The sequence below is a fragment of the Marispirochaeta aestuarii genome (assembly GCF_002087085.1).
Taxonomy (GTDB): domain Bacteria; phylum Spirochaetota; class Spirochaetia; order JC444; family Marispirochaetaceae; genus Marispirochaeta; species Marispirochaeta aestuarii.
In genome coordinates this window covers 1-185,921 of the sequence record NZ_MWQY01000010.1, presented here as the reverse complement: position 1 = coordinate 185,921, position 185,921 = coordinate 1, and the positions used below count along the sequence as shown (strand labels likewise).

The following is a 185,921-nucleotide window of genomic DNA, read 5'->3' as shown; positions in this document are numbered from 1 at the left end:
TCGCGGACGGGCAGAAAGAGAAGGGGGCGGAAAAGATCGTGATCAAACTTGGACACGATAACAACGTACAGACTCCCGGACACAAAGCATTTCTCGAATTCAAGAAAATTGTGGAAGAAGAATCGCAGGGTCAGATTGAAGTACAGGTTTTCCCTGGGGGGCAGCTTGGCAGCGTACAGGATATGTTCGAGCAGGCCCGGCGCGGTGATATTCAGATGAGCGTCACGGCGACAACACTTTTTACCCAGACGATCCCCGAGTTTGCCATCTGGGATTCTTTTTATATGTTTGATGATGCCACCCATGCGCACCGGGTACTGGACGGCAAGGCCGGGATCGAACTGATGAAGCCTCTGGAATCCATGAATCTTGTTGGACTGGGATACATGGAGATTGGTTTCAGGAATTTTTCGAATCGAAAGAATCCCATAATGAAGCCGGAGGACGTGAAAGGATTGAAGATACGGGGTTGGGGTCCTATTCAGATTGCCGCCTGGGAATCGGTAGGATGTGTTCTGACCAGCCTTTCCTGGTCGGAAGTATTCACTTCTCTGCAGCAGAATCTGATTGACGGCCAGGAGTGTGCTACATCCAGTTTTTACTATGCGAAGTTTTACGAGGCGCAAAAGTACTGGTCGCTGACAAAGCATGTTTATACGAACTGGCTCTGGTATGCCAACAAGGATTTCATGGACGGTCTTTCGGCGGAACATCGGTCTTTGATTGAAGAAGCGGCGAAGAAGACGATTCGCCTGGATCGTGAGCTTATCGCCGCGTCGGAAAAAGAGATATTGGATAAACTTCCCGGTCTGGGAATCGAGGTGAATGAAGTTCCTCTGGAGGCGCGAAGAGCGATGGGAGAAATCATGAACGGTGCGGTGAAGAACCAGATAGTTGAAAAATGCGGAATCGATATTTACAACTTTGTAATGGCCGAAATAGAGGCTGAGCGGAAATAGGTCATCCTAGTTTCCCGACTCGAAAAATAGTAGGTCGGGAAACAGGTTAAAATTAGGTAAGGAGGGGAGAGAAATGAGGAAAATCCTGCAATGGATTGATATAAACTTTGAACCTGTCATGATGGCTGTGCTATTCTACGCAATAACCATTTTGATTGCTGTCCAGGTAGTGCTGAGATTTGTCTTTGCTGCCGGTTTCTCCTGGGGTGAAGAAGTTGCCAGGTTCATGTTTGTGTGGCTTATGTATTTCAGTATTTCTTACGCCACCCGAAATCAAAGACATATTCGTGTTACTATACTGATTAAACGATTCAGTGAAAAAGTACAGAAATATTTCATGTTAGCCACTGACTTCATATTCCTGTTGTTTTCAATCCAGATTTTTATTGCGGCCATGAAGGTCTGTGAATCCGTTTTTCGCTTTAAGGATATGGCGGTAACTATAAATGTATCCCTTAATATTGTATACGGTGCCGGAGTCGTTGGTTTTGCTTTGGTGGTCATACGCCTGATTCAGAGTATTGTATGGAAGTTGAATAAATTCCACGATTCGTTGGAAATCTTCGAAAACTATGCAGGAATTTATTCCGGCGCGGGGCATATCTGCTTTCTCCCGAAGTCCGTACGAAAAGAAACTGTAAGAGCGTGTGAAGGAGTAGAATGATGGTGACGATGACCTTGTTTGGAAGTTTCATATTATTCTTGATGATTTCCGTACCGATCGGTATTTCTTTGGGAATGGCCTCTGTGGTCACTATCTTGACCGCGAAACCAATCAGCATCGAGTCCTTTACGCAGACAATGATCCAGGGATTAAATTCATTCCCTCTGATGGCTGTGCCGCTATTTACGTTTGCCGGTGACATAATGGGACGAGGAGGTATCTCCAAGCGATTGCTTCAGGTAACAGGATTACTTTTCGGGCGATTTAAAGGAGGTCTGGGGCTGGTATCTATTGCGGCTTGTCTTTTCTTTGCAGCGATTTCAGGAACGGGGTCGGCGACGGTAGCGGCCATCGGATTGCTTATGATTCCTGAAATGGTGAGAAAAGGGTATGGAAAAACTTTTTCCGGTGCGCTTATAGCCTCTGCGGGTACTGTAGGGGTAATCATACCGCCAAGTGTATGCATGGTCATCTATGCGGTCGCTGCCGGTGTATCCGTAACGGGTATGTTTATGGCTGGCGTCGGACCCGGATTGCTGATAGGTATTGGGTTGTCGCTATATACTCTAATTTATTCTATAAAGAAAGGGTATGAAGGTTCCCGCGAAAAGCATTCGTTTAAAGATATTATACTGATTCTTGTCGAAGCCGTGCCTGCTTTACTTGTGCCTGTTTTTGTTCTGGGGGGAATCTATGGCGGGGTTTTTACACCCACGGAAGCTGCTGCTGTAGCTTGTATCTACGGAATTATAGTAAGCGTATTTGTATATAAAGAGGTGAAAATTTCCGATCTATTATCCATCGGATATAATGCGGCCCTTCTTTGTGCCGCAGTATTGGTGATCATCGGAATCTCTGCCGGCTTCGGAAGAATCCTTACAATTACCAATATCCCCGTAATGATTGCAAACTCCATTTTGGAGATCACTTCGAATAAGATTGTTATTCTAATATTTATAAACATCTTGCTGCTTATTGTCGGTACGTTTATGGAGACCAATGCATCAATAATAATACTCGTTCCGATCTTGCTTCCGGTTGTGACTGCCCTTGGAGTGAATCCCATCCATTTCGGCGTGATTATGGTTCTCAACTTGGCAATTGGTTTTGTAACTCCTCCACTTGGATGTAACCTCTTTATGGCTTGCCAGATAAGTGATATTAAATTCGATGACATTGCAAAGGCCATTTTACCCTGGATAGCGGTCATGATTGTTGTACTGCTCGTAGTCACCTACGTGCCCAATATCAGTTTATGGTTACCGAAGCTGTTGAATATGCGTATTTAAGAGAAGATGCAGCATGGTTTCGGCTTCTGAGGAGGCAGACATACTAGCGGAGCCAATAGCATATTCAATTTTATAGCTCAAACAAAAAAATGAGTGTATACGTATACACTCGGAAAATATTTGTAAGGAGAAGGATTGTGAAGAAGGTATTGATGATCATCATGGTGCTGTCTATTCTTTGTGGCATTACTTTGATCGCGGACGGGCAGAAAGAGAAGGGGGCGGAAAAGATCGTGATCAAACTTGGACACGATAACAACGTACAGACTCCCGGACACAAAGCATTTCTCGAATTCAAGAAAATTGTGGAAGAAGAATCGCAGGGTCAGATTGAAGTACAGGTTTTCCCTGGGGGGCAGCTTGGCAGCGTACAGGATATGTTCGAGCAGGCCCGGCGCGGTGATATTCAGATGAGCGTCACGGCGACAACACTTTTTACCCAGACGATCCCCGAGTTTGCCATCTGGGATTCTTTTTATATGTTTGATGATGCCACCCATGCGCACCGGGTACTGGACGGCAAGGCCGGGATCGAACTGATGAAGCCTCTGGAATCCATGAATCTTGTTGGACTGGGATACATGGAGATTGGTTTCAGGAATTTTTCGAATCGAAAGAATCCCATAATGAAGCCGGAGGACGTGAAAGGATTGAAGATACGGGGTTGGGGTCCTATTCAGATTGCCGCCTGGGAATCGGTAGGATGTGTTCTGACCAGCCTTTCCTGGTCAGAAGTATTCACTTCTCTGCAGCAGAATCTGATTGACGGCCAGGAGTGTGCTACATCCAGTTTTTACTATGCGAAGTTTTACGAGGCGCAAAAGTACTGGTCGCTGACAAAGCATGTTTATACGAACTGGCTCTGGTATGCCAACAAGGATTTCATGGACGGTCTTTCGGCGGAACATCGGTCTTTGATTGAAGAAGCGGCGAAGAAGACGATTCGCCTGGATCGTGAGCTTATCGCCGCGTCGGAAAAAGAGATATTGGATAAACTTCCCGGTCTGGGAATCGAGGTGAATGAAGTTCCTCTGGAGGCGCGAAGAGCGATGGGAGAAATCATGAACGGTGCGGTGAAGAACCAGATAGTTGAAAAATGCGGAATCGATATTTACAACTTTGTAATGGCCGAAATAGAGGCTGAGCGGAAATAGCAGGGGTTCTTTGTAATACGTTGAGATCATAAATGGTGAATATGATCTTGCTGCACTCATATAGGTAAAGTATGTAAATACATTATAAGAGATGGGTTGTTCGAATATTCTCGTACAACCCATCTCCGTTGAAGGAGATGTTGTTTATAGGCAACATCTTCGGTACTTTCCACCCACTAAATCTTCCCGTTTAACTAGGGTAAAAAAGCACTTTTTAGCGATGCATCTATTTTATTTCTGAGAAATTTCTCCGCCGTTCAGCCTAGCTTTCTTCAAAAGACGAGAATCTTTCGCCTGTTAGGATCCGCTATGGCGTGAAACACATTGTTCCAATACAATTAGAATGATAACTTAATATAAAAATATATTCTCCTGAAATAACGTACTCATCTTTCTCACCCTGTCCATCTTTGTTAAAACCTTCCTACCCCAGTCTGAACATACCATTTTCCGCGCTCAGAAAGCCCTCTTTCTCCAATTCCTCAGCGGCACGCATAATCCGCCGGTAATCGATTCCGGTGTTTTCCGAGAGTTCCCCGGCGGATTGAAGGGGAGCCTTCTGCAGGGCTTTCAAAATGGCCCCCCGGGCTTCCCGGTTGGAGCCTTCAAAGCGGGCCTGCCGCGTATAGTGGCGGCTCCTTCTGTTGGGATTGGGTATCCGGCTCTTGAGCAGCGTTCCCAGGTCCATCAGGGCATTGTACCAGTCCCGGGGAGATTCCCTGTGCAGGCTTGCTTCAACCAGGGGAAGGATATCTCTGTCGCTGACCGGCGCTTCCCGTTCGGGAAAGAAGAAATGGATGAATACCCGCCGGATGTTGGTCTCGATAAAGACAACGGGACAGTTAAAGGCGAAGGCGCAGATCGAGGCCGCCGTGGCCGGGCCGATTCCCGGAAACCCCCTCAGCCGCTCCGGATCATCGGGCAGTATTCCATCATGTTCCTTTATGACTTTTAACGCAGACTCCCGAAGCGCAAGGGCCCGGCGGTTGTAACCAAGGCCCTGCCAGAGCCCCAGGAGGCCTTCGGTGGAAAGCCCTGCCAGGGAAGGAAAGTCCGGAACCTCCCGCATCCAGCGGAGGTATTTAGGCTCCACTCGGCAGACTTGTGTCTGCTGCAGCATGACCTCCGATACGAATACGCTGTAGGGAGATGTGTTCCGTCGCCAGGGAAAGCTGCGCCCTTCGGCGGCGTAAAACTTCCGGACCTCCTGTCTGAATTCATCAATATCCGCGGACCGGGGAAGGGGGCTGTATCGGCGTTCAAAATCCATGGACCAGATATTACCCGGAATCTTACCGGGGTTTAAAGGCCAGTCCCAGTATCCGGTCCCGCTGGTTCTCCTGGATTCCCTCGAATTTGACATGAAGCAGCTTTCTGCCCCGGGAGGTTCTGATTACACTGCCTTTGAGGTTGAGCATTTCACTGGTGCCGGGCAGGGAAAAAACCAGTTCAAGGAAATCCCCCTGATCAAAACTTTCTTCCGGATTGATGAGGCTCGCGCCGCCTCCACCGATATCGACAAAACGGGTCGGAAAACGCTCGTCCTTGTCAAAATACCCGACTTGCAGTTTTCCCGTGTATACAGCCCGGAAATAGGCCCTCTTCTGTCGCAGCTTCAGCTTTTCCTGATGCCGTATCAGCATTCTGCCGCCCCTCCGCTTGACGCAGTAGCTTTTGAACAGGAAGCTGCCCTGACGGTTCTGATACTGAAATACCGCCGAGTCGCCCGAGGTCAGCAGGTTGCTACCGTCCATGGCGATCTCGAAACCGTCGGTCCTGACTGCGGTAATAAGCGCTTTGAACACTCCCTGCTTTTTCTGCGGCCGGACAAGCAGAGGATCTCCCGGGGATAACTGGGCGGTGGAGTGAAGCCTGTGAAGGGGTTCTCTGCTGAATCCCAGTTTGACCCTGAGGGCGGCTATGGAACTAGGGCCGATCTCTGTTTCGTGTTTCTGAAGTTCCTCGGCGGTTTTGTTAAACCGGGGCTCGTCAAAAAGAACCAGATAAGCCGATTCCGATCCTCCCGCATAATCGGAAAGCTTTTTCACCAGGTCTCTTTCCGCGGGACTGAGCCCGATTCTATCGCAGCGCTTTCTGATGATTTCTCCGCTCCGCCGTGTACGGGCCTGCCTTTCCCGGTGTTTCTGCAGCAGGTACAGAAGGGAGAGAAAAAGCGGCAGCGACGCAAGGGCCAGGAGAAACATCAGCAGCCCCAGGGGAGTCGTGCCGAACTGCCCGCTGATTCCTTCCATCAGGGCGTTAAAGCGGCTTTCAAAAAGGAAGTCCATCAGCTTGTCCTCGCCAGTACATAGAGGGCCGGGAAGAGTCCGGAGGCGTCAATTACCCGGATGTGGATGGCCCTGAAGTTGCCGTCCTCTTTTACCGCCCGGTTGAATATACCCCGCTGTCGTCCGACGAGAAGGGCGATCCTGCCTTTTTCATTGAGAAGCCGGTTTGCCCCGTTGAGAAGCCCCCGGTAGAACCAGTAGAAGTTGATGCGGGTCCCCGTTCTGATTCCGAAGGGGGGATTGGTGACCAGGTAGTCCAGGCCGCTTGCGGGGAAAAGTTCTTCCAGTTTTCTTGCATCCCCCTGGTAGATACGGCTCCCCCCATGGCCTGGAAAGAGCTTAAGCAGGTTTTTCTGGGCCCCTTTGGCGCAGAGGGGATCGACGTCAACGCCGTAGAGCCGTGATTCAGGACGGGTCGATGCAGCCTCCAGCAGGATTGTCCCGGAGCCGCAGCAGGGATCCAGGAGGGTTCCCGGCCGCGATGAGAAACCGACGAGACGAAGCATTGCAGCGGCAATATGAGGTTTTGCCGATGAGCGGACCTGGAAGCTTTTTCTGTACCGCGGAGCCTCCTCTTCGTCCTTGAAAACGGTTCCGAAGAAAATCCTGTTGTCCAGGAATTCGAGACCGTAATTCAGATCATAACGGGTAAGATCCACCGGGGCCCCGCTGGCCCTGACAGCTTCCGTACCGATAAGCTGTTCTACCATACGGCGGGTTCCCGAGGGTTCGGCGGAGGCATAACAGGTTATGCGGAAAGGTGAGTTGTGATGCAGATCGTGGAAACCTCCTTTTTGAACCAGCTTCAGGGCTTCGGACCCGGGTTTCCCCTCCCCTCGGGGAGCGGAACTCTTGAGAATCATGCTGCGGAAGACCGTACGAAGATTATTGAAAATCTCCTCCGGAACGATCGAGGGCGGCGCTGCTATCTCTATCCAGCCCCTGCCGCTGCGGGCTTTTATACGGGTTTCCCGAGTATCGTTTTTAAGTGTTTCCAGGACCTCCTGCTTGCTGAGATCTTCAAGTCCCGGGGCGGTTCTGAGAAAGACTGTTTCCACCCTTCCATAGTAGCAGACCCGGGCAGGGAGACCAACATATCTTTTAAAAAAACGCTTTTCATCTTGCAGAAGTAAACAAAATACTTATAATAAGACTTGATGAAAGTGGCGGCAAATACTGTAAAGATCCGGCAGATAAATACAGAGCTTATCCGTTCGGCCCTGAGGCAGTCGGGTCATGGGACAAAAAAGAGCATCTCCGGGACAACGGGACTGAGTGTAGCTACCTGCGGCAACATCCTGAAGGAGCTCCTCGAATCCGGGGAGGTTCTGGAGATGGACCTGGCCGGCTCAACCGGCGGACGTCCTTCCCGCCGTTTTGTCTACAATCAGGATTACGCCCGTCTGCTGATGATGTATCTGAGGCAGGAAGGGGCGGAGAAGATCATCTACACCTCAGTAATCAATATGGGCGGGCTGGTGCTGCGTGAAGAACGTTCCTGTTTTAGCGAGATCGGTCTTGCCGAGTTAGAGTCCCTTGTCGACAGCTTCTGCAGTTCCTTCGCCGGTCTTAAAGTCATTGGAATCGGGGTTCCAGGGGTAGTCAACACGGGCATCATCGAACTCTGCGATTTTGATTTTTTGATCGGGTTTCCACTCGCCGAATACCTGCAAGAGAGGACCGGTCTGGAAACAGTAATAGAGAACGATGTCAACTGTACCGCCATCGGCTATTTCAGAGCGGAGACAGATCAAAGTTCCGAGAGCCTCGCTTACATATATTATCCGAAAGAGGGGAATCCCGGAGCGGGAATCGTGGTCAACGGCAGGATTCTGCAGGGGAACTCCAATTTTGCCGGAGAAGTATCCTATCTTCCCCTGGGAGTTTCCACCGATTTGCAGAGAAAGATACAGGGCGACAAGGGGCGCTTCAGCAATTATGTCGCAAAAACGGTCCTGTCGGTCAACGCTATTATAAATCCCGGAACGATTGTCCTCTCCGGATACAGCTTTACTCCGGAAATCAGGGAGCTTGTCCTGCAGAAGGTCGCAGATGAAGCTCCCGCCGGTCACGTCCCCGGTCTCATATTCCAGGAGGATATTCACGACAGCTACGTGGAGGGCCTCAAGTATCTCGCCTTGACGAAAATGTCCTGCGAGTTCGAACTCGTACGGAAATAAACCTGAACGATGCAGAGCGGAGCCGGAGGACGGGAAGCGTCCGATGGCGACCGTAAAAAAGCGAAGGGACGGCTTTGCCGTCCCTGAACGATGCAGAGCGGAGCCGGAGGACAGGAAGCGTCCGATGGCGACCGTAAAAAAGCGAAGGGACGGCTTTGCCGTCCCTGAACGATGCAGAGCGGAGCCGGAGGACGGGAAGCGTCCGATGGCGACCGTAAAAAAGCGAAGGGACGGCTTTGCCGTCCCTGAACGATGCAGAGCGGAGCCGGAGGACGGGAAGCGTCCGACGGCGACCGTAAAAAAGCGAAGGGACGGCTTTGCCGTCCCTGAACGATGCAGAGCGGAGCCGGAGGACGGGAAGCGTCCGATGGCGACCGTAAAAGAGGAGCATACCATCATTACCATACTGCTTTTGCTGGTTATCTATCTGGCATTCATCAGTCTCGGACTTCCAGATTCCATTCTGGGGGTGGCGATCCCGGTAATTCAGCGGGAGTGGGGAATCGAGCTGTCCACCGCGGGCCTTATCTCAATGGTCTCCATCAGCGGCGGGATTATCTACAGTTTCTTGAGCGGTTACATCACCGAAAAGATAGGCACATCCAGGATTACCTTTATCAGTATCCTCATGACATCCCTGGCGCTCTTCGGTTTTTTCGCGGCTCCCTCATTTGTCTGGCTTCTATTTCTTGCCGTTCCTCTCGGGGTAGGCGGAGGAGCAGTGGATGCCTCCCTGAACCATTACGTTGCCCTCCATTTCAGGGCTCATCACATGAACTGGCTCCACTCCTTCTGGGGGATCGGCGCCACCCTGGGGCCGCTTATAATGTCATATGCTCTTGAACAGACTGGTTCCTGGCAACCCGGCGCCCGCACCCTGGCCTTTCTACAGCTCTTCATGGCAGCTGTTATTCTGGTAAGTTTTCCGCTTTGGAAAAAGCACCAGGTTCTAATTAATCCGCAGGGGGCGCCGCAGCCGGGAACGACACAAAAGAAGGGCTGCCCAGGGGTCTTCGAACTGCCGGGAGTTGTCTGCGCTCTTATGACCATGCTTCTATACTGCGGAGTGGAGGTCGGCCTGGGTTTATGGGGCAGCAGTTATCTCGTGCATACACGTAACTTCAGTATCGAGGGGGCTGCCTCCTGGATTGCCATGTACTACGGCGGGATCACCGCCGGCCGTTTTCTGTCCGGGATAATCTCCTTCAGGCTTAGCAATGTACGGATGATCAGAATGGGAATAATTACAGCCCTCGCGGGTATCCTGATCCTGCTTCTGCCCCTGCCGGATGCCCTTATTGGAGTCGCTCTGGTAATGGTGGGGCTGGGGCTTTCTCCGGTGTTCCCCGCTATGATTCACGAGGTCCCGGCACGCTTCGGACGGGAGGCTTCCCGCAAGGTCATAGGATTCCAGATGGGGTTTGCCTATGTGGGATCCGCCTACCTGCCGCCCCTGTTGGGATTCATTCTGCAGTATACGGGGCTTGTCCTGCTGCCCTTTATTCTCCTCGGTTTTTTGGTCGTCATGTTTGCGGCCTCCGAGAGGCTGAACAGTCTTGTCGGGAGGAGAACCTCCGATATTGACCAAGGCTTATCCCTTCAGTAGGGTTAGATTGACCGGAGGTAGCATGAAAAGATTATCCGCAGGCATTAGTGTTCTTATACTTATCATTCTCAATTTCAATCTCACAGCCGAAGGGGTGGGGGAAGCAGCCCCGGAAGCTTCCCGGGAGCCCGTATCAATTCAGGTAGCCGGACTCAAGGGCCCAACCTCAATCGGAATGCTTCCTCTTTTCAAGAATCGTCCCGTCTTCGCCGAGGGATTTGAGGCTGAGTATCGGATCGTCCAGGAACCTCAAATAATGCTCGCCCGGATAATGTCCGGTGAGGTGGATATTGCCGCCGTTCCGATCAATCTGGCTGCGGTTCTGCACAACAAAGGCGTCCCCTATCGCTTCGGAGCAGTTAGCGGGGACGGACTGCTGTATGTAGTCAGCTCCCGGAAGGATATCAGCTCCATGGAGGACCTCAGGGGCAGGACGATCTACTGCATTGCCCAGGGATCGACTCCGGAGTTTATCCTGCGTTATGTCCTCGACCGGAGCGGCGTCGATCCAGATGAGGATGTCAGCATCGATTTCAGTTTCGATCAGGTATCGATTACCCCTCAGCTGGCGGCCGGGAAGATCGATCTGGCGGTGCTGCCGGAACCCTTCGTAAGCATTGTTTCTGAAAAAAACCCCGAGGTTCAGCCGGTCATCGATCTGCAGAAGATCTGGGCCCGGACCTCAGGAACCGGGGAGACCTATCCGATAACCGCGGTGCTGGTTAAAGCTGAGCTCATGGAATCCAGTCCGGAGACGGTGGACGCCTTCTTCTCGGAATATTCCTCAGCCATAGACTGGGTAATTGCCCATCCTAAGGAGACCGGCCTTCTTGCCGAGGAGTTCATGGAGATGCCGGCGGGGATAATCGCCTCGGCGGTACCCCGGCTCAATCTGCATTTGCAGCGTCCCGCGGAAGCGCGCCCCAGGGTGGATGAGCTGTACCGGGTACTCCACAGCTTTGCTGCCGCTTCCGTTGGGGGGAGCGTCCCGTCGGATGAGTTCTACGAATAGGAATCCCCTCAGTATCCCTATGACGGGGGGTGTACTGATAATCGCTTTTTGGAAGCTGGGGGCTCTGTACGTGGGGACTGAGGTCCTTCTTCCCGGACCCTTCCGGGTGGCCGTCTCTCTGCTGGAAGTGGTACGATCCCCGGGCTTCGTGTCCGCCCTGGGGGCCAGTTCCCTGCGGGGTGCGGCGGCCTTTTTTCTATCCGCCGTTCTGGGACTGATTTGCGGTGTAGCCGCCGGTCTGTCGCCGGTATTCCGTAATCTTGTCAAACCCCTGGTCATTATCATCAAGAGCACACCGGTCATGTCCTTTATACTGCTGGCGCTGATCTGGTTTCCCTCCGGCCTCGTCCCGGTGTTTGTCTCCGTACTGATGGCTTTTCCGATCATCTATGAGAACGTTGTGGCGGGAATACGTAATGCGGACCCCAGACTGATAGAGATGGCCCGGGTTTACCGGGTCCCCCGGAGAAGAATCCTCGGGAGCATACTGCTTCCGGGAATTTACACCTACTTCAGTGCCGGAGCCAGGACCGCCCTGGGGATTATCTGGAAGGCGGTTATTGCCGCGGAGATACTGAGCCGTCCGGAAGCCGCCGTGGGAAGCGCCATGTATGAGGCAAAGATCTACATCGAGACCGCTGAAGTTATCGCCTGGACGGTAATCGCGGTTCTTTTGTCCGCCTTGAGCGAATTCCTTCTGGGCCGCAGTAGCCGGCTTTTCACGGGGATCCGCCGCGGAGGGGGAGTGCTGTGATCCGCCTGGTTAATGTGCAGAAGCGCTTCGGGGAACTGCTGCTCTTCGACGGCCTGAACCTGAGGGCTCCGGGGGGAAAGGTTTCGGTAATCCTCGGACCCTCGGGCTGCGGCAAGACAAGTCTTTTGAACATGCTGGCAGGGATTCTGCAGCCCGAGGGCGGAAGGATCGAAGGGGTAGGGACGCGAAGGATCAGCTATCTGTTTCAGGAGCCGAGACTCATCCCCTGGCGGACCATCCGAGGCAACCTGGAGTTTGTTCTTCAGGGAAATGAGGGGCTTACCGAGCGACTTGAGGTTCGCAGACGGGCGGAGGAAGCCCTTGCCCGGGTCGGTATGCGGGACTTTGCGGATGCTTATCCCGCGGAACTTTCGGGAGGAATGCGGCAGCGGGCTGTCATTGCCAGGGCCTTCGCCTACCCTGGGGAGATTCTGCTGATGGATGAACCCCTACAGGCCCTGGATCTGGCACGAAAGCTGGACCTTGTGGAGTGGTTTTTGTCCTTATGGGCGGAGACGACCCCCACGACCGTCTTTGTTACCCATGATATCCAGGAGGCGATGATCCTGGGGGATTATATCACTGTTTTTTCTGCCCCCCCGGCGCGGATCATAAAGGAGATAGAAAACCCGGTGCCTCCGGCAGAACGTCGTCTGGAGGATCCCCGGCTGATGTCAGTGGAGGCTGAACTCTACAGAAGCATACTTGACAAGAGGAGTTAATGAGGGGGAAGGGAGCATGAAACTTTTGATTATCTCGGACATCCACGCTTCAATCGATAAACTTCAGAAGTTATCTGAAAAGGAGAGGGCGGCTGATCTGCTGCTTCTCGCCGGGGATCTTACCCACTTCGGGGGCAGAAAGGACGCCCTTTCGGTGGTCGAGATTCTTCGCAGCTTCAAGATCCCGGTTCTGGCGATTCACGGCAACTGCGACCGGCCGGGTGTAATGGATCTGCTCGCAGAAGAGGGAATCTTCGCCCATGGAAAGCTGGTAACTGTGGCTGGGGTCCCGGTTATCGGCCTGGGCGGTTCCCTGCCTGCACCCATACCGACTCCCTCCACCTACAGCGAAGAGGAGGCGGCTTCCGAACTTGAAGGCCTCCCGGACGGTATAGAGGGAAGGGAGTGGATACTCCTGGTGCATCAGCCTCCGGCAGATAGCGAGGCCGACCGGGTAGCCGCCGGAAAGCATGTGGGAAGCACATCCGTGGCTGAGTTTATCAGGAACTACCGTCCTTCCCTGGTCTGCACAGGTCATATCCACGAGTCGTGTTCCGTTTCCAGCTTCGGCGAATCCCTGCTGGTAAATCCTGGGAGTTTGAAGGACGGGCGCTATGCCGTGGCGGATTTCGGGGATGGGAAGGTCTCAGCCGAACTCAGGCACCTGTAATGGGTTTCTGGCCAGAAACTACTGTCTCGAATCGTGGGGATGGGTGACGGCTAACTGTTGTTTGTCACATGAATTATCCGTGGGGCTGTTCCGTATCCGATGATTTTTCCATTATAGCGGTGTAAGCCGGCTGAAAGGTTCTTTTATCCCCACGGTTCGAGACAGTACACAAGTCTAAAGTCCTGGGACATAAAAAAACCGTATCCGCCGTTACCGGCAAATACGGTGTTTAGGTGCCGCCGAACAGAATCGAACTGTTGACACGAGGATTTTCAGTCCTCTGCTCTACCGACTGAGCTACAGCGGCACTCGTGGGGATATTTATACCGAAGGGCTGCAAAAGTGTCAAGCAGCACGGCCTCATTTTTCCATGCCTTTTCTGCAGGCCCCTGGTGCATTACTGCAGTGCCTGATCCCGAAAGTCTTGACACAACGGCATGCTCTGATTATTCTGAACGCCGATCTTAAGTGATCATGGACGCGTAGCTCAGCTGGATAGAGCGCTGCCCTCCGGAGGCAGAGGTCGTGAGTTCGAATCTCGCCGCGTTCAGTCGTTCATAACCCGGATGGTCTTCTGGACCTTCCGGGTTTTTTTTATAAGGCCCCTCATAAACCTGCTTACTGTTCCGAACCGTGGGGATGAAAATAACCTGATCGTCGGATTATTTCACCAAAAAGGAAAATTCCCCGGAGAAAGCACGACAGAACGAATAATCTGTTCACAAAACAGGACTTATTCGCGTTCCATCCCCACGATTCTGAACAGTAAATAAAGCTTGCCAAACTGGTTAACCAGTGCTACCATGGAGAGGTATCTGGTTAACCAGTTGCGTTATTCTATATCGAAGAGTCGCTTATGGGTAAAGATGATCCGGTAGATGTAATTATTCATGAACTGCAACGAATGCTCCGGGCTGAAACTATCAAACCCGGTGGGAAGATTCCATCCGAGCGAATGCTTGCGGAAAGACTGAAAACGAGCAGGGGATACGTCCGCAAAGCGCTTCAGAAACTTGAGTTCTACGGTGTTCTGGAAATCCGGCCTCAGAAGGGGATCTATCTGTCCGGTATGCGTCCGATTGCCCTGGATGCTCTGATCACAAATATTCGCAATTTTGACGCCTTTGCCCTGGAGGATCTGATAGAGACCCGATCCTACCTTGAAATCTTCTCCGCCCGTCTTGCAGCGGAAAGGGGAGATTCAGAGGATCACACCAGGATTGCACAGGCAAACGAGGATTTCCAGCAGGCGTTCAAGTTGAAGCGGTCGACGCTGGAAGAAGATCATCTGTTTCATCTGGCCATAGTCAAGGCATCAAAGAATAAGGTTCTGGAATCTCTTATTACCCAGATTACTCCGGAGATCATAGCGATGAACAAGAATTTCAAGGAGGACCAGAACCTGGTCTTTAAAAGCAGCCTCCATGAACATGAGGATGTGCTGAAGAATATTTTAAACAGGAACCCCGCTGGAGCCGCAGCGGCCATGGAAAATCACATGATGCAATCAAGAATACGGCGACTCGATCCGGGGAGTCCGACATAGTACCAAAGGAGCAGCAGGAAAAGTCAATGGAAGAAAAGAAAAAAACTGTTTTGAAGGATTACGAAGCCCTGGGGGATTTCGCTCTCCAGTTGAGGCGGGACACAGTCAGGATGATCAGGAATGCCGGCCATGGCCATATAGGCGGAGCCCTTGGGCTGGCGGATTTCATGGCTGTACTCTATGGCGGGGGGATGACTTCAGACCCCTCCAGGATTGATGATCCGGATCGGGACCGTCTGGTTCTGAGTAACGGGCACACCTGTGCCGTCTGGTATGCCGCTCTTGCCCGAAAAGGTTTTTTGTCCCTGGAGAGTCTGTCGTCTTTTCGTCGAATGGGCTCTCCGTTGCAGGGGCATCCCGCGCGCAAGATGCTGCCGGGAATCGTCGAAACCTCCACCGGACCGCTGGGACAGGGGCTTTCCGTGGCCAATGGAATCGCCATGTCCATGAAGCTCCGCGGATCCAGAGGCAGAGTATATTGTGTCCTGGGGGACGGTGAACTTCAGGAAGGACAGGTGTGGGAAGCGGCCATGACATCCTCCCATTATCATCTGGATAATCTGCTGGTCTTCATCAACTACAATAATCTGCAGATAGACGGACCCGTGGACGCTGTCATGAAGATTGATCCTCTGATCGAACGCTTCCAGGCCTTCGGATGGCACGCCGTGGAAATCGATGGAAACGATATTCCGTCCATCGTTGAAACCTTGGAAATCTGCGGGAATAAGTCGGGATTACCCTCTGTGATTATAGGCAGAACAAAAATGGGAAAGGGCGTTCCTTTTATGGAAGACAAAGCCGAGTGGCACGGAAGCTGTCCTTCAGACATCCAGACAGCCGAAGCCTTGACGGCGCTTGGTCTTTCGGAAAAATTTCAGGATTTCCCATTGCCGGAGGCGTGGAAAGCCGGGGAGACAGCCTGATGTACGCTGGTAACAAGGCAATGCGAGAAGCTTTTGGTGATGCCCTTGTAGATCTTGGGGCGGAAAATAAAAAGATCGTTGTTCTGACCGCCGATCTGACGGATGCGGTAAAGGTGACCGCATTTAAGAACGCTTTTCCCGAAAGGTTCTTTCAGATGGGGATCAAGGAATCGGACATGATCGGCACCGCCGCCGGAATGGCGATAGACGGTTTTGTTCCTTTTACAACTACTTTTGCGGTCTTCGCGACCAGTCTTGCGAATCAGGCGGTTCGGGTCTCGGTCGGATATAATCAGGCCAATGTAAAAATTGCGACAAGCCACGGGGGAATGTGCGTGGGTGCCGACGGAGCAACCCATCAGAGCTTCGAAGACATCGCCCTCATGCGGCTGATTCCGGGGATGACTGTCCTGGTGCCCTGTGATGCCAATGAAGCCTACAAGGCTACCAGGGCAGCGGCAGAGATGAACGGCCCGGTCTACCTGCGCCTGGGAAGAATCCCCACGCCGGTAATTACCGGTACAGAAACGCCCTTTGTTCCTGGACGGGCTGTTACCCTGAGGGACGGCGGGGATGTGGCAATAATCGCGGCGGGCATGATGGTCAGTGCAGCTCTGGAAGCATCCGACCGTCTTGCCGGGGAAGGGATCAGGGCCAGGGTCATCAACATGCATACCATTAAACCTCTGGACAAAGATGCTGTTCTTAAGGCTGCAGGGGAGTGCGGTTCCCTGGTAACTGCCGAGGAGCATTCCGTTATAGGCGGCCTGGGAAGCGCCTGTGCGGATCTGCTTGTCCGGGAATCGCCTGTTCCCCTGGCAATGGTGGGAGTCCAGGACACCTTCGGTGAATCGGGAGAGCCGCAGGAGATTCTGGAAAAATACGGACTCACGTCCTCGGATATCTGTGAAAACGTCAGGCATGTCCTGAATAAAAAAACTAGGAGGGATTTATGAAGAAATCCAGTATTCTTGTATTGGTTCTGTTGCTGATCTGCCCGGCACTTTTTGCGGGAGGAGGAAGCGAGGCCTCGGAAGCTGAAGAGCAGGTGGTGAAATTCTGGTATCACTTTGATAATCCGGAAACTGCTTTGAATCCTCTCATCGAGAAGTTCGAAAGGGAGAAGCCGGGCATCAGAATCGAAGCGGAACGGGTTGCCTGGGATGTCTACAACCAGAAACTGCTTACCGCTGTTGCCGGAGGATATCCGCCGGATGTAGCTCAGGTAAAACTCTGGTGGCAGCCTCAGCTGGTGGAAATGGGCGCTCTTCTTCCTCTGGACGACTACATCGCCTCCTGGGACGGAAAAGATGACATCTACGAAAACGTCTGGGAGCTTACCAGGTACACCGACGGCAAACAGTATTACATGCCCCTGCAGATGGTAATCCTCTACCTCTACTACCGGCAGGACATGTTCGATGAACTGGGGCTTGAGGTCCCGAAAACCCGGGAAGAATTCCTGGACGCAGCGAAAAAGCTTACCCGGGACACCGATGGCGACGGTGTTGTCGATGTTTACGGTTTTGGTATCCGCGGAGCCCGGGGCGGTCACGACTGGTGGGGAACCTTTGTTCTCTCAAGCGGCGCACAGTTCTTTGACAAAAACGGCAATTCAGGACTGACTACACCGGAGGCCATAGCGGCCAATCAGTGGTTCATCGATCTTTACCGGGTGCACAAAGTGAGTCCTCCCACAACACCCAGCGACGGTTTTAAGGAGATAATCGCCAACATGATTTCCGGGCGGACCGCCATGACCATACATCATCTGGGAAGTGCTGCGCAGATGGAAGAAGCCCTGGGCGACAGGATTTCCGCTGCTCCGGTACCCCGGGGAACAGAGGGCTACTGGACCTCCTTCGGCGATGAGGAAAACGCGGTTTTTGCAGCCACCGAGGTTCCGGATGCCGCTTTCAAGTGGGCAGCCTTCCTCGCTGAAGCTGAAAACAATGCCATCTGGCAGAAGTCCAGCGGGCAGGTTTCCATTAACAAGAGCAATGCCAGGGCAGATGCCGATCGATTTCTCAAGGCTACAACTGATTCAGCTGATTTTGCCGGCGTCCTTCCTGCCCATCCCGGAACTGCGGAGTTCGTCGAATCCCTGTGGCCGGCCCTGATGCAGCAGGCTTTTGCAGGTGAAATTACCAGCGCCGAGATGATGCAGGCGATTGAAGATCACTTCGCCAAATAAGCTGTCCGGCTGGAAATCCTGAAAGAACGGGGCTGCCGATTCATCCTTCGAGTGTCGGCAGTCCCTCCGTATCTTTGAAAGAGGAGTTGCCTGTGACGGAAACACGCCGCAGACCGGATATTTTCCCTTATGCCCTTGTCTCTCCCGCCATAATAATAACTCTGGCCGTTGTCTTTTTTCCGATGTTCCGAACCATGATGTACAGCCTGATGCAGTACATTCTGTACAAACCTCAGGAAAAGGCCTTTAGCGGTCTGGAAAATTATATTCAGGCTTTTTCGGACCCCCTTTTTTATACTTCGTTACTGAATACAGGTTTTTGGATTGCGGGGATCATCACCTTCCAGTTCCTCCTCGGTTTTGTAACGGCCTTGATTTTGAAAAACAACTTTCGCGGCCAGGGTCTTGCCCGTTCTCTCGTACTTATACCCTGGGTTACTCCCAGTGTAATTACGGCCTTGATGTGGCGATGGATGTACGATGGCAACTATGGATTGATTAATCAGATTCTCAGACGTCTGGGGCTTATAAATGAGTTCATTCCCTTCCTTGCCGATAAATCAACCGCCCTGGGAGCAATCATTTTTGCCTTGATCTGGCAGGGTTTTCCATTTTTTGCAGTCATGCTTCTGGCGGGCCTGCAGGCAATACCGCAGGAGCTGTATGAAGCCGCTTCCATTGACGGGGCGGGGAAATGGGCCGGTTTTCGCCGGATTACCCTTCCCATGCTCAAGCCCATAATCCTGACAACCGTACTGCTGCGAACGATCTGGGTGGCAAATTCTCTTGATATAATCATTATCATGACCGGCGGTGGTCCCGGCTACAGCACATACACCCTGCCGGTGTACTCCTATATCAAAGCATATAAGGGTATGGATTTCGGCTATGCTTCAACGCTGGCGGTTTTTTTGACCATCTTCCTCATGATCATTGTTTTTGGGTATATCCGAAGCATTCTGAAGAGTGAGAACTGATATGACGGCAAAAAAGCATCCGGTTAAACGAATATTCACAATATATCTTCCGATTATTCTGATCCTCCTGTTTGCCCTGGGACCGTACCTCTGGACCTTCATTTCATCCATAACCCAGGAGAAGGAACTCTACCGCCCCGATTTTCGTTTTTTTCCTGAGCATCCAACAAGGGAAAACTATGTGCGTCTTTTCAGCAAGTTGAATTTCGCAGCGAATATGGCGGACAGCTTTATTGTCGCCCTGACTACCGCCTTTGTGGGGCTTTTCCTTACAGTACCCGCCAGCTACAGTTTTTCCCGATATAAATTCCGGGGCAGAAAATATCTTCTTATGCAGTTCCTTGTAATCAACATGTTCCCCATCATGCTCCTGATTATCCCGCTCTTTATTATGATGAAAGTACTGAACATCATGGACACCTACTTTGCCCTGATTATTGCGTATTCCACATTTACAATCCCCTTTTCAACCTGGATGATGACCAGTTTTTTCAACGCCGTTCCCACCGATCTTGACAAGGCCGCACAGATTGACGGCTGTTCCCGCTTCGGCGCCATGGTGCGGGTCATTATTCCGGTAGTCATGCCGGGTATCTTCTCAACCGGCATATACATATTTATTACCTCCTGGAATGAATACCTGTACGCAGCTATCCTGACAAACAGCCGGGTCCGTACCATTCCGATCGCTCTGCAGAACATGATCGGGGAGTACCAGATCGAGTGGGGCTTGTTGACGGCTGGAGGAGTCCTGAGCGCCCTCCCGGTAATCGTACTGTTCTTCTTTATACAGAAACAGCTCATTTCCGGTATGACTGCCGGCGCGGTCAAGGGATAAACCTTTCCTGAATGAATCTGCCGCGTTTTTCATTGAGAAATAAACTGTTTCATTGACAGCTCATCTTACTGATGTTAGGATTCATTATTAAATAATAAGGGGGTAGCCAGGGCGTGTTTCTCCGTTCATGAGCAAATGCACGGGCATCAGTTGATGTCTTATCCAGGGCAAACTCCCGTTCCTTGTCAGGCAGATTAATGTAAAAGTCTATTGTCTGTTCTGCCGTCCCGGAGGATGCCGCATACTATTGGGAGGTATCTTCCTTGAAAGAAAAGCTGACACATTTTTTCTCGTCCCGTACTGGTATTATTCTGACAGGCTGCTTTATCGGAGTTTTTGCTGCTCTTCTCTCGGTATGGGGAAACCCTGCCAATATGGGTATCTGTGTTGCCTGTTTCGAGCGGGACATCGCAGGGGCCCTGGGACTTCATCGAGCTGAGGTTGTGCAGTATCTGCGTCCCGAGATCCCCGGTTTCGTTCTCGGCTCGATGATCGCTGCCATGATTTTTGGTGAGTTCAAAGCCAGATCGGGGTCTGCTCCGGCGGTCCGCTTCATACTCGGTATCTTTGCCATGATCGGCGCCCTTGCTTTTCTCGGTTGCCCGTGGAGGGCCTTGCTGCGTCTTGCCGGGGGAGACCTCAACGCCGTGGTCGGTATCGCAGGTCTCACGGCGGGAATCGCTGTTGGAGTCGCATTTCTCAGGTCGGGCTACACTCTGGGGCGGTCACGACCGGATAATCAGGCCGCCGGATTGGTCCTGCCCGCTGTTATGCTGCTCTTTCTTGTATTGCTCGTTGCAGATTTCCCAGCCCTCCTTCGCAGCAGCGCCGGTCCCGGGTCCATGAGTGCCCCGCTTGTTATCTCCCTGGCGGTTTCCCTGGGTGTCGGGTTTCTTGCCCAGCGTACCCGCTTCTGTACCATGGGATCTGTTCGGGACGTTCTCCTGATGCGGGACACCCATCTCCTGAGCGGCATTGTCGCCCTTCTTTTGTCGGCCGCCGCTGTCAACCTGATTTTCGGCAGGATTGATTTCGGATTTACCCTGCAGCCTGTGGCTCATTCGAATCATCTCTGGAATTTCCTCGGCATGTTCCTGGCGGGGCTCGCTTTCTGCCTTGCTGGCGGCTGTCCCGGGCGGCAGCTGATTCTATCCGGTGAAGGTGACGGGGATTCCACCGTGTTCGTTCTTGGCATGATTGCAGGGGCGGCGATTTCTCACAATTTTGGTTTTGCAGGAAAACCCGACAGTCTTGCCGGGGGCAGTCTTCAGGTCGGGGGAGTGAGTCCCTACGGTATGGCGGCGGTTCTTATAGGGATTTGTTTATGCATATTTATTGGTTTTGCTATGAAGGAGCGTAAAATATGAAGGAAGTGGATGCCCGGGGACTCTCCTGTCCTCAACCGGTTATTTTGACCACCGATGCAATCAGGGAAGGGTTTTTCCCCTTCTCCGTTCTTGTGGATACGGTAACCTCCCGGGAGAACGTTACCAGGATCGCTGAAAAAAAAGGCTGCACAGTAGAAAGCTCTGAAGAGGGCGAAGGTTTCCGGATGGTGATAAGCAAAGCATGATATATCTGGACAATGCGGCGACCTCCTTCCCGAAACCCGCCGGAACTGCACAAGCGGTTTATGATTTTCTGACCCGCACCGGCGCAAATCCCGGACGCTCGGCTCACGGTCTATCACTGGAGGCGGCACGGATCGTGTATGAGGCTCGAGAAGCCCTGAACCATTTTTTTGGCGGACCGGATCCCCTGCGGGTAATCTTTACCCATAATGCTACCTATGGTTTGAACATGGCTTTGAAGGGAATCCTGAAACCCGGCAGCCGGGTCATTACAACGGGAATGGAACATAACGCGGTCATGCGCCCCCTCAGGTCCCTGGAAAAGGAGGGGATAGAGCTTGCAGTTGTTCCCTGCGGCCGGGACGGTACCCTCGACCCGGCGGACCTGAAAAAGGCCTTGAGACAGAAAGCCGATGTGGTGGTCATGTCTGCGGCGTCGAATGTTACCGGCACAATCATGCCCGTCGGGGAGGTCGGCGCTATCGTCCGTGAAAAGGGTTCTGTTTTTCTTGTCGATTCAGCCCAGGCGGGGGGAGTGCTGCCCCTGGATATGGAGAAGGATAAAATTGACCTGCTCGTATTTACAGGTCACAAGTCGCTCTACGGGCCACCTGGTACGGGGGGGCTGATTTTTGGATCCCGCATACGGGAGACGGAGGTCAGTCCCCTGATAGAGGGGGGAACAGGCTCCCGGTCGGAGACTGAGGAACAACCGCAGTTCCTGCCGGACCGTTTTGAAAGCGGTACCTGCAATGCAGCGGGAATCGCCGGGCTGAGAGCCGGTCTTCAGTGGCTCCTGGAGAGGGGCAGGGAGGTGATTCTCAAGGAGGAACAGAGACAATCTGCCCGCCTGGCGGAAGGCCTGTCCGGTATCCCCGGACTTGTTCTGTACGGACCGGCGGATGCGAGCATGCGGACGGGGGTTCTCTCCTTTACTCTGGAAGGTCATGAAGTTTCCGAATTGGGGGAGGTCCTGGATACCGATTACGGCATACTTACCCGGGTCGGTCTGCACTGTGCTCCCTCGGCCCATAGAACCATCGGCACCTTTCCTTCCGGCACCGTCCGCATGTCTGTCGGGGCTTTTACTGGCGATGAAGATATCGACGCTGCTGTACGCGCAGTGGAAAGCCTGGCCGCAGGAACTTCGAAATGAAAGTTCCAATGAGCGTTCTGCTTGTCTATTCAACGAGCCACGCCCTGAGGATCGAGAAGATGCTCAAGGAGCGGGAAATCCCCTGCAGACTTGTCCCTGTCCCGCGACATCTTTCCTCTGACTGCGGAACCTGCGTACGCTTTGCCGCTTCGGATTCCGAAGCGGCAAAAGAAGCGGTGGATCAATCAGGAATAGAGATACAGGGAATCTTTGAGGTCTGAGCCGTAACTGCTTTTCCTTGCAGATCCGGGTATTCCGTCCTATGCTTGAGGTATATGAAATACCTGCAGTACAAGGAAAAACTGGATGCCTGTTATTCCGCGGTCCTCATGGACGTAATGGACGCCATGGGCTACAGAATTCAGTGCATGGATCCCTCCATCCGGCCCCTGAATCACAGCATGAAAGCCTGGGGAGAGGCAGTTACCATCTATCAGGAAGCCGTCACGGAGGTCCCGGCAAAGCCCTTTCAGCTTGAGATGGAACTCATCGACGATCTTGAGCGGGGGCAGATTGTCGTGGCCCAGTGCAATGCAGAGAACCTCTCCGCCTTCTGGGGCGGGCTGCTTTCCAACGCGGCGGTCGGAAGGGGGGCCTCGGGGGTCGTGACCGACGGGGGTGCCCGGGATTATCACGAAATTACCGAACTGGGCTTTCCGGTCTTCTGCAGGGGGCTCATCCCCTACGACAGCCAGGGACGTATGGACGGCAAGGAGCGGAACATCCCGGTGGTCTGCGGGGGCATCCGGGTCTGCCCCGGAGACCTCGTCTATGCCGATGTAGACGGCGTGGTAGTCGTTCCCGGCAAGATCGCTCCGGAGGTGATTGAGAAGGCCTGGCAGAAGGTACAGGGAGAGAATACTGTGCGGGAGGAGCTCCGTGCAGGTGCGGGTATTGTAAAAACCTTCGAGAAATACGGAATACTCTAGAGACCTGTCACTAAGTTTCGAAACACTCTATCTTGATTCATAGCAGCGCTCCCTGTAGAATGCAATGAGAATAAATATCAACAAGGAGTCCCCATGGCCAAATTGCCGACAGAAGTGCTTACTGCTATCGAAAAGACAAATCCCACCTGTATTGCCACATCCAGCGCCGACGGCGTTCCGAATATTGTGTACGTGACCTATGTCAAAGCCCTTGACGATCAGACCATGGTGGTGGCGGACAACAAGTTTCAGAAGACCCGGAAGAACCTGGAAGAGAATCCGCGATTAAGCGTGGTTGTGCTGGATCCGGATACGCGAAAGTCTTATCAGATCAAAGGTACGGTGGATTGCGCTCTTGATGGTGCCAGGTACCAGGAGGTCGTGGACTGGGTCCATGTAAAGCACCCTCAGATGACTCCCAAAGCGGCCTTCTATCTGACTGTTGAAGAGGTCTATTCCGGAGCCGACCGGCTGGCCTGAGCTATTGAGCTCTGCCGCTTCATGGATTACACTTATCTCCATGATTCGGAAAAAAGAATCGATTCAGGACATAGTCAACGCCGGACTCGCAGGGAGGGAAAACCTGAACTGCGCTGAAACCATACTCTTCGCCGCGAACCAGGCCTATCAGCTCAAGCTGCCGCCGGAAGCTCTCAAGCTCTCGGCGGCTTTCGGCGGCGGCATGGGAGTGGAGAAGAGCTGTGGAGCAATAACCGGCGGCATCATGGCCATCAGTACCATTTTTGTTAAAGACCGGGCCAAGGTTGACGAGCGCTTTAAAGAGATCAACCGGAAACTCTTTAACCGGGTCCAGGATGAGCTTGGCTCAACTGACTGCGACCGTTTAAAAGAGATGTACCGCGACGAGGTAATCGGATGCCACAACGTAATCGCGCGGATCGGCGGCATCCTCGAAAAGCTTATTGATGAAGAGCTGAAAAAGACCTGAAATACGGCTATACGCTTTCTTTTTCTTCCTCGATGCTCTCCACGGTTTTGCGGTACTTCTCGTGGATCATCTGCATGTCAAAGTCATAAAACTCCCGCAGCATGGCGTCGAGTTCCTCTTTGTCGTAGTGCCGTTCCGTATCGGGAAAGAAACGCTCATCCTCTTTGCGTATATGCTCGGGGTAGAACTCGACAAGTTTGTTCACCGCATCCAGTAAGCTCTCGAGCTGAGCCTTATCCCCTTCCAGAACAGCCTCTTTTGACCTTACCAGCTGCTCTGTCAGTTTGCGGCCGTATTTGTGCTCGTCGATAAGTTCACGCATGAGGTCTTTTTCTTCCTGGGACAGATCCTTGCTTTCAAGACTCTCAAAGAGAATATCCTCCTCTTTACCATGGTGTGTGCGGTCCGCGTAGGTGCGGATAAAATCCACCATCTTGTCAATGAACACCGGATCCAGGGTTCCACCGGCCTTCAAGCGGTCCCTCTCAACCGCCAGGATCTCTATTGCTCGTTCAATCAGGCGATGCTCTATCATCAGACATCCCCGGGGTTTGAGGCACATATGTTTTCTCATAAATATGACCTCCTGTCTCATAAAATAAGAAGGATACGAAGGGAAATCAAATAATCAAACACAGATAAAGAAGTTCCTGTCTTGACATTATGCACATATGTGCAATATGCTTGTCAGGTAATGACCCCTGGAGGATATCGTGCCCCGGCCGCAGAAGAACAGAATCGTCAGCAAGCCCCCTCTCTACTCTTCATTCAAACCCACGGGAATACGCAAACGGGGGCTTGAGCAGATAGCTCTCTCTCTGGATGAGTATGAAGCGGTGCGGCTCGCCGATTATCTGCAGCTGGAACATGAAGAGGCGGCTCTGCAGATGGAAATTTCCCGCTCCACCTTTACCCGGCTTCTGGAAAGGGCCCGGAAAAAAGTCGCCGCCTTTCTGGTGGAGGGCAGGGAGCTTTGTATAGAGGGCGGCTGTGTTCATTTCCGGAGGAACCTGATGCGCTGTCTCAGCTGTGGCGAATTATTCAGTTCAGGCTTTGACGGCGAGCTTCCAGTCTGCCCGATCTGCGGTTCTGCTGATATAGAGGATATGGCCGATGGTTTCGGACATGGAAATTGCTGCCGGCAGTACGGCCGGGAAATGGGAGAGGAAGATAATGCCGAGAGGTGATGGTACGGGACCCGACGGAACGGGTGCCGGAACAGGACGGGGTCTGGGTTTCAACAGACGGGGCCGAAACAGCGGTGGCGCCTATGGTCCCGGCGGCAGCTGTATCTGCGTAAAGTGCGGAACCACGGTTGCCCATCAGCAGGGAGTCTCCTGCACACAAATCAAATGCCCCAAGTGCGGCCACACCATGGTCCGGGAAGAACTGTACAACCACAGGCGGAAAGGCTGAGGATGAAAATCGCGATAGCCAGCGGGAAGGGCGGTACCGGAAAGACCACACTCTCCGTAAATCTGGCCTCCTATCTGGCCCGGAAGCGTCCGGTGGTACTGACGGACCTGGATGTGGAAGAACCGAATTCAGGACTTTTTCTTCATGGAAGGCTGGAAGAGTCCAAAGAGATGCACCGCATGGTACCTTCCTGGGATTCTAACTGCTGCACCCTCTGCGGTCTCTGTCAGCAGGTCTGCAATTTCAATGCAGTAATCAAGATGGGAGACCGGGTCATGGTCTTTCCGGAATTGTGTCACGGCTGCTACGCCTGTTCCGAGCTCTGTCCCGCCGGGTCTCTTCCCATGGTCCCGGTAAAAATGGGGGAGGTCAGGCGCTACCGGGTAGACGGCGTCGACTTTATAGACAGTCGCCTTGATATCGGGCAGGAGCAGGCGGTACCCCTGATTGCTCAGACCCTCGACTACGTGGATGAGTGTTTTCCCGACGATGTATGCAAGATATACGATTCCCCCCCCGGAACCTCCTGTCCGGTAATCGAGGCGGTAAAGGACATCGATTTTGTTCTGCTGGTTACCGAGCCGACACCCTTCGGCCTCAACGATCTGAAGCTGGCGGTGGAGACTGTCCGGGGGCTTAATAAGCCCTTTGCCGTGGTAATAAACAGGGAAGGCCTTGGCAATGCCGATGTACGATCCTACTGCGAGGCGGAAAAAATCGACATTATCGCCGCGATACCGAACCGGCGGGAGATAGCGGAAATGTATTCCCGGGGAGAGCTTCTCTACCAGGCACTGCCTGAGGTTGCCCGGGAACTCGAAAATATTGACGCCTTTCTGCAGAGGCTGGCAGAAGAGGAGCGGGCCTGATGAAAGAGATAGTAGTAATATCAGGCAAGGGAGGTACGGGAAAAACCTCGCTGACCGCATCCTTCGCCGTCCTGGGAGGAAAATCCCTGGTCACCGCTGACTGCGACGTGGACGCCGCGGACATGCATATCCTGCTGGAGCCGGAGGTCAAAAAGGCGGAGGACTTCTACAGCGGCGTACTCGCCTCCATAGATCCGGCTCTCTGCACAGGATGCGGGGCCTGCGACGAGGTATGTCGTTTCGATGCTCTGGAAGAAAAAGACGGCGTCTATTCGGTTATCCCCCTGAACTGCGAGGGCTGCGGTTACTGCGCCAGGATCTGTCCCCGGGAAGCAATACGCATGGAAGACCAGAACGTGGGCGAGTGGTATGAATCGCGGATCAAAACCGGAACACTTATGGTCCATGCCCGGCTTGGCATCGGGGCGGAGAACTCCGGCAAGCTGGTAGCCAAGGTCAAGAACGAAGCAAAACGGATTGCCCGGGAACTGGAATGCAAGATCGTTCTTGTGGACGGTTCCCCGGGAATCGGATGTCCTGTGGTGTCGTCCCTTTCCGGGGCGGACTTTGTAGTCTTTGTTACCGAGCCGACGGTCTCAGGGCTTCACGATTTAAAGCGGGTCCATGAACTGGTCCGCAGGTTTTCCATTCCGTCGGGCTGCATAATCAATAAATCCGATCTGAACCCGGAAACCACGGAGCAGGTTAAGGCATTCCTTGCCGAAGCGGGAATCAGGCATCTGGCGGATTTACCCTATGACGAGTCATTTACCCGGGCCATGGTGCAGGGAAAAACAATAGTAGAACTGGACAGCGGCGAACTGAAAAACCAGATATCCGCCTGCTGGAACAGAATACTCGATACTGCCAATGCATAAGGAGCATACGCATATGAAAATCGCATTTACTGCAAAGGGAACAGATTCTGAATCGATGATGGACCCAAGGTTCGGACGAACCGAGTTTATTCTTGTTCTTGATGAAGAAAAGAATGAATACACGAGCTTCGACAACCGTGAAATTGACGGAGTCGCTCACGGGGCCGGCCCTCAGACCGCCCGGAAACTATTTGAAATCAAACCGGATGTTCTGATTACCGGGAACGGTCCCGGAGGCAATGCCGCTACGGCCCTCTCCCAGTCGAACATAAAGATTTATACCGGGGCCGGCAGCATGACGGTCGCGGAAGCCTACGAGGCCTTCAGACAGGGAAAGCTGACGGAGTTCTGATCATGTCTTTGCTGTACGATAGAAGCTGCGTCTGATGAAGCACCTGTTCGGACCGGTTCCGTCCCGGAGGCTTGGAATGTCATTAGGGATAGATCTTGTTCCCCACAAGGTCTGTACCTTCAACTGCGTCTACTGCGAGTGCGGCATAACGACAAAGCTGACCCTTGAGCGCCGGGAATACATCCCGGCTGACGAGGTCCTCTCAGAGCTGTACAGCTTTCTGCAGGACAACCCGGAACCCGATTACCTTACCTTCTCCGGCGCCGGGGAGCCGACCCTCAACTCGGGGATCGGCCGGGTACTGGCAGTCATAAAGCGCCGCTATCCGGATATCCCGGTGGCGGTGCTGACCAACGGCAGTCTCTTCAGCGATCCTGAAGTACGGGAAGAGCTGCTTCCCGCCGACCTGGTCCTCCCGTCCCTGGACGCCGCCTCGGAAGGGACCTTCCGCCGTATTGACCGGCCTCACAGGGGTGTGGACCTTGAGACCTATATTCAGGGACTCGTCGATTTCAGGCGGGAGTATTCAGGAAAAATCTGGCTCGAGGTCATGATCCTGCCCGGCTATAATGACAACAGGAAAGATCTCACCCTGCTGAAGAAGTCCATCCTTCGCATCGGTCCAGAAAGGGTTCAGCTGAACAGTCTCGATCGGCCGGGAGCTGTTAAAAAACTCCAGGCCGCTGACGACCAGACCCTGTGGACAATCATCGAATACTGGGGCCTGGACAACGTGGAAATTATCGCAACCCCGCAGGTACGGAAGAAAACCCGGGCCTACAGAACCGACATGGAATCTGCCATACTGGAAACCCTCAAACGGCGTCCCTGCACCCTATCTGACCTGGTGAGAATACTCAGCGTCCACGAAAACGAATTGAACAAGTACCTGGGGGTTCTGGAAGCTGCAGGTCGGATTGAAGCTGTTTCCGAAAGACGGGGAATCTTTTATCGTTACCGCGGTCCCTCCTGAAGGGACTCCGGATATTGACTTTACCTTAGTGCCGGCATAAGATTGCATAACCCTGTCTACGAGGATAAATAGAGACGATGAGACTGTAAACGGAGAGAAATAACACCTTATTACGCGGCGCTTTCTCTCTGCTGTTTACTTTTTAGCCGCTCATATCAACCGCCCTTAAGGAGGTTCTATGAGCCAGTCTCATCTTATTATATCCAATGTAAGCTTTCAGTATGATAGTTCTCCCTTTCCTCTTTTCAGCAAACTCAGTCTGACCCTCCCGCCTGGTTTTACCGCCCTGGCAGGCAAAAACGGTTCTGGAAAAACAACCCTGCTGCGCCTCATCATGGGCGAACTCCCGCCCCGGACAGGAAGTATTTCCACCCCGGTCTCCAGGATTTACTGTTCCCAGACTACCGAAAAAATACCTGAGGGGCTGGACGATTTTTACTATTCCATGTATGGCGGCGACAAGGATGCCGGACGCCTGTTCTCTCTTCTCGGAATGGACTACGACTGGCCCCTGCGCTGGAAAACCTTGAGCAGAGGTGAACGAAAGCGGGCTCAGCTGGCCGTCGCACTGCATGCCAATCCGGAATTCCTTGCCCTGGACGAACCGACGAACCATCTGGATGAGGAGGCCCGGGACATGCTGCTGAACGGTCTCAGGCAGTACCGAGGCATAGCTCTGCTGGTAAGTCACGACCGGGAATTTGTCGACAGTCTCTGTGATGCCTGCCTGTTTATTCGGCAGGGAAAAATTCTGCGGCGTCCCGGACCCCTCTCCAGCGCCCTGGAGCAGGAAGAGAGGGAGTGCCTGGAAGCTCACCGACGCTACGAACAGGAGCGAAAAGAGTATAAGCGCCTGAAGAAACAGGCTCAGCTCCAGAAGGAAAAAGCGGACAGGCATCGCAGGGACTTCTCCAAGCGCGGACTGAGTACCCGGGATCACGATGCCAAGGCAAAAGTCGATGGTCTGCGTCTTAGCGGGAAGGATGCTGTCGGTGCCAGGTTATATAAGACCATGCAGGAGCGGGCCCGAAAGGCGGAACTCAAGTTTGAGAATATTGCCATTTCCGGGAAGCAGAAGACCGGGGTTACCTTTAAGGCAGCCGCAGCCGGAGGCCGCAGGCTGCTGCGTCTTGAGGAAGGTGCTGTATTTCTCGGGGGAGGCCGGTTTCTCCGTCATCCTGAACTGAGTATTCAGACTGGTGACCGGATAGCCCTGAACGGCCCCAACGGGTCGGGAAAGAGCAGCCTGGTCAGAAGGATTCTTCACACCAAGCGGGAGTTATCAGATAACTGGCTGGTTCTACCCCAGGAGATTTCCGGGGAGACCCTTCTCCTGCTCCAGCAGCAGTACGGTGAGCTTTCCGACCCGCTGAAAGGAGAACTCCTGGCTTTTTTTTCCCGCCTGAACGGGGATCCTGAGGGTTTCGCCGATGTGAAGAGCATGAGCTCAGGAGAGCTGCGTAAACTTCTGCTTTCTTTCGGACTGCTGCAGGATGCGGAGCTGATAATCCTCGATGAGCCGACCAACCATCTTGATCTTGAATCCCGTATGGCAGTTGAACAGGCCCTTGCCGATTGGCCCGGAGCACTTCTTCTGATCAGCCATGACCGGTTTTTTCGGGATAAACTGACTGCTGTGCGCTGGGAGATCCGGGGCTCGGATCTTTGCATTGAAGAGAGTGTGGACGAAGGGCGATAATTCTTTGTATATATAGACAGTAGTGGCTACAATCAACATTCTTATTGCAGACGATCACCCCATCGTGCGGCGCGGCCTCGAATACATCGCTCAGAATGCCAGGGATATCAATGTCTGCGGCGAGGCGGAGAACGGTTTCTCCGCCTTGGAAAAGGTGCGTGAGGCCGATCCTGACGTGCTGGTTCTGGATATGGCGATGCCCGATATTAGCGGAATGGATGTCCTAAAGCAGCTACGCAGCGAGGGCAATACAGTTCCGGTTCTTATCCTGAGCGGAGGACAGGAAGAACAGTACGCAGTCCGCGCTTTGAAAGCCGGGGCTTCCGGCTATCTTTCGAAAGAGAGTGTGGAGACAGAACTGATAAAGGCGATCCGGAGCGTTGGATCGGGGCGCAAATATATCGGCCTTAAGACCGCGGAGAGGATTGCGGAATCCTTTTCCTCCACAGAAGGCGAGAACCCTCACAGTTACCTCTCTGACCGGGAGCTTGATGTAATGCTGCAACTGGCCCGGGGATTCAAGATCAGGGAAATCGCAGCGAAGCTGAATCTGAGTTCTACGACGGTCAGCACGTACCGTAGCCGGCTTCTGAAAAAGATGGACGCTTCAAGCAATGCTGAATTGACTCTCTATGCCATCCGTCACAGACTCCTGTAAGCCGTGTGTAGTATTACTACTACAGAATTAGTCAAATAATAACTACATACGAATAACTCGGCAATATCTATAATCTCCAACAAATATATTTTGTGGGGAGTAATGGGTATGAAATGGTTTTATAATCTGCGGATTGCGAACAAACTAATACTCGCTTTCATGTTGCTGATGGCCATAACAGGGCTCGTCGGTTTTATCGGTATCTCCAACATGGGGAAAATTAATAATCTGGCTGATTACATGTATGAAACTGAATTGATGGGTCTTTATTACGTAAAAGAGGCCAACATTCAGCTTATTTATGCCACCCGGGCGGAGAAGAATATCCTGATATCCCCAAGCGCTGAAGAACAGCAGGGCTACTATGATGATTATCGTGCCTTCATTAAAGAGATGGACAGTCTGCTGAAACAGGCCGAGCCGCTTTTCTACTCAACTGAAGCCGAGGAGATGTTCCAGAACCTCTACAATGCTGTTGATGAGTGGCGTATCACCAGTGCCCGGGTTGTGCAGATCGCCCTGGGGGAGGGGACGGCTGAGGCGAGGGAGTCCCGGGATCTATCCATGGGGGACGGCCGGCAAAAACTCGATGCAGTCGATAAGCTCATGACGCAGCTTGGAGATATTAAAGAGGAAAACGCGGCTGATTCCGCCGTGGTCACAACGGATACCTACAGAGATAGTCTCAAGTTCATGATTATTCTTGTGGCCGCTGGCATGCTTATTGGAATTCTTCTTGGACTGTTCATCTCCAGGGTAATCAGTCTTCCTTTGAGAAAAGGGCTCTCCCTGGCGAACGCCATTTCCAGGGGAGATCTTTCCTTCAGGATTGATATTGACCGCCGGGATGAAACCGGCGAGTTGGTATCTGCGCTGAATCAGGCTTCCCGAAAACTGAAGGAGATCGTCAGATCCGTAAAAATCTCCGCGGAAAATGTAGCCAGCGGAAGTCAGCAGCTGAGTACCGCTTCGGAACAGCTCTCTCAGGGAGCGACGGAACAGGCCGCCTCCGCCGAGGAGGTAAGTTCCTCCATGGAAGAGATGTCGGCGACAATCCGGCAGACCACGGATAACTCCAATCAGACTGAAAGCATCGCCAACCGATCTGCCGCTGATACCGCCGAGGGGGAACAGGCAGTTGTTCAGACTGTAGGTGCCATGCAGGAGATAACCGGCAAGATTTCGATAATCGAAGAGATCGCCCGGCAGACGAATCTGCTGGCCCTGAATGCCGCCATCGAGGCCGCCCGGGCTGGAGAGTATGGACGGGGCTTTGCCGTCGTTGCCGCGGAGGTCAGAAAACTCGCCGAACGCAGTCAGCAAGCTGCCCGGGAGATCAACGAGCTTTCGGAATCCAGTGTAACCGTGGCCGAAAATGCCGGGCGACTGTTGAACAGTATCGTTCCGAATATCCGCAGGACTGCAGAGCTGGTGCAGGAGATAAGTGCGGCCAGCAACGAACAGTCAAGCGGTGCAGAGCAGATTACCGAGGCTATTATCCAGCTGGACAGTGTTATACAGCAGAATGCTTCAGCTTCAGAAGAGATTTCCACCACCGCTACTGAGCTGGCAAGTCAGGCGGAGCAGCTGGAAGAGGCGCTTCTTTTCTTTAAAATCGACAACGAATCCTCCTCCAGAACGGAAAAGGAGATACGACAGCTTACCAGTAATGCCGGAACACTGGAACACGGAACAAACAGCAATGGCAACCGGAAAACTGCAGGGAAAACCAGGGAGAAGGGGATCTTCATGGATGAATTTACCCAGACTCCTGTTTCTTCCCAGGTGGATGAAATCGACACGGAATTTGAAACATTCTAAAACAGACTGATCTTGTACAATGGGGATTATTATATGAACGAGACTGCAAAAGAGACAAGTAATCAGTATCTTGTATTCAGTTTGAAGGGCGAACGCTACGCCCTTCCGGTAGAGGAGGTTCGGGAGGTCCTGGACCTGAGGAGAATCACCCGGATTCCCGGGGCTCCAGCCTATATGCGGGGTATTATAAATGTTCGGGGGGCGGTAGTCCCGGTAGTGGATCTTCGGATGAAATTCGAATCCGAGCTCATGGAAACGGAAGACGGTACTCAATCGATTATCGTTCTCGATTTGAGCAAAAGAGGATTGGCTGCCTCCCTGGGGGTCCTCACCGATACGGTGGATGCGGTTCTGCATATCGGGGAGGATATGATCGATCAGCCGCCTCAAGTGGGCGGGTCCGTCAGAAGCGGAGATACCTCGTACCTTAAAGGAATCGGTAAGCATGAGGAGAGCTTTGTCATGATTCTCGATACGGGGAAAATGTTCTCTGCGGAGGACCTGGTTTACGGCAGTGATCCAGCTTCCGTGTGATGCAGAAAATGGTGAGACGTCGTCCGCTTCTGCAGATAGGAGCTGACGATGCGTTCACAGGTGCGGCGCAGATGCAGTCTCATGTAACCTTCTGCGTCTTCACGATTTCCTGCGATGAGGCTGTTTATGATGAGGATGTGCTCGTCCCGGGAGATGGATTCTATTTTTGAGGTGTACTTGCCCAGGTTTCTGGTAAGTGCGGCGACGGTGCAGAGTTCCTGGTAGAATTTGTAGAGCATGGTATTATGGGCAGTTTCTGCTATCAGATTATGCAGTCGGCTGCCCGTTTCTATTACCTTCTCAGGACTGATTTCCGGATCGATCTCCTCCATCTCATTTTTCAGGTTTTCCAGGCGATGCTGCATTTTTTCATTCAAGTGCGAAGCCGACAGATTTGCAAGGGTTCCCTCTATACTTTCTCTGGCAACAAAAACTTCTATAATATCTTCAACGCTCAGCTGACGTACCGAGTAACCGCGACCGCGTATGAGCACAACAAGCCCGTCAGATACCAGTTGCCGAAGAGCTTCTCTGGCGGGAGTCCTGCTGACATTATAATTGAGGCTCACATCACGTTCCACGAGGACATCCCCGGGCCGAAGGTCTTCTTCGATAATCCGGCGCTTAAGATCCTTGTAGACATCATCACTGTGGTATACCAAGCTCATGATTTATCCCATCGTTACAGGTTCAAGTATCAATAGAGTTATAGAATATTACATTTTTTCGTATCTGTAAAGAGAAATGGTCTGATCAGGTTAAAATGCTGTATATAAAGAAATTAAGGGCTAATTCACGGCCGGGACCTGCTTGAGCTTGTGTGTTCTGAAGGCCTGGTGAGAAAAATAAATCATTGACAGGACGATAATGCTGGAATACCATTACTATACCAAGTATCAATCAGACGTCACCGGCTGCTTTTGAGTCGAGATGAGGAGGTAACGGTATCTATCGATAAGGTGCTGGTTTCGTTTGATTAAAATTCTTTAGGAGGAAACGGATGAAGAAAGCAATCATTGTGATCGGACTTATTGCGGTGCTGTGTTTCAGCGTAAGCGCCGGCGGGAAGGGTGAACCAAAGGAAGGTGAACCCAGCTACATGCTGCGTTTCGGCCACGTGCAGACAGAGAAGGAAGAGTATCATAAAGCTTATATTCGATGGGCCGAGGCTGTGAAAGAACGGACCAACGGTGATTTCGTCATAGAGGTCTATCCCAATGCCCAGCTGGGCGTGGAAGAAGATATCCTTGAGCAGATGAGAAAAGGCAGCAATGTGGGCTGGCAAACCGATCCTGCACGGCTTGGAGACTATGTGGAAGAGTTTTCCGTTCTGTACGGAGCGTATCTGCTTTCCGGATATGACGACTTTGAAGGCCTGCTCGGGTCTCCCACAATAAACAGCTGGTCCAAAAAACTCGAGGATGAGTTCGGCATTAAGGTTCTCTCCTACGCCTATGCCCAGGGTTTTCGGAATGTTATGGCAAATGTTCAGGCCAGAAGCCCCCGGGAACTGAGAGGAGTTCGCATCCGGACTGCTCCCGCTCCCGCATGGCTTGCAACGGTTAATTCCCTTGGGGCAACCGCCACTGGTCTTCCCTACGGCGAACTTTATAATGGTATCCAGACTGGTGTTGTCGACGGTGCGGAGCTTCCTGTTTCTGCGGCCAGAGCGCTCAGTGTTGAAGAAGTCGCGGACTACCTGATTGAAACCCGACATATCTATCAGATGAATGTTCTTGTGGCCAGTGCCGAGTGGTTTAACTCTCTTCCGAAGGAGTATCAGGATATTCTTCTTGAAGAGGCAGATAAAGCCGGACTCGAAGCAACTCAGGCTCTTGAAGCCAAGGCCGGTACGGACATGCAGTATCTTCTTGACAACGGTATGACCCTGATTCCCTGGGAGGAACTGGATTCAGAGGCGTTTATCAAGTCAGGTCAGCAGAGCTATGAAGAGCTGGGTGTCGTCGAAGCCAAGGAAGCTATCTACAAAGAACTGGGCAAATAATTTTCAAGCCCGAAAAACGCATCAAGCTGATCCGGCAGCCTTCCTGACAGTGAACCTGTCCGGGCTGCCGGACGGCTCTTTTAAAAGAGGATCATCACATGGACACCCTTAGAAACATAGTAAAAAGAACATACGCGGGTATGTGTGCAGTTGAGGCTGCATTATCGGCCGTATGTCTGATCACGACAGTTGTCGTGATTTTCTCCCTTGCTGTTTTCAGATCCTTTGATATTCCCATACATTGGGCTCTGGACACAGCTCTGCTTGTATTTACCTGGGGTGTTTTCCTGGGGGCGGATGTCGCATTTCGGGAAGACAAGCTTGTGAACGTTGACTTTGTGTATACAAGACTGCCGGGAAAACTGCAGACCGTTGTTTCTCTGTTTCTTTATCTTCTGATGGCGGTTTTTCTGATCGCCCTGCTCTACCATGGAATAGATCTCTCGATTTCTACCAAGCATCGTTCTTTCCAGGGAATCCCTCATTTGAGTTTTACCTGGGTGACCATAAGCATGCCCATATGCTCGTTTTTAATGCTTATAAGCTTGTCCATCAAAGTCTACCGGACACTTGTTACCAGGAGTTGATAGATGGAACTTGTTACGATCGTTTTTCTTGTACTGCTTTTTCTTGGAATGCCGGTGGGCTTCGCTGTGGGGATAGCCGGGGCGACTTTCTTTCTGCAGCATCCGGAATTGCCTCTTATTACCATGGTTCAGCTGCCGATTTCCCAGACCCAGAACGTGACCTTGCTGGCCGTTCCTCTGTTTATTTTCGCCGGTACTCTTATGAATGCCTCCGGAATTACCAGGCGTATGGTCAAGCTGGCTATGCTCCTGGCGGGACACATGAGGGGAGGGATGGCCCAGGTCAGCGTCGTATTGAGTACGCTGATGGGGGGCTGTTCCGGGTCCACCAATGCGGATGCAGCCATGGAGGCACGAATCCTTGGCCCGGAAATGGAACGCCAGGGCTATCCGAAAGCCTTTACCGCCGTTGTAATCGGTTTTACTGCTTTGATCACATCGACGATTCCTCCGGGGATCGGAATGATTCTATATGGTACTGTCGGGCAGGTTTCCATCGGTCGCCTGTTTGCAGCGGGACTTACCTCCGGGCTGATACTCATGGGAACCCTGATGATCGGTGTTGCCATCATGTCCCGGATACGGCATTTCCCACGGGGACGGGAACAGCGCGCTACCATCAGGGACATCCTTGGTTCCCTGAAGGAGACAATCTGGGCGCTGATATTCCCCTTTGTTCTCCTTGGGAGTCTGCGGATAGGTATCTTCACTCCAGCCGAGGTCGGCGGACTGGCCTGTGTCTACGCAATTGTCATCGGCTTTTTCGTATACAAGGACCTGACAGTTAAATCGCTCATCACGACACTGCTCGAATCGGTACGGGATATAGGCGGTATCATGTACATGATTGCCATGTCGGCGATCTTCGGCTACGGAATTCCCATAGACAAGGTTCCTGCGCGAATAAGCGCACTGATTACCGGTTTTACCGGAAGCACCTTCCTGACCATGGCTATAGTAATCGGTATTCTCATTCTGTTCGGTATGTTCATGGATGGCGCTATTGTCATTATTCTTGTAACTCCGATTTTATTGCCTCTTGTGGAGGCTGTGGGTGTGAATCCGGTTTTATTCGGTATCATTACTACTGTTGTTGTTACCATGGGAGTATTAACTCCCCCCTTCGGTATTGCCATGTATGTTGTAAATGGAATTCTGGGAAGCAAGCTGGAAGACTATCTTCGAGAGAGTATCCCGTTTATTTTTGTCATTCTCGTAACTGTTTTCATATACCTGGTTTTTCCAAAAATAATCCTGGCAGCACCCAATCTGCTGTACGGTTAGCCTGAAATCAAAGAAAGAGAGGATTATTGACGGACGATGAAATATAGACGACTGGGTAGAACCGAGGCTGAAGTTTCAGTACTGTCCCTTGGGGGGCACGAATATCTTCCGAATAAAAAATCACGGGGATTTAATGAGGATTTTACAAAAGCCATTACTCCGGGATATATTTTTGAGGGTTTCGGCGGTGAAGACCGGAAGAAGATTCTGAAAACTGCCTTTGAAAATGGGATTAATTTTCTTGATGTAACTCATGATTCCGAGAAGGAGGCCCTTGGCCGTAATCTTAAGGAGATCGTTCCTCCTTTTCCGGTGTATGTGCAGACGCGGCCGGAAGGTTTTGTCTATACCTATGATAAAAACAATGAGCGAATGGCAAAATATGAGGAGCTGAAGAAGGAGGTCCTGCGGATATTAAAACTTCTTGGACGGGAACGGATCGAGTTTTTCAATTTTGCTTTTATGAAGGAAGCGCTGGATAATGATCCTGATTACATTCAAAAAATCAACTGCAACATTGAAGCCCTGAAAAGGGAAGGTCTGATTCAATATGCCTGTGCCGACACCTTTTCGGGGGAATACACCTACCTTCAGCAGATAGAGAATGGCAGCTTCGATACCATTTATATGAACTTTAACTTCGGTGATTATGGTGCCATTGAAAAGGTTCTCCCCAGGGTCCGGGAAAAAGGGCTGGGATTCATTTCCCGGGAGGCATTTATGAAAGGCGCATTGTTTGAAATGGCCCGGGAAGCCGGTATCACTGATAAGGAAGTCTTGGCGCAGGCTGCTTTAAAGTGGTGTCTCTCTTTCAATGAGGTAACGACCGTTGTGTATGGTACAGGCAATGTGGAACACCTGAAGAGTGCAGTCCGGATCGTCGATGAGCCCTATTTGAGCGAAAATGAAACCTCCTTAATCGAAGCGGTAAAAGCGACCGCGCTGTTCAAGGAGTTCGAGAAAAAGAAGACGGAAGAGTTTTTCCAATAAACTATCAATAAGGATGCATAGAATGAGTGATTTTCATGGAATTATTCCCCCCCTTGTTACCCCTTTTAAGGACAACGGAAAACTGGATGGTGATGCCTTGCGCAGGGTTATCCGCTATGTTATGGACGGCGGGGTGCATGGCGTTTTTATAGCCGGGAGTACCGGCGAAGCCTATGCCATGAGCGATGCGGAGCGGATCGAAGCTCTGGAAATCGCCGTTGATGAGGTAAAGGGCAGGGTTCCTGTTTTTGCCGGGACTGCCCGCATTACAACAGAAGAGACTGTCTCCCTTACAAAAGCGGCTGAAGCTGCCGGGGCGGACGCGGTTTCCATTGTAACTCCCTATTTTATTACTCCCACCCAGGATGAATTGTATGATCACTACAAGGCAATAGCCGGGGCGGTAAAGCTGCCCATTCTTCTGTACAACAATCCGGGACGTACGGGAGTCAATCTCAATCCTGATACAATTGCACGCCTGGCGAAGATAGAAAACATAGTGGGGATAAAGGATTCCAGCGGCAATATGGGAAATGCGGTGGAGATGATCCGACTCTGCGGAAAGGATTTTTCCTTCTTCTGCGGGTTTGACATGATTATTCATCCGACCCTTTCCGCCGGCGGTTCCGGTGCCGTTCCGGCATCGGGAAATATCGCCCCGGGACTGATTGTTGAACTGTACGAGAGTTTTCAGAAGGGGAATCCGGGCAGAAGCCTCGAGCTGCAGCAGAAACTTGCACCTTTACGGCAGGCTTTCGGTCTCGGTACCTTTCCTGCGGTCCTTAAGGAGGGGCTCAACCTGATGGGAGTGGATGTGGGAAAACCGAAACTCCCTGTACGTCCCCTGAGTGACGAAGCCCGGGATAAACTCAGAACTGTCCTGAAAGGACTGGATCTGAAGCCCGTCGGGTAGTTTTCCGCGGCCTGCCTCATATTTCCTCTTCTTACCGTTGATCATCGACGAAAGTTTAGCTAAATTTACTCCCGTCGGCCTCTCTGCAAAAGGGAGGCCGGCTACTATGTTTCAGTCAGGAGTATTGTGCAGTATGTCCGATCAGGGTGCCCGGAACTTCGATTCGGAAGTAGTTGAAAAATCGGACCAGCGTCTCAAGGAACCGGAGATGTACAAGGTGGTTCTCCACAATGATCATTACACGACAATGGAGTTTGTGGTTGAGATTCTGATGGTGGTTTTTCATAAAGAGGTGCCCGATGCCACCCGGATTATGCTTGACGTGCATAAGAAGGGACGGGGCGTTGTCGGTGTCTACACCTGGGATGTAGCCTCGACCCGGGCAACCCGGGTCCATCGCATAGCCAAGGAGCGGGAGTTCCCCCTTCGCTGTACCGTGGAACCGGCCTAGACGCCGGATATACTGCAAAGTGGAAAGGTAAGGTTGTATAGATGAAGGTAAGTGAAGACGTTCAGAGCATTCTGAATGCCGCGTATCTGGACGCGAAAAACAGAAAACACGAGTTTCTGCTTCCCGAACATATATTATATGCCGCTCTTTTCTTTGACTCCACCCGGGAGATCGTCAGCCTTTGCGGTGCGGATCCCGACGAGCTTAAGGATGAACTGGTCGCGTATTTCGACGACAAGGTCCCCAGGGTGGAAGATACCGAACCGGTCCAGTCCATCGGTTTTCAGGGGGTCATAGAACGGGCGGTGTTTCATACCGAAGCTTCCTCCTCCAAGATTCTGGAGGTGGGGGACCTTCTTGTATCGATTCTGGATGAGAAGGAGTCCTTCGGTGCCTATTATCTCAAGAAGGCGGGCATAAGCCGTTATACCCTTCTGAGTATAATCTCCCATACAACAGGAGATTTTTCCGGGGACGGGGCCGGGATTTCCGGGGGCATGGGCGAGGACGAAGAGGCGGAACTTGAACCTGATCAGGAAGCCGGGGAAGAACAGGAAAAGGGAAAAAAGAAGCGCAAAGCCCTGGACTCCTTTACCAGGGAGCTTACCCAGGCTGCCCGGGATGGTTCTCTGGAACCCCTTATCGGCCGGGAGGATGTACTGGAACGTACAATCCAGGTCCTGTGCAGACGGCTCAAAAATAACCCGATTCTTGTCGGCGATCCCGGGGTAGGGAAGACCGCTGTCGCCGAAGGACTTGCCGCAAGAATCGCCGAGGACAAGGTTCCGGCCATGCTAAAGGACTACCGGGTTTTTTCCCTGGATATGGGTTCTCTTCTTGCCGGCACGCGGTTCAGGGGCGACTTCGAGGAACGGATCAAGATGATTCTCAAGGAGCTGGAAAAAGAGGAGAAGGTGATCCTTTTTATAGATGAGATCCATACCATAGTGGGGGCCGGGGCGACCTCCGGAGGCTCCATGGATGCCTCGAACCTTTTAAAGCCGGCCCTGGCGACGGGCAAGATCCGCTGTATGGGAAGCACAACCTATGACGAGTACAAAAAATTCTTTGAGCGCGACAGGGCCCTCTCACGGCGTTTCCAGCGGATAGAGATCGACGAGACGACCCCGGAGGAGACCTACCAGATCCTGCTGGGACTGAGGCAGCGTTACGAAGAGCATCATAATGTGCACTACACCGACGAAGCCCTGCGCACCGCCGTGGACCTGTCCCATCAGTATATCAACGACCGCCATCTGCCGGACAAGGCCATCGATGTAATCGACGAGGCCGGAGCCTATACCCGTATCATGGCCTTCCGGGAGAATGCCGAAAACAACGACACAAAGGAGATCGGCGAGGACCTGGTGGAAAAGGTAATCTCGAAGATCGCAAAAATCCCCGAGCGAAGCGTCTCCGTTACTGAAACAGACCGGCTCAAGAGTCTCGAGTCCGACTTGAAGAACAGGATTTTCGGCCAGGATGCCGCAGTTGATGCGGTGGTGCAGGCCGTCAAACGAAGCCGCGCCGGGTTCAAGGGTCCTGACAAACCGGTGGCCTCCTTTCTCTTTGTCGGTCCCACCGGGGTAGGAAAAACCGAGCTTGCCCGGCAGCTGGCGGACCTTCTGGGGATTCATCTGCACCGCTTCGATATGAGTGAATACCAGGAAAAGCATACCGTTTCCCGCCTTGTGGGCTCTCCTCCGGGTTACGTCGGTTACGAGGAGGGAGGCCTTCTGACGGATGCCATCCGCAAAACCCCCCATGCTGTGCTGCTTCTGGACGAAATCGAGAAGGCCCACCAGGACATTTTCAACGTGCTGCTCCAGGTAATGGATTACGCAACCCTTACTGACAACGCCGGACGCAAGGCGGACTTCCGTAACGTGATTATCATTATGACCTCCAACGCCGGTGCCCGGGAGATGGGCAGACCCATGATCGGATTCGGGGAACGGAATGTTACCGAACAGGCCATCGGCGACGCGGTGGACCGGGCCTTTTCGCCTGAGTTCCGTAACCGGCTGGACAAGATAGTCACCTTCGGCCGTCTGGACAAACGGGTGGTTCTGAACATCGTGGACAAGGAGATCGATGCCTTCAGGCAGCAGCTCAAGGAAAAGAACGTCGAACTGGAACTCACCGAGGCCTGCAGGGAGTATCTGGCGGAGGAGGGCTACAGTCCCGATTTCGGCGCCAGAAACATAGCCAGGCTTGTAAGCGAGAAGATCAAGCATTACTTTGTGGATGCCGTACTCTTCGGTGATCTTTCTGCGGGCGGAAAGGCGGTTGCTGACTACCTGGACGGCGAGGTCGTAATAAGCCCGGCGGAGCAAAACCAGAGCTGATGTTTCCCTATCTGTCGGCTGACGACTCCTTTCAGTTCCCCGACCCACGGGAGGCTGAACCGCCTGGCATCGTTGCTTCCGGCGGTAACCTCTCTCCAGGTATGCTGGTCTCCGCCTACCGGCAGGGGATTTTCCCCTGGTTCAGCGACGAAGACCCCATCCTCTGGTGGAGTCCCGATCCCCGTTTTGTGCTGTACCCCGAAGGGCTGCATGTTTCAAAAAGCATGCGCCGGGTCCTGAAGCGCGGCGTATTCACCATCACCTTCGATACTGCGTTTGACCGGGTTATAGCCGAATGCGCCGCCAGGGAGCGCCCCGGGCAGGACGGCACCTGGATTACCAAGGACATGCGGGATGCCTACTCCGTGCTCCACCGTCTGGGTATTGCTCACAGTGCCGAAGCCTGGCAGGAGGGGCGGCTTGTGGGCGGTCTCTACGGCCTCTCCCTGGGAAAAATTTTCTTCGGGGAATCCATGTTCGCCCACTCTCCCAATGCATCCAAGGCTGCCTTCATCAGACTGGTCCGGACTCTTTCCCTGCAGGGAGTAAAACTGATCGACTGTCAGGTGTATACCCATCATCTCAGCAGCCTTGGCGCCGAGGATATTCCCCGGTCCCGTTATCTTGAGGAACTGTCTGTATTGCTGGATGAGCCGGGGCTTCCGTCATCCTGGTCTTCCTGGAGCTGTGCTGCAGGGAAGCACTGATAACAGCTTTTTCCGCATAAACAAAATTTCCCTTGATTAAGCAGCGTATGTGCGTTATACTGTTATAGTAAAGTAGTACACTAATTGACTAAGGAGAATCTGCCGATGCTTACAATAGAAAAGCTCTCCTTCGGGTACTCCGGGGAAGGCCTCTTCCGCAACCTGGATCTGGAGCTGGAACCGGGGATGATCTACGGCCTTCTGGGTAAAAACGGGGCGGGAAAAACTTCCCTGCTGCGCCTGATTTCCGGCCAGCTTTTCCCGTCAGGGGGGCGCCTGGATGTCCTTGGATTCGATCCCCGCCTGCGGCAGCCCGGAATGCTCCGGGACATCTACTTCCTCCCGGAGGAATTTCCGGTACCCCGGCTGACCGGAACACGGTACGTGGCGCTGAACTCACCGTTCTATCCGCGCTTTGACAGGGAACGCTTTTTCGATCTATGTGAGGGGTTTCAGGTCGATCCGGCGTGGGCCCTCTCGCAGGTTTCCCTGGGACAGAAAAAGAAGTTCCTGCTGGCCTTCGGTCTTGCCTCCGGGGTACGCCTTCTTATTCTGGATGAACCGACCAACGGTCTCGATATCCCCTCCAAACGGCAGTTCCGTCGCCTGGCGGCATCATCCCTGGGGGAGGACCAGACAATACTGATTTCCACCCACCAGGTCCGGGACATGGAGAACCTGATCGATCCGGTGATTATTCTCGATTCCGGACATATCCTTTTCTCAGGGGCCATCGATTCCATCGCAGGAAAATTCCACATGAGTCTGGAAACAACCGAACCTCTGCCGCAGGAGGCTTTCTATTTCGAAAGGGTCCCGGGAGGATACTCGGTGGTGCGCAGGAATCATGAAGGGTATGACTCCCATGTGGATCTGGAGGTCTTTTTCAATATGGTAATTGAACGCGGTGAAGATGTTGCAGCAATCATGCAGCCCGGAAGAGAGGAGGACAGGGTATGAATGAGTATTTCAATATCAGACGTTTTCTGCTTCTGACAAAGCGGGAAGAGTTCATGCGCCTGCACTCCCTTGTTTTCAGCGCCCTGGCAATTGCCGGTTCGGTGGCGGTCCTTCTTCTTCTGACGGGATTCCGGGGCGGCGGAACCGAGTATATGAACACTCTTTTTCTCATGTTTCTTTTCGCCGGTGGCGCTCTGACGGCCGCAGGAACCTTCAGGAACATGCATTCCCGGGATACCTGCCACGACTGGCTGATGCTTCCGGCATCCACGGAAGAGAAGTTCTTTTCCCGTCTTCTTGCCGCTTCTGCGGGCTGGTGGCTGTACATCAACCTTGTTTTCTTTGTGGGTGTTCTGGTCGGTGAAATCCTGCGCTTCCTTGTCATCGGGGAGTTCAGAGCCTTCTTCAATCCTCTGTCACCGGTTCTGCTGCGCGCGGTTCATCACTATATTATTCTGCAGTCCCTGTTTTTCGCAGGAGGCGCCTGGTTTCGCCGTCATCAGTTTCTCAAGTCCGTACTATTTCTGAGTCTCCTTGGAATAAGCCTGGGGCTTTTCTCTCTTATCGCCGCCAGAATTATCTTTGGCTCCTACTTTCACGAGGCTTTCTCCTTTGATATGAGCATTCATGTGGGAGACCGTTTTTTTGGAAACACCCTCGAGACGGGAGAGCTGATTCTGAGGATAGTGAAGACCCTCTATCTCTGGCTCACGGCGCCCTTCTGCTGGCTGATTACATACCTGAGGGTCCGGGAGGCGGAAGTAAAGAATGCGCTTTGATGAATCCCGAAGCATCTTTATGCAGATCAGGGACTATATGGGAGACATGATCCTGAACGGAAAGTACCCGGAGGGAGAGAGGATCCCCTCGGTGAGGGACATGGCCGCCGCAATGGAGGTCAATCCAAATACCGTGCTCAGAAGCTACGGACAGCTTCAGGATGAGCAGATAATCCATAACCAGCGGGGCCTGGGATATTTCGTCAGCATCGGGGCCCGGAACAGGGTGCTGGCCTCCCGGAAGGAGAACTTTCTTCGCCACACCCTTCCGGATGTCTTTCATTCCATGGAGGTGCTGGACATCGATTTCCGCGAGGTCCGGGAGTACTACGATAAGTACAAGGAAGAACATACCAGACCGAAGCAGAGCGGAGTCTGAGGACGAAAGTCCGACGGCGACCGTGAAAGAGTGAAGGAGCGGCTCTGCCGGTCCTGAACGAAGGCAGAGCGGAGTCGGAGGGCTTCTGCCCGACGGCGACCGTGAAAGAGGAGAAGTAAATGAAAAAAAGCAGCCTGCTGCTGGCCGCAGGAATAGCCCTTGCGGTGCTTGTAATTATTGTTTCCCTGTTCCTGCTGCGGGTTAATGTCGGCAGGGACCTTGAAATTGTAAGCGGACCAGGCCTCGATTACAGCGGTGAGCGGGTTACGGTTCCGCTGGATACAGCGGATATCCGTTCCCTCCATTTTACCGGAGGCTGGCAGATACGTCTCAAGCAGGGGTCGGAAAACCGGGGAGAATTGAACCTGCCCGTGGAAGCCCGGGATATGCTCAGGACGAGCAGGGAGGGGGATACACTGCAGCTGAGTCTTGGAAAGAATTTCAAACCCGGAGAAAACATGCCCTTCCGGGCTGAGCTGGAACTCGATACCTTGACTCGGCTTATGGTCGAGGGAGCAGCTGACGCTGAAATTCGCGATTTCAGCGGCGACGGGCTCGAGCTTGTATTCGACGGAGCCTCCAACGTAAGGGGTATCGGGCTGGAGGCGAACAACCTGAGTCTGAGGACCGCGGGAGCTTCCAACATCGATCTATCCGACAGCAGTTTCATGAATGTTGATCTGAACCTGGCGGGAGCATCCAACGTGGAACTCCATCTGATGGGGGGGCGTTTGAGCGGAAAGATTGCAGGATTCGGTTCCGTCAAATACAGCGGAAGTGTCTCGGAGCAGACGGTCCGTACCGATGGATTCGCCGCGGTCCATCGGCGTTAATTCTCTTCGGTATCCTCTTCGTGGAACAGAAAGGCCAGTTCCGAGCCGATTTTGTCATAATTTTCGGTGTTGTATTCCATGAGGCTGCGCAGGTGAATCATACTCTCCGCATCGATGCTGGAGAAGCGGATTCCGTACTTGCTGCCCTCCCGGTGTACGATCTTTCCCTCGGTGTTTATGCTCAGTTCTGAGTTGGAGAGGTGTATCAGAAGCTCAACAGCGCTGCCGACGGAGATATCGGCATCCGAGGAGAAGAGCGCACCTTTCAGGGAGAGGTCGATTACCGATACCTCAATGCGTCTGTCCCCCAGGAGGATTTCTCCGGATGTCTGGAAACCTGTGCGGGAAAACCTTCTTTTATCCATAATAAACCTCTTCTTAAACTATGCGCAGGGAGACAGGCGCTGTCAATATTACAACTGTAATTTCATTGCGTAAGAAGCCTCCCGGCGATAGTATATATATAGAACGCGGGAGGTTGTAATGCAAACTCTGATCTCTTTTTTAGTCGAATTCCGCGATTTAATGAGCAACCATGCCCTGTTTACCCTGGGAATGCTCCTGGTTATCGGATATTTTACAGGAAAGCTCGCCTCCCTGTTTCGCTTGCCGGAAATCACCGGCTTCATAGTCGCAGGCCTGATTATGGGAGAGACCGTTACCGGCATAGTTCCCCACCACATGGGAGAAAACCTCAAGATTGTTACAGAAGTGGCCCTGGGGCTTATTGCCCTGACCATCGGCGGCGAGTTTTACTGGGTAAAATTGAAGCGGGTAGGTAAAGAGGTGGTAATTATTACCATTGTTCAGCTTCTTGCCTCCTTCGGTGCCGTGGTTTTCGGCATGACTCTCCTGGGCTTTGACCTGCCCTACGCCCTCATGCTGGGGGCCATAGCCTCGGCTACCGCACCTGCTGCGACCGTCGCGATTGTGCAGTCCCTGAGGGCGACGGGACTTTTCGTCGATTACCTGTACGGGGTTGTAGCCCTCGATGATGCGGGGGCGGTCATACTCTTCGGTCTTAGTTTTGCCATGGCTTCGGGGCTTCTTGGTGTCTCCGGAGCCGATCATGGTGCAGTCCTGGTAATCATCCATGCTTTGGGGGAGGTTCTGCTTTCTCTGGCGGCAGGGGCCGTGGCGGGTTTTCTTATTCACCGTTTTACCCGGAAGAAGAGCAGCAACGAGATCATGATAATAAGCCTGGGTTTCGTGTTCCTTGCCACCGCCGTGTCGGTCATTTTTGAGCTCTCGCCTCTCATGACGAACATGGCCGCCGGGGCGGTTATTATCAACCTTTCCCCCTCGAATCACCGTATCTTTCGTATTCTGGAACCTCTGACTCCGCCCATATATGCCCTCTTTTTCGTGATAGCCGGAACGGAGCTGCAGCCCGCAATCCTGATACAGACGAAGATCCTACTGCTGGGAGGGGGGTATATCCTGTTCCGGGCACTGGGAAAGTACTCCGGCGTATATTTCGGGAGCCTTCTGGGGAAGGTCCGGGGAACAATCCGTACCTACCTGGGATTCTGTATGCTGCCCCAGGCGGGAGTCGCCATAGGGCTGGTTCTCATGATTCAGGCATCTCCCCTGGTTTCCTACCTGCCTCCTGAGCAGATTGTGATTATCGACACCATGGTTAATATTATCCTGCTGTCCGTGTTTATCAATGAGCTTATCGGCCCGCCGATCTCAAAATATGCCCTGATCCGGGGCAACGAAATGGAGGCCTGATGGAACTGTATCAACTCACCGAGAAAAAATGCTGTAAACTCGGCCTGAAGGGCAGAACGAAAGAGGAAGTCCTCAGGAAGCTTGCTGAGCTTGCACATAAGAGCGAGAAGCTGAAAACCCTCTCCCAGGACGATGTTTTCGAGGCCCTGCAAAAAAGAGAAGAGCAGGGATCCACCGCCTTCGGCGGGGAGATCGCCATTCCCCATGCCAGGCTGGATGAGATGGATGAGTTTCTGGTCTTTTTCGCCGTGGCCCCAAAAGGGGTTGAGTTTGATTCCCTGGACAAAAAGAAGGTAAAGCTCATTTTTGTAATCCTCGGACCTTCGTCTGCGGTTAACGAGCATCTGCAGATCCTGGCGGCGATTTCCCGTATTGCGGGGATTCCGGCGATACGAAACGAGATTCTCAGGGCCCCCACGGAGACTGCAATGTATGAGGCCTTTATCCGCCATAGCCGTGCGGCAGCGGCGGAGCAGAGCGGGAAGGCGCAAAAGATGAAGCTTCTGATCCTCAACCTCTACCTGGAGGATTTTTTCTACAATGTGCTGGAATTCTTTATCGAGGAGGGTATTGAAGGAGCAACCATCATCGAATCCTTCGGAATGGGGCAGTTTATCTCCAACATACCTCTCTTCGCTGATTTTATCGGCTTTATGAAAGCCGACAGAAACCGCAGCCGTACCATCATGGCCCTGGTTCCGGAGGATAAAATAAATGAAGTCCTTGAAGGAATCGAGGGAATTACCGGAGATATGGAAAAGAAGCAGGGCGCCATGGTCATGGTCCTGGATCTTGCTTTTCACAAGGGGAACATGAAGATGATGTAAACCCGGTGCGTCTTAAAACAACAGCATGATTGCGGATACCAGGGTGGCCGTCAGAATGAAGACCTTGTACCCCCGTTCAGGAATTCTCCTGACAATGAGTATTCCTGCTACCGCTCCAAGGAAAATCGCCGGAGCAAGAACCAGATTGAAACTGAGGGTTGTGGGGTTAATGGTTTCCCAGACAAAAAGATGAAGGGGAATTTTTATCAGGTTGATGATAAAAAAGAACCAGGCCCTGGTGGCGATGTATTCGTTTTTCGTGTGCCGTAAGGAGACAAAATAGAGGGTAAAAATAGGTCCGGCGGCGTTGCCGATCATGGAAGTGAACCCGCCGATAAGTCCGATGAAAATTGTAACATACCAGTGTTTTTTCGGATGAAAACGCTTCCCGCTCATTTCACTCAGAACCGTCATTGCAAGGAGGGTAAAAATAACAGCTGCAAGTATTATTCTGAAATACTCGTCCGCAATGATTTCTCCCACATACAGAGCCGCAGAGACCCCAAGCAGGGCCCAGAATAGAATGGTAAACAGGTGTTTCCAGCGGACCGATCTGCGGTAATGGCTGATGGCGAATATATCGGCCATGATGAGAAAGGGCATAAGAACCCCGGTTGATGCTTTTCCTCCGAAGATGGCCGCCAGGATGGCAACCGAGAGCAGATTGATGCCCACAATTCCTGTTTTGTTTGCGCCGATACCGGCAACCGCGATTATCGCCAGCAGCCACTGCCAGACGTCAAGATTGAAGGAGTGCAGGAATTCAAACATCGAGATCATCCGCCTTTCAGGGTGAAAAGTATCTATGCACCCTAGGCAATAGACGGTGACCTGTCAAGCCGCATTTCCCCGCCTTTTTTGCACCTTTCAAAAAAAAGTACAAGCAAATGTGTCTGACAAATGATAATCTCTTTCACTAATGAAGACTGTACAGCTTACCATGCTCCGGGAGGGGATCGAAGAGGTCCGGAAGGTCCCCCGGGGAACGAACCTGCTTGAAGCCTTGCAGGGCTTCGATGATTTTGATTTTGATGCCCCCTGCGGCGGAAAAGGCACCTGCGGAAAATGCAGGGTCCTTGTGGACGGCGAGGTTTCGGCCCCGGAACCGCAGGAAAAGCGCTTTTTATCTTCCCTGACTCTGGAAAAGGGGGAACGTCTTGCCTGCATGATTACACTGCAGGGAGACTGTGTCGTAAGCCCCCTCTTCAACTCCAGCGGAGCAGCCATCGTAAGCGATCATGCCGTCTATGAGGGCACAGTTGATCCTCCCTTTCAGGCTGTCAGGATTGAGTATGCTCCTCCCTCCCTCGATGACCAGCGCAGTAATACGGTGCGGGTATCTGAATCCCTGACCAGAGCCCTCGAACAGGACGAACAGTATCGTTCTGTGAAGCTTCCCCTTCATCTGCTTAACCGGCTTTCCGGATTGGTCAGCGATACAGGCAGCAGTCTCACCCTGTCTCTTCTTGACGGTTTTCCCTGGGCAGTACTGCCCCGGGATGCCGGCCCAGGTTATGGTGTCGCGGTGGATATAGGAACGACCACGGTGGTGGCCTACCTGGTTCATCTGGGGTCCGGAAAGGTCGGGGGGATCGTATCGGGACTGAATCTGCAGAAATCCTGGGGGGGAGATGTCATCTCCAGGGTACAGGCGGTAATCGATTCCGGACCCGGGCCACAGCAGAGGGCCATTGCCGGTCAGCTCTCCCGTATGCTTTACCGACTGGTGGAGGAGGCTGACATCCTCTGGGAGGATCTTCGGGGGGTCTCCATTGCGGGGAATACGGTTATGATGCACCTGTTTGCCGGGATCGATCCCCGAACTATAGCGGCAGCCCCTTTTATTCCGGCTTTCACCGAGATGAGAATCGAGTCCAGTGCTCTACTTCTGCCCCGACTGCCCCTTACGATACCCCTGATTCTGCTGCCCTCAATTTCCGGTTTTATCGGGGCGGATATTGTGGCCGGCATGCTGGCCACGGGAATCCGGGAGCAGAATAAGCCCGCAATGCTCATCGATATCGGTACCAACGGAGAAATCGTCCTGGGTGACCGGAGGCGTATTGTCGCCTGTTCCACCGCTGCCGGACCGGCTTTTGAAGGCGCCACCATCTCATGCGGACTGGGGGGAATCCCCGGAGCGATCAACAGAGTATTTCTCTCCCCGGCGGAAGAAATGAAATGGACCACCATCGCGGACGATCTGCCCCTTGGCATCTGCGGCTCCGGTATTATCGACCTTATGGCTCTTCTGGTACGGACAGGGCTTGTGGATGAGACAGGCAGACTGCTGCCGCCGGATGAGCTCCCCGGGGATGTTCCGGAGGATCTGCGTGCCCGCGTACGGGAGGAAGGCTTTTTTATCGCCCGCCGCAGGGACGGGCATGATCTTCTCTTTACCGCGAAGGATGTACGGGAGGTACAGCTGGCAAAGGCCGCCGTTGCGGCGGGGATTGAGGTTCTTCTGGAGGAATACGGTATCGGCCCTGAGGAAATCAGCAGGGTCCACCTGGCCGGCGGTTTCGGCAGCTTCATCGATATAGAGAGTGCCGTGGCCACAGGACTTCTGCCCGGGGCTTTGACCGAACGTATTGTTCCGGCGGGCAATACCGCCGGGGCCGGGGCCTTGCGGGTGCTTCTCTCGGCCCGGGATTTCAAACATGTTCAGGAACTCGCCGGGCAGGTTGATTACGTGGAGCTTTCGGGGAGTATGAGTTTCCAGGAAAAGTACGTGGAACAGATGTTCTTTTCCCAACACTGAAAACTTGCTATAGTTTTCCGTAACCATGGATTCTGCTGTACACGAACTTAACAGGGAACAGGCCCGCCGGCTCGCCGGGGTTTACGCCAAGGCCACGGGCTGCGGGTGTTCGGTAATCGACAATACCGGGGATACCCTGTATCCCGGAGATATCTGCAGGTTCTGTTCGGCCCTGCAGCCTCTTCTCAAGGAGAGGCTCAACTGCCGGCAGGTGCATCTCTGGGGCGGGTACCAGGCTGAACGCTTCGGTGGCAAGTACATCTATTTTTGCCCGGTCTCCCTGGTCCATTGGGCCTCTCCCATCGTAATCGACGGAATCATGCAGGGCGTCCTTGTGGGGGGGCCGGTTTTAATGATTGAACCGGAGGAAGTCCTGGATGAGCTGACACGCAAGTACGGAATCAGCGAGGGTCTTGAACAGATCCTTGGGGAGCTCAGAACTGTCAGACAGGTTTCTCCCGACAGGGTAACCGCCTTGAGCGAGCTTCTAGCCGTGTCCGCGGAACATCTCTCTTTTCAGGGGGACTCCCGTTTTCTGGTGTCCACCGAGGCCCTGGAGCAGCAGTCGAAGATCAGTGAGTACATTCAGTATATCAAGGATCTGGAGGATGCGGAGACTCACAGCTACCCCTTCGAGAAGGAACGAGAGCTTCTCCGGCTGATTTCCCAGGGCGACAAGAAGGGCTCCCAGCGTCTCTTGAACGAGATTCTGGGGAGTGTATTCTTTTCCGCAGGAAGGAATTTCGAAGTTGTCAAATCCCGTGTGCTGGAACTGGTGGTACTGCTCTCCCGGGCTGCCGTCGAAGGGGGGGCCGAGGTTGAGCAGGTTTTCGGGCTCAACCTCAAATACCTGAGACAGATTCACACCTTCAGTTCCGTTGACGATCTGGCGGCCTGGCTCTCCCGAATCATGCTGCGTTTTACCGATTTCGTCTTCGATCTGCGGGAGGTGAAGCATGCCGATGCCATCTACCGGGCGGTCCAGTTCGTTCACCAGAACTTTGCAGAAAAGATTACCCTGGATGCCGTTGCCAGGGAGGTCTACCTGTCTCCTGCTTACTTCTCCAAGGTATTCAAGGAAGAACTCAAGGTGAGTTTCAACAACTATCTGAACAGGTACAGGATAGATAAAGCAAGGAATATTCTTCGCAATACCAGCATTCCCCTCGTCGATGTGGCGGCAATGGTCGGGTACGAGGATCAGTCCTATTTCTCCAAGGTGTTTAAAAAGATAGCCGGTGTGACCCCCGGCAGGTATCGGGAGTCCCGGGGCAGATCTGCAGGAGAGAACCAGGAGATACATTAGAATAACTGTAAGGTATAATTCCGGGATTTGTGGTAAAATAGTAGAAAGGGTCAAAAGAAAATTCAAAAAGAATCCATTTTTTTCAATACGCGGGCTAACAGGCATTGGATAATGTCAGACACACACAAAAGGAGAACGGAATGGCTGACTGGAATGAAATCTCTGAAATGCTGCAGAAGGGAAAGGCCAAAGAGGTTGCAGATCTCTGCAGGAAAGCGCTGGATGAAGGTTCCAGTGCCAAGGAGATCCTTAACGAAGGTCTCATGCTCGGAATGGGCATCGTCGGTGAGCGCTTTAAGAAGAATGAAGTATATGTACCGGAGGTTCTTATCGCTGCCAGAGCTATGAACGCCGGAATCGAAGTCCTGAAACCCCATATGGTTGGCGGCCCGGGAGACAGAAAGGGCAAGGTTGTACTGGGAACCGTAAAAGGCGACCTCCATGATATCGGAAAGAACCTGGTTAAAATAATGATGGAAGGCAAGGGTCTTGAAGTCATCGACCTGGGAGCTGATGTGGCTACCGAAAAGTTCGTAACCGTCGCAAAGGAAGAGGGGGCGCAGATAATTGCATGCTCGGCTCTTCTTACCACCACCATGACGGAAATGGAGAACGTGGTAAAGGCGGTAAAAGAGGCCGGAATGCGGGACTCCATTACCATAATGGTCGGTGGCGCACCGGTTACCCAGAACTTCTGTGAGTCCATCGGTGCTGATATCTACTCCGCTGATGCCACATCCGCCGCTGAAGCGGCTGTTGCCGCCTGCGCAAGCTGAATCGGAACTGAAAACAGATTTTTGCCCGGTCCCAGGATCGGGCTTTTTTATTGCCTGCGTGTTCAACCGAAGCTGAAAATTCCAAGGATCGGAAAAAACTACAAGAGAAACAGGGTCCCCTCCATTAGGATGGGATTACGGCAGTAAAGAATGGAGGAGCAATGACAGGAAAAGAGCGCATCTACGCGGTCATGAAAAATAACTACCCCGATACCGTCCCCTGGGTTCCTTTCGCCGGTGTCCACGCCGGAAAGCTGAAGGGTTATACGGCGCGGGAGGTTTCCACGGAGGGGGCAAAACTTCTTGAATCCCTGCTGGAGGTCAACAGAATCTACAAACCCGACGGACAGCCGGTAATGTTCGACCTGCAGATTGAGGCTGAGATTCTGGGTTGTGAGCTCGTATGGGCGGAAGACTCTCCTCCCACCGTTAAAACCCACCCCCTGGCGGATACCGACGAGATCCCCGATACCATTCCCGCCGCCGCGGACGGTCGCCTGGCCCTCGAGATCGAAACCATGAAGCAGATGAAGCAGCGGGTGGGGGATACTACCGCCCTCTATGGCCTTCTCTGCGGCCCCTTTACCCTGGCATCTCATCTGCGGGGGACCAATATCTTCATGGATATGATCATGAACCCCGGGTATGTCCATCGGCTGCTGGAGTATACCAACAGGGTGGCGAAGGTCCTGGCGGGATACTTCATCGATGCCGGGATGGACGTTATAGCCGCGGTGGATCCCCTCATCTCGCAGATCTCGCCTGATCATTTTGCCGAGTTCATGGAAAAACCCTTTACCGAACTCTTCGACTGCATCCGCGACCGGGGGGCCTTTTCGTCGTTTTTTGTCTGCGGAAACGCCACGAACAACATCGAACCCATGTGCCGCACAAAACCGGACAATATCTCCGTGGACGAGAATGTAGACCTGGCGACGGCCAAGGAGATTACCGACAGGTATGATGTGGTGCTGGCAGGAAACATCCCCCTTACCTCAGTTATGCTCTTCGGCAACCAGCAGGATAACATGAAGACCGTCATAGACCTCATGGACTCCGTCTCCCACGATAACCTGATCATCTCCCCGGGCTGCGATATGCCCTATGCCACCCCCATCGAAAACACCATCGCCGCCGAACAGGCCGTCCATAACACGGAAGCCACCCGAACCATGGTTGCCAACTACACCAAGGAGGACCTGGTCTTCGAGGGAGAACTGCCGGATTATCCTAACCTGGAGAGGCCCCTTATCGAGGTCTTTACCCTGGATTCCGCCACCTGTGCCGCCTGTACCTACATGATGGCCTCCGCCCTGGATGCCAAGGAGCACTACGGGGACAGAATCGATGTGGTGGAGTACAAATATACTGTTCCCGAGAATATAGCCCGCTGCGGTGCCATGGGGGTCAAGCAGCTTCCCAGCATCTATATCAACGGCGAATTGAAATACTCCTCCATAATTCCCAGCCGGGATGAACTCTTTAGGGAAATAGAGGGCCTGCTGGAAAAATGAAACCGGTTCCCCTCTACTTTATCGCCGGTTTCCTCGGCGCCGGTAAAACGACGGTCCTGAACAGCCTGCTGGACAGCCTCGACGGACGCCGGGCGGGGCTTATAATCAACGAGTTCGGTGCCGTGGGTATAGATGCCTCCAGGGTGCAGGACGCCTCGGGGGAGATCTTCGAGTTGAACAACGGACAGATCTTCTGTGCCTGCCTTGCAGCTCCTCTGGCCTCCAGCCTTATCCGGCTTGCCGAAAGGGGTCCGGACCTCATTCTCGCCGAGTGCTCTGGCCTTTCCAAACCCTCGACCCTGAAAGACATGGTGGAAGGAATCAGTAAAACCAGCGCCGGCAGAATCGAACTCGCCGGACTCATATGCATTGTCGACGGGCCCCGCTACCCCGTTCTCAGCCGGACCGTTCAGGCGATCCGGGAGCAGGTGGCGTATGCCGCCGCGGTGGTCCTGAACAAGACCGACCTGATGTCATCTGAGCAGATCGCATCCACGGAATCCCTGCTGCGGGAGCTTCGTCCTGATGTTCCGCTGCTTTTCGCTTCCCAGGGGCAAATCGGACTGAGGGATATTGAGCAGGCCCTGAGAGGAAAACCTGAGATCCGTGAACCCGAACAGGAATATATGGGCTGGGGCAGTTCCGGCCGGCCCAAAAGCTATTATCTTCATTCCTCCGAACCTGTTCTGCAGGAGGCCCTGGAAGGCTTTCTGCGGCGGGCGGCGCAGAAAGCCTTCCGGATTAAAGGCGCACTCCCCGCACGGAAGGGTGGTTACTTTCTCGTCGACTGTGTGGACGAAAACCTGGTCTGCGATCACCGGGAGGGGGAGTCCCCGGTTCTGGGGCTTGTAATTATCGTTCCGGGAGACGGGGAGGTCGCTGAAGGTTTTGCTTCTCTCTGGAAGGACGAAACCGGGACGGAAGTACACCTGCGCTGATATTAATTCCGATGGGCCTTTCTGTATTTTTTAAGATCCTCCGAGGCAAAATCCACGGCCTGGGCCCTGTGTGGCCCGATAAAGAAGGAGTGCTTTTGCCCTGTCTGTGAAACAGGTTTACTGTGGCGGAATACACTGATCCTGTAAAGGAAGCCCTCAATTCTGCGGAGCCGCCGTTCCTGTCGATCTCTTTCGTTCATTGGTATTTACAATTATATGCAGATACCCGGGGGAATGCAAAAAATCCGCATGGATCTATATAAAAAAAAGCCGGCCTGAAGCCGGCTTGTAAATATCGTTCCTGTAATCTGCAAGGAACCGGTATTTCGTTTTGTTACTCCAAAAGGAGTTCGAAATTACCTCTTCGGTAAGCCACTCTATAGTGTATTTCTATAGGCGCCTCCCGTTTGATAAAATTAGAATCTACCAACACGATCCGAATGCCGGGGCTGATCCCGGCCTGTCCTTACAGGCGGTTGTTCCATCGGTGCCTCCTTATAACAAGAAACATCCAACACCATCAATGTAGTCCATCGTATTCCGGAAGTCAAATTTTTCGATGAATTTCTTAAGGAAAATTTGAACCGGTACAGCGCCAAAAAAAACCGCCGGGGGGTCCCGGCGGCTGCTATCACTGTATACGGATTCTGCTACACGTTATAGGTACTGGCGGAAACGTCTCCGCCGGTTCCGGTCCAGTTTGTGTGGAAAAACTGGCCCCGGGGCTTGTCCACGCGTTCGTAGGTGTGGGCCCCGAAGTAGTCCCGCTGGGCCTGGAGCAGGTTGGCGGGAAGCCGGTCGTTCCGGTATCCGTCGTAAAAAGCCAGAGCGGTGGAGAAGGCCGGGGTGGGAATCCCCAGTTCAACGGCCTTGGCGACGACCCTACGCCAGGAGGCCTGGCACTCGTCGATCTTGTTCTTGAACCAGTCATCCATGAGCAGGTTGTTCAGGTCCGCCTTCTTGTCGAAGGCCTCCTTGATGCGTCCCAGGAAGACGGAACGGATAATGCATCCGCCCCTCCACATGAGGGCGATTCCGCCGTAGTTCAGGTTCCATCCGTATTCCCTGGCAGCTTCCCGCATCAGCATATAGCCCTGGGTGTAGGAGATGATCTTGCTCGCCAGGAGGGCCTTCTTTATGTCTTCAATAAAGGTGGCCCTGTCGCCGGAGAATCTGGTATCCGGTCCGGAAAGCACCTTGCCGGCTTCCACCCGTTCCTCCTTCATGGCGGAAAGACAGCGGGCAAAAACCGCTTCGCCGATCAGGGTTACCGGTACCCCCAGATCCAGGGAGCTGACTCCCGTCCACTTGCCGGTACCTTTCTGCCCGGCGGTATCCAGAATCTTTTCCACCAGGGCCGATCCGTCCTCATCCTTGAAGGCCAGGATATCCCGGGTTATCTGCACCAGGTAGGAGTCCAGGTCTCCGGTGTTCCACTCCTTGAATACCTCGTGCATCTCGTCGGCATCCATCCCTAAGGCATTCTTCATAAGCATGTAGGCTTCGCAGATCAGCTGCATATCTCCGTACTCAATACCGTTGTGGACCATCTTCACGTAGTGACCGGCACCGTCTTCGCCGACCCAGTCGCAGCAGGGTTCTCCGTCGTCGGTTTTGGCGGCGATGGACTGGAAAATGTTCTTGACCAGGGGCCAGGCTTTCTTGTTGCCCCCGGGCATCATTGATGGTCCCAGGCGTGCTCCCTCTTCACCACCGGATACGCCGGTGCCGATATAGAGAATCCCCTTATCCGCCAGGGCTTTGGTGCGGCGAATGGTGTCGGGAAAATGGGAGTTCCCGCCGTCAATAATCAGGTCTCCCTCTTCAAGGTGGGGCAGGACCATTTCGATGAAGCTGTCCACAACATCTCCCGCCTTTACCATCAGCATGACCTTCCGGGGACGTTCCAGATGAGCTACAAACTCCTCCACGGAGTGGGCACCGTAGATGGTGTCCCGGCCTTTGGCCGGACCTTTCAGGAAATCGTCTACCTTGCTTACGGTCCGATTGAAAACCGCCACCTTGAATCCCTTGTCGTTCATGTTGAGGACAAGGTTCTGTCCCATAACCGCCAGGCCGATGAGGCCGATATCCGCTTTTTTTTCCGCCATAATGACTCCTTATACTCTTACTCTGTAATAATACTGTCAGTTGTCAGTAAACCTCTCCGGTACGGCCCAGAGGCCCACCGCAGGATTGGATACATAATAGATCTCTTCACCGTCCGGCAGGGTGTTCCAGCCGTCGCTGAGGCTTTCCGGGTTGTAGCGCCGGGTTATCTCATTGATATCGGCGTAGTTGTAACCCGCCCCGGTAATTTCTTCCCGGCTCAAGTGTCCCGGGCAGTAGGTTACGGAGAAACGCCCCTCGGGAGAACCGTGAATCAGGTGGGCTGCGACCCCCAGGTTCTGCTGAAGGTCCTCGTTCTCATCCACCAGTCGGAGCACCTCGCTGGTACGAACGTAGCCGTACTTGCGGATGATCCGGTCGTTTTCAGAGTCCTCCCCGAACTCCTTTACACCCGGGGCCAGAACGATGAGCTCTCCTCCGTCGGCTATGGCCATGCGGGTACGATAGATGCTCTTGTTCCCGATCCAGGTGCTCTTGAACTCCTCGGGATCCAGATAGACCACCGCCTTTTTTATGGGCCTGTCGAGCATGGTAAAGTTGACCTTCAGGGAGAGTTCCGCGGCTTTATAGAAGCACTCGTGATCATCCCCGATAAAAAGGCCCCGGATGGGGAGGCTTCCGTCCTCCGCCCTGCCGATAACCGTGAGGATATAGACCAGTTTGGGAAGCTTATCGCCGAAGTGTTCAGAGGCATAGTTCAGAATGGCCCGGACGGGATTGTCCGCCCTTCCCATGATTCTCTCCATTCCGTAGACGGCGCCCACAAAATGGCTTTTGTTAATGCCCTCCTGACCGCCGGTCCCGACAAAGATGTTCTTGTTGTAGTTCGCCAGGCCGATGACCTCGTGGGGGACCACCTGTCCAACCGACAGGATAAGATCATGACCGCCGTCCGCAAGAAGGCTGTTTACCTGGGCGGGCCAGTCGAAATCGAGCTTGCCTCCGGTCTGTTCCCGTACAAAGTCAGCGGGAACCGTCCCCAGGGTGAAGAGGTCCTTTCGCCAGCGGTGTTCCCGGAAGAGTTCCCGGGGAACACCCGGAAACATCCTGTCCGTCTCCTCCCTGCTCATGGGAGCGTGGGTTCCGATGGCCGGCATGATGTCCGTAAGGGCCTTGCCGTAGTAGTCGTATAAGAAGGTGGTAATCTTTCCGGCCTGGGAATGAAAGCGGCTCATGTCCGGGGGAAGGGCGAGGACTTTCTTCGGGTTCCCCAGTTTCTTTAAGGTGCTTTCGACGATGCTTTTGAGTTCATCATCGGAAATAACCCTGTCTTCTGAGCCTGCGGCGTAATAGAGCATTTCTCCTCTCTCCTTTCGGCCCTAATTCCAGCCGGGCTTCTCGGGGAGGTACTGATCAAACTCCCTCAGAAGTTCCTCCTGGTAGCTCCCGGCAAAGGTCCCGGCAAAAAAGCGGTCCAGTCCCTCATTGTAGAGCTTTTCCCAGCTCGCCTCTTCGTGTCCGGGGTTGATGGGGAAGAAGAGAGCGTCGTTTGCCTTGGCTGCCTTGTAGTCCCCCGGTGCATCCCCGATCATCAGGATTTTTTCCGCAGGATACTTTCCGCCGGCGGCGAACCTGATGTGTTCCGTTTTGGTTCCCCGTTCCTGACCGGCGATCATTCGGACATACTTGTCTATACCGTGTTCACCCCATTCCCTTTCCAGGGCTTCGGTGGGGGTCTGGCTGACGACGAGGGCGTCGGCTTTTTCGGTCATTTTCTGAAGGCTCTCTTCAACCAGAGGGTAGGGAGGAACGTTTTTGACGAACCAGGCGATGGTTTCGTTGACCCCCAGGGACCAGGCTTTGATCATCTTCATCTCGTCGGAGGGGTTCCGTTCCACCTCCGCCAGGAAGGCGGGATTCCCGAGTTTCGTCTCCCGTTTGCACCAGTCCGCCAGGTCCTTGAGCACCGGAACCTCGGCGTGGCGGTCTTTTACCTCTTTACGAGCGGCAAGAAGCTCTGTGGCGTACTGGATAGCCATGAAGCGGTTACAGCCCCTGTTTTTGGAGTAGAGATTTACAAACTCCCATACCTCCCGGGCGTATTTGGAGACCGACTGCAGACCAAAGTGGTAGATGAACTGGGGGCAGAAACACTCCTTGTGTTTGATCTCCATGGAGTCGAAGGCGCAGCCATCGGAATCGATACCGACGAAGAACTCCTTCCGGGGTTTGAAATCCTTTAATTCCTGTACTGGGTCGCTCATTATTCCTCCTTGACGGTACAAGACCGGCGGGATACGATAGTTTTGTACGCTTACGTTTATCAGTCTGTAATGAAACTTGTACTATGTCAACGGGGCTGTGTCAAGTTTTGTAAACCCTTACATTTTCTCATTGACACCCACCGTATTGCGTACTACTGTAGAAACCGAAAGGAAACGAAATGCCAGCCAACAGACGGCACGATGAAATACTTACCATCCTCTCCCGATTACGCTCCGTCAGCGTGGGAGATCTTACCGCGAGGCTGAAGGTTTCCGAGGTTACCATCCGCAAGGATCTGACAACCCTGGAGGAGATGGGCTTTCTGATCCGCACCCACGGGGGAGCAGAGCTGGCGGAGGACCGCAGATTTCGGCGGACCCTGAACATGCGGCGCAACGAGAACCGGGAAAAGAAACTCGCCATAGCCGCCAGGGCGGCGGAACTGGTCAGGGAAGGGGACACCATCTACATAGATTCCGGGTCCACCTGCATGCTCTTTGCCGAGGCGGTGGCGGATATTGCCCTGCGGGTAGTCACCAACTCCATCGACGTGATGAACCGCCTGGCGGACAGACCGGGAATAAGCCTGATCGCCGTGGGGGGAGCCTATCACAAGGAGGCCGGCAGTTTTCTCGGGCCGACAGCCATAGAGAACCTGCGGGACTTTCAGATCGGGACCTGTTTTATGGGGGCCACCGGCTTTTCCGCCGCGGGGGTATTTTCGTCCCAGAATATCCTGGAGGCCCAGCTCAAGCAGCGTGCCCTGGAGGTTTCCGAACGGCGGGTAATCCTGGCGGATTCGTCGAAGTTCGAGTACACCGCGTTTTCGGTCTTTGCCCGGGCCGACGGGGTGGATGTACTGATTACCGACAGGGATTTCTCCGGAGAGGAAAATATGCGGGCGGCGGAAATCGATGTTCTGATTGCCGACTACCCGGCTGAAAACAGCGCTTAAGCCCGGATACCGACCCCGGACGTGAAGTCCGGGGGATAAAATTAACTTTAAGGAACGGATTATGAATTATTTGGAAGAGATGTTCAGTTTAAAAGGAAAAACCGCCGTAATTACCGGCGGCGGCGGAAACATCGCCTACGCCATGGGTGAAGCCCTGCTTCAGGCGGGGGCCAATGTTTCACTCTGGGGTCACCGGTATCCCTCCATCGACGAGAACCTGGATAAGCTTGCCAGGGCTACGGGTTTGAAGGACCAGCTGCAGCGGGTCAAGGCCGATGCGGGCGACGAGGCAGCTGTAGCTGAAGCCTATGAAGAGACGGAGAAACAGTTCGGTTCCGTGGATGTACTGATTAACGCCGCGGGAGGCAACCGGGGAAAATCCGACTGGGTGGACGTCGACATGAAGACCTTCGAAGAGGTCCTTCACCTCAATCTGGTAGCCGGTCTTATGGTTCCCACCAAGGTTTTTGTAAAGAAGTGGAAAGAGAAGAAGATCAAGGGGAGCATAATCAACCTGACTTCCATGACCAGCTACATTCCCCTTTCCGGAACCCACGCCTATGGCGCCGCCAAGATGGCGGTCCTGAACCTTACCATGGCCGGTGCCCGGGAGTTCGCCCCCGACGGTATCCGGGTCAACGCCATTGCACCGGGTTTCTTTGTGGGCAAGCAGAACAAGGCCCTCCTGATGGACGAAGCCACGGGAAATCTGACCGCCAGAGGGCAGGCCATCATCGACCATACTCCCTTCGGCCGTTTCGGCGAGGTCCAGGAGCTTGCCGGGGCTCTGCTCTTTCTGTGCAGCGAAAAAGCATCCGGCTTTGTAACGGGCGTTTCCATTCCGGTGGACGGCGGTTACCTGGTTCACAATATCTGAGGCAGTAAAAAAAGGAGTATACTATGGCAAAACAGTTTCTCGATGACGATTTCATGCTGCAGAACGATGCGGCCCGTACTTTATACCACCAGTACGCGGCGGATATGCCCATATTCGATTATCACTGCCATCTGCCCCCTGTGCAGGTGGCGGAGAACAAGCAGTTCAGGAACCTGACTGAAATCTGGCTATACGGCGACCATTACAAGTGGCGGGCCATGCGGGCCAACGGTGTGGCTGAACGCAACTGTACCGGGGACGCCTCGGACTGGGACAAGTTCGCCGCCTGGGCGGAGACGGTTCCCAAAACCATCGGAAACCCCCTGTACCACTGGACCCATATGGAAATGAAGGATCCCTTCGGAATCAGCGGCAAGCTGCTGAATCCTCAGACTGCCAAAAGCATCTACGAGGATATCAATGCAAAGCTTGTCTCCGGCGATGAGTTCCGGGCCCGGGGAATCATGGAACATTTCAACGTCAAGGCGGTCTGTACTACGGATGATCCAGCGGACAGCCTTGAGCACCACGCCTCTGTGGCGGCGGACGCAAGCTTCAAATCAAAGATGTACCCCGCCTTCCGGCCGGACAAGTCCATGGCGGTTGATACCGGCGAGGCCTGGATCGAATATCTTGCCAGGCTGGGGGCGGCCGCTTCCATGAGCATCGACTCCTTCGGGGATCTGCTCTCAGCCCTGGACAAACGGCACGAGTTTTTCCATTCCATGGGGGGGCGTCTCTCCGACCATGCCCTGACCCTGCCGGTGTATGCTCCCGCCTCCGACGCGGAGCTGGAGGCTATCTTTAAAAAGGCGAAGAGCGGGGGAGAGGTCAGCCCCGGAGAGGCGGACAAATTCCGTACCGCCCTGATGCTCCACTTCGGACGGATGAACGCGAAGCGGGGCTGGGTAATGCAGCTTCACCTGAATTGTCTGCGGAACAACAACACACGGCTTTTCAGGAAACTGGGACCCGATACGGGACTGGACGGTATGGCGGACGGGCAGATCGCAGTACCCCTCCGCAATTTCCTCGATGCCCTGGATATGGAAGAGATGCTGCCGAAGACCATCCTCTACACCCTGAATCCCCGGGATAACGAGCTTCTGGCCTCCATCGGCGGAAGTTTCCAGGACGGAAGTACCCCCGGCAAGATCCAGCTGGGTACCGCCTGGTGGTACAACGATCAGAAGGAGGGCATGTTGAGCCAGATGAGCGCCCTGGCGAACATCGGCCTGTTGAGCCGCTTTGTCGGAATGATAACCGACTCCCGGAGTTTTCTCTCCTATCCCCGGCACGACTATTTCAGGCGCATCCTGTGCAACATGGTCGGAACCTGGGTAGAAGAAGGTGAAGCCCCTCGGGACATGGACCTTCTGGGAGGCATGATCGCGGATATCAGCTACAACAACGCCCGGAACTACTTCGGGATGGAAATTGATTAAGCACAGATTAGTGTAAGGAGATTAAACATGAAACTGGAGAAATATTCATTCGGCTGCGGCGACCGCTTTTTCCATCAGGGAAGACCTCAGCTGGAGGCGATTATTGCCGCCAAGGATATGGGGATCGATATTGTCCCTGTCTGGAACAAGAGTTACCGGGAGCACAGCATCGTCGGAACCGATCCCATGTCTGCCCGCAAAGAGGCCGATGAGGCGGTCAAGGCCCTGAACTGGAAGAACTCCTACTACGTGGATGCCGACCACATCGGTCTTGGAAACGTGGATCTTTTTATCGAAGCATCGGACTTCTACACCCTGGACGTTGCCGATTTTACCGGCAAGGCTGCAGACAAGGACTCCATCGAAGCCTTCGTAAAGAAGTACTCCTCCTACATCGGCAGTATCGATGTTCCCGGAATTGATGAAAAGCTGGAGATAACTGAGGCAAAGCTCCGGAGTATCGCAGAAAAATACCTGCTGGCTGTACAGGAAGCAGGAAAGATCTATCGTCATGTCCTCGAGAAGAAGGGAGAGGGTAACTTTGTCCCCGAGGTCTCCATGGACGAGACCGATCTTCCCCAGACTCCCGATGAGCTGCTCTTCATCCTGGCTGCCATTGCCGACGAAGGCATCCCCGCCCAGACCATCGCCCCCAAGTTTACCGGCCGTTTCAACAAGGGTGTCGACTACGTGGGCAACGTTGAGCAGTTCAACAAGGAGTTTGACGAGGATGTCTGCGTAATCGCCTTCGCCGTCAGGGAATTCGGCCTTCCGGAGAACCTGAAGCTTTCCATTCATTCCGGTAGCGACAAGTTTTCCATCTATCCGGGGATGCAGGCCGCCATGCGCAAACATGGTGCGGGACTTCACCTGAAGACTGCAGGAACAACCTGGCTGGAGGAGATTATCGGCCTGGCGGAGGCCGGCGGAGAAGGACTCGAGATCGCCAGAGAGGTCTACCGTACGGGACTGAAAAAGTTCGACGAGCTCTGCGCACCCTACGCCGCGGTCATCGACATCGACAAGAACAGGCTGCCCAGTCCCGATGAGGTGGACGGCTGGTCAGGTCCCTTCTTTGCGAAGGTCCTGCGCCACGATCAGTCGGAAAAGCTCTACAACATGCACGTGCGGCAGCTTCTGCACGTTGGATACAAGGTCGCCTCCCAGATGGGAAGCCGCTGGACCGACGCCCTGGAACGCTATGAGGATGTCGTCGCCGACCAGGTCAGGGAAAACCTGCTGGAACGCCATATAAAGCGGGTATTTTTCTAAAAATATTCAGACCGATAAAAATGGCTGTCCATTATTGAGGGTTAACCTCGGATACGGACAGCCATTTTTTATTGAGCGTGAGGTATCTTCAGCCCAGCAGGGCGTCCACCTTTTCCAGCTCTTCAATGATGGGGATTTTCTGAGGACATTTCGGTTCGCACTCTCCGCAGGCTATGCACTGGTCGGCACCCATCCCGGCGAGAAACTTGCCGTACTGAAGGCGCTGCTCCTCCGGATTATTGAACATGTGGGCGTCGTTGTAGAACTTGAAAGACCTGGGAATATCGACTCCGTTGGGACAAGGCATGCAGTACTGGCAGGATGTACAGGGCACCTTGATGCGGCTTGTGTAAAAGTCCCGCACCTGTATAACCGTCTCCAGCTCATCAGGTCCAAGGGAATCAGGCTCCCCTGCTGCTGCACTCATCAGGTTCTGCTCGACCTGTTCCGGCAGGCTCATACCGCTGAGAATGATCGTTACCCTCGGATCGTTCCAGACCCAGCGCAGGGCCCAGTCTGCCGCATCCCGGCTAAATCCGTTCCTCTTCCAGAGAGCGGAGACCTGGGGGGGAATGTTCCGGGTAAAGTAACCGCCCCGCAGGGGTTCCATTACAATGATACCCACACCCTTCTCATGGGCGTAGGAAAGTCCCTCGGTACCGGCCTGGAAATCCGTATCCAGCAGGTTGTACTGGATCTGGCAGAACTCCCAGGGGTAGGCGTCGATGATCGTCTTGAACAGGGGCAGTTCATCATGAAAGGAGAAGCCGATGTGCTGTATTCTGCCGTCTGCAAGTGCCCTCTCAATAAAATCGAAGAGGCCCAGGCTGGTCAGGTTTTCCCAGCGCTGGGTATTCAGGGCGTGGATCAGGTAATAGTCGATATGTCCGGTGTTGAGTTTCTCAAGCTGTTTGTTCAGGAGCCGGTCCATATCCTCATGACTGCTGACCTCCCAGCTGGGAAGTTTTGTGGCAAGGTAGACTTTCTCCCGGTATCCGTCGGCCAGGGCTCCGGCCAGAAAATTCTCACTCTCTCCCCCGTGATAGGGCCAGGCGGTATCGACATAGTTGACTCCCCGGTCAATGGCAGATCGGAGCATCTGTGTTGCCAGAGGGGTATCTATGTCCCGGGGATCGTCGCTGGTCTGGGGGAGTCGCATGCAGCCGAAGCCGAGAATCGACAACATCTCGTTTCTACCTGGAAAGGAACGGTAGAGCATCTTTTTGTTCATACTAACCTCATGTAAAGAATTATCTTATGGTATATTCAGAATAACAGATATGCCCGGGTCCTGCAAATGCGGCTTTCGGTGCTTTTCCGTAATCCCGTTTTTTGATATAGACTGAGTAAAAGACTGAAAGTGAGGAAGGAATGAAGCAAATTGGTCTGATTGGCGGAATGAGCTGGGAGTCCACAAAGGAATATTACCGGATACTCAACCAGATGGCTGCCCGGGAGTTCGGAGGGCTGCACTCGGCGGAGTGCATTATTGCCTCCGTGGACTTCGCTCCCCTGGCGCAGTGGATGCACCGGAACGAATGGGAGCCCATACGGGAGCTTCTGACAGATAAAGCCCGGGCCCTGGAGCGGGCAGGGGCAGAGCTGGTGCTGATAGCCACCAATACCATGCACCTGCTGGCGGATGATATTGCCGCAAGCATCAGCGTCCCCCTTGTCCATATAGCCGATGCTGCAGGAGAAGCCTGTGTCGCCGGGAAGCTGAAGCGTGTAGCCCTGATGGGGACGCAGTTCACCATGGAGATGGGCTTCTATACGGAAAAGCTGGAGAAGAACTACGGGCTCGAGGTCCTGATCCCGGAAAAGGAAGGGAGGACGAGGATAGACACCATTATCTTTGATGAGCTCTGTGCCGGAATTTTCGAGGATTCCTCCCGGGATTTTCTTATTACGGAGGCAGGGAAACTGATCGATCGGGGTGCCGAAGGGGTTATTCTGGGATGCACTGAACTGCCCCTGGTAGTGCAGGATTCCGATCTGCCGGTACCCGTGCTGGATACCATGGAACTCCATGCCGGGATGGCTTTTACACTGGCTGTGACCCCCTAGGGCCTGATCCGGGACGAGGGCATGAAAAAACCCGGCTTTCCGCCGGGTTTTGATACCGATTCCCCCTCATTCACGAAAGGGCAATTACCTTATCCCGCTACAATAGCGTCTACCGGACAGACTTCGACACAGGCGCCGCAGTCAGTGCAGAGATCGGGATCGATCCAGCGGGCATCGTTTTTTTCGCTTATGGCCTCAACCGGACACTCGGATTCGCAAGCGCCGCAGTTGGTGCACTCGTCAGTAATCTTGTGAGCCATGAGTCACCTCCAGAGATTTGGTATGACCAATACTATAACCGGAAAGATCGTATTTTTCAAGCCTTTTCGGATGTATCTCCCGGGGTTTTATCCTGGTCAAGGAAATCAAGTTCCTCAGTATTTACTGCTCGCCGGTAAAAACAGCTGCGCCTGCCGGTATGACAGGCAACTCCCGTCTGTTCCACCAGCATGAGTACGCAGTCCTGATCGCAATCCACGCGAATTTCCCGGATTTTCTGCAGGTGACCGGAGCTTTCCCCCTTTTTCCAGAGACTGTCCCGACTTCGGCTGTAATAATGGGCGTAGCCGGTTGCCAGGGTGGTTTCGAAGGCTTCCCTGTTCATAAAGGCGCACATCAGAACTTCCTTTGAGTTCGCATCCTGGGCTATGGCGCTTACCAGCCCGTTTCCCTTGCTGAAATCCAGATCGATGTGCGTGGTCATTTCCCTGTCCGCCATTATTCCATTACCCCCAGATTCCTTCCCAGGAGGCGGGCTTCTTCCTGAAGCTCCTCAAAACTCTTGGGAATCCACTGCTTTCCCTCCTGACGGAGCCCGTACTCCTCAAGAAATAGTTTCTCGAGTCCACGGTTCAGTTTTCTGCCCACCGTCTGCAGATCCTTTGCAGGATCCGGATCGCCGGGGAACTGCGGGTGTTCAAGGTGGAGACCGTTGGCAAGAAAGCTCTCCAGAAGCAGCTTGGCGGCGATAAAGCGCTCGTATTTGTCCACTCCGAAGATGAAGAAATCCTCCAGCATTCCGATAACCTCCCAGGTCACCTGCTCGGCCTGGGAGTAGCGGCCGGCATCCTTGTCCTGGTCCGAGAAACGGGTCGGCAGGTTGCGGATAATCCCGGAAAGTTCCCTTGTCAGGTAGTCCAGGTTGAAGAGGCCGGTGGCGCAGTTAAAGAGGATCGGTTTCCCGGCATTCTCTGCACGGGCCACCTGCTCCTTGCTGATCGCCGGCCCTATGTCGCCGCAGTTCAGGCGTCCCCGGGTATCCCGGATCAGGATGCCTCCCTTGATATCCACCGGGGTCTTGAAAGAGAATTCGAAGCCCGCTTCTCTGCCGCTCAGTGCCATGAGTCCTACCCCCGCGGGATACGGCAGATTCGCAAGGTTATCCACGTTACCCAGGTAGGCGAAAAGCCGTCCTTCCGCGTGCAGTTCCCGGTAGATGTCCTGAAGAACAGCGAAGTTCTGGCCGTGGCCCCCGGGCAGGGGGAGGGGGCTTTTACCGTCCCTGCCGAGGAATACCTGTCTGGGCCGTCCCAGATCGGAGTGGGTATAGGCTCCTATCATGGGCTGGGCGCCGGAGCGACAGCGGGTCATGTCGGTGCCGAGCTTTTCGATGAGATCCTTGAGAAAGGGGCTGTTCCGGTACTCCCGGTAGGCTGCGGCCACCTCCTCATCGTTATTGACGCTGGTCATCTGGAACATGATGGGCCCCTGGGAGCTGTTGTCTCCGGAGATCTCCCGGTAGATCAGTTCCCTGATCAGGAGTCCCCGCATCTTGAGTTCCATATAACTCGGTCCGGGGCTTCCATCGGGGTGAATGCATGCCGGGGTAATCCCCTTTGCCCGGCCCCTGGCCATACCGGCGATCTCCTCAAAGGGTTCGCGGTAGAGCTCCATAAGCTTCTCATTGAATGAGCTGTTTTTCTTTTCATCCACATAACTTGTAGCAGAGCCGCCGTTCAGTACCCCATAGGCCGTTTTGGGGTAGAGCAGATAGCCCAGGGCCGTCAATCCCCTGCGGGTAAATACCGCTCTGTTTCCCTCTGTTTGAGCAAGGAGTTTCAGGGGTTTGGTAACACCCAGGGCCTTCAGTCTGGATACAGCTGCGTTTTTGTCCATCTCCCAGCGGGCATCCTGCATGTCTATGACGCTGGTACCATCGATCCCGGGAATTTCATCCATTTCCACGGCGGGTTGATTGTCAAATTCCCCGGCATTATAGCGATCCAGGATCTCAAAGGTCAGTTCCGCATCAATTCCGGCATTCTTCAAGAGAGCTGTAACGGCGGGTTTGTCCATTTCCTTCTCCTCCTCTTTCTCGGTTATCATCGGACTTATGTCCCGGGGCGTCGCTCTGCCTTGTTCAGCGTCGGCAAAGCCCCCCCGGCTTGTTGTTTCTGTTCTCATTGTAAACCAGGGGACGAAGAACCGCCATCCCGGATCAGCAGAGGCCGGCGAAGATTTTCTCGATAATGGCCAGGGCAATACTCCCTTTCAGGGGAAGCTGAGGGTGATCGTCGCGGTTGAACCAGCCGGCATCTGTTATCTCGATTCCGTCCGGGCTGAGTTCCCCGGAGCTCCATTCCGCGGTGAAGCCCAGCATCAGGGAGTCGGGAAAGGGCCAGGGCTGAGACGAGACGTAGGAGATATTCGTAACCTGGATTCCCACTTCTTCGGATATCTCCCGTGCCACCGCCTCTTCCAGACTTTCTCCGGGCTCTACAAAGCCGGCTATCAGGCTGTAGACCGGGGCTGCAAAATTCTTGTTATGGGCAAGAAGGATCCTGTCCTCCTTTTGGACCGCGGTTATCACCGCCGGGGAGATCCGTGGAAAGGTTACCAGGCCGCAGTCCGGACAAACCCGGGCCTTTTCCCGGTGATGAAAGGTGTTTTCCTTTCCGCAGCGTCCGCAGAAGCGTGAGTTCGCAATCCATTGTACAAGATGGTATCCCAGCATGGCGGCCCGCAGAAGATCAGGATTCAGATGCCCCAGAACCGGTCGAAAGGGTATTGAGAGCAGGCTGTCCGGAGGAGTCTCCCGATCCATGATGAACAGGGGCCGTTCGCGGTAGATTCCCAGGCGTATCATTCCTGCAGCGAGGTAGCTTGAAGGCAGATCGTCCAGGGGCACCAGGGGCGTCCCTCCGGCCAGGGAGGCTGCGGAATCGTCCTTGGCGTTGTAACAGAAGTTTCGCTTGCTGACAATCATTGTCCAGCCCTCCGCCGGAATATCCTCGGCGTCGGTCCAGTTCCAGTCGGGAATAAACATGGAAAACTCCTTGATCAGTCTACAAGCAGCGTCGCGGCATGGGCGGCACCCAGGAGGGAGACACTGTATTCCTTAATTAGGAAAACCGGAACCCGCTGCTGCAGGGCCCGCATCTTGAGGTTATAGTTGCTCTCGAAATAACGCATGAAACGCTGCTCATGAAGCAGGTACTCGATGTTTTTCTGGGCTATGCCGCCGGCAAGAAAGAGCCCCGCTTCGGGCAGGAAGTTCAGGGCGGCATTCCCGGCGAATTTTCCGTAGATACGGGTAAAGAGCTCCATTACACGGCTGCAGACCGGGTTGGTCCGTCCGTGCCGGGATATCAGGGCGGGCCGCTGGGATTCCGGCAGGGAATCGATCTCCTGGATAATATCGTCTCCGGGACCGGCCATGCTGTCCCGCACATAAGCGTAGATATTGGCAATGCCCTGGCCGGAGAGGACGCACTCGGTTCCGGGCCAGCTGTCGTAGCGGGTCTTGAGGAAATTCCCCAGTTTCTGGGTTTCCCTGTCGAAGGCGGGGAAATCGGTATGCCCCCCTTCCGAAGGGAAGGCGACGTAGCGACTCCCGATTCTGCTGAGGACGCCGACGCCAAGGCCTGTTCCCGCGCCGATTATTGCGTAACTGCCGCCCCTGGGCTCGGGGAAGGAACCGTCGGGATGGGGAAGAGGGAGTACCTCCTCGGGATTCTTCAGATCAAGAAGGGGCAGGGAGTAACTCAGAGCCATAAAATCGTTGATAATTACCGTTGGTATTCCCAGTTCCTGCTGAAGTCTGTCTCCGTCGATTACCCAGGAGAGGTTAGTAGGTTGGCAGCGGTTGTTCTCCACGATACCCGCTGCGCTTATGCAGCAGTACCGGGGTTTAGCCGGGAGCTCGAATTCGGCGACAACCTCTCGTACCAGCTCTACAAAGTCGATTACCTTCTTTGATTCCCGGGTCAGCTTTCTGACGATGCTGAAGCTGTCCCCGCGTCTGAGGACAGCCGCCAGGTTGGAGTTGGTTCCGCCGATATCGCCTGCAAGAATGATTTCGTCCCTGGAGTGCAGTTCCACGCTCATTTTATACGAGCTCCTTGATTCTGTGATTAAAATTGCTGCGTGCGGGTGCTGGTAAGCCCGGGCTTCTCTTCTTATAATACGGCCATGAAGAATTTGCAAGCTGAAGGCCGTACCCTGGCTTTTATCGATTTTGACGGTGTTTTCTGTGACTCCCTTACCGAGTGTTTCGTAAGCTCCTGGATTGCGTATCATAAATTCCATACAAAGGATAATCCTGACTTCGTAAGCGTCGCCGACCGCAGACTCTATGATGTCTACCGGCCCTTTATCCGCCGGGGAGGGGACTATGTGATCCTGCAGCACTGCGTCAGCGAGGGGATTGAGCTTGCGAAGCAGGAGGATTTCGATCGCTTGGAGGCCGAACTGGGAGACACCGCCGATGAGTTTCACGAGCTCTTCTACCGGGCCCGGCGGGAGCTCCTCGCGGAGGACAAGGAGTTCTGGATCTCCCTCAACCATGTCTTTGATGGACTGGCTGAAGCCGCGAAACAGTGGGCGAAATCGGAAAACTGTTACGTCCTTTCCACCAAGGAGGCGCCCTTTATCCGGGAAATCCTGGTACACAAGGACATCGACTGGCCCCTGGAGCGGATCATCTGCTCCGGGAAACGGCGCAAGATCGATATAATCAGGGAGGTCCTGGCGGAGACCGGAGCCGACGGGGGGCTTCTCTTCGAGGACCAGGTGGACCATCTCTACCGGATAAACGACCCCCGGGTAAAGGGTTTTCTTGCATCCTGGGGATACGTAAAACCCGAGTGGCTCAGGCAGAAGGATTTTCCGGTGATCGATCAGCAGGAGATGGTACGGCTGGTGGATGGGGTAATGTGATTCCCGGGTAGTGTTCAGAAACGTGGGGATACAAAGCCCATAAAATCAGTAACAGCAACAGCATATACATCCCCGGGTAATGCACCCGGGGTTTTTTTATCTTTTCCCGATATTCGCCGCATCCGGATTATCCTTATCCCCACGTTTCTGAACAGTACTTTTGTGTAATCCCCTCTTGCATTAGAAAGCATTTGGTAATATAATCAAAAGCAATACGAAAACAATAAATAAGTAATAATGCAGTAAAAAGGAAATGAAACGAAGATGGATTCGGGTTTAAGCGAGCGGGAACGACAGATTCTTACTCTTCTGGCGGATGATGCCTCTATCTCCGTCTCCGCCATCAGCGATGCCCTGGCTGTCTCCAGGGTCACCGTCAGGAGCGATCTCTCCTCATTGGAAGAGAAGGGTTTTCTCGTACGGACTCACGGCGGCGCCATGCCGGCTTTTCATTCCAGCATTCTTGAACGCAACCGCACCTGTCCCGATGAGAAGGCCCGCATCGCAAAAGCGGCGGCACGGTATGTTCAGGATGGGGATACCATCATGATCGAGGCGGGAACCACCACTGCTCTCATTGTCAAATATCTGCTGGGCAAGCGGGACCTTCATGTTGTCACGAATTCAATGCTCCTGGTTCCCTATGCCAGGATGAATCCCCAGCTGCACCTGACCGTGGTCGGCGGAGAGTTCCGCCCCGCCACCGAGTCCCTGGTGGGACCCATCGCCCTGAGGGAACTGGAGGAGTTTCATGTCCGCAAGGCCTTCCTGGGAACCGACGGTTTCAGTCTGGAAAACGGGTCCAGTACCCATCTTGTGGAGGGGGCGGAGGTCAACAAGCAGATCGCCCGGCAGGCGGATGAGCGTTTCCTGGTCGCGGATTCCTCAAAATACGGTCGTGCCGGCTTCGTGCGTATGCTGCCCCTGGAAAGATATACAAAGATAATTACCGACGACCGAATGAGCGACGAGGTTGTTGAACAGCTTATTTCCGCCGGGCTCGATATAGAGCGGGTTTAGACCGATTCATCCTCACGGTTGAGGATATTATATATGTTTATTTGAAGGAGAGGCTAATGGCAACGGAAATTTTAATGCCCCGCCAGGGAAACAGCGTGGAATCCTGCGTAATTCTCGAATGGCGCAAAAACGAGGGCGATCAGGTAAAAACCGGTGAAATCGTATGTGAAGTAGAGACCGATAAAGCGACCTTCGAGATCGAGTCCCCCGCCGACGGGGTGCTGCTGAAGCGCTTCTTTGAGGAAGGGGACGATGTGCCAGTCCTCACCGTCATAGCGGCGGTTGGAGAGGCCGGCGAGGACGTCTCCGCCATGGCTCCCGGCGGAGGAGCCTCCGCGGAAAAGAAGGAAGCTCCTGCTGCAGCGAAGACGGAGAAGCAGGAGAAGAAAGACGAGACTCCCGCATCATCCGCCCCCGCGGCCGGGACCGTTTCGGCGGAAGGCCGGGCAGGGGTTTCCCCCCGGGCGAGGAAGACCGCCGCGGAAAAGGGAGTGAATCTCGACGGACTCACTGGCTCCGGCCCCGGCGGTCGGGTAATTGAACGGGACGTTCTGGCCGCGGAGCCCTCGGTATCCGTGAGCCCAGCCGCACGGGCAGCAATGGTTGCGGGAATGGTCGCGCCGGCAAGGGGCAGCGGTATCGGAGGCCGGATACTCTCCGCCGATCTGGCAGCTTCCGCGGCACCCCGGACTGTAGCGGCAGAGGAGACCCGGGAGATTCCGGTCAAGGGAGTGCGCAAGCTCATAGCGGAGCGGATGCACGCCTCCCTGCAGAATACCGCTCAGCTGACCATGAACTCCTCCGCGGATGCCAGGGAACTTCAGGCCTACCGGGCCCAGTGCAAGGCCGCCCCCGAAGAGATGGGAATGGCCGGCATCACGCTGAACGACATGGTCCTTTTTGTCGTAAGCCGGGTCCTGCTTCGCTATCCCTATATGAATGCGGAAATGCACCCCGATAAGATTGTCGAGTACGGCAGCGTCAACCTGGGATTTGCCGTGGACACCGAGCGGGGCCTGATGGTTCCGGTGATCCGCAACGCCGACCGGCTCTCCCTCAAGGCCATCTCTGCGGAAGCAAAACGGCTTGGAAAGGCCTGCATCGACGGAAACATCAATCCCGATGAACTTGCCGGCGGAACCTTTACCATAACCAATCTTGGCGCTCTGGGAGTCGAGTCCTTTACGCCGGTACTGAATGCCCCCCAGGTGGGAATCCTGGGAGTCAACGGAATCGAACTCAAACCCGTACAGGGCAAGGAAGGGGTGGAATTCGTGCCCCACATGGGGCTCTCCCTGACCATCGATCACCGGGCTGTGGACGGAGCGCCGGGGGCACGCTTTCTGCAGGCTGTTGCCAAAGAACTGGCGAATTTCCGGCTTGCCCTGGCGGACTAGAAGGAGTTAGACAATGAGCAGCGAGTTTGATCTGATCGTTATTGGTGCCGGTCCCGGAGGCTACATTGCCGCCGAACGGGCCGGCGGGGCAGGGAAAAAGGTCCTGCTGATAGAAAAAGAGGAGATGGGGGGAGAATGCACCAACTGGGGCTGTATCCCCACCAAGAGTCTCCTGGCGGGAGCCAAGCACTACGTCCACGCCAGGGAATCCGAACGCTTCGGAGTCACTGTTTCCGGTGCCAAATATGACCTTAAGACGGCCATGGCCTGGAAACAGGAGACCATCGAAACCCTGCGGGCGGGAATAGCCTTTCTGATGAAGAAAAACAAGGTCGAGGTGGTAAAGGGTACCGCGGTGCTGAACCCGGACCGCAGTGTCAGGGTGAATGACGTTCTCTACAGTGCAAAGAATATCATCATCGCTTCCGGATCCTCCGCGGCGGTTCCGCCTATTCCCGGTGCCGACGGCAAGAACGTGGTCACCAACCGGGGAATTCTCTCCATCGAGGCGCTTCCCAGGAAGCTGGCGGTCATCGGCGGTGGAGTAATCGGTGTCGAGTTCGCCTCCTACTTTTCCGCCGTCGGTGTCGAGGTGACGGTGATCGAGATGATGGATGAGATTCTCCCCCTGATGGACGGGGACTTTGCCCGGGCCATGCGTAAAGCCCTCAAGGGCATTAACTTTGCCACCTCCGCGAAGGTGACAAAGATCACCCCCAAAGGCGTGGACTACGAAAAGGCCGGAAAAACCGAATCCGTCGAGGCGGACCTGGTGCTCATGAGCGTCGGGCGCAGACCCAATCTTGAAGGCTTTACCGAGGCCGGCCTGGATATAAGCCGGACGGGAATCAGGGTGGATGAAAAGATGCGGACCAACCTGCCCGGGGTCTTCGCCGTCGGCGATGTTACCGGAACTTCCCTGCTGGCCCACTCGGCAAGTCGTATGGGCGAGGTGGCCGTGAATACCATTCTGGGCAAAGAAGACCGCATGCGCTATCACGCCATTCCCTGGGCGGTTTATACGCTGCCTGAAGCCGCCGGATGCGGGCTTACCGAAAAGGAAGCCGCTGATAAGGGAATCCCCGTAAAGACCGCCACCGTGCAGATGCGGGCCAACGGCCGCTTCCTGGCGGAACACGGTAAACGGGAACCCGGAATGTGCAAGGTCCTGGTGCATGCCAAGAAGAACACCCTGTTAGGTGTCCATATTATGGGCGCAACGGCTTCGGAGATTATTCCCGCCGCTGCCGCTATGATCGAGGCGGAACTCAGGACCGATGAAATCAGGGAGATCATTTTCCCCCACCCGGCGGTGGCGGAAGTCCTCCGGGATGCGGTCTGGGAAATAGAATAGAGAGATAGAGAGAAAGAACAAATACAGGTAAGGAGACGCACAGATGCCAAAATCAATACTGGTCGATCCTGCCAGGGTGCGGAAACCCGGCAAGATCAAGATCAAGGATATTCCCGTAAACGCCTACGAAGGGAATTTTGAAAAAGAGAAGAAAAAATACGGGGTGGACGGCCTCAAGACAATCTACCGCGACATGGCCTACATTCGCGAGTTCGAGACCATGCTGGACCAGATCAAGAAGATGGGCAGCTACCAGGGTATCGAATACAACCATAAGGGTCCGGCCCACCTTTCCATCGGACAGGAGTCCGCGGCGGTGGGACAGTGCTACAATCTCGATGTTGCGGATCAGCTCTTCGGTTCCCACCGCAGCCACGGCGAGATTCTCGCCAAGTGCTTTTCCGCTGTTCATAAGCTGCCGGAAAAGGAGCTCATGAACATCATGGAGAGCTTTATGGGCGGCGCCACCCTGAAGGTGGTTGAAGCCGGCCATACCGGATCGGTCCGTGAACTGGCTGAAAAATTCGTTCTCTACGGTACCCTGGCGGAGATATTTGCCAAGGAGACGGGCTTCAACAAGGGCCTCGGCGGTTCCATGCACACCTTTTTTACCCCCTTCGGTTCCATGCCCAACAACGCCATTGTAGGCGGCTCCGGGGACATCAGTGTGGGGGCGGCCCTCTTCAAGAGGATCAACCGCAAATCCGGCATCGTAATCGCCAACATCGGCGATGCTTCCATGGGCTGCGGTCCCGTGTGGGAGGGCATGATGATGGCCGCCATGGACCAGTACCGGACCCTCTGGGATAAAGAGATCGGCGGAGCCCCTCCCGTACTCATTAATTTCTTCAACAACTTCTACGGTATGGGCGGCCAGACCTCCGGTGAAACCATGGGCTACGAGATCCTGGCCCGGGTAGGTGCCGGGGTTAATCCCGAAAACATGCACTCAGAGCGGGTGGACGGCTACAATCCCCTGGCCGTAGCTGATGCCATTGAACGGAAAAAGAAGATCCTTACGGAAGGCAAGGGTCCGGTACTGCTGGATACCATTACCTACCGGATTTCCGGCCACAGCCCCTCGGATGCCTCCAGCTATCGCACTAAAGAAGAGGTGGAACTCTGGGAAGCCAACGACTGTATCGCCGGCTACGGATCCTATCTCATAGAAAACGGGGCTGCGGACCAGGGCTACCTGGACGCGATTTCCGGGGAGACCCAACAGAAGATAAGGCAGATCGTGGAGCTCGCGGTGGATATGGAAAAGAGTCCCCGGGTGGGCGGACAGTTCATCGAATCGGTAATGTTCTCCGATGAAAAGATCGAGAAGTTCGACGACCGTGAACCGGAAATGCTGCTCTCCTATGACGAAAACCCCCGTATCCAGTCTTTTGCCAGAAAGAGCCGCTACGGTTTCGACGAGAACGGCAAGCGTTTGTCCGCGGCAAAGATCTTTGCCTACCGGGACGCCCTTTTTGAGGCGATGCTGCACCGTTTCAGTATCGACCCCACCATGGCGGCCTGGGGCGAGGAGAACCGGGACTGGGGCGGAGCCTTTGCCGTATACCGCGGACTTACCGAGGCCCTCCCGTACCATCGTCTGTTCAACTCCCCCATTTCCGAAGGCGCCATTGTCGGTTCCGGTGTAGGATACGCCCTTGCCGGCGGACGAGCCGTTGTGGAACTGATGTACTGCGACTTTATGGGACGCGCCGGGGACGAAATATTCAACCAGGCTGCCAAATGGCAGTCCATGAGTGCCGGAATCCTGAAGATGCCTCTTACGGTGCGGGTTTCCGTTGGAGCCAAATATGGAGCCCAGCACTCCCAGGACTGGACCAGTCTGGTGGCCCATATTCCCGGCCTCAAGGCCATGTTCCCCGCCACTCCCTATGATGCCAAGGGCATGCTGAACCTGGCCCTGAGGGGCAGCGATCCGGTGATCTTTTTCGAAAGCCAGAAGCTCTACGGCATCGGCGAAGAGTTTGTCGCCGAAGGAGTTCCCGAGGGCTACTACGAGGTCACGGAAGGAGAGCCGGCCCTGCGGAAAAGCGGAACGGACCTGACCATCTGCACCATCGGCGCCACCCTCTACCCGGCCATGGAAGCGGCGGCGGAGCTGGAAGAGAAGTACGGACTCTCTGTGGAGGTCTGGGACCTGCGCTTCATCAATCCCCTGAACTACGAACCCCTGGTGGAGTCTGTCAAAAAGACGGGTAAGCTGCTCCTTGCCAGCGATGCCTGCGAGCGGGGAAGCTTCCTGCATACCGTTGCGAGCAACCTGACGGCCCTCTCCTTCGACTACCTGGATGCTCCGCCGGCGATCGTGGGGAGCCGCAACTGGATAAGTCCCGCCGCGGAGATGGAAGAACTCTTCTTCCCCCAGAAAGAGTGGCTCATCGACGCCATCCATGAGAGAATCCTGCCTCTGGCGGGACACCAACCCCGTACCGTCGCAACCGCCGGCGAGATCCTCCGGAGGAACAGGCTGGGCGTATAGTATGAACAACGGTTTTGACGAACTGTGCCATGCTCTGGGTGATCCCGATCTTTCCCGTCGTCTGAAAGCGGCGGGGGAGATGGGACAACTCATCCGGGCGGGTAAAATACAGGCGGATAAGGCGCCCCGGGGTGAGGTGAACAACCATGTGCATACCTTTTACTCCTTCTCTCCTTATTCACCCAGTCTCGCCGCCTTCAGGGCCTGGCAGGCAGGTCTGTCAGCCGTGGGAATAATGGACCATGACTCCGTTGCCGGTGCAGCGGAGATGTCCAAAGCAGGCAGAGCCCTGGGGATAGCGACGACCGCGGGCTTTGAGCTCAGGGTCAGCATGAGCGGAACCGCCGTCGAAGGGCGGAAGATCAACAATCCTGACTCACCAAATATCGCCTACATAGCCGTTCACGGGGTTCCCTCTCCCGGTCTGCCTGAAGCACAGGCCTTTCTTGCACCCATTAACCGGCGGCGTAATCAGCGGAACAGGGCTCAGACAGAGGCCCTGAACTCCCTTCTCCGGGATTCTGGTATACCTCCCCTGGATTTCGATACCGATGTGCTGGCCATAAGCAGGGCCGCGGAAGGCGGAAGCGTGACGGAGAGGCATATCCTGTATGCCCTGGCCGGACGAATAAGCGGGATTTCAGGAAAGGGCGAGGGGGTCTGCAGCTTTCTGGACAAGCAGCTCGGTATCTCCCTGCCCGGGCAGATCTACTCACGTCTGAATGATTCGAATAATCCCCACTATCTCTATGATCTTTTAGGTATCCTGAAAAGCGTATTTCTTCCCCGTTTTTTTATACAGCCCGACGAAAAGGAGTGCCTTCCGGTAGAGCAGGTTGTCGAGTTCGCCCGCTCCATCGGAGCCATACCGGCCTATGCTTATCTGGGGGATGTGGGTGAGTCTCCCACGGGAGACAAGAAGGAGGAGAAGTTCGAAGACGATTATCTTGATGATCTGATTCCCGAACTCAGGCGTCTCGGTTTTTGCGCCGTAACCTACATGCCGCCCCGGAATACCAGGGTCCAGCTCGAACGTCTCAGCAGCCTGTGCCGTCGGGCGGGCCTTATGGAGATAAGCGGGGTGGATATCAACTCATCCCGGCAGAGTTTCAACTGTCCGGAGGTAATGGACCCGGCTTTCGAGCATCTTATCGAGGCCACCTGGGCACTGGTGGCCCATGAACGGCTGGCTTCCGCCGACAGGTGTTATTCCCTCTTCAATGAAAGAAATCCCTGGGCGGCGGACCCTCTCACAGCAAGAATTGAGCGCTATGCCGGGTACGGAAGAGGGATGGACCCCCGCAATCCGGAGTCGATTATCGATATGCTCGAAACATATCCTGCAGGAGACAAGTAAAATGGATTTTATGAATGTAAGCCCGGCCATCAGGGGCCTGACCTTCGACGGGGAGAAGGGACTGACGGTTCAGTTCCGTGAAGACTTTGACGGAGACTGTCCTGTGGTTGATATTCCCCGTACAGACAATGCACTGGAGACACTGAAGACAGCACTCTTTGATGATGAGGGGAAGGTTCATCCTGTAATAAAAATACCCGGAACTGGTTTCTTTTTCATGGGAAAAGACCCCGACAATCTGGGAACGGCTCCAGTAAAACAGGAATCCGCACAAGCGAGGCGGGAAAATGTCGTGGCGGGCAAAATCGCTGTCGTAACCGGCGGTGCCCAGGGCTTCGGGGAAACCCTCGTGCGGGGGCTCTTTGCAGCCGGGGCGCTGGTGGTGATTGCGGATATGAACCTGTCGGGGGCCAGGGAGCTTGCGGCGGAATTGAACCGGACAGCCGGACAAACCCGTGCCTTTGCCGTTTCCGTCAACGTGGCGGAGGAGGAGTCCGTGGAACAGATGATCTCTGAGGTAGTTAAAACTCTCGGAGGCATCGACCTGTTCCTGAGCAATGCGGGGGTTCTAAAGGCCGGCGGGGTGCGGGAGTTCAGCCTCAGGGATTTCCGCTTCGTGACGGATGTGAACTACATCGGATACTTCCTCTGCGTCAAACACGCCGCCCCTGTTATGGCGCTGCAGAATGAGGCCTCCGAAGGAAGGTACTTCTCGGATATCATCCAGATCAATTCCAAGTCCGGCCTGGAAGGATCTAACCGCAACGGAGCCTATGCGGGAGGAAAATTCGGCGGCATAGGACTTACCCAGAGTTTTGCCCTGGAACTGGTGGCGGATAAAATCAAGGTCAACTCCATCTGTCCGGGCAACTTTTTCGACGGACCCCTCTGGTCCGATCCGGATAGAGGATTGTTTGTGCAGTACCTGAATACCGGGAAAGTCCCGGGGGCAAAGACCCTGGAAGATGTACGTAAATTTTACGAGGCCAAAATCCCCATGGGACGGGGATGCGAAGGCGACGATGTCCTGAAGGCCGTATTTTACCTGGTGGAACAGAAATACGAAACCGGCCAGGCCCTGCCCGTCACCGGCGGACAGGTAATGCTGAAATAGAAGGATAACAGGCAGAGCGGAGCCGGAGGCAGTCTGCCGACGGCGACCGAAAAAAGAGAAAAGGAGCGGCTTTGCTGGTCCTGAACGAGGCAGAGCGGAGTCGGAGGCAGAATGCCGATGGCGACCGTAAAAGAGCGGAAGGACGGGTTCCCCGGGCTTTTGCGAGAGGCAAAAGGGAGTCGGAGGCAGGATGCCGATGGCGACCGTAAAAGAGTAAAGGAGCGGCTTTGCCGGTCCTGAACGAGGCAGAGCGGAGTCGGAGGCGGAATGCCGACGGCGACCGAAAAAGAGTAAAGGAGCGGCTTTGCCGGTCCTGAACGAGGCAGAGCGGAGCCGGAGGCGGAATGCCGATGGCGACCGAAAAAGAGGAGAAGTTATGAAAACAAAAGCTGTACGAATGTACGGTGTAAAGGACCTTCGGCTCGAGGAGTTTGAACTTCCTGAGATCACGGAGGATCAGATTCTTGCCAGGGTCGTGTCGGATTCCATCTGCATGTCCAGCTACAAGGCTGCAAGCCAGGGGAGCGGCCATAAGCGGGTGCCCGACAATATCGCCACCGATCCGGTTATGATCGGGCATGAGTTCTGCGGGGAACTGGTCCGGATCGGTTCAAGGTGGAAGGGGCAGTTCACGGAGGGGCAGAAATTCTCCATCCAGCCTGCATTGAATTACGAAGACGGGCCGGTGGGAATCCTTTCCGCCCCCGGCTACAGCTATACCACCATCGGCGGGGACGCAACCTACATAATCATTCCCAGGGAGGTCATGGAGCAGGGCTGTCTGCTCCCCTATGAAGGGGATTCCTTCTTTTACGGGTCCCTGGCGGAACCAGTTTCATGCATTGTGGGGACTTTCTACGCCATGTACCATACCCGGCAGGGCTCCTATGTCCATCAGATGGATATTAAAGAGGGCGGTTCCATGGCCCTTCTTGCAGGGGTGGGACCCATGGGACTGGGGGCTATCGATTATGCGATTCACCGGGACCGCAAACCCCGGCTGCTGGTGGTGACTGACATCGACGACTTCCGCCTTGAACGTGCCGCTGCAATTTACACCGTGGAAGAGGCGAAGAAGAACGGTGTCGAGCTTCACTATGTCAACACAAAAGACATGAAGGACCCTGTTGCCGGCATAAAGCAGCTGAACGGCGGAAAGGGCTATGACGACGTGATAGTCTTTGCCCCGGTCAAGCCGGTGGTGGAGCAGGGGGATGCGCTCCTGGGGATAGACGGCTGTCTCAATTTCTTTGCCGGTCCCTCGGACCCCTCCTTCTCGGCGAATATGAACTTCTACAATGTCCATTACGGGGCGACCCACGTTGTGGGAACCTCCGGCGGCAATACCGAGGATTTGAAGGAATCCCTGAAAATGATGGCCGCCGGAAGAATCAATCCGGCCACCATGGTTACCCACGTGGGCGGCCTGGATGCGGTGGTGGATACTACCCTGCATCTTCCGGAGATTCCCGGGGGCAAGAAGCTTATCTACACCGGTATTTCCATGCCCCTCACCGCAATCAGCGATCTGGCAGAGAAGGGCAGGACCGATCCGGTGTGCGCGAAGCTGGCGGAGATAACTGCCCGGGCCGGAGGACTCTGGTGCCGGGAGGCTGAGGACTACCTGCTGGCCAACGCAGCATCCATCTGAAAAAGGCTGCGGTCTTTCTCCCCTTATCCCAACTGGTAATCCGAGGGAGAAAGACCGTATTTTTCCCGGAAAAGACGGGCGAAATGCCGGCTGCTGGTGTATCCCAGACTTACAGCCACCTCCTTTACGCAGATTCCGGGTTCCATGAGACGCCTGCGGGCCTCTTCCAGGCGCAGACCGGTAAGATAGCTGGTCAGGGACTCCCCGGTGTACTTCTTGAACATGGAGCTCAGATAATTCGGGGTCACCTTCAGTTCCTCCGCGATCTGGGCAACACCCAGGGCTTCGCAGAAACGCCTGCCTGCCACAATCTGTGCATGCCGCACCAGGAGTTCGGGCATGTCCCGCGGCTGGTCTCTATGCCTGTCCAGCTCCAGAGCCCCGGGTTCTCCTCTGGTTTCCGATGCAATTATGTCCAGGGCGCGCCCCAGGGTTTTCTTCAGTTCCTCCGGATCCACCGGCTTCAGCAAATAGTCAATGACTCCCAGCCTCAGAGCGCTTCTGCTGTATTCGAATTCCGAATAACCGGAAAGGATTATCCATTTCGTGTTCGATGCAATCCTCGATAGCTGTTCTATTGCCTGCAGTCCGCTCATGCCGGGCATGCGGATATCCACCAGGGCTATGTCGGGAACGCATTTTTTGACCTGTTCCACCAGCCCGGTACCGCTTCCCACTTCGGCTATATCAAAGACGATGGGTATTTCGCCCAGGATATCGCGAATGGAAAAGCGAACCAGCTGTTCATCGTCGGCGATCAGTAATTTCATACTTCAATAAGCACCCTGGTACCTTTTCCAGGTTCACTGCTGATTTCAAAATGGCATTGTGGCCAGGTCATGTGCAATCTTCCCATTACATTCCGAATCCCGATATTCGACTCCTTCTCCAGCAGGGAGGTATCAAAGCCGGCACCGTCGTCGATGATTTCGATTATTGCTCCCTCTTCTCCTCCATGGCGGCGGGCCCGGGCGCGAATGCTCAGGGTTCCGGGGCGTTCAAGAGGTTCTATGCCGTGGAGCACGGCATTCTCCACAAGAGGCTGCAGCAGGAGCCGGGGGACCTGTAGGTATCTGGCCTCCGGATCAAGCTCCAGGGAGAAGTTGAGCCTGCTGCCGAAACGTATCTGCTGCAGGGAGCAGTATTTCTCAATGCAGTCGAACTCCGCTTCCAGAGAGGCCCAGCGGGATGAGGATTGAATGTAGCGCAGCATCTCCTTCAGGGCCAGCACCGTCTTTTCGAGACTTTCCGAATCCCCCTGCCGGTTGAGCCCGATGATACCGCTCAGGATGTTGTACAGAAAGTGGGGTTTCACCTGGGACTGGAGGGCCTGAAACCTGGCTTCCTGGTTCTCGATGAGGGCGCGGTATTTAACGTGGTTGTCCAGGGTGAGGGAGGCGAACTCTGCAAAGGTCATGAAGCGGGTCGCGCCAAGATCGGAGAAGCTCTCTTCCGGCTCCATTTTCAGCGATACTATGACCCCGAAATGGGAATCATCCAGGGCCAGAGGAGCTGCCAGCAGCGAAGTGATGGAAGATGGAAGCTGCTCTTCTGTGCGAGTATTCTGTATCAGCAGATGGCTGCCCGGACGCATGATCCTCCGTTCCAGGAATTTGAGGAGCTTGTCCATATCCTCCTTTTCCAGGTTACTGCCGGCGACGGCGGAAATTTCTCCCCCGTTATTCTCGGTATTCCTGATAACCAGGGCTGCGTCCGCGGCGGTATCCTGGACGATGGCCTGGGTAAAGATGGAGAGCAGATCCTCCAGCTGGGAGGCATGGGTAAGGGAAGACCCCACATCCCGGGTAAGGTTCAGAATGCTGTTGACGTTGGTTTTCAGGTCATCCACCAGGATGTCAAAACGCCGGGACATATCCCCGAACTCGTCCCTGGAGAATATGTCCATCCTGGCGCTGAAATCACCGTGGGTAACGGCGCGGAAGGCCTGTTCCACCTTCAGGAGTTTTGTGTTTACATCCCGGGCCAGAAAAAGGCTGAGAAGCAGGTAGCCCGCAATTATACCGATGTCGATTACCATGAAAAGAAGATACATCCTGGTCCTGAACCTGACCGCCGCCTCTTCGAGGGTCCGTATAAAGTAGTTCATGAAACCTTCGAAGCTGTTGCTGAAGTAATAGGATGTCTCCTGGAACTCCCTGAAAAAGGGGGTCAGGGCGTCGTTCTTCTGCATTTCGTTGTAGGGATTTTCCGCGGAACGGTACTCCTCCCGCATTATTACCAGGATTTCCTCCATACGGGTCAGCATGTTCATGGCCTGGTCGTTCATGGTCAGGGCGGTCAGGTACTGGTCCTGGATGAACTCGTCTTCGCTGTTCAGGAAAAAGTTCATTTCCATGAACTCCCGGAAGATCTTTTTATATTCGAATACGGCGTTCTGCCACTGGCGCAGGGTGACCGCGGATCGGGGCGAGTAGGTCAGAGACCTCAGTTGCCCGTAAATCTTGGGGGCGAACAGATCGAATACGATATCCTTCATCAGGCTCTGTACTTCCCGGGACTTGACCTGCAGAGCTGTACCCAGGGCGACGGAGTTCTGAATCTCCGAAGTTTTCGTCCAGCCGTAGACCGTCAGCCCGGTAACGAAGACGATTCCCGTTATATAGATCATCATGAGAGAAAGCAGCTTGTGCCGGAATTTCATAGGAATATGGTAAAGCCATTTCCCTTTTCCCTCAATCAAAAAGTCCGCCTCCGCTGCCTGAAAATACACCGGTGATTTTCTCATTTTTTCTTTTCAGGTAAACCGGAAGTATAGAAAATGGTACATCTTTGTAGAATCGCGTCCTAACTGGTCTGCCGGGAAGGGTGTTAAAATTCATCAGAATCAAACAAAACAGGAGGAAGAAATGAAAAAAGGATTGATTCTTACCTTAGCACTGCTGTTCCTCGCTTCCGTTACGGTTTTTGCCGGCGGACAGGGCGAAACAGAGGATTCCGGAAACCTCAAGCTTGTTCTGCTGGTCAAGAGCCTTGGAAACGGCTTCTTTGAAGCCTGCGCCGACGGCGGAAAGGAAGCTGCCAATGAGCTTGGCAACGTTGAATCCATTTACATGGGACCTTCGAACCCCACAGCGGAAGGACAGATTGAAATCATTGAGACCCTGATTGCCCAGAAGGTCGACGGTATCGCGATTTCCGCCAACGACAGGGATGCCCTTGTCCCTGTCTGCAAAAAGGCAATGAAAGCCGGCATCAAGGTTATATCCTTCGATTCCGGTATCGCCGCAGGGGGACGGATGGTCGATCTCGCACCCTCGGAAGCTGAACTCATCGGACGCCAGCAGGTCAAGCTGATTGCCCAGCTCTGTGATTATGAAGGTCAGGTCGCCGTTCTGTCCGCCACCAGCCAGGCTACCAACCAGAACACCTGGATCGAGTGGATGAAGGAAGAGATCAAGCTGCCCGAATACAAGAACATGGATCTTGTGGAGGTGGTTTATGGCGACGACCAGGCAGACAAGAGCTACCGTGAGGCCGTGGGCCTTATGCAGAAATACCCGAACCTGGCCGGTATCATTTCTCCCACCACCGTGGGCGTTCTTTCCGCTGCCAAGGCCATTGAGGATGAAGGCAAGAAGGGAACGGTTCAGCTGACCGGTCTCGGTCTCCCCTCGGAGATGCAGCACTATGTGGAAAACGGCACCTGCGGACAGATGGCTCTCTGGAATCCTGTAGACCTTGGCTACACCTCAACCTACATTCTTGAAGCCCTGGTAAGCGGCAAGATAGAGGGAAAAGCAGGCGATGAGCTCGTTGCCGGCAGAATGGGCAATATCACCATCGGTAAAGACGGAAACACCATCATGGGTGAACCCTTCGTCTTCAACAAGGACAATATTGCCGCCTACGCTGCAATGTTCTGATCAATACCACTGCTGATAATCTTTCAGAAATACAAGGTGATACGGGATCGGTATTCTCCGGTACAGGGAATACCGGTCTCCGTATCTTCAAAAAAGGACCAGAGATGAAGGCAAAAGACTTTCCGCCGCTGAGCTGTCAGAGGAGAATGAGCTTATGACGGAAACAATTCTGGAACTCCGGGGAATCACAAAGTACTTTCCCGGAATAAAGGCCCTTGACGGCGTGGATTTGAACATTCGTCCCGGAGAGGTACACGCACTGATCGGAGAGAACGGCGCGGGTAAATCCACCCTGGTAAAGATTCTTACCGGTGTGCATGAACCCACGGCCGGACAGATACTCTACCAGGGCCGGGAGATGCAGTTAAGAAACGCCCTCGAGGCCCAGGCGGCGGGAATAACCGCCATTCATCAGGAAGCCTCGATGTTTCCCGAACTGAGCATCGCGGAAAACATCTTCATGGGCCACCATCTAAAAGCCGGCGGCGGGTTGAGAAACCTCGACTGGCGGGGTATGCGGAAAAAGACATCGGTCCTGCTGGAACAGATAGACCTGGACCTTCATCCGGACACGCTGATCAGGAATCTGGGTGTTGCCCAGCGCCACATGGTGGAGATTGCAAAGGCCCTCTCCATCGATGCCCGGGTTGTAATCATGGACGAACCGACCTCAGCTTTGACCCTGCGGGAGGTTGAGGACCTGTATAAAATAATCCGCAGGCTGCGGGAAGAGGGAAAGGCGATCATCTTTATCAGCCACAAATTCGATGAGATTACCGAGATCGCCGATTACTTTACAGTTCTCCGGGATGGCAGGTATATCGGCGAAGGAAAAGTCAGCGAAACCTCCGTGGACAGGATCGTTACCATGATGGTGGGCCGCAGTCTGGATCAGATGTTTCCGAAAAGCCAGGCGGAAATCGGTGAAAAGATACTGGAAGTGCGGAATATCTCTCAACCCGGTTTTTTCAAGGATATCTCCTTCGATCTGCATAAAGGTGAGATCCTGGGGTTCTTCGGACTGATCGGATCGGGACGGACGGAGGTTATGCGCAGCATATTCGGAATTGAACACCTGCATAAGGGATCGGTAAGCGTGAACGGCAGGCCTGTTCACATACGGAACCCGAAGGACGCGATCAATCTGGGCATCGCCTATGTTCCCGAGGACCGCCAGACCCAGGGAGTCATCCTGGATATGGATCTGAGTAAGAACATCACCCTGCCGCAGCTCGACAGCATAAGCCCCTGGGGACGGATCGACCGAAGGAGAGAGCGTTCCATTGCCCAGGAGTACGGCAGTATGATGGAAATCCGTTCCTCCGGCTGGAATGTAAACGCAAACACCCTCTCCGGTGGAAACCAGCAGAAAGTCGTGCTTGCCAAGTGGCTTGCCACCCGGCCGGCCATTCTCATCCTGGATGAACCGACCAAGGGAATCGACGTGGGAACCAAGGCTGCGGTACACAAATTCGTTTCCGATCTGGCCGCGGAGGGGCTGGGGGTTATCCTCGTCTCCTCAGAACTGCCGGAGGTGCTTGGTATGGCCGATCGGATTATCGTCATGCATGAAGGACGCATTACGCAGGAATTTACTAGGGACGAGGCAGACTCGGAAAAGATTATCCGGGCCGCAACCGCCGTTGTTACCGGTGCCGGAGGTGCTGCATCATGAAACGTTTCCTGCGTACCCGGGAGTTTAATCTTATTGTTTTTATCGCCCTGCTTATGTTTGTCGTAACCCTGCGCTCGCCGGGTTTTATCGGAGGCGATAATATTCAGCGCATCATAAATGACACCTCCATTCTGATTATCGTCGCCATCGGACAGTTCTTCGTAATCCTCTCCGGAGGCATCGATCTGTCCGTGGGGTCCATAATCGCCTTCTCCGGCATGGCCACAGGAATGCTCAACCAGTACTATCCCGGTCTCCCCGTGGGTCTTGTCCTGCTCATTGGAGTCCTCATCGGACTCATCCTGGGTATGATCAACGGTGCCATCGTGGCCTTTGGAAAGGTGCCGCCCATCATTACTACCCTCGGAACCATGAGCGTATTTCGGGGTTTTACCTTTGTTCTGAGTAAGGGCCAGTGGGTAACCGCCCATGAAATGACGCAAAGTTATATGGATCTTCCCCACGGCGACTTCCTCGGGATAACCAACCTGATCTGGTGGGCCCTGCTTGTCTCCATGGCAACTTACTATTTCAGCCGCTATACCCGGACCGGACGGGAGGTTTATGCCATCGGGGGCAATAAAACGGCAGCCCGGTTTGTCGGGGTCAAGGAAGAAAAAATAAACTTCAGCATTTTTTCCATCAGCGGACTCCTCTGCGGTCTTGCGGGTGTCATGTGGACAGCCAGGTATGCCGCCGCCGTTAACGAGACCGCTACCGGATTCGAACTACAGACCGTGGCCGCCTGTGTCCTGGGGGGAGTCAGCATCGCCGGAGGTTCCGGCGCAATACCAGGGGTTATTCTGGGGGCGCTTTTCCTGGGGATAATCAACAACGCCCTGCCGGTCATAAACCTCTCTCCCTTCTTTCAGATGTTTATCCAGGGCTTTGTCGTACTGACGGCCATGTTTATCAACACGCTGATGGATAAACGAAATCAAAAACTGCTTCTCAACAGGAGACGCCAATAATGAATCCCAGGAACTCAGGTCAAGCCGCTTCCCGGCTGAACGACACCCGGCCCCTCAAGGAGAAACTGATTATTTTCTTTACAAAGTGGGAAGTACTCCTGTGTGTGATTTTCCTGTTCCAGGGAGTCCTCTTTTCCAGTTTGACTCCCTATTTCCTTGACTCCTTTAACCTGATGAACGCCAACTTTACCTTCATGGAGAAGGCCGTTGTAGCTCTTCCCATGATTCTGGTGATCATGAGCGGCGATATCGATATTTCCGTGGCTTCCATTATTGCCCTGTCCTCTTTTGCCCTGGGAGCAGCCAGTGAAGCGGGTGCTTCCGTACCTCAGCTGATACTTACCGGTATCCTGGTCGGAGTCCTGGCCGGGGCCTTTAACGGCTTCTTCGTCTCCTATGTGGGAATGCCGGCCATTGCGGTTACCCTGGCCACCCAGTCCCTTTTTCGAGGCATCCCCCAGGCATTTCTGGGAGATCAGGCCTACACCAGTTATCCTGAATCCTTCGGGTATTTCGGACAGGGCTTTGTGGGGGACACAATCATACCCTTCGAACTGGTGCTCTTCCTTTTTCTGGCCCTGATTATGTGGTTCGTACTCCACCAAAGCTCCTATGGGCGGAAGGTATACGCCCTGGGGAACTCCAAAAGCGCGGCCAGATTCAGCGGAGTCAACGTGCAGCGGATACGCTTTATCAACTTTGTTTTGAACGGCCTGTTTTGCGGCATCGCGGCGGTAATGCTGACCTCCAGAATCGGCTCAACCCGCCCCAACATAGCCTTCGGATGGGACATGGAGGTGATAACCCTGGTTGTTCTCGGTGGTGTCTCCATAAGCGGCGGCAAGGGGAATATCTTCGGCGTTATCGTTTCCATCTTTCTGCTGGGCTACCTCAAGTTCGGAATGGGGCTTCTGAATATTTCCGGCAAGATCATGATCATTACCACGGGACTTCTGCTGGTTGTTGCGGTACTGCTACCCATGCTGCTGGAACAGTTCCGGGCGCGGCGAAAACTGAATTATTAATGGCGCCCTGGGAGTTTGAATGGACAAAACAATAGCTTTCAAGATGAAACTGAAACCCGGCAAAAAAGAGGAGTACCGAAGGCGGCATAAAGAACTATGGCCCGAACTTACGGCGCTCCTGAAGGAGAACGGGGTCTACGACTATTACATCTTCCTGGATGAAGAGACGAATATCCTCTTTGCGGTACAGAAGGTGCGGGAAGGAGGGGGCTCCCAGTCCCTTGGCGATATGCCTGTGGTCCGTAAGTGGTGGCACTACATGGCGGAGCTTATGGAGGTCAACCCCGACGAATCCCCGGTCTCCGTTCCTCTGGAGGAGATGTTTCATCTTCCTTAGATACACAAAGTCTGCGGTTCTTCCGCGGCATACCATAAAGAATACCGCAGCAGAGCGGGATCTGATGAGTTAGGAGTCAATATGGCGGACAGATACACTGATGCAAAAACCAGGTACGCCGAGATCGGCGTTGACACTGAAGCAGCCCTTAAGCGGCTCGCTGATTTTTCCTTGAGTCTTCACTGCTGGCAGGCCGATGATGTGGGCGGTTTCGAGTCGGCGGGGGGAGAACTCTCCGGCGGGGGTATCCAGGCCACGGGAAATTACCCCGGAAAAGCCCGTAACCTTTCGGAACTCAGGGCCGATATCGAGACCGCAATGAAGCTGATCCCGGGAAAAAAGCGTCTCAACCTGCACGCCAGCTACGGTGATTTCGGCGGAAGGGCCGTGGACCGGGACAGCATCGAACCTGAGTATTTCAGCTCCTGGGTCTCCTGGGCCAAAGAGCAGGGCCTCCAGCTCGATTTCAACTGCACCATGTTCTCCCACAGGCTGGCGGATGACGGGTTTACCCTCTCCAGCAAGGACAAGGGAATCCGGGATTTCTGGATCGCCCATGTCCAGCGGTGCCGGGAAATCTCCGCCTACATGGGACGGGAACAGGGCAGCCCCGCGGTGCACAACATATGGATTCCCGACGGAATGAAGGACTACCCGGCGGACCGCTTCGGCTACCGAGGCATTCTTACCCGCTCTTTGGACAGGATCTTCGAGACAGGTTATCCGGAATCCGAGGTCCTGGATGCCCTGGAATCGAAGCTTTTCGGAATCGGCAGCGAGGCCTTTGTCGTCGGATCCCATGATTTCTATCTGGCCTATGCCATGAGCAGGGACAAGATGATCTGTCTCGACATGGGCCATTTCCATCCCACGGAGCTTGTGGCCGACAAGGTTTCCGCAATCCTGCAGTTCAAGGATACCCTGCTGCTTCATGTCTCCCGGCCCATGCGCTGGGATTCCGATCACATCGTGGTATTGAACGATGATCTCTATTTCATGGCCCACGAAGTCGCCCGGGCCGCGGCGGGAAAGAGTATTTACGTGGGCCTGGACTTTTTCGATGCCTCGGTTAACCGTATCGGGGCATACGCCGTGGGTGCCAGGAGCGCTCTGAAAGCCTGGCTCGCGGCCTACCTGGAGCCTGCTGAGGAGCTTGTCCGTCTGGAGGAGGCGGGAAATTTCATCGGGCGCATGGCCCTGTCGGAACGGCTGAAAACCATGCCCCTGGGGGATGTCTGGGACCGTTTCTGCGAAATGAACGATGTTCCCCTTGAGGCGGACTACATGAAGCAGGTTGCAGATTACGAACGCGATGTCCTGAGCAGACGGGGGTAAGCCAGGTGGGTATAAAGGATCTGACAGAAATTACGAACCGTTACGGGGGCGACAAGGATTTTGTCCTGGCCGGGGGAGGGAACACCTCTTTCAAGGACGGAGAAGTGATGTTCGTTAAGCCCTCCGGAACAAGTATGGCGGACATCGGCCCCGGGGACTTCGTCAAAATGGACCTTCCAGGGCTCAAAGAAATAATGAAGCGTCAGTACCCCGAACAGAGCGCGGCCAGGGAGGCCATGGCCCTGGAAGACCTCATGAACGCCCGGGTGCCCGGGGAGTCCCGGCGTCCCAGCGTTGAGACGCTGCTTCATGCCCTCCTTCCCTATAAATACGTCGTGCATACCCATCCCGCCCTGGTGAACGGTCTTACCTGTTCGGTTCTGGGCCCGGAGATCGCAGAAGAACTCTTCGGAACCGAAGCCCTCTGGGTTCCGGTGGTAAATCCCGGCTACATTCTTGCCCGAACCATCAACGATATGCTGGAAAAGCACCGGGCCGGGGGCGGCGGAGACAGTATTATTTTCCTGCAGAATCACGGGGTCTTTATCCAGGCTGATACCCTGGCAGCGATCGACGCTGTTTACGATAAGGTAGTTTCCGCTCTGACGAGTCGCTTGAAGCGTTTTCCCGTCAGGGACTTTACCGTACCCTCCGCCTTGAGCGAAGATGCTGTCGCGGACATGGTATCCGGGGATGCTGAATTGAAGGCCGCCGGGGCGCTGAATGCGGACCTGGAGGCCTATCTTCAGGATTCCGAATCCTTTGAACCCCTCTCCCTCTCCTTTACCCCTGACCACATAGTCTACTGCGGTTTCAAGCCGCTCTACTGTGAAGGGGCCGAGGAAATAGCGGATGCCTACAGGGAACATGCTGCAACTTTCGGCGCCCCGGCAAAGATTCTCGCGGTCAGAGGGGCAGGAATCTTCGGCCTGGGATCCACGGCCAGAGCCGCGGAACTTGCGAGGGAGGTTTTTCTGGACGGAGTAAAGATCGCCGTCTATACGGAGAGCTTCGGCGGACACAGGTTCATGCCCCGGGACAAGATAGATTTTATCCGCAACTGGGAGGTCGAACAGTACCGCAGCAGCGTGAGCGGCGGCTAAAGGGGGCAGGTATGATGCGACGATATGTGGCTGTTGATCTGGGGGCGGAAAGCGGCAGGGTCATTGTAGGTCAACTTGATAATGGGCTGGATTTTGAGGTGATCAGCCGTTTTCCAAGCCGGAACACACGGATTCAGGGGACCCTCTACTGGGATATTCTCTACATCTTCGAGCAGATCAAGCAGGGCCTTGCAAAGGCGTTGTCCAGCTATGGCAGGGAGATTGTCAGCATCGGGGTGGATACCTGGGGGGTGGATTACGGGCTCATCGATTCCCGGGGCAGGCTGATGGCCAATCCCGTTCATTACCGGGACGACCGGACAGACGGCATGATGGATGAGGTCTTTTCCCGTATAAGCAGAGAGAAGATCTACTCCGAAACGGGCATCCAGTTCATGCAGATCAATACCCTTTTCCAGCTTGCCGCGGAGGTGGAACAGAACCGGGAAGGTCTTGAGAGGGCAGAACGGGTACTTATGATACCGGACCTCCTCAACTACTGGCTCTCCGGCATCATGGCCAACGAATACTCCATCGCCACCACCAGTCAACTTTACAACCCGGTTAAGCGCTGCTGGTCCCGTCCAATTTTTGAGGCTCTGAAGCTTCAACCTTCCCTCTTTACAGATGTTGTAATGCCCGGCACCGTACTGGGTCCCCTGCGGCCGGACCTTGCAAGGGAGATCGGCGCGGAGCACCAGATCCTCGTCACCGCCGTGGCCTGCCATGATACAGCCTCCGCGGTGGCGGCGGTTCCCTCCCGACCCGGGGAGGAGAGCGCCTATTTGAGTTCCGGAACCTGGTCGCTCCTCGGAATAGAAAGCCCGGAGGCGATAATCAGTCCCCGTAGCCTTGGAGCGAATATAACCAACGAAGGTGCCGCCGATGGGGGAATCAGGTTCCTGAAGAATATCATGGGGCTCTGGATTCTGCAGGAGTGCCGGCGAAGCTGGGAAGCTGAGGGCGCTGGTATTGATTACAGCGTCCTGGCCCGGGAGGCCGCGGAAGCAAAGAACCGTGAATACGAGCTGAACGTGAATGATCCTCGCTTTCTGAAGCCCGGTCGAGCGGATGATACCATGCCGGGAAGAATCCTCGAGTACTGCGCCGAGACCGGACAGCCCGCTCCTCAAACCCCCGCCGAATTCGCCCGGGGAATCTTCCGGGGCCTCGCGGCCGCCTATGGCCGGAGCCTGGAAGAGATCTCCGGAGTCTCGGGCAGAGACATTCATACCCTGCACATCATCGGCGGGGGCTGCCAGAATCGCTTTTTGAATCAGCTGACGGCGGACGTCGCCGGAATCCCGGTAAGCGCCGGGCCGGTGGAGGCGACAGCTCTGGGAAACATCATGCTTCAGGCTATTGCATCGGGGGATCTGAAGAATCTGCAGGAAGGGCGCGATCTCATCGGGGCGGGGGGAGATATCGAGACCTTTACCCCCGCCTGAAGACGGCAGCTTTGTTCCGATTCGGTATGCGCTATTCCAGTGAAACCCTTTTGAGCCGCAGGGAGTTTCCCACCACGTTTATGGAGCTGAAGGCCATGGCGGTCTCAGCTATAACCGGGTGGAGCAGCCCCAGAACTGCCAGGGGAATGGCGATGACATTGTAGAAGAAGGCCCAGAAAAGGTTCTGCATGATCTTCCGGAAGGTGGCCCTGGAAAGCCGGATGGCCTTGACCACTCCCATCAGGCTGCCTGAGACCAGGGTTATGTCCGCCGATTCGATGGCGATGTCAGTCCCTGTTCCTATGGCGATTCCCACGTCAGCCTGCTTCAGGGCCGGGGCGTCGTTGATGCCGTCTCCCACCATGGCGACGGTTTTTCCCTCAGCCTGGAGTTTTCTGACGATCTCTATCTTGTCCTCCGGCAGAAGCTCCGCCTCCACCCGGTCTATGCCCACCTCTCCGGCGATGGCCCTGGCGGCCCTGCGGTTGTCCCCGGTAAGCATGACGGTTGTAATGTCCATGTTGTGCAGCTCCGCCAGGGCCTGGCGGGAGTCGTGCTTTATGGCATCGGCTATGCCGACTATACCGATCAGGGTTCCCTCCCTGGCGGCCAGGATCACCGTTGAACCCTCGGCCTGAAGGGCGTGAATGTTTCCTTCATAGGCGGATGTTTCGATACCTGACTCCTGAAAGAACTTCAGGCTTCCCACTTCAACACGCTGCGTATCCAATTCAGCCCGGATTCCCCTGCCGGTAAGGGACTCGAAGCTGTCGCAGTCTGCGAGGCTTATCTTTCGTTCCTCTGCGGCTTGAACTACCGCCCGGGCCAGGGGATGCTCCGAAAGGTTCTCCACTGAGGCCACCAGGCGCAGGAACTCATCTTCGGGCAGATCGCTTTTGATTACCCTTACGCCGGGTTTTCCCACGGTGATGGTACCGGTCTTGTCAAATACCACCGTATCGATCTTCTGGGCTGTCTGTATTGCTTCTCCGTTCCGTATCAGGACCCCGTTTACGGCTCCCTTTCCCATACCTACCATCAGGGCGGTGGGGGTTGCCAGACCAAGGGCGCAGGGACAGGCGATTACCAGGGTGGCGATGGCCGCAAATAGGGCCGCGGATAGCATACCCCGGCCGGGATTGATCCAGGGAATAAGATCCTGAAAGGTCCTGAGAATCTGGTTCCCTGTTTCCGGCAGAAAAAACCAGAAGAGGAAGGTCCCCAGGGAGAGGGCCAGAACGATGGGAACAAAGATGGCGGTCACCCTGTCGGCGAAAGCCTGAATGGGGACCTTGGTGCCCTGGGCATCCTCCACCATCTTGATGATCCGGGCCAGGAAGGTCTCTTTACCCACCTTTTCTATGCGGACCTTGATCGCCCCCTGCTGGTTTACCGTGGCGCCGATAACCTTGTCTCCGGTTTTCTTGTCCACCGGAATTGATTCTCCCGTGGCGATGGATTCATCCAGGGAGCTTTCTCCGTCGATGATCTCTCCATCCACCGGGACCTTCTCCCCGGGGCGCACAAGGACAATATCCCCGATCTCCAGCTCCTCCACCGGTACATCTTCGATGGTCCCCGATTCGTTCAGCCGGTGAGCGCTTTTTGCCCCCAGTTCCAGGAGCTGTTTGATTGCCTGGGAGGCCCTTCCCGTGGCCATCTCCTTGAGGTAGTTGCCGATAAAGTTGATGCTCATGATCATTGCGCCGACAACGGCGAAGTTTTCAATCTGGATGCCGAAGAGCTTCAGAATGCCTGTGGAATAGGCCGCCACGGTTCCGATGCCGATCAGGGAGTCCATGTTGAAGTTGAAGGTTTTCAGGGAGAGCAGGGTGGTGCGGATAACCGGCCAGCCGATTATGAATACCACCGGAAAGGCGGCGGCCAGGTCGATTACGAAAGATACGGTATGATCACCGATGGTAATTCCAAAGAGCATGTGGGCCAGCATCTTGATGCTCAAAGGCAGGGTAATGGCCCAGGCGATCACAAGACGACGTTTTTCCCTCTTGAGGTGCTCCAGCTCCTTCTCTTCCGCCTCTTCCATGGTGTTGAGTTTATAGCCCGCGTTTGCAACCGCTTTCTTGAAGGATGCCTCATCACCTTCTTTGTAGGTGATTACCGCCTTCTTGTCCGAGAGGTTGACACTGACCGTCTCAACCCCCGGAACCTTCTTAAGCGCCTTCTCCACGTTCAATACGCAGCTTGCACAAGTCATTCCTTCAACGGCGTATTCAGCTCGCTCCGACATAATTCCTCTCTTTATCTTTCCTGTCCCCGACCTCAGGCCAGGGATGCCTCGTATCCCGTTTCCTTGACCAGATTAACCAGCACTTCGGGATCAAGGGTATCTTCCCCGGTAACCGTGGCCCTCTTCTTTTTCAGATTCACCTTGGCCTTTTTGACCCCCTCCCCCTGTTCAAGGGCGGTGGTAACAGCCATTACACAGTGTCCGCAGCTCATTCCTTCGATGTTCAGTTCGATCTTTTTGGCCATAATTTCCTCCTCCTGAGTTTAGCCGATGCGCCGGAATCTGGAGAGCATATCCATAATTTCGGCGATTTTTTCATTCTGGTCCGCCTCGTCCCCGTGGCGCATGCTGTCGGCCACGCAGGTGTGCAGATGCTGATCCATGATAAGATCTTCCACTTTTCGTATTGCCGAAACTACAGCCCGCACCTGGGACAGGATATCCATGCAGTAGCGATCGGTTTCGACCATTTTGGATATTCCGCGGATCTGACCCTCGATTTTGCCGAGCCGCCGCTGAACATCCTCTTTTTGTTTCTGATTCATCATGTCATGAATATACTATACCCGGGTAGGGTAGTCAAGGGACTGAAATTTGACAGCATGAGACAGCTCTACTACAGTTAAGATTGTCCCCAAAGACACGCTGTTTAAACGTCTGGGGATATTCGCGAGGAGAGGAAAATATGAAGATACGGACCCGCCTCACACTGCTGACCGCCGTTACGGCGGTGCTTATCATCGGCATTCTTGTGGGGGTGGTAACCTTCCGGGCGCGTGCAATGCTTCTGGACGGGGCCTTGCAGGAAATACGCATGGCTGTATCCGCCACGGTACGGGACACCCGGCGCTGGGAGGAGATGATCATACGCTCTGCCCGGGCCACGGCGGGTAATATGGCTGTACGCCGAATGGAGGAGAAGGGGCATGCCGAAGCCTTCGCCGGAACCTTCACCGCTCTGAAAGACTATATATACACTCTATACTCAATCGATGCGAAGGGTGATGTCTTTATCACGGAGACCGGAGAGCGGGGCAGCGGCAGCCGCGCGGACAGGCTCTACTTCAAGGAAGCCATGGCCGGCAAGGAGGTCAGCCGGCAGGTCCTCATGGGGAGGTCCCTGGTACCTCCGGTTCCTGCGGTGGCATACGGATTTCCCATATTTCATCCCGACGGAGGAAACTCCGTTTCCGGCGTTCTGCTCCTTGCCTCAACCCTGGCCGAACTCTCCCGGATTGTGCTGGAGAATGCTCCGGAGAACAGTAATGCCTTTATAATCGATCAGGAAGGGAACCTGATTGCCCACATAGACCCCGGGAAGGTGCAGGGTACTGAGCTTGTCGACTATTCCGGCTATCCACCGGTACGGGATTTTTTTGAAAACGGCGACAGTGAGGCGTTCAGCTACGAGAACAAGGGGCGCCGCATAATCAGTCTTCACGGGAGCGCCGAGAACGGCTGGACAGTATTTATCGAGATCGATGAAGGGATCATCACTGCGAAAGCCGGGGACTTAAGCAGAATCGGGCTTATTCTGGGGCTCGTGGGAACAGTTATCCTCGCCGTACTCCTGAGTGTTGTAACCGGTACCACCCTCAAGCCCCTGGGCACCCTGACCGGGCACGCCCGTGTCCTCGCCCGGGGAGACCTGACCGGAAGGCTTCCAAAGCGCGATCTTTCCAGAAAGGATGAAATCGGTACCCTCTCCCGGGCCTTCAACACTCTGGCCGGGCAGTTTACGGAGATTGCAGGAAGGATTTACCGGGCGGCGGATTCGGTCTCCTCGGGAAGCCAGGAGGTGAACGATGCGGCCCAGTCTCTCTCCCAGGGGTCTACGGAGCAGGCTGCCTCGACGGAAGAAGTATCGGCATCCATGGAAGAGATGAGCGCCAGTATCCGTCACAACAGCGATAACGCATCCCAGACCGAGAGCATAGCAAAATCCTCCGCCCTGGATGCGGAAGAGGGGGGGAGAGCGATGCAGGAGACGGTTAGTGCCATGAAGTCCATCGCCGAGAAGATATCGATAATTCAGGAGATCGCCAGGAATACCAACCTGCTGGCCCTCAATGCCGCTATCGAAGCTGCCAGGGCCGGGGCGCAGGGCAAGGGTTTCGCGGTTGTCGCGACGGAGGTCCGCAAACTGGCGGAGCGGAGTCAGAAGGCGGCGGGTGAAATCGAGGACCTCTCCCGGCACAGTGTCGCGGTGGCGGAAAAGGCCGGGAATATGTTCGAAAAGATGGTGCCGAAAATCAGGAAGACCGCAGACCTTGTGCAGGAGATCAGCGCTTCCAGCGCGGAGCAGAGTTCAGGGGCTGAGCAGATCAACAATGCCCTGATGCAGCTGGAAAACGTGGTTCAGCAGAATGCCTCAGCGTCGGAAGAGCTGGCTGCGACCTCAGAGGTTCTCTCAGGTCATGCGGAAGAGCTGCAGCAGGTCCTCAGCTTTTTCAGGCTCCGGGGGAAAAAAGAGATTCGGGACCAGAAAAGGATCGCCCCGCCACCGGCGGTTTCGCCCTCAGGCAAGGAAGAGCCGAAGCCTTCCAGAGCGAAGGAGTCAAATACGGCAAAAAAGAGTTCCCGGACGGTTCCGGACTTCGAGCCTGTTTCGGGAGAATCAGGAATCACCCTTTTTCATGGGGACCCCCAATCAAAGGAGATGCCGGATATTTCCGACGACGAATTCGAAGAGTTCTGAGCGCCTGAAAAGACCCGGTTTAACCTGCGGGACAGGTACCCGATACATGCGGGGTCAGGATATCCCGAATTCCGACTTGATGGGTTCGATATTGACTTTCCTGCATCCTATTACCAGATCGGATCCGGAATCGAGAGCTTGTCGCAGAAGAGGCGCGAAGCCGCTTCCCTTCAGCTCCAGTTTGCCGATTTCGTCCAGGAGCAGCACCTTCGCCCCCTCCCGGATGGCCCCTTCGATTATGTCTCCGGCGAAGGCGAAACCCTCCCTGGAAAAACTGAATTTTCCGTGACGAAGTTCCTCGTTCCAGTTGGGGGGGAGCTTATCAGAGAGCCATGCGAAGGGAACCGTTGTGCGGCTCTGCAGGTCCACAAGCTCGTATCCCACGGTACTGCCGCCGTCCTGCACCCCGCGGCTGCAGAAACCGGACCCTCCGGGGGTTTCGTTGAAGACGTCAACAACAGCCTCTTCGCGGCTTTTTTCCCGGGTCTTCGTAATAAAACGTACCACCTCAGGCTCCCTAAAGATGCTGACCGCCGTCGATGGGCAGTACAAGGCCGTTCATGTACCCGGAGAGTTCCGAGGCCAGGTAGGCGATAAGGCTTCCCATCTCTTCCGGGCGTCCGATCCGCCGTACAGGCAGGGCATCGCCCTTTTTCCTGAGGTACTCTTCAAGCTCCATTCCCGCCTCTCTGGCCATGGGCTCGAAAAGCTCCCGCAGCCTGTCGGTGGCAAAGAGTCCCGGGGCAACGCAGTTGATGGTGACTCCGTCCTTTCCCCATTCAAGGGCCTGGCTTTTGGCGAGGCCTGCTATCCCGGCCCGAATCGCGTTGCTGAAAGCCATGTTCAGCTTGGGATTGAGAATAGTCGCCGAGGTGATATAGACCATTCTTCCCCAGCCGCGACGACGCATCCCGGGGGCAAAGGCCGATGAAAGGCGCAGAACACTCTCGAAGAGTCCCTCGTACTGCTTTTTCCACTCCCCGGGCCCAAAGGAATCCAGGGATCCTCCGGGAGGACCTCCGGTACTGACCACCAGGATGTCCGTTTCTCCCACAGTTTCTTTAAGTTTTTCAATGTCTCCGGCGTTTCGAAGGTCCGCCGTCAAAGCGGCGACCTTTGCACCTGAATCTGCCACAATTGATCGGGCGGCCTTTTGAATCCGTTCTTCGCTGCGGGAGACAATGCTGAGTTCCGCACCTTCTTTCGCAAGAACCGAAGCAGCGGCGAACCCGAGCCCGGAACTTGCACCTGTTACCAGGGCTTTTTTGTTTTTCAAACCTAAATCCATGCTACTCTCCCAGAATTGACTTACTCATAATATACGGCCTCGGGCTGTGTAAGTGAAGGTCAGTGTTCAGGATCGTGGGGATGCGCCAGACCGAGAGTCGATGAATGCCGGGAAACCCGAAAAATACCTGTAAAAATTACTATGTTATGAATAAATGTTTGCCTGTTCGGTGTTTACTGGATATTCATCCCCACGGTTCTGAACACCAGGTGATTATTTGACCGGTACCCGGATTACCGCTATTTTGGATATATACCCGGGTTGCGTAATCACCCGGAGGAGGCTGTTTATGGAACTCTCGATACTTGTTGCGAGGATACTTGCGGTGATCTTTGCTGCGGGGGGCTCTGCTGTGCTCATCGGGCGGCTGGATTTTTCCGAAATTGCAGAGGATTTTCGTGAATCCCCGGCTTTGACTTTCATTGCCGGATCCCTGGGGGTCATTACCGGGCTGGTACTCGTGGGGTACCATAATCTCTGGGTAGGGGATTGGACTGTCCTGGTTACGATTTTCGGATGGCTCATGCTTCTCGGCGGTCTGTCGGTGGTCATATTCCCCAAGTCCCTGGTTTTGATGGGTAAATACTATCGTCATTCCCCCCTCTGGGGCGTGCTTCTGATCTGCCTCGGCCTCCTTTTCGGGTATTTCGGGTTTCTGTTGTAACAGAAGCAAACGAAGTCTTTCGCAGGCGGAAAATTAAAGACCCAGGGCAATTAAGTATTAATTCTCCTTATCGCGTTGACAGTTTCAGGAAACACGCAGTAATTATCAATAGTATTTTGTTTAATTGAATATACATTTTGGGGATGTATAAGAAGCCGTACAAATACGGCCAACAACGGAATGATACTCTGTGGGTCCTTGCCGACAGGAGTCAAGACTTCTGTACTTTCTGCAAAAAAATCTTTCCGCATAACGCTTAAAAAAAGCAATTTCATCAGGTGTTTTCTACTGTTCCGTTTTTCTGCGGAGCCTAATAAAAGAGCCATTATACTATGTGTTTTCACCCCCGAACGACCTGTCAGTATTGTTTGCGGCAGCTCTCCTCCTGAAGAAATCTTTATCAGGAGTTCAGGGAAATTTATGCCTGCCTGCGTTGCATTTGCCGGCTCAATCATTCGCGGATTACATTCAATAAAATAGGGTACGCCGTTTTTTTCAATAAAATCGAGGGTTATGCTTCCATGCCATGCAAGGTGAGTACCGAGAACTTCCATATATTTTTGTGCTTCAGGATACTGCACACTGATCCGTGCCGCGGCGGAACCGCCTGCCCCGGAACCACGCTGCATGGATGTGTGCACCGCAAGCATTTTTCCCTTATTAAATACAGCCTGTACCTGTCCGTATCTACCCTCAATGTGCTCCTGAGCCATTAATCGGTTTTTACCGGCCAGGAGCATGTCTGCTATTTTTTTCTTGTCCCTTGCATTTGATACTTTATATACAGAACACCCGGCAGTTCCATACTCATCCTTTATCCAATAGGGACATGATACCTCAACCGCCATATTTGCATGTACTATATTCCAGCGGGGATGCGGTATACATAAGGAATCTGCAAGTTCAGCAAATGAAATTTTGCTCTGTACCATGTGAAATGAAGCTGGTGCTGCGACGGGCAATACATTTTCTGATGAAAAATAACGGCGTCCCTCTGAAAAAAGCCATGCCGTTTCATGAGTGGGAATGAGAGCTTCATATGCCCCGGAATTTATGAGTTTTGATACATGAGTAAGATATTCATGAGGGTTCTCATTGACATTATATGTAAAAATAAGTTTGTTCTTCCATTTGCTGAACAAAGTCATGGGTCTTTTTGCCGATGTCAAGATATCAATGATATACCCGCTGTTGCACAAGGATGTAAGCGTTTCACGTGATGTCAAGCTCGAGCCTTCCGAAAGCAGAACCTTCTTTTGAGTTCTCGCGTCTCCATATTGTTTATTCTTTTGTCCGCTGAGGATTTTATCCTTCATTTTTATACCAATAAACGCGATCACTACCATTAATACGGAAATCGCAGTAGCCAGCTTCCATTTTCCTTCCTGGAGCGAGGCACCTGCCATTGTGCACATCAGGTTGGCAGGAATTCGTGCCAATGTCGCAATTACAACAAATCGGGACATTTTCATACCGCTTACACCACAGACATAGGAGATGATATCCTTTGGAGCAGCAGGTACAGCATAATAATAACCGTTGCTATTTCCAGTTTATCCGGCTGGTGAAGAACGTGTATGCGTTCAATCTTTTCTTTTCCAAACAGCTTGTATAAGAAATGTTTTCCATACCTTTTCCCTATCCAGAACACCAGCATTGAAGCCGGGATTGAGCCCAGAATATTAAGGACTATACCCCCCCCATGCTCCGTACAGTGTACCGGAGAGTATCTGGACAGGCTCTGCCGGTACAGGAGCAATTACTATGTGCATAAACTGCATAAGCGCAACGACGACCCAGCCTATCGGCCCTATCTTCTCTATCCATTTTCTGAAAACAAGCTGATTAGCAGGTTCTGATATCCATGAAACACCAAAAAACGAAACAGCAACAACAGACAGAACGGCAAACACGGTAATACCTATTTTTAGTACCCTGCTTTTCTGAAGACTCCCAATCATATTTCCTCTCTTTTGTAAATGAACTATTCATTCATTTGCCGATGAAAAATTGTTTATTTTCCCGCGTGTGTACGTGCATACGCAGGAACCAGGTTGTCTAAAACAACCTCCCTGGCCTGTTCTTTCGATATATCAAGCTGGTTGAACGCAGAGTACCGGATATCCATTCCCCACCACGTTATAGTTTCGATAATATGGGTTACTGCATATTGAGGGAAATGCGGTTTTCTAATAACTCCTCTTTCAATATACCGGTTAAAATAAAATGTCATGGTCTCAAAAAAACGATTTCGAAAATCTCTGTAGTATCCGGCCAGTTTTTCAAATTCATACTGGTTCTTCTCGATGAACAGAAGACCTGCTGCATACCGGGCAACCAGGTCAAATGCGTCAGAAATGAATGCTGAAAAAGATGTCTCCGGCCGTGCAGATCGTTCCGAAAAATCCCGCAGTACAGTAGTAAAGGTCTCTTCTATTTCCCTTTCCAAACCTTCAAACGCTTCTTCGTTTATGGGCCGTTTCAGATTTTTCTCCATGAAATCCGGCTCTATTGTACATTTCAGCACAAATTGCATAATCTCTTTTTTACCGGAAAAGTCATGATATATCGTTCCCACTGATACGCCGACTGCTTGTGCTATGTGGCTGATTTGTGTGCGTGAGTATCCCTGCCTGATGAACAATGTGCTTGCTGATTCATATATAGCTTTTAATCGTGCATTCATAGGCTCTATCTTATAGAGATTGTAAATGAATCATTCATTATATGTCAATGCTTTTTTATGCGTGGTGTTTCCGGGAGCAGCCCTGAGTCTCATTGAACACAATTCCCTCATGGGGTAGAATATACCCATGGCAGAAGAGAACAAGATAATCTATTCGATGGTCCGGGTCAGTAAAAGCTTTAATAAAAAGCCGATCCTCAAGGATATATCCCTCTCCTATTTCTACGGCGCCAAGATCGGTGTTCTGGGGCTGAACGGTTCGGGAAAAAGTACCCTGCTGAAGATCATGGCCGGAGTGGACAAGGATTTTAACGGTGAGGCTATGCTTTCCCCCGGCTATACCATCGGGTATCTGGAACAGGAACCCCGGCTCGATCCGGAAAGGACTGTCCGCCAGGTGGTTGAAGAGGGAGTACAGGAGACCGTTGATCTTCTGAAGGAATATGACGAGATAAATACCCGCTTTGCCGAAGAGATGAGCGACGAAGAGATGAACCAGCTCCTTGAACGGCAGGGGGAGGTCCAGGAGCTTCTGGATACCCGTAACGCCTGGGACCTGGATTCCCGGCTGGAGATGGCCATGGACGCCCTGCGCTGTCCTCCGGCGGATCAGAAGGTGGGACCCCTGGCGGGGGGAGAGAAGCGCCGGGTCGCTCTGTGCCGCCTGCTTTTGCGGCAGCCCGATATCCTTCTGCTTGACGAGCCGACAAACCATCTGGATGCTGAAACCGTCGCCTGGCTTGAGCACCATCTGCATGAATACCAGGGAACCGTAATCGCTGTAACCCACGACCGCTACTTTCTGGACAATGTCGCGGGCTGGATCCTCGAGCTGGACCGGGGGGAAGGTATCCCCTGGAAGGGGAACTACTCCTCCTGGCTGGAACAGAAGCAGAACCGGCTGGCCAACGAGAGTAAACAGGAGACCGCCCGGCAGAAAACCCTGCAGCGGGAACTTGAATGGATCAGGATGAGCCCCAAGGGCCGGGCCGCCAAGAGCAAGGCCAGGGTGAACCATTACGAGCAGCTGCTGAATCAGGAGACCCGGGAACGGCAGAAGGAGCTTCAGCTCTTTATTCCCCCGGGACCTCGGCTGGGGGATATCGTAATAGAATGCCAGGGGGTACGCAAATCCTACGATTCACGAATCATCGTGGACGACATGAACTTTTCCGTTCCCCCCGGCGGGGTGGTGGGGATTATCGGTCCCAACGGAGCAGGAAAAACCACTCTTTTCCGCATGGTTATCGGCCAGGAGAACCCGGATTCCGGAGATATCCGCCTCGGGGAGACCGTGAAGCTTGCCTACGTGGACCAGACCCGGGAAAAGCTGGACCCGGACAAAACGATATTCGAAATGGTAACCGGCGGGCGGGAGAACATGAAACTGGGGAACCGGGAAATCAACAGCCGTTCCTACGTGGCCCAGTTCAATTTTTCCGGTGCCGACCAGCAGAAAAAGGTGGGGATCCTCTCGGGAGGAGAGAGAAATCGCGTACAGCTCGCCCTGATGCTTCAGGAGGAGGCAAACGTACTGCTCCTGGATGAGCCCACCAACGACCTGGACGTCAACACCATGCGGGCCCTGGAGGACGCCATCGAGCTCTTTCCCGGCTGCGTGATGGTCATCAGCCACGACCGCTGGTTTCTGGACCGTATCGCGACCCACATTCTGGCCTTCGAGGGCGACAGCAGGGTCACCTTCTTTAACGGCAACTACAGCGAATACGAAAACGACCGTATAGAACGCCTTGGAGAGACTGCCCTTATTCCCCACAGAATCAAATACCGCAGTCTGACCAGGGACTGAGATCGGATAATCAGTCCCTGGGATCCAGCAGCCGGTCCAGGGTTGACCGGTCTATACCCAGCATCCGGGCGGCATGGCTTTTATTGTATCCTGCCGCCTGCAGTGCTGATTCGGCGGCCTGGTGTTTTATCGTGTTCAGGGTTCCGCAGAAGGACAGTTCATTTATCCGGGAGCTTCGGGAACTCAGACTGTTGTTCAGCTCCCGGGTGATGATTTCCAGATCGGAAAGCTCCAGGCAGCGGGTGGCTATGGTAAGAGCCGTCCGTTCCATTATGTTTTTCAGTTCCCGTATGTTCCCCGGCCAGGGGTAGCAGCGCAGTCTGTTGAGGATATCCTCGGTAAGCCGCACCTCCTTGCCGCCATAGTGTCTGCAGAACTGTGTAAAAAAGTGTTCCGCCAGCAGGGGGATGTCTGCTTTCCGTTCCCTCAGGGCTGGAATATGAAGGTTCAGCAGATTCAGACGGTAAAAAAGGTCGGGGCGGAAATGGTTCTCGTCGATCAGTTTACGCAGGTCCCTGTTGGAAGCCGCTATTACGCGAACGTCGACATCCCGCAATCTGTCTGATCCGATGCGGCGAATCCGGCGTTCTTCCAGGACCCGCAGAAGATTCATCTGCATTTTCTGATCAATCTCGCTTATTTCGTCCAGGAAAAGAGTTCCTCCGTCGGCCAGCTCGAAGAGTCCTTTCTGTCCCGCCCTGGAGGCTCCGGTAAATGCTCCCTGCTCGTAGCCGAAGAGTTCACTCTCCAAAAGCGGTTCAGGTATGGAGGCACAGTTTACCGCCACGAAAGGACCCTCTTTTCTTGGCCCCGAGGCGTGAATACTCTGGGCGAACATCTCCTTTCCCACACCGCTTTCCCCTTCAATCAGGATTGTGGCATCCGTCATGGTATAGGCCCGGGCGACGGCCAGCACACGTACAAAGGCTTCATCCCTGCCCAGGATATCCTTGAAACTGTAATGAGTGTTGAATGTTCCGGCAGATGGGTGCTTATTCCCGGCGCTCTTACCGCTATGAGCGTGACTGCTTCGTATGATAGTTGTCACTGTCCCGTGAATTCCCTTTTGTGATACCAGGGGGGCGGAATTGATCTCGTAGACCTCGGGGCCCTTCGGGCGGGAGAGTTGTATGCTCTCCGGGTTTCCATTGCGAAGGGTAAGGGAGATTGTGGATTTCAGTTCTTCGAAATCCCTGAAATACCCGGCCAGTTCATCCAGAGAGGCGCCTATCACCATACCCGGTTCCATTCCGAAAATCTCCGCCGCCTTTATATTGAAGCTGGTTACTCTTCCATGGGTGTCGGTAGAGATAATACCCTCCTGCACAGCATTCAACACGACCTGGATCTGATCCTGCTGTTCCCGCTGACCATCCGTGTTCAGGAGCTGTGAATTCCTGAGGGCTGTGAGAAAATCATCCTTGCTGGATGTTATCAGGTACTGACTCTCGCAGTAGGATCTGAGATTTATAAAGGCGGTCTGATCCCCGATAATTGTATCGATTCCGTGATGGCGGATAAGGTGTTCCGCGCTGCGTCTGATATGGTCAAAATTATAGTCGGCAGCCTCATAGGGGATCGGGAGTTCCTGGATTTGAAGACCTAAAACCCGTGCGGCGGACCTGGCCCGGAATACAGCGTTTCTGAAGCCCACAACCAGGATCTTTCTGTCCAGGCCTTTCAAAGGATAGAGAATTCGCAGGAGGTCCAGTTCACTTACCGGGACCCGTACAATGGGAACATTGACATACCGTTCAATTATGGAGGCTGTTCCCCCCCGGCTGATGATGCAGTCCGCCCCCCGTTTCTGGGCATCCATGGCGAAGGGTATTGCCTCTTCGGTTTCACCCTCGAAAATCTTCAGGTCGAGTTTCAGTTCTCTCCCGGTTTCCGAAGCAATTTCCACCAGGCCTTTGTACGGCAGGATCGCATAAGCATCCATTATACCTATTATTGCACGGGCCCGGAAAATCGACAAGAAAATACGCAGCACAGTGCCGGAGAATACCGCACCGGCTGCAGTTTTTTACAGCATGTACTTTCTTGTATATCCCGGTATACGGGCGCATATGCACCGATAACCCTGGCAAGCCTGTTTATCAGGTAATTAAATACTTACCCGTCAATAAGATAGAAGATGCTGAACATTTAAGATGTTTTTCCCCGAATCTCTTTCTGTGGAGCTGCAGCTGGTACGCTTCTTGAATATCCACCTTCAGGCGCAGATTTTCTTTGCGCTTTATATTGACCAGGAGGTACGGAATGAACAGAGGACAGAGGGGTATAGTTTTCCTGATACTCATCGTATTGACCTTCGGTATGCTGATCGCCTGCGGCGGTTCCTCAGGGGAGGATGCAACGGCTGAAGCGGCGGCTCCTAAAAAGGAGGTTATACGCTGGAGGCTGCAGTCCTGGGCTCCCGCCGGAGACAGGACCTACGAAGCGGCTCAGCGTTTCGCGGAGGTGGTTGAAATTGCTTCCGACGGGCAGCTCCTTATTACACCGTATACCGCCGGATCGGTTATTCCCGGTGGAAAAGAGTTTGATTCGGTCATGTCGGGATCTGTGGAAGCGGTTCACGGACCTCCGGGCTGGACAATCGGCTACCTTCCCGGCGCCGTGTTCTTTACCCAGTATCCGGGAGGACTGACCTCGAATCAGCTCGAGATGTGGATGAAGCTGGAGGGTCGTAAAATAGCCCAGGACCTTTACGATGATCTGGGGGTTCACTATGTCGGTATCCTGACTCTCAGCCCTGCTGAGGTCTGGGCCCACTCCACCAAACCCCTCCGGTCTGTTGCGGATATCAAGGGATGGAAGGTACGGCTCGGGACTACAGCGCTGAACGCAATTTTCCAGAAAATGGGAGCGACCCCGGTCTTTCTCCCCGGGGGAGAGATTTATGAATCTGCGAAAAGAGGCGTTATTGACGGGTTCGAATACATCAACCCCTCGCTGAACTGGGATATGGGATTCCACGAGGTTGCGAAGTATATGTACCTGTCTCCTTCCCGGGCACCTACGGATACCCAGTGTATCTATGTCAACGGGGATACCTGGGACAAACTGCCGGAGAATCTCAAGACAATTGTTACCATGGCGACAGACCAGATCGCCAGGGAGTACTACACCGAGTCGGTAAACCGTGATGTGGAAGCAGTGCAGAAATATATCGACGCCGGAACCATCGTGGAACCGGTTCCCCAGGACATTATCGATCTCTTGAACGAGAAATCCCTGGAGTATTTCCAGGAAGAGTCTGCCAAGGATCCCAATTACAAGCGAATCTATGACAGTGCCATGGCCTGGAAAGAGGTTTGCGAACGTTTCGACATAAAGTAGCACTTAACCAAATAACCCCTGCCGGATCAGTCAGAGCCGGCAGGGAGTCTTACAGGAGTTATCCGATGGGAAAAGAAGCCCTGGAAAATGACTGGGCCATTGTCCGCGGTTTTGCCCGTTCAGTCTTTGCATTGAGCGAGGCAACCGGACAGTTCATAAAGTATCTGGTAATGGCCCTGGTTCTTGTTCTGTTTACCGAGGTAACCATGCGCTATGTTTTCAATTCCCCGACTGTCTGGGCGCTGGAAACCTCAAAAATGCTGCTTGGAACAATCGGCGCCTGCGGCTGGGGGTATACCCACAAGCTGGGCGGGCACGTGCGGGTGGATGTTATCTATGCCCTGGTTCCCCGCAGGGGGCAGGCCTTGATCGACGTTATCATGTCGCTGCTGATGCTGTTTCCCCTGGTATTCGTGCTGATAGGGGTAGGGACAAAATGGACGATTCGCGCCTGGCAGACCGGCGAAAAGATGATCGAGAGCAGCTGGCTGCCCCCGGCGGCCCCGTTCCGCACGGCCCTTCTGCTGGGGTTCATCCTTTTCGGGCTGCAGTGTCTGGCCCAGTTTTCCTGTGATCTGTACTACCTGATCAAAAAGAGGGAACTGATATGATTGGCGCGTTTGCACAATTAAGCCCTGAGACAATAACGATTATCATGTTCGGAGCCCTTTTTGTAGGGGTATTGACCGGCTTTCCCCTGGCCATTCCCATCGGCGGGGTGGGGGTCATAACCGGCTTCCTGCTCTTCGGGCCGAACTCCTTCGATCTTATCTACAGCCGGGTATACGCTATCGTCACAGATTATGGCCTGATGGCTGTGCCTCTCTTCGTATTCATGGGAAATATGCTGGAAAAGTCGGGTATCGCGGAGAGGATGTATAAAGCCCTCTACCTCTGGTTCGGAGGGTTCCGCGGGGGGCTGGCCATTGTCAGTATAATAATTGGAACGGTAATGGCGGCCAGTGTAGGTATTATTGCTGCATCGATAACCATGCTGACTCTGGTGGCTCTTCCGGCCATGATCGAGCGCGGTTACGACAAAGGCCTGGCCACCGGGGCAATATGCGCGGGGGGCTCCCTGGGTATCCTTATCCCTCCAAGTATCATGCTGATAGTCTATGGGCCGGTAGCCCGGATTTCCGTGGGCAAGCTCTTTATGGCGGCCTTTGTACCGGGACTGGTGCTTTCCGGCCTGTATATGGTCTATATAACCATACGCTGCCTGATGAAGCCCTCCCTTGCCCCGGTTGTACCCGTCGAGGAACGGAGAGATTCCTTCTACCACAAAAGCATGCTCGTTCTGCAGACCGTCGCTCCCACGGCGATTCTTATTCTCTCGGTGCTGGGGGCCATCTATTTCGGTGTCGCAGCACCCACTGAAGCAGCTGCCGTAGGAGCCGTAGTCGCCACCCTTCTGACTCTAGCCTATCGCAGGCTGACGATTCCGGTCCTGATGGATGTGGCTCTTTCCACGATCAAGCTGACGGGTATGGTTTTGCTTATCGCCAGTGCGTCCACAACCTTCGTAAGCGTTTTTCTGAGTGCAGGCGGCGGGGCTGTTGTAGAAGATTTTATCCTCGGCTTCCCCGGGGGACGCTGGGTTGTATTCACGATGATCATGGTCATCTGTTTTATTCTGGGGGCATTCATCGACTGGATTGGTATTATCTTTGTAATGGTACCGATTCTTGCGCCGATTATTCCCAAGCTTGGATTTGATCCTCTCTGGTTTGCAATGATGGTAATCGTCAACCTGCAGATGTCCTTCCTTACTCCTCCCTTTGCCTATGCCATGTTTTTCCTGAAAGGAGCGGCAAAGCCGGAACTGGGTATAAGCACCAACGACATCATACGAGGCATGATACCCTACGTCTTTATTGTCATGGTCGTACTCCTGTTAATGATTGCCTATCCGCAGATTGCTCTCTGGTTGCCCAGTACGATGTAGAGTCTTTATGAATCTCCGGCGGGATTTCCCCCGTCGGAGCATCTTTCTTCCCGGGAGGGCGGGCCATGGTAGCTAAGAGCGAATTGTCCCTCTCTGAGCTGCAGAAAATTGCGGGCGAAGTTCGCAGCTGTGTTTTACAGAACAGACCTGACCGCTCTCTCAGCCATCTTGAAATTGCCGCGCTTCTGTTCAGAGTGAATCCGGCACGGGTAATCTGGTCCAGCTCCTTCAGCAGGTCGGCACTTCATGCCCTGTATCGGGAAATCGGGGAGCGCGATCCGGGGAAGACCCCCGGCAGTCCAATCATGCGCCGCCCTCACAGCGCTCTGGGATTTGCAGCGGGAGTCGCCTTTGAAGCTTCTCTTCAAGGCGGGAAGAGCTGTACCTGTTGCTGTATGTCCGATACCGATCAGTTCCTGGGAGGAGTCTGGGAAGCCGCAATCAGGAGCGTCAAACTTCGCCTGGGAAAACTCATCGCCTTTGTTGTAGAGTCCGGTCCCGGTGCGGGATTCATCGCCGACAAGTATGCTGCCTGCGGATGGAATGTGCGCTTCATGAATGCCGCTGCCATTGCTGAGGGGTTCAGCCAGCTGAAACCTCCTGAATCAGGGGATATTCCGTCTGTGATTATCACCCAGGCGCTTGAAGATGACCCGGAATTCTCAGCACTGCGATCAGGTATAGACAGCAGCTCTGCAGAGACCGCTTTTCATGAACAAATATCCGCAATCCTGCGGGGAATAGAGGAGGTGCCGGGAGAGGCTCGGAAGGTTATTTTTTCCGTTACCGAAGGAGGCCGGCTGTGCAGCTTTCCCGGGGCATACGGAAATACCGAAAAAGTCCAGGTGGTGGATTGCGGGCCCGCCGCCGCGACGGCCTTTTCTCTGGCAAGGGGCGTCGGAGAGGCCGGCGGCACCTCTTTTGTCGCACGTTGCAGCAGGAGCGGTTTTTCTCTTTCCGGAAACCTGCGGAAGGCACGGCACATGCGCCGGATTGAGTGTCCCTCCAGCGCCCGGGAGGCGGAGCAGACTGTCCGGAGTTTGTGGGATCTCGATGTTCCCTGGGAGATACACATAAGCGCCTGTCTGTAAAAAATTACCAGAAATCAACACTATTTTATATACGGAATAAACAATACGCACCTAAGCTGTATACATATTGAATACAAAAAATATTTGGATGTGTTTATGACAAGCAGAGAAAGGGTAGTTGCGGCATTACATTTCGGCAATCCGGATCATATTCCTTTGAACCTCTGGTTTCACCAGGCAACCAGGCAAAGATATGGTGAACAGCTTGCCGGGCTCATCCGGAAATATCCGAACGATATTGATCTTATCGCCGGTCCCGGGGACAGAAACTTCTACAGCCGTTCCACCACGGCAGGACGCTATACCGACACCTGGGGAAGCTCATGGCTGGTGCTGGCGGATGGCATGGTCGGGGAGGTCAAAGAACCCGTCCTGAAAGACCTGACGGATGTAAAAAAATTCTCTCCCCCCTATGAATGGCTGAAATCCGAATGGAGACGCAACGATGCCGTTGTGGAGGAGAAAATCAGAATCTCCCGGAATAACAGGCGTTTTGTTGTCGGCGGCAAGGTCGAGCCTTTTCAGCGCATGCAGTTTGTCCGGGGCACGGAAAACCTGTTCATGGATATAGGAATGAAGGAACAGGAATTGTTTGTTTTCCGGGATAAAATTTCCGAATATTTTGATTTCTATCTCGATTACTGGCTTGAGAAGGATGTGGACGGGATCTTTTTTACCGAGGACTGGGGGTCCCAGATCAGCCTGCTTATCTCTCCCCGGGATTTTGTCTCGATTTTCAAACCGGTTTACAAGGACCTCATCGAAAAAATCAAAGCCAGGGGAAAATACGTGTTCTTCCACAGCGATGGCTATGTATATGATTTATACAAGGAATGGATCGACCTTGGCGTTGATGCTGTCAACAGCCAGCTCTGGATTATGGACCTTGAAGAGATCGGCAGAAACTTTAAAGGAAAGATCTGCTTCTGGGGCGAAATCGATCGTCAGAATGTCCTGGCCTTTCAGGGCCCCTCAGAAATCCGAAAGTGTGCCGCCAGGATGAAGGATCTTCTCACGGTAAACGGCGGAGGGCTGATTGGACAGAGTGTTGCGGGGGTGGATGTCTCGCTGGAGAACATAGAGGCTCTGTGCACCTGCTGGTAACGGCTCAGGTTTGAATATTGTTCAGATAACTGAATAATTTTAATTGACAGCTGAAAAACGTCGGTATACAATTTGAATACAAATGGACTATAGAGGGGATTTGTGTTTAAAAAAACCGTCCAGAGAATAATCGGACAGTTTTTTTAAACGGACCATTTCGGCCCGTTATTTAGGAACGAAGGAGATTTTGGTATGAACAAGAATGTCGTGAAGCTTCTGGTTATCGGACTGGCAATGCTTCTGGTTGTCGCTCTTTTTGCCGAGGGCGGACAGGAGAAGGCCTATCCCAGCAAGGATATCCAGTTTATTTGTAACGGCGGTGCCGGTGGCGGTACGGATACGATTAACCGTAAACTGGCGTCCATTATAGAGAAATCCGTGGATGTAACCATTCCCGTAATTAACAAGCCCGGAAAAGGCGAGGCGGAAGGTCCTTTCGACGTTATGCGCGCCCGTAATGATGGATATACCATCGGGAACCTCACCTATGGTGCGGTAGTCGGTGCGGTATACTACAAGCTTATTCCCCAGTACGACATAGACAATCTTGAGATTATCTGCGTCGTAACCCAGGAAGCCGACGCATTGATGGTAAAAGCCGATGCTCCGTGGAAAAGCTATAAGGAGTTCATTGATGCTGCCAGGGCAAATCCCGGCAAGCTGCGAATCGGGATTACCGCAATCGGCGGACGGCCTTCGATGATAACGACCCAGATGGAAGAGGTTTACGGTGTCAAGTTCCAGCAGATCGAATACGTTGAGGGCGCGGGACCCCAGCGGGAAGCCCTGCTGAGCGGCGAATGTGATGCTGTCATTACCAGCCTGGGGGATTTCGCGGCGGTACTCAAATCCGGTGCCGTCAAGGGCCTTGTTGAATACTCCCTGGAACAGAACGAAACCTATCCTGATGTTCCGACCATCGCTTCTCAGGGCAATCCTGAAATGGAGATCGGCAGCTTTATCGCTATCGTCGCTCCCAAAGGAACTCCCCAGGACGTGCTTGACACCCTGGAAAAATACTACTACGACGCCCAGCATTCCAAGGATTTCCGGGACTGGACCCTTTCTGTAGGTGTTACCCCCACCTGGTACGGTCAGGACAAGGCGGGCGACTTTGTACGCAACCTGATGGAATCAAACTTCAAGACTCTGGACGGTATGCGGGCCAAGGGTATAATCGAATAAGCCTGCCGCATCGTATGTAAAAGATAAGAGAAAACGGCGCCCCCTTATGGGGCGCTGTCTGCATAATTATCCTGAAACAGAGGAAGGTCATATATGGAAATCCGCAGTCCGTATCTGCGCGCGAAAGTTGTAGTGCCGGCGGTAATGCTGCTGGCCATGATGGGCTATCTGACTTTGGCTATTGAAATGGGGACGTTCTTCGTGGGGAACAAGACGGGAGAAGCCTTCTTTCCCCTCATCCTGGGGCTGTTAGGCATTCCCCTGGGGGCGAAGATCCTTTTCGACGCGGTTCAGGAAGTCAGGGAGGAACACGGAGGAGCTGAACAGAAACCTTTCAAGGTTGTTTCGACGCCGTTCATTCTTTCGATTGTCTCGTTTGCCTATATTGTTGCTTTCTATTATATCGGTCTCATTCCCGCCATGCTGGGATATGTTTTCCTGTTCATGGTTTTTTTTGACGATGAGGTCCGTCAGCTTCTCAGAAAATTCATCTACTCGGTAATTGTTACCGCGGTCATTTATCTGCTGTACGCGGTAATCTTCAAAGTCCAGTTTGATAAGATCTTCTTTGGTCTTATTCTGTAGCACAAGGGAGAAGAAACAATGTCAACTTTTACGCAAATTCTGCAGTCCTTCACCCTTCTGGCCGATCCCATACTCCTGTTCACCCTTGTGATAGGATTCGGCGTGGGGGTAATCTTCGGATCGATTCCCGGCTTGACCGCCACTCTGGCCATCGTACTGCTGCTGCCGATGACCTACAGTATGTCCATGAACGCGGCGCTCTTTATGTGCATGGGTATTTACATGGCAGGAATGTACTCCGGCAGTATAACCGCGATAACCATAAATATTCCCGGCGCGCCCTCTGCGGCCATGACCGGACTTGACGGCCACGAAATGATGAAGAAGGGCCTCGGGGCCCGGGCCCTGGGCCACGCGACCCTGGCCTCGGCCATCGGCGGTACCATCGGCGTGCTGCTGCTGATTGCCGTGTCGCCTCTGGCAATGAAACTTGCCCTGATGATCCGTACTCCCGGAAAGGCTTCGCTTATCCTGTTCGCCTTTATTGTAATAGCTTCCCTGGATGGAAAGCGCTGGCCCAAGTCCGCCTTCATGATCATCCTGGGACTGGCCCTGGCAACCTTTGGCATGGGTGTCGTCCGCCCCACCCAGCGCTTTACCTTCGGTACTGTGGCCCTTTTGGACGGTTTTGATTTTGTCCCGGTAATAATCGGGTCCTTCGCCATCGCAGAACTTCTGACCCAGTCGACCATCAGCAACGCCGATTTTAAACGTATGTCCGATGAGGCCTCGGGACTGAAGATCAAGCGGCGTGATTTCCTGCCTCCCTGGGAGCAGGTTAAGTCCGTGGGAATCTGGCGTTACTTGAAAAGCGCAGTAATCGGCTATTTTATCGGCGTCCTTCCCGGGGCCGGCGGCAGCATGGGGGCCTTTGTTTCCTATGCGGAGGGCAAACGTTCTTCCAAACATCCGGAGCTCTATGGTACAGGTCATTACGAGGGAATCGCTTGCGCCGAAGCAGCCAATAACGCGGTCTGCGGTGGAGCTCTGGTGCCGATGCTTACCTTCGGTATTCCCGGTGACGGCGTGACCGCCATTGTTCTCGGTGTACTGATGGTCTACGGTGTTATTCCCGGTCCGGAGATCCTCTCCAAGCAGCTCTACCTGGTGGCTCCCATGTACGCGGCGCTGCTGTTCGCGGCGGTCGTTCTGATACCTCTGTCTCTCTTTCTGCTCGGGCCCTACTATATCAAGATTGTAAAGATTAACCGCCTGGTTCTCTATTCGAGCATCGCTGCCATTTCCCTGACCGGTGCATTTGCATCGACCTATACGGTGTTTCAGATGTTCGTGGCCCTTGGAGTGGGGGTGCTGGTCTTTTTTCTGCGAGCCCAGAAATACCCTGTTGTACCGTTTATCCTGGCTGTGCTGCTGGGTCCCTTGTTCGAGGAATACTTTCGCCGGGTCCTTTCCATTTCAGAGAACAACCCGCTGATCTTTTTCACGGAAATTGACAGCCTCGTTTTCCTGGTGCTGGCAGTGGTCTTTGTTATTTTCCTTAACAAGTTCAATAAACAGATCAAGAATTAGCTGTATGGACACAAGGAAGAGCGTTTTATGATATCGGGAGAGAGGGTCCGTACCATTCGGGATCTGATGGACAGATATCTGGAGATTGTGAACAGTCCCCGTAACCTGCAGAACGCTTCCTTGTGGAAAGAACACGGCGGATGGAACCGCGACAAACCAAGAGGTTTTGTGCCCTCAAGAAGTGGTGAGACTGTTCCTTTTGTCGTGGAGCTGGATATTTCCCTGTGGCGCAAGCTCACAGGAAATACTAATCTGATTGACTATTATAGTGATCCGTATACTCACATGGAGTTCCAGTTGCTGCGAAATCTGAAGCACCATGAGATGTATCGGGACAACTATGTCTACACCGATGAACTCTATATCTGGTTCGGAGTCATTACCGAGCTGAGCCTCTTCGGCAGCGAGGTTGAATGGCAGGAGCATAAAGAGGGATGGATAAAAGGTCCGGTCCTGCAGTCCCTTGATGATATCCAGAGACTAAGGCCGCCGGATTTTTATACCAGCGGCCTGATGCCCAGGGTTCACGAGTTTTATGAAGTCATGAACGAAGTAGCCGACGGGCGCATGAAGGTCATGTTTCCCGAGCTGGCCCGGGGGCCTTTCTGCATGGCGGTGCATCTCAGGGGAATCTCGGATCTGTTCTGCGAAGTGCTGACGGACCCCGAATCGGTACACCGCCTGATGCGTTTTATCGTGGACGCGGAGAAGGCCTGGACCGCGGAACGCAGCAGGTTTACCGGGGAAGAGCCTTCCAGGATCAAACTCTTCAACGACGAGATCGACTGTCCTTCCATCGGTCCGAAAATTTATGACGATCTGATTTTTCCCTACGAGAAGGAGCTGGCCGATAAGTACGGAGGGGTGCGCTACTGGCATAGCTGCGGGAATATTACGGCTTTCCTGCCCGCCATAAATAATCTGCCGAACCTGGATGTAGTTCATATCGGTCCCTGGACCTCCTACGAAGAAGCAGACCTGATCTTTGGGGATTCAACGGCCCTGGAGATATGCCTGCACCCTGTCAATGATGTTGTGATGGCAACTGAAACCCGGATGAGAGCGAAACTGGAAGATATTGTACAAAAATGCCCCCATGGGAATTTCTCGGTACGGGCGGACGCCCTGATGCCTCAGGGGGATGACCTTGAGGACCAGCTGGAGAAGATAAAAATGTGGGAATCCCTGGCGCTGGAGTATTTCGGCGGAGATAGTAACTAAACTGAAACATGGAGAAGTAATGGCATACAAGATATTGGTCCCGCAGACGCTGGATAAATCAGGACTCGATTATCTGCGTGAGCTGGGCTGTGAAATAAAGATGGGATCGGGAATAGACAGGGATACCCTGAAAGCGGAGATTGCGGATTGCGAAGCCCTCTACCTCCGGACGGCTGTCATCGATCGGGAGGTTCTCGAAGCTGCGGGAAAGCTGAAGGTAATCGCCCGTTACGGAGTCGGGGTGGATAATGTTGACCTCGATGCAGCAAAGGAACTCGGGATCTGGGTAGTCAACTCACCGGTGGCGAATATTACCACGGTGGCCGAACACACCATCGGGTTTATCATCGCCTGCGCCCGGAACTTCTACCGCGGGGACCTGGCCACCAGGACCGGAGATTTCGAGTTCCGCAACCGGGAGATCGGTTTTGATCTGGCTGGAAAAACCCTGGGCCTTCTGGGGCTCGGAAAGATAGGTTCGGAAGTTGCCCGGAAGGCAATACATGGACTGGATATGAAGGTAACGGCCTATGATCCCTATGCCGACAAGGGGCGCATTCCTGAAGGTATCGAGCTGCTTGGGAGCCGGGAGGATCTGTTCAGAACGGCCGACTTTGTCAGTCTGCACGTGCCTGTTACCGATGAGACCCTGGAGGGCGTAGGCGCCGCTGAGTTCAAACTCATGAAACAGAGCGCTTATCTAATTAACTGCGGCCGGGGAAAACTTGTCCGGGAAGCCGAGCTCGTCGAAGCGCTTCGGTCCGGTGAGATTTCCGGGGCCGCCCTGGATGTATTCAATCCCGAACCTCCTGCTGACGGCAATCCACTCTTTTCTCTCGGTAATGTCATCCTGTCTCCCCATAACGCTGGGCTCACTCAAGAGGCGGCGGTGAGGCTTTCCATGGATGCTGTCAGAGGAATTGAAGATGTTATGAAAGGGGTACAGCCCAAATTCCCCGTGGTTGTGCCGGATCGCAGATAGCAGGTTCCTGTTTAGGAAAGGAGGTTTCCGGTGAAGGACAATTGTATCGGTTTCCTGCATCCCGGCAACATGGGGGTTTCCCTGGCCGCGGCGGTAATTGAAAACGGCTATGACGCCTGCTGGATTCCCGAAGGTCGAAGCCGCGAAACCCTGGAGCGTGCGGAGAAACACGGCCTGACTCCGTTGAGCTCTCTTGAAGATATGTGCGGAACCTGTTCGTGTATAATCAGCGTATGTCCTCCCCATACCGCCCTGGAGACAGCCGCCGAAGTGGCGGCCCTGTCGTACAAGGGGCTGTATGCCGATGTTAACGCCATCTCGCCGGTCCATGCTCGGGAGATAGCTTCGCTGATTAATGGTGCCGGTGCGGATTTCGTCGACGGCGGCATTATCGGCGGCCCCGCCTGGACGCGGGGCGGTACATGGCTCTACCTGTCGGGAAGAAGCGCTGCACAGATCGCTGGATATTTCAGGGATACTTCTCTTCTGACAGAGGTAATCGGAACCGATGCCGGGAAGGCCTCTGCGCTGAAGATGTGCTACGCCGCCAATACCAAGGGAACCCTTGCCCTGCTGTGCGCCGTTAATGCCGCCGCCGACAGGCTTGGTGTGCTGAAGGAACTCCGGACCCAGTGGGAGCGGGAGGCTCCGGATAAAGCGCAGAAAATCAGTGACAGGATCCGGGCGGTTACCGCGAAGGCCTGGCGCTTTGAAGGGGAAATGCTGGAGATTGCAGAGACCCTGGAGCAAGCGGATATTCCCGGAGGTTTTCACCGGTCGGCGGCGATAATTTACCAGAGGATTTCCACGTTCAAGGATGCCGGAGACAGTCCTTCCATGGAGGATGTCCTGAAGGCACTGCAGCAGAAGGAGTAGGCGGCCTGATTCTGTCCGGAGAGCCACAGTTAAGGAGTATACATGAAAGGTCAGTTTCGTGGAGTTTTTACCATTCCCCCCGCGGTCTATCACCAGGATCTGAGTGTCGATTACGAGGGCATTCGCCGTTGTGTCCGTTTCTGCCTGGACTGCGGCGCCCACGGAATCGTAATTCCGGTCTACGCGACGGAATACTTTGTTTTGGACGACGAGGAGCGGAAGAAGATCGTCGAGGTAACTGTACGGGAAGTCAATGGAAAGGCGCCTGTCCTGGCGGGGGTGACTTCCGCCTATGTCGGTAGGGCTGTCGACCTTGCACAGCATGCCCAGGCAGTGGGCGCCGACGGCATAATCGCCGCGCCGCCGCACTTGATGAAGGTAACGGAACCTGAACTGTATGATTATTATCGTCGGATCAACGACGCAGTCAGCATCCCCATAATGATTCAGCACCTCTTTCCGCCCCTGGGAACGGTTATGAGTGCCCGGTTCATAATGAGGCTCATCCGTGAACTGGACAATATAGGCTACTTGAAGGAAGAGAGCCCCCGTACCAATGCCATGATATCGGCGATATTGGAAATCGACTCCGAAACCCCTTCCGGCTTGCAGGGTATAATGGGCGGAAACGGCGCACGAAATATCATCGAAGAGTATCAGCGCGGTATCTGCGGAACCATGCCGCCAAGCCAGTTTACCGATGTGATCGTCGATGTCTGGAACCTTCTGGAGAAGGGTGATGCCTCGGGGGCCTTTGAGCTGCACAGCAAGGTACTGCCGGCCCTGCTGTTTGGGGGAACCTATCCGATAATCTCCTACAAGCATATGCTCAAAAAGCGCGGAATACTGGATTTCGCCGGCTGCAGGCCCGCGGGATGGCCGGAGATGGATGAACTGAGCTTTGCCATGCTGGACAGGATCATGGAATCGGTGAAACCTTTTTTGCGGGTAATTTGAAGAAGGTACTTACCACACAGCAAAAAAACAGACTCATAAAAGCACCAGGATGCAGTAAAAGATGTTGACGTATAGGCAGCTTCGCCGGGCACAACGGAATTATTACCTCTTCATGGCCTTTAATGTTATCTCCATAAGCTTGCTTGCGGGGAATATTCTGTTCCTGTATGCAATCCGCCTGGGCGCCGGGACTCATCTTATCGGTTTTTTGTCTGCCCTGACTTCCGTTACTTTCGTATTCAGTATATTTGGCCGACGAATTGCCGGACGTTTGGGAGCGGTAAAGACAAAGGGTTTTTTCTGGCTCGCCCGTTATCTGGTTATGGCCCCGGTGCTGTTAACCCTTATTCCCGCTGTCAGAGAATCTCCTGTTCTGGCATTGGGTACCATAAGTCTTGGTGTTTTCGGGTTTAACCTTTTCAAGGGTATCGCCCTGGCGGCGGAAAAACCCATACAGGGCTTTATAACCAGAGACAGTGATCGAGCGGCATTTATCTCCATGAACAATATCATTCTTTTCTCCGGCCACATCGCCATGGGACTGCTCATGGCTGTATTGCTGGGAAAAGACAGCCCGCTGTTCATGTATGGGATATTCATATTTTTCGGGATTATCGCAGGGGTTTTTGCCTCGTACTACACCCTTCAAATACCCGAGCCATGGAACGGACCTAAAGCTTCTTCACAATCATTGTTCAGAAACATGGTTAAGGCGTTTCCCCGTCCCGAGTTCTCACGCTTGTTTCTTCTTGTCATGTTCAGCAACATAGGCATAGGAATGTCCCTTGGTTTCATCGTTGTTTATGCAAAGGATGTGTACACGCAGCCTGATAATATGGTCGTGTACTTTACGGTTTCTGGTGCCCTTGGGGCGCTGACCATGGCGGGATTACTGCGATTTCTTTCGGACCGTATAGGTCCGCGACCGGTATACTTTTTTTTCAATGCCCTGCGTTTGCTGTTCCTGTTACTGGTTATTGCGGCTCCGGTTTTTTCTTCGTGGTTTCTTACAATTTTCTTTCTCTGTACAGCTTTTTTTCTTGAACAAATGACCTACTGGGGATTTAACGCTGTTGCAGATATCTACTTTCTGTCCACAACGAAACCGGAAGATCATCTTGATCTGGGCATAATTATAAACATGGCCCGTGGTTTTTTCGGTATGATCGGGTCGCTGGGCGGGGGCTTCCTGCTTGGCTGGTTGCAGGGATATTTCAACCAGAGCCTTATCTCGTTTCGCGTATATTTTCTCGGTTCAAGTCTGTTTTTTATTGCCAATATTATCGTACTGGCATATCTGCCTGCCGCCAGAAGCATTGCGATTCCCGCTGCAATTCGCGCCGTATTCAGTGCTCGGGCACTTAAGGCCATGTACTATATGAACAAGCTTCAGCGGGTTAGGTCTGAAGACGAGGAACGCAGTATTGTTCTCGCCATGGGGGGAACAAAAGACAGGATTACCATTTCGGAACTGCATAAACGCCTCAAGTCTCCCAGTATTTTTGTGCGGACCGAGACCCTGCTGTCACTGGAACAGTTTGGGGCCGATAAAAATACCCTCGGACTCCTTATCGATCAGGTCAGAAACAACCCCTTTACGACGGCTCACATCGCCGCCAGAATTCTGGGGGATCTGGCTAAATCCGGTAAATGCACGGACATGCGAATCAGACAGGAAGCCGAGGACGCTCTTACGGAAGCCCTTGATTCACAGGACTACCTGCTGAAAAGCAAGGCCGCCCTTGCGCTTGCATATTTTTGCTCCGACGGACTGGAGGAAAAAGTCATCAATAGTCTGAGGGAAAATATGAATCCCAGGGAAATAATTTACCTTGTTAAAGCGCTGGAAATCATGGAACGGATTGAGGCCCTTCCGTTGATTTTCGAAAAAATATCCGGCTGTCCTCATCCCCACATTATCGACGACCTGATTCTCAGTGCCGCCGGACTGCTGCAAACAGGCTTATGGTTTTATTCCCATTTTTCCCTGTATCTGCAGGATTCGAAGGAAGGCCTGAATGCCTTGAGAGGGGAAATCCCGGAATCCGGTAATTCTGAATCTTTGTCCAGGCTGATCGCTTACCTGCACGGACCGGAGTACCCGCCCCTGCTTCTGGATTTCATCATTCAGAAGACCGCTGTAACCGGCGATGAAAAAAGAATAAGAGTTCTCAATTATATCAGGGATTATGCTGAGAGAGACGGGGAAAAACTGCCGGACAAGGCACGTTATCTCTGCGCGGCAGAGATGGTTGCCTGCGAAAGTCCCGTGTCGGCGCAGCATGCCATGGTGATGGGCGAAGACCTGTAGAACCAGCGTCAGATCGATAGTAATGTTGCACCGTGCAACATATGATGCAGCCGTGTTTCGCATCCTGGCGACACACGAGACGCGGTTCGGTGCATACAGAGTATTGTGGTTTTTAAGTGCATGTGGTATATGCATTTATTAAGTTGTTTCATTTGATTTTTTTGGCATGTATTTTGCATTATAAGCAGAAGACGTGCAGACAGTCTGATCATCAGTACCAGGAGGTTGTATTTTGTTGCCACGAGAACGGGTAATCGCTCAGCTCCAGCACCGGGAGCCGGATCTTGTCCCCATGGGGGAAAACCATATTCACCACAGTCTGGTGGAGAAATACCTCAAGCGGGAGGTCATGTACGGAAACGGCTTCGCCGAACTTAAGGCCTGCTGGGACGGCCGCAGGGACGACTATATACAGGATTCCATCAGCACCCTGACCGGGCTGCCGAAGCTCCTCGGTCATGACTACATACGTATTCCCGCCTCCCCAGCGGACAGGGAGTATAAAAAGCCCAAAATGCTGGGGGAGTACTCCTGGGAGGATGATTCCGGACAGCAGTTTCATTACAATCCGGGGGTCGGACAGCTTGTCAGCCAGGTCTACAACACCGAAATGACCATTGACGAGCTGCCGGATGCGGATGAAGACTTTAAGGTTGATGAGAGCGAACTGGAGGTAATCCGGGGGGTAATAGCTGAAATGAAGAAAACCCATTTCATTATTGCCCGCCTGCCCCTGGACGGGACCTTCGCCTACAAGCAGACCGTGGGAATCGAGGAGTACATGGTCCGGATGATCCTTGATCCGGATTTCGTTAAGAAGGCCTCGGAGGTTTATGTTAACCGCAGTATCGCCTATATAAACGCCTTTCTCGATGCCGGAGCCGACGCCGTTATGCCCACGGATGACTATGCGGATAACCGGGGCCTGATGATGGGTTATGAACGGTTCGCCGAGTTTATTCTGCCGGGCATCAGAAAACAGGTTGAGGCCACCCACGCCAAGGGGGGCTATTTTATCAAACACACCGACGGACGAACCTGGGATATTCTGGATGACCTGGTGGAGGCGGGGGTTGATGGCTGGCACGGTATCCAGTCGAGTATCGGGATGGACTTCAAGCTCCTGAAGGAGAAGTACCGCGGCAGGCTCTGCTTTTTTGGAGGGGTGAACTGCGAGACCCTCATCCAGGGAAGTCCGGAGGATGTGGAGCGGGAAGCACAATACGCCATCCAGAATGCAGCCCCTGGAGGAGGTCTGGTCCTGGCCAGCGGAAACGGCCTGGAGAACGGAACCACCCTGGAAAACTATGCAGCCATGATGGAGGCGCGGGAGAAATACGGCAGGTATCCAATTCAGGTTTAAAAGAGGGCAGAGCGGGGACCGGGACTCTGGTCCCTGGGATTAGTTCCGGGGTGGATTGAGTTTTTTTATCCGCCTCCACAGGGTGGAGCGGTGAATGCCCAGGCGTTCGGCCACCCGGTCCTTACGGTATCCCTCTTCCTCCAGCAGTGTCCGGAGCGTCTCGTCATCGATACTGCTGCCCGGCAGGACGGAGCTTACTCCCGGGGATTCTTCCGCCCCGAGAATACGCCGGGCTTCGTTTTCGTCGATGCGGTCTGTTTCACTCAGAACGTACAGCCGTTCGCAGGCGTTCATAAGTTCCCGGATGTTGCCCCGCCAGCTCCTTCCCTGAAGATACTCAAGGGCGGATTTTTCCAGGGTTTTCCGGGGACCGTTTTTTTCTCCCAGGGACTGGATAAAATAGCGGCTTAAGAAGGGGATGTCTTCCCTGCGGGATTCCAGGGACGGCAGGTCGAGGTTGAGCACATCCAGACGGTAGAAGAGGTCCTCCCGGAACTTTCCGGCATCCACCAGGGTCTTGAGGTCCCTGTTGACCGCGGAGATAATCCGGATGTCCACGGGAATGATCTTGTCGTCCCCCAGGCGCATAAGCTCCTTCTCCTGCAGGACTCTGAGAAGTCTCCCCTGAAGGCGCAGGGACATCTCGGATACCTCGTCCAGGAAGACGGTTCCCCTGTGGGCGAGTTCGAAGAGCCCGGGTTTTCCTCCCCTGCTGGCTCCGGTGAAGGCTCCCCGGACGTATCCGAAGAGTTCGCTTTCCAGAAGGCTCTCGGATATGGCGGCGCAGTTTATGGCGACAAAGGGTCCCTTACGACGGGAGCTGTTGTTATGAATACTCTGGGCAAAGAGTTCCTTGCCCGTACCGGTCCCACCGTAAATAAGCACGTTGGAATCAACGCTGCTGAAACTGCGGGCCTTTTCCATGGTCGCCTGTATGGTTTTTCCGACCCCGATAATATCCTTGAAGGTGTGTCTGGCTGTATGACCTTTCCTGTGCATTTTTTCGCGGATGTTGACCTCGGTTTCCTGAATCTCCCTGACACGCCTCAGGGTGATTACTGTTCCGATCTTTTCCGCCTTGTGGACAACCGTGTCCTTGTTTGCCGCGAAACTCTGTCCTTTAAACAGAAGAATTTCATCCCGCAGGCTGCCGGAACGCAGAATAAAGCCGTGCAGATCGCTTTCCCCAAAGAGCTCGCTTATCTCTTTTCCGATGCTCTTGTCAGCCTGTATTCCCAGCATCTCTTCGCAGGTGGCGTTCATTATGCTCAGACGTCCTTTACGGTCCACAACGAGAATCCCTTCCGTGGCACAGTCCAGAACCGATTTGTAGCGGGTGGCTTTTTCCTGTTCCACCCTGCTGATCCAGGCGACCCGCTTGGCTTCCGTAATTGTCTGCCAGACAGCCAGGCGCCCGGACCGGAGCATTACATGGGGAATCCCCTGCTGCTGGGCATGTTCGCAGACCATTCTGCCGCCGATCATGACGCTTGTTTCGGGGTCTGCCATCAGTTCGAACATGGCGGCTATTTCCCTGGGAGTCTGTTCGGTGAGGAGTACCGGTGTCAGTCCGCGGCCGAAAAGGTCGTAGAGGTTTTCCACCTGAAACACGATATTCCGGGTTCCCATGATGATCGGTCTGCGCTCGGGAAAGAGTTCGCCGCACTCCTTGAGACAACGGATAATATCGTTCCCTGTAACCGGAAGCTTAACCACCGGAACAGAGTTCTCGTTTTCCAGGAGAATCTGGGCGGTGTGTCCCCTGGCTACGACGACATCGCCCTCTATTTGCAGCTGGCGTATGCGGTCATGATTGTGCTCAATCAGTACCTCCAGCTCATATATCTCCTGTTTCGGGTCCGCAGGATGAATCTGTTCGTCGTGCTCTTCAAAGGCTTCCGAGAAAAGTCGTCCCAGTTCCCGGTCCGGGGCTACCACCGTTATCCTGATCATTCATACTCCCGTTATGCGGCGAGACTTATACTTTCTATATTCGTACCTGGACATAAAGTACAAAGCCCATCCGGTTTTTGCAAGATACCCCATGGGGTGCATGCTATGCTTGAATCGGTAAAAATCAATTATTCAAGGATGCAAGAATGAGTTCATACAAGGATCAGAAGATTCAGGGATCCCCTGTAGTTACCGGGATGAAGGTTATTCCAGTGGCCGGCTACGACAGTATGCTGCTCTCCTTAAGCGGAGCACACGGTCCCGTTTTTACCAGAAATATCGTAATCCTCACCGACAGTTCCGGGAAAACCGGCCTCGGGGAGGTCCACGGCGGCGAGCATATCCTTGCCGCTCTGAAAAGCTATATACCCCATGTGGTGGGAAAACCCATCGGGGATTACAAGGGTATTCTCAAGTCCCTCTCCGGGGCGGACCCGGGGCGCAGTGCCGACGGAGGAGAAGGTCTGCAGGAACTGGATCTGAGTCAGCTCCGCTTTGTTGTCCACGCCGAGATAGCCGTTGAATCGGCTCTTCTGGACCTTTTGGGACAGTACCTGCAGGTTCCTGCGGCAGCTCTTCTGGGGGACGGTCTGCAGCGGGACAGGGTCCTTATGCTGGGGTACCTCTTTTTTGTAGCGGATAAAAACGGCACAGATCTTCCCTACCTGGATGAGAAGTCCAGCCCGGTGCCATGGTTCAGGATCAGGCGTCAGGCCGCTTTGACCGTCGATGCAATCCTTGAGCAGGCCGGGGCCGCAAGGGAGCATTACGGCTTCAGGGATTTCAAGCTGAAGGGGGGAGTTCTGGAGGGAGAAAAAGAGGCGGAGGTAATCAGGGCCCTGGCGAAGGAGTTTCCCGATGCCCGTATCAATATAGATCCCAACGGCGCCTGGTCTCTGGAGGAGGCGGTACGGCTCTGCCTGGAAATGAAGGAGGATCTGAGCTACGCGGAAGACCCCTGCGGTCCCGAACAGGGATTCTCAGGCCGGGAGATCATGGCGGAGTTCAAAACTGCGACAAACATTCCCGTTGCCACGAACATGATTGCCACCAACTGGCGGCAGTTCCATCACTCCGTGGTCCTGAAATCCGTGGATATTCCCCTGGCGGACCCCCATTTCTGGACCATGAGCGGTTCAGTCCGGGCTGCCCAGGTCTGCAATGACTGGGGACTTACCTGGGGTTCCCACTCCAACAACCACTTCGATATCTCTCTGGCAATCTTCACCCAGGTGGCCGCCGCTGCACCCGGCGACATTACCGCCATGGATACCCACTGGATCTGGCAGGATGGGCAACGTCTTACAAAGGAGCCCTACAGCATCAGTGGAGGGTATATTGAGATTCCGGAAAAACCGGGCCTTGGCCTTGAAATCGATATGCAGCGGGTAGAGGAGGCCCACAGGCTCTACAAAACCCTGAAGCACGGGGATCGCGACGATGCGGAGGCCATGCAGTACCTTATTCCGGGCTGGAAGTTCGACAGCAAGCGTCCGGCCCTTGTCCGCTGAGCTTTATCTTACTGATCCTCGGGAGCCTTCCCGGCGGAGGGGCTTTCGTTTTCCGGACTTCCGCTGTTCAGCGAGGGAATATTCAGGGTCGAATCCGCCGGAAGGCCCTTCATGATCCGGGGTTCCTCCGCCTGCTGCTGTTTCGGCTCCGGTACCCGGGGCTGTTTGAGTTCAGGCAGGGTCTCGAAGAAGTCCCTGGCTATGCCGGAGGGCTCTTCGAGCTCAACCTGTTCGTCAGTTCCCTCGGGAGCTCCAAGGGTAAAGGAGAACAGCACTGCCATGCCGAAATTCAGCACCAGAAGAACCGGTAAAATTACCCGCAGCGATAGACGGCGATGGGCAAGAAACCAGGATTTTATCGTTTCCAGTGGCCGGGAAAAATGGGAGTGGACTGCAATGGCTATAACAGTCTCCACAATAAGTAGCGAAAGGGCAATTAACAACTGAACCAGGGTAAGAATCATACAAGCTCCAAATCAGGAATTTGTCCGGCGAAGTTCTGAAAGTAATTCCCGGTGCAGCAGATGAATCATGGAATCAATCAGGCCGGGTAATTCCTTCCAGCCGGCGTAGCCGCTGAACCTGCCGTCCAGGGACTGGTAATAGTAGAGCCCCAGAATTTCCCCCTCCTGATTTACAAGGGGAAGTCCGCTGATCAGAGAATCCCTGTGCTCGATGGATCTGGAAACAAGGTTCGCCCTGAATACAAGGGAATCTCCCAGTTGGAGGGTCTCCTCTGTTTTCTCAATCAGGATTTTCTCCTCTGTTCCCTTATACCCGATGAATGCCGGACTCCCCTGTTTCGCCTGGGCGAAGGCCGGGGCCATGAGATTCTTCCCCTTCAGGGCAAAGTGGACCAGGGCGAGATTGCTGGACCGGGCTGTCATGCGGTGATCAGCGCTATACCAGGAGGAATCCTCCCCGATTCGGGCGTACAACGGAAGATTCGCCAGGGAGGGATTGGAGAAGGGATGAGCCACGGTGAGTACCCAGCCGTTCCCGTCCAGAAGCACCCCGGCAATTCCGGGATCTTCCTGTTCAGGTTTTTCCGGAACGTCGAAGATAATGAAAACCCTGCGCACACCCTTGAGACGGGGGGCGGTGCCGGGCTGATGATGATTGGCCTCTATGCCGGTTTCAGCAGCCTCTGCATCAGATACGACACTGAACCCGATGAAAAAAAGCCCATTCAGCGTATGCAGCGCTTCAATGGGAACCTCGTAATGCTCAACAGGCAGGGGTGAAACCGGATTCAGATCCTTATCGGTAGAGGCTATGCTGTTCCACTGGAGCAGATTAGTTCTGTACTCTTCCAGGGCATCAGGAGAAATAGTTGTTTCCCTTATCGGAAAATGCCGGCAGGAGATAACCATCAGCATCAGAATGGAAACATACAGCGGTCTGTACCTATTTATACGGGATTTACTATTCAGATTATTCATTTTTCATGAATTTAACACCTCCCGGGCCGGCATTCAAGCCGGTTTCCCATTCCTTCCCGGGTATTCACGGGTGCAGGGATAGTCCCCTCGTTCTTGAACAGCAGGATCATGCTATAATCGACCCATGCGGATTTCATCCCTTTTTTCCGGCGGTTTGATAAGCAACTACAACTGTTCCGCCGCCTGCAGGCACTGTCTCTACAGATCATCCCCCCGCCGGGATGCCTCCTATATCGACCCTGAATTCGCGCGCAGTCTGTTGCATAGAGCACGGTCTCTCGGCTGCAGGGGCATGCATATCGGCGGGGGAGAACCCTTCCTTCGATTCAGGGATTTGCTGGATACCGTCGGGGTTTTCCGGGATGCGGGTATGCGGCTTGATTATCTGGAAACCAACGCTTCCTGGTTTACCGATAAAGCTTCGGCGATCGAGAAGCTTTCCCGCCTGGCTGCGGCGGGCTGCGATACCGTCATGGTATCGATTTGTCCCTTTCACATTGAGTTCATCCCTCTGTATAAGCCCGAAGGTGTGATTGAGGCCTGTAAGTCTGCGGGGATGAACTTCTTCATCTGGCAGGAACAGTATTACCGGGAGCTTTCCTCCCTGGACCATGGAAGGACGCATACCAGGGAGGAACTGGAAGCTGCATTCGGACCTGATTACCTGCTGAGAGCGGCGGGGCGTTTCGGATTGACCATGAACGGCAGGGCCCTGGAAAGTTTCAAGCCCTTTTTTCGGCACTCCTCGGCGGAAGAAATTTGCGCTGCAAATCCCGGTGCATGCACCGAAGCGGGTGAGACCTCCCACTTCCATATGGACCTCTACGGGAATTACATCCCTCCCGGATGCGTTGGATTCACCATTGATCATGAAGATCTGGGAAGCGAGCTCGATCCGGAGCGCTATCCGCTGTTTCTGATGATGCTCAGCGAAGGCATATCCGCGCTGTATGAACAGGCTCGTCGGGATTCGGGTTTTATCCCGGACCCGGAAGGGTATATCTCCAAATGCGACCTGTGTCAGGAAATACGTACCTGGATGTCAAAAATGACGTTTTCAGGGGAACTGGGTCCCGCAGAGTTCTACAGCCCGGCGCACTGAGCTTGACTTTTCCGGGCTTTAGTGTAATCTTCAGTTATAGTCAAAGGGAGCTGTGAGTTACGGCTGAGAGGGAATGGTTCGATTCCGACCTTCTGACCTGATCCGGATAATACCGGCGAAGGGATTGACGGTTCGTCACTGTTAACCGCTGTTTGTCACAGACTTCAATCGGCATATTAATGCTGACGGAAGTCTTTTTTATCGCCTCCCTTTGAATAAGAACATCCGGGAGGTGTCTATGCCCGCCATGCATCTGAGTCTTCAAATACTGCCACGAGTCCCCGACGAACGGCTTTATCCAACGGTGGATAAAGTAATAGAGATGATCCGTGCCTCGGGCCTTCCCCATATTATAGGTCCCATGGAGACGACCATCGAGGGGGAGATGGACCAGCTTTTCGATCTGGTCAAAGAGGCTCATCGTATCTGCCTCGCCGAAGGGGCCAGCCGGGTCGGCGCTGTCATCAAGACGGACATGAAACCCGGGGGGCTGAGTTTCAATGAGAAGATCGGCAAGTATCGTGACCAATAGAATCAGGGACCGGCTGCCCTCAATGGCAGCGGGCCTGCTTTTTATTCTGCTGTGGGAAGCCTTCTGCAGACTGCTGGGGCTGGCGGAATACATTCTGCCTGCGCCCTCGGCGATTACTGCAGCCCTGGTCCGGCAGTTTGATCTTATGCTGCCCCACATCGGGGTAACCCTTTTTACAGCCATGAGCGGATTTATCCTTTCTCTGCTGGTGGCGGCCTTCTTTTCCCTTATCATGGACCTCTTCCCGGTCCTGCGAAGGGCTCTGTATCCCTATATTGTGGTTTCCCAGACGGTACCGATCATTTTTATCTATCCTCTTTTTCTGATCTGGTTCGGCTTTGGCCTCACCGCCAAGGTTGTGGTGGTTGTTCTTGTCTGTTTTTTTCCGGTGGCCGTAAGTCTTATAGACGGACTGCAGAATACCGATCCCGACCTTATCGATCTGTTCCGGGGAATGAGGGCAAAACCCCTGCAGATATTTCTGCAGGTGAGGCTCCCGGGAGCTCTGCCGAACCTCTTTTCCGGGCTGCGGATTGCAGCTACCTACAGCGTGATGGGAGCTGTTATCGGAGAATGGCTTGGCGCCCAGACGGGCATGGGGGTCTATATGATGCGTTCATATAAAACCTTCAACACCCCCCGGGTCTTCGCCGCCATTCTCGTCGTCGTCATAGTCAGCCTCATGGTGTTTGCCGCCGTGTCGCTGGCAGAGCGTTTTTTTCTTTCCTGGAAGTATGCAAACCTGAGGAGTAAATCATGAAACGAACACTTGTTGTTTTATTTGTTGCTGTATCGACCCTGGCGGCCTTTGCCGGAGGAGGCGGAGAATCGTCGGAAAAACCCGAAGCGGTAACGGTGGTCCTGGACTGGACCATCAATACAAACCATACCGGCCTGTATGTCGCCCGGGATCTGGGCTTCTTTGAGGAGGAGGGCCTGGATGTCTCCATCGAGTTCCCCCCCGAGACCGGGGCCGCCGGACTCGTTCTGTCGGGGAAGGCCGAGTTCGCCGTGAGTTACCAGGAGGAGGTTACCTACGCCCGGGCCGCGGGTAACGCACTTAAGGCTGTGGCTGCGGTTATCCAGCACAACACCTCCGGATTCGCCTCCCGCAGCGCCGAGGATATCCGCCGTCCCAGGGATTTCGAGGGCAAGGCCTACGGCGGCTGGGGATCACCCATCGAGGAAGCCATGGTCAGGGCCCTGGTGGAAGGAGACGGCGGGGATTTTTCAAAGGTAAAGATCGTTCCCATAGGATCGATGGACTTTTTCGCCGCCACTGCGGGGGACATTGATTTTGTCTGGATTTTCCGTGGCTGGGACGGCATTGCCGCGGAGCTTAAAGGGATCGATATCAACTATATTCCCCTGGCCACCGAGGCGGTACTGGATTACTACACCCCCGTCCTCATTGCCCGGGACGGCCTGCTCCAGGAAAATCCCGAGCTGGTTCGCGCCTTTATATCAGGAGCAGCCCGGGGGTACCGCTATGCCGTCGAAAACCCGGAAGAGGCTGCGGATATCCTCCTCGAAGCAGCACCGGAACTGGATCGCGAACTGGTTGTGGCGAGCCAGCGTTACCTGGCCGGGGAGTACACGGCCGGGGCGCCCTGCTGGGGAGAGATGAAGCTGGAAGTCTGGGAGCGTTATGCCGAATGGCTTAAGGAGAATGGTCTTCTGGAAGGCGAATTTGTTCCGGAGGCGGCCTTTACCAATGAATTCCTCCCCCGTTAAGCACCAGTCCTCTCTGGGCACAGAATCCATAATCCGTCTCTCGGAGGTGGTGAAAGGCTTTGCCGGTCTTGATGTAATCGACGGGATTTCCCTCTCCCTGAAACGGGGAGAGGTCCTGGCCCTTCTCGGGCCCTCCGGCTGCGGGAAGAGCACCCTGATGCATCTGGTCGCCGGACTGGATCATCCCGATTCCGGAGAGATCGTCATCGGTGGGGAGCTGGTGAACGGCGAAACCGGACGGGTAGGCTACATGCACCAGAAGGATCTGCTCCTTCCATGGAAGCGTGTCATGGCGAATGTGACAATACCCTTGCGGCTGAAGGGTATGTCGAAGGCGGAGGCGGAAAGGATCGCCGCGCCCCTCTTCGGCCCCTTCGGACTGGAAGGTTTCGAGGAGTATTACCCTTCTCAGCTTTCAGGCGGGATGCGTCAGCGGGCGGCTCTTATGCGGACCTATCTGTACCGCCGGGACATCATGCTTCTGGATGAGCCCTTCGGCGCCCTGGATGCCATTACCAGGGAACGCCTGCAGGACTGGCTTTCCGGACTTATTTCCGCCCTGAATACCACGGTCCTTATGGTCACCCACGATATAGACGAGGCCATCCTGATCGCCGACCGGGTCATGGTAATGAGCGAAAAACCCTCCCGCATTCTCGAGGAGGAGGAAATCCCTCTTCCCCGTCCGCGGAGCCGGGAGATGGTTATGGAGGATGATTTTCTGCGGGTAAAGCGCCGGATTTACAGTATTCTGCGTTCCGGAGGTGCCTAGGCGCTCTTCTGTTTCGAGGGAAGAAGGGCCTCCCCCAGAAAATCGGCCCCTTCCTGAAACGAGATGGCCGCGCTGCGGTACTCGAATCCCACCACCACGGAAAGACCCGAGTAGAGGGTGTCGTGAATAAAGTTGCTCAGCAGCTTCGCGTAGAGATCGCTTCTTACCTTTCTGCTCTCCGGGTCCCGCAACAGGAGGCTGTGAAGCCCGAAGGCCCGGGTGACCGCTTCTATCTGCTTTCCCACAACCGGGAAGATCGTCTTGATAAGGCCGAAATAGCGGCGGTTGTACTCTTCGCTGCTGTGGATCAGGTTGGTAATCTGACTCCTGCGGTCCCGTATCGGTTCTCCCCTGGACCCTTCCCTGAAGGGGATAAAATCGTTGAGGAGGCGGACGATTGTGGGCGACTGCAGAAGCTTGTAGAGGGCGAAATAGAAGAGCAGTATCCCCGCGTTGAGACGAAGCTCTTTTACAGCGGCGGATTGCTGGATGCTGCGCAGAAGAAGTCCGGTTTCCCGGTCGATGTTTTTATCATGATCGATATGGACTCCCTTGGAGAAGAGTTTTGTCTCATCCTCCAGGGCCTCGATCTTGGCTTCCAGCAGAACCCGCACCCGCCGCATGTGGACCAGGGAGGGGTCCTTCCGCACCATCCGAAAGGTCTCGGCCAGGACGCTGCGCTCCTGTTCCGTGAAGGTTTCGGTTCCGCCGCTTTCCCTGTTGAAAGCGGAGTTGAGAAGCCCGGAGACATACTCTCCGAACCCTGCAAGAAAATCCTCTTCCTTTTCCTGACGGCTGCCTGAAAGGTAAAAGCTGAGCAGGCGGCGCATGCCTTTGCTGAAGGGCAGGGGGCGAACCAGCAGCTCCGTCCGTTCCTCGATAAGCTGCCCCACAACACTGAGCAGTGACCTGTGAATATTCATGATCGCCGAAGGGGTCCCCTGCAGCAGGTCAAGAGCCGGGTCTTCGGGAACAAAGGCTATCCCCTGAATCGACTCTTTCAGTTTTTCATCCAGCCGCTCTTCCGCGGGCATGTTCCGGTTGTAGGTTCCGATGACGTCCCGGGATACTATGCCTCCCCCCCTGGGTGGAGAAAAGCGGTTGTGCCACACATACAGGTTTATATCCGGCGCCTTGGCCAGGGCTGCCCTGATATAGGCCCCCGCCGCAACGTGGGCGGTGGGTTCCGGGTTTGTTACCACAATCAGGTTGTCGATGTGGGGCAGAAATGCGAGGTTTTCCTCTTCATCGAGGCCTGCGGGCAGGTCGAAGATCAGAAGGTCATAGGCTGAAGTCAGGGCTGCGGAGAAGGTTTCAAAAAGGAGTTCTCTGATAATACGGGAATCCCGGGGGCCGGTTTTTTTTCCGGGAAAGAGAAGGTCCAGGTTGTCGAATATGGGAAGAATGAAGGCGTCCAGGGAGGCCTCCGGATCAAGGCCCGCGTCATTGTATCCGTCCTCCACATCCAGCAGTGTAGCGGCATTGGAGAGGGGATCCAGGTCTATCAGAGCCGTGGCATAGCCCTGCTTCGCATAGTAAATGGCCAGATTGACAGCTGTAGTTGTTTTTCCGACTCCGCCTTTTCCCGAGCCGACAGCCACAGATCGTTTGCGCATAAGTCCCTCCCATTGCTTGAAATCCCTGTTATCTGGTATCATACCTGATATCATTATCGTAAAAAACATGGTCTTTCAGGAGCCGATTTTGTCCAGATACGGCCGGTACTTAATCATTCTTCTCATATTTTCTGCCCTGGCAGGATGTTCCCGGGACCGGACAGGCTCGGAAACTCCCCTGCAGATCTATTCCAGGCTCTGGACTCCCCTGAGGGAACAGACCTTCATTCGGGAAGAACTGAAGCGTTTCTATTCCGAGACCGGAATCGAAACTGAGCTTCTGCTGTATACGGATACGGATATGGACAGGATGGCGGAGAGCGGAGAATTATCCGAGGCCGACCTCATTATTTTCTACGGCAACAGACTCGCTTCCCTTGCAGATGCCATCGATTTTGTCGATTTACGGGAGCAGTCAAAGTTATTCGAGGATCGCACCTTTCTGTTCAAGCATCTGGGAACCGAAAGGAAGGATACCTGGGAGTACTTTCTTCCCCTGGGTGCGGATGTATATCTGCTGATTGCTTCCAGAGAGGCGGCTTCCGCCAGACCTGTCGGGGCGGATGGCGAAAACATTACCTGGCCCCAGGTGGCGGAGTGGATCCAGAGAGCATCCCGACAGCAGGGCAGGGGACTGCTGGCGGTAACCGGGGTACCGAACAAGAGCCTTGTTTATTTTATGGCAGGTCCGATTCTCTCCTATGGCGGAGGTTTCCCTGATCTGACCTCCGAAGCTGCCCTCGAGGCGCTGCGTCTGCTGCAGGGAATGCGCTGGGTGTTTCATCCGCTGATAGAGAACTTTGATACGGTAATCGATCCCCTTGTAGATGGGAGTGCCTGGTTTGCCTTTGCCCATTGCGCCCATGCGGGAAGTATTCTCCAGGAGTCCCCGGGCAATTTTGATGTTTACCCCGCTCCTTCCGGGCCGGCGGGGATGGGTTCCGTATCGGGATTCAGTGCGGTGGGAATTCCCGGGGGAACAAAAAATGCAAAAGCCGCCCTGGCCCTTGTCGAGTATCTGACCCGGCCCGAGGTCCAGGCCCGCATTTCCAAGGGGGTCGGGGGATTCATTCCCACGGTCCTGGAAGCTTCCGACTACCTTGGAGAAGAACCCCTGGCCCGGGTTATACGTTACGGCCTGCATGTACTGGATTCCGGAAGAACCCGGGAGATTCCCCTCGAGTACGGCGAGTGGGGGAACGTCAAGCATGTATATGAAAGTGTTTTTTTCTCCACGGTATTATCCGGCAGAAATATTTCAGTCGATTCGCTGAAATGGGCCCAGACGGAGCTCGATAAGCTGAAAACCTCCCAATGAAAAACAGCTCATCCTCCTATGAAGCATTCCATCACAGAATGTCCCTGGGGGCACTGGCGACTTCCCTGTTCCTCGGTTTCGCAAGCCTAGTTCTGATTCTGGTCGCCATCTTCTACATGAACAACTATATGAACTACCGCCACATGATGGAAGCGGAGGCGGAAGGCCGCAGCGAATTCTACACGAATATGCTGGGTGCCTTTTTTTCAGAAGTAATGGGAGACTGCCTTTTTCTGTCCGCCTCGGACATTATTTTCGGGTCGCCGGACAGCAAAGCTCCTGCCGTTGACGAGCATGCCCTCAGCCTGCTTCTGACCGGCAAATCCCGTTATCGCAGTATCAGCTATTTTGATAACCAGGGCGAGCTCGTCGGATCTGCGGTATCTCCCGGTTTTTCCAGGACAGATCAGCCGCTGACGACCGATCTGCTGGCGCGGATTCGTATGCTCGCCGACAAGGAACTCCTGATCAATGTTGAAGGATCCGGCTCGGCGGCCCTCTGGAAAGAACCTCTCCAGAACCCCCTGGTCTATTTCTGGATGCCGGTTTCTGACCGTTCCGAAGGAGCTTCGCGGTACTTCCTGCAGCTGGTTGTGGATTTCAATTCCCTTCGGAACCTTTTTTACTTGCAGAACGGAAGCGACTCCTTCAGCCGGTATATCTTCACCTCCCTGGGGACACTCCTGGATCTGGAAGGCAACGGGACCTCCCTGCCGAAACCCTACGCCCTGCGGAAACTGATCAATGCCGAACCCCGGGCCTACTGGATTGACGGCGATCTTCTGGTCGCCAGGCGTTTCATGTTTTCCGGATTCAGGAGCAGCGGAGGAATAAAGATCTACTCCGATATCTTTACCCTTGTTACCATGCTGCCGGTTTCTGACCAGAAAGCTCTTTTCGATTATCAGCTCTATGCGCATATTGCATGGTTCGGTGGTATCTCCCTGGTGCTGATTCCCTTCTCCATACTCATTGCGGCGTATAAAGTGCGCAAGGAGGAGGCTGAGGAACGGCTGCTGGAAAGTATACGTATTCAGTCTGCAATCCTGAAGGCTCTGCCCGATTCCATTCTGCAGGTCGACAGGGACGGTATTGTCACTTCAGTCCAGGTGTATCCCGATGCGGCCCGGATTTTTACCAGACAGGAGTTCCCCGGCCGGGCTGATGAGATTTTCCCCGGGGAGCTGGCCTACAAGATCGGATATTATGCCGATCTCGCCCTGGAACAGCATCGGGAAACCCTGTTCGAGTACCGTTTTGAGGGAGAACGGGGGTTCTACTTCGAGTTTCGCTTTGTGGCCGCCGGGGAAGCGGATGTGCTTCTGATTCTGCGGAACAAGACCGAGGAGCGGGAGCAGCAGCGAAAACTCTATACAACAGGTCAATTTCTCGAGGCCTACAGGCGGGCCATGGATGCCGGATCCCTGGTTGCCAAAACCGACAGCATGGGACGGATCATCTATATGAACCGTCACTTTCGAGACCGTTTCGGGCTGAACTATACCAAGGCTGCCGGCCGGGACCTGATGGAGTTGATGGATCCCGTTGTCAGAGAAAGAGGACTCCCCCTTTCAGAGGACCCCCTTGAACGTATGGCAGCCTTAAGCGGGATTATCACCTGCCACGGCTGCGGGGATGTCTGTTATATCGATAATATTCTGCTCCCGGTGAGGGATGAAAACGGAAAGGTCAGGGAGATTATCTCCTTCGGACACGATGTTACCGAACTCAAGAATGCGGAGAATGCCCGTTCGGCTTTTATCGCCCGCATGAGCCACGAAATGAGAACCCCCCTGAACTGTATTATCGGGTTCAGCGAGGTTGCATCGGAAACTGTGGATCCCGACCAGGGAAGAAGCTACGCCCGGATGATCCGGGAAGAGTCAGAGACACTGCTGACTCTGGTAAATCAGGTGCTGGATCTATCCAAGATAGAAGCGGGAAAGCTGGTTATTCAACCGAAACCCTTCGAACTGAACGGCCTGCTGGATTCCCTGGCCCACACCCACGCGGCCCTGGCCGCAAAAAAGGGTATTGCCTTCAGTCTCTACAGGACTGATATGCTCCCTCGCTTTCTTTTCGGCGATTCCCTGAGGATTCGGCAGGTATTGAATAATCTCCTGGGCAATGCCGTCAAGTTCACCGAGGTGGGGGAGGTCGTCCTGGCGGTCAACAGCAGCATAAACGAAGGCAGGTGCAACCTGCACTTTGAAGTCAGCGACACGGGAATCGGTATCCCTCCGAATGCCCAGCCCCATATATTCGACAGTTTTTACCAGGTCGACGGGGGCGAGACGCGAAAATACGGCGGTACCGGTCTTGGTACGACCATTGCGCGGCAGCTTGTGGAGCAGATGGGCGGCCGTCTGATGTTTACCAGTACCCCCGGTAAAGGAAGCCGTTTCTGGTTCGATCTAAGCCTCGAGGCGGCGGAGGACCCTGTGGTCGCAGTTAAGGAAAGGATAGAACCCCAGGGTTTCAGGATCGACTTGAAGGGACGACGGATTCTGATCGCCGAGGATTACCGGCCGAATGCAGAGGTCCTGATACAGTTTCTGAAGCATACCGGGGCGGAAATACTCCTTGCCCGGAACGGCAGAGAGGCGGTCGACCTTTTTCGAGAAGAGGCTGTTGATCTTGTTCTCATGGATATCCACATGCCTTCCATGGATGGGTACGAAGCGGCCATGAAAATACGGGAGATGGAAAAAGCTTATAGGCAGGGCAGAACGCCGATCATAGGGGTAACCGCCGATGCCTTTCGCCGGGACATTCAGCGATGCTTTGATTCAGGTATGGACCGGGTTCTGGTTAAACCCCTGCGCCGGGAAAAACTCTTCAGGACCCTCGCCTTCTTTTTTGACCTGCCCGCAGAGTATGAAGAAGAGGACCGGGAGCTCCGGCAGAATCGCGGGTTAAGCGCAGGGAAAATCATGGACCGGGAGGCTCTGCTGCGGGAGGTCCGGGATGAGGAAGTTGCGGATGAGCTTATTCAGGGCTTTATTGAGGCCCTGGGCCATCAGATAAAGACTGTCGGGGAAGCCAGAGAATCCGGAGACTGGAAAACCCTGCACAGGGAAGCACATTCGGTGAAAGGGGGCTCCGCTGCTCTCTACGCCGAAGCTCTGAGGCAGGCCGCCTTGCGTCTGGAGCAGGCCGCCAAACGGGAAGACCTGCCGGAAATTGATGCGGCGCTGCCTGAGTTTATCGCCGAAGCCGAACGTTTTCTGCAGCAGATCCAGTTCAGCTGATCTCCTCGATATGGAAGGGAGTGATCTGGTATACGTAGTAATTGAGCCAGTTTGAGAATAGCAGGTTGGCATGGCTCCTCCAGCGGACCACCGGGTGCTGTGTTTCATCCCCGGAGGGAAAATAGTTTTCCGGCGGTTCGATCTCCAGGCCTTTATTCTTGTCCCGCAGGTATTCCTTCTTCAGGGTAAGGGGATCGTACTCCACATGTCCGGTAACGTAGATATCCCTCCCGGACCTGGTGCTTACAATGAAGACCCCCGCCTCCTCTGACTCGGACACAAGCACCAGCTCAGGGTTTGCCTGTATATCCTCCTTTCTGATTTCCGTATGCCGGGAATGGGGAGCAAGAAAGGTGTCATCAAAACCTCTGACCAGCGGGACCTGGGGAGCTGTAACGGTGTGGGAAAAAATCCCGAACATCTTTTTGTCCAGAGGATACTTGGGTACCGAATAGTTATAGTAGAGTCCTGCCTGGGCTGCCCAGCAGATATAGAGGGTGCTGGTAACGTGCTTTTTTGCCCAGTCCATTATCTCTGTAAGTTCTTTCCAGTAGGCCACGTCCTCAAATTCCATCTGCTCCACCGGAGCTCCGGTTATAATGAAACCGTCGTATTTTTTATCCTTTATCTCTTCGAAGGTTGTGTAGAAGGTTTCCAGATGAGATTCCGGGGTATGGGTCGAACGGTAGGTGGCGGTATGAACCAGATCTATCTCCACCTGCAGGGGCGTATTGGAAAGGAGTCTGAGCAGATGAACCTCTGTCTCTATTTTCAGGGGCATCAGGTTCAGCAGGCCTATACGCAGGGGGCGGATATCCTGATGTACTGCCCGGGAATGGGTCATGACAAAGATGTTTTCCCCGGTGAGAACATCGTATGCAGGCAGTTTGTCGGGTATGTTAAGAGGCATGGGCCGTCTCCTTTTGAATATAGATTACACAAATAATAATCTTTAATGTAGCTGTTTTTTTCCCTTTTGACGAGAGGGCATTCCCACTGATCAGGAAAATCTTTTATACTCTCAGAGTGTTCCATTTAAGCAGGAGATCCCGGCATGCGTGCAGCCTTGCTTGATACAGCGGTTTACCCCTGTCCCTATCTCGAAGGAAAAACCGCCCGTATGGAGCAGTTCATTACCTACAGCATAGGTCCCGAAGAGCACGAAACCCTTCTGGCCCATGGCTACCGGCATTTCGGGAACTATTATTTTCGCCCCGACTGCGGTGTCTGTTCACGCTGCATACCCCTGCGTGTCGGGGTCACGGGCATCTCCCTCCACCGTTCATGGCGGAGGCTCCTGAACAAATCAGTGTTCCTTGAACTCCGTATCAATGATCCTCCTTCGATTCAGGAGGCTTTTGATCTCTATAATTTGCACAAGAGACGTTTCGGGGACGGGGAGCAGTCGGATATCCGAATCTTCCGGGAGAGCTTTTTCACCGAACACCCTGTTTCCCGTATCCTGACCCTTCGGGACGGTAAGCGTCTTGTCGCAGTCGCCCATTTTGACCAGGTGCCGAGCAGCCTTTCTGCAGTATATACCTACTACGACGACAGGGATTATGCCCGGGTAAGTCCGGGGAAGCTCTCCATCATCCATCTTATCCAGCTGGCCGCTGCAACGGGAAGAAAATACCTTTACCTCGGATACTATGTTCATGACAATCCCTTCATGTGCTACAAGGCCGGCTTTACTCCCTTCGAATACAGTCCCCGGGGAGGAGTGTGGTCCCGGCCACGGGATGCCCTGGGGGAGATTTCCTTTATTCCCGGAGAGCCCCTGCTGCGCTGAAGGGTATAATTTTTCAGTTTCAGCTTAACAGCCCGCCTCTGATTTGCTACCTTATAACGAGTATGAGTAATCGAAGCTTCAATGTCATGTTTGTCTGCATGGGCAATGTCTGCCGGTCTCCGGCGGCCCATGCGGTTCTGGTTCATAAACTCCGGGAGAGAGGCCTGGATCAGAGGGTCAGGGTTGCCTCTTCCGGAACCATTGCGTATCACGTCGGGGAACCTGCGGATTCGCGGATGCGGCAGGAACTGGCCAGTCACGGAATCAAATCCATCAGCAGGGCGGAGCAGTTCATCCCTGAGGATTTTTCCCGCTACGATATAATCCTCGCCATGGACCGAACGAACTATGAGTCCCTGAAGGAAATGGCTGTCAACGGCAACAGCCGGTATCTTTCCCGGATTCGGCTCTTCCGGGAATTTGATCCCGAGGGTCCCGGGGATGTTCCGGATCCCTATTATGGCGGAAGAAGCGGTTTTTCCGAGGTCTTCAGAATGGTTGATCGTACCACTGACAGTCTTCTTGACCATATTATCTCCGGAGCCCTGGTCCAGTGACAAAAGTCAGCTGTGACGAATATCTTTCAGCCCGGATACGGGAGCTCTTCGGAAACGATTCCCGGGTGAGTTCCCGCCGCGGTCTCGGAGGGGGCTGTATAAATAATGCAGAGGAGTATGCGCTTTCCGGAGGTGAAAAGCTCTTCGTAAAACGGAACAGGAGCAGTCATTCCGGACTCTTTGCCGCTGAAGCCGCGGGTCTGGAGGCTTTGGCGGTTTCCGGAGGCCCAAGAGTTCCCGGGGTACTGGGTTTTCATGATGACGGCACTGATCAGATACTGATCCTCGAGTTTATCTCCCCCGGGGTAAAGGGCAGGGATTTCTGGGAGCTCTTCGGGCGACAGATGGCGATCCTGCACCGGGCAGGTACCGATAAAGGCTTCGGTTTTGACGGGGATAACCATATCGGGGCCACGGAGCAGAGGAACGGCTGGATGCCCGACTGGCTCGAGTTTTTCGCCCGAAGAAGGATCGGTTTTCAGCTCGAACTTGCCATCAGCCGGGGACGCATGGACACCGGTACCGCCGGGGAGTGCGAAAAGTTTATGTCCAGGATCCCCGAGATTCTCATCGAACCCGAGATGCCCTCCCTGCTCCACGGTGACCTCTGGGGAGGAAACTACATGATTGGAGACAGGGGGGAACCGGTCCTGATAGATCCAGCAGTCTACTACGGCCACAGGGAGGCTGACCTTGCCATGACCGAACTCTTTGGCGGTTTCAAACCCTCCTTCTATTCCGCGTATAACGAGGCGTATCCTCTTAAGTCCGGTTACCGCCGGCGCCGGGATGCCTACAATCTGTATCATATGCTTAATCACCTGAACCTTTTCGGCGCTTCCTATCTGGGTTCGGTACAGGCGATTCTCCGACGCTATACCTGATTTTCCTGACGTCCATGCTTGTTAGCCCCAGCGGCGGGGTATATGATACAGGTATATGAAAGAACAGAAGCTGTCTTTGAGAACCAAGCTTGGTTTCGGTGTTTGCGATCTGGGGGGAAACCTCTACTTTACCGTTATTGCCTTCTGGCTTATGAACTACCTTACCGATACGGTACACCTTTCCGCCGCCCTGGCGGGAACGGTGGTCATGATCGGGAGAATATGGGACGCCGTCACCGATCCCGCGGTGGGGGTCCTGAGCGATCGAACCCGCAGCCGCTGGGGACGACGCAGACCCTATCTGCTATTCGGATCAGTTCCTCTCGCCCTGGCGATGATCTTCATGTTCAGCGTACCATCCTTTCTTGAGAGTCAGATGTCACTCTTCTGGTGGGCCCTGCTGGCCTATTGTCTTCTGGGTACCGCCTACACGGTTGTCATCGTTCCTTACGCGGCCCTCACACCGGAGCTGACCACGGATTACCGGGAGAGGAGCTCCCTGAACGGCTACCGTTTTGTCTTCGCCCTCTTCGGGACCCTGATCGGAGCAGTGGCGGTTCTTCCTTTGCGGGACGCTTTCGATACAGTGGAGAAGGGCTTCAGCGCGGTGGGAATCATCTTCGGAATCATAATGGCCTTGAGCGCCCTGGTGACCTTTCTTGCAGTCCGGGAGCCTGAGCACGGAACCAGGGAGATTCCCAAAGGGGAGGGGATTGTCGCCTCGTATCTGAAGGTTTTTGCCTGCAAACCATATCTGCTTATAACCTTTGCCTACGTACTCCATATCCTGGCGATCACCATCGTCTCAGGAATCATGGTCTATTACTTCAAGTATGTGTACAATAACGAAGGGGCTACCACCCTGGCCCTGGGACTGCTTCTGATTGTCTCAATTCCCTCGATTCCGGTAAGCGTACTGATATCCAGAAGGATCGGCAAAAAAGCGACCTACGCCATAGGGCTGGGAATTTTCGCCGTCGCCCTCTTTGTCTTCTATTTTGTCGGAGAAGGGGTGGGTACCGGAGGAGCTCTGCTCATCTTTGCCGTCGCGGGGATCGGCAACGGCTTTGTTTTTCCCACCCCCTATGCCATGGTGCCCGACGCCATCGACCAGGATTATCTTGATACGGGGATCCGCAAGGAGGGGGCTTTTTACGGTACCTGGACCCTGCTGACAAAGACGGGACAGGGCCTTGCGAACGGTATTATCGGCTGGATGCTGGGCATCGCGGGCTTTCAGGCGGACATTGTACAGAACGCCGCCTCCCTGGGGGCCATCAAGCTCCTTCTTGGTCCGCTGCCGGCGGTGGTTTTTCTGCTCTCCATCCTGGTGCTGATCTTTTACCCGATCAATGAGGAGCGGTATAACGCCATACGTTCCGCCATTGAGGCCCGGGAAGCCGGAAGAGGAGGGGCTTGAACTGTGGCTGGATCTACTGTAATGCGGCGTTCTTTTCTGGTCGTACTGATTCTCGTACTGCTGCCGGCTGTCCTGCCGGCTGAACAGATTGCCCTGGGACCCTTCGGGAGTTTCATCGATCCCCCCGAAGGCTGGGGGATCCTCGGACAGGAGTCTGAGAAACTGACTTTCGCCTTCAGCGGTGAGGGCGCCTACCTGCAGATCAAACGCTTTCCCGGATTTTCCGGACTGGATGCCCTGGTTTCGGAGACGGAAGGCAGACTGGGAGCGGAGGGTGAAGGAACTCGTTTCTCCTACGCCTCAGGGGAGGCCTATTTTGGAACCGTCGATTTCCGCACCGGGGGCTTTTCCTTTTCCGGCTATCTTTTCGCATTTACAGATCCATCCTCCGGACTGGACCCGGTCGTTCTTCTCGGCTTCAGCGACAGTGAGCAGCTTGGCGCGTATAACGATCTGATCCTCTCCGCCATGGATTCCTATTCTCCCCTTGCGCTGACTGACAGACTTCCGGGACCCGTCGCCTCCTTTGACCGGCTCTTTTCCGGCGGCCGCAGAAGCTCTGTGGAAATAGCTGTCGCAGGAACAAGAAAAACTGTCCGCCTCGATCAGGGAGAGGTAGAGACCGCTTCCTACGTGACCGAAAGGGAGGCCCGTATTCTGGGGGCCGCGGGAAGTGTAGCCGCCTGGGAACGTTTTTTTCGTGTCCTCTACCGGGATTCCGTCGCCGGCCTTGAGCCCCTGACCCTCGCGCTGCATGAGATTTTTCCCCGGAATCCCTCGGCCAGGGAAGCCCGGGAAATAGCGGAGGAACTCCTTGTCTGGCTGCAGAGCTTTACCTATCGACGCTCAGGTACCTTCAGCGATTTTGTCGATCCCGTCCAGGCCGTGGTGAGCTCTTCCGGAGACTGTGACTCCCTGGGACTCTTGTACGTAATCCTCTTGCATTCCTTCGATATAGACGCTATTCTCCTGGTCTCCGAGAAGTACGCCCACGCCCTGGGGGCGGTGGATGTAAGCGGAGGGGGTGCGCGCTACACCCATGCAGGCAAAGCTTATGTTGTTGCGGAGCTTACGGACCAGGTCGACCTGGGACTCATTGCCGCAGATATGGCAGACCCGGCGGGATGGACGCCCATCGTGTTTCCGAATAATCTGACAGACAGGAATGAATAATACAATGGCTGAGGAACTGAACAGTGGGGCGCGTAAATTCTTGAGCGCCAAGGCAAGTCTTATTAAACCGGTGGTGATGCTGGGAAAAGAGGGGGCAACCCCTCAGCTGATAAAGGCCCTGGAGGAGGCTTTACGGGCTCATGAGCTTGTAAAGCTGCGTTTTGTTGACTACAAGGAGGACCGTAAAACGATTGCCGCGGAACTGGCCCGGGGCGTCGATGCCCGGCTTGTCCGTATCATCGGAAACGTGGCAGTCTATTACAGGCCCCATGAGGAGCCTGAAAAGAGGCGCTACACCCTGCCGGAATAGAGAGGAAAGCTGGCGATCAGCTCTGCCTGTCGTAGCTCTCGGTATCCTCGCTGAAATAATCCAGCTGAATTCCGGCACGGCGAAAAAATTCTTCCGACTCTGCCCCCGCATGATATTTCCGCTTGCAGACCACCCGCCTGATCCCGCAGTTGATAATCAGCATGGCGCAGGTGCGGCAGGGGGTCATGGTGCAGTAGAGGGTAGCTCCGTCGAGGGCCACACCCCGTCGGGCAGCCTGACAGATGGCGTTCTGCTCCGCGTGGACGGTCCTCATGCAGTGCTGGCTTACGCTGCCGTCCTCGTGTACCAGTTTCTTTATCTGGTGTCCCACCTCGTCGCAGTGGGGAAACCCAACCGGTGATCCCACGTAGCCTGTTACCAGGAGCTGGCGGTCCCTGGCGATAACACAGCCGGAGCGTCCCCGGTCGCAGGTTGCCCGCTTGGCAATGGCATCACACACTTCCATGAAATACTCGTCCCAGCTTGGACGCCTATAGTTTTCCTGTTTTTCCATAACCGAAGGTATTGTAGCATGTCTTGGCCTAAAGAGGGGATACACGGCCAGGGTTTTTCCCTTCGCTTCCTCTTTTGACACTCTCCGCCGGCTTACCCTATACTGGTACCTATGAAAACGCTAAAAGTTGCGGCCCTGCCCCGGCTGCTGATAGAAGAGGGGGCTTTTGAAAAACTTCCCGATCTGGTAGCCGAATCATCCGTCAGACGGATCGGAATTGTGCATGGCCGGGCGGTCTGGTCCCGTTGGGGCGACAGGCTGTGCCGCGAGCTGAGTTCCCGGGACATCGAGTTCGTTGAAGTGCCTGTCTCCGGAGAGCCTTCTCCGCGTATTGTTGATGATATAGTCAACACCTGGTCTGAAAACAAACCCGGCCTGATTATCGCACTGGGAGGCGGCAGTGTTATCGATGCCGCAAAGGCTGTGGCCGCAATGCTGGCGGAACCCGGTGCCGCCGGAAAGCGGAGCGTCAAGGATTTTCTGGAAGGCGTAGGCAGTACGGTCCCCTCCGGAGCCAGTCTCCCTGTATATGCTGTCCCGACAACCGCCGGAACCGGCTCGGAAGCCACAAAGAACGCCGTCCTGAGCGAAATCGGCGGTTTCAAAAAGTCCCTGCGGCACGACAACTTTGTACCGAAGCTGGCGCTTATAGATCCTCTTCTGGCAGTCGATGCTCCCCTGGGAGTCAGCGCCGCGGCAGGACTGGATGCGATTACCCAGCTCATGGAAGCCCTTATGTCCACCGGGTCAAGCTCTTTTACCGATGCCCTGGCGGTCTCGGGGCTGGTGGCTGCCGGGCGGGCGTTTCCTGCCCTGCTGCAGAATCCGGGAAATGTCAGTGCCCGGGGAAAGATGGGCTATGCGGCCTATCTTTCCGGAGTGGTGCTGGCCAATGCCGGGCTTGGAATGATTCACGGCGCCGCGAGCCCGATTGGTGCGGCCCGGGAGATTCCCCACGGTCTGGTCTGCGGGCTGCTGCTTCCCGGCACCGTCAGGCGTATCCTGATGCGGGCAAGGGCGCAGGAGCAGCGCCTGCTGATACGGAAGCTTGAAAAAGCCGCCGAGGCTCTGAACAGCGAGGTTGATGATCTGGCAGAGCTCCTGGACGGCTGGCTGGAGGATTCCGGGCTGCCGGGCTTCGGAGAGTACGGGTTTACGGCGGATGAACTTGTCGAACTGGCAGGGGCGACCGGCATGAAGGAGAGCCCCGTCCTGTTCAGTGAAAAAGAGGTGGCGGAAATATTTCTGGAGCGTCTTTAGATGCCGCATAAACGCTTTCTTGCGGTAAGTCTGAATCCTGTAATGCAGCGGACCCTGCTCTTCGAGTCCTGGAAGGAAAACCGGGTCAACCGGACGCATACTCATTTTCTTCATGCCTCCGGAAAAGGCGTCAATGTCGCCCGGGTCCTGACCCAGCTGGAGGACGAGGTTGTCCATCTTACCCACGCCGGAGGAGAGGACCGGGAGAGGTTCCTGGCCATGTGCCGTGAGGACGGTCTTATTCTGGCGGCCGTGGAATCCGCTTCCCAGATTCGCACCTGCGTAACCCTTTTAAGCAGGGAAAAGGGCAGTACCACCGAGCTTATAGCAGATGCAGGGCCCGTGGGCCCGGATACGGACAGTATGGTGCGGGAGGAGTTTGCGAAGCGTATTATGGACTGCGATTTCCTGATTATCTCGGGAACCAAAGCACCCGGCTACAGCGGTGATCTCTATCCCTGGATGGTGAAAAAGGCTTCCGCCCTCGGAGTGTACAGTGTGCTGGATATAAAAGGCGCCGACCTTCGTGCCTGTCTGCCCTTCGGTCCTGGCCTGATAAAGCCGAACCTCAGCGAGTTCTGTGCGACCTTCCTCCCGGAGCTCGCGGTGGAGGAGCACGAAGAGGATGACAAGGTCCTTGAGTATGCCGTAGAAGAGATGAAACGGATCCACCGCGAATACGGATCCCTCACGGTGCTGACCCTTGGTGCCCGCGGAGCCCTGGGCTGGGACGGAAAGGAACTGATCCGACAGCCGGCCCGTCAGATTACGCCGGTGAACACCATAGGCTGCGGCGACGCTTTTACCGCCGGATTGTCCCACAGCCTGGCGAAGGATGAGGGCTTTGCCCGGGCCCTGGAGACGGCAAGGGACTGTGCAGCCGCCAACGCCGGATTCATAAAGCCAGGGGTAATTGCTTAAGGCAGTTCTAAAAGGGTTTTAGAGCCGCCCTTGAAAAGCTGAAAAAAAGCCGGCCCCTTCCACGGAGGCCGGCAGGTTTGTTCAGAAAAATATCTGCTATTTGTGTTCGATCTTCAAGGTCATGGTGGGCTGATTGCATACCTCGTCGGGACCGTAGTACTGGATTGCCCCGGGATATGCAAAGCTTGTCTCCACCGCCCAGGTTTCCCTCTCTGCAGCGAAGGCCTTGAAGGGTTTTCCGTCGAGCTCCACCAGGGCCTTGCGGATAACGGGTTTCTTTTTGCCGTGACGCTGCTCCAGGTTCATCATCATGGTCACCGGAATTCCCCCGGCGATCCACTCGCTGGCGGGCTTCGACAGGTTTTTCACCGACGACATATACCCGGTCAGTCCGTTGGCAATAAGAACAAAGGCGTTGAAGCCCAGGGAGTAGCAGTAGTCGGCGTCAAAGTTCGAGGGAAAGGCACAGCGTCCTTCGTAGCCGAAGAAGTGGTGCTGATGGGAGAACTTCCCGGAGTACCTGCCCTCGGTCTTCATCTCCCGGAGCCTGTCCTCGATTATTTCGATCAGCAGTTTCTCGGTTTCAATCCGGGAGACCTGGACGTTTCCGTGGGGATCCCGGTCCATCAGGAGCTGTCGCTGAATATTGTTCGGCAGGGAAGAGAACACGTAGGAGGACTCCCTGGAGAGGTTCTTGTTGATCCATTCCGACTGGTCTTCAAAGGTGTTCAGGGTAGCGTAATAGGCCTGGTGTTCCGCGAGAAGATCGTTCAGCTCTCCGATAAGGGTCTTCATTTCCGGGATAAACTCGATAAGCCCTTCAGGAACCAGGACGACCCCGAAGTTCTCTCCCTTTTCCGCCCTCGTTACAATGGTGTCGATAATGTTTCCCACCACCTGATCCAGGGTCTGTTTTTTCTCTTCCACCTCTTCGGAGATGATCGCCACATTGGGACGGGTCTGAAGGGCGCACTCCAGGGCGATGTGGGAGGCGCTTCTTCCCATCAGTTTGATGAAATGCCAGTATTTTTTTGCGGAGTTGGCGTCCCGCTCGATGTTTCCGATCAGTTCTGAGTAGGTCTTGGTTGCGGTGTCGAAGCCGAAGGAGGTCTCGATATGTTCGTTCTTCAGGTCGCCGTCGATGGTCTTGGGAACCCCGATTACCTGAATGGAGGCTTTCTTCTGCTGAAAATACTCCGCCAGGACCGCCGCGTTGGTGTTGGAATCGTCTCCGCCTATAATGACAAGGGCGCTGATATTCCGTTTTTTGCACACCTCTATACAGGTATCGAACTGTTCCTCGGTTTCGAGCTTGGTCCGACCGGAACCGATAATATCAAAACCTCCGGTATTCCGGTACCGGTCCATATATTCATCGCTGAACTCAAGGGCCTCGTCGCTGGTGAGCCCCGAAGGACCGCCGAGAAAACCGATAAGCTTGCTGTTTTTATTGCCCTTCTTGAGACCGTCATACAGGCCGGCGATGACATTGTGTCCCCCCGGAGCCTGTCCTCCGGATAGAATGACTCCCACATTGATCGCTTTTCCGGCTCCGGGATTCTCCCCCTTCGTGAAGCCTGCCACCGGCATGCCGTAGGTATTGGGGAAGAGCTGTTTGAGTTCCTCCTGATCTGCTACTGACTGAGTCGGGTCACCGAGGCTGACCTTGATCGCATCAACCGCGTTTTTCAGAATTTCCGGCAATTTGGGCTCGTACTTGTAACGGGCTTCCTGCAGGGGTGAAATGTTCATATAAGCTCCTTGTTTCGCATAAATATGGATTTAATGCACTGTCAGCAGGGATCCTCTGACAACGGTCCTTTTCTCGGCTCTGGAGGTCCCCGGTATTGTATTTTTATATACGCTGGCGCATGTCCTCGTCAACCGCGTGATGCCCGGAGGATACGTGGAAGATTGTCCTGTAAATTGATCCAATTACTTGACTATAGTTATTAGGTCAATTACATTGGATACGAATATAACGAAAAGAAATTATCTATTTGATATTTTCTTTGACTCGACAGAGGAGCCTCATATGCAAAACATGTTGTTCAAGCGAATTCTTCTATTTGTAATGGTTATTATCCCCTTTGCCCTGATGAGTTGTCAGAAGGGTACAGAAGCTGAGGTCTCCGGCGGCAGCGAGTACGATGTAATTGTGGTAGGCGCCGGCCTCGCGGGCTTAACAAGTTCCATCTCGGCTGCAGAAAACGGGGCAGAGGTGCTGCTGCTGGAAAAACTGGCATTTCCCGGGGGGAATACAGTACTTTCCACGGGTATATTTTACTTGGGAGCCACCTCTCTTCAGAAGGAGCTGGGCATCGAAGATACCCCGGATGCATTTTACGAAGAAGCCATGAGGGTCAGCGGAGATAAAAGGGACCCCATGCAGACCCGCATGATGGCGGATAAGGGTGGAGAGGTTTTTGACTGGCTGGTAAACCACGGCGTTGTATTTGACGACAAGGTAACCCCTGTTATGGGAAGTGCCTTTGCCCGGGCACACCAGGTTACACCCAGCAGCTCCGCCATGATTACGGCTCTGGTTGAATCCGCCAGGGAACTGGGGGTGGAGATAATGTTTGAAACTCCCGCTGCAGAACTGCTTTCAGACGAGAGCGGACAGGTAAAGGGTGTGAGGGCCCTTGATGCGGACGGCAGGGAACACAACTTTTCTGCAAAGAGCGTGGTATTGGCTGCCGGCGGATTCGGCGCTGATCCGGATCGTCTTGCTGAATACACCCCCGAAGCTGAAGGTGTAATCTACGCCGGGAGTCCCGGAACCACGGGAGAAATGCACGCCGAAGCCCTTAAACTGGGTGCTGCGACTATCGATCTGGATGTTCCCTGGTTAACCCCCACCGTCGAGGTGAACAAAAAGCTCCTTATTACGTCCCTGGTACTTTCCAAGGGCGCGATCATTGTCGATTCTCAGGGGGAACGCTTCACCAATGAAACAAAGCCCTACACCGAGGTATCGATGGTCCTGATTGAAAAGGGTGAGCCTTCCTACTACGAGGTTTTTGACAGTCAGGTCAAGGAGAGTGTGTACAAGGTCCCGGAGTATATCGATATGGGGATGGTAATAGAAGCGGCAAGTATCGAAGAGCTGGCGGATAAGATGGGAGTACCGGTGGAAAACCTGACCGGGACGATTGACCGTTTTAATCAGGTTATTCGAGGCGAAAAGGAGGACGAGTTTGGAAGGGATATCTATGTTAAGGAACTCGCCAAGGCACCGTTCTACTTTATCGAGGTAAAACCTGGCACCATTATGACGCCGGGAGGGCTTAAGATCGATGAGAAATGCCAGGTGGTCAAGGAGGATGGATCGGTTATTCCCGGACTCTACGCTACTGGTGAAACCACCGGCGGTTATCGCGCCTATGGATACCGCGGAGGTGACTCCCTGACCCATGCAGCGGTTACCGGCAAGGTAGCGGGAAGATACGCGGCTGAATAATCCTCTGGTTCAATCGTAAGAATATCGGCCCGCCGGAACTAATCTCCGGTGGGCCCAATTTTTTCCGCAATGTTCATATTGCCCTTCAGAAAGATTGATTTTGAGGAACTCCTACTGTAGAGTATAGCTTAGCTGTCTAAAGTCGAGGCGAAAATGAAAGCAGTAGTGTATGCCACAAAAGGTAATAAATCCGATCTGTTCAGTCCTGATAACATGATTATCGAAATCTGGGTGGAGAACCTCGGTATCTGCATCAATGAGCAGCACGGGATATTCCGGGAATCCACCCCGCGCAAAGCCTATAAGCATTTCGGCACCTTCAACCTTTCCGACGAGTTCTGCGAGATCGCCCGGGAGTACCTTGAGTCGCGGGATTTTTTTCAGGAGCAGAACGCCAGGGTTTTTATGGCCCTCAAGCAGAAACTGAAGCAGTAGTTATTCTTCAGGAGTCAGTTCAATACATCCCCGGGGGCGGATCTGCAGAGGGATCACCGCTCCTTTTCCGAAGACCTGCTCCATGCTCTCTGTAAAAGGCCCGAAGGCGTCGTTTTTTACCAGGCCCTGGATGGTGCCGGCAAAACCGCCTCCGTGGACCCTGAAGGCTGAATCATCTTCAACCGCCAGCTTCGCGAGTTCCAGGGCCAGGGGAATACCCTGCTGTGAAGGGTTTCCCGGGGAGTAGCAGTTCTGCAGCAGCCTCCAGGAGGAATCTCCCGAGGCTTTCATGCCGGAGATATAGTCGGCGATGTTCCCTTCCCCGACAGCTCTGGTCATGTCCAGGACGCGGCGGTTTTCATTGATAAAATGGAGGGTCCGTAAAATAGCCCGGTCGCCGCAGGAAGACCTGAGGTCCGGTATGGCCGAAAGCAGCTCCTCTTCCCTGATCTCCGACGCACTTCTTCGTGAGAGGGCCCTGGCCACTGCAAACATTTCTCCGGGGCATGCGGCGTAATCCTCCGTGAGGTCGGCGTGACTGCCCCCGGTGTTTACTACGCAGAGGATATAGCCGTGATCACTGAAGGAGAAATCCATTCTGTTCACCCTGGGGTCTTCGGGATCTGAAAAATCTATGGCGGTAATACCCCCCGAAGCGCAGGCCGTCTGGTCCATAAGTCCGCAGGGTTTGTAAAAGTACTTGTTTTCCGCGGCCTGGCCGATCTTCGCAAGCTCAATTCCGGGAACAGATCCCCCGTTGTAGAGTCCCGACAGGACAGTACCCAACAGGACCTCCAGGGCGGCGGAAGAGCTTAAACCGGACCCCGCAGGTATAAGGCTGTGGATTCTGCCTTCGAATCCCCCGTAGCCCAGTCCGCGGCGGGAGAATTCCGCGGCGACCCCCCGGACAAGGCCCTCCAGTTTTCCCGCTTCCCCCGGCCGGGGTTCGAGGTCCGAGAGGTTCACCCGAAAGCTTCCCCTGTAGCCGGCTGATTGCAGGATTACCCTGCTGTCGGATCTGGGAGCTACCGCGGCAAGGGCGTCCAGGTGGACCGCTCCCGCCAGAACCCAGCCACGGTTGTGGTCAGTGTGGTTTCCGGCTAGTTCCGTTCTTCCGGGGGCCGAAAAGATCCGCAGTTCTCCGGAGTCGTCGAAACCCTCCAGAAGATAGTCCATTCTCTCCTTCGTGACTGTAGCGTATTTCTGCGAAATTCCGGCGGCCCTCCATTGTCGCCTGTTCACGATCTTTCCTCCAGGTAGTGTGTTTCCGGAAGTTCCCTGAGAATGGCTGCCGCCTGTTCCGGGGTGATGTCCCGCTGGGGAGTCGCAAGGAGCTCGTACCCGACCATGAACTTACGGATTGTCGCCGAACGGAGGAGGGGCGGAAAGTAGTGAAGGTGCATCTGCCATCCGGGATAGCTCCCCGTATCGCAAGGGGCGCCGTGGATGCCCATGGAATAGGGGAAGCTGGTTTTGAAAAGGTTGTCGTACTTTACCGTCAGCCTGCCGACGGCATCGGCCAGATTGTCCCGCTCAGGGCCGCTGAGCTCATCGATGCTGGTGACCTGACGGCGGGGCAGGATCATGGTCTCATAGGGCCATGTCGCCCAGTAGGGAACAAGGACCGCAAAATCCCTGTTGGTGCAGACGATTCTCTCCTGCTCCTTAAGTTCCGTTTCCAGGTAGTCCAGCAGCATGGGACTCCGATGCATCCTGAAGTATTCCTCCTGGCGTTCCGTCTCTTTTGACGGAAGTTCGGGGATGTGCTCACTGCTCCATATCTGGCCATGGGGATGAGGATTTGAACAGCCCATTATCTCGCCGCGATTCTCAAAAATCTGTACATAGGAGATATAATCCACCCGGCTCAGGTCGCGGTACTCCCTGACCCAGAGGTCTACTATGTTGCGTATTTCCCCATGGTCCATACGGGCCACCGTCAGATCGTGACGGGGAGAAAAACAGATCACCCTGCAGATGCCTCTCTCCGGGACTGCCTGGAAGAGTTCCTGTTCGACGGCCTTTTCTTCACCCGTCTCCGGCAGGAGGGCCGAAAAATCGTTGATAAAACTATAGGTCTCGGTATACCTGGGGTTCCGGATGCCTCCGGCGCGGGTATTTCCCGGGCAGAGGTAGCAGTCAGGGTCATAGGAGGCCTGAATTCCGGACTTTTCTGCCTCCTTCTGGCCCTGCCAGGGGCGCTGGGTCCGCTGGGGAGAGACCAGCAGCCACTCCCCGGAAAGGGGGTTAAAACGTCGGTGGGGGCTCCTGTGTATGGAACTCATGAGAAACTCCTCCAGGTATATTGACTTCTGCGTGATACCTTCCGTATACTTATGTACACGTGTACATGCGATGGTACACCGAATATTTTTCTCGGTCAAGGATAATTGAATGGCCAACAGGGATGATGTCGCCCGCCGCGCCGGAGTCAGCGGCGCTACAGTTTCACGGGTGTTCAACCATCCGGACAGGGTGGAGACGGGGACTGCAGAGCTCGTACGCCGGGTGGCTTCGGAATTGGGATACAGGCCGGACAAGAATGCCGGCGCGCTGCGCCGCCGGGGGACGGGGGTTCTGATTTTCCTGGAATACCGGAAAGGGGGCACCTATTCCTGGCCGGATATGCGCTTTTTTAACTGGCTCTATGCAGACATTTTACGGGCTGTTGTGCAGGCTGTTTCGGAAAGCTCCTTTCGACTCGAAATGCGCAGCATCGGGTCCCTGAAGCATCTGCGGACTCTCGCCGGGGAGTGTGACGGTATCCTGGCCTTCAATACCGAAGAGCGGGAGTATGCCTCGGCTGTCGCCGGGACAGGTATTCCCTACGTCTGCGCTCATCATACGGAGACCCTCACAGGCTTCTCCCGCTGCTCCACGGACAACTTCGCCGGAGGACGGCTCCTGGGAGAGGCTTTTTATGCCGCCGGCTACCGCAATGCCGTCTATGTAAGCGGACATCTCAAAGAGGTGGAAGCCCACAGGCAGCGGCTCAAGGGCTTCAGAGAAGGATTCGGCGGGGAGGTTCCCCTTATCGAAACCCCGGTGGGTATCGACGGCGGCATGGCTGCAGCCGCTGTCATTGCCCCGGAAGTCAGGGCCGGCAGAATCGATGCCGTCTGCGGGGTAAACGATCTTACGGCTCTGGGTATCCTGCGGGGGCTGGGGGAGTGTAATATCCGGGTGCCGGAGGAGTGTCTTGTAGCCGGATACGACAATCTGCCGGTGGACCTGGGACTTTCCCGCAGGATTCCCAGTGTCGACCTCCGCCTCGGAGCCCTGTATCGACGGGCCGTTCAGGGACTTGTGGACTTTATACTTCGAGGTCAGTCCCTGGATTTTACCCTGGCGCCTCTGCTTGTTCCGGGACCTCTGCTTGACCCGCCGGAATCCTCTTCATAAAATGCATACATGGCTCTTTACCGTATGAAAAACAGTGTACAGCACTATTCCTGGGGATCCCCTTCTTTACTGCCCGAACTCCTGGGGATCAGGAACCCGGAGGCTGAACCCTGGGCTGAGCTCTGGATGGGTGCGCACCCCAGGAATCCCTCAATGGTGGAGACTGAGTCGGGCCCGGTCCCCTTGAACGATTTTATCGCCAGGGATCCTGTGGGGCGTCTTGGAAAAGGTCCGGCGGAACGCTTCGGTGCTCTGCCCTTTCTGTTCAAGATCCTGGCCGCCGGCAGACCCCTTTCAATCCAGGCCCACCCCGGTAAAGAGGCCGCCCGGACCGGTTTTGCCCGGGAAAACGCGGCAGGTATACCCCTGGGTGCCTTTGAGCGTAACTACAGGGATAAGATGCACAAGCCGGAGATTCTGCTTGCCCTGGGGGATTTTTCTGCCCTCCTGGGCTTCCGCTCCATGGATGAGATCCGGCACTATGCGGATGTTCTGGGAGTCTCCGTCTATGGGCGTATTGTTGCAGATGCCCGGGGTGACCTCAAGACCTTCTTTCGTGCCCTGATGAGTTTCCCTGAACCCGGAAAGCTGATCGCCGATATCTGCTCCGCCGCCAGGGGACAGGAGGAGGGGACTTTCGAATGGATCCTGCGTCTCGAGGAAGCATACCCCGGGGATATCGGTGTAGCCGCTCCCCTGTACATGAATATCCTGGAACTGAGGGAAGGGGAGGCCATCTACCTGGATGCCGGAAAGATCCACGCCTATCTGGGAGGACTCGGAATCGAACTGATGGCCAACAGCGATAACGTCCTGCGGGGCGGTCTTACCTCGAAGCACATTGATCTGGAGGAACTCTGCGCAGTTCTGGATTTTTCGGCCTCCAAGCCGGGGCTCTTTTCTCCCCTCCCGGGAGGGAATGGCGAAAGAATATACCGTCCTCCGGTTGACGAGTTCATGCTCTCCCGTTTTGACTTGCCAGGAGGCGCAAACCTTGACCTTGAACACCCGGATTCCTGTGAAATCCTGCTCTGCACCGGGGGCAGACTCAGGGCGGAAGGAGTCTTTGATCTTGCTCCCGGGGATTCCCTCTTTGTTACCGCGGACCATGGATCCTGTACTCTGGAAGGGGAGGGAACTCTTTTCCGGGCGGCGGTGCCCTGAAATGATCATCTGGCTTGACGCGGACTCCCTGCCGAGAAAGGTTCGGGACATAGTCTCCCGGGCGGCCTGCAGAGAGGGACTGGAAGCGGTTTTCGTGGCCAACCGCGTGGTGGAATTTGAACCCTGCCGGCTCTGCCGCATGTTTGTTGTGGATGAAGGGCAGAGCGCCGACGATTATATCCTCGAGTCCATTGCCCCCTGTGATATGGCCATAACCAGGGACATCCCCCTGGCCGCCCGCCTTATAGAAAAGGAGGCAGTGGTAATCAACGACCGGGGAGACCGCTTTGACCGGGATACAATCAAAGAAAGGCTCTCCCAGCGCAACTGGAACCTGGCGCTCAAGGAAGCGGGACTGTCCTCTTCCGGCACCAGGAGCTACAGTGCGGCGGAGGTCAAGCGTTTTGCCGACCGTTTTGACCGGGAACTCCGCCGCCTGGGTATCCGCTAGATTTTTTGAGCTGCCCTCAGACTATTTTTACCTGAAAACGCTTATCCAGTTTGTCCTGCAGGATCTTCTCGATAAAACCGAGGGTCCCGACACCGGAGGCCGGGCAGCTTATACAGGCGCCTTCGTAACTGATTTCTGCTACCGGGCACTCTTCGGAAATGTAGAGATCGACGATCTGCACGTTTCCGCCGTCCTGCTTGAGGGCGGGACGTATCTCCGCGTCAAAGAGGGTTTCCACCGCCTTTGCCTGCTTGAAGGGGCTCAGGGCGGCAAAGGGGAGATCCTCTCTTGCCAGGGTTTCTTCCTCCATCTTCGCCCGGGTCTCCTTGAGAATGTCCACAAGGTAGTATTTACGGCTTTCGTGTCCCCCGGGACGAATACAGGATTTGCAGAAGGCCCCGGCTTTGGTGTAGGCGGTGATCTCTTCCACGGTCTTGAGATCGTTCAGGCGGATAACCTCCTGGATGGTACCCAGGCTGACCCTGGCGCATTCGCAGACGATTTCTTCCTCTTCAAGGGAACTCAGGTCAACCCCCTTGAATTTGGCGGCCGCCGCTTTTATTACGTCGTAGGCCATTACCGAGCAGTGCATCTTCTGGGGCGGAACCGCCGGTATATCCGGGTTGTCCCGGAGGGCGTGTTCCACGTCTATGTTGGTTATCCTGACCGCCTCGTCCACGGTTTTGCCGAGGCACAGCTCCGCCATCATATCGCTGGAGGCTATGGCGGTTCCGCAGCCGAAGCTTTTGAAGCTGGCTTTGACTATTTTTCCCGAATCCCTGTTCACTGCCCAATACAGGCGAACCGCATCGCCGCAGCTTTCTGCCCCGTAGTCCGCAACAACGAGTTCCGCGTTCAAGGCTGCGGCCTCTTCTTCGCTTATTGCTCCCAGATGACGGGGATTATTCATACGGTCGGCTACCTTGCCGGAATACTGGTCCCAGAGGGTGCCGCCGATAAGATCTCCTTTTGCCATGGTATCTCCTCTTTCACGGTCGGTAAAGCCGCCGCGTTCGTTTAACTATAGGTGCTGGAAATGCTCCGCAGCCGCTGGACGACTTTCCGGATTGTTTCTATTGTATAATCAATTTCTTCGTCAGTGGTAAACCGGCTCAAAGAAAAACGGACCGCCGTGTGGGCCAGGTCGGCCCCCAGTTTCATTGCCCTGAGGGTTGCATCGGCCTCCAGGTCTTCCGAAGAGCAGGCGCTCCCGGTACTGGCGGCAATGCCGTTGGTGTTCAGGTCCCACAGAAAAGCCTCGCCCTCGATGCCCTTGAAACTCACCAGGATGGTATTGGGCGTCCGGTTTTCCCGACGGCCGAGGATAACGGTGTCAGGAATCCTTTTAAGGGCGTCTTCCAGTCGGTCCCTGAGTTCCCTGACCTTCGTATTTTCATAGTCCAGAGCATCCGTTGCAAGCTTCATGGCCAGTCCCATTCCGATCATGTAGGCAACATTAACGGTACCCGCCCGTTTGCCTCCCATCTGTTCGCCTCCGTACAGCAGGCTGACCGGCGGGGCCCCCCGCTTTACGAAGAGTCCTCCAACGCCTTTGGGACCGTGAAACTTGTGGGCACTGAAGGTCAGGTAATCACATCCCAGTTCTCCCACATTGACCGGGATCTTCCCCACCGCCTGTACTGCGTCGGTATGAAAAAGTGCCCCCATGTCGTGGGCGGTTCTGCAGAGGTCCTGAACCGGATTGATCAGTCCTGTTTCGTTATTGGCCCACATAATACTGACAAGGTCCGCGCTACCCCGGGAGACATGCTCCTTCAGAATTTCCGGCGTAACCAGTCCCTGTTCGTCCACCGGCAGACGGGTTACCCGGACGCCCATAGATTCCAGCCAGTCTGCGGTGTGGGCTATGCTGGGGTGTTCGATCTGACTTATCACCAGATGGAAGGGCCGGTTCTCCTTCAGTTTTCCGGACCAGATGCCTTGTAAAACCGTATTGTTTCCTTCGGTTGCGCAGGCGTTGATTATTATATCGTCCTCATCCGCTGCACCGATACCCTCATAGAGACGGTCGAGGGCGATGCTCATCTCCGGATGGACCTCCGTTCCGAAGCTGTGCAGTGAATTGGGGTTGCCGTACTGCTGCATATAATAGGGATCCATGGCCTGTTTGACCTTTGGGTCCACCATTGTGGTTGCGTTGTTGTCGAGATAAACCCGTTCCATCTGTTAACTTCCTTGAGCTGTAATGATTGACTGGTAGAAGATACTGAACAATCTCCGCTATGGAAAGCCCCGGGCCGTTCAGATCGATTCAATTATACATTATCGTAATAGTAATGTATAGGCCTCTCTTTATGGCGAAGCCGGTTCACCATTTTTCCATTCCCTCAGGGTAAAGCATACACGGGTCCCGTTCCCCGGTTCGCTCCGGGCCCATATTTTTCCCTGCTGCAGTGCAATGAAATCTGCCGCCAGCACTGTACCGATACCGGCCCCCTTTTCTCCTTCCGTTCCGACAGAGGAGATCTTCTGCCTCCGGTCGAAGAGTTTCGCAGCTGTTTCCGGCTCCATGCCTGTTCCCGTATCGGAAACAACGAAACGCACCATGGAGTCGACTTTGGATATTTCCCCATGGACCGATCCCCCGACGGGGGTATATTTGATCGCATTGGAGATCAGGTTGCGCAGTACGACCATGGTCATCCGCTCGTCTCCTGCAATGAAACAATCCTCCGGGCAGGAGATATTCAAAGTGATGTTCTTTGTTCGGGCATGATGTTCCATGTTCTCAAAGGCGTTCTGCAGGAGGAGGCATGCGGGGAGCCTGTCCTTTCTTGGAACGAGTTTACCCCGTTCAAGGGCGGACCACTCGAGCAGGTTTTCCAGGAGATCGTAGACCCGGGATCCTGCTTTTTCCAGTTCAATAAGCATGGTCCGCAGCTCTTTCGTATCCAGTCTCTCGAAGTCCTGTACCAGCAGGGATGTAAGATTTTTAAAACCCGAGACAGGTGAACGCAGATCATGAGAAATTATGGAAAGAAAGGTCTCCTTGTCTCTGGCCAGTTCTTCCATTCTTAGCGACAGGTCTGTTTTCTGTTCAAGTATGGAAGATTTTTCCTTCTGAAAAGAATTGAAGGCCTCCGTGAGCAGGCTTAATTCATCATTAAATATCGTTCTGCGTTCAAGACACAGGGGGCTCCACTGTTCTGCATCGGTGTTTTGCTGAATAAAGGATGTCATATAAACCAGGTGCCTTCCAAGCATGAATCTAAAAAGGACCGCCACGGCGGCGGCCAATACGATTACAAGGAGCAGATGCAGGGTGAATTCCAGTATCCTGGCGGAGAGGATCTCTTCCTGCATTTGTTTATAGTCAATGAACACTGTCAGAACGCCGAGCTCTTTATTCTGTTCATCATATTCATAGATAAGGGGATATTTCCTGAGGCGGTAATGCTCGCGTTGTATGTCTCCCACTGTTATTATCTGACTTCCGATGTAATGCACTTCCACACGCTCAACATAGGGAAATACCTGAATCAACCGCAGTTGGTGATACACCTGAGAGTAGTCGGTTATCCACAGGTCTCGGGTAATGTGTGGAATGCTTTCAGCCAGTATATCGTTCAGGTATCCCTCGATCCGTGTTATCTGTCTGTCCAGGGATGCTAACATACTGACCACGGAAAACAGGATTCCGATGAGCAGGAAAACAAGGAAAATGTACAGGGCAAATCGATACCCCAGGGAGGTGAATTTCGACTGGAGTGCTTTCATCAATCAAACCGCTCGTGACCCAGATAACGGTCCAGGGTCTCCCGCACGATCCGATCATAGCTCCCGTCGTTTTTCATGCTCTTCAGGGCAGCATCCAGTCCCGGAATAAGGTGACTGTTTTTTGAATGAAGGTACAGGAACATCTCCTGGCTTTCCAGGGGAGGCTCCAGGTGCCGGATATTCTGATACTTGTACTCCCTCAACGCGGCGTAACCTGTGAGTTTTGAGTAGAGAGCGATATCGAGGCGTCCAAGGTCAAGCATTCTGAACAGTTCCTTCTCCGTCGGCACGTACACCACCTTCGGAAAGCCATCGGTATGCCATTCCAGTATCTTCCAGCCCCGCACTACACCGACATTCAGGTTCCTGATGCTTTTCCATCCGTCAATGGGGAACTCATGTTTTGCGAAGGCGACGAAATGCATGGTCATATTGGGCTCGGTAAGGTGCAACAGATTCGGGAAGGAGGTCTCCATGCCGGCAATACGATTGATCTCCGCATCCAGGAGCCCGGCGTTGACATCGAACAGGGACTGATCCGTTTGTCGGTACACAATCATACATTCGAGACCGGCCCGTCTGAAGGTTTCCTGTATGATCCTATCCAGCATTCCATCGTGCTTTTCATTGGAGAGGAGATTGTTGTAGGAAGTACTTACGGTATATATCCTGTTCTCTCCATGAAGAACATAGGTAAATATCATGCTGATGACAATAAGTCCGAATATTTGCCTTTTCACCCTAGAAATTTTAGAAACAGAATCTTTCCCTGTCAAACGATTGCAGTCTCTTTTTGTTCTCCCACTTGCATTCCTGAACCTTCGATTGTATACTTGCTGCATACCACCGACAAGGAGCCTGGCAGCGTGGCGCAAAAAGGACTCACCCTTCGTCTTGCAGGGTTTGTAACCCTGTTCATTCTGTCCCACTTTTCCCATCATCTGCTGACGGCCCTGGTCATTCCCATGCTCCCTTTTATCCGGGATACCTTTAGCCTCTCCTACACCGCAGCGGGCCTGGTCGCTGCGGCGTTCAACTTTTCCAACGGGCTGGGGCAGCTTCCCGCCGGCTGGCTGGCCGACAAGGTCGGTGCCCGGATTGTCATGACCATCGGGCTTGCCGGCGTCGCTCTGGCCGGTGCTATGGTGGGGCTCTCCACCGGACTTCCGCTGCTGATTCTTTTTCTTGTCCTCATGGGACTTGCCGGGGGAGGATACCACCCCGCCGCGCCTCCCCTGATCATAGGCGCCGTGGGAGAGTCCCACAGGGGAAAGGCCCTGGGCTTCCATGTTATCGGCGGTTCCATGAGCCATTTTATTTCTCCGGTTATCGGCATCAGTCTGGCGATGCTCTGGGGCTGGCGCGGTGCCTTTCTGGGAACCGCTCTGCCGGTCTTTGTTTTCGGGGTGTTCTTTTTTCTTTTTCTTGGTCGAATCGGCATCGGAGCGGCTCCCAGACCTTCAGCCGCAGAAACAGCCGGGGCTGCATCGGAACTGCCGGATGCTCCGTCTCCGACCCATATTCACACCCGGATCGTTCCGCCCGGGGACTGGACGAAATCCCTTCGCCTGGTCGCTTTTATCGCTCTGACCAGCGCTGCCACCTCCTTCGGGCAGGCCTGTATTACCTTCACTCCCATGGTCATGCTCGATTTTTTTCATGTGGATGAAAAGGCTGCGGCCATGACCCTGTCGATTATCTATTCCGTCGGCTTCTGGGCAGCTCCTTTGAGCGGATATTTTTCCGACAGAATCGGCCGTGTCTCGGTACTGGTAGCCATGAGTCTGCTGCTGATTCCCGTCATCGGTCTTGTCACCCTTGTTCCATACGGCCCGCTGACCTACGTAATAATGATGGGTTTCGGGGTAGTCCTTTTTGCCCGGATGCCGGTTTCCGAAGCCTTTATCATCGAAAACGTATCACCCCGGAAGCGCTCCAGCGTGCTGGGAATCTATTATGCCGCCGGAATGGTCGGTGGTGCGACCCTGACTCCCCTGATAGGCATGGGAATCGACCGCTACGGCTTTCAAAGCGCCTTTTCCGTCACCGCCCTTGTTTACGCAGCACTGGTCCTGGTTTTCATCGCCCTCCTGGCAATCTCCGGAAAAAGGTATTCCCCGGAGTCTGTGACGGACTGAAGCCCTTCGGGATACGGCTTATTCGTATTCCTGTTCGGGAATATTGCTCAGGACGAACAGAAGGTTCTGAAGGTCCCCGGCGATTGTACGCAGACCCGGCAGATAGCTGCCCAGGGTCTCTTCCCGGGGTTTGGCCATTCCCAGCAGTACCAGGGAACTCTCCCTGGAGTTTTCTTCAATGACATCGCACAACTGACGTTTTTCCGGGTTCGGAACGATGAAAATCTCGCCCTGCATCCTCAGCTCCTGCAGGGTGGAAGCCAGTCTGGCCTCTGCTGCGGGCATGTCCTCCTCGCTGGAGACTATGGTTCCCAGTCGGATGCGCTTGTGCTGAGCTGAGTTCCGCTGAACAAGATGGGCCAGAAAGAGCATGAGCCGGACGTTCTGCTCCTGTCCTCCCCACCAGACAATCACCGGGTCGGAGCTGAAGTGCCAGGAAATCGTTCCGCGTTTGAACAGGAGGATGTTCTTATCCAGGGAGCTTAAACCCATAAGCAGCCCGGCATAATCCCGGTCCTGCTTTGTGCCGGAGGGAAAACCGAGCATGACCGTGTTGTAGGCTCCTCCCGCAAAGGCGGCAGACTGGGAGGAGATAAGGATTCCGTCGAAGAGGTTCCTCGTCTCCACCATGGTGGTAAAGATGTTTCTGTGATGCAGGGTTTCATTGAAGGAATCCAATTCATGCTGCATCTCGTCCCTTGACTGGGGAGAAGCCGGGTCCCGTACGGCATAGATCGCCAGGGCCCCGCTGTGGCGGGTAAAGAGGGCCGCCAGGCTTATTATCTCTGCATGACTGGCAATCTCCGCGGCAAAAATCTGAATCAGGGGCCGCCAGTTTTTTCCGGAACGGCTGCGGGTCTTCGCGAGCTTGCGGGAGACGGTAAAGAAGAGCCCTGTCCAGAACCCTTCCCATATACCCGGGCTTCCGGGATCCAGATTCCGTGCACGGATACTCAGCAGAAAAAAGACCAGCACCACCAGGGCAAGGGCGACCAGGGTGGCGGGGGTGTTTATCAGGAACATGACACCGAAACATCCCGCGGCCCCCATGAAACTGATCCACCAGGGAATGCTGATGGAGGGCCGGAAGGAGGGGTTCCCTACAAGTTTTTCCATTCCCGCCGCCAGGTTCAGGACACCGTAGGTGGTAAGAAAGAACATGGTCAGTACTTCCGCCACCGCATTCAGGTTACCCATGACGATTGCCCCCAGGGCAATCAATACCGAAACGGAAAGTCCGAGTATAGGTTCCCGGGTTTTTCCGACCCCCGAACCGAAGATCCGCGGCAGGGCGCCGTCCGAGCCCAGGGCCTGCATGGTCCTCGGGGCTGCGAGGAGGACTCCTATGGCGGAACTCAGGGTGGCGCCGAATACCCCCAGGGTAACAAGAAGAGGCCAGCGGGATGCGGCAACCAGAGAAGAGGATGCAAAAAGATCATCCCTGGCCACCGAGAAGGCAAGCATGACGGGAACCAGAAGGTAGACGATAAAGCCCACAGCTACCGCTGCAAGGGTCCCCCTGGGAATACTTTTTCCGGGGTTCTTGAGGTCTCCGGACATGGATACACCGGAAAGAATTCCGGTTACCGCCGGAAAGAATACGGCAAACACACCCCAGAAGCTCACACCCTCCAGATAGGAGGGTTCAAGATTGGAGAAGACCGGCCGGAACCCGGCGGCGATGGAGACGAAGCTCAGGATAATGAGGCTCAGGATAATGTATTGAATCCTTACCATAAAGGCGGCACCGATCAGAGCCAGCAGGCTGAGGAATCCCAGGGTTGCAAGAGCGATGATTCGGATATCCCAGGCAGGGACGACGTTTGCCAGGGATTCCGAGAAACCTATGATGTACAGGGCAATGGAGAGTGCCTGGCTCAGATAGAGGGGAATCCCCACAGCTCCACCGGGCAGAAATCCGAGGACCCTGTTGATCATGAAATAGGCCCCCCCGGTTTCCATGCGCTCGTTGGAGCCGATGCTGGATACGGACAGGGCGGTTATGAAGGTTATGGTATTTGCCAGAAATACGATTGCCAGGGTTCCATATAAACCTGCGTTTCCGACGATCCAGCCGAAACGCAGATACATGATTACACCGATTATAGTCAGAAAACTGGGGGTAAAGACTCCCCCGAAGGTACCAAGGGTCCGGAGCCGGGCCTCCTCCGACTGCCCGGTAGCATGCGGATCGAACTCGGCGGTGATTACAGTACTGCCGTCCAGGGGTCTCCTGTTTTTATCGAGCTTCCTAGACCAGCCCTTTATGTGCTGAAGAAGCTCAACCCCTCGTTCCCGTAAACCCATAGGCGCCTCCGTATTCGGCCCGGGCCGGTTTAGAATTCTGCGGACTTCACGGTCCGGGGAAAGGGAATCACGTCGCGGATATTCTGCATTCCGGTAATGTACTGGATAAGCCGTTCGAAGCCGAGACCAAAGCCGGAGTGGGGCACGGAACCGTATTTGCGCAGCTCCAGGTACCAGCTGTAGTCCTCCTTGTGCATCCCCAGCTCATCCATGCGCGCTTCGAGTTTCGACAGGTCCGCCTCGCGCTCGGAACCGCCGATTATCTCTCCCAGCCGGGGAACAAGGACATCCATTGCCCGGACGGTTTTACCGTCCCCGTTCTGCTTCATGTAAAAGGCCTTGATCTCTTTGGGATAGTCGGTAACGATAACAGGCCCCTTGTATACCGTCTCGGTCAGGAACTTTTCATGCTCCGACTGAAGGTCAGCACCCCACTGAACAGGAAAATCAAAAGAGGCGCTTCCGGAGTCCTGGGCCTTTTCAAGCTCTTTCATGGCTTCGGTATAGCTGACCCGGGCGAACTTTTTCGTGACCACCTCTTTAAGGACGTCGATTATTCCCTTCTGTATCCACTGGTTAAAAAAGGCCATATCCTCCCGGCATTCCTCGAGTACGGTGGAAATAATGAACTTGAGGAAATCCTCTGCCAGGTCCATGTTGCAGTTGATATCGCAGAAGGCGACTTCCGGTTCGATCATCCAGAACTCCGCCAGATGCCGGGTGGTGTTGGAGTTCTCGGCCCGGAAGGTGGGGCCGAAGGTATAGACCCTGCCCATGGAGAGGGCATAGGCTTCGGCTTCCAGCTGCCCGGTTACGGCCAGATAGGTCGGCCGCCCGAAGAAGTCACGGCTGAAGTCGGTGCTTCCTTCTTTCCGGGGCGGATTCTCCGGCGGCAGGGTGGTGACCCGGAACATCTGTCCCGCACCTTCCGCATCGACCCCGGTGATTATCGGGGTGTGAACGTAAAAAAAGCCCCGTTCCTGAAAGAAACGATGAATCGCGAAACTCATGGCATTGCGTACCCTGGCCACAGCCCCGAAGGTGTTGGTCCTTGGGCGAAGATGGGCTATCTCCCGCAAGAATTCGAAGGAGTGGCGCTTCTTCTGGAGCGGGTAACTTTCCTGGGGGGCTTCTCCGTAAAGACTGATCCCGGTGGCCTGGATTTCAACGGCCTGTCCGGATCCCGGAGATGCCGTCAGGCTTCCCTGAACCTGAATTCCGGCACCGGTGTTCACCTTTGCAAGGAGCTTCTCGTCCCAGCTTCCCTGCTCCTTGTCGATCACCGCCTGAATTGTGCTGAGGCAGGAGCCGTCGCTCAGGGCCAGAAAGACGAGGTTCTTTGAATCCCGCCTGGTTCTGACCCATGCGTTGAGGACTGTCGGCTGATTGCTTGCCGGGGTGGAAAGGAGATCTTTTACAGATGGTGTGGGAGTCTGGTTCGCTTCGGGCATCAGGTTCCTCCTTGGAAAGAATCGGTTTAAGAGATACCACAGGAGCAGAGGCGGGTCAAGAAGAGAAAAAAGAGAACGGACCGCAGCAACGCTGTGGCCCGTTCAATTAAAGGAGGTTCTGTATGTTAACCTCGGGCAGACTGCAGCCTCAGTCCACCCGGGACAATACACCGGTGCCGGTCAAGAGGCTTACTTGGCAGTTCTTGTAGTCGTTTTTGATTTTGAATACACATCAAAAGAAACAGCCGCAAGCAATACCAGCCCCTTGATAACGGATTGAATGAAGATATTGAATCCTAGGATTGACATACCGTTATTGAGAATACCCATGATCAGTCCGCCGATAATTCCGCCGATTATGGTTCCTTCGCCTCCCTTCATGGAGGCTCCGCCGATAAAGCAGGCCGCAATAACATCGAGTTCAAAATCTTTTCCCGCAAGGGGGGATGCGGCGTTCAATCTTCCGGCAAAGACGATTCCCGCAAGACCGGCAAGGAGTCCCATATTGGCATATACCCAGAACATGACCTGCTTGATGTTTACACCCGACAGGGCGGCGGCTTTTTCGTTACCCCCCACCGCATAGACATGTCGTCCTGCAACAGTCTTGGTCGCGATAAAGGAATATACTATTATCAGGGTAACCAGCAGAAACAGGACATAGGGGAATCCGTTGGCTGCGGCGAGCCAGAGACCGAACAGATTGATTATAAGGAAAAGACTGGCGATTTTCAGGATAAATGCGGTAAAAGACCCCAGAACAAAACCGTGTGCGGCTTTGCTCTTTCGGTCAAGGGACATGAAGAGTACGAGAACAAGGGATGCAATCAATACAATGACGATTGTGGTTACGTGCAGGACCCCGGAACCGGTAACAAAATTCGGAATCTGAAGTCCGGCTGCGCCAAGAAAATCGGGGATCGAACCGGAAGCGACGGTAATATATAAATCGGGCAGGGGAATGGTCAGACCGTTAAGAATCAGGTTGTTCAGACCTCTGAACAGGAGCATGCCTGCAAGGGTTGCTATGAAAGAGGGTATCTTCACATGGGCGATCCAGAACCCCTGCCAGACCCCGGCGAGCAGACCCATGAGCAGACCCAGAATGATCGACAGACCCGGTGTCAATCCCCAGGTTACGCTGAACAGGGCAGAGCAGGCACTTACAAAGGCGACAATCGAACCTACAGACAGGTCGATATTTCCTCCCGTCAGTATGCAGAGAGTCATTCCAATGGCCATAATGAGTATGTAGCTGTTCTGTCCGATCAGACGATATACATTGATCGGTTTTAAAAGAATACCGTTTGTTGCAATCTGAAAGATTATTATAATGGCAATCAGCGCCATCAGGATTGCATACTGGCGCAGATTACGTCTGAATACGATCTTAAGTTGTTCAAAGATGCTGCTGCTTCTGGTGATCTCAGCCGTCCCTTCATTCATCGTAGGATACCTCTCCTGGTTTTCTTCTGTTTTCTCCGCAGGCCTTACCGGCCGCTTGAGCTCTGGACAATGCTTGTCATGATCTTCTCTTGACTCGCTTCCTTTGCCGGCATTTCGTCCACGATTCTGCCTTCATTCATCACATATATACGATCCGAAATTCCGAGTATTTCCGGTAACTCGGAAGAAATGAACATGACGCACTTTCCTTCGTCGGCAAGCTGATTGATGATTTTGTATATTTCATACTTGGCTCCCACATCTATTCCCCTGGTGGGCTCATCGAGAATGAGCACATCCGGATCGGTGAAAAGACATTTGGACACACAGACTTTCTGCTGGTTCCCGCCGGAAAGGCTTTCGGCCTTCTGAAAAATACTTGAGGCTTTGATATTCAACGCCTCTTTGTATTCATTAGCTACTTTAATTTCTATATTCAGATCAATTACACCGTTCTTTTTTAATTTGTTCAGGTTTGAAAGAGTAATGTTCTCCTTGATGTCGCTGATGAGTATCAGACCGTCCTCTTTTCTGTTCTCTGAAAGATAGGCTACTCCGCTTTCTATTGCATCCCTGACCCGGTTGAGGACAATTTCCTTTCCGTTCTTTATGACCTTGCCTTCGATGTTTCTTCCGTACATTTTGCCGAAAATGCTCATTGCAAGTTCCGTCCGTCCGGCGCCCATCAGTCCGGAAAATCCGACTATCTCTCCTTTGCGGAGTTTGAAGCTGACATTATCGATGACGACTTTTGTGTCATCCAGGGGGTCATAGACCTTCCAGTCCTGAACCTCGAAGGCTACCTCGCCGATATTGGGCGTTCTTTCAGGGAAACGATTGGTCAGTTTTCGCCCCACCATGTGCCGGATGATATTGTCCTCGCTGATCTCCGCATCACCCTTTTCCATGGTTGTGATTGTCTGACCGTCCCGCAGAACCGTAAGGCGATTGCAGATTTGAGTCAGCTCGTGCAATTTATGAGAAATGATTATGCAGGACAGTCCCCGGGTCCTGTTCAACTCGACCAGCAGATTCAGAAGGTTCTGGGAATCCCTGTCATTCAGCGCCGCAGTCGGTTCATCCAGAATGAGCAGTTTGCAGTTCTTTCCCAGGGCTTTGGCAATTTCCACCAGCTGCTGCTGTCCGACCATAATATCTTTGATCAATGCATCATGGTGGATGTTCAATCCGACCATTTTCATCAATTTTTTTGCTTCTTCAGCCGTAGTTTCCCAGTCTATGATTCCGTTTTTCTGTCGTTCGTTTCCCAGGAAAATATTCTCCGCAACGGTCATAAAAGGATTCAGGGCGAGTTCCTGATGGATAAAGGCAATTCCAAGTTCTTCACTGTCCTTGATGTTTTTGAACCTGCATTCCCTGCCCTCAAAATAAATCTCGCCCTCATAGGTTCCGTGGGGGTGGATGCCGCTCAATACATTCATCAGGGTGGACTTCCCGGCACCATTTTCGCCAACCAGGGCATGAATGTTTCCATTGCCGACTTCGAAACTTACATTGTCCAGGGCTTTAACGCCGGGGAAAATTTTGGTTATGTTCCGCATCTCAAGTATGTTTTCTGACATGTGCTTGAATCCTTTATATAACCGGTACAGACGCTCCTGGCAGCTGTACCGGTTATTGAGAAAAATAGAGTCAGGTCTACATTATTTCATCAATGGTGTAATATCCGGAATCAATCAGAAGTTCCTTGTAATTGTTCTTGTCGGCAAAAACCGGATCACACAGGAATGATGGAACAACCTTTACATTGTTGTCGTAGGATTCAGTATCGTTGACGGTAACCTTTTTGCCTTCGCCTATTTCCGACACCATGGTAACCACCCGTTCTGCAAGGGTTCTGGTATCCTTGAACACGGACATTGACTGTTCGCCGTTGATCATCATTTTTACGTTGATTTTGTCGCAGTCCTGGCCGGTAAGGACCGGATACGGTTTTGATGCAGTGCCGTAGCCTGCTGATTTAAGGGATGCCACGATTCCCTGGGCAAGACTGTCGTTGGGGGAAAGAACAACGTCAACTTTCTTGTCGGCATAGTAAGCGGTAAGAAGGTTATCCATACGGGCCTGAGCGCCTTCGGCTTTCCAGGCAGATATTGCTATGACACTCATTTCAGTCTGGCCGGAATTTATCACGAGCTGGCCCTTGTCGATGTAGGGCTGCAGCTGGTCCATGGCACCCTGATTGAAAAGGTAGGCGTTGTTATCATCCGGGGAGCCGCCGAATACCTCAAGGTTGTACGGACCTTTTCCGCTCTTGAGTCCCAGCTCCTCAACAATAAAATTGCCCTGAAGCGTGCCTACTTTATAGTTGTCGAAGGTAGCGTAATAGTCTACGTTTTCTGTATCCATAATCAGACGGTCGTAGGCGATTACCAGGCAGCCCTCACTTTTCGCCTGTGCCAGAGCGCCTTTAAGGGCGGTACTGTCGATGGAAGCGATTACCAGGATTTTGTTCCCGGCGGTGACGAGGTTTTCCAGCTGAGAAACCTGAGTGGCAACCTGGTTGTTGGCATACTGAAGATCGACCTTGTAGCCTTTGGCTTCAAGTTTAGATTTCAGGTACTGACCATCCTGGTTCCATCTCTGCAGAGATTTGGTCGGCATGAGGATTCCGACCTTTTTGGCCGTCCCCTCTTCCTGTCCGCCGGCGGCGAAGATCGGAAAAGCAAGCAGAACCAGCAGTACACAGAGAACTCCGATTCGTAGAGCATTTTTCATACAACTCTCCTTATAGAATATGTTTTCTTAATTGTATGATCGCTTCCAATGCTTCGATACAGGATTCTTATTACAATGTCTGTCTATTTTTTTTATGGGGACTAATTTCGCTGAACCGGATAGCAGAATATTGATGTCAATTTTCTCTTGATCTGTTTCTATAAATATCTTCCGCTGAATGAAATCCGTCTTTGATTATGGTTTCTTCCATATTATCCTTGAAAACTGCCCGCGGCATCTCGACAAAGTAGGGGATTGTGGTATTGCTTCCATTCTCCACCAGTCTGTCAGGCTCGGGAGCTTCTCCCCGGGCAATGGCGACGGATATCTGGGCTGCACGGGTGGCAAGCCTGCTGATGGGCTTATATACCGTCATGAGCTGCAAGCCCTCAACAACCCGCTGACATGAAAGCAGATCGGCATCCTGTCCGACTACAGCGACCTTTCCTGCCAGACGCCGTTCTGCGAGGAGTTGAATCGCAGAGTTTGCAAGCTGGTCGTTCCCGGCGGATATGGCGTCTATATCGGTGGTCCTTTCCAGTATTTCACTTATCCGAGCGGTGGCTTCGTCTCCGCTCCACTGCTCGAGCCAGATCTCGTCCACAATGGAAACCGCGCCGGATTCTATGTAGGGATCCAGAATCTCGTGCAAACCCTGGTTTACCAGGTAACTGTTATTGTCCCTCACCGATCCGTTTACGATCAGATATTTTCCCCGGGGTACCTTCCGGGTGAGGGCCCTTCCGAAGAGCCTGCCGACTTCCACATTATCGAAGGATACGTAGGCGGATATCGGTACTCCCTGAATCAGTCGGTCGTAGGCGATAACCGGAATTTTCTGATCGTTGACCTCCTTGATGACACCGGCCAGCATGGATGTATCATGGGGCAGCACAACCAGAATATCGATGTCCTGTTTCAGAAGGTAGCGAATCTGGTCGATCTGCGCCCTGGTTCCCCCTGCGGAGAGCTGGAAAAGAACCTCCGCACCCAGCTCCTTTGCCGCTCCGGTAAAGATCTTGATGTCCTTGTTCCATCGTTCAAGAATGAATGTATCCGTGGCAATGGAGAAACCAATGATGATTCTCCGGTCAGCCATTCCGGCATCCTCTTTCTGTGCCCTGCTGCAGGAGAATAGAAGCATCAGGAGAATCAGAAGGGAAAATATTCCGGGTATCCTATTTTTCATCGCTATGCTCCTGAAGATAGGTGCTTGGAGAAAAGCCCTTTTGTTTCCGAAAAATCCTGCTGAAGTAATTGGGGTCCTGGTATCCGACACTGCAGGCTATTTCCTTTATGGGAAGGCGGTTTTCCAGCAGTAATTCCTCCGCCACCTTCAGCCGAACGGAGGTCAGGTAATCAATAAAAGAGATACTGAGCTGCTCTGTAAAGAGTCTGCTCATATAGCTTGAAGATACCCCGCAAAAGTCAGCCACATCCGTGAGCTGAAGGGGCCGGTCGTAATTCCCCTGGATGTAGTACAGAGCCCGGGTCAGTACCGCGGGAAGGTTTTTTTCCATGTGCTGATGTTCGGCCTCCATCAGGGTTCGCAGGGACCTCCAGATCCAGGCATCAAGATCCTTCCTGGCGTTGATGGGGGTAATCTCGGCGGCAGGATCAAAGAGAATATAGCGGGCAGCCTTTTTACCCAGGGAGCGGTAGAAATCGTCAAGGAGCAGGGTAAAGAAGGCGATTATTCTCGATTTTGCCACGGGAAAAGGAGAAGAGGAAAATACCTTTTCGTAGTACGATGTAAAAGGCTCCTGGATATCCTCAAAGGAGGCGGCTCTGGCGATGGCACTTCGAAGTTCTCCCAGTTCCTCCCAGTCCTCGTGCCTGCCGGTATCCCGCTCATCGTTCTCTCTGAGGGCCCGCAGGGCCTCCTCGCAGGAGCGAAAGAATTCTTCATAGGAATGCTGCCCGCCGAGTCCTTTTTGTACCTGTGCATTGGAGGGGAGAACCTGGGTAAAAACAAGATCGAGAAAGTCTTGCAGCCGCCGGGTTTCCTCGTCTCCGGGCAGGAAGATCAGCGTACTTCCCAGATATTCGGTGGAGAGTATCTGATACTTGTGGCTTATCTTGCGGTGAATCTCCCTGTGGATTCCCGACAGTGCTTCCGCCTCGGGTCCCTCGATACGGAACACAAAGACCCTCGCCTGATCGGATTCAAGAGAAAAGAGCAGTTTGTATTTTTCCCATTCCCTTTTTGTCAGGCTTTTCCAGCTGATCAGAAGCAGGAAATTCCGCTCCTCCCAGCTCATTGAATCGGCTGATATCCGCGCCTTGTCCAGTCTGGCGGCGGCAATCTCGGTCTGTTCATCCAGATGCTGTTTTGCCTTCATGAGGGTTTCAAGAAACCTGCTGCGGGAAATAGGTTTTACCAGATAGTCGAATACCTTGAGGGGAATTGCTCTTTTTGCAATATCAAAACGTTCGTAGGCTGTGGAGAGGATAAATAGGGTTGCCGGATGGTTGCGCTGCAGCTCCTTGATGGTGTCCAGGCCGTCGATTCCCGGCATTCCGATATCCATGAAAACGATATCCGGACTGCAGTTGTAGGCCATGGATATGGCCTCGAAACCCGTGCGTGCCTTGCCGCAGACGGAGAAAGAATCGGAGGATGTTTCCACCATGTAGGAAAAACTTTCCAGAACCGGCTCTTCATCATCAACGATCATAACTTTATACATGGTTCTTCCTCCAGGTTAATCCGGATGATAATCTCCGTGCCTGTATGGGTTTCGCTCTCAATGGAAATAACCTCTCTGTTTCGGGGATAAAAGAAGTAGAGCCGCTGGATAACATTCTCGAGACCCATTACCTTGGATGTATGTTCCTGGTCCCGGGTATAGCGCTTTAAAAGAGAGTCGCTGACTTCCCGGGGTATGCCTGACCCGTTATCCCTGACCGACAGCAGAAGCATATTCTCTTCTTTCCTTACCCTGACACCTATCTCTCCACCGGTGTGGGCTCCCTTGAAGGCATGGATGATGGAATTCTCCACCAGGGGCTGCAGAATCAGGGCGGGAATGGAACAGGTATCGAGGATGTCCTCCTGAACATCCAGGCTGAAGGAGTAGGTGTGGGGGAAACGGATTTCCAGAATATAAAAATAGGACCTCAGGCCTTCAATCTCGTGGCGAAGGGGAACGATAAGCTTGCGCTCCCGTATATTGTGACGAAAAAAGGTGGCCAGGTTTTCCATAAAGGCCGCGGTCTTGTCGGCATTCTCGATGATTGCAAGCTGTACACCCGTATTTATCGTATTGAACAGAAAGTGGGGATTCATCTGAGCCTGCATGGTATACAGCTCCATGCGTTTCAGGAGCTGCTCCATTTTCATGTTCCGCAGTTTCTCGTTCATGTATCCCTGTTCGATGCTTTTTTGCCGCTGTATCTCAGTTATGTAGCGGCGGATATCGTTTTTCATGTTGTTAAAGGCCTCGACAACGGCGCTGACCTCGGTGACGGAGGAAATATGGATATCCGGTATGTCGAAGTTGCCGGTGGAGAGTTCTTCTGCCATCTGGGCCAGGCGGTGCATGGGGTTCGTAACCTTGCTGATGGAAAAGAGCATCCAGGTTATGGAAAACAGAAAGGCGAAGATAATTGTCAGCAGATTATGGAACTGGAGAACCCGGGAAGCTTCTATTACAGATTCATAGGCGGTGAGCTGTTCCCGAATTCCCGAGAGGCTGATGCTGTCGATTCTTCGGGCGATGTGGGCGTTCATCTTTTCCATATCTTCATAAATCTGGGTGTATTCGTTTATGGCCCGGCCTCGTTTCATGTTGATGGCCTGTTCCACCATATCGAGGTAGTTTGTGAGCATGAAGAAGATTTCCCGCTCCGCCAGACGGTACGAACTTTTATATACCGGCGTCTGTTCGGGTACCATGTTCCTGAGGGTCTGTTCCTGGATCAGGAGGGCGGCCAGGGCTTTGGATGATCTGCTGGAAAGATAATCCAGAAGAGGTCCCCTGACTTCGGAGATCTCATACTGCAGTTTCTGATAAAACTGCTCTTTGCGGAACTGGCTGTTCACAATGGTCTGGATTTTCATGGAACTGTAAAAGGTGTAGGACATGGATATGACGATAATTCCCAGTCCCAGAAAGATATTCAGGAAAAGCTGCAGCCGCAGGGATTCTCTCACCGTCTGCTCCCGTTTTTCCTGAAACGGTCGACGTTCCGTTCCGTTACAATTTCGACTCCCGTATCCACATAGCCGGGCATGTGTCCCTCGCTCTGCTGCTTGACCAGGACCTTTACGGCGTTGTAGCCGATATCCCAGGGATTTGTAGCGATGGTAGCCTCGAGAATACCTTTTTCCACGTAATCCAGGATTGCATCCTCCGTTCCGAATCCGATCAGCCGTACGGTGCCCACCATATTCATGTCGATAAGCACCTGGGTCGCCGCCAGGGTATCGCTGGTGTCAGTAAATACAATGGTGGATATCCAGGGTTCGTTCAGCAGCATCTCGTAGGTCAGCTCTTCCGCGTCCAGGGGATTCAGATTTGTAATCCGGCTTTCCAGGGGTGTTTCCAGCAGGGGCCCCAGGGTCGAGGTTATTCCCAGTCCGACCAGGTCCTTTTCCGCGTAGATTCCCGGGGACTTCATCGAGTAGACCACAGCGATCTGAAGGGGGGAGCCTGAGCGGGACTTGATGAGGTTTCCGATTTTTTTTCCGATATCGAAATTATTGGTTCCCACAAAAGGCCATGGGGAGCTGTCCGACAGGGTATGCTCTATGAGCACTACGGATATGCCGGAATCATCAAACTCGTCAAGAATCCTTCGGGCCTCTTCCTCGTTGATGCTCGGGTAAAGGACTACTCCGTCGATTCCGGAGAAGCGGGCCATTTCAAGATCCAGGGAATCGTTTCCAATGGTATGAAAGGATAAGGCGCAGTCCATTTCCTCCGCTGCTTCCTGCGCCCCGCTGGCCACGGAACGGAAAAAGCTGTAAAACTCCCTGGGCAGAAAGAAAGCAAAATGGTAATCCGCTGTTTCCGTTTCCTCGCTGCCGGATGTCAGGCTCGAAAGATCGACTATAGCATTAATGGAAAGGATAAAAGAGATTATAAACAGGGAGCTGAAGATAAAGAGCAGGGATTTTTCCATGGGAGCTTTCATTTGCGGGTATTATAGCATGGCATAATACCCGCACATACTTATAATTCCTTTACTCCCTCAGGATTTCCACAGCGCTCTCCATGGACCAGTACTTTCCCGGATAACGTGTCTCGCCGTACAGTGATATCCTGGAACGATACGCAATATCCCTGCAGGATGTACCGAGCATGAGCTCAAAATCCCCGGGCTCCACGATCCGGCGATGGTCGAGGCCGGTAAAGGAGAGCATGTCGCAGGGCTAAGGGCAGAGATCGATGGCGATATACTTCGCTTCTTTTACTCTTATGGTTCAGCCGGGGACTGGCAGCAGATCGGTCCTGACCTGGATTCAAAGGTGCTTTCGGATGAATATATGCAGCGAAACAGTTTTACCGGGGCCTTTTCCGGGCTGTGTTGTCAGGACCTGTCAGGGGAACGTCTGTATGCCGACTTTGATTATTTTGAGTATAGAGATGTAAAACAGGATTGATTACTTCAAAAACAGTTTTTATACTTCTTATGGGAACCTGAAATGGAAAAACGGGGATTGTGTCTCGAATTTGAGGCATAAAATCCCCTTTTTTCATTGTTTGTTCTTCCGGATAAAAAAAACTTGTAAAATCTATGGTATATCTGATATATTATTTATCGTAGATTTACGGATACGGATTTACCAGATTTCCGATGGAGCAATGCGATGCTTATAGAAGTTGAGGACGATTTTCGGAGTTCTTCTGACAAGGCCTATGAAAAGATTTTTGACATGATTCTTACCGGACAGCTGAAACCCGGAGAAAAACTTATACGTCGCAAGCTCGCTGAAAAGACAGGGGTCAGCACGATTCCGGTAATGGAAGCCCTGCTGCGCCTCGAGGCCCTCGGCATCGTAGAGTCCATTCCCTACCGCGGTTCCAGGGTTGTTCCGATCACCAAGGAGAAAGTCAGGGACTGGTATGCCCTCAGGGAGGCCATCGAATGTCAGGTTATGCGTATCATTACACGCACCCTCACGGAAGATGAAATCGCCGACCTGGAAAAGCTGGCGAATAAGCTGGACGCCATGGAGCAGGCAGGGGATACCGAGGGAGAGGAGTTCTGGGAACTCCACTTCGAGATGCACATGATCATGGCCAGAAAAACCGGGCATCAGTCTCTTATCGATTCACTCCACCGAATAAACCTGTTCAGGCTGCTGCAGCGCGCCCAGTACAGTGCGACGGAACATAAGAATCAGATTCCCAAGGACAATCACCACTGCCTGATCGATGCACTGCGAACCAGAGATCCTCTTATTGCGGAAGAGGTTATGCGGGAACACATCTATCATAGCGATAGTATGATCTGATTGGTTTAAAGCCCGTCGGGATGTGGCCGAAGTGATTATCGATCTTCTGTGTTCTGCAGGATTTGTAACCGGCCAGACTCTGACAATCGACGGCGGTTTTACATTATAGAATTGCGTCAGCAGGATAATGATAGTAGCATTCTGAAGAAGGGCAGTTTTAGAATGCCTTACAACAGGGAGGATTTAGATGGGATTGTCGGATCTCCATATTGATTTTAAAAAGGTAAGCATCTTTGAGGTGGGTCCCAGGGACGGTCTGCAGAATGAACCGGATTTTATTGCCACCGGCGACAAGATCAGGCTTGTGGAGATGCTGCAGGACGCGGGGTGCCGCCGCATCGAGGTAACAAGTTTTGTACATCCCCGGTGGGTCCCCCAGATGGCGGATGCCGTGGATGTACTGAATGGAATAAGTCGGCGGGAGGGAATCACCTACAACGCCCTGATCCCCAATTTCAAGGGACTGGAACGCGCTGTTGACGCCGGTTTGAAGGAAGTCGTTACCATCATGAGTTCCAGCGAGAGTCACAATACCAAGAACCTGAACATGAGTGTCGCAGAATCCCTGGAAGAGATGAAGAGGATAAATGAATACGCCGCCTCCCACGGGGTACGTGTCAGATCATACATCGGGACCGCCTACGGATGCCCCATGGAGGGGGCAATACCGGTAGAAAAGGTTGTTGATATCGCGAAGAAGCTGGAGGAGTACGGCTCCTACGAGATATCCCTGGGGGACACCACCGGGATGGCCGGGCCGGTTTCTGCCTACGAGGTGGGCAGCAGGGTCCGGGAACAGCTTAAAAAAGCGAGCCTTGCGGCCCATTTTCATCGGGCTTCGGGGATCGAGTTTGCCAATGTGCTCGTCTCCCTCCAGGCAGGTATCGATGTAATCGACTCCGCCGCCGGGGGACTCGGGGGCTGCCCCTATGCGCCGGGGGCTACGGGAAACATAGCTACCGAAACCCTGGTGGACATGCTGCACCGTCTGGGGCTTGAAACCGGTATAGATCTTGAGAAAATTACGAAGGCCGGAGACTTTGCAAAAGGATTGAGTGCCTACGAACACACGGCTTAAAAGGAGGTAAAGGGTGGACAAGCTCAAAGAAATAAAGGACAGGTTTGCTGAAGGTGAAATAAAGCAGCAGCATCTGGAGACAATGATATTTAACGAGGTATATGATTCCGATGCATCCCGTCTTCAGGATGCCTGTCATGATGCAGCCCGGATTCGCTGCTCCGTCGCGGAAGAAAGCACCGGCGTCAGCCTCGATCTGATTAAAAACTCGAGGCTGGATAACTCCGGACTCTCGGAGGGGCACCTTCTTACGGGAATTGAAATGAAGGTCGGGGCCGCCCTGATACCCATGGGACTGGCCGGACCGGTTAAAATCAGCGGGGAGTATGCAAAAGGCGAATACTACCTTCCCCTGGCAACCAACGAAGCTGCTCTTGTCGCCGGAGTGCAGCGGGGTGTCAAGGCCATAAACATGTCGGGGGGAATCCGTACCCAGGTGACCTTTGACGGAATGAGCAGGGCGCCCCTCCTGGAGGCCCCCGATATCGACGCCGCCAAAAAATTCTGTATCCGTGTCCAGGAGGACAGGGATCTGATACAGGAGCTGAACAAGGAGATTAAAGACCCCTTCGTCCGCCTGGAATATATCGAACCCTATCAGCTGGGAACAAAAGTCTTCCTCAGGATGGTCTGCAAGACCGGCGATGCCATGGGAATGAACGGCGTTACCAAGGCCTCCGCCGATATCGCCCGGAGGATTCTGAAGGATCTGGAGGGCTGGAAGCTCATAACCATATCCAGCAACCTGTGTACCGATAAAAAGGCTTCCCATATCAACATACTGCAGGGCCGGGGAAAAAGCGTTCATGCCGAGGTCTTTGTTCCCGAAGAGGTCCTCCAGAAGGTTTTCAAGAAAGGGGTGACCAGCAGGAGTGTTGAGCGGGTGGTTTTTCATAAGTGTTATCTGGGCTCCACCTTGAGCGGAACCATAAGCGGTTTCAATGTAAACGCCGCCAATGCGCTGGCTGCGTTTTTCGCCGCCACCGGCCAGGACATGGCCCATGTCGTCTCGAGCTCCGCCGCCTTTGTCCAGGCCGACGCCGTGGAGGGGGGACTCCACTTCATGGTTTCCATGCCCTCCCTGGAGATCGCGACCATCGGCGGAGGGACAAACTTCGGTACTGCCCGGGAGGCCCTCAAGCTTCTCGGCTGTGGAGAAATCGGCACCAGTCCTGATGATAACGAAAATGTAAAGCGCCTGGCGGAGATCTGCTGCACCGCCGTTGCCGCCCTGGACCTGAACACTGCCTGTGCCCAGGCGGCGGGATATGAGATGGCGGACAGCCATGTAGCCCTGGCCAGGGGAGAAAAATAAGAGGGAGGAGACCATGAAGGCGCTGGTTTTACAAAAGAAGGGTGAAATTTCCCTTCAGGACGTGGACATACAGGAAGAACTGGGTCCACGGGATGTCCGAATCGCCGTCGGGGCGGTGGGTATCTGCGGAAGCGATATTCACTACTACCAGCACGGTAAAATCGGACCCTTTGTTGTCCGGGAGCCAATGATTCTAGGTCATGAAGCTGCCGGAACGGTCCTGGAAGAAGGACTAGTCTTCCTTTGGCGCCTTGTAATCCCCTTCACAGACTGATATTCTCTCCCTAATCCTTATATAGAGGATACAGCTGTATGACAATTCAGATATTCGGCACAAAGAAGTGCAAGAACACCCAGAAGGCGGTCAGGTTTTTCAAGGAACGGGGTATTACTCCCCATCAGGTAGACCTCAGGGAGAAGGGCATCTCCCCCGGGGAGCTATCGAATATTGCCCGGGCTGTTGGGCGGGATAATCTTGTCGATCCCGAGAGCAGGGCTTACAAGGACAAGGGAATGGCTTATATGGAATTTGATCCCGAAGAAGAAGTTCTTGAGAACCCACTGCTTTTAAAAACGCCGGTTGTCCGGAACGGAAAAGACGCAACCATCGGCCTTGCCCTGGAAACCTGGCAGGCCTGGATCGAGCAAGAACGTTGACGGAAAAAAACGCGGTCCGCTATGCCGTTCTCGGCAGCGGCTCTTCTGCTAATGCCTACGTTTTTTCCTGCCGGGGACGGTCCGTAATTGTGGACAACGGCTTCAGCGTCAGGGAGGCCCTGGCGCGGATGGACCGGGCCGGGATTTCTCCTGATTCCGTGGATGGACTCTTCCTGACCCACACCCATGGCGACCATATGAAAGGGGCGGGGGCCCTGTGCAGAAGACTCAAGATACCAATGTTTACCGCCTCCGGTCTGACCCTGCCTGATTCCGTTGGAAAACTGCCGGGCCTATACACAATGCAACCGGGAAAGGAGCACAGTTTTTCCTGGTGCAGCTGCCTTCCTTTCTCCACCTTTCATGACGTAGATCGTCCTGTGGCCTACAGTTTTTCCATTCAGGGAGAGCGCTTTACTGTTCTTACGGATACCGGGGAGCTCTCCGACGAAATGTTCCACCTGGTATCCACCAGCCGGGTCCTCTTTCTTGAAGCCAATTACGATCCCGAGATGCTGTCAAGCGGACCCTATCCGGCGAGCCTGAAACGGCGCATCGCGTCAAAATGGGGTCACCTGTCCAATCAGCAGGCAGTGGATTTTCTATCCGAGATCAGCGAGAATAGAAGGAAGCCGGACAGGGTCTTTATGTGTCACCTGTCCCACAACAACAATACTCCGGAAAAAGTCCGGGAGAGTATAGCCTCTTCGCGGGCTGCGGATATGGACTGCCGCGTTCTGGACCGGGGAGAGCTTTGTACCGGGGACTTTGTCCCCGGGCTGAAAATGACGATAAGCCTCTAGGAGAAGGTATGAACACACACGCGAATATGCTCAACCATGTGCTCTTCAACACGGCTGCGGCCTACCCGGATTATCCCGCCCTCGGCTTTGCCGGGGAAGAGCCCCTCAGCTATTCGGAATGTACGGATCTGGTGGACCGGCTTGCCGCCCGGCTGGTCTCGGACGGAATAGCTCCCGGAGACCGGATAGGACTTCTGAGCGAAAATATGCCGAACTGGGGAATTGCCTATATGGCCATAAACCGCGCTGGAGGGATCGTTGTCCCGGTTCTGCCGGATTTTCCGCCTCAGGATGTGTCTGCCATTTTTACACATGCAGAGATCAAAGCCTGTTTTATTTCAAAGCGTATGGTTCCCAAACTGGAAGCTGCGGACGTCTGTGGCCCGGACACGGGTCTCTATCTGATAGACTCTTTTGCGCCCCTTGGCTCCCTGGAAGGCGAATCCATCGCCGCGGCAGAGGCTCTTTCTCGAGAAGATTTTCTGCCGGAAGCGGGTTTCAGCTACACCGGAAATCCCGATGATCCGGCAGTCATTATCTATACCTCCGGAACGACGGGCCACTCCAAGGGGGTGGTGCTCACAAACCGCAACATCATTTTTGATGCTGAAAAGACAAGCGTAATACCCGGCATACAGGCAGGGGAGTCGATGCTCTCCATCCTTCCTCTTGCGCATACCTATGAGTGCACCATCGGTTTTATTATCCCTCTTTTTATGGGCTGTGCGGTTTACTATCTGCGGCGGCCGCCGTCGGCTACGGTTCTGATGCCGGCCCTTAAAAAAGTACGTCCCCACCTGATTCTCTCGGTTCCCCTGCTCATTGAGAAGCTTTACCGTCAAAGTGTACTGCCCTCCTTCAGGAAGAGTCCACTGCTGCGGCGTCTCCACGGGACAACTCCGGGACGTATAATCCTGAACCGGCTGGCGGGCAAGAAACTCAGGAAGGCCTTTGGAGGACGCCTCTATTTCTTCGGTATCGGCGGTGCAGCTCTTGCTCCGGAGGTAGAGGATTTTCTGATCGAAGCCAGATTCCCCTATGCCATCGGCTACGGCCTGACGGAAACTTCACCCCTTATTGCCGGGGCTGACAATCCGAACATGAAGGCCCGCTCAACGGGTAAACCCATCGAGGGTATCGAGGTTAAAATCTCAGAACCAAATGCGGAAAACGGGGAGGGGGAGATCCTTGTACGGGGCCCCATCGTAATGCAGGGCTATTACAAGGATCCGAAACGAACCGCTGAGGTAATCGACGGGGATGGCTGGTTTCACACCGGGGATTTAGGGGTCTTCGATGCAGAGGGTCGTCTGTACATAAAGGGACGCATGAAGAACATGATCCTGGGACCCAGCGGCGAGAACATCTATCCCGAGGCCATAGAGTCCATTATCAACAGCTTTGATTTCGTAGAGGACTCCCTGGTGTTTCAGGACCAGGGCGAGCTGAGCGCACGGATACATATTAATTACGACGCCTTCAAGGAGCATCTCCACAACATGGCCGAATCCGCCGCTGATGTTCCCCGGGAGATAGGGGAGTATCTGAACGAACTGCGAAAGTCGGTGAATGCGCGCCTGAGCAGCTTCTCCAGGATCGGGAAGTTTATCGAGCAGAAGGATCCTTTCGAGAAGACGCCGACTCAGAAAATAAAACGCTTTCTCTACGATGCCCTCCACCGGCATGGAAATGATGATTCCGACCAGGGAAAAGACCAGGGCGGTACTTAGGGGGATGGAGTAATATCGTCGGGAGACAGGAATTTTCTTTTGGCCAGGGCTATTCGATTGAGGGATTCCCTGAGCCTCTGCTGCGGGATTCTTCCTGTCTCCAGGGCTTCCAGGAGTCTTTGCCGGGATTCCAGCGCCGCTACAGGCATCAGCAGGATATCCGCTCCGGCTTCAAAAGCCAGGAGCGGCAGTTCGACAGCATTATAAAAAGCGGTAACTCCGCCCATCCTCAGACTGTCTGTAAAAACGAGTCCATTATAATCCATCTCATCCCTGAGAAGATTCCTGCTGATAATTCCGGAAAGACTGGCAGGCTTTCCGGAATTATCGAGGGAAGGCACGATAATGTGCCCGGTCATGATACCGCCGATTCCCTGCTTTATTAGTGCTGAAAAGGGAAGCATCTCCCGCCGGGTCAGAATCTCCCGGGAGGCGTCCAGCACGGTTTTCTCTGTATGGGAATCACCGTAGGCTGCACCGTGACCGGGAAAGTGTTTGGCCACCGAGAGTATTCCCTCGTCTTCCAGAGTTTTGGAAAAGGCGCACGCCATCCGTGAAACCAGCTGCGCTTCGGTCCCGTAACTCCTTTCACCCATGGTACCGCCGGTTCCGGGAATGTGAATATCCGCCACCGGCGCAAAGTTTACGGAGAAGCCCAGGTCCTTGAGTTGTTTCGCAATGGTTCTGGCAGCTTCCCGGGCTTTTGCTGTGTATCCTGAGGCACCGATGACCCGGGCAGATGGTACCGGGATCCCGCCCATGGCGGGAACTGCGGTGAGCCGACTGACCACACCTCCCTCCTCATCCAGGGCGATGAAGGGAGGAATAGTCGTCAGGCTTTGGAGATCTGCAATCAGCTCTCTGGTCTGCTGGGGATTTCTCAGATTATCGGCGAAAAGGATGTATCCCCCGGGCTGAAGATCCGCGGCCCATTCCCGGAAGGCTTCGTTCATCCTTGTGATGAGCTGTCCGGTTTCCGGGTGCCGTACTTCCACCAGAAAAAGCTGGCCGATCTGTCGCTTTATGTCCATCCGGTCAAGGTATGCAGCCAACGGGTCCGGCGCTGATTCGGGCTTCTTTTCATCTTCAGCGGTTGCCGGTAGTTCCGGCTTTACTGCAACCCCTTTCTGATCCGCCGCGCTGTCTGCTTCCCCTGAGGGTGCAGGCTTTTCCTGCTTCTCCCGTATCGGGTATGAAGCTGAGGCGGTGGATTCCTGCAGACCTGTGCAGGAGCTAAACAGGAGTAGGACGGCTGCAAGGGGCAGCAGAAATCGGCTCATGTACCTTTTGTAAACCATAGACCCGGCCTTGTGCAATCGGGATGCTTGTATTTACCATACTAAAACAGGTATACTCCATGCCACGTACCTGTCAATAAGAACACAAGGAAAGGAATAACCATGGCTGGAGCCAGTCCCCTGCATCCATTATCCGATATTCACATACGTAAAGCCCATCCCCTCTTTTCACCGGCAGCCCTTAAAGAGTTGTATCCGGTTACTCCCGCCAGCAACGAAACGGTTTTCACGGGCCGAAAACAGGTCGTCGATATCCTGAAGGGAAAAGACAGGCGGCTTCTCGGTATCATCGGTCCCTGCTCAATTCACAGCCGAAAGGTTGCCCTGGATTACGCGGAGCGACTGAAGGGCCTGCAGGAAAAGGTAAAGGACAGTATGCTTCTTTTAATGCGGGTCTATTTTGAAAAGCCCAGGACGGTGCTGGGGTGGCGGGGACTCATTACGGACCCCGACCTGGACGGAAGCTACAAGATCGAAAAGGGACTCAAGCAGGCCCGGCAGATCCTGCTGGAAATCACGGAGATGGGTATGCCAGTGGGGTCTGAGATCCTCGAACCGATCATCCCACAGTATATCGCCGACCTGATTTCCTGGGCGGCAATCGGGGCGCGAACTACCGAGAGCCAGACCCACCGCCAGATGGCTTCCGGTCTTTCAATGCCCGTGGGTTTCAAGAACGGTACCTCCGGTAATCTCAAGCTTGCAGTGGACGCCATGGAGGCTTCCCGGCATCCCCAGAGTTTTATCGGTATAGACCAGGCAGGCAATACCTGTGTTCTGCACACAACGGGCAATCCCAATAACCACATAATTCTCCGGGGCGGCAGGGACGCCCCCAATTACTACGAGGAGAATGTGGAGGAGGCCCGGGAGATGCTCGCCGGCAGCGGGATAGATCCGGCTGTTATGATCGATTGCAGCCACATGAATTCCGGAAAAGATCCCTTCAAGCAGGAGAGGGTTCTGCGGGCCCTGACCGACTACCGCCGGAGGGGTCTGAACGAAGTCGTCGGCTTTATGCTGGAAAGCAATCTCTTTGAGGGCAGCCAGTCCATCGGCAGCAATCCCGCAGAGCTTATTTACGGAGTTTCCATAACCGATGCCTGTATCGGCTGGGACGCCACTGAACGGATGCTCCTGGAAACCCACGAGGCCCTTTCCGGGATCATTTGATTTGAGCCTGACCGGTTTTATTTGTATTTTCCAGAGTAGACAACAACAAAAATGGAGGATACGACATGGAACATAAAAGAGTTGCCCTTCTTCTGGCGGACGGTTTTGAAGAGGTTGAGGCTGTTACCCCCATAGATTTTCTGCGTCGCGCGGGCCTGGATCTCGTCACCCTTGGCGTTACCGGTCTACAGGTTACCGGCGGCCATAATATTATTGTCCACGCCGATAAAAAGCTGGAAGATTTCAGTCAGGAAGTAGATGCCCTGATCATCCCGGGTGGAATGCCGGGAGCCGCCAACATAGCTGCTTCTGATAAGGCTGTAAAGCTGATAGAAGATGTTTACAGGAAAGACGGTCTCATTGCCGCTATCTGCGCTGCCCCCGCTGTGGTGCTCTATCCCCTGGGTATCCTGGATACGAGAAAGGCTACCTGCTTCCCAGGATTTGAGAAGGAGTGGACCAGGGCGAACTTCAGTCCCGAGAGGGTCGTGATCGACGGCAACGTAATTACCAGCCGAGGAGCGGGTACGGCGGCGGAGTTCTCTGAAGCGATTATTGCCCGCCTGGCAGGAGATGCAGCCGCTGCTGACATCCACTCCAGGACTCTGCAGAAAAATTAGCCAGTGTCCCGAACCCTGGGGATACCTCAGGCCCAGGCATAGGCCGGAAGGTAGTCCGCCGCCTGTTTTAACGGAGTACTGATCCCCTTAAGCCAGATCAGCCTGTCACTGACAGAGAGCCGGGCAGTCCGTGAGAAAAAG

173 protein-coding genes, 2 tRNA genes and 1 riboswitch are annotated in these 185,921 nt (G+C 53.9%); of the genes, 123 read left to right on the top strand and 52 right to left on the bottom strand.

Annotated features, from left to right (window positions below; all coding sequences use genetic code 11):
* The 4 genes from B4O97_RS10700 to B4O97_RS10685 form a co-directional block, all read left to right on the top strand.
* A partial coding sequence (locus B4O97_RS10700; RefSeq protein WP_143305646.1) for a TRAP transporter substrate-binding protein occupies positions 1-959 on the top strand: 959 nt, incomplete at its 5' end.
* 73 nt (positions 960-1,032) lie between these two features.
* Positions 1,033-1,623, top strand: coding sequence for a TRAP transporter small permease (locus B4O97_RS10695; protein ID WP_083050699.1), 591 nt, complete (start codon positions 1,033-1,035; stop codon positions 1,621-1,623).
* Positions 1,620-2,912, top strand: coding sequence for a TRAP transporter large permease (locus B4O97_RS10690; protein WP_198947063.1), 1,293 nt, complete (start codon positions 1,620-1,622; stop codon positions 2,910-2,912). The genes B4O97_RS10695 and B4O97_RS10690 overlap by 4 nt, the downstream gene beginning before the upstream one ends.
* A 137-nt stretch (positions 2,913-3,049) precedes the next feature.
* Positions 3,050-4,066: a TRAP transporter substrate-binding protein gene (locus tag B4O97_RS10685; RefSeq protein ID WP_198947062.1), complete on the top strand. Its 1,017-nt coding sequence runs from the start codon at positions 3,050-3,052 to the stop codon at positions 4,064-4,066.
* A 424-nt stretch (positions 4,067-4,490) separates the two neighbouring features.
* Here the strand turns inward: B4O97_RS10685 and B4O97_RS10680 are convergent, their stop codons facing one another.
* Genes B4O97_RS10680 through B4O97_RS10670 form a run of 3 tightly spaced genes read right to left on the bottom strand, consistent with a single transcriptional unit; the run spans position 4,491 to position 7,412 of the window.
* Positions 4,491-5,336, bottom strand: coding sequence for a winged helix-turn-helix transcriptional regulator (locus B4O97_RS10680; protein ID WP_096348878.1), 846 nt, complete (start codon positions 5,334-5,336; stop codon positions 4,491-4,493).
* 22 nt (positions 5,337-5,358) lie between these two features.
* Positions 5,359-6,354, bottom strand: a complete 996-nt coding sequence (locus B4O97_RS10675; RefSeq protein ID WP_083050693.1) for a PilZ domain-containing protein — start codon at positions 6,352-6,354, stop codon at positions 5,359-5,361.
* Entirely contained in the window at positions 6,354-7,412 is a 1,059-nt protein-coding gene (locus B4O97_RS10670; protein ID WP_083050692.1) for a methyltransferase, read from the bottom strand. The genes B4O97_RS10675 and B4O97_RS10670 overlap by 1 nt, the downstream gene beginning before the upstream one ends.
* Before the next feature lie 105 nt (positions 7,413-7,517).
* On the opposite strand from B4O97_RS10670, the gene B4O97_RS10665 reads away from it, so the two are divergent.
* From B4O97_RS10665 to B4O97_RS10640, 6 genes are read left to right on the top strand one after another with little or no spacing between them, the layout of a single operon-like run.
* A complete protein-coding gene (locus B4O97_RS10665) occupies positions 7,518-8,534 on the top strand; it encodes an ROK family protein (RefSeq protein ID WP_158084258.1) in 1,017 nt (338 codons plus the stop codon).
* Positions 8,535-8,577: 43 nt separating this feature from the next.
* Positions 8,578-10,140, top strand: coding sequence for an MFS transporter (locus B4O97_RS10660; RefSeq protein ID WP_198947061.1), 1,563 nt, complete (start codon positions 8,578-8,580; stop codon positions 10,138-10,140).
* 22 nt (positions 10,141-10,162) lie between these two features.
* The gene (locus B4O97_RS10655) at positions 10,163-11,152 is read left to right on the top strand and encodes an ABC transporter substrate-binding protein (protein ID WP_083050689.1); all 990 of its coding nucleotides are present in this window, start codon (positions 10,163-10,165) and stop codon (positions 11,150-11,152) included.
* On the top strand, positions 11,136-11,906 hold the full coding sequence (locus tag B4O97_RS10650) for an ABC transporter permease (protein WP_158084257.1): 771 nt from the start codon (positions 11,136-11,138) through the stop codon (positions 11,904-11,906). The genes B4O97_RS10655 and B4O97_RS10650 overlap by 17 nt, the downstream gene beginning before the upstream one ends.
* Positions 11,903-12,628 (top strand): ABC transporter ATP-binding protein, encoded by a 726-nt coding sequence (locus B4O97_RS10645; protein ID WP_083050686.1) that lies wholly within the window; start codon positions 11,903-11,905, stop codon positions 12,626-12,628. The genes B4O97_RS10650 and B4O97_RS10645 overlap by 4 nt, the downstream gene beginning before the upstream one ends.
* 16 nt (positions 12,629-12,644) lie before the next feature.
* On the top strand, positions 12,645-13,298 hold the full coding sequence (locus B4O97_RS10640) for a metallophosphoesterase family protein (protein ID WP_083050684.1): 654 nt from the start codon (positions 12,645-12,647) through the stop codon (positions 13,296-13,298).
* A 234-nt stretch (positions 13,299-13,532) separates the two neighbouring features.
* On the opposite strand, the gene B4O97_RS10635 is transcribed toward B4O97_RS10640, so the two are convergent.
* Positions 13,533-13,605: transfer RNA gene (locus tag B4O97_RS10635), tRNA-Phe, on the bottom strand.
* Between the two features lie 169 nt (positions 13,606-13,774).
* Between B4O97_RS10635 and B4O97_RS10630 the strand changes: the two genes are divergently transcribed.
* The 14 genes from B4O97_RS10630 (at position 13,775) to B4O97_RS10565 (ending at position 24,384) form a co-directional block, all read left to right on the top strand.
* Positions 13,775-13,848, top strand: a tRNA-Arg gene (locus B4O97_RS10630).
* Positions 13,849-14,154: 306 nt separating this feature from the next.
* Positions 14,155-14,844, top strand: a complete 690-nt coding sequence (locus tag B4O97_RS10625) for a FadR/GntR family transcriptional regulator (protein WP_083050683.1) — start codon at positions 14,155-14,157, stop codon at positions 14,842-14,844.
* Positions 14,845-14,870: 26 nt separating this feature from the next.
* A complete protein-coding gene (locus tag B4O97_RS10620; protein WP_083050681.1) occupies positions 14,871-15,770 on the top strand; it encodes a transketolase in 900 nt (299 codons plus the stop codon).
* Positions 15,770-16,726, top strand: a complete 957-nt coding sequence (locus B4O97_RS10615) for a transketolase family protein (RefSeq protein WP_083050720.1) — start codon at positions 15,770-15,772, stop codon at positions 16,724-16,726. The genes B4O97_RS10620 and B4O97_RS10615 overlap by 1 nt, the downstream gene beginning before the upstream one ends.
* A complete protein-coding gene (locus B4O97_RS10610; RefSeq protein WP_083050680.1) occupies positions 16,723-17,964 on the top strand; it encodes an ABC transporter substrate-binding protein in 1,242 nt (413 codons plus the stop codon). Before B4O97_RS10615 ends, B4O97_RS10610 begins: the two co-directional genes overlap by 4 nt.
* Before the next feature lie 92 nt (positions 17,965-18,056).
* Positions 18,057-18,941 carry a carbohydrate ABC transporter permease gene (locus B4O97_RS10605; RefSeq protein WP_198947060.1) on the top strand — a complete coding sequence of 295 codons (885 nt, stop codon included), beginning with the start codon at positions 18,057-18,059 and terminating at the stop codon, positions 18,939-18,941.
* Position 18,942: 1 nt separating this feature from the next.
* Positions 18,943-19,779: a carbohydrate ABC transporter permease gene (locus tag B4O97_RS10600; protein WP_083050678.1), complete on the top strand. Its 837-nt coding sequence runs from the start codon at positions 18,943-18,945 to the stop codon at positions 19,777-19,779.
* A gap of 263 nt (positions 19,780-20,042) precedes the next feature.
* Positions 20,043-21,146, top strand: a complete 1,104-nt coding sequence (gene yedE / locus B4O97_RS10595) for a YedE family putative selenium transporter (protein WP_198947059.1) — start codon at positions 20,043-20,045, stop codon at positions 21,144-21,146.
* Complete coding sequence (locus B4O97_RS10590) at positions 21,143-21,352, top strand: sulfurtransferase TusA family protein (RefSeq protein WP_083050677.1); 210 nt, start codon at positions 21,143-21,145, stop codon at positions 21,350-21,352. The genes yedE and B4O97_RS10590 overlap by 4 nt, the downstream gene beginning before the upstream one ends.
* Complete coding sequence (locus tag B4O97_RS10585; protein WP_083050675.1) at positions 21,349-22,506, top strand: aminotransferase class V-fold PLP-dependent enzyme; 1,158 nt, start codon at positions 21,349-21,351, stop codon at positions 22,504-22,506. The genes B4O97_RS10590 and B4O97_RS10585 overlap by 4 nt, the downstream gene beginning before the upstream one ends.
* The gene (locus tag B4O97_RS10580) at positions 22,503-22,727 is read left to right on the top strand and encodes a DUF3343 domain-containing protein (protein WP_083050674.1); all 225 of its coding nucleotides are present in this window, start codon (positions 22,503-22,505) and stop codon (positions 22,725-22,727) included. Before B4O97_RS10585 ends, B4O97_RS10580 begins: the two co-directional genes overlap by 4 nt.
* 54 nt (positions 22,728-22,781) lie before the next feature.
* Entirely contained in the window at positions 22,782-23,435 is a 654-nt protein-coding gene (locus B4O97_RS10575) for an RraA family protein (RefSeq protein ID WP_083050672.1), read from the top strand.
* 93 nt (positions 23,436-23,528) lie between these two features.
* A complete protein-coding gene (locus tag B4O97_RS10570) occupies positions 23,529-23,915 on the top strand; it encodes a pyridoxamine 5'-phosphate oxidase family protein (RefSeq protein WP_083050671.1) in 387 nt (128 codons plus the stop codon).
* A gap of 40 nt (positions 23,916-23,955) precedes the next feature.
* The gene (locus B4O97_RS10565) at positions 23,956-24,384 is read left to right on the top strand and encodes a C-GCAxxG-C-C family (seleno)protein (RefSeq protein WP_083050669.1); all 429 of its coding nucleotides are present in this window, start codon (positions 23,956-23,958) and stop codon (positions 24,382-24,384) included.
* 7 nt (positions 24,385-24,391) lie between these two features.
* On the opposite strand, the gene B4O97_RS10560 is transcribed toward B4O97_RS10565, so the two are convergent.
* Positions 24,392-24,958: a hemerythrin domain-containing protein gene (locus tag B4O97_RS10560; protein ID WP_198947058.1), complete on the bottom strand. Its 567-nt coding sequence runs from the start codon at positions 24,956-24,958 to the stop codon at positions 24,392-24,394.
* 139 nt (positions 24,959-25,097) lie between these two features.
* Here B4O97_RS10560 and B4O97_RS10555 point away from each other — a divergent pair, with 139 nt between their 5' ends.
* The 10 genes from B4O97_RS10555 to B4O97_RS10510 all read left to right on the top strand — a co-directional run bounded on the left by B4O97_RS10555 (position 25,098) and on the right by B4O97_RS10510 (position 33,584).
* The gene (locus B4O97_RS10555; protein WP_083050668.1) at positions 25,098-25,571 is read left to right on the top strand and encodes a DUF134 domain-containing protein; all 474 of its coding nucleotides are present in this window, start codon (positions 25,098-25,100) and stop codon (positions 25,569-25,571) included.
* The gene (locus B4O97_RS10550) at positions 25,558-25,800 is read left to right on the top strand and encodes a DUF5320 family protein (RefSeq protein ID WP_083050666.1); all 243 of its coding nucleotides are present in this window, start codon (positions 25,558-25,560) and stop codon (positions 25,798-25,800) included. Before B4O97_RS10555 ends, B4O97_RS10550 begins: the two co-directional genes overlap by 14 nt.
* 2 nt (positions 25,801-25,802) lie before the next feature.
* Positions 25,803-26,669: an ATP-binding protein gene (locus tag B4O97_RS10545; RefSeq protein ID WP_083050665.1), complete on the top strand. Its 867-nt coding sequence runs from the start codon at positions 25,803-25,805 to the stop codon at positions 26,667-26,669.
* Positions 26,669-27,547: an ATP-binding protein gene (locus B4O97_RS10540; RefSeq protein WP_083050663.1), complete on the top strand. Its 879-nt coding sequence runs from the start codon at positions 26,669-26,671 to the stop codon at positions 27,545-27,547. The genes B4O97_RS10545 and B4O97_RS10540 overlap by 1 nt, the downstream gene beginning before the upstream one ends.
* A gap of 13 nt (positions 27,548-27,560) precedes the next feature.
* Positions 27,561-27,899 (top strand): NifB/NifX family molybdenum-iron cluster-binding protein, encoded by a 339-nt coding sequence (locus B4O97_RS10535; protein WP_083050662.1) that lies wholly within the window; start codon positions 27,561-27,563, stop codon positions 27,897-27,899.
* Between the two features lie 76 nt (positions 27,900-27,975).
* Complete coding sequence (locus B4O97_RS10530; RefSeq protein WP_198947057.1) at positions 27,976-28,872, top strand: radical SAM protein; 897 nt, start codon at positions 27,976-27,978, stop codon at positions 28,870-28,872.
* A gap of 178 nt (positions 28,873-29,050) precedes the next feature.
* Positions 29,051-30,571 carry an ATP-binding cassette domain-containing protein gene (locus B4O97_RS10525; RefSeq protein ID WP_083050659.1) on the top strand — a complete coding sequence of 507 codons (1,521 nt, stop codon included), beginning with the start codon at positions 29,051-29,053 and terminating at the stop codon, positions 30,569-30,571.
* A 22-nt stretch (positions 30,572-30,593) separates the two neighbouring features.
* Positions 30,594-31,229, top strand: coding sequence for a response regulator (locus B4O97_RS10520; RefSeq protein WP_083050657.1), 636 nt, complete (start codon positions 30,594-30,596; stop codon positions 31,227-31,229).
* A gap of 108 nt (positions 31,230-31,337) precedes the next feature.
* A complete protein-coding gene (locus tag B4O97_RS10515; RefSeq protein WP_158084256.1) occupies positions 31,338-33,050 on the top strand; it encodes a methyl-accepting chemotaxis protein in 1,713 nt (570 codons plus the stop codon).
* Positions 33,051-33,083: 33 nt separating this feature from the next.
* A complete protein-coding gene (locus B4O97_RS10510; protein WP_083050654.1) occupies positions 33,084-33,584 on the top strand; it encodes a chemotaxis protein CheW in 501 nt (166 codons plus the stop codon).
* Here the strand turns inward: B4O97_RS10510 and B4O97_RS10505 are convergent.
* On the bottom strand, positions 33,557-34,252 hold the full coding sequence (locus B4O97_RS10505; RefSeq protein ID WP_083050652.1) for a GntR family transcriptional regulator: 696 nt from the start codon (positions 34,250-34,252) through the stop codon (positions 33,557-33,559). The two genes, B4O97_RS10510 and B4O97_RS10505, sit on opposite strands and share 28 nt — an antisense overlap.
* A gap of 332 nt (positions 34,253-34,584) precedes the next feature.
* Here B4O97_RS10505 and B4O97_RS10500 point away from each other — a divergent pair, with 332 nt between their 5' ends.
* The 12 genes from B4O97_RS10500 to B4O97_RS10445 all read left to right on the top strand — a co-directional run bounded on the left by B4O97_RS10500 (position 34,585) and on the right by B4O97_RS10445 (position 45,820).
* The gene (locus B4O97_RS10500; RefSeq protein WP_083050651.1) at positions 34,585-35,589 is read left to right on the top strand and encodes a C4-dicarboxylate TRAP transporter substrate-binding protein; all 1,005 of its coding nucleotides are present in this window, start codon (positions 34,585-34,587) and stop codon (positions 35,587-35,589) included.
* Between the two features lie 98 nt (positions 35,590-35,687).
* Entirely contained in the window at positions 35,688-36,176 is a 489-nt protein-coding gene (locus B4O97_RS10495; RefSeq protein ID WP_083050649.1) for a TRAP transporter small permease, read from the top strand.
* Between the two features lie 3 nt (positions 36,177-36,179).
* The gene (locus B4O97_RS10490; RefSeq protein ID WP_083050647.1) at positions 36,180-37,460 is read left to right on the top strand and encodes a TRAP transporter large permease; all 1,281 of its coding nucleotides are present in this window, start codon (positions 36,180-36,182) and stop codon (positions 37,458-37,460) included.
* A 36-nt stretch (positions 37,461-37,496) separates the two neighbouring features.
* Positions 37,497-38,450, top strand: a complete 954-nt coding sequence (locus B4O97_RS10485; RefSeq protein WP_083050646.1) for an aldo/keto reductase — start codon at positions 37,497-37,499, stop codon at positions 38,448-38,450.
* 22 nt (positions 38,451-38,472) lie between these two features.
* Positions 38,473-39,363, top strand: coding sequence for a 4-hydroxy-tetrahydrodipicolinate synthase (gene dapA / locus B4O97_RS10480; protein WP_083050644.1), 891 nt, complete (start codon positions 38,473-38,475; stop codon positions 39,361-39,363).
* A gap of 133 nt (positions 39,364-39,496) precedes the next feature.
* Positions 39,497-39,814 (top strand): ATP-dependent Clp protease adapter ClpS, encoded by a 318-nt coding sequence (clpS, locus tag B4O97_RS10475; RefSeq protein WP_083050643.1) that lies wholly within the window; start codon positions 39,497-39,499, stop codon positions 39,812-39,814.
* 41 nt (positions 39,815-39,855) lie between these two features.
* Positions 39,856-42,162 carry an ATP-dependent Clp protease ATP-binding subunit ClpA gene (gene clpA / locus B4O97_RS10470; RefSeq protein ID WP_083050641.1) on the top strand — a complete coding sequence of 769 codons (2,307 nt, stop codon included), beginning with the start codon at positions 39,856-39,858 and terminating at the stop codon, positions 42,160-42,162.
* Positions 42,162-42,869 carry a leucyl/phenylalanyl-tRNA--protein transferase gene (aat, locus tag B4O97_RS10465; protein ID WP_083050640.1) on the top strand — a complete coding sequence of 236 codons (708 nt, stop codon included), beginning with the start codon at positions 42,162-42,164 and terminating at the stop codon, positions 42,867-42,869. Before clpA ends, aat begins: the two co-directional genes overlap by 1 nt.
* Positions 42,870-42,974: 105 nt before the next feature.
* Positions 42,975-43,829, top strand: coding sequence for an ABC transporter ATP-binding protein (locus tag B4O97_RS10460; protein WP_083050638.1), 855 nt, complete (start codon positions 42,975-42,977; stop codon positions 43,827-43,829).
* The gene (locus tag B4O97_RS10455) at positions 43,826-44,608 is read left to right on the top strand and encodes a hypothetical protein (RefSeq protein ID WP_083050637.1); all 783 of its coding nucleotides are present in this window, start codon (positions 43,826-43,828) and stop codon (positions 44,606-44,608) included. The genes B4O97_RS10460 and B4O97_RS10455 overlap by 4 nt, the downstream gene beginning before the upstream one ends.
* Complete coding sequence (locus tag B4O97_RS10450; RefSeq protein WP_083050635.1) at positions 44,598-44,987, top strand: GntR family transcriptional regulator; 390 nt, start codon at positions 44,598-44,600, stop codon at positions 44,985-44,987. The genes B4O97_RS10455 and B4O97_RS10450 overlap by 11 nt, the downstream gene beginning before the upstream one ends.
* Before the next feature lie 119 nt (positions 44,988-45,106).
* Positions 45,107-45,820: a GIN domain-containing protein gene (locus B4O97_RS10445; protein ID WP_083050634.1), complete on the top strand. Its 714-nt coding sequence runs from the start codon at positions 45,107-45,109 to the stop codon at positions 45,818-45,820.
* Here the strand turns inward: B4O97_RS10445 and B4O97_RS10440 are convergent.
* Entirely contained in the window at positions 45,817-46,185 is a 369-nt protein-coding gene (locus tag B4O97_RS10440; protein WP_083050632.1) for a PilZ domain-containing protein, read from the bottom strand. The two genes, B4O97_RS10445 and B4O97_RS10440, sit on opposite strands and share 4 nt — an antisense overlap.
* 118 nt (positions 46,186-46,303) lie before the next feature.
* Between B4O97_RS10440 and B4O97_RS10435 the strand changes: the two genes are divergently transcribed.
* Together B4O97_RS10435 and B4O97_RS10430 are read left to right on the top strand one after the other, a co-directional pair.
* Entirely contained in the window at positions 46,304-47,554 is a 1,251-nt protein-coding gene (locus B4O97_RS10435) for a cation:proton antiporter (protein ID WP_083050630.1), read from the top strand.
* Positions 47,554-48,381: a PTS sugar transporter subunit IIA gene (locus tag B4O97_RS10430; RefSeq protein WP_083050628.1), complete on the top strand. Its 828-nt coding sequence runs from the start codon at positions 47,554-47,556 to the stop codon at positions 48,379-48,381. The genes B4O97_RS10435 and B4O97_RS10430 overlap by 1 nt, the downstream gene beginning before the upstream one ends.
* A 12-nt stretch (positions 48,382-48,393) precedes the next feature.
* Here the strand turns inward: B4O97_RS10430 and B4O97_RS10425 are convergent, their stop codons facing one another.
* Positions 48,394-49,152 (bottom strand): sulfite exporter TauE/SafE family protein, encoded by a 759-nt coding sequence (locus B4O97_RS10425; RefSeq protein WP_158084255.1) that lies wholly within the window; start codon positions 49,150-49,152, stop codon positions 48,394-48,396.
* 148 nt (positions 49,153-49,300) lie between these two features.
* Here B4O97_RS10425 and B4O97_RS10420 point away from each other — a divergent pair, with 148 nt between their 5' ends.
* The 5 genes from B4O97_RS10420 (at position 49,301) to B4O97_RS10400 (ending at position 55,676) form a co-directional block, all read left to right on the top strand.
* Positions 49,301-51,142 carry an ASKHA domain-containing protein gene (locus B4O97_RS10420; RefSeq protein ID WP_083050625.1) on the top strand — a complete coding sequence of 614 codons (1,842 nt, stop codon included), beginning with the start codon at positions 49,301-49,303 and terminating at the stop codon, positions 51,140-51,142.
* Positions 51,143-51,167: 25 nt separating this feature from the next.
* A complete protein-coding gene (locus tag B4O97_RS10415) occupies positions 51,168-52,448 on the top strand; it encodes a PocR ligand-binding domain-containing protein (protein WP_083050624.1) in 1,281 nt (426 codons plus the stop codon).
* A gap of 140 nt (positions 52,449-52,588) precedes the next feature.
* Positions 52,589-53,224, top strand: a complete 636-nt coding sequence (locus tag B4O97_RS10410; protein WP_083050622.1) for a corrinoid protein — start codon at positions 52,589-52,591, stop codon at positions 53,222-53,224.
* A 161-nt stretch (positions 53,225-53,385) separates the two neighbouring features.
* On the top strand, positions 53,386-54,738 hold the full coding sequence (locus B4O97_RS10405; RefSeq protein WP_083050621.1) for a uroporphyrinogen decarboxylase family protein: 1,353 nt from the start codon (positions 53,386-53,388) through the stop codon (positions 54,736-54,738).
* Positions 54,735-55,676, top strand: coding sequence for a CobW family GTP-binding protein (locus tag B4O97_RS10400; RefSeq protein ID WP_083050619.1), 942 nt, complete (start codon positions 54,735-54,737; stop codon positions 55,674-55,676). The genes B4O97_RS10405 and B4O97_RS10400 overlap by 4 nt, the downstream gene beginning before the upstream one ends.
* Positions 55,677-56,326: 650 nt before the next feature.
* Here the strand turns inward: B4O97_RS10400 and gnd are convergent.
* The 3 genes from gnd to B4O97_RS10380 are packed head-to-tail and all read right to left on the bottom strand — an operon-like array spanning position 56,327 to position 60,010.
* Positions 56,327-57,787 (bottom strand): decarboxylating NADP(+)-dependent phosphogluconate dehydrogenase, encoded by a 1,461-nt coding sequence (gene gnd, locus B4O97_RS10390; protein WP_083050616.1) that lies wholly within the window; start codon positions 57,785-57,787, stop codon positions 56,327-56,329.
* A gap of 36 nt (positions 57,788-57,823) precedes the next feature.
* Positions 57,824-59,104 (bottom strand): nickel-dependent lactate racemase family protein, encoded by a 1,281-nt coding sequence (locus B4O97_RS10385; protein WP_083050615.1) that lies wholly within the window; start codon positions 59,102-59,104, stop codon positions 57,824-57,826.
* A 21-nt stretch (positions 59,105-59,125) separates the two neighbouring features.
* The gene (locus tag B4O97_RS10380) at positions 59,126-60,010 is read right to left on the bottom strand and encodes an HAD family hydrolase (protein ID WP_083050613.1); all 885 of its coding nucleotides are present in this window, start codon (positions 60,008-60,010) and stop codon (positions 59,126-59,128) included.
* Positions 60,011-60,189: 179 nt separating this feature from the next.
* Between B4O97_RS10380 and B4O97_RS10375 the strand changes: the two genes are divergently transcribed.
* From B4O97_RS10375 to B4O97_RS10360, 4 genes are all read left to right on the top strand, one after another.
* A complete protein-coding gene (locus B4O97_RS10375; RefSeq protein WP_083050612.1) occupies positions 60,190-60,966 on the top strand; it encodes a DeoR/GlpR family DNA-binding transcription regulator in 777 nt (258 codons plus the stop codon).
* 61 nt (positions 60,967-61,027) lie between these two features.
* Positions 61,028-61,843, top strand: a complete 816-nt coding sequence (locus tag B4O97_RS10370; protein ID WP_083050610.1) for an SDR family oxidoreductase — start codon at positions 61,028-61,030, stop codon at positions 61,841-61,843.
* A 23-nt stretch (positions 61,844-61,866) separates the two neighbouring features.
* On the top strand, positions 61,867-63,288 hold the full coding sequence (uxaC, locus tag B4O97_RS10365; protein WP_083050609.1) for a glucuronate isomerase: 1,422 nt from the start codon (positions 61,867-61,869) through the stop codon (positions 63,286-63,288).
* A gap of 27 nt (positions 63,289-63,315) precedes the next feature.
* The gene (locus tag B4O97_RS10360; protein WP_083050607.1) at positions 63,316-64,560 is read left to right on the top strand and encodes a tagaturonate epimerase family protein; all 1,245 of its coding nucleotides are present in this window, start codon (positions 63,316-63,318) and stop codon (positions 64,558-64,560) included.
* 88 nt (positions 64,561-64,648) lie between these two features.
* On the opposite strand, the gene B4O97_RS10355 is transcribed toward B4O97_RS10360, so the two are convergent.
* A complete protein-coding gene (locus B4O97_RS10355; RefSeq protein ID WP_198947056.1) occupies positions 64,649-65,791 on the bottom strand; it encodes an aldo/keto reductase in 1,143 nt (380 codons plus the stop codon).
* 140 nt (positions 65,792-65,931) lie between these two features.
* Here B4O97_RS10355 and B4O97_RS10350 point away from each other — a divergent pair, with 140 nt between their 5' ends.
* Positions 65,932-66,627, top strand: coding sequence for an aspartate/glutamate racemase family protein (locus B4O97_RS10350; RefSeq protein WP_083050606.1), 696 nt, complete (start codon positions 65,932-65,934; stop codon positions 66,625-66,627).
* 89 nt (positions 66,628-66,716) lie between these two features.
* Here B4O97_RS10350 and B4O97_RS10345 read toward each other — a convergent pair whose 3' ends face one another.
* The 5 genes from B4O97_RS10345 to B4O97_RS19510 are packed head-to-tail and all read right to left on the bottom strand — an operon-like array spanning position 66,717 to position 70,953.
* Complete coding sequence (locus B4O97_RS10345) at positions 66,717-66,887, bottom strand: DUF362 domain-containing protein (RefSeq protein WP_083050604.1); 171 nt, start codon at positions 66,885-66,887, stop codon at positions 66,717-66,719.
* A gap of 56 nt (positions 66,888-66,943) precedes the next feature.
* Positions 66,944-67,345, bottom strand: a complete 402-nt coding sequence (gene hisI, locus B4O97_RS10340) for a phosphoribosyl-AMP cyclohydrolase (protein ID WP_233143013.1) — start codon at positions 67,343-67,345, stop codon at positions 66,944-66,946.
* Positions 67,345-69,030, bottom strand: coding sequence for a UTP--glucose-1-phosphate uridylyltransferase (locus tag B4O97_RS10335; protein ID WP_096348877.1), 1,686 nt, complete (start codon positions 69,028-69,030; stop codon positions 67,345-67,347). The genes hisI and B4O97_RS10335 overlap by 1 nt, the downstream gene beginning before the upstream one ends.
* Before the next feature lie 34 nt (positions 69,031-69,064).
* The gene (nudC, locus tag B4O97_RS10330) at positions 69,065-69,892 is read right to left on the bottom strand and encodes an NAD(+) diphosphatase (protein WP_083050603.1); all 828 of its coding nucleotides are present in this window, start codon (positions 69,890-69,892) and stop codon (positions 69,065-69,067) included.
* 14 nt (positions 69,893-69,906) lie between these two features.
* Positions 69,907-70,953 (bottom strand): glucokinase, encoded by a 1,047-nt coding sequence (locus B4O97_RS19510; RefSeq protein WP_158084254.1) that lies wholly within the window; start codon positions 70,951-70,953, stop codon positions 69,907-69,909.
* Between the two features lie 84 nt (positions 70,954-71,037).
* On the opposite strand from B4O97_RS19510, the gene B4O97_RS19505 reads away from it, so the two are divergent.
* From B4O97_RS19505 to B4O97_RS10290, 8 genes are all read left to right on the top strand, one after another.
* The gene (locus B4O97_RS19505; protein WP_158084253.1) at positions 71,038-71,784 is read left to right on the top strand and encodes an HAD family hydrolase; all 747 of its coding nucleotides are present in this window, start codon (positions 71,038-71,040) and stop codon (positions 71,782-71,784) included.
* Between the two features lie 264 nt (positions 71,785-72,048).
* Positions 72,049-72,804, top strand: a complete 756-nt coding sequence (locus B4O97_RS10320; protein ID WP_083050600.1) for a DeoR/GlpR family DNA-binding transcription regulator — start codon at positions 72,049-72,051, stop codon at positions 72,802-72,804.
* Positions 72,805-72,860: 56 nt separating this feature from the next.
* A complete protein-coding gene (locus B4O97_RS10315) occupies positions 72,861-74,201 on the top strand; it encodes a dihydrolipoamide acetyltransferase family protein (RefSeq protein WP_083050598.1) in 1,341 nt (446 codons plus the stop codon).
* Between the two features lie 13 nt (positions 74,202-74,214).
* Positions 74,215-75,555, top strand: coding sequence for a dihydrolipoyl dehydrogenase (gene lpdA / locus B4O97_RS10310; protein ID WP_083050596.1), 1,341 nt, complete (start codon positions 74,215-74,217; stop codon positions 75,553-75,555).
* A gap of 43 nt (positions 75,556-75,598) precedes the next feature.
* Positions 75,599-78,055, top strand: a complete 2,457-nt coding sequence (locus tag B4O97_RS10305; RefSeq protein WP_083050595.1) for an alpha-ketoacid dehydrogenase subunit alpha/beta — start codon at positions 75,599-75,601, stop codon at positions 78,053-78,055.
* Between the two features lies 1 nt (position 78,056).
* The gene (locus B4O97_RS10300; RefSeq protein WP_083050593.1) at positions 78,057-79,412 is read left to right on the top strand and encodes a PHP domain-containing protein; all 1,356 of its coding nucleotides are present in this window, start codon (positions 78,057-78,059) and stop codon (positions 79,410-79,412) included.
* Between the two features lies 1 nt (position 79,413).
* Entirely contained in the window at positions 79,414-80,526 is a 1,113-nt protein-coding gene (locus B4O97_RS10295; protein ID WP_198947055.1) for an SDR family NAD(P)-dependent oxidoreductase, read from the top strand.
* A 376-nt stretch (positions 80,527-80,902) separates the two neighbouring features.
* Positions 80,903-82,177: a zinc-binding dehydrogenase gene (locus tag B4O97_RS10290; RefSeq protein WP_083050708.1), complete on the top strand. Its 1,275-nt coding sequence runs from the start codon at positions 80,903-80,905 to the stop codon at positions 82,175-82,177.
* 23 nt (positions 82,178-82,200) lie between these two features.
* On the opposite strand, the gene B4O97_RS10285 is transcribed toward B4O97_RS10290, so the two are convergent.
* Both B4O97_RS10285 and B4O97_RS10280 read right to left on the bottom strand, forming a co-directional pair.
* Complete coding sequence (locus B4O97_RS10285; protein WP_083050592.1) at positions 82,201-82,947, bottom strand: response regulator transcription factor; 747 nt, start codon at positions 82,945-82,947, stop codon at positions 82,201-82,203.
* Positions 82,944-84,878 (bottom strand): histidine kinase, encoded by a 1,935-nt coding sequence (locus tag B4O97_RS10280; protein WP_158084252.1) that lies wholly within the window; start codon positions 84,876-84,878, stop codon positions 82,944-82,946. The genes B4O97_RS10285 and B4O97_RS10280 overlap by 4 nt, the downstream gene beginning before the upstream one ends.
* 166 nt (positions 84,879-85,044) lie before the next feature.
* On the opposite strand from B4O97_RS10280, the gene rhaS reads away from it, so the two are divergent.
* From rhaS to B4O97_RS10240, 8 genes are all read left to right on the top strand, one after another.
* The gene (gene rhaS, locus B4O97_RS10275; protein WP_083050588.1) at positions 85,045-86,061 is read left to right on the top strand and encodes a rhamnose ABC transporter substrate-binding protein; all 1,017 of its coding nucleotides are present in this window, start codon (positions 85,045-85,047) and stop codon (positions 86,059-86,061) included.
* Positions 86,062-86,215: 154 nt separating this feature from the next.
* Positions 86,216-87,736, top strand: a complete 1,521-nt coding sequence (locus B4O97_RS10270; protein ID WP_083050587.1) for a sugar ABC transporter ATP-binding protein — start codon at positions 86,216-86,218, stop codon at positions 87,734-87,736.
* Positions 87,733-88,707, top strand: coding sequence for an ABC transporter permease (locus tag B4O97_RS10265; RefSeq protein ID WP_083050585.1), 975 nt, complete (start codon positions 87,733-87,735; stop codon positions 88,705-88,707). Before B4O97_RS10270 ends, B4O97_RS10265 begins: the two co-directional genes overlap by 4 nt.
* Positions 88,707-89,732 (top strand): ABC transporter permease, encoded by a 1,026-nt coding sequence (locus B4O97_RS10260; RefSeq protein WP_083050584.1) that lies wholly within the window; start codon positions 88,707-88,709, stop codon positions 89,730-89,732. The genes B4O97_RS10265 and B4O97_RS10260 overlap by 1 nt, the downstream gene beginning before the upstream one ends.
* A 19-nt stretch (positions 89,733-89,751) precedes the next feature.
* Positions 89,752-90,069, top strand: coding sequence for an L-rhamnose mutarotase (gene rhaM / locus B4O97_RS10255; RefSeq protein WP_083050582.1), 318 nt, complete (start codon positions 89,752-89,754; stop codon positions 90,067-90,069).
* An 81-nt stretch (positions 90,070-90,150) separates the two neighbouring features.
* Positions 90,151-91,404, top strand: coding sequence for an L-rhamnose isomerase (locus B4O97_RS10250; RefSeq protein ID WP_083050581.1), 1,254 nt, complete (start codon positions 90,151-90,153; stop codon positions 91,402-91,404).
* 5 nt (positions 91,405-91,409) lie between these two features.
* A complete protein-coding gene (locus tag B4O97_RS10245; protein ID WP_083050579.1) occupies positions 91,410-92,507 on the top strand; it encodes a class II aldolase/adducin family protein in 1,098 nt (365 codons plus the stop codon).
* An 11-nt stretch (positions 92,508-92,518) separates the two neighbouring features.
* Positions 92,519-93,955, top strand: coding sequence for a rhamnulokinase (locus B4O97_RS10240; protein ID WP_083050578.1), 1,437 nt, complete (start codon positions 92,519-92,521; stop codon positions 93,953-93,955).
* Between the two features lie 31 nt (positions 93,956-93,986).
* Here the strand turns inward: B4O97_RS10240 and B4O97_RS10235 are convergent, their stop codons facing one another.
* The 3 genes from B4O97_RS10235 to B4O97_RS10225 are packed head-to-tail and all read right to left on the bottom strand — an operon-like array spanning position 93,987 to position 96,754.
* Positions 93,987-96,206 (bottom strand): heavy metal translocating P-type ATPase, encoded by a 2,220-nt coding sequence (locus B4O97_RS10235; RefSeq protein ID WP_083050576.1) that lies wholly within the window; start codon positions 96,204-96,206, stop codon positions 93,987-93,989.
* Positions 96,207-96,238: 32 nt separating this feature from the next.
* Positions 96,239-96,451 (bottom strand): heavy-metal-associated domain-containing protein, encoded by a 213-nt coding sequence (locus B4O97_RS10230; protein ID WP_083050575.1) that lies wholly within the window; start codon positions 96,449-96,451, stop codon positions 96,239-96,241.
* Positions 96,452-96,469: 18 nt separating this feature from the next.
* Positions 96,470-96,754 carry a metal-sensitive transcriptional regulator gene (locus B4O97_RS10225; protein WP_233143012.1) on the bottom strand — a complete coding sequence of 95 codons (285 nt, stop codon included), beginning with the start codon at positions 96,752-96,754 and terminating at the stop codon, positions 96,470-96,472.
* A 137-nt stretch (positions 96,755-96,891) separates the two neighbouring features.
* On the opposite strand from B4O97_RS10225, the gene B4O97_RS19695 reads away from it, so the two are divergent.
* A complete protein-coding gene (locus B4O97_RS19695; RefSeq protein ID WP_233143011.1) occupies positions 96,892-98,904 on the top strand; it encodes a methyl-accepting chemotaxis protein in 2,013 nt (670 codons plus the stop codon).
* 54 nt (positions 98,905-98,958) lie between these two features.
* Here B4O97_RS19695 and B4O97_RS10215 read toward each other — a convergent pair whose 3' ends face one another.
* Positions 98,959-99,411: a nucleoside-triphosphatase gene (locus tag B4O97_RS10215; protein WP_158084251.1), complete on the bottom strand. Its 453-nt coding sequence runs from the start codon at positions 99,409-99,411 to the stop codon at positions 98,959-98,961.
* Between the two features lie 10 nt (positions 99,412-99,421).
* On the bottom strand, positions 99,422-100,192 hold the full coding sequence (locus B4O97_RS10210; protein ID WP_083050572.1) for an SDR family oxidoreductase: 771 nt from the start codon (positions 100,190-100,192) through the stop codon (positions 99,422-99,424).
* Between the two features lie 289 nt (positions 100,193-100,481).
* Between B4O97_RS10210 and B4O97_RS10205 the strand changes: the two genes are divergently transcribed.
* Positions 100,482-100,856 (top strand): hypothetical protein, encoded by a 375-nt coding sequence (locus B4O97_RS10205; RefSeq protein WP_083050570.1) that lies wholly within the window; start codon positions 100,482-100,484, stop codon positions 100,854-100,856.
* 50 nt (positions 100,857-100,906) lie between these two features.
* Here B4O97_RS10205 and B4O97_RS10200 read toward each other — a convergent pair whose 3' ends face one another.
* From B4O97_RS10200 to B4O97_RS10185, 3 genes are all read right to left on the bottom strand, one after another.
* Positions 100,907-102,262: an ATP-grasp domain-containing protein gene (locus B4O97_RS10200; protein ID WP_158084250.1), complete on the bottom strand. Its 1,356-nt coding sequence runs from the start codon at positions 102,260-102,262 to the stop codon at positions 100,907-100,909.
* A gap of 276 nt (positions 102,263-102,538) precedes the next feature.
* Complete coding sequence (locus B4O97_RS10190; RefSeq protein ID WP_083050566.1) at positions 102,539-102,817, bottom strand: TVP38/TMEM64 family protein; 279 nt, start codon at positions 102,815-102,817, stop codon at positions 102,539-102,541.
* 53 nt (positions 102,818-102,870) lie between these two features.
* On the bottom strand, positions 102,871-103,542 hold the full coding sequence (locus B4O97_RS10185) for a TetR/AcrR family transcriptional regulator (RefSeq protein WP_083050564.1): 672 nt from the start codon (positions 103,540-103,542) through the stop codon (positions 102,871-102,873).
* A 127-nt stretch (positions 103,543-103,669) separates the two neighbouring features.
* Between B4O97_RS10185 and ettA the strand changes: the two genes are divergently transcribed.
* Positions 103,670-105,352 carry an energy-dependent translational throttle protein EttA gene (ettA, locus tag B4O97_RS10180; RefSeq protein ID WP_083050563.1) on the top strand — a complete coding sequence of 561 codons (1,683 nt, stop codon included), beginning with the start codon at positions 103,670-103,672 and terminating at the stop codon, positions 105,350-105,352.
* 10 nt (positions 105,353-105,362) lie between these two features.
* On the opposite strand, the gene B4O97_RS10175 is transcribed toward ettA, so the two are convergent.
* Positions 105,363-107,294 carry a sigma 54-interacting transcriptional regulator gene (locus B4O97_RS10175; RefSeq protein ID WP_143305643.1) on the bottom strand — a complete coding sequence of 644 codons (1,932 nt, stop codon included), beginning with the start codon at positions 107,292-107,294 and terminating at the stop codon, positions 105,363-105,365.
* A 320-nt stretch (positions 107,295-107,614) separates the two neighbouring features.
* Here B4O97_RS10175 and B4O97_RS10170 point away from each other — a divergent pair, with 320 nt between their 5' ends.
* From B4O97_RS10170 to B4O97_RS10105, 14 genes are all read left to right on the top strand, one after another.
* Positions 107,615-108,694, top strand: coding sequence for a TRAP transporter substrate-binding protein (locus B4O97_RS10170; protein WP_198947054.1), 1,080 nt, complete (start codon positions 107,615-107,617; stop codon positions 108,692-108,694).
* A 65-nt stretch (positions 108,695-108,759) separates the two neighbouring features.
* The gene (locus B4O97_RS10165) at positions 108,760-109,305 is read left to right on the top strand and encodes a TRAP transporter small permease subunit (RefSeq protein ID WP_083050559.1); all 546 of its coding nucleotides are present in this window, start codon (positions 108,760-108,762) and stop codon (positions 109,303-109,305) included.
* Positions 109,302-110,642, top strand: a complete 1,341-nt coding sequence (locus B4O97_RS10160) for a TRAP transporter large permease (RefSeq protein ID WP_083050558.1) — start codon at positions 109,302-109,304, stop codon at positions 110,640-110,642. The genes B4O97_RS10165 and B4O97_RS10160 overlap by 4 nt, the downstream gene beginning before the upstream one ends.
* A gap of 65 nt (positions 110,643-110,707) precedes the next feature.
* A complete protein-coding gene (locus B4O97_RS10155) occupies positions 110,708-111,733 on the top strand; it encodes a thiamine pyrophosphate-dependent enzyme (RefSeq protein WP_083050556.1) in 1,026 nt (341 codons plus the stop codon).
* 96 nt (positions 111,734-111,829) lie between these two features.
* Positions 111,830-112,837 (top strand): uroporphyrinogen decarboxylase family protein, encoded by a 1,008-nt coding sequence (locus B4O97_RS10150; protein WP_083050555.1) that lies wholly within the window; start codon positions 111,830-111,832, stop codon positions 112,835-112,837.
* 192 nt (positions 112,838-113,029) lie between these two features.
* On the top strand, positions 113,030-114,022 hold the full coding sequence (locus B4O97_RS10145) for a Bug family tripartite tricarboxylate transporter substrate binding protein (protein WP_083050553.1): 993 nt from the start codon (positions 113,030-113,032) through the stop codon (positions 114,020-114,022).
* Between the two features lie 93 nt (positions 114,023-114,115).
* Positions 114,116-114,607, top strand: a complete 492-nt coding sequence (locus tag B4O97_RS10140) for a tripartite tricarboxylate transporter TctB family protein (protein ID WP_083050552.1) — start codon at positions 114,116-114,118, stop codon at positions 114,605-114,607.
* Between the two features lie 18 nt (positions 114,608-114,625).
* A complete protein-coding gene (locus B4O97_RS10135) occupies positions 114,626-116,137 on the top strand; it encodes a tripartite tricarboxylate transporter permease (RefSeq protein WP_083050550.1) in 1,512 nt (503 codons plus the stop codon).
* Positions 116,138-116,164: 27 nt separating this feature from the next.
* Positions 116,165-117,358: a uroporphyrinogen decarboxylase family protein gene (locus B4O97_RS10130; protein ID WP_083050549.1), complete on the top strand. Its 1,194-nt coding sequence runs from the start codon at positions 116,165-116,167 to the stop codon at positions 117,356-117,358.
* A gap of 19 nt (positions 117,359-117,377) precedes the next feature.
* A complete protein-coding gene (locus B4O97_RS10125; RefSeq protein WP_083050547.1) occupies positions 117,378-118,340 on the top strand; it encodes a hydroxyacid dehydrogenase in 963 nt (320 codons plus the stop codon).
* A gap of 30 nt (positions 118,341-118,370) precedes the next feature.
* Entirely contained in the window at positions 118,371-119,216 is an 846-nt protein-coding gene (locus B4O97_RS10120; RefSeq protein WP_083050545.1) for an NAD(P)-dependent oxidoreductase, read from the top strand.
* Between the two features lie 42 nt (positions 119,217-119,258).
* Positions 119,259-120,173: a dihydrodipicolinate synthase family protein gene (locus tag B4O97_RS10115; RefSeq protein WP_083050544.1), complete on the top strand. Its 915-nt coding sequence runs from the start codon at positions 119,259-119,261 to the stop codon at positions 120,171-120,173.
* A gap of 61 nt (positions 120,174-120,234) precedes the next feature.
* A complete protein-coding gene (locus B4O97_RS10110; protein ID WP_143305641.1) occupies positions 120,235-122,484 on the top strand; it encodes an MFS transporter in 2,250 nt (749 codons plus the stop codon).
* 232 nt (positions 122,485-122,716) lie between these two features.
* Entirely contained in the window at positions 122,717-123,847 is a 1,131-nt protein-coding gene (locus tag B4O97_RS10105; protein ID WP_158084249.1) for a uroporphyrinogen decarboxylase family protein, read from the top strand.
* 39 nt (positions 123,848-123,886) lie between these two features.
* Here the strand turns inward: B4O97_RS10105 and B4O97_RS10100 are convergent, their stop codons facing one another.
* Positions 123,887-125,800, bottom strand: coding sequence for a sigma 54-interacting transcriptional regulator (locus B4O97_RS10100; RefSeq protein WP_083050539.1), 1,914 nt, complete (start codon positions 125,798-125,800; stop codon positions 123,887-123,889).
* Positions 125,801-125,946: 146 nt separating this feature from the next.
* Between B4O97_RS10100 and B4O97_RS10095 the strand changes: the two genes are divergently transcribed.
* Positions 125,947-127,311, top strand: coding sequence for an enolase C-terminal domain-like protein (locus B4O97_RS10095; RefSeq protein ID WP_083050538.1), 1,365 nt, complete (start codon positions 125,947-125,949; stop codon positions 127,309-127,311).
* 8 nt (positions 127,312-127,319) lie between these two features.
* On the opposite strand, the gene B4O97_RS10090 is transcribed toward B4O97_RS10095, so the two are convergent.
* On the bottom strand, positions 127,320-127,775 hold the full coding sequence (locus B4O97_RS10090) for a hypothetical protein (RefSeq protein ID WP_083050536.1): 456 nt from the start codon (positions 127,773-127,775) through the stop codon (positions 127,320-127,322).
* A gap of 12 nt (positions 127,776-127,787) precedes the next feature.
* Complete coding sequence (locus B4O97_RS10085; RefSeq protein WP_083050534.1) at positions 127,788-128,753, bottom strand: serine protease family protein; 966 nt, start codon at positions 128,751-128,753, stop codon at positions 127,788-127,790.
* Between the two features lie 124 nt (positions 128,754-128,877).
* Here B4O97_RS10085 and B4O97_RS10080 point away from each other — a divergent pair, with 124 nt between their 5' ends.
* From B4O97_RS10080 to B4O97_RS10060, 5 genes are all read left to right on the top strand, one after another.
* The gene (locus tag B4O97_RS10080; RefSeq protein WP_083050533.1) at positions 128,878-129,855 is read left to right on the top strand and encodes a radical SAM protein; all 978 of its coding nucleotides are present in this window, start codon (positions 128,878-128,880) and stop codon (positions 129,853-129,855) included.
* Positions 129,856-129,888: 33 nt separating this feature from the next.
* Positions 129,889-129,997: riboswitch (TPP riboswitch) on the top strand.
* Between the two features lie 96 nt (positions 129,998-130,093).
* Positions 130,094-130,387, top strand: a complete 294-nt coding sequence (locus B4O97_RS10075; protein WP_083050531.1) for a thiamine-binding protein — start codon at positions 130,094-130,096, stop codon at positions 130,385-130,387.
* The gene (locus B4O97_RS10070; RefSeq protein ID WP_233143010.1) at positions 130,356-131,147 is read left to right on the top strand and encodes an ABC transporter permease; all 792 of its coding nucleotides are present in this window, start codon (positions 130,356-130,358) and stop codon (positions 131,145-131,147) included. Before B4O97_RS10075 ends, B4O97_RS10070 begins: the two co-directional genes overlap by 32 nt.
* A complete protein-coding gene (locus B4O97_RS10065) occupies positions 131,144-132,121 on the top strand; it encodes an ABC transporter substrate-binding protein (RefSeq protein ID WP_083050528.1) in 978 nt (325 codons plus the stop codon). The genes B4O97_RS10070 and B4O97_RS10065 overlap by 4 nt, the downstream gene beginning before the upstream one ends.
* Complete coding sequence (locus tag B4O97_RS10060; RefSeq protein ID WP_083050527.1) at positions 132,102-132,893, top strand: ABC transporter ATP-binding protein; 792 nt, start codon at positions 132,102-132,104, stop codon at positions 132,891-132,893. The genes B4O97_RS10065 and B4O97_RS10060 overlap by 20 nt, the downstream gene beginning before the upstream one ends.
* Here the strand turns inward: B4O97_RS10060 and B4O97_RS10055 are convergent.
* Complete coding sequence (locus tag B4O97_RS10055; protein ID WP_158084248.1) at positions 132,890-134,509, bottom strand: MinD/ParA family ATP-binding protein; 1,620 nt, start codon at positions 134,507-134,509, stop codon at positions 132,890-132,892. The two genes, B4O97_RS10060 and B4O97_RS10055, sit on opposite strands and share 4 nt — an antisense overlap.
* An 88-nt stretch (positions 134,510-134,597) precedes the next feature.
* Here B4O97_RS10055 and B4O97_RS10050 point away from each other — a divergent pair, with 88 nt between their 5' ends.
* Entirely contained in the window at positions 134,598-135,827 is a 1,230-nt protein-coding gene (locus B4O97_RS10050) for an ABC transporter substrate-binding protein (protein ID WP_158084247.1), read from the top strand.
* Positions 135,824-139,078 (top strand): ATP-binding protein, encoded by a 3,255-nt coding sequence (locus B4O97_RS10045; RefSeq protein ID WP_083050522.1) that lies wholly within the window; start codon positions 135,824-135,826, stop codon positions 139,076-139,078. The genes B4O97_RS10050 and B4O97_RS10045 overlap by 4 nt, the downstream gene beginning before the upstream one ends.
* Here the strand turns inward: B4O97_RS10045 and metA are convergent.
* Positions 139,071-139,988, bottom strand: coding sequence for a homoserine O-acetyltransferase MetA (gene metA / locus B4O97_RS10040; protein ID WP_083050521.1), 918 nt, complete (start codon positions 139,986-139,988; stop codon positions 139,071-139,073). The genes B4O97_RS10045 and metA overlap by 8 nt on opposite strands.
* 144 nt (positions 139,989-140,132) lie before the next feature.
* Here metA and B4O97_RS10035 point away from each other — a divergent pair, with 144 nt between their 5' ends.
* From B4O97_RS10035 to B4O97_RS10010, 6 genes are all read left to right on the top strand, one after another.
* A complete protein-coding gene (locus B4O97_RS10035; RefSeq protein ID WP_083050519.1) occupies positions 140,133-140,870 on the top strand; it encodes a GNAT family N-acetyltransferase in 738 nt (245 codons plus the stop codon).
* Positions 140,871-140,932: 62 nt separating this feature from the next.
* Positions 140,933-141,427, top strand: coding sequence for a low molecular weight protein-tyrosine-phosphatase (locus B4O97_RS10030; RefSeq protein ID WP_083050517.1), 495 nt, complete (start codon positions 140,933-140,935; stop codon positions 141,425-141,427).
* Entirely contained in the window at positions 141,424-142,311 is an 888-nt protein-coding gene (locus B4O97_RS10025) for a fructosamine kinase family protein (protein WP_083050516.1), read from the top strand. Before B4O97_RS10030 ends, B4O97_RS10025 begins: the two co-directional genes overlap by 4 nt.
* A gap of 55 nt (positions 142,312-142,366) precedes the next feature.
* A complete protein-coding gene (locus B4O97_RS10020) occupies positions 142,367-143,731 on the top strand; it encodes an MFS transporter (RefSeq protein ID WP_083050514.1) in 1,365 nt (454 codons plus the stop codon).
* Positions 143,732-143,734: 3 nt separating this feature from the next.
* Positions 143,735-144,904 (top strand): hypothetical protein, encoded by a 1,170-nt coding sequence (locus B4O97_RS10015; RefSeq protein WP_143305639.1) that lies wholly within the window; start codon positions 143,735-143,737, stop codon positions 144,902-144,904.
* Positions 144,905-144,908: 4 nt separating this feature from the next.
* Positions 144,909-145,214 carry a YhbY family RNA-binding protein gene (locus B4O97_RS10010; RefSeq protein WP_096348876.1) on the top strand — a complete coding sequence of 102 codons (306 nt, stop codon included), beginning with the start codon at positions 144,909-144,911 and terminating at the stop codon, positions 145,212-145,214.
* Positions 145,215-145,230: 16 nt separating this feature from the next.
* Here B4O97_RS10010 and B4O97_RS10005 read toward each other — a convergent pair whose 3' ends face one another.
* On the bottom strand, positions 145,231-145,728 hold the full coding sequence (locus B4O97_RS10005; RefSeq protein ID WP_083050702.1) for a deoxycytidylate deaminase: 498 nt from the start codon (positions 145,726-145,728) through the stop codon (positions 145,231-145,233).
* A gap of 111 nt (positions 145,729-145,839) precedes the next feature.
* On the opposite strand from B4O97_RS10005, the gene B4O97_RS10000 reads away from it, so the two are divergent.
* The gene (locus B4O97_RS10000; protein ID WP_083050510.1) at positions 145,840-146,988 is read left to right on the top strand and encodes an iron-containing alcohol dehydrogenase; all 1,149 of its coding nucleotides are present in this window, start codon (positions 145,840-145,842) and stop codon (positions 146,986-146,988) included.
* Positions 146,989-147,909, top strand: coding sequence for a 1-phosphofructokinase family hexose kinase (locus B4O97_RS09995; RefSeq protein WP_083050508.1), 921 nt, complete (start codon positions 146,989-146,991; stop codon positions 147,907-147,909).
* 96 nt (positions 147,910-148,005) lie between these two features.
* On the opposite strand, the gene B4O97_RS09990 is transcribed toward B4O97_RS09995, so the two are convergent.
* Positions 148,006-149,661 (bottom strand): diphosphate--fructose-6-phosphate 1-phosphotransferase, encoded by a 1,656-nt coding sequence (locus tag B4O97_RS09990; protein ID WP_083050507.1) that lies wholly within the window; start codon positions 149,659-149,661, stop codon positions 148,006-148,008.
* Positions 149,662-149,944: 283 nt separating this feature from the next.
* Here B4O97_RS09990 and B4O97_RS09985 point away from each other — a divergent pair, with 283 nt between their 5' ends.
* Positions 149,945-151,372, top strand: a complete 1,428-nt coding sequence (locus B4O97_RS09985; RefSeq protein WP_083050505.1) for an FAD-dependent oxidoreductase — start codon at positions 149,945-149,947, stop codon at positions 151,370-151,372.
* Between the two features lie 153 nt (positions 151,373-151,525).
* The gene (locus B4O97_RS09980; protein WP_143305637.1) at positions 151,526-151,807 is read left to right on the top strand and encodes a hypothetical protein; all 282 of its coding nucleotides are present in this window, start codon (positions 151,526-151,528) and stop codon (positions 151,805-151,807) included.
* Here the strand turns inward: B4O97_RS09980 and B4O97_RS09975 are convergent, their stop codons facing one another.
* Together B4O97_RS09975 and B4O97_RS09970 are read right to left on the bottom strand one after the other, a co-directional pair.
* Complete coding sequence (locus B4O97_RS09975) at positions 151,808-153,049, bottom strand: galactokinase (RefSeq protein ID WP_233143009.1); 1,242 nt, start codon at positions 153,047-153,049, stop codon at positions 151,808-151,810. It lies immediately after the preceding gene.
* Positions 153,046-154,092 (bottom strand): UDP-glucose--hexose-1-phosphate uridylyltransferase, encoded by a 1,047-nt coding sequence (locus B4O97_RS09970; RefSeq protein WP_083050501.1) that lies wholly within the window; start codon positions 154,090-154,092, stop codon positions 153,046-153,048. The genes B4O97_RS09975 and B4O97_RS09970 overlap by 4 nt, the downstream gene beginning before the upstream one ends.
* Before the next feature lie 109 nt (positions 154,093-154,201).
* Between B4O97_RS09970 and B4O97_RS09965 the strand changes: the two genes are divergently transcribed.
* From B4O97_RS09965 to B4O97_RS09955, 3 genes are read left to right on the top strand one after another with little or no spacing between them, the layout of a single operon-like run.
* Complete coding sequence (locus B4O97_RS09965) at positions 154,202-155,209, top strand: LacI family DNA-binding transcriptional regulator (RefSeq protein WP_083050499.1); 1,008 nt, start codon at positions 154,202-154,204, stop codon at positions 155,207-155,209.
* Between the two features lie 24 nt (positions 155,210-155,233).
* Positions 155,234-156,373: a mannose-6-phosphate isomerase, class I gene (manA, locus tag B4O97_RS09960; protein WP_198947053.1), complete on the top strand. Its 1,140-nt coding sequence runs from the start codon at positions 155,234-155,236 to the stop codon at positions 156,371-156,373.
* Position 156,374: 1 nt separating this feature from the next.
* Positions 156,375-156,824 carry a YaiI/YqxD family protein gene (locus tag B4O97_RS09955; protein WP_158084246.1) on the top strand — a complete coding sequence of 150 codons (450 nt, stop codon included), beginning with the start codon at positions 156,375-156,377 and terminating at the stop codon, positions 156,822-156,824.
* Positions 156,825-156,840: 16 nt separating this feature from the next.
* Here B4O97_RS09955 and B4O97_RS09950 read toward each other — a convergent pair whose 3' ends face one another.
* The 4 genes from B4O97_RS09950 to B4O97_RS09935 form a co-directional block, all read right to left on the bottom strand.
* Positions 156,841-157,800, bottom strand: coding sequence for an iron-sulfur cluster assembly scaffold protein (locus B4O97_RS09950; RefSeq protein WP_083050495.1), 960 nt, complete (start codon positions 157,798-157,800; stop codon positions 156,841-156,843).
* 41 nt (positions 157,801-157,841) lie between these two features.
* Positions 157,842-159,008, bottom strand: coding sequence for an aminotransferase class V-fold PLP-dependent enzyme (locus B4O97_RS09945; RefSeq protein ID WP_083050493.1), 1,167 nt, complete (start codon positions 159,006-159,008; stop codon positions 157,842-157,844).
* Positions 159,009-159,137: 129 nt separating this feature from the next.
* Entirely contained in the window at positions 159,138-160,562 is a 1,425-nt protein-coding gene (locus B4O97_RS09940) for an ATP-binding protein (RefSeq protein WP_083050492.1), read from the bottom strand.
* Entirely contained in the window at positions 160,562-161,302 is a 741-nt protein-coding gene (locus tag B4O97_RS09935) for a substrate-binding periplasmic protein (RefSeq protein WP_158084245.1), read from the bottom strand. Before B4O97_RS09935 ends, B4O97_RS09940 begins: the two co-directional genes overlap by 1 nt.
* A 126-nt stretch (positions 161,303-161,428) precedes the next feature.
* Between B4O97_RS09935 and B4O97_RS09930 the strand changes: the two genes are divergently transcribed.
* Positions 161,429-162,700, top strand: a complete 1,272-nt coding sequence (locus B4O97_RS09930; protein WP_158084244.1) for an MFS transporter — start codon at positions 161,429-161,431, stop codon at positions 162,698-162,700.
* A gap of 18 nt (positions 162,701-162,718) precedes the next feature.
* On the opposite strand, the gene B4O97_RS09925 is transcribed toward B4O97_RS09930, so the two are convergent.
* From B4O97_RS09925 to B4O97_RS19620, 10 genes are all read right to left on the bottom strand, one after another.
* Positions 162,719-165,007 (bottom strand): APC family permease, encoded by a 2,289-nt coding sequence (locus B4O97_RS09925; RefSeq protein ID WP_083050487.1) that lies wholly within the window; start codon positions 165,005-165,007, stop codon positions 162,719-162,721.
* 29 nt (positions 165,008-165,036) lie between these two features.
* Positions 165,037-166,458 (bottom strand): asparagine--tRNA ligase, encoded by a 1,422-nt coding sequence (gene asnS, locus B4O97_RS09920; protein ID WP_083050486.1) that lies wholly within the window; start codon positions 166,456-166,458, stop codon positions 165,037-165,039.
* 189 nt (positions 166,459-166,647) lie between these two features.
* Positions 166,648-167,904: a multiple monosaccharide ABC transporter permease gene (mmsB, locus tag B4O97_RS09915; RefSeq protein ID WP_083050484.1), complete on the bottom strand. Its 1,257-nt coding sequence runs from the start codon at positions 167,902-167,904 to the stop codon at positions 166,648-166,650.
* Positions 167,905-167,948: 44 nt separating this feature from the next.
* Entirely contained in the window at positions 167,949-169,487 is a 1,539-nt protein-coding gene (locus B4O97_RS09910; RefSeq protein WP_083050483.1) for a sugar ABC transporter ATP-binding protein, read from the bottom strand.
* 76 nt (positions 169,488-169,563) lie between these two features.
* The gene (chvE, locus tag B4O97_RS09905; RefSeq protein ID WP_083050481.1) at positions 169,564-170,643 is read right to left on the bottom strand and encodes a multiple monosaccharide ABC transporter substrate-binding protein; all 1,080 of its coding nucleotides are present in this window, start codon (positions 170,641-170,643) and stop codon (positions 169,564-169,566) included.
* Between the two features lie 136 nt (positions 170,644-170,779).
* Positions 170,780-171,832, bottom strand: a complete 1,053-nt coding sequence (locus B4O97_RS09900) for a substrate-binding domain-containing protein (protein ID WP_083050480.1) — start codon at positions 171,830-171,832, stop codon at positions 170,780-170,782.
* Entirely contained in the window at positions 171,822-173,333 is a 1,512-nt protein-coding gene (locus B4O97_RS09895) for a helix-turn-helix domain-containing protein (protein WP_083050478.1), read from the bottom strand. Before B4O97_RS09895 ends, B4O97_RS09900 begins: the two co-directional genes overlap by 11 nt.
* Positions 173,318-174,799 carry a sensor histidine kinase gene (locus B4O97_RS09890; protein ID WP_083050701.1) on the bottom strand — a complete coding sequence of 494 codons (1,482 nt, stop codon included), beginning with the start codon at positions 174,797-174,799 and terminating at the stop codon, positions 173,318-173,320. The genes B4O97_RS09895 and B4O97_RS09890 overlap by 16 nt, the downstream gene beginning before the upstream one ends.
* The gene (locus tag B4O97_RS09885; protein WP_083050477.1) at positions 174,796-175,770 is read right to left on the bottom strand and encodes a sugar ABC transporter substrate-binding protein; all 975 of its coding nucleotides are present in this window, start codon (positions 175,768-175,770) and stop codon (positions 174,796-174,798) included. Before B4O97_RS09885 ends, B4O97_RS09890 begins: the two co-directional genes overlap by 4 nt.
* Before the next feature lie 61 nt (positions 175,771-175,831).
* Entirely contained in the window at positions 175,832-176,011 is a 180-nt protein-coding gene (locus B4O97_RS19620; RefSeq protein WP_143305635.1) for a hypothetical protein, read from the bottom strand.
* Here B4O97_RS19620 and B4O97_RS19500 point away from each other — a divergent pair.
* The 8 genes from B4O97_RS19500 (at position 175,985) to B4O97_RS09845 (ending at position 182,689) form a co-directional block, all read left to right on the top strand.
* The gene (locus tag B4O97_RS19500; protein WP_083050475.1) at positions 175,985-176,251 is read left to right on the top strand and encodes a beta-xylosidase family glycoside hydrolase; all 267 of its coding nucleotides are present in this window, start codon (positions 175,985-175,987) and stop codon (positions 176,249-176,251) included. The two genes, B4O97_RS19620 and B4O97_RS19500, sit on opposite strands and share 27 nt — an antisense overlap.
* Before the next feature lie 207 nt (positions 176,252-176,458).
* Entirely contained in the window at positions 176,459-177,106 is a 648-nt protein-coding gene (locus tag B4O97_RS09875; RefSeq protein ID WP_083050474.1) for a GntR family transcriptional regulator, read from the top strand.
* Positions 177,107-177,293: 187 nt separating this feature from the next.
* On the top strand, positions 177,294-178,184 hold the full coding sequence (locus B4O97_RS09870; protein WP_083050473.1) for a hydroxymethylglutaryl-CoA lyase: 891 nt from the start codon (positions 177,294-177,296) through the stop codon (positions 178,182-178,184).
* 13 nt (positions 178,185-178,197) lie between these two features.
* On the top strand, positions 178,198-179,499 hold the full coding sequence (locus tag B4O97_RS09865; RefSeq protein WP_083050472.1) for a hypothetical protein: 1,302 nt from the start codon (positions 178,198-178,200) through the stop codon (positions 179,497-179,499).
* Positions 179,500-179,512: 13 nt separating this feature from the next.
* On the top strand, positions 179,513-179,773 hold the full coding sequence (locus tag B4O97_RS19750) for an alcohol dehydrogenase catalytic domain-containing protein (protein WP_083050471.1): 261 nt from the start codon (positions 179,513-179,515) through the stop codon (positions 179,771-179,773).
* 38 nt (positions 179,774-179,811) lie between these two features.
* On the top strand, positions 179,812-180,156 hold the full coding sequence (locus B4O97_RS09855; protein WP_083050469.1) for an arsenate reductase family protein: 345 nt from the start codon (positions 179,812-179,814) through the stop codon (positions 180,154-180,156).
* A complete protein-coding gene (locus B4O97_RS09850) occupies positions 180,153-180,959 on the top strand; it encodes an MBL fold metallo-hydrolase (protein WP_158084243.1) in 807 nt (268 codons plus the stop codon). Before B4O97_RS09855 ends, B4O97_RS09850 begins: the two co-directional genes overlap by 4 nt.
* 8 nt (positions 180,960-180,967) lie before the next feature.
* Positions 180,968-182,689, top strand: coding sequence for an AMP-binding protein (locus B4O97_RS09845; RefSeq protein WP_083050467.1), 1,722 nt, complete (start codon positions 180,968-180,970; stop codon positions 182,687-182,689).
* Here the strand turns inward: B4O97_RS09845 and B4O97_RS09840 are convergent.
* A complete protein-coding gene (locus B4O97_RS09840; protein WP_158084242.1) occupies positions 182,686-183,969 on the bottom strand; it encodes a glycoside hydrolase family 3 N-terminal domain-containing protein in 1,284 nt (427 codons plus the stop codon). The two genes, B4O97_RS09845 and B4O97_RS09840, sit on opposite strands and share 4 nt — an antisense overlap.
* A 120-nt stretch (positions 183,970-184,089) precedes the next feature.
* Here B4O97_RS09840 and B4O97_RS09835 point away from each other — a divergent pair, with 120 nt between their 5' ends.
* The gene (locus tag B4O97_RS09835) at positions 184,090-185,160 is read left to right on the top strand and encodes a 3-deoxy-7-phosphoheptulonate synthase (RefSeq protein WP_083050465.1); all 1,071 of its coding nucleotides are present in this window, start codon (positions 184,090-184,092) and stop codon (positions 185,158-185,160) included.
* Between the two features lie 65 nt (positions 185,161-185,225).
* Positions 185,226-185,780, top strand: coding sequence for a DJ-1 family glyoxalase III (locus B4O97_RS09830; RefSeq protein WP_083050464.1), 555 nt, complete (start codon positions 185,226-185,228; stop codon positions 185,778-185,780).
* The last annotated feature ends 141 nt before the right edge of the window (positions 185,781-185,921 follow it).

Coding starts and splice junctions, on each gene's coding strand:
- B4O97_RS10170 (WP_198947054.1), top strand. CDS start 107,615: ATGAACAGAGGACAGAGGGGTATAGTTTTCCTGATACTCATCGTATTG.
- B4O97_RS10380 (WP_083050613.1), bottom strand. CDS start 60,010: ATGAGCGACCCAGTACAGGAATTAAAGGATTTCAAACCCCGGAAGGAG.
- B4O97_RS10415 (WP_083050624.1), top strand. CDS start 51,168: ATGGATTCTGCTGTACACGAACTTAACAGGGAACAGGCCCGCCGGCTC.
- B4O97_RS10490 (WP_083050647.1), top strand. CDS start 36,180: ATGGAACTTGTTACGATCGTTTTTCTTGTACTGCTTTTTCTTGGAATG.
- B4O97_RS09995 (WP_083050508.1), top strand. CDS start 146,989: ATGCCGCATAAACGCTTTCTTGCGGTAAGTCTGAATCCTGTAATGCAG.
- B4O97_RS10240 (WP_083050578.1), top strand. CDS start 92,519: ATGATGCGACGATATGTGGCTGTTGATCTGGGGGCGGAAAGCGGCAGG.
- B4O97_RS10435 (WP_083050630.1), top strand. CDS start 46,304: ATGCAAACTCTGATCTCTTTTTTAGTCGAATTCCGCGATTTAATGAGC.
- aat (WP_083050640.1), top strand. CDS start 42,162: ATGTTTCCCTATCTGTCGGCTGACGACTCCTTTCAGTTCCCCGACCCA.
- B4O97_RS10350 (WP_083050606.1), top strand. CDS start 65,932: ATGAAGCAAATTGGTCTGATTGGCGGAATGAGCTGGGAGTCCACAAAG.
- B4O97_RS19695 (WP_233143011.1), top strand. CDS start 96,892: ATGAAGATACGGACCCGCCTCACACTGCTGACCGCCGTTACGGCGGTG.
- B4O97_RS10250 (WP_083050581.1), top strand. CDS start 90,151: ATGGCGGACAGATACACTGATGCAAAAACCAGGTACGCCGAGATCGGC.
- B4O97_RS10075 (WP_083050531.1), top strand. CDS start 130,094: ATGCCCGCCATGCATCTGAGTCTTCAAATACTGCCACGAGTCCCCGAC.
- B4O97_RS10100 (WP_083050539.1), bottom strand. CDS start 125,800: ATGATCAGGATAACGGTGGTAGCCCCGGACCGGGAACTGGGACGACTT.
- B4O97_RS09885 (WP_083050477.1), bottom strand. CDS start 175,770: ATGGAAAAATCCCTGCTCTTTATCTTCAGCTCCCTGTTTATAATCTCT.
- rhaM (WP_083050582.1), top strand. CDS start 89,752: ATGGACAAAACAATAGCTTTCAAGATGAAACTGAAACCCGGCAAAAAA.
- B4O97_RS10060 (WP_083050527.1), top strand. CDS start 132,102: ATGAATTCCTCCCCCGTTAAGCACCAGTCCTCTCTGGGCACAGAATCC.
- B4O97_RS10165 (WP_083050559.1), top strand. CDS start 108,760: ATGGGAAAAGAAGCCCTGGAAAATGACTGGGCCATTGTCCGCGGTTTT.
- B4O97_RS10485 (WP_083050646.1), top strand. CDS start 37,497: ATGAAATATAGACGACTGGGTAGAACCGAGGCTGAAGTTTCAGTACTG.
- B4O97_RS10575 (WP_083050672.1), top strand. CDS start 22,782: ATGAAATACCTGCAGTACAAGGAAAAACTGGATGCCTGTTATTCCGCG.
- B4O97_RS10585 (WP_083050675.1), top strand. CDS start 21,349: ATGATATATCTGGACAATGCGGCGACCTCCTTCCCGAAACCCGCCGGA.
- B4O97_RS10625 (WP_083050683.1), top strand. CDS start 14,155: ATGGGTAAAGATGATCCGGTAGATGTAATTATTCATGAACTGCAACGA.
- B4O97_RS09955 (WP_158084246.1), top strand. CDS start 156,375: ATGATCATCTGGCTTGACGCGGACTCCCTGCCGAGAAAGGTTCGGGAC.
- B4O97_RS10580 (WP_083050674.1), top strand. CDS start 22,503: ATGAAAGTTCCAATGAGCGTTCTGCTTGTCTATTCAACGAGCCACGCC.
- B4O97_RS10035 (WP_083050519.1), top strand. CDS start 140,133: ATGCGTGCAGCCTTGCTTGATACAGCGGTTTACCCCTGTCCCTATCTC.
- B4O97_RS10360 (WP_083050607.1), top strand. CDS start 63,316: ATGAAACTGGAGAAATATTCATTCGGCTGCGGCGACCGCTTTTTCCAT.
- B4O97_RS09840 (WP_158084242.1), bottom strand. CDS start 183,969: ATGAGCCGATTTCTGCTGCCCCTTGCAGCCGTCCTACTCCTGTTTAGC.
- B4O97_RS10525 (WP_083050659.1), top strand. CDS start 29,051: ATGAGCCAGTCTCATCTTATTATATCCAATGTAAGCTTTCAGTATGAT.
- B4O97_RS10355 (WP_198947056.1), bottom strand. CDS start 65,791: ATGAACAAAAAGATGCTCTACCGTTCCTTTCCAGGTAGAAACGAGATG.
- ettA (WP_083050563.1), top strand. CDS start 103,670: ATGGCAGAAGAGAACAAGATAATCTATTCGATGGTCCGGGTCAGTAAA.
- B4O97_RS10535 (WP_083050662.1), top strand. CDS start 27,561: ATGAAAATCGCATTTACTGCAAAGGGAACAGATTCTGAATCGATGATG.
- B4O97_RS10135 (WP_083050550.1), top strand. CDS start 114,626: ATGTCAACTTTTACGCAAATTCTGCAGTCCTTCACCCTTCTGGCCGAT.
- B4O97_RS09940 (WP_083050492.1), bottom strand. CDS start 160,562: ATGAAAGCACTCCAGTCGAAATTCACCTCCCTGGGGTATCGATTTGCC.
- B4O97_RS10445 (WP_083050634.1), top strand. CDS start 45,107: ATGAAAAAAAGCAGCCTGCTGCTGGCCGCAGGAATAGCCCTTGCGGTG.
- B4O97_RS09845 (WP_083050467.1), top strand. CDS start 180,968: ATGAACACACACGCGAATATGCTCAACCATGTGCTCTTCAACACGGCT.
- B4O97_RS10000 (WP_083050510.1), top strand. CDS start 145,840: ATGAAAACGCTAAAAGTTGCGGCCCTGCCCCGGCTGCTGATAGAAGAG.
- B4O97_RS10205 (WP_083050570.1), top strand. CDS start 100,482: ATGGAACTCTCGATACTTGTTGCGAGGATACTTGCGGTGATCTTTGCT.
- B4O97_RS10145 (WP_083050553.1), top strand. CDS start 113,030: ATGAACAAGAATGTCGTGAAGCTTCTGGTTATCGGACTGGCAATGCTT.
- B4O97_RS10260 (WP_083050584.1), top strand. CDS start 88,707: ATGAATCCCAGGAACTCAGGTCAAGCCGCTTCCCGGCTGAACGACACC.
- B4O97_RS10005 (WP_083050702.1), bottom strand. CDS start 145,728: ATGGAAAAACAGGAAAACTATAGGCGTCCAAGCTGGGACGAGTATTTC.
- B4O97_RS09970 (WP_083050501.1), bottom strand. CDS start 154,092: ATGAGTTCCATACACAGGAGCCCCCACCGACGTTTTAACCCCCTTTCC.
- B4O97_RS10150 (WP_083050555.1), top strand. CDS start 111,830: ATGACAAGCAGAGAAAGGGTAGTTGCGGCATTACATTTCGGCAATCCG.
- B4O97_RS10270 (WP_083050587.1), top strand. CDS start 86,216: ATGACGGAAACAATTCTGGAACTCCGGGGAATCACAAAGTACTTTCCC.
- B4O97_RS09900 (WP_083050480.1), bottom strand. CDS start 171,832: ATGAAAAATAGGATACCCGGAATATTTTCCCTTCTGATTCTCCTGATG.
- B4O97_RS10155 (WP_083050556.1), top strand. CDS start 110,708: ATGGTAGCTAAGAGCGAATTGTCCCTCTCTGAGCTGCAGAAAATTGCG.
- B4O97_RS09870 (WP_083050473.1), top strand. CDS start 177,294: ATGGGATTGTCGGATCTCCATATTGATTTTAAAAAGGTAAGCATCTTT.
- B4O97_RS10675 (WP_083050693.1), bottom strand. CDS start 6,354: ATGGACTTCCTTTTTGAAAGCCGCTTTAACGCCCTGATGGAAGGAATC.
- B4O97_RS10300 (WP_083050593.1), top strand. CDS start 78,057: ATGAACAACGGTTTTGACGAACTGTGCCATGCTCTGGGTGATCCCGAT.
- hisI (WP_233143013.1), bottom strand. CDS start 67,345: ATGGCGGACAGGGAAATGACCACGCACATCGATCTGGATTTCAGCAAG.
- B4O97_RS10560 (WP_198947058.1), bottom strand. CDS start 24,958: ATGAGAAAACATATGTGCCTCAAACCCCGGGGATGTCTGATGATAGAG.
- B4O97_RS10505 (WP_083050652.1), bottom strand. CDS start 34,252: ATGAGCTTGGTATACCACAGTGATGATGTCTACAAGGATCTTAAGCGC.
- B4O97_RS10615 (WP_083050720.1), top strand. CDS start 15,770: ATGTACGCTGGTAACAAGGCAATGCGAGAAGCTTTTGGTGATGCCCTT.
- gnd (WP_083050616.1), bottom strand. CDS start 57,787: ATGGCGGAAAAAAAAGCGGATATCGGCCTCATCGGCCTGGCGGTTATG.
- B4O97_RS10185 (WP_083050564.1), bottom strand. CDS start 103,542: ATGAATGCACGATTAAAAGCTATATATGAATCAGCAAGCACATTGTTC.
- clpA (WP_083050641.1), top strand. CDS start 39,856: ATGAAGGTAAGTGAAGACGTTCAGAGCATTCTGAATGCCGCGTATCTG.
- B4O97_RS10190 (WP_083050566.1), bottom strand. CDS start 102,817: ATGATTGGGAGTCTTCAGAAAAGCAGGGTACTAAAAATAGGTATTACC.
- B4O97_RS10460 (WP_083050638.1), top strand. CDS start 42,975: ATGCTTACAATAGAAAAGCTCTCCTTCGGGTACTCCGGGGAAGGCCTC.
- B4O97_RS09945 (WP_083050493.1), bottom strand. CDS start 159,008: ATGGAACGGGTTTATCTCGACAACAACGCAACCACAATGGTGGACCCA.
- B4O97_RS10070 (WP_233143010.1), top strand. CDS start 130,356: ATGAGAAGATCGGCAAGTATCGTGACCAATAGAATCAGGGACCGGCTG.
- B4O97_RS10175 (WP_143305643.1), bottom strand. CDS start 107,294: ATGGATGCTTATGCGATCCTGCCGTACAAAGGCCTGGTGGAAATTGCT.
- B4O97_RS10065 (WP_083050528.1), top strand. CDS start 131,144: ATGAAACGAACACTTGTTGTTTTATTTGTTGCTGTATCGACCCTGGCG.
- B4O97_RS19620 (WP_143305635.1), bottom strand. CDS start 176,011: ATGCTCTCCTTTACCGGCCTCGACCATCGCCGGATCGTGGAGCCCGGG.
- B4O97_RS10590 (WP_083050677.1), top strand. CDS start 21,143: ATGAAGGAAGTGGATGCCCGGGGACTCTCCTGTCCTCAACCGGTTATT.
- B4O97_RS10500 (WP_083050651.1), top strand. CDS start 34,585: ATGAAGAAAGCAATCATTGTGATCGGACTTATTGCGGTGCTGTGTTTC.
- B4O97_RS10265 (WP_083050585.1), top strand. CDS start 87,733: ATGAAACGTTTCCTGCGTACCCGGGAGTTTAATCTTATTGTTTTTATC.
- B4O97_RS10510 (WP_083050654.1), top strand. CDS start 33,084: ATGAACGAGACTGCAAAAGAGACAAGTAATCAGTATCTTGTATTCAGT.
- B4O97_RS09910 (WP_083050483.1), bottom strand. CDS start 169,487: ATGTCAGAAAACATACTTGAGATGCGGAACATAACCAAAATTTTCCCC.
- B4O97_RS19505 (WP_158084253.1), top strand. CDS start 71,038: ATGAAGAATTTGCAAGCTGAAGGCCGTACCCTGGCTTTTATCGATTTT.
- B4O97_RS10430 (WP_083050628.1), top strand. CDS start 47,554: ATGGAACTGTATCAACTCACCGAGAAAAAATGCTGTAAACTCGGCCTG.
- B4O97_RS09830 (WP_083050464.1), top strand. CDS start 185,226: ATGGAACATAAAAGAGTTGCCCTTCTTCTGGCGGACGGTTTTGAAGAG.
- B4O97_RS09965 (WP_083050499.1), top strand. CDS start 154,202: ATGGCCAACAGGGATGATGTCGCCCGCCGCGCCGGAGTCAGCGGCGCT.
- B4O97_RS10545 (WP_083050665.1), top strand. CDS start 25,803: ATGAAAATCGCGATAGCCAGCGGGAAGGGCGGTACCGGAAAGACCACA.
- rhaS (WP_083050588.1), top strand. CDS start 85,045: ATGAAAAAAGGATTGATTCTTACCTTAGCACTGCTGTTCCTCGCTTCC.
- B4O97_RS10405 (WP_083050621.1), top strand. CDS start 53,386: ATGACAGGAAAAGAGCGCATCTACGCGGTCATGAAAAATAACTACCCC.
- B4O97_RS10530 (WP_198947057.1), top strand. CDS start 27,976: ATGTCATTAGGGATAGATCTTGTTCCCCACAAGGTCTGTACCTTCAAC.
- B4O97_RS10655 (WP_083050689.1), top strand. CDS start 10,163: ATGAAAAGATTATCCGCAGGCATTAGTGTTCTTATACTTATCATTCTC.
- B4O97_RS19500 (WP_083050475.1), top strand. CDS start 175,985: ATGGTCGAGGCCGGTAAAGGAGAGCATGTCGCAGGGCTAAGGGCAGAG.
- B4O97_RS10090 (WP_083050536.1), bottom strand. CDS start 127,775: ATGATTCTTACCCTGGTTCAGTTGTTAATTGCCCTTTCGCTACTTATT.
- asnS (WP_083050486.1), bottom strand. CDS start 166,458: ATGCCCGAAGCGAACCAGACTCCCACACCATCTGTAAAAGATCTCCTT.
- B4O97_RS10225 (WP_233143012.1), bottom strand. CDS start 96,754: ATGATGAATCAGAAACAAAAAGAGGATGTTCAGCGGCGGCTCGGCAAA.
- B4O97_RS10045 (WP_083050522.1), top strand. CDS start 135,824: ATGAAAAACAGCTCATCCTCCTATGAAGCATTCCATCACAGAATGTCC.
- uxaC (WP_083050609.1), top strand. CDS start 61,867: ATGGCAAAACAGTTTCTCGATGACGATTTCATGCTGCAGAACGATGCG.
- B4O97_RS19510 (WP_158084254.1), bottom strand. CDS start 70,953: ATGAGCGTGGAACTGCACTCCAGGGACGAAATCATTCTTGCAGGCGAT.
- B4O97_RS10160 (WP_083050558.1), top strand. CDS start 109,302: ATGATTGGCGCGTTTGCACAATTAAGCCCTGAGACAATAACGATTATC.
- B4O97_RS19750 (WP_083050471.1), top strand. CDS start 179,513: ATGAAGGCGCTGGTTTTACAAAAGAAGGGTGAAATTTCCCTTCAGGAC.
- B4O97_RS10650 (WP_158084257.1), top strand. CDS start 11,136: ATGAGTTCTACGAATAGGAATCCCCTCAGTATCCCTATGACGGGGGGT.
- B4O97_RS10425 (WP_158084255.1), bottom strand. CDS start 49,152: ATGTTTGAATTCCTGCACTCCTTCAATCTTGACGTCTGGCAGTGGCTG.
- B4O97_RS10295 (WP_198947055.1), top strand. CDS start 79,414: ATGGATTTTATGAATGTAAGCCCGGCCATCAGGGGCCTGACCTTCGAC.
- B4O97_RS10680 (WP_096348878.1), bottom strand. CDS start 5,336: ATGGATTTTGAACGCCGATACAGCCCCCTTCCCCGGTCCGCGGATATT.
- B4O97_RS10695 (WP_083050699.1), top strand. CDS start 1,033: ATGAGGAAAATCCTGCAATGGATTGATATAAACTTTGAACCTGTCATG.
- B4O97_RS09855 (WP_083050469.1), top strand. CDS start 179,812: ATGACAATTCAGATATTCGGCACAAAGAAGTGCAAGAACACCCAGAAG.
- nudC (WP_083050603.1), bottom strand. CDS start 69,892: ATGTTTATTCCCGACTGGAACTGGACCGACGCCGAGGATATTCCGGCG.
- B4O97_RS10125 (WP_083050547.1), top strand. CDS start 117,378: ATGGCATACAAGATATTGGTCCCGCAGACGCTGGATAAATCAGGACTC.
- B4O97_RS10230 (WP_083050575.1), bottom strand. CDS start 96,451: ATGGCCAAAAAGATCGAACTGAACATCGAAGGAATGAGCTGCGGACAC.
- B4O97_RS10565 (WP_083050669.1), top strand. CDS start 23,956: ATGATTCGGAAAAAAGAATCGATTCAGGACATAGTCAACGCCGGACTC.
- B4O97_RS10020 (WP_083050514.1), top strand. CDS start 142,367: ATGAAAGAACAGAAGCTGTCTTTGAGAACCAAGCTTGGTTTCGGTGTT.
- B4O97_RS10450 (WP_083050635.1), top strand. CDS start 44,598: ATGCGCTTTGATGAATCCCGAAGCATCTTTATGCAGATCAGGGACTAT.
- B4O97_RS10620 (WP_083050681.1), top strand. CDS start 14,871: ATGGAAGAAAAGAAAAAAACTGTTTTGAAGGATTACGAAGCCCTGGGG.
- B4O97_RS10690 (WP_198947063.1), top strand. CDS start 1,620: ATGATGGTGACGATGACCTTGTTTGGAAGTTTCATATTATTCTTGATG.
- chvE (WP_083050481.1), bottom strand. CDS start 170,643: ATGAAAAATGCTCTACGAATCGGAGTTCTCTGTGTACTGCTGGTTCTG.
- B4O97_RS10140 (WP_083050552.1), top strand. CDS start 114,116: ATGGAAATCCGCAGTCCGTATCTGCGCGCGAAAGTTGTAGTGCCGGCG.
- B4O97_RS10515 (WP_158084256.1), top strand. CDS start 31,338: ATGAAATGGTTTTATAATCTGCGGATTGCGAACAAACTAATACTCGCT.
- B4O97_RS10095 (WP_083050538.1), top strand. CDS start 125,947: ATGAGTTCATACAAGGATCAGAAGATTCAGGGATCCCCTGTAGTTACC.
- B4O97_RS10080 (WP_083050533.1), top strand. CDS start 128,878: ATGCGGATTTCATCCCTTTTTTCCGGCGGTTTGATAAGCAACTACAAC.
- B4O97_RS10420 (WP_083050625.1), top strand. CDS start 49,301: ATGAAGACTGTACAGCTTACCATGCTCCGGGAGGGGATCGAAGAGGTC.
- B4O97_RS10200 (WP_158084250.1), bottom strand. CDS start 102,262: ATGGCAGGTGCCTCGCTCCAGGAAGGAAAATGGAAGCTGGCTACTGCG.
- lpdA (WP_083050596.1), top strand. CDS start 74,215: ATGAGCAGCGAGTTTGATCTGATCGTTATTGGTGCCGGTCCCGGAGGC.
- B4O97_RS09950 (WP_083050495.1), bottom strand. CDS start 157,800: ATGGCAAAAGGAGATCTTATCGGCGGCACCCTCTGGGACCAGTATTCC.
- B4O97_RS09895 (WP_083050478.1), bottom strand. CDS start 173,333: ATGTATAAAGTTATGATCGTTGATGATGAAGAGCCGGTTCTGGAAAGT.
- B4O97_RS10210 (WP_083050572.1), bottom strand. CDS start 100,192: ATGGATTTAGGTTTGAAAAACAAAAAAGCCCTGGTAACAGGTGCAAGT.
- B4O97_RS10285 (WP_083050592.1), bottom strand. CDS start 82,947: ATGAAATTACTGATCGCCGACGATGAACAGCTGGTTCGCTTTTCCATT.
- manA (WP_198947053.1), top strand. CDS start 155,234: ATGAAAAACAGTGTACAGCACTATTCCTGGGGATCCCCTTCTTTACTG.
- B4O97_RS10345 (WP_083050604.1), bottom strand. CDS start 66,887: ATGGCTCACAAGATTACTGACGAGTGCACCAACTGCGGCGCTTGCGAA.
- B4O97_RS10660 (WP_198947061.1), top strand. CDS start 8,578: ATGGCGACCGTAAAAAAGCGAAGGGACGGCTTTGCCGTCCCTGAACGA.
- metA (WP_083050521.1), bottom strand. CDS start 139,988: ATGCCTCTTAACATACCCGACAAACTGCCTGCATACGATGTTCTCACC.
- B4O97_RS10410 (WP_083050622.1), top strand. CDS start 52,589: ATGGCTGACTGGAATGAAATCTCTGAAATGCTGCAGAAGGGAAAGGCC.
- mmsB (WP_083050484.1), bottom strand. CDS start 167,904: ATGAATGAAGGGACGGCTGAGATCACCAGAAGCAGCAGCATCTTTGAA.
- dapA (WP_083050644.1), top strand. CDS start 38,473: ATGAGTGATTTTCATGGAATTATTCCCCCCCTTGTTACCCCTTTTAAG.
- B4O97_RS10640 (WP_083050684.1), top strand. CDS start 12,645: ATGAAACTTTTGATTATCTCGGACATCCACGCTTCAATCGATAAACTT.
- B4O97_RS10110 (WP_143305641.1), top strand. CDS start 120,235: ATGTTGACGTATAGGCAGCTTCGCCGGGCACAACGGAATTATTACCTC.
- B4O97_RS10455 (WP_083050637.1), top strand. CDS start 43,826: ATGAATGAGTATTTCAATATCAGACGTTTTCTGCTTCTGACAAAGCGG.
- B4O97_RS10030 (WP_083050517.1), top strand. CDS start 140,933: ATGAGTAATCGAAGCTTCAATGTCATGTTTGTCTGCATGGGCAATGTC.
- B4O97_RS09875 (WP_083050474.1), top strand. CDS start 176,459: ATGCTTATAGAAGTTGAGGACGATTTTCGGAGTTCTTCTGACAAGGCC.
- B4O97_RS10370 (WP_083050610.1), top strand. CDS start 61,028: ATGAATTATTTGGAAGAGATGTTCAGTTTAAAAGGAAAAACCGCCGTA.
- B4O97_RS10010 (WP_096348876.1), top strand. CDS start 144,909: ATGGCTGAGGAACTGAACAGTGGGGCGCGTAAATTCTTGAGCGCCAAG.
- B4O97_RS10495 (WP_083050649.1), top strand. CDS start 35,688: ATGGACACCCTTAGAAACATAGTAAAAAGAACATACGCGGGTATGTGT.
- B4O97_RS10610 (WP_083050680.1), top strand. CDS start 16,723: ATGAAGAAATCCAGTATTCTTGTATTGGTTCTGTTGCTGATCTGCCCG.
- B4O97_RS10400 (WP_083050619.1), top strand. CDS start 54,735: ATGAAACCGGTTCCCCTCTACTTTATCGCCGGTTTCCTCGGCGCCGGT.
- B4O97_RS09985 (WP_083050505.1), top strand. CDS start 149,945: ATGCAAAACATGTTGTTCAAGCGAATTCTTCTATTTGTAATGGTTATT.
- B4O97_RS10320 (WP_083050600.1), top strand. CDS start 72,049: ATGGATTCGGGTTTAAGCGAGCGGGAACGACAGATTCTTACTCTTCTG.
- B4O97_RS10115 (WP_083050544.1), top strand. CDS start 119,259: ATGAAAGGTCAGTTTCGTGGAGTTTTTACCATTCCCCCCGCGGTCTAT.
- B4O97_RS10375 (WP_083050612.1), top strand. CDS start 60,190: ATGCCAGCCAACAGACGGCACGATGAAATACTTACCATCCTCTCCCGA.
- B4O97_RS10055 (WP_158084248.1), bottom strand. CDS start 134,509: ATGCGCAAACGATCTGTGGCTGTCGGCTCGGGAAAAGGCGGAGTCGGA.
- B4O97_RS10315 (WP_083050598.1), top strand. CDS start 72,861: ATGGCAACGGAAATTTTAATGCCCCGCCAGGGAAACAGCGTGGAATCC.
- B4O97_RS10130 (WP_083050549.1), top strand. CDS start 116,165: ATGATATCGGGAGAGAGGGTCCGTACCATTCGGGATCTGATGGACAGA.
- B4O97_RS10335 (WP_096348877.1), bottom strand. CDS start 69,030: ATGAGAACAGAAACAACAAGCCGGGGGGGCTTTGCCGACGCTGAACAA.
- B4O97_RS10600 (WP_083050678.1), top strand. CDS start 18,943: ATGACGGCAAAAAAGCATCCGGTTAAACGAATATTCACAATATATCTT.
- B4O97_RS10570 (WP_083050671.1), top strand. CDS start 23,529: ATGGCCAAATTGCCGACAGAAGTGCTTACTGCTATCGAAAAGACAAAT.
- B4O97_RS10385 (WP_083050615.1), bottom strand. CDS start 59,104: ATGCTCTATTACGCCGCAGGCTCAGAAGACAGGGTTATTTCCGATGAT.
- B4O97_RS09835 (WP_083050465.1), top strand. CDS start 184,090: ATGGCTGGAGCCAGTCCCCTGCATCCATTATCCGATATTCACATACGT.
- B4O97_RS10540 (WP_083050663.1), top strand. CDS start 26,669: ATGAAAGAGATAGTAGTAATATCAGGCAAGGGAGGTACGGGAAAAACC.
- B4O97_RS10550 (WP_083050666.1), top strand. CDS start 25,558: ATGCCGAGAGGTGATGGTACGGGACCCGACGGAACGGGTGCCGGAACA.
- B4O97_RS10290 (WP_083050708.1), top strand. CDS start 80,903: ATGAAAACAAAAGCTGTACGAATGTACGGTGTAAAGGACCTTCGGCTC.
- B4O97_RS10085 (WP_083050534.1), bottom strand. CDS start 128,753: ATGAATAATCTGAATAGTAAATCCCGTATAAATAGGTACAGACCGCTG.
- B4O97_RS09980 (WP_143305637.1), top strand. CDS start 151,526: ATGAAAGCAGTAGTGTATGCCACAAAAGGTAATAAATCCGATCTGTTC.
- B4O97_RS10235 (WP_083050576.1), bottom strand. CDS start 96,206: ATGTCGGAGCGAGCTGAATACGCCGTTGAAGGAATGACTTGTGCAAGC.
- B4O97_RS10440 (WP_083050632.1), bottom strand. CDS start 46,185: ATGGATAAAAGAAGGTTTTCCCGCACAGGTTTCCAGACATCCGGAGAA.
- B4O97_RS10305 (WP_083050595.1), top strand. CDS start 75,599: ATGCCAAAATCAATACTGGTCGATCCTGCCAGGGTGCGGAAACCCGGC.
- B4O97_RS09990 (WP_083050507.1), bottom strand. CDS start 149,661: ATGAACATTTCACCCCTGCAGGAAGCCCGTTACAAGTACGAGCCCAAA.
- clpS (WP_083050643.1), top strand. CDS start 39,497: ATGTCCGATCAGGGTGCCCGGAACTTCGATTCGGAAGTAGTTGAAAAA.
- B4O97_RS09925 (WP_083050487.1), bottom strand. CDS start 165,007: ATGGGTTTACGGGAACGAGGGGTTGAGCTTCTTCAGCACATAAAGGGC.